This window comes from Synechococcus sp. RS9916 (genome assembly GCF_000153825.1).
Classification (GTDB): Bacteria; Cyanobacteriota; Cyanobacteriia; order PCC-6307; family Cyanobiaceae; genus Synechococcus_C.
On the sequence record NZ_DS022299.1, the window covers coordinates 1829685 to 2060370 of the forward strand.

At 61.3% G+C, this 230686-nt stretch carries 183 protein-coding genes, 1 tRNA gene and 1 pseudogene (2 of these 185 only partly in view); 117 read left to right on the forward strand and 68 right to left on the reverse strand.

The features are described from left to right. Positions 1–459: the end of a hypothetical protein gene (locus tag RS9916_RS13560; protein ID WP_007099231.1), read on the forward strand. The gene continues 1380 nt to the left of window position 1, outside the view; 459 of the gene's 1839 nt are visible here — the last part of the coding sequence; the start codon falls outside the window, past its left edge; it ends in the stop codon at positions 457–459. Positions 460–786: 327 nt separating this feature from the next. Next, on the forward strand, positions 787–963 hold the full coding sequence (locus RS9916_RS15155; protein WP_007099232.1) for a hypothetical protein: 177 nt from the start codon (positions 787–789) through the stop codon (positions 961–963). A gap of 6 nt (positions 964–969) precedes the next feature. Here the strand turns inward: RS9916_RS15155 and gatB are convergent, their stop codons facing one another. After that, on the reverse strand, positions 970–2457 hold the full coding sequence (gatB, locus tag RS9916_RS09830) for an Asp-tRNA(Asn)/Glu-tRNA(Gln) amidotransferase subunit GatB (protein ID WP_007099233.1): 1488 nt from the start codon (positions 2455–2457) through the stop codon (positions 970–972). Positions 2458–2554: 97 nt separating this feature from the next. Here gatB and RS9916_RS09835 point away from each other — a divergent pair, with 97 nt between their 5' ends. The 5 genes from RS9916_RS09835 to RS9916_RS09855 all read left to right on the forward strand — a co-directional run bounded on the left by RS9916_RS09835 (position 2555) and on the right by RS9916_RS09855 (position 10746). Next, positions 2555–3670 (forward strand): FAD-binding oxidoreductase, encoded by a 1116-nt coding sequence (locus RS9916_RS09835; RefSeq protein ID WP_038024467.1) that lies wholly within the window; start codon positions 2555–2557, stop codon positions 3668–3670. 65 nt (positions 3671–3735) lie between these two features. Continuing rightward, positions 3736–4749 (forward strand): cyclic nucleotide-binding domain-containing protein, encoded by a 1014-nt coding sequence (locus RS9916_RS09840; RefSeq protein ID WP_007099235.1) that lies wholly within the window; start codon positions 3736–3738, stop codon positions 4747–4749. Then, on the forward strand, positions 4746–7481 hold the full coding sequence (locus RS9916_RS09845; RefSeq protein ID WP_007099236.1) for an ATP-binding cassette domain-containing protein: 2736 nt from the start codon (positions 4746–4748) through the stop codon (positions 7479–7481). The genes RS9916_RS09840 and RS9916_RS09845 overlap by 4 nt, the downstream gene beginning before the upstream one ends. Next, a complete protein-coding gene (locus RS9916_RS09850; protein ID WP_007099237.1) occupies positions 7478–8599 on the forward strand; it encodes an HlyD family efflux transporter periplasmic adaptor subunit in 1122 nt (373 codons plus the stop codon). The genes RS9916_RS09845 and RS9916_RS09850 overlap by 4 nt, the downstream gene beginning before the upstream one ends. Further along, positions 8599–10746: an NHLP family bacteriocin export ABC transporter peptidase/permease/ATPase subunit gene (locus tag RS9916_RS09855; RefSeq protein WP_007099238.1), complete on the forward strand. Its 2148-nt coding sequence runs from the start codon at positions 8599–8601 to the stop codon at positions 10744–10746. The genes RS9916_RS09850 and RS9916_RS09855 overlap by 1 nt, the downstream gene beginning before the upstream one ends. A gap of 15 nt (positions 10747–10761) precedes the next feature. Here RS9916_RS09855 and RS9916_RS14150 read toward each other — a convergent pair whose 3' ends face one another. Then, entirely contained in the window at positions 10762–12195 is a 1434-nt protein-coding gene (locus RS9916_RS14150; RefSeq protein WP_007099239.1) for a cyclic nucleotide-binding domain-containing protein, read from the reverse strand. Between the two features lie 59 nt (positions 12196–12254). Continuing rightward, on the reverse strand, positions 12255–12713 hold the full coding sequence (ndk, locus tag RS9916_RS09865; protein ID WP_007099240.1) for a nucleoside-diphosphate kinase: 459 nt from the start codon (positions 12711–12713) through the stop codon (positions 12255–12257). A 136-nt stretch (positions 12714–12849) separates the two neighbouring features. On the opposite strand from ndk, the gene speA reads away from it, so the two are divergent. From speA to RS9916_RS09880, 3 genes are read left to right on the forward strand one after another with little or no spacing between them, the layout of a single operon-like run. Further along, positions 12850–14829 (forward strand): biosynthetic arginine decarboxylase, encoded by a 1980-nt coding sequence (gene speA / locus RS9916_RS09870; protein WP_007099241.1) that lies wholly within the window; start codon positions 12850–12852, stop codon positions 14827–14829. Positions 14830–14835: 6 nt separating this feature from the next. Further along, positions 14836–16320, forward strand: coding sequence for a mechanosensitive ion channel family protein (locus RS9916_RS09875; protein WP_007099242.1), 1485 nt, complete (start codon positions 14836–14838; stop codon positions 16318–16320). Then, complete coding sequence (locus RS9916_RS09880) at positions 16317–18167, forward strand: CHASE2 domain-containing protein (RefSeq protein ID WP_007099243.1); 1851 nt, start codon at positions 16317–16319, stop codon at positions 18165–18167. The genes RS9916_RS09875 and RS9916_RS09880 overlap by 4 nt, the downstream gene beginning before the upstream one ends. On the opposite strand, the gene RS9916_RS09885 is transcribed toward RS9916_RS09880, so the two are convergent. Together RS9916_RS09885 and RS9916_RS09890 are read right to left on the reverse strand one after the other, a co-directional pair. Then, positions 18148–18795, reverse strand: a complete 648-nt coding sequence (locus tag RS9916_RS09885) for a hypothetical protein (RefSeq protein WP_038023619.1) — start codon at positions 18793–18795, stop codon at positions 18148–18150. The genes RS9916_RS09880 and RS9916_RS09885 overlap by 20 nt on opposite strands. 125 nt (positions 18796–18920) lie before the next feature. Continuing rightward, on the reverse strand, positions 18921–22931 hold the full coding sequence (locus RS9916_RS09890; RefSeq protein ID WP_007099245.1) for a CHAT domain-containing protein: 4011 nt from the start codon (positions 22929–22931) through the stop codon (positions 18921–18923). Positions 22932–23027: 96 nt separating this feature from the next. Here RS9916_RS09890 and RS9916_RS09895 point away from each other — a divergent pair, with 96 nt between their 5' ends. The 3 genes from RS9916_RS09895 (at position 23028) to RS9916_RS14555 (ending at position 26443) form a co-directional block, all read left to right on the forward strand. Next, positions 23028–24737, forward strand: a complete 1710-nt coding sequence (locus RS9916_RS09895; RefSeq protein WP_007099246.1) for a ShlB/FhaC/HecB family hemolysin secretion/activation protein — start codon at positions 23028–23030, stop codon at positions 24735–24737. Between the two features lie 190 nt (positions 24738–24927). Beyond that, positions 24928–25752, forward strand: coding sequence for an FkbM family methyltransferase (locus RS9916_RS09900; RefSeq protein ID WP_007099247.1), 825 nt, complete (start codon positions 24928–24930; stop codon positions 25750–25752). A gap of 523 nt (positions 25753–26275) precedes the next feature. Continuing rightward, a complete protein-coding gene (locus RS9916_RS14555) occupies positions 26276–26443 on the forward strand; it encodes a hypothetical protein (protein WP_007099248.1) in 168 nt (55 codons plus the stop codon). Between the two features lie 24 nt (positions 26444–26467). Here the strand turns inward: RS9916_RS14555 and RS9916_RS09905 are convergent, their stop codons facing one another. Then, entirely contained in the window at positions 26468–27148 is a 681-nt protein-coding gene (locus RS9916_RS09905) for a Crp/Fnr family transcriptional regulator (RefSeq protein WP_007099249.1), read from the reverse strand. A 5-nt stretch (positions 27149–27153) separates the two neighbouring features. Beyond that, complete coding sequence (locus tag RS9916_RS09910; protein WP_050752323.1) at positions 27154–27459, reverse strand: DUF3307 domain-containing protein; 306 nt, start codon at positions 27457–27459, stop codon at positions 27154–27156. A 125-nt stretch (positions 27460–27584) separates the two neighbouring features. On the opposite strand from RS9916_RS09910, the gene RS9916_RS09915 reads away from it, so the two are divergent. Next, a complete protein-coding gene (locus RS9916_RS09915) occupies positions 27585–28181 on the forward strand; it encodes a cyclic nucleotide-binding domain-containing protein (protein WP_007099251.1) in 597 nt (198 codons plus the stop codon). A 45-nt stretch (positions 28182–28226) separates the two neighbouring features. Here RS9916_RS09915 and alaS read toward each other — a convergent pair whose 3' ends face one another. Further along, complete coding sequence (alaS, locus tag RS9916_RS09920) at positions 28227–30905, reverse strand: alanine--tRNA ligase (protein WP_007099252.1); 2679 nt, start codon at positions 30903–30905, stop codon at positions 28227–28229. A 35-nt stretch (positions 30906–30940) separates the two neighbouring features. Between alaS and RS9916_RS09925 the strand changes: the two genes are divergently transcribed. The 15 genes from RS9916_RS09925 (at position 30941) to RS9916_RS10000 (ending at position 46631) form a co-directional block, all read left to right on the forward strand. Beyond that, positions 30941–31384: a hypothetical protein gene (locus RS9916_RS09925; protein ID WP_007099253.1), complete on the forward strand. Its 444-nt coding sequence runs from the start codon at positions 30941–30943 to the stop codon at positions 31382–31384. Beyond that, a complete protein-coding gene (locus RS9916_RS09930; RefSeq protein ID WP_007099254.1) occupies positions 31381–34563 on the forward strand; it encodes a DEAD/DEAH box helicase in 3183 nt (1060 codons plus the stop codon). The genes RS9916_RS09925 and RS9916_RS09930 overlap by 4 nt, the downstream gene beginning before the upstream one ends. Positions 34564–34567: 4 nt before the next feature. Continuing rightward, a complete protein-coding gene (locus RS9916_RS09935; protein ID WP_007099255.1) occupies positions 34568–35482 on the forward strand; it encodes an SWIM zinc finger family protein in 915 nt (304 codons plus the stop codon). Beyond that, positions 35475–35957: an MEKHLA domain-containing protein gene (locus tag RS9916_RS09940; protein ID WP_007099256.1), complete on the forward strand. Its 483-nt coding sequence runs from the start codon at positions 35475–35477 to the stop codon at positions 35955–35957. The genes RS9916_RS09935 and RS9916_RS09940 overlap by 8 nt, the downstream gene beginning before the upstream one ends. A 186-nt stretch (positions 35958–36143) precedes the next feature. Continuing rightward, positions 36144–36578: an Hsp20/alpha crystallin family protein gene (locus RS9916_RS09950; RefSeq protein WP_007099258.1), complete on the forward strand. Its 435-nt coding sequence runs from the start codon at positions 36144–36146 to the stop codon at positions 36576–36578. A gap of 183 nt (positions 36579–36761) precedes the next feature. Beyond that, the gene (locus RS9916_RS09955) at positions 36762–37886 is read left to right on the forward strand and encodes a TRAP transporter substrate-binding protein (protein WP_038024481.1); all 1125 of its coding nucleotides are present in this window, start codon (positions 36762–36764) and stop codon (positions 37884–37886) included. Next, a complete protein-coding gene (locus RS9916_RS09960; RefSeq protein WP_007099260.1) occupies positions 37883–38455 on the forward strand; it encodes a TRAP transporter small permease subunit in 573 nt (190 codons plus the stop codon). Before RS9916_RS09955 ends, RS9916_RS09960 begins: the two co-directional genes overlap by 4 nt. Then, positions 38452–39843 (forward strand): TRAP transporter large permease subunit, encoded by a 1392-nt coding sequence (locus tag RS9916_RS09965; RefSeq protein WP_007099261.1) that lies wholly within the window; start codon positions 38452–38454, stop codon positions 39841–39843. Before RS9916_RS09960 ends, RS9916_RS09965 begins: the two co-directional genes overlap by 4 nt. Positions 39844–39881: 38 nt before the next feature. Continuing rightward, positions 39882–41654, forward strand: a complete 1773-nt coding sequence (locus RS9916_RS09970; protein ID WP_007099262.1) for a diflavin flavoprotein — start codon at positions 39882–39884, stop codon at positions 41652–41654. A gap of 10 nt (positions 41655–41664) precedes the next feature. Then, on the forward strand, positions 41665–42111 hold the full coding sequence (locus RS9916_RS09975; RefSeq protein WP_007099263.1) for a hypothetical protein: 447 nt from the start codon (positions 41665–41667) through the stop codon (positions 42109–42111). A 90-nt stretch (positions 42112–42201) separates the two neighbouring features. Further along, on the forward strand, positions 42202–44028 hold the full coding sequence (locus tag RS9916_RS09980) for a diflavin flavoprotein (protein WP_038024484.1): 1827 nt from the start codon (positions 42202–42204) through the stop codon (positions 44026–44028). A gap of 91 nt (positions 44029–44119) precedes the next feature. Then, positions 44120–44833, forward strand: a complete 714-nt coding sequence (locus tag RS9916_RS15355; RefSeq protein ID WP_007099265.1) for a rubrerythrin family protein — start codon at positions 44120–44122, stop codon at positions 44831–44833. 51 nt (positions 44834–44884) lie between these two features. Next, the gene (locus RS9916_RS09990) at positions 44885–45409 is read left to right on the forward strand and encodes an NADPH-dependent FMN reductase (RefSeq protein ID WP_007099267.1); all 525 of its coding nucleotides are present in this window, start codon (positions 44885–44887) and stop codon (positions 45407–45409) included. 35 nt (positions 45410–45444) lie between these two features. Next, complete coding sequence (locus RS9916_RS09995) at positions 45445–46179, forward strand: pirin-like bicupin family protein (RefSeq protein WP_007099268.1); 735 nt, start codon at positions 45445–45447, stop codon at positions 46177–46179. Positions 46180–46427: 248 nt separating this feature from the next. Beyond that, positions 46428–46631 (forward strand): hypothetical protein, encoded by a 204-nt coding sequence (locus RS9916_RS10000; protein WP_007099269.1) that lies wholly within the window; start codon positions 46428–46430, stop codon positions 46629–46631. 57 nt (positions 46632–46688) lie between these two features. Here the strand turns inward: RS9916_RS10000 and RS9916_RS10005 are convergent, their stop codons facing one another. The 4 genes from RS9916_RS10005 to RS9916_RS10020 form a co-directional block, all read right to left on the reverse strand. Further along, a complete protein-coding gene (locus RS9916_RS10005) occupies positions 46689–46907 on the reverse strand; it encodes a hypothetical protein (RefSeq protein ID WP_007099270.1) in 219 nt (72 codons plus the stop codon). A gap of 95 nt (positions 46908–47002) precedes the next feature. Further along, a complete protein-coding gene (gene gcvP / locus RS9916_RS10010) occupies positions 47003–49966 on the reverse strand; it encodes an aminomethyl-transferring glycine dehydrogenase (protein ID WP_007099271.1) in 2964 nt (987 codons plus the stop codon). A 39-nt stretch (positions 49967–50005) separates the two neighbouring features. After that, on the reverse strand, positions 50006–50395 hold the full coding sequence (gcvH, locus tag RS9916_RS10015; RefSeq protein ID WP_007099272.1) for a glycine cleavage system protein GcvH: 390 nt from the start codon (positions 50393–50395) through the stop codon (positions 50006–50008). A 23-nt stretch (positions 50396–50418) separates the two neighbouring features. After that, complete coding sequence (locus RS9916_RS10020) at positions 50419–51711, reverse strand: methionine gamma-lyase family protein (RefSeq protein ID WP_007099273.1); 1293 nt, start codon at positions 51709–51711, stop codon at positions 50419–50421. Positions 51712–51888: 177 nt separating this feature from the next. On the opposite strand from RS9916_RS10020, the gene RS9916_RS10025 reads away from it, so the two are divergent. After that, the gene (locus RS9916_RS10025) at positions 51889–52752 is read left to right on the forward strand and encodes an acyl-CoA desaturase (protein ID WP_369791605.1); all 864 of its coding nucleotides are present in this window, start codon (positions 51889–51891) and stop codon (positions 52750–52752) included. Between the two features lie 27 nt (positions 52753–52779). On the opposite strand, the gene RS9916_RS10030 is transcribed toward RS9916_RS10025, so the two are convergent. Beyond that, entirely contained in the window at positions 52780–53511 is a 732-nt protein-coding gene (locus RS9916_RS10030; RefSeq protein WP_007099275.1) for a hypothetical protein, read from the reverse strand. A gap of 81 nt (positions 53512–53592) precedes the next feature. On the opposite strand from RS9916_RS10030, the gene RS9916_RS10035 reads away from it, so the two are divergent. From RS9916_RS10035 to RS9916_RS10085, 10 genes and pseudogenes are all read left to right on the forward strand, one after another. Next, positions 53593–54525 carry a fatty acid desaturase gene (locus RS9916_RS10035; RefSeq protein ID WP_007099276.1) on the forward strand — a complete coding sequence of 311 codons (933 nt, stop codon included), beginning with the start codon at positions 53593–53595 and terminating at the stop codon, positions 54523–54525. Between the two features lie 40 nt (positions 54526–54565). Further along, a complete protein-coding gene (gene rplI / locus RS9916_RS10040; RefSeq protein WP_007099278.1) occupies positions 54566–55024 on the forward strand; it encodes a 50S ribosomal protein L9 in 459 nt (152 codons plus the stop codon). 103 nt (positions 55025–55127) lie between these two features. Then, positions 55128–56546, forward strand: coding sequence for a replicative DNA helicase (gene dnaB, locus RS9916_RS10045; protein ID WP_007099279.1), 1419 nt, complete (start codon positions 55128–55130; stop codon positions 56544–56546). A 457-nt stretch (positions 56547–57003) separates the two neighbouring features. Next, entirely contained in the window at positions 57004–80256 is a 23253-nt protein-coding gene (locus RS9916_RS10050) for an S-layer family protein (protein WP_007099281.1), read from the forward strand. Between the two features lie 473 nt (positions 80257–80729). Continuing rightward, a pseudogene (gene dnaB / locus RS9916_RS10055) lies at positions 80730–81704 on the forward strand (replicative DNA helicase); the annotation flags it as partial. A gap of 222 nt (positions 81705–81926) precedes the next feature. After that, positions 81927–90545, forward strand: a complete 8619-nt coding sequence (locus tag RS9916_RS10065; protein ID WP_071961567.1) for an Ig-like domain-containing protein — start codon at positions 81927–81929, stop codon at positions 90543–90545. 109 nt (positions 90546–90654) lie between these two features. After that, entirely contained in the window at positions 90655–92634 is a 1980-nt protein-coding gene (gene mnmG / locus RS9916_RS10070; RefSeq protein ID WP_007099291.1) for a tRNA uridine-5-carboxymethylaminomethyl(34) synthesis enzyme MnmG, read from the forward strand. A gap of 25 nt (positions 92635–92659) precedes the next feature. Beyond that, positions 92660–93373 (forward strand): hypothetical protein, encoded by a 714-nt coding sequence (locus tag RS9916_RS10075; protein ID WP_007099292.1) that lies wholly within the window; start codon positions 92660–92662, stop codon positions 93371–93373. After that, positions 93370–93981, forward strand: coding sequence for a chorismate lyase (locus tag RS9916_RS10080; protein ID WP_198003441.1), 612 nt, complete (start codon positions 93370–93372; stop codon positions 93979–93981). The genes RS9916_RS10075 and RS9916_RS10080 overlap by 4 nt, the downstream gene beginning before the upstream one ends. A gap of 90 nt (positions 93982–94071) precedes the next feature. After that, complete coding sequence (locus RS9916_RS10085; protein ID WP_038023627.1) at positions 94072–94497, forward strand: hypothetical protein; 426 nt, start codon at positions 94072–94074, stop codon at positions 94495–94497. An 18-nt stretch (positions 94498–94515) separates the two neighbouring features. On the opposite strand, the gene RS9916_RS10090 is transcribed toward RS9916_RS10085, so the two are convergent. Together RS9916_RS10090 and RS9916_RS10095 are read right to left on the reverse strand one after the other, a co-directional pair. Then, the gene (locus RS9916_RS10090) at positions 94516–95172 is read right to left on the reverse strand and encodes a hypothetical protein (RefSeq protein ID WP_007099295.1); all 657 of its coding nucleotides are present in this window, start codon (positions 95170–95172) and stop codon (positions 94516–94518) included. A 107-nt stretch (positions 95173–95279) separates the two neighbouring features. After that, entirely contained in the window at positions 95280–95867 is a 588-nt protein-coding gene (locus tag RS9916_RS10095; RefSeq protein ID WP_038024487.1) for a SprT family zinc-dependent metalloprotease, read from the reverse strand. 99 nt (positions 95868–95966) lie between these two features. Between RS9916_RS10095 and RS9916_RS10100 the strand changes: the two genes are divergently transcribed. Genes RS9916_RS10100 through RS9916_RS14930 form a run of 4 tightly spaced genes read left to right on the forward strand, consistent with a single transcriptional unit; the run spans position 95967 to position 99790 of the window. Continuing rightward, positions 95967–96386, forward strand: a complete 420-nt coding sequence (locus tag RS9916_RS10100; protein ID WP_038024489.1) for a hypothetical protein — start codon at positions 95967–95969, stop codon at positions 96384–96386. Positions 96387–96408: 22 nt separating this feature from the next. Next, positions 96409–98484, forward strand: coding sequence for an NAD-dependent DNA ligase LigA (gene ligA / locus RS9916_RS10105; RefSeq protein WP_007099299.1), 2076 nt, complete (start codon positions 96409–96411; stop codon positions 98482–98484). A gap of 15 nt (positions 98485–98499) precedes the next feature. Beyond that, positions 98500–99615, forward strand: a complete 1116-nt coding sequence (locus RS9916_RS10110) for a TIGR00341 family protein (protein WP_007099300.1) — start codon at positions 98500–98502, stop codon at positions 99613–99615. 10 nt (positions 99616–99625) lie between these two features. Continuing rightward, positions 99626–99790 (forward strand): hypothetical protein, encoded by a 165-nt coding sequence (locus RS9916_RS14930; RefSeq protein WP_007099301.1) that lies wholly within the window; start codon positions 99626–99628, stop codon positions 99788–99790. Here the strand turns inward: RS9916_RS14930 and RS9916_RS10115 are convergent. After that, the gene (locus RS9916_RS10115) at positions 99781–100422 is read right to left on the reverse strand and encodes a TVP38/TMEM64 family protein (RefSeq protein WP_050752325.1); all 642 of its coding nucleotides are present in this window, start codon (positions 100420–100422) and stop codon (positions 99781–99783) included. The genes RS9916_RS14930 and RS9916_RS10115 overlap by 10 nt on opposite strands. A gap of 128 nt (positions 100423–100550) precedes the next feature. On the opposite strand from RS9916_RS10115, the gene RS9916_RS10120 reads away from it, so the two are divergent. Both RS9916_RS10120 and RS9916_RS10125 read left to right on the forward strand, forming a co-directional pair. Beyond that, positions 100551–101825 (forward strand): ABC transporter substrate-binding protein, encoded by a 1275-nt coding sequence (locus RS9916_RS10120; protein ID WP_007099303.1) that lies wholly within the window; start codon positions 100551–100553, stop codon positions 101823–101825. Further along, a complete protein-coding gene (locus RS9916_RS10125) occupies positions 101822–103216 on the forward strand; it encodes a mechanosensitive ion channel family protein (RefSeq protein WP_007099304.1) in 1395 nt (464 codons plus the stop codon). The genes RS9916_RS10120 and RS9916_RS10125 overlap by 4 nt, the downstream gene beginning before the upstream one ends. Here the strand turns inward: RS9916_RS10125 and RS9916_RS10130 are convergent. The 3 genes from RS9916_RS10130 to RS9916_RS10140 are packed head-to-tail and all read right to left on the reverse strand — an operon-like array spanning position 103118 to position 105679. After that, entirely contained in the window at positions 103118–103906 is a 789-nt protein-coding gene (locus tag RS9916_RS10130; protein ID WP_007099305.1) for an ABC transporter permease, read from the reverse strand. The two genes, RS9916_RS10125 and RS9916_RS10130, sit on opposite strands and share 99 nt — an antisense overlap. 1 nt (position 103907) lies before the next feature. After that, positions 103908–104705 (reverse strand): ABC-2 family transporter protein, encoded by a 798-nt coding sequence (locus RS9916_RS10135; RefSeq protein ID WP_007099306.1) that lies wholly within the window; start codon positions 104703–104705, stop codon positions 103908–103910. Continuing rightward, the gene (locus RS9916_RS10140) at positions 104705–105679 is read right to left on the reverse strand and encodes an ATP-binding cassette domain-containing protein (protein WP_038024493.1); all 975 of its coding nucleotides are present in this window, start codon (positions 105677–105679) and stop codon (positions 104705–104707) included. Before RS9916_RS10140 ends, RS9916_RS10135 begins: the two co-directional genes overlap by 1 nt. A 120-nt stretch (positions 105680–105799) precedes the next feature. Between RS9916_RS10140 and RS9916_RS10145 the strand changes: the two genes are divergently transcribed. Continuing rightward, entirely contained in the window at positions 105800–106891 is a 1092-nt protein-coding gene (locus RS9916_RS10145) for a mechanosensitive ion channel family protein (RefSeq protein ID WP_007099308.1), read from the forward strand. Between the two features lie 26 nt (positions 106892–106917). On the opposite strand, the gene RS9916_RS10150 is transcribed toward RS9916_RS10145, so the two are convergent. The 3 genes from RS9916_RS10150 to RS9916_RS10160 all read right to left on the reverse strand — a co-directional run bounded on the left by RS9916_RS10150 (position 106918) and on the right by RS9916_RS10160 (position 110856). After that, positions 106918–109662 (reverse strand): valine--tRNA ligase, encoded by a 2745-nt coding sequence (locus RS9916_RS10150; protein WP_007099309.1) that lies wholly within the window; start codon positions 109660–109662, stop codon positions 106918–106920. Between the two features lie 73 nt (positions 109663–109735). Then, the gene (locus RS9916_RS10155) at positions 109736–110362 is read right to left on the reverse strand and encodes a 2OG-Fe(II) oxygenase (protein WP_007099310.1); all 627 of its coding nucleotides are present in this window, start codon (positions 110360–110362) and stop codon (positions 109736–109738) included. Beyond that, on the reverse strand, positions 110359–110856 hold the full coding sequence (locus tag RS9916_RS10160; RefSeq protein WP_038023630.1) for a hypothetical protein: 498 nt from the start codon (positions 110854–110856) through the stop codon (positions 110359–110361). Before RS9916_RS10160 ends, RS9916_RS10155 begins: the two co-directional genes overlap by 4 nt. A gap of 35 nt (positions 110857–110891) precedes the next feature. On the opposite strand from RS9916_RS10160, the gene RS9916_RS10165 reads away from it, so the two are divergent. Beyond that, positions 110892–111575, forward strand: a complete 684-nt coding sequence (locus RS9916_RS10165; protein WP_007099312.1) for a glutathione S-transferase N-terminal domain-containing protein — start codon at positions 110892–110894, stop codon at positions 111573–111575. A gap of 90 nt (positions 111576–111665) precedes the next feature. Here the strand turns inward: RS9916_RS10165 and RS9916_RS10170 are convergent, their stop codons facing one another. Continuing rightward, a complete protein-coding gene (locus RS9916_RS10170; RefSeq protein WP_007099314.1) occupies positions 111666–113222 on the reverse strand; it encodes a sulfotransferase domain-containing protein in 1557 nt (518 codons plus the stop codon). An 87-nt stretch (positions 113223–113309) separates the two neighbouring features. On the opposite strand from RS9916_RS10170, the gene RS9916_RS10175 reads away from it, so the two are divergent. Genes RS9916_RS10175 through RS9916_RS10185 form a run of 3 tightly spaced genes read left to right on the forward strand, consistent with a single transcriptional unit; the run spans position 113310 to position 115399 of the window. Then, the gene (locus RS9916_RS10175; RefSeq protein ID WP_007099315.1) at positions 113310–113567 is read left to right on the forward strand and encodes a hypothetical protein; all 258 of its coding nucleotides are present in this window, start codon (positions 113310–113312) and stop codon (positions 113565–113567) included. Positions 113568–113587: 20 nt separating this feature from the next. Beyond that, positions 113588–114400 (forward strand): methyltransferase domain-containing protein, encoded by an 813-nt coding sequence (locus tag RS9916_RS10180; RefSeq protein ID WP_007099316.1) that lies wholly within the window; start codon positions 113588–113590, stop codon positions 114398–114400. 42 nt (positions 114401–114442) lie between these two features. Then, positions 114443–115399, forward strand: a complete 957-nt coding sequence (locus RS9916_RS10185) for an oxidoreductase (RefSeq protein WP_007099317.1) — start codon at positions 114443–114445, stop codon at positions 115397–115399. Here RS9916_RS10185 and RS9916_RS10190 read toward each other — a convergent pair. After that, positions 115326–116069, reverse strand: coding sequence for a metal ABC transporter permease (locus RS9916_RS10190; protein ID WP_083773095.1), 744 nt, complete (start codon positions 116067–116069; stop codon positions 115326–115328). The genes RS9916_RS10185 and RS9916_RS10190 overlap by 74 nt on opposite strands. Before the next feature lie 31 nt (positions 116070–116100). Continuing rightward, positions 116101–116853, reverse strand: a complete 753-nt coding sequence (locus RS9916_RS10195; protein WP_007099320.1) for a metal ABC transporter ATP-binding protein — start codon at positions 116851–116853, stop codon at positions 116101–116103. Positions 116854–117081: 228 nt separating this feature from the next. Here RS9916_RS10195 and RS9916_RS10200 point away from each other — a divergent pair, with 228 nt between their 5' ends. After that, positions 117082–117363, forward strand: coding sequence for a hypothetical protein (locus tag RS9916_RS10200; RefSeq protein WP_007099321.1), 282 nt, complete (start codon positions 117082–117084; stop codon positions 117361–117363). A 430-nt stretch (positions 117364–117793) separates the two neighbouring features. Here the strand turns inward: RS9916_RS10200 and RS9916_RS10205 are convergent. After that, positions 117794–117865, reverse strand: a tRNA-Val gene (locus RS9916_RS10205). 25 nt (positions 117866–117890) lie between these two features. Here RS9916_RS10205 and RS9916_RS10210 point away from each other — a divergent pair. Together RS9916_RS10210 and mazG are read left to right on the forward strand one after the other, a co-directional pair. Further along, positions 117891–118415 carry a metal-binding protein gene (locus RS9916_RS10210; protein WP_007099322.1) on the forward strand — a complete coding sequence of 175 codons (525 nt, stop codon included), beginning with the start codon at positions 117891–117893 and terminating at the stop codon, positions 118413–118415. Positions 118416–118446: 31 nt separating this feature from the next. Beyond that, positions 118447–119283 (forward strand): nucleoside triphosphate pyrophosphohydrolase, encoded by an 837-nt coding sequence (gene mazG, locus RS9916_RS10215; RefSeq protein ID WP_007099323.1) that lies wholly within the window; start codon positions 118447–118449, stop codon positions 119281–119283. A gap of 46 nt (positions 119284–119329) precedes the next feature. Here the strand turns inward: mazG and RS9916_RS14935 are convergent, their stop codons facing one another. Together RS9916_RS14935 and arfB are read right to left on the reverse strand one after the other, a co-directional pair. Continuing rightward, entirely contained in the window at positions 119330–119503 is a 174-nt protein-coding gene (locus RS9916_RS14935; RefSeq protein ID WP_198003419.1) for a hypothetical protein, read from the reverse strand. Between the two features lie 54 nt (positions 119504–119557). Beyond that, positions 119558–119992, reverse strand: a complete 435-nt coding sequence (gene arfB, locus RS9916_RS10220; RefSeq protein ID WP_038023633.1) for an alternative ribosome rescue aminoacyl-tRNA hydrolase ArfB — start codon at positions 119990–119992, stop codon at positions 119558–119560. A gap of 116 nt (positions 119993–120108) precedes the next feature. On the opposite strand from arfB, the gene RS9916_RS15315 reads away from it, so the two are divergent. After that, positions 120109–120237, forward strand: coding sequence for a hypothetical protein (locus RS9916_RS15315; RefSeq protein ID WP_007099326.1), 129 nt, complete (start codon positions 120109–120111; stop codon positions 120235–120237). Here the strand turns inward: RS9916_RS15315 and RS9916_RS10225 are convergent. Next, positions 120221–120931 carry a hypothetical protein gene (locus RS9916_RS10225; RefSeq protein WP_156777526.1) on the reverse strand — a complete coding sequence of 237 codons (711 nt, stop codon included), beginning with the start codon at positions 120929–120931 and terminating at the stop codon, positions 120221–120223. The genes RS9916_RS15315 and RS9916_RS10225 overlap by 17 nt on opposite strands. A 156-nt stretch (positions 120932–121087) precedes the next feature. Between RS9916_RS10225 and speE the strand changes: the two genes are divergently transcribed. Continuing rightward, entirely contained in the window at positions 121088–121951 is an 864-nt protein-coding gene (gene speE, locus RS9916_RS10230) for a polyamine aminopropyltransferase (RefSeq protein ID WP_007099328.1), read from the forward strand. After that, positions 121948–122865 carry an agmatinase gene (speB, locus tag RS9916_RS10235; RefSeq protein ID WP_007099329.1) on the forward strand — a complete coding sequence of 306 codons (918 nt, stop codon included), beginning with the start codon at positions 121948–121950 and terminating at the stop codon, positions 122863–122865. The genes speE and speB overlap by 4 nt, the downstream gene beginning before the upstream one ends. Here speB and RS9916_RS10240 read toward each other — a convergent pair. After that, positions 122859–123260 carry a Crp/Fnr family transcriptional regulator gene (locus RS9916_RS10240; protein WP_007099330.1) on the reverse strand — a complete coding sequence of 134 codons (402 nt, stop codon included), beginning with the start codon at positions 123258–123260 and terminating at the stop codon, positions 122859–122861. The two genes, speB and RS9916_RS10240, sit on opposite strands and share 7 nt — an antisense overlap. A 93-nt stretch (positions 123261–123353) precedes the next feature. Further along, a complete protein-coding gene (locus RS9916_RS10245) occupies positions 123354–123587 on the reverse strand; it encodes a hypothetical protein (RefSeq protein ID WP_156777527.1) in 234 nt (77 codons plus the stop codon). A gap of 139 nt (positions 123588–123726) precedes the next feature. Between RS9916_RS10245 and gcvT the strand changes: the two genes are divergently transcribed. From gcvT to RS9916_RS13565, 7 genes are all read left to right on the forward strand, one after another. Continuing rightward, positions 123727–124821 carry a glycine cleavage system aminomethyltransferase GcvT gene (gene gcvT, locus RS9916_RS10250; RefSeq protein ID WP_007099332.1) on the forward strand — a complete coding sequence of 365 codons (1095 nt, stop codon included), beginning with the start codon at positions 123727–123729 and terminating at the stop codon, positions 124819–124821. Between the two features lie 60 nt (positions 124822–124881). Then, positions 124882–126717: an aspartate--tRNA ligase gene (gene aspS, locus RS9916_RS10255; protein ID WP_007099333.1), complete on the forward strand. Its 1836-nt coding sequence runs from the start codon at positions 124882–124884 to the stop codon at positions 126715–126717. A gap of 94 nt (positions 126718–126811) precedes the next feature. Continuing rightward, positions 126812–127942 (forward strand): RNA polymerase sigma factor, RpoD/SigA family, encoded by a 1131-nt coding sequence (locus tag RS9916_RS10260; protein ID WP_038023636.1) that lies wholly within the window; start codon positions 126812–126814, stop codon positions 127940–127942. 72 nt (positions 127943–128014) lie between these two features. Beyond that, positions 128015–128497, forward strand: coding sequence for a Dps family protein (locus tag RS9916_RS10265; RefSeq protein ID WP_007099335.1), 483 nt, complete (start codon positions 128015–128017; stop codon positions 128495–128497). Between the two features lie 53 nt (positions 128498–128550). Next, complete coding sequence (locus RS9916_RS10270; RefSeq protein WP_007099336.1) at positions 128551–130209, forward strand: CTP synthase; 1659 nt, start codon at positions 128551–128553, stop codon at positions 130207–130209. Further along, the gene (locus RS9916_RS10275) at positions 130206–130814 is read left to right on the forward strand and encodes a 7-carboxy-7-deazaguanine synthase QueE (protein ID WP_007099337.1); all 609 of its coding nucleotides are present in this window, start codon (positions 130206–130208) and stop codon (positions 130812–130814) included. The genes RS9916_RS10270 and RS9916_RS10275 overlap by 4 nt, the downstream gene beginning before the upstream one ends. 517 nt (positions 130815–131331) lie before the next feature. Continuing rightward, positions 131332–135282, forward strand: coding sequence for a S8 family serine peptidase (locus RS9916_RS13565; protein ID WP_007099338.1), 3951 nt, complete (start codon positions 131332–131334; stop codon positions 135280–135282). Between the two features lie 41 nt (positions 135283–135323). On the opposite strand, the gene RS9916_RS10285 is transcribed toward RS9916_RS13565, so the two are convergent. Next, positions 135324–135848, reverse strand: coding sequence for an ecotin family protein (locus RS9916_RS10285; RefSeq protein WP_007099339.1), 525 nt, complete (start codon positions 135846–135848; stop codon positions 135324–135326). Positions 135849–135875: 27 nt separating this feature from the next. Here RS9916_RS10285 and queC point away from each other — a divergent pair, with 27 nt between their 5' ends. The 4 genes from queC to RS9916_RS10305 all read left to right on the forward strand — a co-directional run bounded on the left by queC (position 135876) and on the right by RS9916_RS10305 (position 140463). Next, complete coding sequence (queC, locus tag RS9916_RS10290; RefSeq protein WP_038024507.1) at positions 135876–136553, forward strand: 7-cyano-7-deazaguanine synthase QueC; 678 nt, start codon at positions 135876–135878, stop codon at positions 136551–136553. Beyond that, positions 136550–137908, forward strand: a complete 1359-nt coding sequence (locus RS9916_RS10295) for an anthranilate synthase component I family protein (protein WP_007099341.1) — start codon at positions 136550–136552, stop codon at positions 137906–137908. Before queC ends, RS9916_RS10295 begins: the two co-directional genes overlap by 4 nt. After that, positions 137905–138750 carry an aminotransferase class IV gene (locus RS9916_RS10300; RefSeq protein ID WP_007099342.1) on the forward strand — a complete coding sequence of 282 codons (846 nt, stop codon included), beginning with the start codon at positions 137905–137907 and terminating at the stop codon, positions 138748–138750. Before RS9916_RS10295 ends, RS9916_RS10300 begins: the two co-directional genes overlap by 4 nt. A 111-nt stretch (positions 138751–138861) precedes the next feature. After that, positions 138862–140463: an APC family permease gene (locus RS9916_RS10305; protein WP_038023638.1), complete on the forward strand. Its 1602-nt coding sequence runs from the start codon at positions 138862–138864 to the stop codon at positions 140461–140463. A gap of 117 nt (positions 140464–140580) precedes the next feature. On the opposite strand, the gene urtA (RS9916_RS10310) is transcribed toward RS9916_RS10305, so the two are convergent. The 9 genes from urtA (RS9916_RS10310) to ureE form a co-directional block, all read right to left on the reverse strand. After that, positions 140581–141846 carry an urea ABC transporter substrate-binding protein gene (gene urtA / locus RS9916_RS10310; RefSeq protein ID WP_007099344.1) on the reverse strand — a complete coding sequence of 422 codons (1266 nt, stop codon included), beginning with the start codon at positions 141844–141846 and terminating at the stop codon, positions 140581–140583. Between the two features lie 424 nt (positions 141847–142270). Then, the gene (gene urtE, locus RS9916_RS10315) at positions 142271–142981 is read right to left on the reverse strand and encodes an urea ABC transporter ATP-binding subunit UrtE (protein WP_007099345.1); all 711 of its coding nucleotides are present in this window, start codon (positions 142979–142981) and stop codon (positions 142271–142273) included. Continuing rightward, positions 142978–143733, reverse strand: coding sequence for an urea ABC transporter ATP-binding protein UrtD (urtD, locus tag RS9916_RS10320; RefSeq protein WP_007099346.1), 756 nt, complete (start codon positions 143731–143733; stop codon positions 142978–142980). Before urtD ends, urtE begins: the two co-directional genes overlap by 4 nt. Continuing rightward, the gene (gene urtC, locus RS9916_RS10325) at positions 143730–144857 is read right to left on the reverse strand and encodes an urea ABC transporter permease subunit UrtC (protein ID WP_007099347.1); all 1128 of its coding nucleotides are present in this window, start codon (positions 144855–144857) and stop codon (positions 143730–143732) included. Before urtC ends, urtD begins: the two co-directional genes overlap by 4 nt. A 4-nt stretch (positions 144858–144861) precedes the next feature. After that, the gene (locus tag RS9916_RS10330) at positions 144862–146016 is read right to left on the reverse strand and encodes a branched-chain amino acid ABC transporter permease (protein ID WP_007099348.1); all 1155 of its coding nucleotides are present in this window, start codon (positions 146014–146016) and stop codon (positions 144862–144864) included. A 94-nt stretch (positions 146017–146110) separates the two neighbouring features. After that, positions 146111–147421: an urea ABC transporter substrate-binding protein gene (gene urtA / locus RS9916_RS10335; RefSeq protein ID WP_007099349.1), complete on the reverse strand. Its 1311-nt coding sequence runs from the start codon at positions 147419–147421 to the stop codon at positions 146111–146113. A gap of 131 nt (positions 147422–147552) precedes the next feature. Next, positions 147553–148158 carry an urease accessory protein UreG gene (ureG, locus tag RS9916_RS10340; protein ID WP_007099350.1) on the reverse strand — a complete coding sequence of 202 codons (606 nt, stop codon included), beginning with the start codon at positions 148156–148158 and terminating at the stop codon, positions 147553–147555. Further along, positions 148158–148829, reverse strand: a complete 672-nt coding sequence (locus tag RS9916_RS10345; protein ID WP_007099351.1) for an urease accessory protein UreF — start codon at positions 148827–148829, stop codon at positions 148158–148160. Before RS9916_RS10345 ends, ureG begins: the two co-directional genes overlap by 1 nt. Next, a complete protein-coding gene (gene ureE / locus RS9916_RS10350; protein ID WP_007099352.1) occupies positions 148826–149317 on the reverse strand; it encodes an urease accessory protein UreE in 492 nt (163 codons plus the stop codon). The genes RS9916_RS10345 and ureE overlap by 4 nt, the downstream gene beginning before the upstream one ends. A gap of 100 nt (positions 149318–149417) precedes the next feature. Between ureE and RS9916_RS10355 the strand changes: the two genes are divergently transcribed. The 7 genes from RS9916_RS10355 to RS9916_RS10380 all read left to right on the forward strand — a co-directional run bounded on the left by RS9916_RS10355 (position 149418) and on the right by RS9916_RS10380 (position 154140). Continuing rightward, positions 149418–150362 carry an urease accessory protein UreD gene (locus RS9916_RS10355; RefSeq protein WP_038023643.1) on the forward strand — a complete coding sequence of 315 codons (945 nt, stop codon included), beginning with the start codon at positions 149418–149420 and terminating at the stop codon, positions 150360–150362. Between the two features lie 18 nt (positions 150363–150380). Next, positions 150381–150683 carry an urease subunit gamma gene (locus tag RS9916_RS10360; protein WP_007099354.1) on the forward strand — a complete coding sequence of 101 codons (303 nt, stop codon included), beginning with the start codon at positions 150381–150383 and terminating at the stop codon, positions 150681–150683. A gap of 10 nt (positions 150684–150693) precedes the next feature. Continuing rightward, complete coding sequence (locus tag RS9916_RS10365; RefSeq protein WP_007099355.1) at positions 150694–151014, forward strand: urease subunit beta; 321 nt, start codon at positions 150694–150696, stop codon at positions 151012–151014. A gap of 3 nt (positions 151015–151017) precedes the next feature. Then, positions 151018–152727: an urease subunit alpha gene (gene ureC, locus RS9916_RS10370; protein WP_007099356.1), complete on the forward strand. Its 1710-nt coding sequence runs from the start codon at positions 151018–151020 to the stop codon at positions 152725–152727. 26 nt (positions 152728–152753) lie between these two features. After that, positions 152754–153500, forward strand: coding sequence for a type 1 glutamine amidotransferase (locus RS9916_RS10375; RefSeq protein ID WP_007099357.1), 747 nt, complete (start codon positions 152754–152756; stop codon positions 153498–153500). 172 nt (positions 153501–153672) lie between these two features. Further along, entirely contained in the window at positions 153673–153840 is a 168-nt protein-coding gene (locus tag RS9916_RS13925) for a DUF4278 domain-containing protein (protein ID WP_007099359.1), read from the forward strand. An 81-nt stretch (positions 153841–153921) separates the two neighbouring features. Beyond that, entirely contained in the window at positions 153922–154140 is a 219-nt protein-coding gene (locus RS9916_RS10380; RefSeq protein WP_007099360.1) for a hypothetical protein, read from the forward strand. 76 nt (positions 154141–154216) lie between these two features. Here the strand turns inward: RS9916_RS10380 and RS9916_RS10385 are convergent, their stop codons facing one another. The 6 genes from RS9916_RS10385 to RS9916_RS10405 all read right to left on the reverse strand — a co-directional run bounded on the left by RS9916_RS10385 (position 154217) and on the right by RS9916_RS10405 (position 161159). Further along, entirely contained in the window at positions 154217–154891 is a 675-nt protein-coding gene (locus RS9916_RS10385; protein WP_007099361.1) for a DUF1028 domain-containing protein, read from the reverse strand. Continuing rightward, positions 154888–156177 (reverse strand): Zn-dependent hydrolase, encoded by a 1290-nt coding sequence (locus tag RS9916_RS10390; RefSeq protein ID WP_007099363.1) that lies wholly within the window; start codon positions 156175–156177, stop codon positions 154888–154890. The genes RS9916_RS10385 and RS9916_RS10390 overlap by 4 nt, the downstream gene beginning before the upstream one ends. 94 nt (positions 156178–156271) lie before the next feature. Further along, positions 156272–158296, reverse strand: coding sequence for an asparagine synthase (glutamine-hydrolyzing) (gene asnB, locus RS9916_RS10395; RefSeq protein WP_007099364.1), 2025 nt, complete (start codon positions 158294–158296; stop codon positions 156272–156274). A 9-nt stretch (positions 158297–158305) separates the two neighbouring features. Next, positions 158306–159421 (reverse strand): aspartate carbamoyltransferase, encoded by a 1116-nt coding sequence (locus RS9916_RS10400; protein ID WP_007099365.1) that lies wholly within the window; start codon positions 159419–159421, stop codon positions 158306–158308. Positions 159422–159582: 161 nt separating this feature from the next. After that, the gene (locus RS9916_RS15320; protein ID WP_007099366.1) at positions 159583–159711 is read right to left on the reverse strand and encodes a hypothetical protein; all 129 of its coding nucleotides are present in this window, start codon (positions 159709–159711) and stop codon (positions 159583–159585) included. Positions 159712–159728: 17 nt separating this feature from the next. Further along, positions 159729–161159 carry a sodium:solute symporter family protein gene (locus RS9916_RS10405; RefSeq protein WP_007099367.1) on the reverse strand — a complete coding sequence of 477 codons (1431 nt, stop codon included), beginning with the start codon at positions 161157–161159 and terminating at the stop codon, positions 159729–159731. 317 nt (positions 161160–161476) lie between these two features. On the opposite strand from RS9916_RS10405, the gene RS9916_RS10410 reads away from it, so the two are divergent. From RS9916_RS10410 to RS9916_RS10420, 3 genes are read left to right on the forward strand one after another with little or no spacing between them, the layout of a single operon-like run. Continuing rightward, the gene (locus RS9916_RS10410) at positions 161477–162952 is read left to right on the forward strand and encodes a circularly permuted type 2 ATP-grasp protein (RefSeq protein WP_038024514.1); all 1476 of its coding nucleotides are present in this window, start codon (positions 161477–161479) and stop codon (positions 162950–162952) included. After that, entirely contained in the window at positions 162946–163953 is a 1008-nt protein-coding gene (locus RS9916_RS10415; RefSeq protein ID WP_007099370.1) for an alpha-E domain-containing protein, read from the forward strand. Before RS9916_RS10410 ends, RS9916_RS10415 begins: the two co-directional genes overlap by 7 nt. Further along, entirely contained in the window at positions 163926–164822 is an 897-nt protein-coding gene (locus tag RS9916_RS10420) for a transglutaminase family protein (protein ID WP_007099371.1), read from the forward strand. Before RS9916_RS10415 ends, RS9916_RS10420 begins: the two co-directional genes overlap by 28 nt. On the opposite strand, the gene RS9916_RS10425 is transcribed toward RS9916_RS10420, so the two are convergent. The 3 genes from RS9916_RS10425 to RS9916_RS10435 form a co-directional block, all read right to left on the reverse strand. After that, positions 164810–165301, reverse strand: coding sequence for a hypothetical protein (locus tag RS9916_RS10425; protein ID WP_007099372.1), 492 nt, complete (start codon positions 165299–165301; stop codon positions 164810–164812). The two genes, RS9916_RS10420 and RS9916_RS10425, sit on opposite strands and share 13 nt — an antisense overlap. A gap of 90 nt (positions 165302–165391) precedes the next feature. After that, positions 165392–166444, reverse strand: a complete 1053-nt coding sequence (locus RS9916_RS10430) for a GTP 3',8-cyclase MoaA (protein ID WP_007099373.1) — start codon at positions 166442–166444, stop codon at positions 165392–165394. After that, positions 166434–167030: a molybdenum cofactor guanylyltransferase gene (locus tag RS9916_RS10435; protein ID WP_007099374.1), complete on the reverse strand. Its 597-nt coding sequence runs from the start codon at positions 167028–167030 to the stop codon at positions 166434–166436. Before RS9916_RS10435 ends, RS9916_RS10430 begins: the two co-directional genes overlap by 11 nt. Before the next feature lie 279 nt (positions 167031–167309). Between RS9916_RS10435 and RS9916_RS10440 the strand changes: the two genes are divergently transcribed. Beyond that, positions 167310–168878: a NarK family nitrate/nitrite MFS transporter gene (locus RS9916_RS10440; protein WP_007099375.1), complete on the forward strand. Its 1569-nt coding sequence runs from the start codon at positions 167310–167312 to the stop codon at positions 168876–168878. Between the two features lie 88 nt (positions 168879–168966). Further along, positions 168967–171195, forward strand: coding sequence for a molybdopterin oxidoreductase family protein (locus RS9916_RS10445; protein ID WP_007099376.1), 2229 nt, complete (start codon positions 168967–168969; stop codon positions 171193–171195). Here RS9916_RS10445 and RS9916_RS10450 read toward each other — a convergent pair. Next, positions 171176–171643 carry a nitrate reductase associated protein gene (locus RS9916_RS10450; protein WP_038024515.1) on the reverse strand — a complete coding sequence of 156 codons (468 nt, stop codon included), beginning with the start codon at positions 171641–171643 and terminating at the stop codon, positions 171176–171178. The two genes, RS9916_RS10445 and RS9916_RS10450, sit on opposite strands and share 20 nt — an antisense overlap. A gap of 276 nt (positions 171644–171919) precedes the next feature. On the opposite strand from RS9916_RS10450, the gene RS9916_RS10460 reads away from it, so the two are divergent. The 4 genes from RS9916_RS10460 to glp all read left to right on the forward strand — a co-directional run bounded on the left by RS9916_RS10460 (position 171920) and on the right by glp (position 174822). Next, positions 171920–172234 carry a hypothetical protein gene (locus RS9916_RS10460; protein WP_007099379.1) on the forward strand — a complete coding sequence of 105 codons (315 nt, stop codon included), beginning with the start codon at positions 171920–171922 and terminating at the stop codon, positions 172232–172234. A gap of 77 nt (positions 172235–172311) precedes the next feature. Further along, positions 172312–173067, forward strand: coding sequence for a carbonic anhydrase (locus RS9916_RS10465; protein WP_038023655.1), 756 nt, complete (start codon positions 172312–172314; stop codon positions 173065–173067). Positions 173068–173105: 38 nt separating this feature from the next. Then, positions 173106–173582: a cyclic pyranopterin monophosphate synthase MoaC gene (gene moaC / locus RS9916_RS10470; protein WP_007099381.1), complete on the forward strand. Its 477-nt coding sequence runs from the start codon at positions 173106–173108 to the stop codon at positions 173580–173582. Continuing rightward, positions 173566–174822, forward strand: a complete 1257-nt coding sequence (glp, locus tag RS9916_RS10475) for a gephyrin-like molybdotransferase Glp (protein ID WP_007099382.1) — start codon at positions 173566–173568, stop codon at positions 174820–174822. Before moaC ends, glp begins: the two co-directional genes overlap by 17 nt. 7 nt (positions 174823–174829) lie before the next feature. Here the strand turns inward: glp and RS9916_RS10480 are convergent, their stop codons facing one another. Beyond that, positions 174830–175291 (reverse strand): molybdenum cofactor biosynthesis protein MoaE, encoded by a 462-nt coding sequence (locus tag RS9916_RS10480; protein ID WP_083773057.1) that lies wholly within the window; start codon positions 175289–175291, stop codon positions 174830–174832. Between the two features lies 1 nt (position 175292). Beyond that, positions 175293–175586 carry a MoaD/ThiS family protein gene (locus RS9916_RS10485; protein WP_232199573.1) on the reverse strand — a complete coding sequence of 98 codons (294 nt, stop codon included), beginning with the start codon at positions 175584–175586 and terminating at the stop codon, positions 175293–175295. 20 nt (positions 175587–175606) lie between these two features. Between RS9916_RS10485 and moaB the strand changes: the two genes are divergently transcribed. Beyond that, complete coding sequence (gene moaB, locus RS9916_RS10490) at positions 175607–176128, forward strand: molybdenum cofactor biosynthesis protein B (protein ID WP_038023657.1); 522 nt, start codon at positions 175607–175609, stop codon at positions 176126–176128. On the opposite strand, the gene cobA is transcribed toward moaB, so the two are convergent. Beyond that, positions 176125–176940 carry a uroporphyrinogen-III C-methyltransferase gene (gene cobA, locus RS9916_RS10495; protein WP_007099386.1) on the reverse strand — a complete coding sequence of 272 codons (816 nt, stop codon included), beginning with the start codon at positions 176938–176940 and terminating at the stop codon, positions 176125–176127. The two genes, moaB and cobA, sit on opposite strands and share 4 nt — an antisense overlap. Continuing rightward, positions 176937–177575: a hypothetical protein gene (locus tag RS9916_RS10500; RefSeq protein ID WP_007099387.1), complete on the reverse strand. Its 639-nt coding sequence runs from the start codon at positions 177573–177575 to the stop codon at positions 176937–176939. The genes cobA and RS9916_RS10500 overlap by 4 nt, the downstream gene beginning before the upstream one ends. Positions 177576–177672: 97 nt before the next feature. On the opposite strand from RS9916_RS10500, the gene RS9916_RS15160 reads away from it, so the two are divergent. From RS9916_RS15160 to RS9916_RS10525, 4 genes are all read left to right on the forward strand, one after another. Beyond that, entirely contained in the window at positions 177673–178251 is a 579-nt protein-coding gene (locus RS9916_RS15160) for a hypothetical protein (RefSeq protein WP_007099388.1), read from the forward strand. 244 nt (positions 178252–178495) lie between these two features. Then, positions 178496–180037, forward strand: coding sequence for a ferredoxin--nitrite reductase (locus tag RS9916_RS10510; RefSeq protein WP_007099389.1), 1542 nt, complete (start codon positions 178496–178498; stop codon positions 180035–180037). A 313-nt stretch (positions 180038–180350) separates the two neighbouring features. Next, positions 180351–181292: a formate/nitrite transporter family protein gene (locus RS9916_RS10520; protein WP_007099391.1), complete on the forward strand. Its 942-nt coding sequence runs from the start codon at positions 180351–180353 to the stop codon at positions 181290–181292. Continuing rightward, entirely contained in the window at positions 181261–182043 is a 783-nt protein-coding gene (locus tag RS9916_RS10525) for a HEAT repeat domain-containing protein (protein ID WP_007099392.1), read from the forward strand. The genes RS9916_RS10520 and RS9916_RS10525 overlap by 32 nt, the downstream gene beginning before the upstream one ends. Before the next feature lie 60 nt (positions 182044–182103). Here RS9916_RS10525 and cynS read toward each other — a convergent pair whose 3' ends face one another. Beyond that, positions 182104–182583, reverse strand: a complete 480-nt coding sequence (cynS, locus tag RS9916_RS10530) for a cyanase (RefSeq protein ID WP_198003420.1) — start codon at positions 182581–182583, stop codon at positions 182104–182106. A gap of 204 nt (positions 182584–182787) precedes the next feature. Between cynS and RS9916_RS14560 the strand changes: the two genes are divergently transcribed. The 6 genes from RS9916_RS14560 (at position 182788) to RS9916_RS10555 (ending at position 189537) form a co-directional block, all read left to right on the forward strand. Beyond that, positions 182788–182961 (forward strand): hypothetical protein, encoded by a 174-nt coding sequence (locus RS9916_RS14560; RefSeq protein WP_156777529.1) that lies wholly within the window; start codon positions 182788–182790, stop codon positions 182959–182961. 71 nt (positions 182962–183032) lie between these two features. Continuing rightward, positions 183033–184103: an anthranilate phosphoribosyltransferase family protein gene (locus tag RS9916_RS10535; protein ID WP_007099395.1), complete on the forward strand. Its 1071-nt coding sequence runs from the start codon at positions 183033–183035 to the stop codon at positions 184101–184103. A 34-nt stretch (positions 184104–184137) separates the two neighbouring features. Continuing rightward, positions 184138–185388, forward strand: a complete 1251-nt coding sequence (locus RS9916_RS10540; RefSeq protein WP_007099396.1) for a tetracycline resistance MFS efflux pump — start codon at positions 184138–184140, stop codon at positions 185386–185388. Positions 185389–185466: 78 nt separating this feature from the next. Continuing rightward, complete coding sequence (gene ppk1, locus RS9916_RS10545; RefSeq protein WP_007099397.1) at positions 185467–187629, forward strand: polyphosphate kinase 1; 2163 nt, start codon at positions 185467–185469, stop codon at positions 187627–187629. A gap of 197 nt (positions 187630–187826) precedes the next feature. After that, on the forward strand, positions 187827–188852 hold the full coding sequence (locus RS9916_RS10550; protein WP_007099398.1) for an RpoD/SigA family RNA polymerase sigma factor: 1026 nt from the start codon (positions 187827–187829) through the stop codon (positions 188850–188852). A 73-nt stretch (positions 188853–188925) separates the two neighbouring features. Further along, on the forward strand, positions 188926–189537 hold the full coding sequence (locus RS9916_RS10555; RefSeq protein WP_050752329.1) for a diacylglycerol/polyprenol kinase family protein: 612 nt from the start codon (positions 188926–188928) through the stop codon (positions 189535–189537). Between the two features lie 24 nt (positions 189538–189561). On the opposite strand, the gene RS9916_RS10560 is transcribed toward RS9916_RS10555, so the two are convergent. Together RS9916_RS10560 and RS9916_RS10565 are read right to left on the reverse strand one after the other, a co-directional pair. After that, complete coding sequence (locus tag RS9916_RS10560) at positions 189562–189879, reverse strand: hypothetical protein (protein WP_369791595.1); 318 nt, start codon at positions 189877–189879, stop codon at positions 189562–189564. 144 nt (positions 189880–190023) lie between these two features. Continuing rightward, entirely contained in the window at positions 190024–191085 is a 1062-nt protein-coding gene (locus RS9916_RS10565; protein ID WP_007099401.1) for a 3-deoxy-7-phosphoheptulonate synthase, read from the reverse strand. Between the two features lie 116 nt (positions 191086–191201). Between RS9916_RS10565 and acnB the strand changes: the two genes are divergently transcribed. Genes acnB through RS9916_RS10580 form a run of 3 tightly spaced genes read left to right on the forward strand, consistent with a single transcriptional unit; the run spans position 191202 to position 196935 of the window. After that, a complete protein-coding gene (gene acnB, locus RS9916_RS10570; protein ID WP_007099402.1) occupies positions 191202–193802 on the forward strand; it encodes a bifunctional aconitate hydratase 2/2-methylisocitrate dehydratase in 2601 nt (866 codons plus the stop codon). Between the two features lie 17 nt (positions 193803–193819). After that, positions 193820–195304 carry a ClC family H(+)/Cl(-) exchange transporter gene (locus RS9916_RS10575; RefSeq protein ID WP_007099403.1) on the forward strand — a complete coding sequence of 495 codons (1485 nt, stop codon included), beginning with the start codon at positions 193820–193822 and terminating at the stop codon, positions 195302–195304. A gap of 56 nt (positions 195305–195360) precedes the next feature. Further along, the gene (locus RS9916_RS10580) at positions 195361–196935 is read left to right on the forward strand and encodes a radical SAM protein (protein WP_038024524.1); all 1575 of its coding nucleotides are present in this window, start codon (positions 195361–195363) and stop codon (positions 196933–196935) included. Here RS9916_RS10580 and RS9916_RS10585 read toward each other — a convergent pair. Both RS9916_RS10585 and purU read right to left on the reverse strand, forming a co-directional pair. Further along, positions 196922–198202, reverse strand: coding sequence for an O-antigen ligase (locus RS9916_RS10585; RefSeq protein ID WP_007099405.1), 1281 nt, complete (start codon positions 198200–198202; stop codon positions 196922–196924). The genes RS9916_RS10580 and RS9916_RS10585 overlap by 14 nt on opposite strands. Further along, positions 198199–199038 carry a formyltetrahydrofolate deformylase gene (gene purU, locus RS9916_RS10590; RefSeq protein ID WP_369791606.1) on the reverse strand — a complete coding sequence of 280 codons (840 nt, stop codon included), beginning with the start codon at positions 199036–199038 and terminating at the stop codon, positions 198199–198201. The genes RS9916_RS10585 and purU overlap by 4 nt, the downstream gene beginning before the upstream one ends. Before the next feature lie 105 nt (positions 199039–199143). Here purU and psbQ point away from each other — a divergent pair, with 105 nt between their 5' ends. The 3 genes from psbQ to pstS all read left to right on the forward strand — a co-directional run bounded on the left by psbQ (position 199144) and on the right by pstS (position 201780). Next, a complete protein-coding gene (psbQ, locus tag RS9916_RS10595) occupies positions 199144–199599 on the forward strand; it encodes a photosystem II protein PsbQ (RefSeq protein WP_007099407.1) in 456 nt (151 codons plus the stop codon). A gap of 28 nt (positions 199600–199627) precedes the next feature. Further along, positions 199628–200716: an FAD-binding oxidoreductase gene (locus RS9916_RS10600; protein ID WP_038023667.1), complete on the forward strand. Its 1089-nt coding sequence runs from the start codon at positions 199628–199630 to the stop codon at positions 200714–200716. Positions 200717–200784: 68 nt separating this feature from the next. After that, positions 200785–201780, forward strand: a complete 996-nt coding sequence (gene pstS / locus RS9916_RS10605) for a phosphate ABC transporter substrate-binding protein PstS (RefSeq protein ID WP_038024527.1) — start codon at positions 200785–200787, stop codon at positions 201778–201780. A 162-nt stretch (positions 201781–201942) separates the two neighbouring features. On the opposite strand, the gene dnaK is transcribed toward pstS, so the two are convergent. Beyond that, positions 201943–203850 (reverse strand): molecular chaperone DnaK, encoded by a 1908-nt coding sequence (dnaK, locus tag RS9916_RS10610; protein ID WP_007099410.1) that lies wholly within the window; start codon positions 203848–203850, stop codon positions 201943–201945. A 130-nt stretch (positions 203851–203980) separates the two neighbouring features. On the opposite strand from dnaK, the gene RS9916_RS10615 reads away from it, so the two are divergent. From RS9916_RS10615 to RS9916_RS14565, 4 genes are all read left to right on the forward strand, one after another. Then, positions 203981–204880, forward strand: coding sequence for a shikimate dehydrogenase (locus tag RS9916_RS10615; RefSeq protein ID WP_038023670.1), 900 nt, complete (start codon positions 203981–203983; stop codon positions 204878–204880). 24 nt (positions 204881–204904) lie between these two features. Further along, on the forward strand, positions 204905–205381 hold the full coding sequence (locus RS9916_RS10620; protein WP_007099412.1) for a Tic20 family protein: 477 nt from the start codon (positions 204905–204907) through the stop codon (positions 205379–205381). A gap of 80 nt (positions 205382–205461) precedes the next feature. Then, entirely contained in the window at positions 205462–205833 is a 372-nt protein-coding gene (rpsF, locus tag RS9916_RS10625) for a 30S ribosomal protein S6 (protein ID WP_007099413.1), read from the forward strand. 17 nt (positions 205834–205850) lie between these two features. Continuing rightward, complete coding sequence (locus tag RS9916_RS14565; protein ID WP_007099414.1) at positions 205851–206252, forward strand: hypothetical protein; 402 nt, start codon at positions 205851–205853, stop codon at positions 206250–206252. Between the two features lies 1 nt (position 206253). On the opposite strand, the gene RS9916_RS10635 is transcribed toward RS9916_RS14565, so the two are convergent. Together RS9916_RS10635 and RS9916_RS10640 are read right to left on the reverse strand one after the other, a co-directional pair. Further along, on the reverse strand, positions 206254–207459 hold the full coding sequence (locus RS9916_RS10635) for an argininosuccinate synthase (RefSeq protein ID WP_007099415.1): 1206 nt from the start codon (positions 207457–207459) through the stop codon (positions 206254–206256). After that, positions 207459–207683: a hypothetical protein gene (locus RS9916_RS10640; protein WP_007099416.1), complete on the reverse strand. Its 225-nt coding sequence runs from the start codon at positions 207681–207683 to the stop codon at positions 207459–207461. Before RS9916_RS10640 ends, RS9916_RS10635 begins: the two co-directional genes overlap by 1 nt. A gap of 65 nt (positions 207684–207748) precedes the next feature. Between RS9916_RS10640 and RS9916_RS10645 the strand changes: the two genes are divergently transcribed. The 4 genes from RS9916_RS10645 to RS9916_RS10660 all read left to right on the forward strand — a co-directional run bounded on the left by RS9916_RS10645 (position 207749) and on the right by RS9916_RS10660 (position 210793). After that, positions 207749–208000, forward strand: coding sequence for a DUF3134 family protein (locus tag RS9916_RS10645; protein WP_007099417.1), 252 nt, complete (start codon positions 207749–207751; stop codon positions 207998–208000). 117 nt (positions 208001–208117) lie between these two features. Then, complete coding sequence (gene mraY / locus RS9916_RS10650) at positions 208118–209188, forward strand: phospho-N-acetylmuramoyl-pentapeptide-transferase (RefSeq protein WP_050752330.1); 1071 nt, start codon at positions 208118–208120, stop codon at positions 209186–209188. Between the two features lie 17 nt (positions 209189–209205). Continuing rightward, positions 209206–210327: a CDP-glycerol glycerophosphotransferase family protein gene (locus RS9916_RS10655; protein ID WP_007099419.1), complete on the forward strand. Its 1122-nt coding sequence runs from the start codon at positions 209206–209208 to the stop codon at positions 210325–210327. 217 nt (positions 210328–210544) lie between these two features. Continuing rightward, positions 210545–210793, forward strand: coding sequence for a hypothetical protein (locus RS9916_RS10660; RefSeq protein WP_007099420.1), 249 nt, complete (start codon positions 210545–210547; stop codon positions 210791–210793). A gap of 14 nt (positions 210794–210807) precedes the next feature. Here the strand turns inward: RS9916_RS10660 and RS9916_RS14940 are convergent, their stop codons facing one another. Next, a complete protein-coding gene (locus RS9916_RS14940) occupies positions 210808–210969 on the reverse strand; it encodes a hypothetical protein (RefSeq protein WP_198003421.1) in 162 nt (53 codons plus the stop codon). Positions 210970–211015: 46 nt separating this feature from the next. Here RS9916_RS14940 and purT point away from each other — a divergent pair, with 46 nt between their 5' ends. Continuing rightward, a complete protein-coding gene (gene purT / locus RS9916_RS10670) occupies positions 211016–212182 on the forward strand; it encodes a formate-dependent phosphoribosylglycinamide formyltransferase (RefSeq protein ID WP_007099422.1) in 1167 nt (388 codons plus the stop codon). An 8-nt stretch (positions 212183–212190) separates the two neighbouring features. Here the strand turns inward: purT and RS9916_RS10675 are convergent, their stop codons facing one another. The 4 genes from RS9916_RS10675 to recN all read right to left on the reverse strand — a co-directional run bounded on the left by RS9916_RS10675 (position 212191) and on the right by recN (position 220826). Beyond that, positions 212191–214326 (reverse strand): HAD family hydrolase, encoded by a 2136-nt coding sequence (locus RS9916_RS10675; protein WP_038023676.1) that lies wholly within the window; start codon positions 214324–214326, stop codon positions 212191–212193. Between the two features lie 259 nt (positions 214327–214585). Continuing rightward, on the reverse strand, positions 214586–216106 hold the full coding sequence (locus RS9916_RS10680) for a hypothetical protein (RefSeq protein WP_007099424.1): 1521 nt from the start codon (positions 216104–216106) through the stop codon (positions 214586–214588). Further along, positions 216103–219081: an excinuclease ABC subunit UvrA gene (gene uvrA / locus RS9916_RS10685; protein ID WP_007099425.1), complete on the reverse strand. Its 2979-nt coding sequence runs from the start codon at positions 219079–219081 to the stop codon at positions 216103–216105. Before uvrA ends, RS9916_RS10680 begins: the two co-directional genes overlap by 4 nt. 47 nt (positions 219082–219128) lie before the next feature. Then, on the reverse strand, positions 219129–220826 hold the full coding sequence (gene recN / locus RS9916_RS10690) for a DNA repair protein RecN (protein ID WP_007099426.1): 1698 nt from the start codon (positions 220824–220826) through the stop codon (positions 219129–219131). Positions 220827–220892: 66 nt separating this feature from the next. Here recN and RS9916_RS10695 point away from each other — a divergent pair, with 66 nt between their 5' ends. The 7 genes from RS9916_RS10695 to purF all read left to right on the forward strand — a co-directional run. Beyond that, positions 220893–222770, forward strand: a complete 1878-nt coding sequence (locus RS9916_RS10695; protein ID WP_007099427.1) for an AarF/ABC1/UbiB kinase family protein — start codon at positions 220893–220895, stop codon at positions 222768–222770. Between the two features lie 37 nt (positions 222771–222807). Further along, positions 222808–223404 carry an alpha/beta hydrolase gene (locus RS9916_RS10700; RefSeq protein ID WP_007099428.1) on the forward strand — a complete coding sequence of 199 codons (597 nt, stop codon included), beginning with the start codon at positions 222808–222810 and terminating at the stop codon, positions 223402–223404. A gap of 82 nt (positions 223405–223486) precedes the next feature. Beyond that, positions 223487–224545: a threonine synthase gene (thrC, locus tag RS9916_RS10705; protein ID WP_050752268.1), complete on the forward strand. Its 1059-nt coding sequence runs from the start codon at positions 223487–223489 to the stop codon at positions 224543–224545. Between the two features lie 456 nt (positions 224546–225001). Next, positions 225002–226174 (forward strand): DNA polymerase III subunit beta, encoded by a 1173-nt coding sequence (dnaN, locus tag RS9916_RS10710; RefSeq protein WP_007099430.1) that lies wholly within the window; start codon positions 225002–225004, stop codon positions 226172–226174. A 21-nt stretch (positions 226175–226195) separates the two neighbouring features. Beyond that, a complete protein-coding gene (locus RS9916_RS10715) occupies positions 226196–227059 on the forward strand; it encodes a hypothetical protein (RefSeq protein ID WP_007099431.1) in 864 nt (287 codons plus the stop codon). 42 nt (positions 227060–227101) lie between these two features. Then, positions 227102–229426, forward strand: a complete 2325-nt coding sequence (gene purL / locus RS9916_RS10720) for a phosphoribosylformylglycinamidine synthase subunit PurL (protein WP_007099432.1) — start codon at positions 227102–227104, stop codon at positions 229424–229426. A 17-nt stretch (positions 229427–229443) separates the two neighbouring features. Continuing rightward, a protein-coding gene (gene purF / locus RS9916_RS10725) for an amidophosphoribosyltransferase (protein WP_038024531.1) crosses the window boundary here: on the forward strand, positions 229444–230686 show its 5' portion. Its footprint extends 263 nt past the window's final position; the window shows 1243 of its 1506 coding nt (coding positions 1–1243); the start codon lies at positions 229444–229446; the stop codon falls past the right edge of the window.

Below are 230686 nucleotides of genomic sequence, written 5' to 3' on the forward strand. Positions count from 1 at the left end.
GATTGCCTGGCCTTCAACCCCAGAGCGCTTTCAATTCGCAACCGAGGCGGATCAGGGGGATGGACTATTACACAAGGCCGACGCCTTCTATTCTCATTCGGCAACAAAAAAGCTGATGCCCAAGAGGCTCTAAAACTAATGAAAGGTTACGGCTTCAACCAATCCTGTTTTGTGGGCCGCCCTGACCCATCAATGAGGTATCTCAAAAAAGGATCAACTGTGCCCAAGTTTGCCAATTCAGCAATCAAGCCGAAAGATTGCATCAACATCAACAACCGAAACTTAAGCCTTAGAAAAAACGGTGCAAATTGGGCCCTTACCGATGGGCGGTCAATCCCACTTTCTTCTCACAGCAAAGCAGAAATGGTTCAAGCCAAGACAATCATTGAAAAACACGGCCTTTCCAAGCAATGCTTTGTTGGCCGCCCCAACCCTCCCTTCGCTTTTTGGCTCCGCTAATCAGGCAGCCAACGCAACTCAATCAAACAGCCTCCGTCACAACGGGGGCTTTTTTATTCCAATCTCTTCACTGCTGACCCGAAAATCTCCGCAAAGCAACCACTCTCATAACTCATGACGACCATCACCAGCGACTGAGATACACCTCATCACCTCAACCAGCATTTTTGGAGATCTTGAGTTCGGAGGCCACACTCACCACCCTCCACACCGGCTCCATCGACCACAACCCTTGATCCACTGGCAACACAACGAGCGATCAACCTGGCCGGCGGCACAGCCGTGTCACTCAACGGTGGGCTCAGTCAATACCGCCCTGGCGCTTGCATGTTCGCCAGCATCAACAACAACCCCTGCATCACGCGCGCAGATTCAGGAGGGATTGAATTCACCATTCCCGGAGGTCCCCCCGGCTGGGAACAGAACGGAGATGGGCCGAGCATGATCACCGTGGTGGTGATTTCGGCCGACGGTCGCTCCGTTCTGGAAACACGCAACAACTGAAGGGGATTAGTCCCCCTTCAGTTTCTTGCTGAGGATCTGATTGGCCAGCTTGGGATCAGCCTTGCCACCGGTCTTCTTCATCAACTGGCCAACGAAGAATCCCTGCAACTTGTTCTTTCCGCCGCGGAAGGCAGCCACTTCGTCCGGGTGAGCGGCCAGCAGCTCGTCAACGATTGCAGTAATTGCTGCAGGATCACTGATCATGCCAAGACCACGCTCATCCACAATCGCCTTGGGTGAACCCCCCTGTTCCAACAATTCTGGCAAAATTTCCTTGGCGATTTTGCCGCTAATCGCACCACCGTCGATCATTTTCACCATCTCCGCCAACTGCTCCGGGCGGAAGGGCAACTCGGCGTAATGAAGCCGGTTGCTGTTCACATAGGCCGCAATATCACCGGTGATCCAGTTGGCCGACAGCTTGGCATCTGCACCCGCTGCAACCACAGACTCGAAGTAATCCGCCATCGGCCGCTCATCGGTGAGCACGCGTGCGTCGTATTGGGAGAGTCCGAGGGTGTCGGCATAGCGATGACGCTTGGCAGCAGGCAGCTCGGGCAATTCACTGCGCCATGCTTCACGCTGGTCAACACTTACCTCAATCGGGCCGAGATCAGGGTCGGGGAAATAGCGATAGTCGCTAGCCCCTTCCTTACTGCGCATGCTCTTGGTGAGCTGCTTGCCCTCATCCCACAGACGGGTCTCCTGCACCACAGGCTCACCCGATTCATAGGCCTTGATCTGCCGCTGAATCTCGTATTCGCACGCCTTCTGAATCGCCGAGAAGGAGTTCATATTTTTGATCTCCACTTTCGTTCCAAAGGGCGCATCCGGACCACGACGCACGGAGATGTTCACGTCACAGCGCAGTGAACCCTCTTGCATGTTGCCGTCGCTCACGCCCAGATAACGCATGATCCGGCGAATTTCCGAGGCGTATTCCGCTGCTTCACGGCCCGTGCGCAGATCCGGCTTGCTGACAATTTCTGCCAACGCCACACCCGCACGGTTGTAATCCACCAAGGAATGGGTGGAACCAGCCAGACGGTCGCTTCCAGCGTGCACCAGTTTGCCGGCGTCTTCTTCCATATGAAGACGTTCAATACCAATCTTTTTCAGATAGGTGTCTTTACCCTTTTCAGCCACCTCAACTTCGATCCAACCCTCTTCGGCGATCGGCTCGTCGTATTGAGAGATCTGATAATTCTTCGGAAGATCAGGATAAAAATATTGTTTGCGGTCGAACTTGCTGTGCTCAGCAATGTTGAGATTCAAGGCCATTGAAGCCTTCACGGCATATTCGAGCACCTTCTGATTGAGCACCGGCAAGGTTCCGGGCAACCCACACACCACCGGATCGATATGGGTGTTGGGGTCGTCACCAAACGTGGTGGAGGCAGCCGTAAAGATCTTGCTGTCGGTGCCCAGCTGGACGTGGGTCTCCAGGCCGATCACGGCTTCCCAGGCCTGGTCCGTTGCTGCAGGTGCCGCCATCTGCGTGAGGATCTTCAAAGCACAGCAATCCTATGGAAGGGGTCTGCAAGGCCGACTGCGAAGCTGCCTCCACGCGCCCACCGGCCAGGTTTTCGCCATGACCACCGCCAGTCCATCCTCTGAACCGGTGCTGATCCTCGGCGGCGGATTGATGGGGCTCGCGATCGCCCATCAACTGGCCCGGCGTGGCATCGCGGTGACCGTGCTCAGCCGGCGCCGCAGCGAAGCAGCAGGATTCGTCGCGGCTGGAATGCTGGCGCCCCATGCGGAAGGGCTCAGTGGACCGTTGCTGCAACTCGGACAGTTAAGTCTCGGCCGGGTCTCCAGCTGGGTCGCGCAAATCGAAGCCGACAGTGGCCTGCCCTGCGGCCTGCGCTCCACCGGCATCGTGGTGCCGTTTCGCAGCGAAGACGAACGGGATCAGTACCCCACGGCGGCCTTCGGAGAACCCCTCAACCGCGAACAACTGCTGCAGGAGTTGCCCGGCCTGGCACCGGCCTGGACCGCCGGACTGCTCTTCGCCCAGGACGGACAGATCGACAACCGCCGCCAGTTGATGCGCGCCCTGGAAAGCGCCTGTGTGGACCGGGGGGTGCACTTCCAGGAAGGAGTGGAAGTGTTGGACCTGCTGCGCGACCAAAACAGCCGCCTGACAGGGGTCCGCACCTGCGACTCCGAGGGGCATGAAACAACCCTGATGTGCAGCACAGCCGTGCTCTGCAGCGGTGCATGGAGTGGCCAACTCCTGCCGGAACTGCCGGTGTTTCCCGTCAAAGGCCAGATGCTTTCGCTGCAAACGCCCCGGGGGGCTCTGCGGCGGGTGATCTTCGGGCCAGGCACCTATCTGGTGCCCCGGGAAGACGGCCTCGTGGTGGTGGGCGCCACCTCCGAACGTGACGCTGGATTCAGCGAAGGGCTCACGCCCCAGGGTCAGACCACCCTGAAACAGGGCATCGCCGCCTTATTACCGGAGGCCATCCACTGGCCACCGATGGAGCGCTGGTGGGGTTTCCGGCCCTGCACCCCTGATGAGGGACCTCTCCTGGGCGCCTGCGCAATCCAAGGGCTCTGGCTGGCCTGTGGGCATCACCGCAACGGCGTGCTGATGGCCAGTGCCACCTCAGAACTGATCGCGGACTTGGCCAGTGGCAGCACACCCCGAAGCGATCTCGCGGCCTTGCTGCCGTGCTTCCGTTGGGATCGGTGGCTGTAACAGCGAGAACTGACCATCCTGTGGGGGTCCGCCGCTGACAGTTCTGGCAGACAGCATCGAGATCCATGCCGTCGTTGAGCCTTTTTGACCATGCCAGCCCAGCACTGCTGGAATGGATCAAGAGCGCCGGAACCTCCAGAACCTTGGAAGCCGGCAGCACGCTGATCCGGGAAGGTCAAGCCAGTGAATGCTTGTCCGTTCTCCTCAACGGCAGCCTCTCGGTCACCACCACCAACCACCAAGAGATTCAAGACCAGCTGGCGACTCTCAGCCCCGGCAGTCTGGTGGGAGAAATGAGCTGGCTGGAGCAACGTCCCGCTGTAGCCACCGTCACCGCTCCTGAAGCCAGCACCGTGCTCGAGCTCCCGGTGCGACAGCTGGAGCGCTTCGACGAGGAGTCTCCTGCCCTGGCCGCCGAGCTGCATCAGCTGATCGCCCAGAAACTGGCGCTTCAGATTCAGGAGCAGAACGCCTGGGTCCATCGGCTGAGCAATGAACCGGCCCCAGTGGAAGCCCTGCGCAAGGTGTTGGTGTTGTTTGCCCAACTCCACGAACAGGATGTGCATCACCTGGCACAACTCGGGCGCGTGCAGAAGCTCATGCCTGACGCCGTCCTGCTGCATCAGGGCGAGCCTGTACCCGCTCTGTATCTGGTGCTCAGCGGTGAGGCAGAGATCCTGCTCCACCTGACTGGAACGACGCAGATGGTGGGAAGCTCCAGACGGGGCGAGTTGCTGGGCGAGATGAGCCTGCTGCTGAAGAAGCAAGACGGCGCCGCCGCCAGCGTCCACACCGCTGCGGGCATGGATGTGCTCGCCATCGACCTCCAGCAGCTCCAAGCTGCTTTGGAACGTGATCCCAAGTTGGCGTCTCGCTTCTACCGGGGCCTGGCCTGCATGTTGTCCCAACGGAGCAGGGATCAACTGTTGAGTCATCAACGTGCCGCGGCCAGCCAGCAGGCCGAATTGGATGCCATCGATCGGCTTGACCTCAGCGAGCTGGCGGCCATCAGCCGAGCAGCGCGCCACTTTGATTGGCTCTGCCGACACTTTCAAACCGGCGAGGCGGCGTCCGCATGAACTGGGAGGCCGGCAGCGAACACGACTGGCCCACGACGCCGTTTCGGGTCCTCGACGGCGACCTGCTGTTGGTGGTCAGCGGTGACCAAAGCTTCGGGGTGCTGCGCCTGGATCGAACCCATCTCTATCCAGGGCTCTCGGCCCCGGGCGATGCACCGATTCGTCTGAGCCTGCGAGCCATCCAGACGACGCGGCTGGAGCACGTGCCGGGAGGAGAGTGCGGTGAAGGGCTGATCTGGCTGGATGTCCACATCAGCCAAGACCTGGGCATCCCCGCATCAGCCGCCCCGAGCAGCACCCAGCTCATCCACAAACTCGCCCAGCTGCATGCCCAGGCTGAGCAGCATCACCGGACGGTGGTGACTGCCCACCAACCCCTGAATGCAGCCAGTGAATGGCAGCTGTTCCAGACCATGGAACAGAGCAACGGCGATAGCGCCGCGGAGGCGGGTGATCCGGCAGCCCGCCCACACGACCAGCACAACGATCCTGTGCTGCGGGCGCTGCAGTTAGTCAGTGGCGATCAAGCAACCCTTCTGCCCATGGCCCCCCGCCTGGAGACCCAGGATCCACGCCAACGGCTGCAACAGCTGCTGGACCGCACCGATCTGTTCTGCCGGGATGTGCTGATCAATCCGGAGGATCTCCAGCAGGACTGTGGCGATCTGATCGGTTTTCTCGACGGAAGCGAAGCCCACAACAGCGACGTGGTGGTGCTCCAATCCACCCGCAAGGGCTACCGAGCCTGGCAGCCGAGCCGCATGGCCGAACCCGAACCCCTGGAGCACTGTTCGGCATGGCTGAACAACCTGTCACCACGGATGGTGAGCATCAGCCCCGCCTTCCGCCCCCAAGACCTCACCACCATTGGCCTCCTACGGTTTGCCTACGGCAAGCCCCGCCACACCACACGCTTTGTGATCGGCGGTCTGCTGCTGGGCGTCGTGATCGGTTTCCTGCTGGCCATCGGCCGCGACGTGGGAGCAGCCCGCTGGATCTTCGGGATGGGCATCACCGGACTGCTCACAGGCACCTGCCTCGGCGTGCTGAGTGGAGGATTCCGGCTGGGTGTGGGCGTGATGCTGCTCTCCACCCTGCTGTCGTTGCTGACGCCCACCTTCAACACGGTGATCACCAACCAAGCCCTGCCGGATCGCGACCTGGGCCTGTTGCTGCAGATCAGCCTGATCCTGATGGCCGCCGGCATCACCCGGGTGTGCTTCGAGTGGGTGAAGAGCCGAGCCCTGCAGCTCAGCCAGCAACGGGGAGCTGCCCGCTCACAGCTGGCCGGCATGCACCGCCTGTTGCGGCTCCCCACAGACTTCTTCCGCCAACGCAACGTCGGCGATCTGCAACTGCGCTTCGGTGCCCTGGACGAACTGCGCGGTGAAATCCAGCAACTGCTGGAGGGAGGACTGCTGCGGGTTGTGCTCACCAGCCTCTACATCTTGTTCATGCTGCGCATCAGCGTGAAACTGACCGCCCTTGCCCTGGTGGTGGCAGCCCTGATCCTGGTGCCCACCGCTCTGATCGGCTGGCAAGCCCGCCCGCTGCAACGCCACCAGGAAGAAGCCGAAGGGCAGGCCCAAAGCCGCAATCTGGAGTTGATCGGTTCGGTGGCCAAACTGCGCCTTGCTGGTGCGGAAACTGGCGCCGCCCGTTGGTGGGGCGAGGAGTTTCAAAAGATCGTTGCACTGGAAAACGCCCTCGATGCCAAAGAGGCAACCGCCTCCCTGCTGAGAGCGGTGATGCCCAATCTGGGCACCTTGCTGGTGTACGTCGTGATCACGCGCCTGATCGCCGAAGCGGCCAGCAGCCCCAGCCTCAGTGCGCCCAATGTGGGGCAACTGCTGGGCTTCTTCTCCGCCTTCGGCACCTTCATCGGCGCTGCAGCCGGTTTCGCGGGACTGTTGATCGGCGCTCTCGACATGCCGGTGATCTATGAGCGGGCCAAGCCAATCCTGGAAACCGCCACCGAAACGGCCGAACGCAAAGACGAGGCGGCCCCACTCAACGGCCACATCCAGCTGGATCGCATCAGCTACCGCTATGCCCCCGAGCTGCCCCTGGTGCTTGACGGCGTCAGCCTTGAAGCGCGTGCAGGGGAGCAGCTGGCGATCGTCGGTCCCTCCGGATCCGGGAAGTCCACCTTGGTGCGCCTGCTGCTGGGCTTCGCCAGCCCGGAGGACGGCACAATCCGCTTCGATGGTCAACCCCTGAACGGCCTGCGTCTGGACAGCGTGCGCCGCCAGATCGGCACGGTGCTGCAGACCAACAGCCTGTTCACCGGCACCTTGATGGAAGCGATCGCCGGGGGAGCCGTGATCACCGAACAGGAGGCGTGGCATGCAGCGGAACTAGCGGGCTTGGCCGATGAGATCCAGGCCATGCCCATGGGTCTTCAGACGATGGTTCCGGAGGGGGGTGGCACGTTGTCCGGCGGGCAGCGTCAACGGGTCGCGATCGCCCGCGCCCTGGTGCGCCGTCCCCGCATCCTGATCTTCGATGAAGCCACCAGTGCCCTCGACAACCGCACCCAAGCGATCGTCACCGAAAGCCTGCAATCCCTGGCCATCACCCGGATCGTGATCGCCCATCGCCTCAGCACCATCCGCCAGGCCGATCAGATTGTGGTGCTCGACCACGGGCAGGTGCAGGAGCGGGGAAGTTGCGAGACCCTGATGCAGAACCAGGGGCTGTTCTTCCGAATGATGGAGAGGCAGTTCACATGAGCCTGTTTCGCAAGAACGCACTGGATGCCCTCTCCAGTCCCGAACAACTGGATCAACCCCTGCGGCTCCTGCGGCCGGGGCAATGGCTCCTGCTCCTATCCCTTGGGGGGTTCTGCGTCACCATCGCCGTCTGGTCAGTGTTTGGCCGGCTGCCCGTGCGCATTAGCGGCAAGGGCGTGCTGATTCGCACCAACAGCCTCACGGTGGTGCAGAGCGAAACGGCCGGGCGCCTGCTGGAGCTGAACAACGACATCGGTGACTGCGTGAAACGCGGCCAATTGATGGCTCGGATCGACCCGGTGAGCCAGGAGGTGAGCAAACAGGAAGCGAGGCTGCAGCTCCAGCAACTGATCGATCAAGACCAACAGGAAGATCAGCTCGGTGCCATCCGAATCCGTCAACAGAAAGCGGAGATCGCTCGGATCCGCAACCTGGTGAAGTCTGGAGCCATCTCCCTCGATCAACTGAGCCAGCGCGAGAAAGAGCTCAGCAGCCTGGTGGATTCCCTCGAAGCGCGGGATGGTCAGCGGGAGCAGCAAATCCAACAGCAACGGGCGCGCATCAACGCCCGTGATGAGGAGATCAAGCGCATTGCTCAGATCCGCGCCCCGATCGATGGTTGCGTGGTCGACCGCAATGTGCACCGCGGGGAAGTGCTCCAGGCCGGCAGCCCTGTGTTCACCCTGGATGCTCAAAACGGCCAACAGCCCCTGGAGAGCCTGGCCTTCTTCCCGGCAGGAGATGGCAAACGCCTGAACGTGGGCCAGCGCGTCCGCATCAGCCCTGCGAGCACCAAACAGCAACGCCATGGCGGCATCGACGGCGTAGTGCTGTCGATTCGCCAACTGCCCGTGAATGACACCGCCCTGATCAAACGGCTCGGCCTCGAATCGCTGCTGGAAGCCGTGCGCACCGAGCCGAAGGGCCCGCTGATCGAGGTCAAAACCTCCCTTCAGACGGACCCGAGCACCATCAGCGGTTACGACTGGGGCGGTGGACCGGGCCCGGCACTACAACTCAGTGCAGGGACCCCCACGGACGTGCGCGTGCTGGTGGAAGAACGCCGACCGATCAGCTACGTGATTCCGATTCTGCGGGATCTAACGGGGATCTACTGATGGTGCGCACGCCGACCGTGCTGCAGATGGAGAACACCGAATGCGGTGCCGCCTCCCTGAGCATCGTTCTGCAGCATTACGGGCGCTACGTCCCCCTCACCCAACTGCGAGAGCTCTGCGGCGTGTCCCGCGATGGCAGTGATGCCGCCAATCTGATCCTCGCAGCCCGCAGCCTGGGCCTCGACGCCAAGGGGTTTAAAAAGGGCATCGCCGCCCTGGAGGAGGTCAAGCCCCCGGCAATTCTGTTCTGGGAGTTCAATCACTTCCTGGTGTTCGAGGGCTTTCGCGGCGATCGGGTCGCCCTCAACGACCCCGCCTTGGGTCCGCGCACGGTGAGCCGTGAGGAGTTCGATCGCAGTTACACCGGCATCGTGCTGACGCTGGAACCAGGGCCGGAGTTCCAACGGGGTGGCCGGGCCCCATCACCGTGGCCGATCGTGGGGCGCCGGCTGAGCAGCGAGCCGATGGGGGCGCTGTTCATCGCGATCGCCGGCCTGCTGTTGATCCTTCCCCAACTGGTGATGCCGGTGTTCGCCCAGATCTACCTGGATGAGGTGATCGGCAATGCCATGAACCACTGGCTGAAGCCCATGCTTTGGGCCATGGCCCTCACCATCGGCCTGCAAGTGGTGCTGCAGCATCTGCAGCTGGTGGGGACCCGCAGCCTGGAGAAACGGCTAACCCGCCGCTTTGCCATCGGCTTCGAGCATCAGATCCTCGCCCTGCCCGAACGCTTCTACAGCCAACGTCATGCGTCCGACATCGCCAGTCGGATGGGCATCAACGCCAACATCGCCGAATTCATCGGCGGTCAGCTGATCCCCATGGCGACGGGGCTGGTGCTGTTGGTCTTCTACCTGATCCTCACCTTCCTCTACAGCCCCTGGCTGGGGCTGCTGATCCTCACCACCACCGCCATCAATGCATTGGTGGTGCAGCGCAACCTGCGCACCCAGAAAGACGCCAACCTTGCCCTACAGAAGGATGCGGCAAAAAGCGGCGCGGTGGTGGTAGGCGCCATGCGCGACATCGAAACCATCAAGGCCGCTGCCCTGGAACACGATGTGTTCCGCCGCTTTGCCGGCTACCAGAGCCGCCTGCTCAACACGCTGCAGGCCCTGCAGCTGCGCAATGCCCGCCTGCGCCTAATCCCCAACGGACTCACCACCTTCAACGAAGTGGCCGTGCTGCTGCTGGGCTTCCTGCTGGTGATCCGGGGCGATCTGACCCTAGGCATGCTGCTGGCAGCCCAGACCATTGCCTTCAGCCTCAAAGGCCAGATCGAAAGCGTGATTGGATTTGTGCAACAACTTCCAGGTTTTGAAGCCGGCGTCCTGCGCCTGGAGGACGTGCTTGAGCAACCCCGAGATCCTTTGCTCGATGACACGAGCAGAACCGATGCCAATACGGCACCAACACGCTTGAGCGGGAAGATCGAAATCGACGCCCTGCGCTACGGCTTCACAGCCATTCAGGCACCGTTGATCGACGGGTTGTCGCTGACCATTCAGCCCGGCATGCGCGTGGCCCTGGTGGGCGGCAGCGGCAGCGGCAAAAGCACCTTGGCCAAATTGCTAGCCGGTCTGCATCAACCCACGGGTGGCACGATCCGCTACGACGGCCATACCTTGCTGGAGCTGCCGCGCTCGGTGGCGGTGGCCTCCCTGGCAATGGTGCAGCAGGAGATCCAGCTGTTTGGTTGCAGCGTGCGCGACAACCTCAGTCTCTGGAACCGAGCCATCAGTGACGCTGCACTGCTGGACGCCTGCCGTGATGCAGAGGTGTTGGACGTTGTGCGAGGGCTGCCGGACGGGCTCGACACCCAGCTCAGCGAAGGGGGCCGCAACCTCTCCGGCGGCCAACGTCAACGGCTGGAGTTAGCCCGCGCCCTGGTGAACAACCCGAGCATCCTGATCATGGATGAGGCCACATCCGCCCTGGATGCCGAAACGGAGCGCAAGCTGATCGCCAACCTCGCCAGGCGCGGCTGCACCCAAATCATCGTGGCCCACCGCTTGAGCACCATCCGTGACGCCGATCTGATCTTGGTGATGGAACAGGGCCAGGTGATTCAACGGGGCACGCACGCCCAACTCGTGCAAGACACCGCTGGGGCCTATGCCCAACTGCTCAGCGAAGTGAGCTGAGTCAAACGAGCCTGATCAACGCGTTGACACCGCAAACAGATTGACGCCGGCTTCCTCTAAGCGGCATTGCGTAGTGCCCGGAGCGAACCCTGCAGCCTCCGCCAGGCGCACCATGTCGCCCTCATCCCGGTGAATCAGTCGCCAATCGAGCAGGTGATCCATCAATCCGCGCGTGGGATTGCTGGTGTGGAAATTGCCCAGGATGGATCGCCCACCTGGCGCGAGACACCCGCGCATCCAGGTCTGCAAGCGCGTCACGATCCGATCATCGAAGTAATCAATCAAGCCGATGGAATAGATCAGGTGCTGGGGCTCCAACTCCAACTGCTGACGGCCGATGCAGAGGTGGAGCAGGTTGCGGCGTTCCAGGCGCACCACCGACGCAAGCCCTTCACGCTGCAGCCGCTCGCGCACGTACTCCAACGCCTGCTGATCCACATCCACCAGGGTGAAGCGCACCTGGGATGCCAGCTCAGGATCCTGCAGAAGGATGTCGAAAACCTCCGCTGCAGGGCCGCAGGCCAGGCTGGTCACCCGTAGAGGTCTCTGAGCAGTGAGGGTGAGAGCCCGCTGCAACTCCTCACGCAACAACCCTCGCCGGTTGCGCACCGCCTGCGCTGCCGGTTGGTTGAGAAAACAGCGGTCCAGAAGCGTGCCGAGCTCCCCAGCCCCGCCTGGCTCATCGGCATACATCCAGGCGATTGTGAGAAAGTCCCCGGCATAGCCCCTCGGCTTGCGATACATCCGTTCAGCGGAACGGGTCAGCAGCAGATAGGGCAACAGTTCGAGGCGCAAGGCCTGAAGGGCCGGGCTCTCAGGTGCCGGGGTCTCGCCTGACAGGGGCGGGAAGAGGCTGCCGGTGAGACGCACCAAGGTGTCGAAAGCCGCCGTCAGATCCCTCCGCATCACCGGATCAGGGGTACTGCGGCGTAGATCCACCTCCACCGCGGCCGCACATTGCTTGAACCGCTGCACCGCTGCAGCCAGGGGTTCGGGCATCAACGACGCCGCCCCGTGTCCAGCCACGCCATCGCGCATTTGGGAATGGGTCTGGAGCAGCAAGCGCTGGGCATTGATGGCCGCCAAAGCGCGAAACAGTTGTTGCCCATGGCCAGGATCTCGATCCATCAAGGTCTCGAGGCCCTGGCGAGACAAGCGCAGGGCTTCCACAGGCTCCAGGGCAATCACACTGGCCCGAGCCACTCCGCCCAGCAGATAGGAGATATCGCCGATCACACTGCCTGGACCCAGCAGCGGCCCCGGGGAATCCACCAGATCGGCCCATCGGGCCTGAACCACACCCGACGAGATCAGCAGCAACCCATCGACTGACTCACCTTCCTGCACCAGGCACGCCCCGGGGGCAAAGCTGCAGGGCTCGACATCAGCGAATGCCTGATCAACCGCCCCGTCCAGGGCCTGCAACAACAGCAGCGATTCAGCATTCACAACAAAACCCCCGGGACTGAGTCCCGAGGGTATGCAGATCAGAACGCGCTGTCAGGCGATCAGCCTTCGACGCGCCAGCTCTGATCGGAGGGGGTCCAGTCGTTCAGTTCAGACGCCTGGAACCAGAGGCCAATTTCGAACTGGGCGGTTTCAGGAGCATCGGAGCCGTGGATCACGTTGCGGCCGATGTTCACAGCCAGATCACCGCGAATGGTGCCGGGCTCAGCCTCCAGGGGCTTGGTGGCGCCGATCAGCTTGCGGGCGCTGGCGATCACGCCGTCGCCTTCCCAGACCATGGCCACCACAGGACCGGAGGTGATGAAGTCCACCAAACCGGCAAAGAAAGGACGCTCCTTGTGAACGCCGTAGTGCTCCTCAGCCAGCGCACGGCTGGGGGTGATCTGCTTCAGACCCACCAGCTTGAAGCCCTTGCGCTCGAAACGACCGAGGATTTCGCCCACCAGCCCGCGCTGGACACCATCGGGCTTGATGGCGACAAAGGTGCGTTCGGTGGCCATACAGAAAAACAAGCAGACCGAGCCATGCTCCGTGCTCAGGCTCCCCCTTGGCAAGCAACCACCACACCACTGGGTTTCTGCTGAGCGGATTCATGCTCTTTAGATTTGCCCCAACACCCCCAGTGCTTCCGACCGCATGGTGCTCGCCGACCCCAACCTGCCGGGCCGTCAGGCGACCCCCAGCGAGGCTGCAGCCCCCCAGCCCTGGAACGTGCAAGACAGTGCTGAGCTCTACGGCCTCGAGCGTTGGGGTGATCCCTATTTCTCCATCAATCTGCGCGGCCACGTGAGCGTTCAGCCCCGCGGAGAACGGGGCGGCAGCCTCGATTTGGTGGAGCTGGTGGAAGGCCTCCAAGGCCGCAACCTCAACCTGCCCCTGCTGATCCGCTTCGACGACATCCTCGAAGACCGGCTGGAAAGCCTCCATGCCGCCTTCGAGCGAGCCATCACCCGCTACGGCTACAGCGGCCGTTATCAGGGGGTGTTCCCGGTGAAATGCAACCAGCAGCGCCACGTGGTGGAGGAGCTGGTGAGCTGCGGACGCCGCTGGCATTTCGGCCTCGAAGCGGGCAGCAAAGCCGAGCTGCTGATTGCTCTGTCATTGATCGACGACCCAGAAGCGCTGTTGATCTGCAACGGCTACAAGGATCAGCGCTATATCGAAACGGCGATCCTGGCCAGGCGCCTGGGGCGCAGGCCCGTGGTGGTGATCGAACAGGCCGATGAGGTGCAGCGCATCATCGATGCCAGCAAGGAGCTGGGAGCAGCGCCCCTGATCGGCATCCGGGCCCGCCTCTCGAGCCGCAGCACCGGCCGCTGGGGCAGCTCCGTGGGTGAGAAAGCCAAGTTCGGTCTGCCCGTCCCCGAAATCCTCTCCACCGTGGAGGCCTTGCGCGAAGCAGGACTGCTCGAGGAACTGCGCCTACTCCACTTCCATGTGGGCAGTCAGATCAACGACATCGCCGTCGTCAAAGACGCTCTGCAGGAGGCATCCCGCATTTACGTGGAGCTCCACAAGCTCGGCGCCCCCATGGGCTACCTGGATGTAGGCGGAGGCCTGGGGATCGACTACGACGGCAGCCGCACCGCCACCGCCGCCTCCACCAACTACTCCCTTCAGAACTACGCCAATGACGTGGTGGCGACAGTGAAGGAAGGCTGCGAACCCCACGGCGTGACGGTGCCCACCCTGGTGAGCGAAAGCGGCCGAGCGATCGCCAGTCATTTCTCCGTGCTGGTGTTCAACGTGCTCGGCACCGGCGGGCTTCCTCTGGACACACCCGCAATAGGAGACGAAGAACCCCTAATCGTGCGCAACTTGCGCGACACCCTCGAAGGCATTCACACCCTCGCCAGCGACGGCAGTGCCGATGTGTCCCGCCTGCAGGAAGCCTGGAACGACGCACTGAAATTCAAAGACGACGCCCTCGCCGCCTTTCGGCTCGGCTACCTCAGCCTCACTGACCGCAGCAGAGCCGAGCAACTCACCTGGGCCTGCGCCCGCGCCCTGGTGGAGCGGCTCCCGAGCGACAGCGTCCTGCCGGACGAACTGCAGTCGCTGCCAGCGGTGTTGGCCCGCACTTACTACGCCAATCTCTCGATCTTTCGCTCTGCACCTGACACCTGGGCCATCCAGCAGCTCTTCCCCTTGATGCCCCTGCATCGGCTGGGGGAACGCCCTACCGAACTCGGCCATTTCGCTGATCTCACCTGCGATTCCGACGGCCGCCTCAACCGCTTCATCGCCGATGGCCGCAGCAAACCGCTGCTCGAGCTCCATCGTCTACGGCCCGAGGAGCCGTACTTGATCGGCATGTTCCTGGGAGGCGCCTATCAGGAAGTGATGGGCAACCTCCACAACCTGTTCGGCACCACTGATGCCGTGCACATCCGCTTGGCACCCGGCGGGGAGTACCAGGTGGACCACGTGGTGCGCGGGGACACCAATGCCGAGGTTCTCACCGCCATGGAACACAACCCGGAAGCCTTGCTGGAACGGCTGCGGGTGGCGAGTGAGCAGTCGATCCGCTGCAATCAGCTCCAGATCGCGGAGGCACGGCGATTGATGGATCACCTGGAAAGCAGCCTGCGCCAGAGCACCTATCTCCAGAGCTGAGCGGCCATGACCCTGCTCCTCAGCCTGGTCGCGATCGTGAGCTTGCTCGCCCTGCACCGGGTGTGCAAACGCCAAAAACTCTCCCCACCCCCCTTACGCATGCCGCTGATCGCGGCGGTCGCCATCCCTGCGCTGACGCTGATCAGCGAGAGGGTGAGTTTCAGCGGACTGCCTGTGCTGCAGCAAGCGCTGGAAGCAGCGATCACCCTGCTCTGGAGCATCAGCCTGATCCGTTTACTCAACTGGGGCCTGCTGCAGATTCCAGCGGAGCTGGGTTGGTGGAAACCCACCGCCAAAATCCTGCGTGACCTCCTCACGCTGGCCATCATCACCGCCGTGACATTGGTGGTGATCCACCGTGATTTCAGCGTCAACTTGGTGGGTCTGGCTACCACATCGGCGGTGGTCACGGCCGTGATCGGTCTTGCAGCCCAGGAAACCCTCAAAAACCTGTTTGCCGGGATCTCCCTGCAGGTCGACTCACCTTTCGAAGAAGGGGACTGGATCGATCTGGGTTTTACACGGGGGGTGGTCACGTCTCTCCACCTGATGACCACCCGGATCCGCGGTCTGGACGGTTCAATCACCGTGGTCCCCAACAGCCGCATCACCATGGAGGGGCTGCGCCGCTTCAAACCGAATGAACCGGTTGGGCAAATGATTGATCTCGGTTTGGATTACAGCCTGCCGCCCAGCCAGGCCATCCAACTGCTTCAGCGCAGTTTGCAAACCAACCGCAAAGTGCTGCGCCATCCCCAACCCAAGGTGTGGGTCGAGGCATTCGCTGACAGCTCAATCACCTACCGCCTGCTGACCTGGCAGGGATCGGCTCCGGAAATGCCACAACTGAAAAGCGATGTGCTGGAGCAAGTTTGGTATGCCCTGCACCGCATCGATCAATCGATTCCCTATCCAGTGCGCGACATCCGCACCGAGCCGGTGCCGGCGCGCTTACCATCGAGCGCCGTCAATCCAGGGCAGAAACAACGCCTGCTGGCCTGCACCGACATCTTTGGCCATCTCAGTGATCAGCAGCTGGGAGCCCTGGCGGCCAATGCCAGCTGCCAGAGCTTTGCCCCTGGAGAAACCGTGGTGCGCCAGGGTGAACGGGGCGACAGCCTGTTCCTGGTGGTGAGCGGCAGCCTCGATGTGTTTCAAGCCAGTGGTACGAACCCGGCCCGATCCCTCCCCGGTCAGCAGGTGGCCAGCCTCCACAGCTCCGACATCTTTGGGGAAATGGCGCTCTGCACTGGTGAAGCCCGCTCCGCCAGCGTGGTCTGCAACAACGAATGCGTGCTGATCGAGATCGAACGCAAGCATCTGCTCCCCTTGCTGGAGGAGCATCCCGAAATCCTCGAGACGATGGGCACGATCATTGCCGCACGCCGGCAAGAGCTCAAGGCACTCAAGGAGAACCGGGCTGAGAACCGGCGGCTGGCCCTGATTGCCCGCATGCAACGCCTGTTCAGCCTGACCGGCCAGGACGAATGACCTGGAAGCGGACCCTACGCCGACTGATTCCTTATGCCATCGCCTCAGGGCTGCTGGTGGGATTGCAGCATTCGCCCGTGGTGGAGACCGCCAACCTGCTCGTCTACGACCTGGCGCTCCATCTACGCAATCGCACCAATGACGCCGGCGACGAACCCCTGGCCTGGCCGATCACGGTGGTGGGCATCGATGAAGCCGACCTCGAGAGCTACAACTGGCCGCTGGATGACAACCTGCTGTGTTCAGCCCTTCAGCGCATCGATGCCCTCGGAGCCCGAGCGATCGGCCTTGATGTCTATCGCGACCAAGCCAAGCCCTGCCTGCAGCGGGAAATTCAGCGCAATCCCCGCCTGATTTCGATTCGCAATGAAGCCGATGGGATTGCCGCTATCCCCGGCACGCCAGCTCGCCAACAGGCCTTCAATGATCTGGTGATGGACGCGGATCGGGTGGTGCGCCGCGACCTGGTGCATGTGGGGGGACAAGACGAGGCGGTGCGATCTCTGCCACTCCGGCTCTTGGAGACTGCTGCAGAGTCGCCAGGCTTGGACCAACGCCTGGAGCAGTTACAGGACCATCACTGGCTGGCAGAGGAATCAGGGGGTTACCGCAACCTCGATTCCGCCGGCTACCAAACGATGCTACCGGTGTACCCCCCCGGTCGTTATCCCAGCCTCTCCCTCGCGGATCTGCTGGAGGGGAAGGTCACAGCAGAGCAGATCCACGACCGCGTGGTGCTGATTGGGTCCACGGCCCGATCCCTGCGCGATCTCTTCGAAATTCCCCACAGCCGCTTCACCCAGGGATCCAAATTCTTCGAAGTGTCGGGCGTCGAACTGCATGCCCAGCGCCTTGAAGCCCTGCAACGCCTCTTGCAGAACGAACGGCCTGAACTGGTCACCGCGCAGGGGTGGCAGCGCACACTCCTGACCCTGGCCATGGCCCTGCTCGGTGTGGTGATTGCGGAACGCCCCAGCCGCATCCGCCGCAGTGTGCTGCTGCTGTTCATCGCCGCCGCCGCACTGAGCGCTGTGGTCTTCAGCCTCACCATCACAGGGATCTGGGTGGGCCTCACCATGCCCTACTTCAGCCTGGTGTTGGTCGGCAGCAGCGGCATCCTTGGGCGTGGTATGGAAAGCCAGCGGCACCAACAGGAGATGCGTCGTCTGCTCGGCCAAACCAGTTCTCCTGCAGTAGCCCAGCAACTCTGGGAGCAACGCGAAGACCTGATCAAAGATGGGCGCTTCACCGGACGGGAGCAGTGGGTGACGGTGCTGTTCAGCGACATCTGCAGCTTCACCGGCTTGAGCGAACAGCTCCCCCCGTCCAGCCTGATGCAATGGCTCAACCGCGGCATCAGCATCGGCGTGCAAGCTGTGACCAGCCGTGGAGGCGTGGTCAACAAGTTCACAGGCGATGGAATGCTGGCTGTCTTTGGTGCGCCAGTGTCGAGTGGGGCTGACGTGGATGCAGCCAACGCCGTGGCCGCCGCACTTGCCATCCAGCAACAGATCGCCGATCTCAACCGCAGTCTCAGCAAGGAAGGTCAACCCGCGATGCGCATCCGCATCGGCATCCACTCCGGCAAGGTGATCACAGGGTCCCTCGGCAGCAGCGAACGGTTGGAGTACGCCGTGATCGGCGACACCGTGAACTGCGCATCGCGACTGGAAAGTCTCCAAAAAGAGCGGCACGAGGGGTTGGTGCGGGTGTTGCTGTCGAGCGAAACGCAGGCCCTGCTGAACGCGCTACCGCCTCAGGTGCACAGCGAAACCTGGGGAGCCATCAGCATCAAAGGCCGGCAAGACCCGCTGGAGGTGATCGAGCTCAAAAGCACGCCACAGTGACGGTCTGCGGCCAGGAGGCATCAATGACGTCATCGCCGAGCTGCAGGGCTGCCTTGAGGGGGGCTAACGGCGTGGTCGCACCGCAGGAAGCCTTGAGGCTGGCCAGTTGCTGCTGCAGCTGTTGATCCTCTTGTCCACCCTGCTGCACCAGGAGACTGAGGGCCGGCGGGGCGGATGACGTGATGAAGCCAAATTCATCACCGCCGTCGTCGGCACCGCAGCGGTACGACGACTCCCAAAGCAGCGGCCGTGGCCCTGTAGGAATGCGGAGAAGCACCAAGCGATTCGCGGCCGCCGGCACCTGCTTCTGCACCACAGGAGCTGCGCCCGCATCGGCGCTGCCATCGGCAGCGGCGATGCGCAGGGTCACATCCAGGGGCTGAGGGGTTGAGGACGGGCCTTCAAGCCAACCGATCAAAGCGGTGGACCCCGGCGCAAACACACTCGATGGGGGCACCAGATGCACAATCGGCCGCGCTGCACACTCACCCCGGGTGCCCCCGCCAACGCGGCGCCCAGGGAAAGAATTACGCGGAGCCGCCTGCACGGCCTCCGGCAGCCAGGAACCCACGCAGAGGATGCCCAGCAATGACGAAGCCAGAACGGTGAAGGAAAGAGAGCGTGCCATCAAACGTCTTGCGACTGACCGGTGGGGCTGAATGGCTCCAGCTTGACCGCTGCGGACACAGCAGAGCTTGACCCCGATCACAACTTTCTGTGATCTAGATCACAGGCTCTCGCCCTGCGAATCGATCACCAGGGCGAACCCACCAATTCAATGCCGGCCCAGAAGAAGGGGTTCTGCACACCAGCCACAATCCGGCGACGCTGGGCCGGACTGAGTTCGTTGAGCAGGGGAGCATCACCAGCGCCCAGCACCTGATCGTCCACCAGGCGAATTGCACCCGAGGCGAACAACTGACGGGTGCGCAGCAAGGCTTCCGCTTTGGGCACCCCCTGATCCAAGAAGCGATAAAATTGCACGAAGAACGCCGATGTGACCACGTCATCGACGTACCAGAGGGTGCCAATCGCGCTGCGAGCGCCGGCTTGAAGCGCCAGCCCCGCAAAGCCCAGTTCACTGTCCTTATCCCCCAGAAGGGTGCGACAGGCACTGAGCACCACCAGATCCAGAGGCTCATCCTGCCGTTCGCGACGCAAGCGGGCGAACTGGGCCATCGACATCGGCCCGGAACCGGTGTGAATCACCGACTTCGCAGGTCCCCCAGGACGGAAGTCGGCATGGGTCGCCACGTGCACCCGGGCGTAACGCTGATCAGCAGCCCGATCTAAGAGCGACTGCGGTGTGAAGTCAGCGTTGAGGTAGCGATCCGCTCCATCCGCAGCATCAATGCGTTGCAACTCCTGAGGCACCAGCGGCAAGGGCGCCAAGTCCTCGAATTGAGAGGCACCCAGCGCCAGCTGACGCTGAGAGGCGAAGGATGCCGGAGCCAACGGGGTGAGCGCCAGCGATGGCGTCAATCCAAACGCATAACGATTGCCGAAATACTCCTTGCCATCGCTGAGGGCTGCAAAGGGAACGGCCTGCAGCCCCTGATCGGCAGCGATCAACAGGGTCTGGATCTGTTGCGCCTGCAAGGCCTCCTGCAGCGGCTCGACCAACAGAGCATGCAATTGACGGCTGGGGGACGCAGGGTTTTCCACCGCCATCGGCTCCTGGCGGGAAAGCTGGCGGTACAGAGCCTTGAGCAACCCTGCAAAGCGCTGGCGGCTGACCTCCACCCGCTTGGCTTGCACAGGGGCCTTCGCACTGACCAGTGTCAAATCCAGAAACCCATCCAATTCACCCTGCTGCGCCTTGGGCATGGCCGTGAAGCGCACCTGGAGCACAGCCGGACTGGCGGCCAGGCGCTCACGCTCCACCTGCGCCAGCACCGTCTTGAGTTCCTCGACAGTGGGCGTCGACGGCAAGAGATCACTGTCGGCCACCTCCAGACCCAGGGCGGATGCCGTGCGGCTGGTGGCGGCTTGATCAGAACTGTTCAGCTGATCGGACGCCTGATCGGCAGGCACAGATTGTGCGGTGGATGCGGCTGACGCGGTGGTCTCCGTGCTGGTCGTGCTGGCGGTGTCAGCAGGGTCGCTTCCATCCGCCAGGTCCACCACCAGGGTGGACTCTGAACTCTGGGGTTGGGCGGAGGATGGACCGCCCAGATCGGTGGCGCCCGCTTCGAGGTCGCCGCCTTGAGCGGTCTGCAAACCCTGCTGCGCAGGCGGCAAAACTGGCACATCGGCCACCGCATCCACCAAAACCGCAGCCTTCGTGGCTTGGTCGTCGGTGGGGATCACCGGTGTGGCGTCCGAATCGGAGTCGGGATCGGGATCGGGATCGGGATCGGGATCATCACAACGATTGGACGTACCGCTACCGCTGCAGGTGGCACTCGCCGGGGAGGTGGACAACACATCCAAGTTGCCCGCCTTGACCAACGTGGCGCCGGAGTAACTGATGGCGGCCGTCGCCGGGAAACGCAGGGTGCCCTCACCTTGCTTTGTGAAATCTCCATCGCCGCTAATCGGTGAATCCCACACCAAGGTGAAGCCATCGCCAACGCTGATGCCACCTCCACCAGACCCCAACTCCATGCTGGTGCCTGTCACGGTTTCGTTCCCGTCCCGACGTAACAACGAACCGTTGTCGAGGAAGAAGGCGGAGATCACTGGGCCCGTGACCACAGGGGATTCCGGCGGCTGATCCATCCACAGGGTGCCGCCCCCCACCGCCTCAGCCCGTTCCACAAACAAGGTGTCTTGAAAGCGAACGACACCGGAACCGACCTGGCGGAAGTCGCCAAAGGTGGGTGTGGATTGGCCGTCCTCCAGATCCAGCGGTCCTTGCACGATCAGATCGCCTTCCCCGGCCAGGGTGAAATTCGAATTGAAGGCCGCGGAGCTGGCGTTCACATCCACGGCATCCCCGGAGCTGGGGTTGAGGGTGAGGCTGTCCTGCTGCACTTCCACGATGGAGCTACCCAGCAGCTGGATGCGACTGGTGAGGGTGTTGGCGCCCGAAGTGTTCACCAGGCTGCCGCCCGCCAGATCAATCGGTTCCGGCACCGTGATGCCGCCAAAGAGTTCAAGGGTGGCTCCCTTTTCCACTTTCGTTCGAAACGACGGTGAGCCCAGGGCATTGCCCGATGCCACCCGCAAGGTGCCCTGTTCCACCAGCGCTTCCCCCGTCCAGTTGCTGTTGTTGCCCGACAGGATCAGGCGACCATTGCCGCTTTTGAACAATCCACCGGAACCGGTGAGGGTGGCCGCAAAAGGTGAAATGTCGGGCCTGGTATCTGCAGACGCAATGTCAAGCGCGCCACCAAGGTTCAAGCTGACGTCAGCCGCGGCAGCGACGTAGCCAGCGCCTGCCTTGAGAGTCAAGCCCCCTGTTCCGGTGGTGATGTTGGAATTCAGCTCGATGTAGCCAGCGGCATCAAGGGTGAGGTTTCCAGTCGACGCTGAAAAATCAAGCGGAGCGCCGGCTTCCCACGTGATGTTGCCCCCCTCACTGGGATTGCCAGGGCCTGTGTGAATGCGCACATCAGTCGTTGAGCCTGCAGACATGACAGCCCTGATGTCCGCCACATCCACACGTGATCCGGTAGCGCTGGACTCAAACAAACGACCATTGTTTGGGTCAGTGACATCACCGATGTCACCGCTTGGTGGATTCGCACCGATGGTGAGGTTGTAGGGATCCAGCAACCACTCGCCACCGCTGCCATTCGGTGCAGACACATCAACCTGTTCCGGCTGAGCCAACAGGAAAGGACCCGACGTCTCAATCCGTCCGCCCTTGCCTGCGACCGGACCACCGCGGGCCAGCAGGGTGCCCTCGGCCACGGTGCCGCCCTTGAGGTTGGAGAGGTCGCTCCAGATCACCACCGTGCCGCCATCACCAGCGCCAAGCGATGACGCATCCACCAAGGAGCCGGCTTGCATCCAGACCTGGCGGGCCTGACGCACGGTGGGGTCAGTGTTCTGCCAGCTTCCGCCCACCTGCACCACACCACCATCCGCGGAACCGGTGGCCAACAATTCCGACCCGGCACCAACCCGGATCAGATCACCAGTGACGGTGAGCGTGCCGCCATCACCCGCTGGATTGCTCACCGAGAGCAGGGTGTTGTCGAGATCGATTCGGCCGCCTGGAGCATCCACCAGGAGCGCCTCATCCACATCAATCGACACCCCCTCCATACGAATCCAGGGGCGTTTGTCGCCCAGACTTCCGGGCAACAAACCGAGAGCTCCGGGCAAGGGGTCTCCGGTAAGCGCAGCAACACCCGTTGCCGTGGTGTTGAACACATCAAACACTCCGCCACCGAAACGCAGCTGCGATGCCGTGCTGAGGGTGAGTTGGGGGATCTGCACAAAGGATGCACCTGGCATCAACTGAATCCCGCCCGGCGACAAGACAAAAAGATGGGCCGGCGACGACAAAGAAATGCTCTTGTCGATAAAACTGCCATCGGCAGCCGTCACCCCCAGCACCAGATTGCGAACACCATTGCTTTCAATCGATACCCCCTGAATCGCTCCCCGGGTGTCGAATTCCGTGAGGCGATGAAAACGATTGCGTCCCGCATCCGCACCACCATCAATCCTGCAGACGCCTGTGCTGCAACGTCCTCCCAGCACGCCATTGATGCGGGTGCCAAATCCCCCAGAGCCACCGCTCGCCACATCGGCCCGCACCGGCATAGCCGACAGCGCCAACACCAGAGGGAGTAGCGCCAGTCGTTTCATGTCGTGGAACCTCGGCCTCTGCAACCCGCTGATGTGTTGCTCTCTTGAGGACGCTAGTTCAATTTTTCTCAGTCAACTTTAAAGTTTGCGGCAGTGATGGGCGCCGCCGACATGTTGTCTCTGCTGGCGCAACTGGTGGCTCCGCCCCTGCAACCCGGCCCTGCACGGCTCCCCGATCCAGCCCCCCAGCAACAGCCCGAATCCAGCACACCCGGCAACGACGACAACGATCTGCAGCTGGCTCCGGAGAACGACTCGCCAGTGCAACCACGACCCCGGGGAGCCAATCCCGGTGTCAGCTCCAGCATCAACTCCTTGCCGCGCATCCGCGGCGACCTGCCCTATAGCAGCTCCCAACTAGACAACTTGCTGCGGGGCTGCGACGCCGCCAGCAACGCCGAGACCGGCCTCAAACGCTGCGCTGAACTGCTAACTGGCCAGCTGCAGCAAGACGGCTACGTCAACTCGCGTGTCTACACCGAAACCACGCCAGCTCCTGGGGAGCTCACGGTGGTGATGGGCCGCTTGGTGGAACTGCACGTCGAAAGCGATAAACCCCGCCTGTCCAAGACAGTGCGCCAGCGGCTGAACAACCTGATCGGCCGCACCCTGCATCTGCCCACCCTGCAACGGCAGCTGCGACAACTCAAACAACGGTCGGTGGTCGGCAGCGTCGCCGGCAGTCTGGGGAAGCTGGGCAGCGACCCCACCCAGGCGGTGCTCACCCTCAAGGTCACGCCAGCCAGCCACCCCTGGCGCGGAGACCTGAGCGTGCGCAATGACGGCAACCCAGGCAGTGGTGAATGGCGGGGGCTCGCCGTTCTGCAGAAGCCCCAACTGCTGCGAGAGGGCGACGTGCTGCAGATCTACGGGGAGCTCAACGCCGATGGCGACCCTGAACTGGGCGCCACCCTGGGTTCCCTCAGCTACACACTGCCACTGGGAGAATCGGTAAGCCTGAGCGGATCCTTCGGAGCCAGCCGCCGCAATCTGGTGGAAGCACGCGGGCCGGCCCACGACCTCAGCTTCCGCCAATACCAAGGCCTGGCCCAGCTGCAATGGACTCTGGCGGACTCGGGTGATCAGACCTGGTACGCCCTTGCGGGCTTGAGCGCCAATCGCAATGACAGCTACCTCGACGGTCGCTCCTTCCCCCTGATCATCGGCGGTGGCCCCGACGGTGACCTCACATCGGGCTATCTGCGCCTGGGCCTGGGTCATGCAGGCAGCAACGCCAACCTGGGCTGGTCAGCGCAGGTCTATGGATTGCAAGGCATTGCTGGGTTCAGCAGCCCGGAAGAACTGCATGATCTGGCCTACTACGGCATCGAGCCGGGAGAGTCGCGGGCCCTAGGCGGCATCGCCTCCCTGGGCTGGCGCCTGGACCCCAGGCTTCAGCTCAACCTGCGTGCCGCCGGCCAGGTGGCCTTCAACGAACTCACCAGCGACATGGGCTTCGCCCTCGGCAGTGACGTGGGCCTCAAGGGATTGCCGGGCACGCTCGTGAGCGGCGACACCGGTTGGCTCAGCACGGCCGAATTGAACTGGACGTTCTGGGAACAGCAGAGCAACGCCCTACAACTGGTGCCGTTTATCGGAGTGGGCGGGATCGAAACCACCCGTGCTTCGGTGAGCTTTGAAGACACCATCGGCACAGGAGGCGTGCTGCTGCGCTGGCTTCACGGACGTCACTGGTCAGTGGAACTGGGTTGGATCGATCAATTCCATGCGGACAACAATGCCGGCATCTGGAATCACTGGTTGTTGGGCAGCGGGGCCTACGGCAAGGTTCGCTACCGCTTCTGAACTCAGCGGAGCATCAAGGCATCAGGCCCCGCTTCTCAAGAGGCTTGAGATCCGCCAGGCGCAGCTCAGCAAGCAACGAATAATCATACGGTCGATGTCAGCCATCAACGCCGACAGACACGATCAGCCACCAATCCCAAATCAAATCCGGCAAAAACAAAAGGCAACCAAATAGAAAGGCGATAATCTGATGGATCAGGAGAAAATTATGAGTCAAACATTTCTGAGAAAAATCACAAAGGCCCTCGCACGCATGAATGGCGACGTGGTAATTGAAGAAAGCCATCATGAGAGGCTTCTGACTCTAGCAAGAATGGGGTTCAAGCTCCCAATTTTGAGGGAAATATCCTCAGAAAAGCAAGCATATCTCATCGAACTACTGATTCACTCCAACTCACAGATTGGAGCCGACCTGATCTGCCTGCAGTACCTCAACTATAAGCAAAATGGATACTTTGTAGAGTTTGGAGGATATGACGGAATTGCCCACAGCAACACCCTTCTCCTAGAAGAATGCTTCAACTGGAGCGGCATTTTAGCCGAACCATCTCCAAACTTCTTTAATCAGCTCAAGAAAAACAGGCCAAATTGCAAACTGGACAACTCCTGCATTACAGGCACATCCAACTCGCACTCGAAGTTTGCAGAGTGTGCCGATGGCGAATTGTCAACACAGGCAAAATACCTCAAGAAAGGCTCTCTAGCCGAAAGAAGATTGAAGCACAAAATCTATGATGTACCAACCCTTTCCTTGAAGGACTTGCTCGACAAGCATTCAGCACCAAAACATATAGACTTTCTCTCAATCGACGTCGAAGGGGGCGAGATGGAAATACTAGAAGGTTTTGATTTTCATAGTTATTCATTCTCAATGATAGCCATTGAGCACGGGTGGACAGACTCCGAGGGCAAAATGGATGAGATATTGAACAGGAATGGCTACACAAGGCAACTAGAAGAGCTTTCAAAAATCGACGCCTGGTATTTTCACCAGGCAGAATGCGAGACAGACTAAAATCAAAACCCAAAATCCAAGCCTACACACACAAATCACTAATCCAACTCCGTCTGCAGAGCCCTTCGGAGGCAGTGCTCTTACCAGGCAACCTCTCAATTGCCTGCTTTGGCAATGATCTGACCATTTTTTGCAGTAAGGTCAAGCACCTAAAAGCCTAAAATAAATTTCACCAAACCACTGACAAATACCAAGCAAGTGCAGGCGAATAATTAATGATTCGCTTAGCCCCAACTCACCCAGCAAATACACAGAACACCTGCACGCCTTCCACTTCGAGATCAATCCATCTCACATTAATTGAGCAGAAACGCACCAGCACGAATCAAGCAAAACTCTTGACCAATCAACTCATCCAAGAAGAAGAGCATCTGTCAACAACAGATTATTTTCTACATGGCGATCACAACAACGGTTGACTCAATAGTCTCGCCTTCCTTCTGCTCATTAGCGGTGGCCTTGGCGGTGGTTACCTCATCTCGGGATACCTGGCCCCTGGATCCCAGCCTTCAGCTCAACCTGCGTGCCGCCGGCCAGGTGGCCTTCAACGAACTCACCAGCGACATGGGCTTCGCACTGGGCAGTCGAGCTGGGTTGGATCGATCAATTCCATGCCGACAACAACGCCGGCATCTGGAATCACTGGTTGTTGGGCAGCGGGGCCTACGGCAAGGTTCGCTACCGCTTCTGAACTCACTACAGCCTCAGGGAAACGTCAGGGCATCAGGCCCCGCTTCTCCAGAGGCTTGAGATCCGCCAAGCGCAGCCGGCCGTTGTCTTCCATCACCGTGCCGCGGGTGCGCAGTTTGCTCAACGTGCGTGAAGCCGTTTCGCGGGCCAGACCAGCAATCAGAGCGATCTCCATCTGGGCCAGGGGAGGAATCGTTGCCTGGGGATCGTTCTGGGACGAGCTCTTACGCGCCAAGTAGGCAAGGGAATCGAGCAACCGTGTGGTGGCGTCGGCGGTCTGCAACGCGAAGCGCCGGTTGAGATCCCGCAGGCGGGCGGCCTCCAACTTCGCGAACGACAAGGCAAAACCAGCTTCCTTTTCCAGCAGAGCCGCAAAGGGAGGCACCCGCAGCTTCACCAGTCGCAGCGGCGTCAACGCCACCACATCGGCCGAACGCGCTTCGCCATCGAGGGCGGCCATCTCACCAAACACATCCCCAGCACCCAGGAGCGACATCACCACCTCATCACCGTCGGCGGTGTAGGTGCGCACCTTGGCCAAACCGTCGCAGAGCAAGAAGAGGGATTCCCCCCAGTCCTGCTCCATCACGATCACCTGATCAGCCTGGTGCGCTGATTCGCGATGGCGATCAAGAATCTGATCGAGCTGATCGTCGTTAAGGCTCTCGAACAGAGCAATGGCCTGCAAGTCGTCGCGGCTCAGCATCGGTATCAGGATTGAATCGAAACCCAGAGCACCACCCAGAGCAACTTGCAGGCCAGGTGAAGACTCTGATCTAAGGCAAGGGAAAAGCGAAGCCGTCCCTTACTCCAGTCGATGATCGCGTGCAGAACGGTTTCCGCCAGCCCCAACAGAGGGATCCCGGTCAAGAGGGCCACCGCCAGACCATGGGTGGCGGCATGGCTGACCAGCCACCAGCGCCAGTTGAGGGTCACATCACCGCCTGCGATTTTTTCGCGGGCCATGCGATCGGTCTGCAGACCAAAGTCACAGACGAAATGCGCTAAGGCCAACAGGATCAGCAGATCGAGCGCAGCGATGAGGAACGCCTCAGGAGACCGTCTTGGGTGACGGTAGGTCAGGTCTTGCGGCCTGAAACAAAATTTTTGCCCAGCATGGAAGTGGGACGGCAGACCCACCCATGGGGGCGATTGAGCCACAACTTGAGGAGATCCGCACCAGGCTCAGCCAACTGCTGAGCACCCACCTGAGCCAGCTGAACACCGACACCTGCGTGCATGCCACCGGGGAGATTGTGATCAAACAGGGGGCACCGGCGGAACGGCTGTTTTTGGTGCGCAGTGGCGTGCTGGCGGTGGAGGTGGTGGAAGCGGGAAAACCTGCCCGGGTGCTGGCGCTGGTGCGCACTGGCGAAATCCTGGGGGAGATGGGGCTGTTCGGAGACCACTGCCACAGCGCTCAGGTGCGTGTGGAAAACGGCCCTGCCACCCTGCTGGCCGCGCGCAGTGACGACCTGCTCAAGGCCCTGCTGTTTGATTCCGAACTCGCCCTAGAGATGCTGGCGCTCAGCAGTGCCCGCTGCCGTCAGGCCAATCACAACCAGACGTTGCTGCTCGATGCCATCCAGGCCCTGAGCGATGGGAGCCCTGACGACCTGGAGCAGTGCTGCCAGGCCATGAACAGGGGCTCAGCAAGCCTGAGCCGCGCCGCCGCGCAGCTCAGCAGGCTGCATCCCCACCAGGCCCAAAGAACTCACCAAGGAGACACGAAAACGTAACGCTTGCGGAACGAAAGCGTTACGCCCCAAGGAATCTGTGGATGATCAGCTGAAAGAGCCCTCCAGCTGTTCCCGGGCTGACGCCAGCGCCCCATCCAAAGCACCACCATCACGCCCACCGGCCTGAGCCAGGTTGGGACGCCCACCGCCTCCACCACCACAAAGCTTGGCGATACCACCAATAAATTTGCCGGCCTGCTGCCCTTGAGCAATCACCGTCTTGCCAAACGCCGCCACCAAGATCACCTTCCCCTGATCGGCCGGATCTGGCAGACCGCCGATCACCACAGCAGCACCATCCCCCAGCTGATCCGCCAGGCTCTGGGCTGCACCCTGCAGGCCGGCGCCATCCACACCATCGAGGCGTTCCACCAACAGCTGGAGCTCGCCCACAGCAACCGCCTTGGAGGCCAGAGCCGCTGACTTGGCCACGGCCAGCTCCGCCTGGGCCGCCGCCAGTGCCTTGCCCGTGCTCTTGAGCTCGTCCTGCAGAGCCAGCACCCGCTCCACGATTTCTGCAGGCTGGGCTTTGAAGCGATCCCCCAGCTGCTTCACCACCAGATCGCGTTCATTCAGATAGGCGAGCACGGCCCCACCGGCCACGGCTTCAATCCGGCGAATACCAGCAGCCACACCGCTTTCAGCCACGATCTTGAACAGGCCGATCTCGGCGGTGTTGGCCACATGGGTGCCACCGCAGAGCTCCATCGACACACCCGGCACGTCGACCACCCGCACCACGTCGGCGTATTTCTCGCCAAACATCGCCACAGCACCGGCGGCCTTGGCCTGCTCGATCGCCATCTCCTGCACCTCGAGGGAGTGAGCTTCACTGATCCAGCCGTTGATCAGGGCTTCGATCTGCTCCAGCTCGTCCGCCTTCACTGCCCGGGGGCAGTGGAAGTCGAAACGCAGTCGTTCAAAATCGACCAGAGATCCAGCCTGGCCAATCCCAGGATCCACGACCTGCTTGAGGGCCGCTTGCAGCAGATGGGTAGCGGTGTGATTCGCCTGCGCCCGGCGCCGACAGGCCTTGTCGACCTGGCCATGCACCACATCGCCAATGGAGAGGCTGCCGCGCTCCACCCGACCGCTGTGCACAAACACACTGCGGTTGCGGCTCACCCCCTCGATCACCACGATCAAACCGTTGCCATCAGGGCCATCGCCCACCAATACGCCGCGGTCTCCCACCTGGCCACCGCCTTCGCCGTAGAAGGGCGTGGTGTCGAGCACCACCTGCACCGCGTCGCCGGCGCCGGCCTGTTGAGCTGGCTCACCATTCACCACCAGGGCCTGCACGCTGCTGCTGTGCTCCAGCAAGTCGTAGCCACGGAAACTGGTGGCCTCCAGCTCCGCTGCGACCTGATCAATCGCATCCTGCAGCGTTAGATCAATGCTCACTGCCGCGGCCTTGGCCCGCTGGCGCTGCTCCTCCATCGCGGCTTCAAATCCAGCCAGATCCACCGTGAGACCGTGCTCCTCGGCAATTTCCTGGGTGAGTTCAAGCGGGAAGCCGTAGGTGTCATAGAGCTCAAAGGCCTGGGCGCCTGCAATCTGTGCCGGCTTCGCAGCAAGCACGTCGGCCAGCAGCTTCTCGCCACGCTCGAGAGTTTCCAAGAAGCGGGCCTCCTCCCGCTTCAGCTCCGCCAGAATCACCTCTTTGCGCTCCAGCAGCTGGGGATAGGCCTCCTGCATCAGAGCGATCGAGGCCTCTCCCATCACCGTGAGGAACGGTTTGGCAATTCCCAGCAAGCGACCGTGGCGCACCACACGGCGCAGTAGACGGCGCAGGATATAGCCGCGGCCCAAGTTGCTGGCCGTCACACCGTCGCAAATCAGCTGAGTCACAGCCCGGCTGTGATCGCCGATCACCTTGAGGCTGGTTTTGCCCTTCTCGTCCAGGGCCTTGTAGTCCACCCCGGCCAGGCCAGCGGCCGTTTCAATCAGGGGATAGATCAGATCCGTTTCATAGTTGTTCGGCACCTGTTGGAGGATCTGCGCCATGCGCTCCAGACCCATGCCGGTGTCGATGTTGCGGTTCGCCAGCGGCGTGAGGGTGCCCTCCGCGTCGCGGTTGTACTGCATGAACACCAAGTTGTAGAACTCGATGAAGCGGTCATCGTCCTCAAGATCGATGCCATCGTCACCCAGCTCCGGCTTGAAGTCGTAATAGATCTCCGAACAGGGGCCACAGGGTCCCGTGGGACCGGAGGCCCAGAAATTGTCGGCCTCGTCCATGCGGATGATCCGCTTGGGGTTGACGCCCACCACATCGCGCCAGATCTGCTCGGCCTCGTCGTCTTCACGGAAAACGCTCACCACCAAGTTCTTGGGATCCAGGCCGAACACACCAGTGCTCAGCTCCCAGGCCCACTGAATCGCCTGCTCCTTGAAGTAATCACCAAAGGAGAAGTTCCCCAGCATCTCGAAGAACGTGTGGTGACGCGCCGTGCGGCCCACGTTTTCAATGTCGTTCGTGCGGATGCACTTCTGGCTGCTGGTGGCACAGGGGGCTGGCCGCTCCTGTTGCCCAAGAAAAATCGGCTTGAACGGCAGCATGCCGGCGATGGTGAGCAGCACCGTGGGGTCTTCCGGCACCAGCGAGGCGCTAGCCGTGCGCTTGTGGCCGCGCGCTTCAAAAAAGTCGAGGAAGGCCGCCCGAATCTCGGCACCGCTGCGGGGACGGGCTGCATCAGAGCGCGACGATCGTGCAACAGCCATGGTGAATTCGGGCGGCGAAGTCGGGTCCAGCAGCCATGATCACCCCTGAGCCGCCGCTGACGTTGGCCGCCCCGCTTCCCGATACCACCAGCGCTCCCACGGTCGAAGCCCTTCCGACCCGTGCGGCCCTGCGCTGGCGCTCCATCAGCTGGGCCCTCATCGCGGGACTTAGCGCAGGCTTGATTGGACTGATCTTCAGCCTGGATCTCTCGGTGCGTTCCGCCGGCTGCGGTCTGTTTTATGGCCTGCTGGCCTTCCATCTCGAACGGGTCGATCCCGAAGATTCACACCTCCAAGCGGGGCTGGTGGGGGCGATCTGCGGAGTGCGCAGCCTGGGCATGACCCTGCCTTCACCTTTCGCAGGGGCAGATGCCCTGGCATCATTAGTCGAGGACCTCCTATTGGCGTGGTTGCCGTTGATCGGCAGCGCACTCCTGCTTCACGGAACCCAACGCATGCTGTCCGCGTCGCGGCCATGAGCCTGCTGCACGCCACCTGGCTTCCAGCCATCCGCACTCCCACCAGTTCCGGACGTCCGGCGCTGCTGGTCTGGGCTGACACCTGGCGCGTAGCGGAACCGGCAGGCCCAGGCGTGACCCCGGCCATCCACCCTTTCACCCTCAGCCACGACGACCTGCGGGCCTGGCTGAGCGAGCGGGACCTCTTGCCCGACGGCATCATTGATGCCACTGCTTGTCTCACCCTGCCGAGCCGCACGGTGAAACCCCGCAAGAAGCGCGGCGACACCAGCCCGGAACCCGAAGGGTGGACCGGACTCCCCCTCCAAGCCGGTGAACCGATTCCCAAGCAGACGGAATGGTGGCCCTGGCAGGTGCAGGGTCTGGCGATCGAACCGGGTGCCGCCACCGCCTGGCTCGCCAAGCTGCCCCTGTCCGGCCGCAATCCCGACCTGGCCGATGAGCTGCGCTGGTGGAGTCACATGCAGCGCTGGGCCTTGAGCCTGATCGCCCGAGGGCGCTGGATTCCCCAAGTGGAACTGAGCAAAGGCGAGGGTTACCCCCACCGGGCCCGCTGGGTGCCTCTGCTCAACCGCGAGGAGGATCGCCGCCGCCTCGAGGACCTTGCAGCCCGTCTACCCCTGGTGGCCACCTGCGCTCTGCCCTGGCGTGAACCCACCGGCCGGCGCAGCAATCGCACCACCCGGCTGCGGCCTGAGGCGATGCGGGCCGCCAACCCCGTAGCCAGCTGCAGGCCCCGCAGCGGTCGCTTGCGCATCGCCACCTTGCTGGAAGGCCTGGTGGATGCCCAACTGCGCACGGGCTTCACACCCGCCACCGAAGGGCTCGATCCCCTGCTAGCGGCCTGGCAGGAGGCCCTCGCCTCAGACACCGGCGTGATCCAACTGGGCGATGAAGAAGCGGAGCGTCTGGCCACGGCCAGTAACCACTGGCGGGAAGGCGTCGCCGGCAACGTGGCGGCGGCCCGCGCCTGCCTGGAACTCGAAACTCCCGACGACGGAGAAGACCTCTGGACCCTGCGCTTCTCGTTGCAGGCCGAAGCAGATCCCACCTTGAAGGTGCCGGCGGGCGTGGCCTGGGCCTGCGGACCGAAGGGTCTGCAGCTGGGAGAAATCGCCGTGGAGCACCCCGGCGAATTGCTGCTGGAGGGCATGGGCCGGGCCCTCACCGTGTTCGAACCGATCGCCCGCGGCCTTGACAGCTCCACGCCCGAAGCCATGCAGCTCACCCCTGCGGAAGCCTTTGTGCTGGTGCGCACCGCCGCTCGCCAGCTGCGCGATGTGGGCGTGGGCGTTGAGCTACCCGCCAGCCTGTCGGGAGGTCTGGCCAGCCGCCTCGGCCTTTCCATCAAAGCGGAGCTGCCCGAGAAGTCTCGGGGATTCACCCTCGGAGAACCCCTTGACTGGGAATGGGAGCTGATGATCGGCGGCGTCACCCTGACGCTGCGGGAACTCGAACGCCTGGCGGGCAAACGCAGCCCCCTGGTGCGACACAAAGGGGCCTGGATCGAGCTGCGGCCCAACGACCTCAAGAACGCCGAGAAATTCTTTGCCGCCAAACCCGACCTCAGCCTCGATGACGCCCTGAGGCTCACGGCCACAGAAGGCGACACCCTGATGCGCATGCCGGTGCATCGGCTGGAAGCCGGCCCACGCCTGCAAGCGGTGCTGGAGCAATACCACCAACAGAAAGCACCGGATCCCCTGCCTGCACCGGAAGGGTTCTGCGGACAACTGCGTCCTTATCAGGAACGGGGCTTGGGTTGGCTGTCGTTCCTGCATCGCTTTGATCAGGGGGCTTGCCTGGCCGATGACATGGGACTGGGCAAGACGATCCAGCTGCTCGCCTTCCTGCAACACCTCAAGGCGGAACAAGAACTCAAGCGCCCGGTGCTGCTGGTGGCGCCCACCTCCGTGCTCACCAACTGGAAGCGAGAAGCAACGGCCTTCACTCCCGAGCTCGAGGTGAAAGAGCACTACGGCCCACGCCGGCCCTCCACCCCTGCAGCACTCAAGAAAGCCCTTAAGGGCGTGGATCTCGTGCTCACCAGCTACGGCCTACTGCAACGCGACAGCGAGCTGCTGGAGAGCCTCGACTGGCAGGGCATGGTGATTGATGAAGCCCAGGCGATCAAGAACCCCAGCGCCAAACAGAGCATGGCGGCAAGAGACCTGGCCCGCCCCGGCCGTAACAGCCGCTTCCGCATTGCCCTCACCGGCACACCGGTGGAAAACCGCGTCAGTGAGCTGTGGGCCTTGATGGACTTTCTCAACCCGCGCGTGCTGGGTCAGGAAGACTTTTTCCGTCAGCGCTACCGGATGCCGATCGAGCGCTACGGGGATATGTCGTCGCTGCGGGACCTCAAAGCCAGGGTTGGCCCCTTCATCCTGCGCCGGCTAAAAACTGATAAAGCGATTATTTCCGACCTTCCCGAAAAGGTGGAATTAAGTGAATGGGTGGGCTTGAGCAAGGAGCAGAAATCCCTCTACGCCAAAACTGTGGAAGACACCCTCGATGCCATCGCCCGTGCCCCCCGCGGCCAACGCCATGGCCAGGTGCTGGGCCTGCTCACCAAGCTCAAGCAAATCTGCAACCACCCTGCTCTGGCCCTCAAGGAAGAGCAGGCCACCGACGACTTCCTGCAGCGTTCCGCCAAGTTGCAACGGCTCGAAGAAATCCTCGATGAGGTGATCGAAGCCGGTGACCGGGCCCTGCTGTTCACCCAGTTCGCGGAATGGGGGCATCTGCTGCAGGGCTACCTGCAACGGCGCTGGCGCAGTGAAGTGCCTTTCCTCAGCGGCAGCACCAGCAAGAAAGAACGGCAGGCGATGGTCGATCGCTTCCAGGAGGATCCCCGCGGGCCGCAACTCTTCCTGCTGTCCTTGAAAGCGGGTGGTGTGGGCCTCAACCTCACTCGCGCCAGCCACGTGTTCCACATCGACCGCTGGTGGAACCCAGCCGTGGAAAACCAGGCCACCGACCGCGCCTACCGGATCGGCCAGACGAATCGTGTGATGGTGCACAAATTCATCACCAGTGGTTCAGTGGAAGAAAAGATCGACCGCATGATCCGCGAGAAGTCACGGCTCGCCGAAGACATCATCGGCTCCGGAGAAGACTGGCTCGGCGGGCTGGATATGGGCCAACTCAAAGAACTGGTCAGCCTCGACGACACTTGAAACCATGACTCACACTCCCTCCACCCCCGGCATCAACACCTCCCTGGGTGACGACGGTCTTGGTCAGCAGCCCTGGTGGGTGGAGCAGTGGATGGAGCTGATCAACTCCTACCGCTTCAAGAAACGACTGGAGAGGGCCTGGACCTACGCCCGTGAAGGCAACGTCACCTCGATCCGCTTCGAAGGCCGGCGAGTGCACGCTCGAGTCCAGGGCACCGGCGAAGACCCCTACAAGGTGAAGCTCTGGCTGGATGTCCTCAACGATGAGGACTGGCGCTACGTGCTCGAGGCGCTGACCCAGAAAGCCCGCTGGTCAGCGCAGTTGCTGGCGGGGATCATGCCTTCGGACATCGAACGGGCCTTTGCTGCCAGCGGCCGGCGGCTCTTCCCCTTCAAGTTGCAAGAGGTGCGCAGCGAGTGCAGCTGCCCCGACAAGGCCAACCCCTGCAAGCACATCAGTGCGGTGTATTTCCTGATGGGGGAACGCTTCAGTGAAGACCCCTTCGTGTTGTTTCAACTGCGGGGGCGCACCCGCGCCAAGCTGCTGGAGGACCTGGCGGAATACCGGCTGAAGGCCCTGGAAGCCAGAGCGAAAGCCGCTGCAGAGGCAAACGACTCAGAAGGAGATCCCGCAGCCAGTGACAGCACCACCAACCCGGATCAGGTCACCCCACCGCATCCCGCCGTGCTCGACCCGACCCTGTGGTGGCGCTACGACGCCAGCCTCGATGGAGACCTCGTAGTGATCACCCCAGCGATGGAAGGTGACACCGGGCTTGATGCAGCCGGAGAGTTACCACTGGCGGAAGAACCCAAATTTCCAGACGCCAAGAAGCAGTTCCTCGACCATCTGCGGGCGCAAGGTCAGGTGTTGGGTCAACAAGCCATGCTCGCTGCCATGACGGCCGGCGGTGGCTGAATCCCCCGCCGCTTGGCTCAGTCCTGAGAATCAGCGCTGGGCCATGACCATCGAAAGGTCCCATCAGCGCGCGTTTGGCCGTGGGTTACTGCCAGGCCACGCCTGCGCAGATCAGACCCGAACGCGGGCTCAAAGCCTGTTCAGCGCGAGTGAGCCGGTGCTGGCTCACAACGGCAACCAGGACCCGACCTTGGTCTACGCGAACGCTGCGGCCCTGTTGCTCTGGCGCAGGGATTGGAAGGCGATGGTGGGCATGCCGTCGCGACTGACGGCACCTGAGCAAGAACGCGCCGAACGGGCCCAAGCTCTGGGGAGCGCCCAAAAAAGTGATGCATTTCAGGGCTATCGGGGCATTCGCATCGACAGCGAAGGGCGACGGTTTGTGATCGACAACGCCCGAATCTGGACCCTCTGGGATGCGCAAGGAGAGCGCTGTGGCCAGGCAGCAAGCTTTGCGCGCTGGTGGTGGATCTAGCCAACACAACATCCAGATCCAAAGGCTTTTCGGTTCTCCCACCCTTGCTGTGGTGGCAACCGAACTGGGTCGTCTAGACCGAACACAACAGGGCGGTTCTCCGGCTCCTCGATTGCATTCAGAGCGCGCAGATTGGCATTGCGGGTGACACCCACCCAACCCAACTCTCCACCTGGAGGATTCATCATGCTCACCCTTCGCCAATCCCCTTTTGATCTGCTCGAGCGCCTCGAGCAGCAAGTCGCCCAAGCCGAACGTGTTCCTGCCGCTGAAGTGCTCGAAGACGCCAACGGCTACACCGTGCGACTCGAACTGCCTGGCGTGGACCGCGGTTCCATCGATGTGAAAGCCACCGATCGCACCCTGGTGATCAGTGCCGAGCGGCGCCCAACCCCGACCTCAGACACCTCCGACACATCAGGCGACACCAACGCGGTCGATGCCACAACACCGCAGCAATTGTTCAGCGAATTCCGCCCCGGCACCTGGAGCCGCAGCTTCCGCTTTGCTCAACCGTTGGACCGCGAGCAACTGAAGGCCACCTACCGCGACGGAATCCTGGCCATCACCGCAGCCAAAGCCGACAACCGCACCACCGTGTCGGTGAGCGTTGAAAGCTGACGCTTGCAACCCTCAGAAGCGATCGCAACAGACCCACCACCAACCCCACACCAGAGAACGGAACGGCCCTCCGCAGCAGCGGGGGGCTTTTTTTGATTGCAAATTCAAGAGAAGTCCAACCACGATCGATAGCCTTCGGCCAGCCAACGTCGCCCTTGCCGGCGGCCAATGCAGGAGCACGCCATGCAACGACGGCAGCTGCTTCGGACCAGTGGGCAAGCCCTCGCCGCTGCCGCCGGAGCCGGAGCCCTGAGCGCCTGCACGATCCGTCGTGCAGAAAAGAGCCAGAGCGGTGGGCTGCCCCAGGTGAGGTGGCGGATGGCCACCAGCTGGCCCGTGTCCCTGGACACGATCTATGGAGGTGCCGAAACCATCTGCCAACGGGTGGAGGCGATGAGTGGAGGCCTCTTCACCATCGAGCCCTTTGCCGCTGGAGAAATCGTTCCCGGTCTGGAAGTGCTGGATGCCGTGCAGGCCGGCTCCGTGGAATGCGGCCACACCGCCAGCTATTACTACGTGGGCAAAAACCCTGCCTTCGCCTTCGGAACGGCAGTGCCCTTTGGCCTGTCTGCCCAGCAGCAGAACTCCTGGCTTTACCAAGGGGGTGGCAACGAGGCCATGGATGCGCTGTTTGCCGACTTCGGGGCCAAGAGCTTTCCGGCCGGGAACACCGGAGGACAACTCGGGGGCTGGTTTAAACGCCCCGTGGAGAACCTGGCCTCACTCAAAGGCCTGAAAATGCGCATCCCCGGCCTCGGGGGCAAGGTGATGGCGCGGCTCGGGGTCAACGTGCAAGTGCTGCCCGGTGGCGAGATCTATCTCGCCCTCGAACGGGGAGCCATTGATGCCGCCGAATTCACCGGGCCTTACGACGACGAAAAACTAGGCCTGCACAAAGCGGCGAAGCACTACTACTACCCAGGGTGGTGGGAACCGGGTCCAAGCCTCACGGCACTGGTGAACCGCAAGGCCTGGGCCGCACTGCCTGAGGAATATCAGGCCATGTTCAGCACCGCCTGTTACGAGGCCAATCTGGGCATGCTCAGCAAATACGAGCAGCGCAACAGCGAAGCGCTCTTGCGCTTGCGTCGTCAGGGGATCAAGCTCGAGCGCTACAGCGACGACATCCTCGAAGCGGCACAGGACGCCACCCAGGAGATGTTCGCTGAATTGGCCGCCGGTGATGCCGAATTCCGCGATCTTCTGGAGCGCTGGCGCCTGTTCCGGCGCGAAACCCTGAACTGGAACCGCATCAACGAACTGCCCCTGGCCCTGTTCAACACCAGCCAAGAGGAGGCCCAACCATGAGCAGCCCAGAACCCGCCGCAGTGCGGCTGTTCGACCGCCTCAACGCAGGAGCCGCCTGGCTGGCCCGCTGGGCCGTGTTGCTGATGCTGGCCATCGGCATCTGGAACGTGATCGGCCGTTACCTGGGATCGGCGATCGGCATCAACCTCAGCTCCAACGGACTGATCGAAGCCCAGTGGTACTTGTTTGATCTCATCTTCCTGCTGGGGTTGGGGTGGACCCTGCAAAAAGGTGGGCACGTTCGGGTGGATGTGCTCCAAAGCCGTTGGCCTGAACGTCGGCGCCAGCGCCAGGAATTGCGAGGGATTCTTCTGCTTCTGCTGCCCTTTGCCTTTGGGGTGATGGCGATTGCGATCGCTCCAGCCCTACGCGCCTGGAGCATCGGTGAACTGTCACCGGACCCCGGCGGGCTGCCCCGCACCTGGGTCAAGTCGTTGATCCCTCTGGGATTTCTGCTGCTGGGCCTCCAGGGAGTCGCTGAAGCCCTGCGCCTGCGCTGGGCCCTCAAGAAGGGCAATGAAAGGTCGCCAACAGACCCGCAACACCAAGACGGAGGGCCTGCCCTGTGATTGAGATCGAAGCTCTCGGATGGGTGATCAGCATCGACCCCTCAGCGGTGCTGGCCCCGGGCATGTTTCTGGCCCTGATCATCGCGCTACTCAGCGGATTCCCTGTCGCCTTCTGCCTCGGCGGCGTGGGCGTGATCTTTGCATTGCTGGGCATGCTCAGCGGTGAAATCGAACCCCAGTTCGTCACCGCCTTGCCGCAGCGAATTCTGGGGATCATGGCCAACTTCACCCTGCTGGCCATCCCCGCCTTCGTGTTCATGGGCTCCATGCTCGAGAGCTCAGGCATCGCAGAACGGCTGCTGGAAACCATGGGCCGCCTGCTCGGACGCCTGCGCGGAGGTCTAGCCCTTGCGGTGGTGCTGGTGGGCTCCCTGCTGGCCGCCACGACTGGCGTGGTGGCCGCAACGGTCACCACCATGGGGCTGATCTCCCTCCCCGCCATGCTGCGGGCCGGCTACGACAAGAGCCTGGCCACAGGTGTGATCGTGGCCTCCGGCACCCTCGGGCAGATCATTCCCCCCAGCATCGTGCTGGTGGTGCTGGGCGACCAGCTGGGCATCTCCGTGGGGGATCTGTTCATCGGAGCTCTGCTTCCGGGCCTGTTGATGTCAGCCGTGTTTGCCATCTACGTGCTGGTGATCAGTGCGCTCAAGCCGGAATTGGCACCCCAGCTCCCCCCTGACGCAACGGGAGGCAGCACGCCATGGCAGCTGATCCAATCTGTACTGCCACCGATCGCCTTGATCGTGGCGGTGCTGGGCAGCATCTTTTTCGGCATTGCCACGCCCACAGAAGCCGGTGTGATCGGTGCCGTCGGCGCCATGCTTCTTGCCGCTCTCAACGGAGGCTTCAGCCGCAGCCAACTCTCAGGGGTCTGCGAAAGCACCATGCGCACCACCGCCATGGTGATGGCGATCCTGATGGGCTCCACCGCTTTCAGCCTGGTGTTCCGCGGCGTCGGGGGCGATCAACTGATCTCCGACCTGCTGCTCAACCTGCCTGGCGGCCGAATCGGCTTTTTGGTGTTCAGCATGTTGATCATTTTTCTGCTGGGCTTCTTCATCGATTTCTTCGAAATCGCCTTCATTGCAGTGCCCCTGCTCTTGCCCGCCGCCCGGCAACTACTGGGACCTGAGGCCCTGGTGTGGTTCGGCGTGATGATCGGCGCCAACTTGCAGACCTCCTTCCTCACACCGCCCTTCGGCTTCGCCCTCTTCTATTTGCGCGGAGTCTCACCCGATGAGGTGAGCACGCGCGACATCTACAAAGGAGCGCTGCCCTTTGTAGGTCTCCAGGTGGCGGTGCTGGCTCTGATCATTGCCGTGCCAGGGCTGGTGGACTGGTTACCGCGCCTAGCCGGCTCCATGGCCCCCGGGCCGCTCACCTGAAGATCTCCGTAGAGTTCACCTCAGCGCGCGATTCGGTCATGGTCACGGCAAGCCTGAGCAGCAAGGATCCTTCCGCTGTGACCCCCCGCCTGTCGCTTCAGTGCGAAGCGATCGCGGCCGACACCACCACGATCCGTTCCCTCGACTGGGACCGCAGCCGTTTCGACATCGAATTCGGCCTGCGCAATGGCACCACCTACAACAGCTTTTTGGTGCGCGGCGAGCGCACCGCGCTGATCGATACCAGCCACGCAAAATTCCGCGACAGCTGGATTCCCCTGCTGCAGGGAGAGATCGACCCCAAAAGCATCGATGTGCTGATCGTCAGTCACACCGAACCCGATCACTCCGGCCTGATTGGCGATCTGATCGATCTCAACCCCGACATTGAGATTGTCGGATCGAAAGTAGCGATCCAGTTTCTGAACAACCAGGTGCACCGGCCGTTCAAATCCCGGGCAGTGAAAAGCGGCGAAGAGCTGGATCTGGGCACCAATCCCAGCAGCGGCGTGCACCACCGCTTCGAATTCCTCAGTGCGCCAAACCTGCACTGGCCCGACACGATCTTTTCCTTCGATCACGGCACCGGCATCCTCTACACCTGCGATGCCTTCGGCCTGCACTACTGCTCCGACGCCGTCTTTGACAGTGATCCCGGAGCGATCGCTCCCGACTTCCGCTTCTATTACGACTGCCTGATGGGGCCCAACGCCCGCAGCGTGCTGCAGGCCCTCAAGCGCATGGATGGCCTGCCGGAGATCAACACAATCGCCGTTGGTCACGGGCCGCTGCTGCGTGAGCATCTGCAGCATTGGATCAACGACTACCGCGAATGGAGCGGACAACGCAGCAAAGGCGAAAGCTATGCCGCCGTTTGCTACTTGAGCCAATACGGATTCTGCGATCGCATCAGCCAGGCGATTGCCCATGGCATCGGCAAGGCAGAAGCCCAGGTGCAACTGGTGGATCTTCGCGCCACCGATCCCCAGGAACTCACAGCCCTGATTGGTGAAGCCAAAGCGGTGGTGGTACCGACCTGGCCCGCCAATCCGGATGCCGACCTGCAGAGCTCGATCGGCACCCTGTTGGCCGCTCTGAACAGCAAGCAGTGGGTGGGGGTCTACGACGCTTTCGGCGGTGACGATGAGCCGATTGATGCCGTGGCCGGCCAGCTACGGGGCCAGGGCCAGAAGGAAGCCTTCGCGCCCCTGCGTATTCGCCAGCTGCCATCGGGCGCTGACTACCAGCGCTGCGAGGAATCCGGCACCGACCTGGGCCAATTGCTCACGCGCGAAAAAACGATCGCGGCGATGAAGAGCCTGGATGGGGACCTCGACAAAGCATTGGGTCGCCTCAGTGGTGGCCTGTATGTGGTGACCGCCAGCCAGGGCGAAGGTGACAGCCTCCGCCGCAGCGCCATGGTGGCCAGCTGGGTGAGCCAGGCCAGCTTCAGCCCCCCCGGACTGACCGTGGCGGTAGCCAAAGACCGAGCGATCGAAACCCTGATGCAAGTGGGCGATCGCTTCGTGCTGAATGTGCTGCGGGAAGACAATCACCAACCTCTGTTGCGTCACTTCCTCAAGCGCTTCCGCCCCGGAGCCGATCGCTTTGAAGGCATGAACGTGCTGGAAGGTGTCGCCGATGGCGGCCCGGTACTCGGCGATGCCCTGGCCTACCTGGGCTGCCGGGTGGAGCAGCGCCTTGAAGGCCCCGACCACTGGATCATCTATGCCGTGGTGGAGCAAGGCAACGTGGCCGACACCGAAGCGGTCACCGCCGTGCACCACCGCAAGGTTGGCAACCACTACTGAGCGGTCTGCAGTGCCATCCCCACCAGAGTTTCTGCCTGAAACCCAGGCCTATCTGAGACGTTGCCAAAGCCCAGACGACCTCGCTCGCTTACTGCGCGAGCGGGAAGGCAGGGTGCTGAATCTGTTCATGCAGGCCAACCGTCACGTTGTTGGCAGCAATAAAGCGAGAAGCCTCGCCATCTATTTGGCCGGTCTCACTCTTGGAGCCTTCTTCAGTGCGGCGTCTCAGCCCCTGTTTCTGACCCTTTTCGGGATCACGATGGCGGTGGTGCTTATCCGGCTGCGCAGAGACCGGGCCATCGACCGCGCCGTCAAAACGCGCATCGCCAACTTGCAATCGCTCGGACTGGTCAACTGTGCGCTGTCGCACCATCACGCAGACACGATCGAGGGGATGGAAGCAGCCCTCGGTCTCTCGTCACAGCCGGTCCCCTCAATGCCACACCACGACACGTAAAAGCGTGCATCCATCCAGGCCACTGATCACAGCCAAACCCCAGGCCCATCGAGAGCTCAACGAGGATCAACAGCAATGACGGCAGCATCCATGCACAACCAGGCCGCGGGCGAACGTCAGGTGATCACCCTGCCGGTGAGCGATGGACTGATCAGCCTGCGGGGCCTCAGCCCTCAGCGACTGCGTTTCGAACTGGAGTACGCCCTTGAACGGGGCAGCACCGCCAACAGCTTCCTGTTTGCCGCAGGCTCCGACACAACCGGTCAGCAACGGGCGGCAGTGCTGGTGCACCCCCCCGGTGCGGCTTACGCCGATGTGTTCCTTCCGGCCTTGGCTGCTGCCCTCCCCAGCAACTGCAGTGAACTGCTGGTGGTGGTGGGTCACGTGAATCCCAACCGGGTCGCCCTGCTGCGCAGCCTGGCCGAGGTGTATTCCCAACTGACCCTGATCTGCTCCAACCCCGGAGCGAAGCTGCTGCAGGAGCTGTGGCAACAGCGCAAACCGCTACCACCGGGCGAAGTCGACAACCGGCCTCCCCTACCGGCCCTGCCACCCCTGCAGGTGATCCGCCAGGAGCAACGCCTGCCGCTGAGCCATGGTCACAGCCTGCAGTTGCTGCCGGCCCCAACCCCCCGCTGGCCGGGAGGGCTGCTCGCCTTCGAAGAACAAGGCGGCCTGCTGATGAGCGACAAGCTCTTTTCTGCCCATGTCTGCACTGCCGATTGGGCCGAAAGCAACCGCAACGCCACCGAGGAAGAACGCCGCCATTTCTATGACTCCCTGATGGCGCCCATGGCCACCCAGGTGGATGCCGTGGTCGAGCGCCTGGAGGAGCTCGACATTCGCACCATCGCTCCCGGCCACGGCCCGGCGATTGAAGCGAGCTGGCGCAGCCTGCTCAGCGATTACCGCCGCTGGGGCGAAAGCCAACAGAAGGCCGCCCTCAATGTGGCCCTGCTGTTTGCCAGCGCCTACGGCAACACCGCCGCGATCGCTGATGCCCTGGCCCGTGGTGTCAGCCGCACGGGCGTGAGGGTCACCAGCCTCAACTGTGAGTTCACACCGGCCGATGAACTGGTGGCCACGATCCGCTCCGCTGACGCGATCCTGATTGGCTCACCAACCCTGGGCGGCCACGCCCCAACGCCGATCGTGTCGGCGTTGGGAACGGTGCTGGCAGAGGGCGATCGCAGCAAACCGGTGGGGGTGTTCGGCAGCTTCGGCTGGAGTGGCGAGGCCCTCGATCTACTGGAGAACAAGCTGCGCGATGGCGGCTTCAGCTTTGGCTTCGAACCGATCCGAATCAAGTTCAGCCCCGATGCCGCCACCGTGCGCACCCTGGAGGAGACCGGCACCCGCTTCGCCCGCGACCTTCAGCAGGAGCAGCGCAAACAGCAACGCCGCAGTGCCGGAGGCTTGAGTGAAAGCCGGAGCGATCCCGCCGTTCTGGCCCTGGGCCGCGTGGTGGGCTCCCTGTGCGTGCTCACCGCCCGCAAAGGCGCTGGAGACGCAGCGCAGACCGGCGCCATGGTGGCCAGCTGGGTGAGCCAGGCCAGCTTCACACCCCCCGGGCTGACCGTGGCAGTCGCCAAGGATCGCGCCGTGGAAGCCCTGCTGCACAAAGGCGACCGCTTCGCCCTCAATGTGCTGGCGGAAGGGCGGGAAACCGGGCCGATGAAACAGTTCCTGCAACCCTTCGCCCCCGGCGCCGACCGCTTTGCAGGCCTGGAGCTGGACACCAGCCCCAACGATCAGCCCTTACTGCCAGAAGCCCTCGCCTGGCTCGATGGAGAGGTGAAACAGCGGATGGAATGCGGCGACCACTGGCTGATCTACGCGGAAGTGAGCCATGGCGGCCTGGTGGATGGCGAAGGCACCACGGCCGTGCACCGTCGCCGCAGCGGCGCCAATTACTAAGCCGACAAGGGAGTGGAAACTCCCCTTTCACCCTCTAACTCATACTCATAACGACTTCGGGCTAGCATGAAGGCATCGATAAGGCATTGCCATGGATCTCTCTAAGCCCTCCACCCACGCCAACCTCGAAGCCGCTTTTGGCGGCGAGAGCATGGCCAACCGCAAATACCTCTTCTTCGCCAACGTCGCCAAGCAACTGGGCCACAACGACCTGGCGAAGCTGTTCCGCGACACAGCCGCCCAAGAGACAGAACATGCTTTTGCGCATTTCCGCCTGCTCCATCCCGAGCTCGCAATCGAGGACGCAGGCAGCCTCAGCGATGAACAGAAACAGGCAATTCTGAGCCGCTGCCTGGAACTGGCCATTGAAGGGGAAACCTATGAGTACACAACGATGTACCCCGAGTTCGCCGACCAGGCACGCAAAGACAGGGATAGCGGCGCGGAAACCGAATTCACCGAACAGGCCGAGGAATCCGCAGAGCACGCCGGCCTGTTTCGAACCGCAGCCAAGAACTTCGGGCTGCTCACACCGATCGAGAAGCATCACGCCGAGACCTACGGGGTGGCTCTCGAGGCCCTGCAGGGCAAAGGAAAGGCTGGTGCAGCCGACGAGCCCGTTCCTGGCAAGTGGATCTGCAAGCTTTGCTCAATGATCTACGACCCCGCCGAAGGCGACCCCGACTCGGGGATTGCCCCCGGCACGCCTTTCGAAGCGATCCCCGACGACTGGAGCTGCCCCATTTGCGGCGCTCGCAAGGCCAGCTTTGTGCCCTACCGGGAAGCAGAGCTCAAGGCCGCCTGATCCGGATCAGCCCATTCAGACTCAGCAAAAGCCTTTTGCACGGCCCCTGCCATGTCGGCCACTTTTCCGGATCTGTTGGTGATCGCCGCCAGCAACGGCGAAAACCTCAAACTGGCCCAGCGCTTCGCCTCCCAGGCCAGCGCCCTGGGCCAAACGGCGGAGGTGTTGGACCTCACCACGGTTGACCTGCCACTGTTCACCCCGCGCATGCAGCAGCAGGGAAGCCCAGAGGCGGTTGCCGCTCTCGAGCAGCAACTGATGACCGCCCCGCGCTGGGTGATCTGCGCACCGGAATACAACGGCTCCATTCCGCCAAGCCTTAGCAATGCCATCGCCTGGCTCTCGGTGCAAGGCAACGACTTCCGAGCACTATTCAATGGCAGGCCCATCGCCATGGCGACATTTTCTGGTGGCGGCGGCATGGAATTGCTGGTGTCGCTGCGCATCCAACTCACCCACCTGGGGGCACAAGTCGTGGGTCGCCAACTGCTGAGCAATCACGCCAAACCACCGCAAGACGAGAGCATCAACGACCTGCTCCAACGGCTGCTGCAGATGGAGCCGCTGCAGCTCTGAGCCAAGCCCAAGCGCACGCTCACCTCGACATCCCGATGACCCAAACCACGCCTGCAACCACGTCATCACCGCTGTTCCGCCCCGCCGGCGAACGCTTCCACAGCCAGCGGGGTTGGCTGGACTCTTGGCACAGCTTCTCCTTTGCCGGCCATCACCATCCCGACTGGATGGGCTTCGGGCCGTTGCAGGTGATCAACGACGACACCATTGCCGCCGGTGAGGGCTTTGAAATGCACCCACACCGAGACATGGACATCATCACGGTGATGGTGGAAGGACAGCTCAACCACCGCGACTCCATGGGCAACAGCGGAGTCATCCGCGCTGGAGACGTGCAGCGCATGACCGCAGGCACCGGCATCGTGCACAGCGAAATCAATGGCGGCACCACCCCCTGCCGGCTCCTGCAGATCTGGATCGAACCAGGGCAGAACAACCTGCCTCCCAGCTACGAACAACGCAGCTGCCCAGCGGGATCGGAGTGGACAGCGCTGATCGCCCCTGACGCCGCAGACGTCATGGCCATCGCCAGGCCGGTGCGGCTCTGGCGGGCAATGCCCAAGACAGGGCAGACGTTGCCGCTGCCAGCGAGTGTCCCGCACGTGGGATGGCTGCAGGTGATCGACGGTCAGCTCGAACTCTCCACGCAACAAGGAACCCGCACCCTGCTGCATCGGGGCGACGGCGTGGGATTCAGCAACACAGACACCATCCACAGCATCACCAGCCAGAGCGAAGGGTGCGATGTTCTGCTGTTTGGCCTGACTTAAACAAGCAGCCGCGCAAGGCACACCACAGGTGGTGTGCCCGGACGACCACACCAACCATCAATAAGCGTGACAGCCGTAGCGAGGAGCACAGCATGGAGGCGAAACAAGCCCATCAGCCGCAGTGGTTTCAGCCGTTTCAACGCCCATGTTGTGGTTGCGTGACGGTGATCCCAAAGACATTGCAAAAGTCACAAGCACACCAGATTTAGTGTCCTGAAATAGCGGCGTGAAGAGACCTCCTCAACCCAATGGGATCTGAGACCGCTGCTCGCACCATTCGCTACCGCGGCTTTGTGCTGTTGGAAGAAACCAACCGATCCTGGAATGTGAGACCGGAACGCAGCCCGATGACCGTGCTGCCCTTTCGCACACCCACCTGCTCGCTGGAGGATGTGAAAGCGTTGGTCGACTGGAAACTGTCACAAGAAGACCAGCTGATCGGGGTCGCCTGACCCCGATCAGCCCACTATTGACTTTCAGCCTTGAATCAAACCAAGGCGACCTCAGCCTCAGGCAGCCTGGGGTGGAGGAGTGGGTGAATCCTGCACCTGGAAAGGAAGCACCAGGGTGGCCCAGCGCTCAGGGCGGTCAGGACGCTGACGGCGGGCCTGCCGCACACCGAAAGGCACACGCACCACGTTGGTGCCTTCCATGCGCAAGGTGTGTCCCCGCTCCAATGCTGATTCCAAGCAATCGGGCAGTGCCGGCGTGGTGGATTTGATGGTCATGTCCCCCCTGCGATGAAGCAGATGCCGAACAGTGTGGAAACACTTTTCGTTCTGCAGATGAAACCGAAAGGTATTTTTCCGATTTCGATGAAAATTTAACCGGCGGACGGCAACTCCGCCAGCTCTTCCACAGAAGGACAGGTGCAGACCAGATTGCGATCGCCAAAGGCGTTATCAATCCGGGCCACATGGGGCCAGAATTTTGACTCCCGTTGACCGGCCAGGGGGAAAGCCGCTTGCTCACGGCTGTAAGGGCGATCCCAGTGATCAGCGGTGACCGCAGCAAGCGTGTGAGGAGCCCGTTTCAGGGGATTGTTCAGCGAATCGATGGCGCCTGATTCAATCGCCGCCGCTTCCGCCCGAATGGCAATCATGGCGTCACAAAAACGATCCAATTCCGCCAGGCTTTCACTTTCGGTGGGCTCAACCATCACCGTGCCGGCCACAGGCCAGCTGACGGTGGGGGCATGGAAGCCGTAATCCATTAACCGCTTGGCAATGTCGTCCACTTCCAGAGCGGCGGTGCGCTTCAGCCCACGCAAATCAAGAATGCATTCATGGGCCACCAGCCCTCCTTCACCTCGAAACAGCACTGGGAAATGGGCATCAAGGCGACGGGCGAGATAGTTGGCCGACAACAAGGCCACAGCCGTGGCCTGGCGCAGGCCATGGGGGCCCATCAGCCGCAGATACATCCAGCTGATCGGCAAAATGCCGGCACTGCCCCAAGGCGCGGCTGACACCGCACTGATCGCCTGGTCACCGCCACAGGTCGCGAGGGGGTGACCGGGAAGGAAGGGCAGCAGATGGGTCGCCACACCGATCGGACCAACCCCAGGCCCGCCACCACCATGGGGAATACAGAACGTCTTGTGCAGGTTGAGATGGCAGACATCCGCCCCAAACGCCCCAGGGCGGCAAAGCCCCACCTGGGCATTGAGGTTGGCGCCATCGAGATAGACCTGACCGCCGTGGGCATGCACGCAGTCGCAGATGTCCCGAATCCCCGGCTCAAACACCCCATGGGTCGAGGGGTAGGTGACCATCAGGGCAGCCAGACGGTCGGCATGTTGCTCGGCCTTGGCACGTAGATCCGCCAGGTCAACGTTGCCCTGCTCGTCGCAGGCCACCGCCACCACCCGCAGGCCTGCCATCACCGCACTGGCGGGATTGGTGCCATGGGCACTGGTGGGGATCAGACACACATCCCGGTGGGCTTCCCCGCGGGACTGATGCCAGGCACGAATCACCAGCAGTCCGGCGTATTCACCCTGAGAGCCGGCATTGGGCTGCAACGACACACCCGCGAATCCGGTGAGCGCCGCCAACCAGCGTTCCAGGTCAGTCACCATCCGCTCGAAACCCGCCAGCTGCTCCGCTGGAGCGAACGGATGCAGAGCGGCAAAGCCATGCCAGCTCACTGGTGCCAGTTCCGCCGCCGCATTGAGCTTCATCGTGCAGCTGCCCAGCGGGATCATGCTGTGCACCAAGGAGAGATCGCGGCTCACCAGGCGCTGGATGTAGCGCAGCAGCTCCGTTTCACTGCGGTGCTGATGGAACACCGGCTGCTGCAGCCAGGGGGTCTGGCGCAGGGGAACACCCGGCAAAGCTGCCGCCAATGCAGCTCCGGAGAGAGTTTCATCATCGGCACCCCTCTCCAGCGGGGGCGGCGGAGTGACGCCCAAGGCCGCAGCCAGAAGCCCCAGCAAGCTCTCCAGCTCCTCGCTATCGCTGCATTCATCCAGGCTGATGCCGAATCCCTCGGCCTGCTCCGGAGAGGCGCCATCAGGCAACACCCGCAGGTTGTAGCCCTGCTCTGAGGCCAGGCGATGCACCACGGGAGCCTGAGGGCAATGCACATCGAGGCCGTCGAAACGACACTGCTCAGCCACCGGGTAGCCGAGCTGACGCAAGCCGCTTTCCAACTGGTGACGCAAAGCGACCATGCGCCGGGCGATCACGGCAAGGCCATCGGGGCCGTGATGAACGGCATAAAACGACGCCATCACTGCCAGCAGCACTTGGGCGGTGCAGATGTTGCTGGTGGCTTTATCGCGGCGGATGTGCTGCTCCCGGGTCTGGAGTGCCAGGCGCAAGGCAGGGTTGCCTTCGGCATCCCGTGACTGGCCGACGATGCGACCAGGCACCTGGCGTTTGAAGGCGTCGCGCGTGGCGAAAAAGGCCGCATGGGGGCCACCACCGGCCATGGGCACACCAAAGCGCTGGGCACTACCCACGGCAATGTCCGCCCCCAGATCACCCACAGGGGCCATCAGCACCTGGGCAAAGGGATCGATCGCCACAGTGGCGAGCGCCCCATGGGCATGGGCCTGCTCGATCAGCGGCTTGGGATCCCAGAGACGTCCGCAGCGCCCGGGCAACTGCAGCAACACCCCAAACACATCCGCATCCCAGCGGAAGGCTTCCGGTTCCGCCAGCTCCAGCACCACCCCGAGGGGCTCAGCGCGGGTCTGCAACACCGCCCAGGTCTGAGGCAACACAGCAGCGTCCACCAGGAAGCGCTTGGCATCCGGTCGCTTGCAGACCGCAAAGCTGAGGCCCATCGCTTCGGCCGCAGCGGTGGACTCATCCAGCAGAGAGGCATTGGCGATCGGCAAGCCCGTGAGCTCGCTGATCAGAGTCTGGAAATTGAGCAGGGCCTCCAACCGGCCCTGGGCAATCTCTGCTTGATATGGGGTGTAAGCGGTATACCAGGACGGGTTCTCGAGCACATGGCGCTTGATCAGCGCCGGAGTTGCGGTGTCGTGATAGCCCAAGCCGATCAAGGAGCGGCGGACCTTGTTCTGGGAACCGATCTGACGCAGCTCTGCCAGGGCCTCGGCCTCACCACAACCCGGCGGCATCGACGCCACCGGCGGCTCCGCATCCAGGATCGCTGCGGGAACAACCGCTCGTACGAACGCGTCGAGATCGGCAAAGCCGAGGGCCTGCAGCATCACCTGCTGATCGGCCGCATTCGGGCCGACATGGCGCTGCACAAAGGGCGAAAACTTGATGGCCGTCTCAGCGGACTGTGGACGCTGTTCGAGCTGGGTCAAGTCGCTCTCGCGGAGTCAGCTGACTGTAAGAACTTGCGCTCAGGCTGCGGCCACCTTGGCGGCATAGGTGACGGAATCCATCAACTCTTCGAGCTGCGCCGCATCGGACGGACGCACCGCCAGCAGCCATCCCTGGCCATGGGGATCATTCTGCAGCTCTTCAGGGCTAGCCAGCACCGATTCGTTGCGCTCCACCACCTCGCCGCTCACCGGGGCATACATCTCTTCCACCGCCTTCACCGACTCGACGGTGCCGAAACTGCTGCCGCGACCTAGAGCGCTGCCCACCTCGGGCAGATCGACAAACACGATGTCGCCCAGCTGATCCACCGCGAAGGCACTGATCCCAATGCGAACCAGATCCCCATCCGGATGGGCATATTCGTGGCTATCGGCGTAGCGGAACTGCTCAGGGAAATCAAAGGCCATAGGGCCGGGAGCGGGCAAATACCTCACCCAGTGTGGGGCAGATCCACAAGTCCTGCTGCGTGCAGAGCCGCCAGGGCGCGCACAAGCGCCAGCTCCACATGGGCGCGATGGGTGCCGCCCTGCACGTACAGATTGAAAGGCTCCCTTAATGGCGCATCAGCAGAAAACTCACTGGTGCTGCCATCGATGAACGTGCCGCCGGCCATCACCAGATCGCTGGCGTAACCGGGCATGGATGCAGGCACTGGGTCAAGATAGGAGCCGATGGGAGAGCAGGCCTGAAAGGCTCTGCACACCACTTTGAGGGCCTCCGGGTTCCCCAACCGCACCGCCTGAATCAAATCGCTGCGGCCATCAGCCGCCTGGGGCTGAACGGGGAAGCCAAGGCTGGCAAAGGTCTCTGCCACCAGGTCGGCACCGATCAGCGACTCGGCCACCATTTGCGGGGCCAGAAACAAGCCCTGCAACAAGAGGCGATGGAGGTCAAAACCGGTGCCGCCCTCACTGCCGATGCCCGGTGCTGTGAGCCGGCAGCAGGCCTGCTCCACCAGATCGGCACGGCCCGCCACATAACCACCACTGGGGGCGATGGTGCCGCCCAGATTCTTGATCAGGGAGCCTGCCACCAGATCAGCGCCCACCTCCGGTGGTTCCTGGGGCTCGACTAGCTCGCCATAGCAGTTGTCGACAAAGCAGACGCAGTCGGGCTGGCGCGCATGAATCCGGGCGCACAAACGGCCGATCGTTTCCACCGACAACGATGGCCGCCAGCTGTAACCACAACTGCGCTGGATCAGGATTAAGCGACGCGGCACCGCCAGAGCGGCATCGAGAGCGTCTTCATCCACGGCACCTGATGGCGTGAGCTCCAGTTCGTCGTAAGCAACACCGAACTCAGCGAGAGAGCCCTGCCCCTCGCCCCGCAATCCGATCACCTCCTCAAGGGTGTCGTAAGGGCACCCGGTGATGGACAACATCCGATCACCAGGGCGCAGCACACCAAACAGGGCTGCTGCGATGGCATGGGTGCCGCTGACGAACTGAAGCCGCACCGCTGCTTTCTCGGCACCAAGCACGCGGGCAAACACCCGATCCAGCACCTCCCGGCCCTGGTCACCATGGCCATAACCGGTGAGAGAAGCGAAATGCTGAGTGCCGACCCGCTCGGCAGCAAAAGCGTCGAGCACCTTCTCTAACCGTGCAGCGACTGCTGTGGTGCGGGCCGCCGCCTGGGGTGCAAGCCGCTCGCGCACCGCCGCAACCAAAGCCCGGGCCCGTGATTGCGCGTCCAGGGAATCGCTCTGTTGAGAAGCCATGGATAGCGCCTGAAATCCGTGCCGTTCGCTACATCATGCAGCGCTCTCCTACATTCATTTCTCCAGCCGACTGCGTTGGCGTCGCGTTTTCACGCGGTCCCCAATCAGGTTCGGTCCGTGGAGATCTCCTTGGTCACAACCACTCCGGCTTCCACCACCTCCGAGCGCGAGCTGCGCATGCGTGCGGCGGTGATGGCCCCCCGAGACCCCTTGCCCCGCAAGCAACGCAAGCTGAAAGGCGGCACCACATCGTTCATGGTGGCGATGCACGTGCTGGCCACCGTGGCTCTATTGCCGCGGTTCTGGAGCTGGCAGGGTGCTGTTGCCTTCGGCGTTCTGTATTGGGCCACGGTGCTGGGCGTGACCCTCGGACTCCACCGCCTGGTGGCCCACCGCAGCTTCGAGGTTCCCCGCTGGCTGGAACGGGTGCTGGTGGTGATGGGCACCCTGGCCGCCCAGAGCGGCCCCATCGACTGGGTGGCCCTGCATCGCCACCACCACAAGTTTTCGGATCAACCCAACGATCACCACGATGCGGGCCGTGGGTTGTGGTGGAGCCACAGCGAGTGGATGCTCCACGAGATCCCGGCGCTGGAGCACAAGGAACGCTTCGGCGGCGACCTGCTGAGTGATCGCTTCTATGTGTGGCTGGATCGCTGGTTCCTGCTGCTCCAGATTCCTCTGGGCTTAGGTCTGTATTGGTATGGCAACGCCGCCCAAGTGCACGGCGGCGGCCTTGGCTTGGTGCTCTGGGCCATCCCCCTGCGCTTGGTGGTCGTGTATCACGTCACCTGGCTGGTGAATTCCGCCACCCACGCCTTCGGCTATCGCAACTTCGATTGCCCCGATCTCTCTCGCAATTGCTGGTGGGTGGCCGTGCTCTCCTTCGGCGAGGGCTGGCACAACAACCACCATGCTTTCCCCGCCAGCGCCCGCCATGGCCTGCGCTGGTTCGAATTCGACATCACCTGGATGCACATCCGCCTGTTGCAGCGGCTCGGCCTTACCCGCCGCGTGCGCCAGGCCCGCTATCCGGCCTGATCACCCCATCAAGCTCATCGGAGCTATTCAGCCCTGGGATGCAGTCGACGACTCGGCCGCTCCCAGGGCTTTTGCACGGCTGCGCAACTGAGCGAGAAAGCCCTCAGCACCATTGCGGCCCGAACCACCGAGGGCCTGATAGGCCGCGAACAGATCCAGCAGCTCGCCATCCAACTCCTCGGCGCTGTAATCACGCATGCCAGCCATCACGGCCGCAAAACGATCACGGCGCTGACTCTTGCTCACCGGATAGGCCTCCATCACCGCGTCACGGCAGAAGCGCCAACTGCGGCCATCGCAAAGCTGATCGGCCAAGGCGGCACTCAAGGCAGCCGCTTCCTCGGCGTCGATGCGCCAGTCGAACCCGGGCGGCAAGGCGGCCAAGCCAACAAAGATCTCGAACAACGCTCCAGCCCCCAGGGGTTGACCGGCCGCATTGACCAACGGGGCATGGCCATCGGCCAGCACCTGCAGCAACTCGGGATGCACCTCCTGCAAGCGCTCGCGAATTGGATCCAGACCGGCCAACAACACGGCATTGGCCTGTCCAAGGGCGAGAAACACCTCAGGCCCTGGGGCCGCGAGCTTGCCGTTGCGCAGGTTGGAGATCTGGGAGTTGTGAACACGGCCGAGATCAAGCGCTTCCGCCAAAGCCGGCAGCACCTTGTGGGACCAGCCATTGCGCTCGTGCCAGACATGCACCAGATGCGCCATGGCCCGGCGCCCCTCCGCCAGGCGATCCCGGTAACCCTTGGTCACACAATCAGAGCCAGAACCAGAAGCCGTCACTTGATACGAATCCTTATCGCGTATACTTTTGGGAAAGCGATCAGATTAGAGATGACAACCAGCGTGATCACAGCGCCGTCTCCACCGAGCAGGCCTGCAGCTTCGCACGAGGCTTTGAAGCTTGCCGCCCTCCTGCACCAGCCGCGCAAAGGGCACATGGCCGTGCAGCCCGATCAGGCCAAGCGCTGGGGAACGATCGGATTCATGATCACGATCCACATTCTTTCGATCGTGGCCCTGCTGCCGCAGTTCTGGAGCTGGCAAGCCGTCAGCGCCCTGACGATCCTCTACTGGGTCACCGCTTGCCTGGGGGTGACCATTGGCTACCACCGCCTGCTATCACACCGTTCCTTCAGGGTTCCCACCTGGCTGGAGCGCTTCTTCGCCACCTGCGGCGCCCTCAGCTGCCAGCACGGCCCCATCGACTGGGTGGGCCTGCATCGCCACCACCACAAGTTTTCCGATACGGATGCTGATCACCACAACAGCCATCGCGGCTTCTGGTGGAGCCACATGGGCTGGATGTTCCAACCGATCCCAGCCATGCAGGCCGTGCCTCGCCTGAGCGGCGACCTAGTCAGTGATCCCTACTACCGCTGGCTCAACACCAATTTCCTGCTGCTCCAGCTCCCCCTTGGCCTGCTCCTGTTCTGGATCGGCAGCGCTACTGGTGTGGGCGGCTGGGCGATGGTGCTCTGGGGCATTCCCCTGCGCCTGGTGCTCGTCTATCACGTCACCTGGCTGGTGAACTCCGCCACCCACTGCTGGGGCACGGTGGCCTACGACAGCGGTGATGCCTCCCGCAACAACAAATGGGTGGCTGCTCTCACCTTCGGCGAGGGCTGGCACAACAACCACCACGCCTTCCCCCATTCAGCGCGCCATGGCCTCCAGCCCGGCCAGATCGATCTCACCTGGCAACACATTCGCCTGATGCGGGCCCTGGGGCTGGCCAGCCAGATCCGGTTGCCGGTCGCATCGTAAAGTTGCCGACTGCTAATTAGACGTCGTAAGGATCGTTCCCATGGCCAAGCGCGTACAAGTCGTTCTGAATGAGGACGTCCTCAGCCTCGGCCGGGACGGTGACATGGTGGAAGTGGCCCCCGGCTATGCCCGCAACTTCCTGCTTCCCTTTGGCAAAGCCGTGCCCGTCACCCCTGCCGTGCTGAAGCAGGTGGAGCACCGCCGCGCCAAGGAAGCTGAGCGTCAAGCCGCCCTCAAGGAAGACGCTGTCGCTTTCCGCACCGCCCTCGACACCATTGGTCGCTTCACCGTCAAGAAGCAAACCGGTGACGACGACGTGCTGTTCGGCACCGTGACCAACGGCGACGTGGCCGAGGCCATCGAAGCCGCCACCAAGAAGGAAGTGGATCGCCGCGACATCACCGTGCCCGACATCCACCGCACCGGCAACTACAAAGTCAGCGTCAAGCTGCACAGCGAAGTCACCGCTGAGATCAACCTGGAAGTGGTCAGCTACTGATCCAACCCTCCTTCGGGCCTTTCTTTGAGGCCGTCACAACCCACTCTGACGCTTGCTCCTAGGTGCGTCAGAGTGGGTTTTCGCTTCTTGATCGGCCGACCCCATGGTGACCGCCCCCTTCGCTGAATCCGGTGGCGAGTCCGCTGAAGCTGGCCGGAAGGGCTTCGGCAAGGGTCGCCAACGCGATGAGCCCAACTTTGAGGCCCTCCCCGATTCCGTTCCGCCCCAGAACCTGGAAGCGGAGGAAGCAGTGCTGGGCGGGATCCTGCTCGATCCCGACGCCATCGGCCGGGTGGCTGACGTGCTGCAGCCCGAGGCCTTCTACCTCAATGCGCACCGGGAGATCTTCCGCACCGCGGTGATGCTCCACAGCCAGGGAAAACCCACCGACCTCACGGCGATGACCGCCTGGCTGGCGGACACCGGCTCCCTGGACAAAGTGGGTGGCAGCAACCGCCTAGTGGAACTGGTGGAACGGGTGGCGTCCACCGCCTCGATCGAGCAGGTGGCCCGCCTGGTGATGGACAAGTTCCTGCGGCGCCAGTTGATCCGCTCGGGCAATGAGGTGATCCAGCTGGGCTTCGACCAGAGCCTGCCGATGGAACAGGTGCTGGACAAGGCCGAGCAAACGATCTTCGCCATCAGCCAGGAGAAACCCACCAAAGGGCTCACCCCTACAGCGGAGATCCTCACCAGCACCTTCAACGAGATCGAAAGCCGCTCCCTGGGCACATCGGTCGCGGGCATCCCGGTGAACTTCTACGACCTGGATGCGATGACCCAGGGCCTGCAACGCAGCGACCTGATCATCGTGGCCGGACGTCCGGCCATGGGGAAAACCTCGATCGTGCTCAACCTGGCCAAGAACGTGGCCCAACTCCACGACCTGCCGGTGTGCGTGTTCTCGCTGGAGATGAGCAAAGAGCAGCTCACCTACAGGCTGCTGTCGATGGAAGTGGGCATTGAAGCCGGCCGTCTGCGCACCGGACGCCTGCAACAAGAGGAATGGCCCCTGCTCGGCCAGGGCATCAACACCCTGGGGCAACTGCCGATCTACATCGACGACAAACCCAACTCCGGCGTGCTGGAGATGCGTTCCCTCTGCCGGCGCCTGATGGCGGAACAGGGCAAAGAACTAGGCCTGGTGGTGATCGACTACCTACAGCTGATGGAAGGATCGAGCCCTGACAACCGTGTGCAGGAAATTTCGCGAATCACCCGTGCCCTCAAACAGATGGCCCGCGAACTGAACGTGCCGGTGATCGCCCTCTCCCAGCTCAGCCGTGGCGTGGAGTCACGCACCAACAAGCGCCCGATGCTCAGTGATCTGCGCGAATCAGGCTCGATTGAGCAAGACGCCGACCTGGTGCTGATGATCTACCGCGACGAGTACTACAACCCGGAAACACCCGATCGGGGCATCACCGAAGTGATCGTGACCAAGCACCGCAACGGCCCGGTCGGCACTGTGAAACTGCTGTTCGAGCCGCAGTTCACCCGCTTCCGCAACCTGGCGGCCTAAATCAGACGCCCGCCCATGTAGATCGGTCGCATTCTGCTCTTCGGTGTTGGCTCGTCCTACGTCGCGCGCTGGGTTCTCAGTCCACAGCGGCATCGCAACTACGTGGCTGGTTGGCTGAAGGCCTTACGCAAAACCACCGGCTGGCTGCCGCGGGGGCGCCACAAGATCCGCCGTTTTGGGCGCAAAACCTTCGTCTCATCGCTGAGTCGGTCCAATCGGCGCTGATGCTGCTCCAATACAAAAGGACTGCGCGCGTGCGTAGGAGTTGCTGCGCTGCGTAATCAAACCCAATCGCGTACGTTCGGATTCACGCAATTAGCACTATTGGGGCCAAGGCTTCAGCAGCACCTGCATAAATTTCGACTTAAAGTCACCTGAGAGCCGCGTGCGTGCACTAAAGCCAACGACTTTGCCACGCTCGCACCTTTAGTCCCATAGCCCTGGCTTAATCAGGCGCATGTCCTCGTTAGTCACCGCCAACAATTTAATTAATACCTGGAACCTTAACGGAGGATCCTTAGACGCAAGTTTCGTTAGCACTATTCAAGGGCTTTTTGCAGACGTCAATACTGTCTATTCACTGCCAAATATTATTGGACTCGGGGACGAAGCAATCATTCTTGAGGACACAAGCCTCACAGCAAGTCAATTAAATACCCTCGACAGCCACACCTCCGGTGCCGTTAACGCCAATACCGTCACCACGCTCACGGGTGCCGCTGCAGACCTCAACACTGCTTACGCCTCCTCCGGCATCAGCAATCTCGGCAATGAGGCCGTCACCCTCTCCGACACCACCCTCGCGGTCTCTGTTCTCAACACCCTCGACGGCAACACCTCAGGGACCGTCAACGCCAACACCGTCACCACACTCACTGGTGCTGCAGCAGACCTCAACACTGCCTACGCCTCAGCCGGCATCAGCAATCTCGGCGATGAGGCCGTCACCCTCTCTGACTCCACCCTCGCGGCCTCCGTTCTCAACACCCTTGATGGCCACACCTCCGGTGCCATCAACGCCAGCAGCATCAACACGCTCACCGGCAGCGCCTCTGACCTGATCACTGCCTTTGCCTCCTCCGGCATCAGCAACCTCGGCAATGAAGCGGTTTCCGTCAGCAGCGGCACTGCCTCCACCTCTCAAGCCAACACCCTCGCTGCTGCCACCTCCGGTGTCGTCACCGCCACCCTCTCCGATGGCGATCTCTCAACACTTGCCGGACTCACCGAAACCGGCAACGCCTACACGATCACCATCACGGACACATCTGTTGATGCAGCAGCCCTCAACACCGTCGATGGCAAGACCACCGTTGCCATCGACGCCAGCAACATCACCACCCTGACTGGTGCAGCCGCTGACCTCAGTACTGCCTACGCCTCATCTGGCATCACGGGGCTCGATGACGAGAACATCACGCTCTCTGACACCACCCTCGCGGTCTCCGTCCTCAACACCCTCGACGGCAATACCTCAGGGACCGTTAACGCCAATACCGTCACCACCCTCACCGGCGCTGCTGCTGAAGCCAACACGGCCTATGCCTCGGCCGGCATCAGCAATCTCGGCAATGAGGCCGTCACCCTCTCCGACACCACCCTCGCGGTCTCCGTCCTCAACACCCTCGACGGCAATACCTCAGGGACCGTTAACGCCAATACCGTCACCACCCTCACCGGCGCTGCTGCTGATCTCAACACGGCCTATGCCTCGGCCGGCATCAGCAATCTCGGCAATGAGGCCGTCACCCTCTCCGACACCACCCTCGCGGTCTCCGTCCTCAACACCCTCGACGGCAATACCTCAGGGACCGTTAACGCCAATACCGTCACCACCCTCACTGGTGCTGCCGCAGACCTGATCACTGCTTACGCATCAGGCGGCATTAGCAACCTCGGCAATGAAGCGGTTTCCGTCAGCAGTGGCACCGCTTCCACCTCTCAGGCCAACACCCTCGCTGCTGCCACCTCCGGCGTCGTCACCGCCACCCTCTCCGATGGCGACCTCTCAACACTCGCCGGACTCACCGAAACCGGCAACGCCTACACGATCACCATCACGGACACCTCCGTTGATGCCGCTGCTCTCAACACGCTCGATGGCAAGACCACCGTTGCCATCAATGCCAACAACATCACCACCCTCACTGGCGCTGCCGCAGATCTCAACACCGCCTATGCCGCCAACGGCTCCAGCATCACCGGCCTCGGTAATGAAGCAGCCACCCTCTCCGACACCACCCTCGCGGTTTCCGTCCTCAACACCCTCGACGGCAACACCTCCGGCACCGTTAACGCCAATACCGTCACCACCCTCACTGGCACAGCCGCAGACCTCAACACTGCTTACGACTCCGCCGGCATCAGCAACCTCGGCAATGAGGCCATCACCCTCTCCGACACCACCCTCGCGGTCTCCGTCCTCAACACCCTCGACGGCAACACCTCCGGCACCGTTAACGCCAATACCGTCACCACCCTCACTGGCACAGCCGCAGACCTCAACACTGCTTACGACTCCGCCGGCATCAGCAATCTCGGCAATGAGGCCATCACCCTCTCCGACACCACCCTCGCGGTTTCCGTCCTCAACACCCTTGATGGCAACACCTCAGGGACCGTCAACGCCAGCAGCATCAACACGCTCACCGGCAGTGCTTCCGACCTAATTACTGCCTTTGCCTCCTCGGGCATCACCAATCTTGGCGATGAGGCCGTTTCCGTCAGTAGCGGCACCGCGTCCAGCACACAAGCCAACACCCTCGCTGCTGCCACCTCCGGCGTCGTCACCGCCACCCTCTCCGATGGCGACCTCTCAACACTCGCCGGACTGACTGAAATCGGGAACGCTTACTCCATCACCATCACGGATACCTCCGTTGATGCAGCTGCTCTCAACACCCTTGATGGCAAAACCACCGTTGCCATCGATGCCAGCGACATCACCACCCTCACTGGCAGTGCCTCTGACCTGATCACTGCTTACGCATCAGGCGGCATTAGCAACCTCGGCAATGAAGCTGTTTCCGTCAGCAGTGGCACCGCTTCCACCTCTCAGGCCAACACCCTCGCTGCTGCCACCTCCGGCGTCGTCACCGCCACCCTCTCCGATGGCGACCTCTCAACACTCGCCGGACTCACCGAAACCGGCAACGCCTACACGATCACCATCACGGACACCTCCGTTGATGCCGCTGCTCTCAACACGCTCGATGGCAAGACCACCGTTGCCATCAACGCCAGCAACATCACCACCCTCACTGGCGCTGCAGCAGATCTCAACACCGCCTATGCCGCCAACGGCTCCAGCATCACCGGCCTCGGTAATGAAGCAGCCACCCTCTCCGACACCACCCTCGCGGTTTCCGTCCTCAACACCCTTGATGGCAACACCTCAGGGACAGTCAACGCCAGCAACATCACCACCCTCACCGGTGCTGCAGCAGACCTCAACACCGCTTACGACTCATCTGGCATCTCTGGCCTCGCCAATGAGGCCGTCACCCTTTCCGACACCACCCTCGCGGTCTCCGTCCTCAACACCCTCGACGGCAACACCTCCGGCACCGTTAACGCCAATACCGTCACCACCCTCACTGGCACAGCCGCAGACCTCAACACTGCTTACGACTCCGCCGGCATCAGCAACCTCGGCAATGAGGCCATCACCCTCTCCGACACCACCCTCGCGGTTTCCGTCCTCAACACCCTTGATGGCAACACCTCAGGGACCGTCAACGCCAGCAGCATCAACACGCTCACCGGCGCTGCAGCTGATCTCAACACTGCCTACGCCTCAGCCGGCATCTCTGGCCTCGCCAATGAGGCCGTCACCCTCTCCGACACCACCCTCGCGGTCTCCGTCCTCAACACCCTCGATGGCAATACCTCAGGCACCGTCAACGCCAGCAACATCACCACGCTCACGGGCGCTGCTGCTGAAGCCAACACGGCCTATGCCTCGGCCGGCATCAGCAATCTCGGCAATGAGGCCGTCACCCTCTCCGACACCACCCTCGCGGTCTCCGTCCTCAACACCCTCGACGGCAATACCTCAGGGACCGTTAACGCCAATACCGTCACCACCCTCACTGGCACAGCCGCAGACCTCAACACTGCTTACGACTCCGCCGGCATCAGCAACCTCGGCAATGAGGCCGTCACCCTCTCCGACACCACCCTCGCGGTCTCTGTTCTCAACACCCTCGACGGCAATACCTCAGGGACCGTTAACGCCAATACCGTCACCACCCTCACTGGTGCTGCCGCAGACCTGATCACTGCTTACGCATCAGGCGGCATTAGCAACCTCGGGGATGAGGCCGTCACTCTCTCTGACACCTCCCTCGCGGTTTCCGTCCTCAACAGCCTCGACGGCAATACATCCGGCACCGTTAACGCCAACACCGTCACCACCCTCACCGGCGCTGCTGCTGATCTCAACACCGCTTACGCCTCTGGCGGCATCAACGGCCTCGGTAATGAAGCAGCCACCCTCTCCGACACCACCCTCGCGGTTTCCGTCCTCAACACCCTTGATGGCCACACCTCAGGGACAGTCAACGCCAGCAGCATCACCACCCTCACCGGTGCTGCAGCAGACCTCAACACCGCTTACGACTCATCTGGCATCTCTGGCCTCGCCAATGAGGCCGTCACTCTCTCCGACACCACCCTCGCGGTCTCCGTCCTCATCACCCTTGACGGCAACACCTCCGGCACCGTTAACGCCAATACCGTCACCACCCTCACTGGCAGCGCTTCTGACCTGATCACTGCGTATGCATCAGGCGGCATCAGCAACCTCGGCAATGAAGCGGTTTCCGTCAGCAGTGGCACTGCTTCCACCTCACAAGCCAACACCCTCGCTGCTGCCACCTCCGGCGTCGTCACCGCCACCCTCTCCGATGGCGATCTCTCAACACTCGCCGGACTCACCGAAACCGGCAACGCCTACACGATCACCATCACGGACACGTCCGTTGATGCCGCTGCTCTCAACACCCTCGATGGCAAAACCACCGTTGCCATCAACGCCTCCAACATCACCACCCTCACGGGTGCTGCAGCTGATCTCAACACTGCTTACGCCTCCTCCGGCATCAGCAATCTCGGCAACGAGGCCGTCACCCTCTCCGACACCACCCTCGCTGCCTCCGTCCTCAACACCCTCGATGGCAATACCTCAGGGACCGTTAACGCCAATACCGTCACCACACTCACTGGTGCTGCCGCAGACCTGATCACTGCCTTTGCCTCCTCCGGCATCAGCAACCTCGGTGATGAGGCCGTTTCCGTTAGCAGCGGCAACGCATCAACCTCTCAAGCCAACACCCTCGCTGCTGCCACCTCCGGCGTCGTCACCGCCACCCTCTCCGATGGTGATCTCTCAACACTCGCCGGACTGACTGAAACCGGCAACGCCTACACGATCACCATCACGGACACGTCCGTTGATGCAGCTGCTCTCAACACCCTTGATAGCAAGACCACCGTCGCCATCAATGCCAGCAACATCACCACCCTCACTGGCGCTGCTGAAGACCTCAACACCGCCTACGCCGCCAACGGCTCCAGCATCACCGGCCTCGGTAATGAAGCGGCCACCCTCTCTGACACCACTCTCGCGGTCTCCGTCCTCAACACCCTCGATGGAAATACCTCAGGGACCGTTAACGCCAATACCGTCACCACCCTCACTGGCAGCGCTTCTGACCTGATCACTGCGTATGCATCAGGCGGCATCAGCAACCTCGGCAATGAAGCGGTTTCCGTCAGCAGCGGCACTGCTTCCACCTCACAAGCCAACACCCTCGCTGCTGCCACCTCCGGCGTCGTCACCGCCACCCTCTCCGATGGCGATCTCTCAACACTCGCCGGACTCACCGAAACCGGCAACGCCTACACGATCACCATCACGGACACCTCCGTTGATGCCGCTGCTCTCAACACGCTCGATGGCAAGACCACCGTTGCCATCAATGCCAACAACATCACCACCCTCACTGGCGCTGCCGCAGATCTCAACACCGCCTATGCCGCCAACGGCTCCAGCATCACCGGCCTCGGTAATGAAGCAGCCACCCTCTCCGACACCACCCTCGCGGTTTCCGTCCTCAACACCCTTGATGGCCACACCTCAGGGACAGTCAACGCCAGCAACATCACCACCCTCACCGGTGCTGCAGCAGACCTCAACACCGCTTACGACTCATCTGGCATCTCTGGCCTCGCCAATGAGGCCGTCACCCTTTCCGACACCACCCTCGCGGTCTCCGTCCTCAACACCCTCGACGGCAACACCTCCGGCACCGTTAACGCCAATACCGTCACCACCCTCACTGGCACAGCCGCAGACCTCAACACTGCTTACGACTCCGCCGGCATCAGCAACCTCGGCAATGAGGCCATCACCCTCTCCGACACCACCCTCGCGGTTTCCGTCCTCAACACCCTTGATGGCAACACCTCAGGGACCGTCAACGCCAGCAGCATCAACACACTCACCGGCGCTGCAGCTGATCTCAACACTGCCTACGCCTCAGCCGGCATCTCTGGCCTCGCCAATGAGGCCGTCACCCTTTCCGACACCACCCTCGCGGTCTCCGTCCTCAACACCCTCGACGGCAACACCTCCGGCACTGTTAACGCCAATACCGTCACCACCCTCACTGGCACAGCCGCAGACCTCAACACTGCTTACGACTCCGCCGGCATCAGCAACCTCGGCAATGAGGCCATCACCCTCTCCGACACCACCCTCGCGGTCTCCGTCCTCAACACCCTTGATGGCAACACCTCAGGGACCGTTAACGCCAATACCGTCACCACCCTCACCGGCGCTGCTGCTGATCTCAACACGGCCTATGCCTCGGCCGGCATCAGCAATCTCGGCAATGAGGCCGTCACCCTCTCCGACACCACCCTCGCGGTCTCCGTCCTCAACACCCTCGACGGCAATACCTCAGGGACCGTTAACGCCAATACCGTCACCACCCTCACTGGTGCTGCCGCAGACCTGATCACTGCTTACGCATCAGGCGGCATTAGCAACCTCGGCAATGAAGCGGTTTCCGTCAGCAGCGGCACTGCTTCCACCTCACAAGCCAACACCCTCGCTGCTGCCACCTCCGGCGTCGTCACCGCCACCCTCTCCGATGGCGATCTCTCAACACTCGCCGGACTCACCGAAACCGGCAACGCCTACACGATCACCATCACGGACACCTCCGTTGATGCCGCTGCTCTCAACACGCTCGATGGCAAGACCACCGTTGCCATCAATGCCAACAACATCACCACCCTCACTGGCGCTGCCGCAGATCTCAACACCGCCTATGCCGCCAACGGCTCCAGCATCACCGGCCTCGGTAATGAAGCAGCCACCCTCTCCGACACCACCCTCGCGGTTTCCGTCCTCAACACCCTTGATGGCAACACCTCCGGCATCGTTAACGCCAGCAACATCACCACGCTGACCAGTGATGACTACGACTCACTAAATACTGCTTATACATCCGCCAATGGTGGAGCAATCACAGGACTAGGCGACGAAGCAATCAGCGTTAGCGGCAGGATTCGCGTTTCAGAAGCAAACACACTTAACGGCCATACCACTGGAGTCATCACTGCAACAATTACGAATAGCGATGGAACAGGCAACCTCGACATTTCCTCTGCTCTGAACTTAAACGGAACAGAAAATGCTTATTCAATCCGCATTAAAGAACAAACCGTCAGCACTTCTGATCTACTGGCCGTTGATGCAATCACAACGACGACAGTCAATGCACAAAACATAAGAACACTTGAAGGAACCTACACCGAAGTCATTGATTCCTATGCCGCCGAAACAGCAGGAAGAATTTCAGGATTAGGAAGCAATTGCAATTTCAATATCAGCGGCGCAATCACTGTTGCAGAAGCCAACACACTTTCCGCATTAATTACCAACAACAACCGAAGACTGACCGCGACAATCTCTGATGGCGACATGGCCACATTGGCCGGGATCAGTGAAAGCGATCACAACTTAACGATCACCATCACGGACACATCTGTTGATGCGGCAGCGCTCAACACCCTGGACGGGAAAACAGACACAGCGATTGATGCGGGCAACATCACCACGCTCACGGGTGCCGCTGCAGACCTCAACACTGCTTACGCCTCCTCCGGCATCAGCAATCTCGGCAATGAGGCCGTCACCCTCTCCGACACCACCCTCGCGGTCTCTGTTCTCAACACCCTCGACGGCAACACCTCAGGGACCGTCAACGCCAACACCGTCACCACACTCACTGGTGCTGCAGCAGACCTCAACACTGCCTACGCCTCAGCCGGCATCAGCAATCTCGGCGATGAGGCCGTCACCCTCTCTGACTCCACCCTCGCGGCCTCCGTTCTCAACACCCTTGATGGCCACACCTCCGGTGCCATCAACGCCAGCAGCATCAACACGCTCACCGGCAGCGCCTCTGACCTGATCACTGCCTTTGCCTCCTCCGGCATCAGCAACCTCGGCAATGAAGCGGTTTCCGTCAGCAGCGGCACTGCCTCCACCTCTCAAGCCAACACCCTCGCTGCTGCCACCTCCGGTGTCGTCACCGCCACCCTCTCCGATGGCGATCTCTCAACACTTGCCGGACTCACCGAAACCGGCAACGCCTACACGATCACCATCACGGACACATCTGTTGATGCAGCAGCCCTCAACACCGTCGATGGCAAGACCACCGTTGCCATCGACGCCAGCAACATCACCACCCTGACTGGTGCAGCCGCTGACCTCAGTACTGCCTACGCCTCATCTGGCATCACGGGGCTCGATGACGAGAACATCACGCTCTCTGACACCACCCTCGCGGTCTCCGTCCTCAACACCCTCGACGGCAATACCTCAGGGACCGTTAACGCCAATACCGTCACCACCCTCACCGGCGCTGCTGCTGAAGCCAACACGGCCTATGCCTCGGCCGGCATCAGCAATCTCGGCAATGAGGCCGTCACCCTCTCCGACACCACCCTCGCGGTCTCCGTCCTCAACACCCTCGACGGCAATACCTCAGGGACCGTTAACGCCAATACCGTCACCACCCTCACCGGCGCTGCTGCTGATCTCAACACGGCCTATGCCTCGGCCGGCATCAGCAATCTCGGCAATGAGGCCGTCACCCTCTCCGACACCACCCTCGCGGTCTCCGTCCTCAACACCCTCGACGGCAATACCTCAGGGACCGTTAACGCCAATACCGTCACCACCCTCACTGGTGCTGCCGCAGACCTGATCACTGCTTACGCATCAGGCGGCATTAGCAACCTCGGCAATGAAGCGGTTTCCGTCAGCAGTGGCACCGCTTCCACCTCTCAGGCCAACACCCTCGCTGCTGCCACCTCCGGCGTCGTCACCGCCACCCTCTCCGATGGCGACCTCTCAACACTCGCCGGACTCACCGAAACCGGCAACGCCTACACGATCACCATCACGGACACCTCCGTTGATGCCGCTGCTCTCAACACGCTCGATGGCAAGACCACCGTTGCCATCAATGCCAACAACATCACCACCCTCACTGGCGCTGCCGCAGATCTCAACACCGCCTATGCCGCCAACGGCTCCAGCATCACCGGCCTCGGTAATGAAGCAGCCACCCTCTCCGACACCACCCTCGCGGTTTCCGTCCTCAACACCCTCGACGGCAACACCTCCGGCACCGTTAACGCCAATACCGTCACCACCCTCACTGGCACAGCCGCAGACCTCAACACTGCTTACGACTCCGCCGGCATCAGCAACCTCGGCAATGAGGCCATCACCCTCTCCGACACCACCCTCGCGGTCTCCGTCCTCAACACCCTCGACGGCAACACCTCCGGCACCGTTAACGCCAATACCGTCACCACCCTCACTGGCACAGCCGCAGACCTCAACACTGCTTACGACTCCGCCGGCATCAGCAATCTCGGCAATGAGGCCATCACCCTCTCCGACACCACCCTCGCGGTTTCCGTCCTCAACACCCTTGATGGCAACACCTCAGGGACCGTCAACGCCAGCAGCATCAACACGCTCACCGGCGCTGCAGCTGATCTCAACACTGCCTACGCCTCATCTGGCATCACGGGGCTCGATGACGAGAACATCACGCTCTCTGACACCACCCTCGCGGTCTCCGTCCTCAACACCCTCGATGGCAATACCTCAGGCACCGTCAACGCCAGCAACATCACCACCCTCACCGGCGCTGCTGCTGAAGCCAACACGGCCTATGCCTCGGCCGGCATCAGCAATCTCGGCAATGAGGCCGTCACCCTCTCCGACACCACCCTCGCGGTCTCCGTCCTCAACACCCTCGACGGCAATACCTCAGGGACCGTTAACGCCAATACCGTCACCACCCTCACCGGCGCTGCTGCTGATCTCAACACTGCTTACGACTCATCTGGCATCTCTGGCCTCGCCAATGAGGCCGTCACCCTCTCCGACACCACCCTCGCGGTCTCCGTCCTCAACACCCTCGACGGCAATACCTCAGGGACCGTTAACGCCAATACCGTCACCACCCTCACTGGTGCTGCCGCAGACCTGATCACTGCTTACGCATCAGGCGGCATTAGCAACCTCGGCAATGAAGCGGTTTCCGTCAGCAGTGGCACCGCTTCCACCTCTCAGGCCAACACCCTCGCTGCTGCCACCTCCGGCGTCGTCACCGCCACCCTCTCCGATGGCGACCTCTCAACACTCGCCGGACTCACCGAAACCGGCAACGCCTACACGATCACCATCACGGACACCTCCGTTGATGCCGCTGCTCTCAACACGCTCGATGGCAAGACCACCGTTGCCATCAATGCCAACAACATCACCACCCTCACTGGCGCTGCCGCAGATCTCAACACCGCCTATGCCGCCAACGGCTCCAGCATCACCGGCCTCGGTAATGAAGCAGCCACCCTCTCCGACACCACCCTCGCGGTTTCCGTCCTCAACACCCTTGATGGCCACACCTCAGGGACAGTCAACGCCAGCAACATCACCACCCTCACCGGTGCTGCAGCAGACCTCAACACCGCTTACGACTCATCTGGCATCTCTGGCCTCGCCAATGAGGCCGTCACCCTTTCCGACACCACCCTCGCGGTCTCCGTCCTCAACACCCTCGACGGCAACACCTCCGGCACCGTTAACGCCAATACCGTCACCACCCTCACTGGCACAGCCGCAGACCTCAACACTGCTTACGACTCCGCCGGCATCAGCAACCTCGGCAATGAGGCCATCACCCTCTCCGACACCACCCTCGCGGTTTCCGTCCTCAACACCCTTGATGGCAACACCTCAGGGACCGTCAACGCCAGCAGCATCAACACACTCACCGGCGCTGCAGCTGATCTCAACACTGCCTACGCCTCAGCCGGCATCTCTGGCCTCGCCAATGAGGCCGTCACCCTCTCTGACACCACCCTCGCGGTTTCCGTCCTCAACACCCTCGACGGCAATACCTCAGGCACCGTCAACGCCAGCAACATCACCACCCTCACTGGCAGCGCTTCTGACCTGATCACTGCGTATGCATCAGGCGGCATCAGCAACCTCGGCAATGAAGCTGTTTCCGTCAGCAGTGGCACTGCCTCCACCTCTCAAGCCAACACCCTCGCTGCTGCCACCTCCGGCGTCGTCACCGCCACCCTCTCCGATGGCGACCTCTCAACACTCGCCGGACTCACCGAAACCGGCAACGCCTACACGATCACCATCACGGACACGTCCGTTGATGCCGCTGCTCTCAACACGCTCGATGGCAAGACCACCGTTGCCATCAACGCCAGCAACATCACCACCCTCACTGGCGCTGCCGCAGATCTCAACACCGCCTATGCCGCCAACGGCTCCAGCATCACCGGCCTCGGTAATGAAGCAGCCACCCTCTCCGACACCACCCTCGCGGTTTCCGTCCTCAACACCCTTGATGGCAACACCTCCGGCACCGTTAACGCCAGCAACATCACCACCCTCACCGGTGCTGCAGCAGACCTCAACACCGCTTACGACTCATCTGGCATCTCTGGCCTCGCCAATGAGGCCGTCACTCTCTCCGACACCACCCTCGCGGTTTCCGTCCTCATCACCCTCGACGGCAACACCAAAGGGACAGTCAACGCCAGCAACATCACCACCCTCACCGGTGCTGCAGCAGACCTCAACACCGCTTACGCCTCAGGCGGCATCAGCAATCTCGGTAACGAGGCCGTCACTCTCTCCGACACCACCCTCGCGGTCTCTGTTCTCAACACCCTCGACGGCAACACATCCGGCACCGTTAACGCCAATACCGTCACCACCCTCACCGGCGCTGCAGCGGATCTCAACACTGCTTACGACTCCGCCGGCATCAGCAATCTCGGCGATGAGGCCGCCACCCTCTCCGACACCACCCTCGCGGTCTCCGTCCTCAACACCCTTGATGGCCACACCTCCGGTGCCATCAACGCCAGCAACATCACCACCCTCACTGGTGCTGCAGCTGATCTCAACACTGCTTACGACTCCTCAGGCATCTCAGGCCTCGCCAATGAGGCCGTCACCCTCTCCGACACCACCCTCGCGGCCTCTGTCCTCAACACCCTTGATGGCCACACCTCAGGCACCGTCAATGCCTCCTCCATCTACACCCTCACAGGCAGCGCTGCCGACCTAATCACCGCTTACTCATCAGGGGGAATCACAGGTCTTGGCAATGAAGCCGTCAACGTCAGCAGCGGCACCGCCTCCACCTCCCAAGCCACAACCCTTGCTGCTGCTACATCCGGCATCGTCACCGTCACCATCACTGATGGTGATCTCACCACCCTCGACGGACTGACCGAAACCAACAACGCTTACTCCATCACCATCACGGACGCGTCCGTTGATGCAGCTGCGCTCAACGCCCTCGATGGCAAAACCACCGTCACCGTCGACGCAAGCTCCGTCACCACCCTCACAGGTACAGCCGCTGAAGCCAACACTGCCTACGCCTCCTCCGGCATCTCAGGTCTCGCGAATGAGGCCGTCACCCTTTCCGACACCACCCTCGCGGTCGCTGTTCTCAACACTCTCGACGGCAACACCTCAGGAACCATAGATGCCAGCAACATCGCCACTCTCACAGGCAGCGCTTCTGACCTGATCACTGCATACACATCAGGCGGAATCACAGGCCTGGCCAATGAGGCCGTCACTCTCACCGACACCACCCTCGCGGTCTCCGTTCTCAACACCCTCGATGGCCACACCTCAGGAACCATCGATGCCGGCACCGTCACCACCCTCACCGGCGCCGCCGCAGACCTCAACACTGCCTACGACTCAGCCGGCATCAGCAATCTCGGCAATGAAGCCGTCACTCTCAGCGACAGCACCCTCGCGGTTTCCGTCCTCAACACCCTTGATGGCAACACCTCCGGCACCGTCAACGCCAGCAACATCACCACCCTCACCGGAGCTGCAGCAGACCTCAACACCGCTTACGACTCATCTGGCATCTCTGGCCTCGCCAATGAGGCCGTCACCCTCTCCGACACCACCCTCGCGGTCTCCGTCCTCAACACCCTTGATGGCAACACCTCCGGCACCGTTAACGCCAATACCGTCACCACCCTCACTGGCACAGCCGCAGACCTCAACACTGCTTACGACTCATCTGGCATCTCTGGCCTCGCCAATGAGGCCGTCACCCTCTCCGACACCACCCTCGCGGTCTCTGTTCTCAACACCCTCGACGGCAACACATCCGGCACCGTTAACGCCAATACCGTCACCACCCTCACCGGCGCTGCTGCTGATCTCAACACCACTTACGCCTCAGGCGGCATCAGCAATCTCGGTAACGAGGCCGTCACTCTCTCCGACACCACCCTCGCGGTCTCCGTCCTCAACACCCTCGACGGCAACACCTCCGGCACCGTTAACGCCAATACCGTCACCACCCTCACTGGCACAGCCGCAGACCTCAACACTGCTTACGACTCAGGCGGCATCAGCAACCTCGGCAATGAGGCCGTCACCCTCTCCGACACCACCCTCGCGGTTTCCGTCCTCAACACCCTTGATGGCAACACCTCCGGCACCGTTAACGCCAATACCGTCACCACCCTCACTGGCACAGCCGCAGACCTCAACACTGCCTACGCCTCAGCCGGCATCAGCAATCTCGGCAATGAGGCCGTCACCCTCTCCGACACCACCCTCGCGGTCTCCGTCCTCAACACCCTCGACGGCAATACCTCAGGGACCGTTAACGCCAATACCGTCACCACCCTCACCGGCGCTGCTGCTGAAGCCAACACGGCCTATGCCTCGGCCGGCATCAGCAATCTCGGCAATGAGGCCGTCACCCTCTCCGACACCACCCTCGCGGTCTCCGTCCTCAACACCCTCGACGGCAATACCTCAGGGACCGTTAACGCCAATACCGTCACCACCCTCACCGGCGCTGCTGCTGATCTCAACACGGCCTATGCCTCGGCCGGCATCAGCAATCTCGGCAATGAGGCCGTCACCCTCTCTGACTCCACCCTCGCGGCCTCCGTTCTCAACACCCTTGATGGCCACACCTCCGGTGCCATCAACGCCAGCAGCATCAACACGCTCACCGGCAGCGCCTCTGACCTGATCACTGCCTTTGCCTCCTCCGGCATCAGCAACCTCGGCAATGAAGCGGTTTCCGTCAGCAGCGGCACTGCCTCCACCTCTCAAGCCAACACCCTCGCTGCTGCCACCTCCGGTGTCGTCACCGCCACCCTCTCCGATGGCGACCTCTCAACACTCGCCGGACTCACTGAAACCGGCAACGCCTACACGATCACCATCACGGACGCATCCGTTGATGCCGCTGCTCTCAACACCCTCGATGGCAAGACCACCGTCGCCATCAATGCCAACAACATCACCACCCTCACTGGCGCTGCCGCAGATCTCAACACCGCCTACGCCTCAGCCGGCATCAGCAATCTCGGCAATGAAGCCGTCACCCTTTCCGACACCACCCTCGCGGTCTCCGTCCTCAACACCCTCGACGGCAATACCTCAGGGACCGTTAACGCCAATACCGTCACCACCCTCACCGGCGCTGCTGCTGAAGCCAACACGGCCTATGCCTCGGCCGGCATCAGCAATCTCGGCAATGAGGCCGTCACCCTTTCCGACACCACCCTCGCGGTCTCCGTCCTCAACACCCTCGACGGCAACACCTCCGGCACTGTTAACGCCAATACCGTCACCACCCTCACTGGCACAGCCGCAGACCTCAACACTGCTTACGACTCCGCCGGCATCAGCAACCTCGGCAATGAGGCCATCACCCTCTCCGACACCACCCTCGCGGTCTCCGTCCTCAACACCCTTGATGGCAACACCTCAGGGACCGTTAACGCCAATACCGTCACCACCCTCACCGGCGCTGCTGCTGATCTCAACACGGCCTATGCCTCGGCCGGCATCAGCAATCTCGGCAATGAGGCCGTCACCCTCTCCGACACCACCCTCGCGGTCTCCGTCCTCAACACCCTCGACGGCAATACCTCAGGGACCGTTAACGCCAATACCGTCACCACCCTCACTGGTGCTGCCGCAGACCTGATCACTGCTTACGCATCAGGCGGCATTAGCAACCTCGGCAATGAAGCGGTTTCCGTCAGCAGCGGCACTGCTTCCACCTCACAAGCCAACACCCTCGCTGCTGCCACCTCCGGCGTCGTCACCGCCACCCTCTCCGATGGCGATCTCTCAACACTCGCCGGACTCACCGAAACCGGCAACGCCTACACGATCACCATCACGGACACCTCCGTTGATGCCGCTGCTCTCAACACGCTCGATGGCAAGACCACCGTTGCCATCAATGCCAACAACATCACCACCCTCACTGGCGCTGCCGCAGATCTCAACACCGCCTATGCCGCCAACGGCTCCAGCATCACCGGCCTCGGTAATGAAGCAGCCACCCTCTCCGACACCACCCTCGCGGTTTCCGTCCTCAACACCCTTGATGGCAACACCTCCGGCATCGTTAACGCCAATACCGTCACCACACTCACCGGCGCTGCAGCAGACCTCAACACTGCTTTCGACTCAGCCGGCATCAGCAATCTCGGCAATGAGGCCGCCACCCTCAGTGACACCACCCTTGCGGTCTCGGTCCTCAACACCCTTGATGGCAACACATCCGGCACCGTTAACGCCAACACCGTCACCACCCTCACTGGCAGCGCTTCCGACCTGATCACGGCGTATGCGTCAGGCGGCATCAGCAACCTCGGTGACGAAGCCGTTTCCGTCAGCAGCGGCACTGCCTCCACCTCGCAAGCCAACACCCTCGCTGCTGCCACCTCCGGCGTCGTCACCGCGACGATCTCCGATGGTGATCTCGCCACCCTCGCTGGACTCACCGAAACCGGCAACGCCTACACGATCACCATCACGGACACCTCCGTTGATGCCGCTGCTCTCAACACCCTCGATGGCAAAACCACCGTCGCCATCAATGCCGCCAACATCACCACCCTCACTGGTGCTGCCGCTGATCTCAACACCGCCTATTCCGCCAATGGATCCAGCCTCACCGGCCTCGGCAATGAAGCAGCCACCCTCTCCGACACCACCCTCGCGGTCTCCGTCCTCAACACCCTTGACGGCAATACATCAGGCACCGTTAACGCCAGCAACATCACCACCCTCACTGGTGAAGCAGCGGATCTCAACACGGCCTACGACTCAGCCAGCATCTCAGGCCTAGCCAATGAGGCCGTCACCCTCTCCGACACCACCCTCGCTGCTTCGGTCCTTAACACCCTGGATGGCCATACCTCAGGAACCATCGATGCCAGCAACATCACCACACTCACGGGCAGCACTGCTGACCTCATCACTGCTTATGCCTCATTAACCATTACAGGGCTCGGCAATGAGGCCATCACTGTCAACAGCGGCAACCCATCAACGTCTCAGGCCAATACCCTCGCTGCAGCAACGTCCGGCGTCGTCACCGCCACCCTCTCCGATGGCGATCTCTCAACACTCGCCGGACTCACCGAAACCGGCAACGCCTACACGATCACCATCACGGACACACGAGTCAATGCCGACGAATTAAACGCATTAAACGACAAAACAACAACAAGCATCAACGGTTCAAATATCACGCAAATTGCCGGGGCAGTTGATGACATTGCCACGACATATACAGCAGGCGGGATCACTGGTCTTGGCGACGAAGAAGTTATTTTCACCTTCGCAAATATCAATGCAGACAGCCTCAACGCCATTGATGCGGCCAACAGTCGGATCATTAATGCATCAGGCGTTGCTGCTCTAACTGGTGCTGCAGCAGACCTCAATACGGCTTACGCCTCTTCAGGCATCTCCGGGCTCGGTGATGAGCCTGTCACCCTTACCGACACCTCACTCTCCGCTTCAGTCCTCAACACTCTCGACGGCAACACATCCGGCACCGTCGACGCGGGCACCGTCACCACCCTGACTGGCGCAGCCGCCGATCTCAACACCGCCTACGGCTCCTCTGGCATCAGCAATCTCGGCGATGAGGCCGTCACCCTCTCCGACACCACCCTTGCGGTCTCCGTCCTCAACACCCTGGATGGCAACACATCCGGCACCGTTAACGCTGGCACCGTCTCCACACTCACAGGCGCAGCCGCAGACATCAACACCGCCTACGGCTCCTCCGGCATCAGCAACCTCGACAATGAGGCCGTCACCCTCTCTGACACCACCCTCACCGCAGCAGTCCTCAACACCCTCGACGGCAACACCTCAGGCACCGTTAACGCTGGCTCCGTCTCCACACTCTCCGGCGCTGCCGCCGACATCAACACCGCCTACGCCTCCTCCGGCATCAGCAACCTCGGCAATGAGGCCGTCACCCTCACCGACACCTCACTCTCCGCATCGGTCCTCAACACCCTCGACGGCAACACATCCGGCAGCGTCAATGCCAACTCCGTCACCACACTCTCGGGCACGGCCGCCGACCTCAACACTGCCTACGACTCCTCCGGCATCAGCAACCTCGGCGATGAGGCCGTCACCCTCACCGATACCTCACTCGCGGTCTCGGTTCTCAACACCCTCGACGGCAACACATCCGGCAGCGTGAACGCCAACTCCATCAACACACTCTCCGGCACGGCCGCTGACCTCAACACCGCCTACGACTCCTCGGGCATCTCAGGTCTTGGCAACGAGGCCGTCACCATCGCCGACACCTCACTCGCCGGATCGGTGTCGTTCACCCAACTCGGCCCCGACATCGATGGAGAAGCTGCCAGCGATTACAGCGGCCGCCACGTTTCTCTCTCCAGCGATGGCAGCGTCGTCGCCATTGGTGCCCACGGAAACGATGGCAATGGCTCATCTTCGGGCCATACGCGCATCTACAAATGGGACGGCTCCAGCTGGAATCAACGCGGTAGCGATATCGATGGAGAAGCTACCAGCGATCTCAGCGGCTTCAGCGTTTCTCTCTCCAGCGATGGCAGCATCGTTGCCATTGGTGCCTACGCAAACGATGGCAATGGCTACCAATCGGGCCATACGCGCATCTACAAATGGGACGGCTCCAGCTGGAATCAACGCGGTAGCGATATCGATGGAGAAGCTACCAGCGATAACAGCGGCATCAGCGTTTCTCTCTCCAGCGATGGCAGCACCGTTGCCATTGGTGCCTACTTAAACGATGGCAATGGCTCAAATTCGGGCCATACGCGCATCTACAATTGGGACGGCTCCAGCTGGAATCAACGCGGTAGCGATATCAATGGAGAAGCTAGCAGCGATTACAGCGGCCGCAGAGTTTCTCTCTCCAGCGATGGCAGCATCATCGCCATTGGTGCCTACGGAAACGATGGCAATGGCTCAAATTCGGGCCATACGCGCATCTACAAATGGGACGGCTCCAGCTGGAATCAACGCGGTAGCGATATCGATGGAGAAGCTAGCAGCGATAACAGCGGCTACAGCGTTTCTCTCTCCAGCGATGGCAGCATCGTCGCCATTGGTGCCCCCGGAAACGATGGCAATGGCTCATCTTCGGGCCATACGCGCATCTACAAATGGGACGGCTCCAGCTGGAATCAACGCGGTAGCGATATCGATGGAGAAGCTACCAGCGATTACAGCGGCCGCAGAGTTTCTCTCTCCAGCGATGGCAGCATCGTCGCCATTGGTGCCTACGCAAACGATGGCAATGGCTCAAATTCGGGCCATACGCGCATCTACCAGTGGAATTCAGCCTCCTCCTCTTGGAATCAGCGCGGTAGCGATATCGATGGAGAAGCTGCCAGCGATCTCAGCGGGCTCGGCGTTTCTCTCTCCAGCGACGGCAGCACCGTCGCCATTGGTGCCCTGTATAACGATGGAAGTGCAGGAAACGCTGGGCACGTAAGAGTCTTTGATCTCGGCAATCAGATCACCCTCGCCGCATCGGTCCTCAACACCCTCGACGGCAACACCTCAGGCACCATCGATGCCAGCAACATCGCCACACTCACCGGTGCTGCCGCTGAACTCAACACCGCCTACGCCTCCTCCGGCATCAGCAATCTCGGTGATGAGGCCGTCACCCTCACCGACACCTCACTCGCCGCTTCCGTCCTCAACACCCTCGACGGCAACACATCCGGCACCATCGATGCCAGCAACATCACCACACTCACCGGTGCTGCCGCCGACCTCAACACCGCCTACGGCTCCTCCGGCATCAGCAACCTCGGTGATGAGGCCGTCACCCTCACCGACACCTCACTCGCCGCTTCCGTCCTCAACACCCTCGACGGCAACTCCTCAGGCACCGTTAACGCTGGCACCGTCACAACACTCTCTGGGGCTGCCGCCGATCTCAACACCGCCTACGGCTCCTCCGGCATCAGCAACCTCGGTGATGAGGCCGTCACCCTCACCGACACCTCGCTCTCCGCATCGGTCCTCAACACCCTCGACGGCAACACCTCAGGCACCGTTAACGCTGGCACCGTCAACACACTTACCGGCGCCGCTGCAGACCTCAATACGGCCTACGCCTCTTCCGGCATCTCAGGACTTGGCAATGAAAATCTTTTTCTCACGAGCACCACTGTAGAAGCCAGTGTTCTCAACAACCTGGATAGCAACACGACCGGGGCTGTTTATGCATTCCCTGTCAACACGCTGACTGGCACGGCAGCAGGTCTCAACACTGCCTACAACTCTTCAGGGATCGCTGGGCTTGGAAACGAGGCTGTCACGATCGACAGCGGTTCAGCAACCACTGCCCAAGCCAACGCACTCGCTGCTGCCACAACAGGAGTCGTCACCGCCACGATTTCCGAAGGAGATCTAGCCACACTCTCCGGTATCAACGAAACCAATAACGCCTACAGCATCACCGTCACCGATACATCAATAGGTGCTTCAGCATTAAACACACTCGATGCCACAACAACTGTGGCCATTAATGGGGCCAACATCACAGCCCTCACAGGAACAGCAGCTGAGCTCAACACCGCCTACGCCTCCTCCGGCATCAGCAATCTGGGCAATGAGGCTGTCACCCTCAGCGACACCTCCCTCGCGGCCTCCGTCCTCAACACACTCGACGGACACACTTCAGGCACCGTCAATGCCAACACCGTCAACTCGCTTTCGGGCACCGCTGCAGACCTCAATACGGCCTACGCCTCCTCAGGCATCAGCAATCTCGGCAATGAGGCCATCACCCTCAGCGACACCTCGCTCACCGCATCGATCCTCAACACCCTCGACGGCAACACCTCCGGCACCATCAACGCCGGCACCGTCAACACACTTACCGGCGCAGCCGCTGAGCTCAACACTGCCTACGCCTCCTCAGGCATCAGCAATCTCGGCAACGAGGCCGTCACCCTCACCGACACCACCCTCGCGGCCTCCGTCCTCAACACACTCGACGGCAACACCTCCGGCACTATCAACGCCGGCACCGTCAACACACTTACCGGCGCCGCTGCAGACCTCAATACGGCCTACGCCTCCTCAGGCATCAGCAATCTCGGCAACGAGGCCGTCACCCTCACCGACACCACCCTCGCGGCCTCCGTCCTCAACACACTCGAGGGCAATACATCCGGCACCGTTAACGCAAGCTCCGTCAACACCCTCACAGGCAGCGCAGCTGACCTCAACACCAGCTACACCTCCTCCGGCATCAGCAACCTCGGCAATGAGGCCATCACCCTCACCGACACCTCACTCACTGCCTCCGTCCTCAACACACTCGACGGACACACTTCAGGCACCGTCAATGCCAACACCGTCAACACGCTTTCGGGCACCGCTGCAGACCTCAATACGGCCTACGCCTCCTCAGGCATCAGCAACGTCGGCAATGAGGCCATCACCCTCACCGACACCTCGCTCACCGCATCGATCCTCAACACCCTCGACGGCAACACCTCCGGCACCATCAACGCCGACACCGTCAACACACTTACCGGCGCAGCCGCTGAGCTCAACACTGCCTACGCCTCCTCCGGCATCAGCAATCTCGGCAACGAGGCCGTCACCCTCACCGACACCACCCTCGCGGCCTCCGTGCTCAACACACTCGACGGCAATACATCAGGCACTATCAACGCCGGCACCGTCAACACGCTCACTGGTAATGAGGTTGAAATCAATTCGTGCTATGCATCAGCGGGCATCACTAATCTCTCCGATGCTGCACGCAGAATCACGCCAAGCGTAGCCATCAAGGCGGACACTTCGTTCCTTAATTCCGGAGAAACAGCAACAATTACTTTCATACTCTCTGAAGCATCAAACGATTTCAGAGAGTCTTGCGCAACGATAGAAGGGGGCTCACTGTCAAATTTTTCAGGATCGGGCACCACTTACACTGCAACATTCACACCAACATCAAACAGCAAGAACGATGGAATCATTGCAGTCGCGTCGGGAACGTTTACTAATGCATTAGGCAATTTCAATTGTGACGGCGCAGACAGTGACAACACACTGAAGCTATCAATCAATACCATCCCAACAGAATCTGGGGCTAAAAAAGACCCAATTGCCAGCATAGATTCTGACAAAGATGGAGTCGCCGATGCAATTGAGGGCGAAATCGACCCTATTCGCAAATCACCCTGGGACCATAACGGCGATGGGATTGCGGACGCCGAGCAAAACGATGTTGCCACTTTCAACTCGTCCACAGGAAGAAAAGCAAGCCTCAGCCTGCACGACAACACACTGCTGGAAGGATTAACGAAACTAGGCGGATCCCTATTCTCACGCATTGCCCTCCGCTTTCAGGGAATCAAAAACAAAGCTGAACGCGGTCTTGGAAAGAGCATCAAAGCCCTCAATGCACTGAACGCTAGCAACCACGAAGGAAAGCCTCAAACCTATAAACACTCCGTCCTCAACACGAGCGACCAAGTCAGTTTCCGACTCGTTCCAGAACTGATTGCTGAAGGAGAAGTTCCCAAACCCGATATCGCCAGGTACCAAGATCAGATCAATCAGCGCTTCAGCAACACTATTCACCGTATTGACCACCGATTCGATGACGCTAATACAAACTGGAATGCATTAGTCAAGCCGGACATCTCAGGCCAACTTCGTTTTTTTGGCTATGACCCCCTGACAGGGATTGGGGGCATTCTCAGGGACCACGATGGTGACGGAAAACCAGATGGCATCACCTTGTTCCTTAAAGACAACGAGTACGGCGACCTCAACCCGGATCCCTTCATCATCGAAGATCCAATCGGAGCCGCGGAACTCAAGGATCCACCTAAGCTGGTGGCCTTATCAGATGGGCGAGGTCTAACCGTGGAAGGTCCAGCAGGCCTCGGCCTCTGGGTAAGACTCAAAGCCACTCATGCAAATGCGAGCTGGCAAAACAGTTTGCAACTGATCAGCAATCAACGCAACCACATTGGCTCAATTGGAGCCACTTCCCATAGCAGCAACCTAGGTCAGCAGGAGATTTATCTCCAAGTCGGCGAAGAACTACGATTCCAGCAATCCAGCAATAATCACGCACTCCATACCTCACCCTTGATCAAACTTGAACAGAACAGCGAGGAAACCTGGTCACTGCAGCTCGATGACGGAGCAGGATTGAACAACCAGGATCAAGACCACGACGATCTAGGTATCACAATCAGTGGTCATTTAACACCCGAAAATCTCAAAAACTACTTGCTGGCACGCTCACAGAACCATCTTCATGCCGGCGTTCTTAATGTCCAATCTTTGATCCAAGACACGGTCACCCTGAAAGTCGAGGCTAAAAGCGATTGCGCCAAAACGAATCGACTTGCTTTTGTTCGATTCGATGACAACGTGGGCGTTTTGAGCATGAACGGCATCCGGGCCGATGGCAGCCAAGCCTTCCAAGCGATGGTGCGCCAATCGCTAATCGAGCCGAGTCAGGAGCAGATCGAACTCTCCGGAACCAGCTCAAGAACGGTTGAATGGACACTTCAGTCAGCTGACTACGGACTTTATGCGCCAGTGCTGATCACAAGTGATGGAACGGTACACACCGCCAGCAATCTTTCAGGCGCCCCATCAACTAGACATCTCAAGCTGCTAGGCATGAACTATTTTGGCTTTGAAGACACCCTGAATCGTGCCGGCAGTGACTGGGATTACAACGACCTGACCGTTCAAGTCTCCGTGCTCTGAATCCGTGGGTCTGACAACCCGCAACAGGAGAGAATAAAGCCATAAGCACCCCTTGGAGTGAGCGTTATCCCGACTAGAACAACCAATAAAATGGGCAATCTGATCAGCAGAAAATCAGGCAGCTTATCCACATTCACCGTGTTTCTCAATGCACAAACCAGAACAGCAGTGGCCGCTTTCATCACTGGCAACGATCCAACCGAAGGGGCTCTCTAAGCAACGACCCCCTCACTTTCAATCCAAATAACTAAAATATTCCTCAAACCGTAACGGTGCCTGGCTTAATCGATGATCTCGTCGATGGTGACATCCGAACCACATTGACTGCCAGCACTTCCAACACCGGCGGCTGGCTACACAGGCAATGAAACTGCAACAGTCAATATCCTCAACCAAGATGTCACCCCAACGCTCCTTAAATACAGCAGAGAAAATAATCACTTTACGGTCTCGGGAACTGACGGCAGTAGGACGTGAGCTCGGGCAATGAAGTGATCCAGCTGGGCTTTGACCAGAGCCTGCCGATGGAACAGGTGCTGGACAAGGCCGAGCAAACGATCTTCGCCATCAGCCAGGAGAAACCCACCAAAGGGCTCACCCCCACAGCGGAGATCCTCACCAGCACCTTCAACGAGATCGAAAGCCGCTCTCTGGGCACATCGGTCGCGGGCATTCCGGTGAACTTCTACGACCTGGATGCGATGACCCAGGGCCTGCAACGCAGCGACCTGATCATCGTGGCCGGACGCCCGGCCATGGGGAAAACCTCGATCGTGCTCAACCTGGCCAAGAACGTGGCCCAACTCCACGACCTGCCGGTGTGCGTGTTCTCGCTGGAGATGAGCAAAGAGCAGCTCACCTACAGGCTGCTGTCGATGGAAGTGGGCATTGAAGCCGGCCGTCTGCGTACCGGCCGCTTGCAACAGGAGGAATGGCCGCTGCTCGGCCAGGGCATCAACACCCTGGGGCAACTACCGATCTACATCGACGACAAACCCAACTCCGGCGTGCTGGAGATGCGTTCCCTCTGCCGGCGCCTGATGGCGGAACAGGGCAAAGAACTAGGCCTGGTGGTGATCGACTACCTACAGCTGATGGAGGGGTCGAGCCCTGACAACCGTGTGCAGGAAATTTCGCGAATCACCCGCGCCCTCAAACAGATGGCCCGCGAACTGAACGTGCCGGTGATCGCCCTCTCCCAGCTCAGCCGTGGCGTGGAGTCACGCACCAACAAACGCCCGATGTTGAGCGACCTGCGGGAATCGGGCTCAATCGAGCAGGACGCCGACCTGGTGCTGATGATCTACCGCGACGAGTACTACAACCCGGAAACACCCGATCGGGGCATCACCGAAGTGATCGTGACCAAGCACCGCAACGGCCCGGTCGGCACTGTGAAACTGCTGTTTGAGCCGCAGTTCACCCGCTTCCGGAACCTGGCGGCCTAAAAGGCATTCAGGAGATCGGAAAGCACCTCGGAGTTCAAAGCCATTCACAAACCGCTAAGCAAGGCCTTCTGCGAGGAGCCTCAACACACCCTCCAAGGCAACGACCCTCCAAATCCCGAACAAGCCAAACCTCAGCCAAATAGCCATTGCCCACAATCAGGGGGTACAAATGTGCGAGAAGGGTTAAAAGCCGACAAAATAATGCTGAGAATCTGCTGAGAGTTGCCCCCTAACAGCACCAAAGCAACTCCATCCATCAGAGCCGCCGAGGTCATATCCTCATCGGCGAAATCAACGTGCGAGCCGGAGCAACCGTACAACCCGTCAACAATTATTGTCGCTCCTGGCCTTGAGCTTCCAGCCCTTCGGCCTGAAGCAGCAACGGTCACGATTCAGCTTGAGGCAACGGCCAACCCTCTAAGCGCGATCACAGAGGCGCTCGAAGAACGACGCCAGCAAGGCACACCAGCCAAAGAACTCCATCTTCTGGCGCATGGCAACAGCCATGGGATTCAGCTGGCTGACCAATGGATCGATCAGGCCGCCTTGTTGCGCCATGCCACGGAACTAGCCCAATGGCAGATCAGCACTGCAGTGCTGTGGTGCTGCCAAATCGGCCGAAATCAAGAGTTCATTAACCTCTTGAAAGAGTTCACCGGAGCCGAGGTCTTCGCAAGCCACAACAGCATCAACAAAGAAGCAATTCAGACCTCCAATCAAGATAGAGATACTCGCCAGCTTTCTGAACTAATTGAAAACAGTCAACTCCAATCCTGGGAAGATGCCTTGGCATGGATTCAAATTGACGACGAAATCGAAGGCAGGAAAAAAGGCGCAAGAAGCGGAGAAGCTGTCAGCCTATCGAGCGATGGAAGCACATTAGCGATTGGAAGCTGGAATGATCGAACTTACAATTCGCAGCAAGGAAGTGTTGCTACTTACAGATTAAACAGCGACAACGAATGGGAACAAATTGCGATCATCGATGGCGATAACAAAGGTGACTTTTTCGGCGCTTCAGTAAGCCTCTCGAATGATGGCACAAGGCTGGCCATTGGCGCACCAAGAGATGATAACGGAGGAGACAAATCCGGCGCAATCTCTATTTACGAACTCTCAGGAAGCACATGGAACCAACTTGGTAGCACGATCGCAGGCCTTTCAAGAGGACGAGCAGGCGCATCTCTAGAACTCTCTGGCGATGGGAGCACGGTTATTTTTGGTTCCGTTAAAAAATTTAGCGGAAAGGGATTTGCGGGCATTTATACATGGAATGGAACAAAGTGGAAACGGATTGGCAGCAATGTTGAAGGCACACAAAAAAAAGAATATGCAGGAACTTCAGTCTCAATATCGGAAGATGGCAACAGAATCGCAATCGGCTCGAATGGATTTAACAGCGGCGGAAAAGCCGACAAAGGCCGGGTCAGAGTTTACGACAAAAGTGGCAGCACATGGTCGTTAAAGTTCACCTTCATTGGCACAGCAGCACATGACAAATTTGGAGGTTCCGTTTCACTATCAGACGACGGAAATATCATTGCAATTGGAGCTCCTTTGCATGGTGGAGGCAATAAAGGACATGTTCGTATCTATGACATTAGTGGTTCTAGCAAAGTACAGCTTGGAGCAGATATTGACGGCAATGCCAATGGCCAACAGTTTGGTGGAACCGTCAGTCTCTCTGCAAACGGGCAACGAGTAGCGATAGGCGCCCAATGGGCCGATGGTGTAGCGAACAACGCCGGCCGCGTCAGAATTTATGAGTATCAGAGCAGCAGTGACACCTGGACAAAAGTTGGTTCAAACATTCATGGAGTAGCAGAAGACGATCGTGCGAGTGCTTCTGTTGGCAACAGTGGGGTAAGCCTCAGCGGCGACGGACAAAGTGTTGCCGTTGGAGCCATGTTTCACAGGGGAGCTGCAGGCGTAAATTCCGGACACGTAAGGGTTTTTGCTGCCAGTGGTCTCACCATTGCCCAGACCGGCACCACCGACGGCTCCGGCAATCTCCTCACCACAGAAGCAGGCTCCACTTCCACATTCACCGTTGTTCTCGATGCCAAACCCACAGCCAATGTCACCGTCACCCTCACCGGTGCCGACAGCACTGAACATTCCCTCAGCGCCTCGTCGCTGACCTTCACCGCAGACAACTGGAATACACCCCAAACCATCACCGTCACCGGCGTCGACGACAGCCTCGACGATGGCGACATCACCACCACACTCACCGCCACCGCAGAAAACACAGGCGGCTATGCCGGCACTGAAACAGCCACCACCACCGTCAAAAACACTGATAACGACAGTGCTGGACTCACCATTGCCCAGACCGGAACCACCGATGGCTCCGGCAATCTCCTCACCACAGAAGCTGGCGGCACCTCCACATTCACCGTTGTTCTGAACGCCAAACCAACGGCTGATGTCACCGTCACCCTTACAGGCACTGACAGCACTGAACACTCCCTCAGCGCCTCGTCGCTGACATTCACAACCAGCAACTGGAATACAGCTCAAACCATCACCGTCACCGGTGCCAATGACACCATCGTTGATGGCGACATCACCACCACACTGACCGCGACTGCTTCCAACACAGGCGGCTACGCCGGCAGCGAAACAGCCACCACTACTGTCAAAAACACCGATAACGACACCGCCGGCATCACCATTGCCAAAACAGGCACCACCGATGGCTCCGGCAATCTCCTCACAACAGAGGCCGGCTCCACCTCCACATTCACCGTTGTTCTCGATGCCCAGCCCACGGCCGATGTCACCGTCAACCTCACCGGTACCGACAGCACAGAACATTCACTCAGCGCCTCGTCGCTGACATTCACAACCAGCAACTGGGATACAGCCCAAACCATCACCGTCACCGGCGTCGACGACAGCCTCGACGATGGCGACATCACCACAACGCTCACCGCCACCGCCTCCAATACAGGTGGTTATGCCGGCAATGAAACGGCCACCACCACCGTCAAAAACACCGATAACGACAGCGCCGGCATCACCATTGCCAAAACAGGCACCACCGATGGCTCCGGCAATCTGCTCACCACAGAAGCTGGCGGCACCTCCACATTCACCGTTGTTCTGAACGCCAAACCAACGGCTGATGTCACCGTCACCCTCACCGGTGCCGACAGCACTGAACACTCCCTCAGCGCCTCGTCGCTGACATTCACAACCAGCAACTGGAATACAGCTCAAACCATCACCGTCACCGGTGCCAATGACACCATCGTTGATGGCGACATCACCACCACACTGACCGCGACTGCTTCCAACACAGGCGGCTACGCCGGCAGCGAAACAGCCACCACTACTGTCAAAAACACCGATAACGACACCGCCGGCATCACCATTGCCAAAACAGGCACCACCGATGGCTCCGGCAATCTCCTCACCACAGAAGCTGGCGGCACCTCCACATTCACCGTTGTTCTCGATGCCCAGCCCACGGCCGATGTCACCGTCAACCTCACCGGTACCGACAGCACAGAACATTCACTCAGCGCCTCGTCGCTGACATTCACAACCAGCAACTGGGATACAGCCCAAACCATCACCGTCACCGGCGTCGACGACAGCCTCGACGATGGCGACATCACCACAACGCTCACCGCCACCGCCTCCAATACAGGTGGATACGCAGGCGAAACAGCCACCACCACCGTCATCACACTCGACGACGACAGCTCCGGCCTCAGCATTGCCCAAACCGGAACCACTGATGGCTCCGGCAATCTGCTCACCACAGAAGCTGGTGGGTCCTCCACATTCACCATTGTTCTTGATAATGAGCCAACAGCCAATGTCACCGTCTCCCTTACCGGTGCCGACAGCACCGAGCATTCACTCAGCACCTCAACGCTGACGTTCACAACCGCCAACTGGAATACAGCTCAAACCATCACCGTCACCGGGGTCGACGACAGCCTCGACGATGGCGACATCATCACCACACTGACCGCGACTGCTTCCAACACAGGTGGGTTTTCGGGATCAAAGGCTGTCTCGACAACCGTTAAAAACACGGACAACGACAGTGCTGGCATCACCATTGCCAAAACAGGCACCACCGATGGCTCCGGCAATCTCCTCACCACAGAAGCTGGCGGCACCTCCACATTCACCGTTGTTCTCGATGCCCAGCCCACGGCCGATGTCACCGTCAACCTCACCGGTACCGACAGCACAGAACATTCACTCAGCGCCTCGTCGCTGACATTCACAACCAGCAACTGGGATACAGCCCAAACCATCACCGTCACCGGCGTCGACGACAGCCTCGACGATGGCGACATCACCACCACCCTCACCGCCACCGCAGAAAACACAGGCGGCTATGCCGGCACTGAAACAGCCACCACCACCGTCAAAAACACTGATAACGACAGTGCTGGACTCACCATTGCCCAGACCGGAACCACCGATGGCTCCGGCAATCTCCTCACCACAGAAGCTGGCGGCACCTCCACATTCACCGTTGTTCTGAACGCCAAACCAACGGCTGATGTCACCGTCACCCTTACAGGCACTGACAGCACTGAACACTCCCTCAGCGCCTCGTCGCTGACATTCACAACCAGCAACTGGAATACAGCTCAAACCATCACCGTCACCGGTGCCAATGACACCATCGTTGATGGCGACATCACCACCACACTGACCGCGACTGCTTCCAACACAGGCGGCTACGCCGGCAGCGAAACAGCCACCACTACTGTCAAAAACACCGATAACGACACCGCCGGCATCACCATTGCCAAAACAGGCACCACCGATGGCTCCGGCAATCTGCTCACCACAGAAGCTGGCGGCACCTCCACATTCACCGTTGTTCTTGATGCCAAACCAACGGCTGATGTCACCGTCAGCCTCTCTGGTGCTGATAGCACCGAGCAGTCTCTTAGCGCCTCGTCGCTGACATTCACCAGCTCGAACTGGAATACGCCCCAAACCATCACTGTCACCGGAGTTGATGACAGCCTCATTGATGGCGACATCACCACCACCCTCACGGCCACCGCCTCCAACACAGGCGGCTACGCCGGCACTGAAACAGCCACCACCACCGTCAAAACAACGAACAACGACAGCGGCGGCATCACCATTGCCAAAACAGGCACCACTGATGGCTCCGGCAATCTCCTCACCACAGAAGCGGGCGGCACCTCCACATTCACCGTCGTCCTTGATGCCCAGCCTACGGCCAATGTCACCATCACCCTCACCGGTGCCGACAGCACCGAGCACTCCCTAAGCGCCTCTTCGCTGACATTCACCAATTCCAACTGGAATACTCCCCAAACCATCACCATCACCGGTGTCGATGACAGCCTTGAGGATGGCGACATCACCACCACACTCACCGCGACTGCATCCAATACAGGTGGATTCACCGGCAGCGAAACAGCCACCACCACCATCAAAACCACAGACAATGACAATCCACCATCGATTAGCGATCAAAGTGAAGATGTTTTGGAAAGCGCCAGTAGTGGCACAGAATTACTTGATCTTGCCGACGCCAATTCGGGAAACGACACAGACAAAGACGGTGATCAAATTACCTATACAATTAGCGATGGAAATGATATGGGACTATTTACGATTGAAGCAGCAACGGGAAAGATTTCACTTGCCTCAGGCAAGTCACTGGATCACGAAACAAGCGATCTACACGTTCTCGAGATCTCTGCAACAGACGGCACAAGATCAACAACAGCCAAAATAAGCATCAACGTCATCGACGTCAATAATGCACCAGTTGCAGAAGCAGATAGCGGCTCAGTCAACGAGAATGAAACACTCAGCATCACCGCAGCATCAGGACTCATCCTTAACAATGACACCGATGAAGATGGTGACAGCTTGACCATCAGCAACTTCCATGCTGGTGTTCTCAGTGCAAGCTCGCCACGGATCGGTCAATTCAACACAGCCCTTGATGGTGACTTCGGACAATTAACGCTGCAAGCCGACGGATCATTCAGCTATACCGCCAACAAGACAGCCGCAGATGCACTTGCCAGTGGAGAAACAGAAAGCGACATATTTTCATACAGACTCAGCGATGGAAAGCTAACGGACTCCACAGAGCTCACCATCACAATTACAGGTGTCAATGACAATCCCTTCCTTGTCGACGCGATCAAAACGAAAAAATATATTGAAGGACAAGGAAACATTATTGTAATCGACGGCAGCCTCGACATTCGAGATATTGATGATGAAAATATTGAAAGCGCAACGGTCTCGATATCGAACAGCACCTATGTCAGCACAGAAGATCAACTTGCATTCACAAATAACTTTGGAGTATCTGGCAGCTGGAATTCATCCACAGGCGTACTAACACTCAGCGGCTCAACCACAAAAGCGAATTACATCAGTGCCCTACAAACAGTCACTTACACCAATACCAATGATGCCGATCCTGTAATCGGCGCAAGAACCATTCAATGGGTTGTCAATGATGGGGATGGCAGCTCAACCGCCATCGAATCGAAAATCATTGTGGGTGGTCGAAATGATGCCCCCTCATCAGTCAATGACATTGCCAGCGTTAACGCCGGCTCCACAGTGTCAACAAACACCAACTTGCTAGCCAATGACACCGACCCAGAGAGTCACTCTCTTTCCATCACATCATTTCGAAGCGGTAGCGAGCAGGAATCAAATGTTGCATTTTCACCAGGCGCCACCTTAACAGGAACCTATGGTCAGATGACTATCGAATCGAATGGCACATACAGCTATACTGCTCAAGAAACAGCAGCTCAAAAATTACTCGAAGGCGAAACAGCAACCGAAACTTTTACATACAAAATAACAGACAGTCAAAGCACTGATGAAGGCATCGACACCGGCGAAATTACAATCACGATTACCGGAGTGAATGATGCACCAACAGCCATTAATGACACAGCGAATGTCAACGAAGACTCTTCAAAGTTATTTGAAGACTTCCAGGGAATCCTGAAGAATGACACCGATGTTGATGGCGACAAGCTTTATATCAAAAGCGTACGAACAGGAACGGAAATCAGTAGTAGTGATTTCCAGCTCAACAGCGTGGGAACAGAACTCACAGGCACCTATGGCACATTATTAGTCAATCTCGATGGATCCTATCGTTTCACAGCCAACAATGCCGACAAGTTAGACGCTGGCGATAGAGAAACCGACAATTTCACATACACCCTGACCGACCTCACGAATGACGATACTGCCGAAGTGGTCATTCAGGTCACTGGGGTCAATGATGCGCCGACACTGAATACGATCGACAAAGGCGCAGTACTTGATCAAGCAAATTCTAATGCAATCACCAGCACGAAGCTTTCAGGTCAATTAACAGCATCCGATCCTGATGAGTCAGCTGTACTTGAATATGGAATCAGCTCAAGCAACACCGCAAGTATTAGAAGCAACAATTGGAAGAGCTATGCAAGCAATTCACTTACAGGATCTTATGGCCAGCTCAGCGTTAATTCCTCAACAGGCGAATACACCTACACACCCAACAAAACAGCTGTCAATAATCTTGACGCCGGTCAGACAGCAACGGAGTCTTTTACACTTTTTGTAAGCGACGGCAGCCTGACATCATCTCAGAATTTTGAGATTGACATCACTGGTGCAGCTGATACTCCAAGCTCTTCCAACAGTGGCTCCTCAGACAGTGGCTCCTCAGACAGTGGCTCCTCAGGCAGTGGCTCCTCAGGTAGTGCTTCTTCCGATACTATCGAATCAGACCAGGGAAAATCAGAAACCACCAGCAGTGGCAGTGAGAGTGATCGATTTGATGGCTTAATTGGTTCCTTAATAACTGATGCCGTCACCGGCTCAGATCACTTCTCAAGCCTTGCAACACCTTCTAAATCGTTCCTCATAGCTTCGAATGATCTCGGCAGCATTAACACCCTTCAATCCATCAGCTCAACGAAATCAGATCAAAAATTTTTAAATTCATTCAACAATGGACAAGGAGGCTTCACGCAACGCATCCTCTCCAATGGATTTGCCTCAATTGAACGCAGCAATGGCATTCGCTTAATAGCGCCAAAACACACAGACAAAAGCTGGCAACAAAACATTCCTCCGGGAAGAACAAATCAAATTCCACTTTTAGTCACTCTCACAGAAAACCCAAAACAGAAAGCCATCGTGAAACTGAATTTTGGCGATTCATCCATCAATCTTTCAGAAAGCATTCTTCATTTCACGCAAGATAACTGGGACACACCTCAAGTGGTCTGGATTGATCTCACAAACGGACCCCATACAGAAGAAGATGTAAAGCTTGAACTAACAACAAGCCTGCAAATAGGCGGCAAGGGATCTGAAGCGCAAGTCGATACCTTCACGCTTACAGTTCCAAACCCAAAGGCAAGCCAGCAGGAAAGCTACGCATTGCCCACCAGCCAGAACGATGAGGCTGCAGGCAATGACCCAAATCTAGACCTTGAACTCGAAACCGTCAGAGAAGAAAGTTCCCCAATTTTTCTACTATTAAAAACCGCACTATCCCCTCTCATCGTCCTCGCCAATATGGCAATACACGGCATCAATCAAGCAAAAAATCATCACCAATCAATTGTTGATTTGACATCCCAAACTGAAGAAAAGACACAACCCGAGCAATTCGTGAGTTCGAATGAAAGCTTCGAATCAAGCGAGACGTACGAAGCTATCGATCTAACCAGTCAACACAACAGCAGCAAGACGTTTCCTAATACCTCAATCAGCCCCTTACTCACACCAAACCCAGTTTCCGACGGCAGCGCTGACCACCAAGGCGTTATTGAACTGTGGTGAGCACTGTCAAAAGCATCGAGCCACGTTGCCCACAACATCATTCAAGGCCTTCCCTCCTTAAGACAGCCGAACAAGAGCACAGCATCAGCCCATTTCCGATACTGGAGGAATGACCACCAGTACTGCCCCCACCGAAGTCTTCGACGTGATCGTCGTGGGGGGCGGTCATGCCGGCTGTGAAGCGGCCATCACCGCCGCCAGACTGGGCCTAAACACGGCACTGTTCACGCTCAATCTCGACCGGATCGCCTGGCAGCCCTGCAACCCCGCCGTCGGCGGACCAGCCAAAAGCCAGCTGGTGCATGAAGTGGATGCCTTAGGCGGAGTGATTGGCCGCCTGGCCGATGCCACCGCCATCCAGAAACGGATCCTCAACGCCAGCCGCGGCCCAGCCGTGTGGGCGTTGCGCGCTCAGACCGACAAACGGCAGTACTCCCGCCAGATGCTGCAGCTGCTGCAGCACACCCCCAACCTGGCTCTGCGGGAAGCGATGGTGACGGGGCTGGAGATCGACGGCGATCCCAGCGGTGGCGGTGAACAGTGGGATCCCAGCCAAGGGCCCGCCGCCCGCATCACCGGCGTGCGCACCTACTTCGGCAGCGTCTACGGCGCTAAAGCGGTTGTGCTCACCGCTGGCACCTTTCTTGGGGGCCGCATCTGGGTCGGCCACCAGTCCATGGCAGCGGGCCGCGCGGGCGAACAGGCTGCCGAAGGCCTCACCGAAGCACTCCAGCAGCTGGGCTTCCAGACCGATCGGCTCAAAACCGGCACCCCGGCGCGGGTGGACCGGCGCAGCATTGCTCTCGATCTGCTGGAGGAGCAACCCAGCGACGCCGCCGATCGCTTCTTCTCCTTCGATCCAGCCGCCTGGGCCAGCGGGGAGCAGATGAGCTGCCACATCACCCGCACCACGGCCGCCACCCACCAACTGATTCGCGACAACCTCCACCTCACCGCGATTTATGGCGGGGTGATCGACAGCAAAGGGCCGCGCTACTGCCCCTCGATCGAAGACAAGATCGTGCGCTTTGCCGACAAGGACAGCCACCAGATCTTCCTGGAACCGGAAGGTCGGGACACCCCTGAGATCTACGTGCAGGGGTTCTCGACAGGACTACCCGAACCGATCCAACTGCAGCTGTTGCGCAGCCTGCCGGGTCTTGAAAAAGCAGTGATGCTGCGGCCCGCCTACTCGGTCGATTACGACTACTTGCCCGCCACCCAGCTGCTGCCCTCGCTGGAGACCAAGCGGGTGGAAGGGCTGTTCAGCGCCGGCCAACTCAACGGCACCACGGGCTACGAAGAAGCTGCAGCCCAGGGCCTCGTGGCCGGACTGAATGCAGCACGCCGCATCCGGGGCCAGGACGCGGTGCACTTCCCACGCCAGGGCAGCTACATCGGCACGATGATCGACGATCTGGTGAGCAAGGATCTGCGCGAGCCCTACCGGGTGCTCACCAGCCGCAGCGAATACCGCCTGGTGTTGCGGGGCGATAACGCCGACCGACGACTGACGCCCCTGGGGCGAGAGCTGGGGCTGATCGACGACCGCCGCTGGCAGTTGTTTGAGGAGAAGCTCAGCGCCATGGAGGCCGAGAAAAAGCGCCTGGAAACGCAACGACTGAAGGTGAGCGATCCCGTCGCACCAGCGGTGGAAGCGGAAACAGGCGCACCGATCAAGGGCTCCATCACCCTGGCCGACCTGCTGCGCCGGCCGGGCATGCATGCTGCCGATCTGGTGCGCCACGGCCTGGCCGATGCCGATCTGCCGCTTCAAGTGCGCGAAGGAGCGGAAATCGACATCAAATACAGCGGCTACCTGCAACGCCAACAACAGCAAATTGATCAGGTGAAACGCCAGGGCCAGCGCAAATTGCCGGAGACCATCGACTACAGCGGAATCGGAACGCTCTCGCGCGAAGCACGAGAGAAGCTCTCTGCCGTGCGACCGCTGACCCTGGGTCAGGCCAGCCAGATCCCCGGGGTCAGCCAAGCGGATCTCACAGCCCTCTTGATGTGGCTTGAACTGCAGCAACGCCGCAGCACCACCACCAGCGCAGACCTCGCCCCCACCGCCAACTCTCGATAGCGTTGAGGCCTCGGCTGACGCTGCGATGCCCTCCCGTCTCTCTCGATCCAGGGCCTTCTGGAATCTGCGCGCCGAACAGGTGATGGATCAGGTGTTCAGCCAAGGGGACACCACCCTGCAGGCGCTGCCATCGGTGCTGGGTCGCAGTGCAGCGCACAACGCCAAGGACCAGCGCGAGCATCGCCCTCAGCGGCCCTGGATGATCGCCAGCTCAGTGGTGGCTGTGCTGGGGATCGGCACCAGCCTCTGGCTCGCTCACAACTGGCGCCGTTCCGTGCAAGCCCTCAATCGCGAACGCGACCTGCAAATGGTCGAACGGCTGCGGCGCATGCCCGTCGCGGCCACCACAGACCCCACTGCCGCAGCAACCGAGCCCAGGCCAACCAACGACACAGCCACCGACGCCGCGGCCACCAACGCGGGCGTCGCCGTTGATGCCAATCCAGCGCTGGAACCCCTCACCCTGCCGCTCGCGGGGCCGCTGCCCCTGGCCGACACCAGCCTCAGCGACGAAGCGATCGCAGCATCCCTTCCCGCTGAACCGCTGCTGGTGGGGGTGGTCCACGCCGGCGGGGGCCAAGGCTCCGCCATCTTTCAGCTGGATCAGCTCTCTCTTTCTGCCGCCCCCGGGGAAGCGATCGGCAACAGCGGCTGGCGCTTGAAAACCGTGCAAGCCAACGGTGCCGTGATCGAACGTGAGGGCGTGGAACGCAGCCTCAGCGTGGGAGGAGCGTTCTGAGCCCATCGACTGCCCTATTCCCATCGCCCACGCCCCTCTGGCAAGCCGCCACCACCGCGGTGCTGCGGGGTGAAGGGCCGAGCCCACTGCCCGGGCCATGGCGCCTGATGCTGCTGGGGGACGGAAGTCCCACCCGCCACCTACGCCTGCTTACCGGCCATCCCGTTGCGGTGCGTCTGGTGGCGATGGAAGCAGAACCCGAACCGCCAGGCCAAACCCCCTCCCAACTGCCCCGCGAAGTGCGCGAGCTGGAACCACCCCTGCTGCGGCGCCAGGTGTGGCTCGACTGTGGCGGCGAGACCCTGGCCTGGGCGGAAAGCTGGTGGAACCAAACCGAAGCCGAACAGCACCTGCGCGATCGCAACCTGCCCATCTGGCTCAGCCTCACCCAAGGACGGTCTGAACTGTTCCGCGAGGTGGATGGCCTGGCCTTGGTGAACAGCACCTGGTTGGAAGAGGGATTTGGGACGCAGGGGCCGTTCTGGAGTCGCCACTACCGCTTTTTCCGCCAGGGACGGGAACTCACGGTGATCCGCGAAGTGTTCAGCCCAAGCCTGGAGCAATGGCTGGGACCCGCACCACGCCAGCCGCTTCACTCCCCTTCATGAACCAAGGCAGCGCTTTATCGCGATTTGCTCTTGACAAGTTGACGCCTTATGTGCTGGGTGGATCATTGGTGCAATCCATCGGCACCCCCCATGGCAACCCCCACCTGGCTGAGCCTCACCGATCTGGGGCAGTTGTTTGGCATCTCCTCCACCCACTGCGGACGTGCCCTCGACCGCATCGGATGGCGTGACCGCCATGGACGCCCTACCGCGATCGCGGTGGACGCCGGAGCCGCCAACAGCAGCGGGTCGAGCGTTCAGCCCCGCACCGCTGTGTGGAACAGCAAGGTGTGCTCAAACTTGCTCCAAAGCCAGGGCTACAAACGCATCACCCGGGCGCAGCATGTGAAGCAATGGGTGGCCTTGCTCGAGGCCCTGAGCGAGGGGTCGGCCGCGATCACCACCACCCCGGAACAGATGGCGGAAGAGCTGCCCGCGGAACTGGTGGCCGATGTGAATGCCCAACTCAGCAGCCGTGGCTGCCGCTTTCAGGCCACCTCGAAGCCCGCAGCCTGAACAACCCCAGGTTTGCGGTCAGACGCGGCGTCGACTGGAACGTGGCAGAGGACGTCGCCCGCCGGTCGGCTGCGGGTTGGAGGCAGGCGCAGCCGATCCACGCGCACTCTTGGGCTGAGGCTTGGCTGACTCCGGCGAGCGCTGCCAACGATCCAGACGGAAGCTGTCGTCGTCGGGCCAACCCTCATCATCCACGGGCCCATCAACTGGCGGCGGCGATGCCTGCACCGGCGGCACCCAAGGGCGCTGCTGCGGCTCTGCCGGACGGATCAAGGGCGGCTGGCGACGGGAGATGGCCTCCAAAGGCCGCTTGGCTGATTGTGCTACCGGACGACCGACAGATACCTCCTGCGGAGACGAGAACTGCGTTCGCATCGACTCGCGCGGCCGCATCGCCTGGGGTGACCGTGGCGAGTCCCAGGACCCGCCCCAGTCGTCGTCCTCATCCAGCAACCAATCAATCTTGTCGCCCACCCAGCGACCGACGGCATCGAGGCTGGCGGCAGTTGAACGGCTGCCGCCACGACCGGCTGAGCTCCGGCTGCCAGGACGCGTCCCCGCCACACCATCCACAAGCTGACGGCCGGTTTCCAGCCACTGATCCAAGCGCCGATCGAGCGGATCATCAGACCGCTGCCGCGAACGGCGCGGGTAGGGCTCACGACGGGACTCCATACCCAAGACGTTACCGACGACGGCGTGCCAGCCAACGCTCCCGGCGGCAGCCAATCAACGCAATCGAGAGGCCACACACCTCAAGCACCAGCAGGAATTGATCGATCTCAAGCATCACTGTCGCGGGAGCGCCCGGAAGACGCCGCTGGAACGGCAAGGGCAATGGGCTCAAAGCGCAGCAAACAGCTGGCATGCCACTGCCCGCCATGGTGCCGGTCACAGCAGGGCCGGCAAGCGGCATGACGCACTCTGCGGCGATAAGGCGCCTGACGGCCGCAAAGCGGACACACCGCCATCCAGCGCGCCGGTGTTGCCGGCACTGGAAAACGGTGGCGAATGCTCACTTCAAACCCACTCTGGGAGCGGTTGATCAAGGCCATGCGAGCCCGGAACTGAGGTCCATGGCTTTCCTGCACCCTCAGCACCAGATCCACCCAGGCATGAATCATCTCGTGGCAGAGGGTGCTCTCCATCGCCGAGCGAGGCAAGGGATCCAGCAGCGGACGCGACAGCACGATCTCCCGACCCAGAGGCGGTGCCACCCCTGGCCCCCGCCGGTACATCCCCGCTGTGCGACGCATGCGGCCATCACTCCAACGCACAGCCACCAGCGGCTGCGTTCCCTTCACCAAAGCACCATCAAAGTGCTCCCGATTGAGCCGATGAAACAGGGGCAGCAACGGCTCCAGGGGCATGGATGTGAATGAAACGGTGCGGAGATCCAACCCGCGCAGTCTGACCGTCACGGGCAACCGTCAGTCAGACTCGACCCCATTCAGATGAGCTCGGTGCCGATGGAACTTGGTCTGGTGCGTGAAATCGGCAGCAAGGCACTGCTGGCCGGGGGTGGAGCTCTTCTCCTCTATTGGACGATCACCGCCGTCAAGTTGGTGCTGAGCGCCCGCGGCATCAACCCGCTGATCAAGCAGTTCTTCACCCAAGTGGCTGCAGGGCGCATCGACGCCGCCTACCTGCTCACCACCAAGAGCTACCGCCAGCACGTCAACCGTCAGCAGTTCATCCGCTTCCTGGCGGGCCTCAAGCTCAACCGCTTCCGCAACCTCAAGTCGGGCCGTCCCCGCATGCAGGAAGGCGACATCATCCTCACCGTGAAGCTCAAGGCCGATAACGACGAGGAACTGCCCCTCGACTTCACCTTCACCAAGGTGGAGGAGAACTGGCGCATCGCCCGCATCAATCCCGCCAACGCCTGATCATTCCCCAGCACCTCACGCCATGACGGCCGCATCCGCGCAACGGGCCCAGGAGCTGCGCGGCCTGCTCAATACGGCAGCCCACGCCTATTACGTGCTCGACGCACCCGTCATGGAGGATCCGGTTTATGACCGGCTCTACCGCGAACTGCTGGAGCTCGAATCGGCAGATCCCAGTCTGGTGACCGTCGACAGTCCCACCCAGCGCGTGGGGGGGACTCCAGCCGAAGGCTTCAGCAGCGTGCGTCACCGCATCGGCCTGCTCAGCCTCGACAACGCCTTCAACGCCGAGGAGCTCGGGGCTTGGTATGGCCGACTGCTGCGCGTGCTCGATCGCGAACCCAGCGAAGGCCAGCCCAGACCAGCGCTGGCGATGGTGGGGGAGCTCAAGATCGACGGCAATGCCCTGGCCCTCAGCTACGAGAACGGCGTGCTGGTGCGGGCCGCCACCCGCGGCGATGGCGAACAGGGAGAAGACATCACCGCCAACGTGCGCACGATTGGATCGGTGCCGCTCCGCCTGCAGCTGGATCAGCCACCCGCCTGGCTGGAGGTGAGAGGCGAGGCCTTCATCCCCGATGGCGTTTTCGACGGCATCAATGCCGATCGTCAGCAGCGGGGCGAAGCCCTGTTTGCCAACCCCCGCAACGCCTGCGCCGGCACCCTGCGCCAACTGGATCCCAAGGTGGTGGCCGCCCGCCGACTCGACTTCTTCGCCTACACCCTGCATCTGCCGGATGACTGGCAGGGTCAGCGGCCCACCAGCCAATGGGACAGCCTTCAGTGGCTCCGGGATGCCGGCTTCAAGGTGAACCCCAACGCCGAACTGCTCCCCGACCTGGATGCGGTGGAAGCGTTCTTCAACAGCTGGGATGGGGGACGGCGCCAACTCGACTACGCCACCGACGGCGTCGTGGTCAAACTCGACAACCTGCGGCTGCAGGATGCAGCCGGCTTCACCCAGAAAGCACCGCGCTGGGCGATTGCGCTCAAGTATCCAGCGGAAGAAGCCCCCAGCAAATTGCTGCGACTCACCTGCCAAGTGGGGCGCACCGGAGTGATCACCCCTGTGGCGGAATTCGAGGCGGTGCCCCTGGCTGGCACCAGCGTCAGTCGCGCCACCCTGCACAACGCCGACCGCCTCGACGAACTCGATCTGCATGCGGGCGACACGATCGTGGTGCGCAAGGCCGGCGAAATCATCCCCGAAGTGGTGCGGGTGCTGAAGGAGCTGCGGCCCACCTCAGCAGAGCGCCTGCAACTGCCCCACACCTGCCCGGAATGCGGTTCAACGCTGGTGCGAGAAGCAGGGGAAGCTGCCACCCGCTGCATCAACAGCAGCTGCCCGGCGATCCTGCGCGGTGCCTTGCGCCATTGGGTGAGCAAAGGCGCCCTGGATGTGGATGGCCTGGGCAGCAAGTTGATCGAGCAATTGGTGGATCGCGGCTTGGTGCAGTCGATCGCCGACCTGTACAGACTCGATGCCGCCCTGCTGAGCAGTCTCGAGCGCATGGGCCAGAAAAGCGCCGAGAATCTCGTCTCGGCTCTGGCCGCCTCCCGTCAGCAGGGCTGGGCCCGCCAGCTCTACGGCCTCGGCATTCATCACGTTGGCGAAGTGAACGCCAAGGCGCTGGCCGCCACCTTCCCGGACGCCGATCTGCTGCAAACAGCGGCGTGCAACGCCCCTGAATCCATCACCGCGGTGTTTGGCATTGGTGATGAGATTGCCCAGAGCCTGCAGCAATGGTTTGCTAACCCCTCCAACCTGCAACTGCTCAACGGCCTGCGTGAACAGGGCTTCAGCCTTGCCCTCAGTGCCGATGAGCAACGCCGCGCCGAAGCCGCCAGCAGCGAGCGCCATCTGAGCGGCAGCACCTTTGTGCTCACCGGCACCCTGCCCACCCTTAGCCGCTCCCAGGCCAAGGAGTTGATCGAAGCCGCCGGCGGCAAGGTGAGCGGATCGGTAAGCAAAAAGACCAGCTACGTGGTGGCAGGCGATGAAGCCGGCAGCAAGCTCACCAAAGCCGAGAGTTTGGGGCTGACCATCCTGGATGAAACTGGCCTGCAGGCTCTGCTGGGATCGCCACAATCCGCGTAGACGACCTGAGGACCAATGCACAGCCTATTGCGGCGTGCCTTCGACAACCTCTCCGGTGAGTGGCAGGTGAACCTGGAGAACCGGGTTCCACGCAACGAGCTCTACAAAGCGCGAATCGCCTCGTCCAAACCCTCTCTGGGGTTCTTCTTGCTGCTGATCTGTTCAGCAGTGATCGCCACCCTGGGCCTGATCTCCAACAGCACTGCCGTCGTGATCGGCGCCATGATCGTGGCGCCGTTGATGGATCCGATCCTCAGCCTTGCCTTCGGGCTCAGCATTGCGGACAACCGACTGGTGAAACGGTCGGCGATCACCGTGCTGATCGGCATCGCCACGGTGGTGGGCACCGCCTGGATTCTGGCCTCATTGTTCGGAGCCAGTGAGGTGAACCGGGAGATGACGGCCCGCACAGCCCCGAACCTGATCGACCTGGTGATCGCCGTGGCAGCGGCCGTGGCCGGAGCCTTCACCATCACCCGCGATCGCCTGTCCAACTCGATCGCTGGGGTGGCCATCGCCGTGGCCTTGGTGCCTCCTCTTTGCGTGTCAGGCATTGGACTCAGCCTCGGCACCGACCTGGTGGCCGTGTTCGGTCGCGGCACGGTGACCGGCCTCACCAATCAGGTAGCGGAAGGATCCTTTCTGCTGTTTCTCGCCAACCTGATCGGCATCACCGTGGCCAGCCTGGTGGTGTTCATGGTGCAGGGCTACGGGAGTTTGCGCAAAGCCTGGAGGCATCTCCTGGTCTGGCTGGGGCTGTTAGGGCTGCTCTGCATTCCGTTGTCGTCTGCGCTGCACGATTTCTCCGCACGGCAACAGATCAACAGCCAATTTGCCCGCTTCCGTGCCGGCCTCGTCCAACAAGGTCAACGGTCAGGCACGAACCCTGAGTACTTGCAGCGGATCAAATTGCTCTACAGCAATGTGCGGGTCGCCAACAACTCCGCCAACATCGACATCGTGCTGAATGTGCCGCAAAAACTGGTCGGCAAAATCGGTCTTGCCGACGTGCAGCGCAACATGCGCGAACGCGCCAAGAACGATTACGGCATTAAAGAGGTGGAGATCAACATCAGTGTCATCCCCACCCAGATCCTGCGCTACAACCCCAAAACCATCCCCGCCTCCTGAACACAGCGCCATGGGTCAGCCCTCCGTGCATCGCTGGATCAAAACCGACTGCGGTCGGGCCAAATACGCCGAACTCGCCAACCGTCCAGGGCCGTTGGCCAAGCTGCGCCTGGGTTGGTTCGTGTTGATCGCCGCCCTTCGCGACGCCCAACTCCCCAACCCGGATCAATCCTGAAGGGCCGAGGAGTCCTCTTCAAGGGCCTTGCGAGCGGCCCGACCGACAAGCCACACCACGGCCACGGTGGCCACAACGCCCACAACCCGCAGGGTCCACGCGCCGGGTGACGCCTCTCCAGCCAGCACGTCGCCAAACCGCGCCACATCTCCAGCCAGGGCACCGAGGGCACAGAACAGCACCGTGCCAGGCAGGATTCCAATCAAACCAATGGTGTAGTCCCGCAGGCTCACATCACTGAGGCCATAGGCCAAGTTGAGCAGCGAAAACGGGAACGCCGGCGACAACCGCGTGAGCAGCACAAGCTTCAGCCCCTCACGGGTCACACCCCGCTCCACCGCCATCAACTTGGGGAAGCGCTCCAAGCGCTGCCGGGCCCAAGTGCGCAGCCAATGGCGGCCGAGCAGAAACACCACCTCAGCGCCGAGACATGCGCCGATGAACACCACAACACTTCCCCACCATGTGCCATACAGCGCTCCAGCCAGCATCGAAGCCCAAACCCCGGGCAGCAGCAGGGTGACCCAGAGGCCATAGAGCGGGATGAACAGCAGCGCACCCACTGGAGAGCGCAACGCCTCCAGCCAAGGAGTGATGGAAGCCAACACGTCAGTCAACACCGCGCAACGAATGCCAAAGCCATGCTGACCGATCCCTGCAGACGAACGGCGTTGACCCGAAAAGGGCACGCTTTCTAACCAGCTCCTGCCAGATCCGCAAGACCTGGCAACACTGCAATCAACCCCTGTCGCTGGCCCCAATGGCCACCGCCTATCGCCCCCGGCAGCGTTTGGCCCTAATCGGCCTGATCTGCGCACTCCTGGCAGGCTGCAGCCAGGGCAGTTCTTCGCTGCCCAGAGTGCTGCGCATTGCCAAATCCTCCACCGATCCGGGCGGGCTGGACGTGGAAGCCTCCGTGCGAGATCGGCGTGTGGTCAAAGATGTGCAGGAGCTGCTGCAGGACTTTGACCCCGGACTGCGGCTTCACCCCACCAGCTATTCGGAGCTCAATCTGGTGAGGGAAATCGATCGCCAAACCTCCAGCGGTCTCGGTCCCGATCTGATCATCACCAACGGCAACACCGCCTTAGCGCTGCAAGAGCAAGAGCTCACCCAGCCGGTGCCGCTGACGCCAGAGGAACGCTCCCGCATTTCCCCCATGGCTCTTCAACGGGTCACCGGAGCCAACGGGGCGATCGCCGGAGTACCGATCGGCCAGTACGTGCAGCTGGCTTGCTACGACAAACGGAGGCTGCCCAAACCGCCGGAAACCCTCAGGGCCTTAGCCCAGGCCAGCGGCAAAGGGAAGATCTTCGGCTTTGCCCTGCATCTGGAAGATCTCTACTGGACCCTGGGGGGATTCCAAGCCACACCAGCTCTACAGGCGGCCCTCAACGATGAGGCCGCCAGTACCCAGGACAACAGCCGACTCGTCGCCTGGCTGAACTGGCTGCAAAACGCCAGCTTTCAGCAGAACGTGTTGTTTCTGAGCAATCAGGTCGTCCTGGGCGAGCAGCTGATCCAGGGACAACTCGACTGGATTACCTGCTGGAGTTCCCAACTGCCCAAACTGCGCGGCGCCCTCAACGAGCATCTTGGCGTCACCATCCTGCCCAAAGGACCGATGGGCCAAGCCAGTCCGATCACACGTCTGCAGGTGTGGGCGCTGGGGCGTAATTCCAGCCGCAGGCAGCGGAGCGACAGTCTGAAATTGCTCGGCTTCATGGTGGAGCCCTGGACGCAAAAGACCCTCGCCCTCAACTACCGCACCTCCTTTCCTGTGAATCCCCAGGTGGCTCCCATCGTGCAACGGCAACTGGCTTTTGAACGGAACGTGACCGACGAACACCTGGAACTGGGGCTCAGCGACAAACCAAGCACCCGCTACGCCAACGCAGTGCTGGCAGCCGTGAGCACCAATCCGCAGCGCATGGCCGATGTCAACGGCGTGCTCAGCAGCGTGGTGTTCGGCACCCGCACCCCGAAGGAAGCGACGAGCGCCTTGCAAAACACCCTCCGCGGAGAGCAACCGTGAGCTGGACCATCCCCCTGGCGACGACCCACTTGGCGACCATCGCGCCGGAGGCGATCGGCGAAGAGCTGCTCAGCTGGCTGGCCTATCTGCAACGAGGCTCCGTGCTGCTGCAGTTGGCGGTCGTGATCGGGATACCCGTGCTGATTCGCCGCATGCGTCGGCTGTACCCGGCACCCCTGCGGCACCACCCCAACCTGCAAACCCTGGTGGGTCCGCTGATCCTGCTGCTGATCGGCAGTGGCCTGATCCTGCTGCAAGTCCCCGGCGGGCTGATCCGCTATTTCGGCTTGCTGTGGCTGGGGTGGAATCTGTTCACCCCCCTCAAAGCACTGCTGCTCCACTTCGACAACACATTCCCAGTGGAGGAGCTGGAGAGCACATTCCTCAAACCCGTCTACGTGATCCTGGCCACGCTGTCGCTGATTCGGCTGCTGGGAAGTCTGGAGAACCTCTCACGCATCCCCGTCGCCAATCTGTTCGGGGTTGAACTCAGCCTGGGCAAGATCTACACCGCGATCATCGCCGTGTACATCATCCTGACGGTGGCCTCCAGACCAGCCGCATTCATGGCCTGGGTGAGCGGCACGGTGTTTGGCGTGAAAGAACAAAACCGCAAGGGCCTGGAACTGTTGTTTCGCTACAGCGTGATCGGTGTCGGCCTGCTGGCGGTCGCCTACTACGTCGGCATCGATGGCAACGCCTTCATCGCGATTGCCGGTGGCCTATCGGTGGGCATCGGCTTCGGCATCAAGGAAATCATCTCCAACTTCATCAGCAGCATCTGGCTGCTGTTCGAAGGGTCAGTGCGACCTGGCGAAATCCTGATGATCAACGGTGACCCCTGCACCGTGCGCAAACTCGGTCTACGGGCCACCCAGCTGCGACGAGGACGCGATGGCGCCGAACTGCTGATCCCCAATCAAACCTTCTTCACCGAAGAGGCCACCTCGTTTACCGCCACCGAAACCTCCCGCCGTGACAGCGTCGAAGTCGGTGCGGCCTACCACCACAACCCTGAACAGGTGGTGAGTGTTCTGGAAGCGATCGCCTCCGAACACCACCAGGTGCTCGATTACCCACCGCCCCAGGCGTTTGTCACCGACTTCGCTGATTCATCCGTGAACTACAAGCTGCTGTTCTGGGTGCGCAACCCCTTGCTGGCCTTCAGCGTGGGCAGCGACCTGCGGCGCGCCATCTGGACCCGGTTTGAGCACGAGGGCATCACGATCCCCTTCCCGCAGCGGCAGGTGTATCCGATGCAATGGCCACCGGACCAGGAGACAAGCCTGCAGCTAACTGGACGCGGAGGTGTAATGCCGCAGAGCGAACTGCCAGAAGCCCCGGGCCACAGCGAAGAAACCAGCGGCGAGACCAAGACCGAGACCGAGTAGCGGCGCACTGGCTCGGCCCAGCAGCACATCCGCCGGCACCGTGGTGAGAAACGCCACAGGCAAGACCAAGGTGAACAACAAGCGCAACGGTGCCGGATAGGCCTGCAGCGGATAACGGCCAGAGGCCAACAGGGCCCGCAGCACTTCCGTGGCATTCCACGTTTTCACAAACCAGATGCTGGTGGCAGCGATCAGAAACCAGAGCGAATAGAGAATCGTTCCCGCCGCCACGAGCATCACGCCCACCACCACCAACACCAGGGGGGTGAGCACGGCGCCGGACTGGTGAGCTCCCCAGCCCGCCAACAGCAGACCCAACAGAATCTCCGGCAGCCCGGCTGGCGAGAAGGTGCGTAACGACACCCAGAACTGACTGTCGATCGGTTTGAGCAGCACAAAGTCCAAGGTGCCTTCGCGCACATGGGTGACGATCGAGCCGAGATTGGGGCGCAGCCAGGTGCTGGCCATGCCGTCAAACACCGTGTAAAACCCCTGCACCACCAAGGCCTGATGCCAGGTCCACCCCCCCAGCTCCTCGCCCGGCCCGAAAAACAGCGACAACAGCAACAAACTGCCGCTCAAGCTGAGGGCCACGGCGAGCAGCTCGATCAGCACATTCGCCTGATACTCCAGTTGCGTGGCCAGGGCAGTGCCCCAGAAGCGACGCAACGTATGCCAATACCGCGTCATCTCAGGCCCCCATGGCGCTGTAACGCCGCACCCCAGCTCTCCAGAGCAACAGCACCAGGGGCAACAACACAGCCATCCACGCCAGTTGGGCTCCGAAACCAGCGGCAAGATTCACCGGATCCCCGGCCAGCACCCGGGCTGGGAAATCAATCAGATAAGGAAACGGTGTCCACTGCACGATGGCCCGCACCGCCGGGGGGAAAGCCGTGAGCGGTGCCAACAGACCAGACAGAAACAGGAAAGGAATGAACAGCAACCGCTCCAGGGCGCTGGCCTTTTCACTCCAGAAACACAACGAGGCGATCAAGCTCTGAAGCAAAAATGCAATCGCAAACGCCATCCAGGTGGCCAGCCAGGCGAGCAACAAGCCAACCGGAGAGGGAATCCAAAACGCCTGAGGCTGAATCAGAAAAAACACAGCTGCAATGCCGGCGGCAAACGGCAAACGGGTGAGCTGTTCCCCCAGATGGGCTGCCACATAACGCCAGAGGGGATGCAGAGGTTGCAACAGATAGGGCGACAGCCGGCCCAAGAGCGCGTCTTCCTCGAAGGCATACACCACCCAAACCACCGAGAACTGGCGCACCAGAAATGCACTGAGGAAATAACGATCCAGAGCGACACCATCGAGCCCCAGATCCGCCCGAGCCGGACTGCCACTCCAGAGGCTGAGCATGATGAACGGCAGCACACCGGAGAGGGCCCAAAGGGCAATCTCAGCCCGGTACTCGAGCATGTGGGCGTATTGGCTGCCGAGCAAAGCCGCCACAACGCGGCGATTAAGACCGAAGATCCGCATCAAAGACTGCCCTGGCGAAACAGATCACCGATCAACTGATCGATGGGGGGATCGTTGACCTCCAGATCGCGCACCGCAAACCGTTCCAGCAGCTGAGCCACCACAGCCGTGAGCTGGTCTGGCGCCACCCGCAGATGCACCTCGCAGCGCTCCAGTCGCTCCAGATGCCCCAGCCCCGCGAAAGCCTCGGCGGCCGCGGGCTGTTCAAGCTCCAGGCGGACATGCCGCTCCGGTGCCAACCGTGTCGCCAACTGATCCAAAGGTCCGTCATGGAACAGCTGACCCTGGTGAATCAGCAGCACCCGCGAACAGAGTGCCGTGATGTCAGCCATGTAATGACTGGTGAGTAGCACCGTTGCACCCGTCCGCCGGTTGTAGTCAGCTAGGAACTGACGCACCCGCGCCTGAGCATTCACATCCAGACCCAGGGTCGGCTCATCGAGAAACAGCACCTCCGGTTCATGCAGCAGCGCAGCCAGCAATTCCGCCTTCATCCGCTGCCCCAACGACAACTTGCGCACCGGCCGGGTGAGCTCCTCCCCCAGCTCCAACAGATCGGCCAAGGCATTGATGCGCCGACGGGCCACCCCATCGGGAATGCCATACACCGCAGCATTCACGCGCAAGGAATCCATCGGCGGCAGATCCCAAATCAGCTGCTGCTTCTGACCCATCACCAGGGTGATCCGGCGCAGGAAGTCGGGCTGGCGCCTCTGGGGTTGATGGCCGGCCACCAGCACCTGACCGCCACTGGGGTGGATCAAGCCACACAACATCTTCAGCGTGGTGGTCTTACCAGCGCCATTGGCACCAAGGAATCCGACCATCTCGCCGGGAGAGATGCTGAATGACACATCCCGCACGGCAGCCACATCACGATGGCGACGGCGCAGGAAATGCTGAACGGTGCCACCGAGCCCTGGCTGCTTGTCGGCCACTCGATAGATCTTGCTCAGCCGTTCAACCGTGATCAGGGAAGGATTCAGCACCATCACCCAGACGTAAGGCAAGGCTAGGAGGCGCGGGTTAACTCATTCCAGACTCATGCGTCAATCGATAAGATTGCCTGCCGTGCTGCTGTTTGAGCCGTCGTTTTGCCTGTAGCCCTACCCGTACCTGACTTTGCTGATGCCAACACGCTCTTCAGCCATCAAGGACTTCTCATTGGCACTGGAGGGCTAGCCGCTCTCTGGCTGGTCTTGACCCTGCTGGAACGAGGGCGGCACCGCCTTGGCGCGATGGTGTCGCGCACCATCAAAACCCCTTTGCTGGTCGGGCTCTCAGCCGCCTTGTATCTGGGCTGGTTAACGCATCAAGCGGAACAGCTGTTCAACTTCCATTCGCTCACCAGCGAACGGGTCTCCACCACACTGATCACGCTCTCGAGCGGCTGGGCAGCGATCCGTCTCGGCCATGCCTTCTTACGCTCCCGCGCCTTTCAAGAGTGGCTGAAGATCGAAGACCCGAAGGACGAGGCCATGCTGATCAGCCTGCTCGACAGGTTGTTCACCATCGCGGTGATCGTGGCCATGGTGGCCGGCGAAATGGTCACCCTCGGCATCTCCACCACGGCCGTGGCCACTCTGCTCGGCGGCGGCGCGGTGGGCATCGGCCTGAGCCTGCAGCAGATCGCCCAGAACTTCCTCACGGGCTTCATGTTGTATTTCAATCGCCCCTTCAAAGAAGGCGACTGGATCAGCACCGACGGTCTGGAAGGAACGGTGGAGCAGATCGGTTGGTATCACACCAAAATTCGCACGTTTGACCGCCGCCCCCTCTACATCCCCAACTCCGTCTTCGCAGCGAAGCCGATTGAAAATCCAGGGCAGATGTACAACCGGCGGATCAAAGCCAACATCGGCCTCCGCTATCAGGACATTCCCCTCATTGATGACATCAGCACATCGATCCGCACGATGCTGCAGAACCACACCGCGATCGACCAGGAGCAAATCATTCTGGTGAACTTCAACCAGTGGGACTCCTCGTCAGTGAATGTGATGGTCTATTGCTTCACCAAATCCACGGATTGGCAGGAATGGCTCAACATTCAACAGCAGGTGTTTCTGCAGATCGCTGAGATCGTGCGCAATGCTGGGGCCGATTTCGCCTTCCCCAGCACCACGCTTTACGCGGGATCCGGCAACGACGCACAGGATCCGATTCGAATGCTCAACGCCGCCTAACTCCGGCTCTCAAGCCCAAAGGCGGATCAGCTCAGATCCGCCAGACGCTTGCGGGCCAGATCGGCCTGGGCCTGCTTCTCATCCAGATTGGCCTGGCATTCCGCCACCACCTCCGGTGGGGCCTTGTCGGCGAAGTTGGGGTTGCCCAGCCGGCCCGCCAGGCCCTTGATCTCCTTCTCCGCCTTGGCGATGTCTTTCTCCAGGCGCCCTTTCAGCGCATCGAGATCCACGAGGCCTTCGATCGGCAGCAGCACCTGCAGCTCACCGCTCACCCCCGCCAGGGCCTTGGCCACCGGAGCCGCATCGGCCTCTGCCGGCGCCATCACCGCCACCGACTCCGCCCGCGTCAAGGCTGTGATGTCGGCCGTGCCCTGGGTCAGCACAGCCGCCAGCTCGCCGCGGCCGGTGACGAAGCGCACCGGCACCGATTGGGAGGGCTTGAGACCCGCCACCGCCCGCAGGTTGCGCACCACGCGGATGGCACCGATCAGCTCAGCGAACGAGGCTTCCAACGCATCATCCAGAGCGCTTTCATCGAGCTCCGGCCAGGGCTGCAACGCCAGGAACGTGGTCTCTGGCTCGCCGGTGACGCTGTGCCAGAGCTCCTCGGTGAGGTGGGGCATCAGCGGATGCAGCATCAGATGCATCTGGCTGATCACTTTGGCCAGCACCTGCTTCGCCACCCGCTGATCAGCGAGGGCCTCCGCTGAGGGGTTTTCACCGGGGTTGAGCCGGCGCTTGCTCAGCTCCAGATACCAATCGCAAACGTCGTTCCAGGCGAACTCGTAAAGCCCCTTGGCCGCTTCACCCAGGCCGTAGCTGCTGTAGCGCTCGGCCGTCTCCCGGTTCACCCGGGCCAGGCGAGAGAGGATCCAGCGATCGGCCAGCTGCAGGGCGGCGGGATCGGGATCCCCGAGTTGGGCCGGCGTTTCGCCGCCCAGGTTCATCAGGGCGAAGCGGGTGGCGTTCCAGAGCTTGTTGGCGAAGTTGCGCGAGGCCTCCACCGTGGCGGAGGTGTCCTTCTTGCGGTCGTAATCCAGGCGGATGTCCTGCCCTGCACCGGCCACTTCCCGCACCAGGGCAAACCGCAGAGCATCAGTGCCGTAGCGGTCGATCAGCAGCAGCGGATCGATGCCGTTGCCAGCGCTCTTACTCATCTTGCGGTTCTGCTCATCCCGCACCAGGCCGTGGATGTAAACGTCCTGGAAGGGCATCTCGCCGGTGAAGGCGCCGGCCATCATCGTCATCCGGGCCACCCAGAAAAAGATGATGTCGAAGCCGGTCACGAGGGTGCTGGTGGGGTACCAGCGCTGCAGGTCAGCGCTATCGGCGTCGGGCCAACCCAGGGTGGAGAAAGGCCAGAGGCCGCTGGAGAACCAGGTGTCGAGCACGTCTTCGTCCTGCTCGATCTCCGCCCCCGCGCCGTACTCCGCCTTGGCCTTCTCGAGGGCTTCGGCTTCGTTGCGGGCGACCACATAGGGCGTGGTGTCGGTGTACTTGCCGCCGGTCTCGCTGATCACGAACCAGGCGGGGATGCGATGGCCCCACCAGAGCTGGCGGCTGATGCACCAGTCGCGGATGTCGGTGAGCCAGTCGCGGTAGACCTTCTCCCAGCGCTCGGGGATGAAGCGGGGATCCTGCTTCTCCAGCGCTTCGCGGCAGCGAGCCGCCAAAGGCTCGGTTTTGACAAACCACTGGGTGGAGAGCAGCGGCTCCACCGGCACCTTGCCGCGATCGGAATAGGGAACGCTGTGGCGGTAGTCCTCCACCTTCACCAGCAGCCCCAGGTCCTCCAGGCCAGCCACCACGGCCTTGCGGGCCTCGAAGCGATCCAGCCCCTCGAACTGGCCGGCCTCTTTGTTCATAGTGCCGTTCTTGCGCATCACCGTGATCTGGGGCAGACCGTGGCGCTGGCCGATGGCGAAATCGTTGGGGTCGTGGGCCGGCGTCACCTTGACGCAGCCGGTGCCGAACTCCTTCTCCACGTGGTCGTCGGCCACGATCGGAATCTCCCGACCCACGAACGGCAGGGTGAGGGTCTGGCCCACCAGGTGGGCGTAGCGCTCGTCGGTGGGGTTCACCGCCACCGCCGTATCGCCCAACATCGTTTCCGGCCGGGTGGTGGCCACCTCCAGATGGCCATCGCCGCTACTGAGCGGATAACGGAAATGCCAGAGGTGACCATCCACCTCCTTCATCTCCACCTCCAGATCGCTCACCGCTGAGCCGGAGGCGGGGCACCAGTTCACCAGATATTCGCCGCGATAGATCAGCCCCTGCTCGTGCAGCCGCACGAAGGCCTCTTTCACCGCCTCACTCAGGCCCTCATCAAGGGTGAAGCGCTGGCGTTTCCAATCCACGGAATACCCCAGGCGGCGCAGCTGGCCGACGATGCGGCCACCGCTTTCGGCTTTCCATTGCCAGGCCCGCTCCAGGAACGCCTCACGGCCAAGGTCATGGCGGGTCTTGCCCTCTTCCTTGAGCTGCTTCTCGAGAATCGTCTGCACCGCGATCGAGGCGTGATCGGTGCCGGGCAGGCAGAGCACGTTTTTCCCCGCCAGGCGCTGGTAGCGCACGATCGTGTCGATCAGGGCGGTGTTGAAGGCATGGCCCATGTGCAGGCTGCCGGTGACGTTCGGCGGCGGGATCACCACTGAGAACGGTTCACCGGGGGCCTTCGGGTCGGGATGGAACGCTCCCTGGTCCTCCCAGGCCTGCTGCCAACGGGCCTCAGTGCCAACCGGGTCGTAGGTCTTGGCCAGCTCGGACACAGAACGCGCACATACTCAGCCGCCCATGCTCGCAAAGCATGGCCAGCCCCATCAGCACCAAGTCGCTCGCGTTTTAGCCCTGCGCCAGACGCTCCAGATACCGGGCCCTGGAACCGGCATTAATCCAACCGGTGGCGATGGTTTTGCTGGCGGTGGGATTCACCCGGCCGCGATGAATGTGGGATGGGCCCGCCGGGAAAATCACCAGCTTTCCCCGTTCGGCCGGTTCGTGATGGTCTTGCCAGTGAAATTCCGTGCCCGCTTCATCGACGGAATCGCAATACAGGATCCAAGCCAACACCCGATGCTCCGGCTCAGTGGCTTCATCACTGATGGTCCAGTCGCAGTGCCACTGCTTGAACCCCTCACCGGGGGCGTAGCGCTGCAGGTTAAAGATCGGCATCACGAACAGCTCCTGATCCGGGCACACCGCACGGAATAAGGGGCGCTCCTTGAGGTATTGCTCCAGAGCGGCCGTCACCCCTCGCACGATCACTTCAGAGAGGGCATAGGCATCGGGGTCACTGCGATCAATCGCCACCAGGCTGATGTCGGTCGACACCTTGGCCGGTTCCTCTCTGCCCGCCGGGCCAAACGCGACCCCCGGCCGCTGCAGATCGGTGCGGCGTTCAAAGAAGGCCATCACCCCATCGGCCACGGCGGCATAACCGGCGTTGCTGTAGCGCCCGATCAGGTTCATGGCTGACCCTCCTGCTGCACATCGGAGCCCGCATCGAGCTGCCAGGGAATCGCCAACACACCCTCCAACTGCTGCCAGCGGGCCTGGTCAACAACACGATCCAACAACCCGATCCGCTCCAGAGCTTTGGCCACCCGATCAGCAGCCAGCAAGCTGGCATCACCAGCCACCTGGGGCAGCACCAGCACCTGCTGGTCGGCGGGATCAGCCAGCACCTGCAGCTCCAGATCGCCGAGATCCCGCTCAAAAAACACGCGGCGCAGGCGGCTGGTGAGGGGTGCACCGAGGGCCTCGGCAAAGTGCTCCAAACTCTCCCGCTCTCCAGAAAGGCCGCAATTCAGCGCCAGCCAGATCAGCAGCTTGGCCCAGCTATCGACGCTCCACAGCGGCTGGAAGCTCTCCCGGTTCTGACGAATCAGCTCCAGGATCGCGAAATCAAACAAGGTGGCCTGCAGGCGCACCGGTTCTGGCGGCGTTGAGGGAGACGTGGTCATGGCGCCATCCTGACGGAACGGGATCGACCTCTTCGATGGCATCACTGCAGCTCTACGGATGCTGGCGCTCCAGCGCTTCTCACCGGCTGCAAATCGGCCTACGACTCAAGCAGCTGCCGTTTGAGTACAGGCCTGTTTCCCTGGATGAGAAAGAACAACACTGCGATTGGTACCGAGCTCTCAATCCCCGCGGTGAAGTGCCAACGCTTGTGGTCGATGGCAGCCCCTGGGTGCAGACCCTGGCCATCCTTGAAACCCTCGACGAGCGCTTTGCCGACCAAGGTGTGCCATTGCTGCCCCGCGATGCCGAGCAACGTCAGTTATGCCGGGCCGTCGCCGAACAGGTGAACAGCTCACTGCAGCCGCTGCTGCTGCCGGCCCGACTCCGCCAACCAATTCTCAAAGCCGCGGCCCCTGACGGCGCACCAGCGCTGGCGAAAGCTCTGCAGGCCGGTGTACGAGCCCACCAGGCCGATGCGCTCAACGCCCTCAACAGCTGGCTGGATGCCTTGCCCGGCCCCTTCTGCCTGGGCAGCGAACCCACCCTGGCCGATGCCTGCGTAGTGGCACAGCTGGGGGCAGCCATGCGACTAGGGCTCGACCTCAATCCTTTCCAACGGCTCAGTGAATTGCACACCCACTGCCTTGGGCACGAGGCCTTTGCCGCCTCTGCACCCGAGCAACAGCCGGATGCACCAAGCCAGGCGCCGATGCGTTAATCCCCAGACTCTGCCGGCATGATCTGATCGACATCGACGGCGACAACGGTGATGACCTTCACCATCTCGATCTGGCCCTGGTGGAATCCCTCAAAGATCCGGCATCGCCTTGAGGTAATCCCTCAGTAAGGGGTGTTCCTCCAGGCCGGCCCACTGCTCCCGTGCGGCAGCAGCCACCAGCGCCTCCGCCCGGGATGAAAGGTGCTGACGCCAGTTGTCGGTAGTGCCGGCCCGGAAATAAAGCTTGGGGTTGAGATGAAAACTGCCGGGATTGGCCGTAATGCCTTGCTTCATGGCCTGAAACTCCGTCGCAGCAGCGATCGCTTCGGTCCGCTCGGACGGGAGGTCCGCAGAAGGGAAGAGAAAGCGCTGCAGCTGCCCCACGGTTTCATGCTTGCGCTCCACCATGTCCTCATAACGAAGCGCACAGATCTGGGCGGACTGCAGGCGCGGGCCTGGTTTCAACCAGCCACGCACGTGGCTGAAGTAGTTGCCGAAATAGAGGTCACCCTGAACAAACAGTTCGGCAAAACGATCCAAATCCAGCTCGGGATCCACCTGGAGCAGCGGGTGGCGAAGCCAAAAGAAATACTGCGACACCAAAGCCGCCCGCGGATCACGGATGGCCACCACAAACCGGGTTTGAGGATGAATCCGGCGGCAAGGGATGTCGTCAACGGCGCAATGGAGGTACCAAAGCCGCAGCCGATCCGAGGTGGCGGCCAAAAACTGCTCCCAGTCTCCAGGGGTCTCCTGAGAGAGCAGCACCTCAGGCCAGGGCATGGCACCATGACCGATATCGCCATCGGCCATCGGATGGCGGGCAGGAAGCTCGACGTTGGCCCGTACCAGCTCCACCAGGAATTTCTTGGCCAGGTGAGTTCCCACCTTCTGATGGGTGGCAAGAAACACGTCATGGGCCTGGGTGTCCCAGGTTTGCGTGAGATGCGCCGTAGCCCGCTGATCGATGAACGGGGGGTAGCAGCGACCGTTCCAGCGGTGGTGCAAGAAACCCTCGGCATGGGCCAGGGCCGCGGGCTCGAAAGTGCGAAAGCTGTGGCCCGGCCGCATCGCCTCCAGGCGATCCCGCAGCACAGCAATGGTGCGATCCAGACGTTGGGAGCGCTGCTGGAGGCGACGACTGGCAAACATCGCCTGCACTGATGGCGCAATGGCATGGGCGACCGCCTCAAGCTGCGCCTGATCGGCTGCCGTGAAGGCCTGCCCATCGCGGCGGTTCAACACCTGCAAAGCCCCCACTACCTCACCGTCCTCCGCCTGGATGGGCACGGTGAGCGCAGTGGATACCACGTAATCCAAAGCAGCCCCAGCCTGTTGATGGGCTCCGTCGTCATGCTCGAGGCCGCTGCGATTGATGCAACTGCCGGTTCGCACGCAGGCACCCACCATCGAATCCTCAAGATCGACACAGATCTGCCGCTGCATCACATCCGTGCCGGCTTCCAGCCAAAGCTCCTGGGCATCGGGGTCAAGCACGAACAGCCCACAACGCTCTGCCCACATCAGACCAGGCAGGGTCACCACCAATAAAGCCAGCAAATCGTTATTGCGCAGGGCATCCCAGCGCCGCGCCAACTCCTGGCGCCGTGCCACAACCCGCTGCATGCCCTGGTCCAGGGAGGTCATGGATCACTCGCGAAGCAATTGCAGTGTCGGAGTCCTGCTGCCTGCTGACAATCCGCAAGGCAAACTGTGAGCAGTTGAACCCGTCCGATGACCCTGGATCTGAACGATCCCGAACTCGAGTTTTCGGATCTCGTTTACGCCTACCAGAGTTGGGTGATGGCGGTGATCAACGATGAGAAGCTCGACAGCGACGACCAGCTGCTGACGGACGAGATCACCGAAGACGCCCTGAACTCGATGCGCTTCCTCCCGGGTGAGGTCACCAGCGCGATCGAAACCAGCCTGGCTCGCGTCTATGACGTTGACGCCGATGAACTGGCGGCCCTTCTCTTCCCAGAAGACTGAATCCCAGCGGCCCCAGCAGGATGGAGAACGGCAGCTATCTGCTGGGAACCCACGCCGAAGAGCTGGAGCGTCTGCAGTTTCAGAACCAGTTCTGGCGACCCACAGCCCAGGACGCCTGGCAGCGCGCTGATCTTCAGATCGGTGAGAGCGTGCTCGATGTGGGCTGCGGCCCAGGCTTTGCCGCCATGGATCTGGCCCGGGTGGTCGGCCCCTCAGGCCGGGTGGTGGGGCTGGAGCGCAGTCCCACCTATGTGAACGCTGGCAATGCCTTCGCCCGCCAAGCCGGCATCGATCAGCTGGAGCTGCGCCAACAGGATGTGCTCCAGGATCCCTGGCCGCAGGAACGCTTCGATCTGATCTGGAGCCGCTGGGTGGCCATGTTTCTGCCCCAATTGGAGCCGTTGCTCCACGGCGTCGAGCAATGCATGCAGCCTGGAGGCCGCTGGGTGATTCATGAATACGTCCACTGGGACACCTTTGCTCTCCATCCCCATGGCAGGGCCGTTGAGCGCTTCGGCCAGGCCTGCCAACGCAGCTTCCGCGACGGTGGCGGGGACCCAGACGTGAATCGACGCCTGCCCCAGATGCTCACGCAACGCGGATGGACCCTCGATGCATTCCATCCCCTGCCGGTGTTGGGCGGCCCGGGCTCCATGGCAGCCCAATGGATGGAACGCTTTGTGGCCGTGTATGGCCAACGGCTCCAGCAACTGGGCTTGTGGAGCGAGAGCGACGCTGCCGAAGCCACTGCTGAGATCGCTGAAAGCCACACCACCGCTGGCTGCTTCTGGGTCGGGCCCACCCTCCTGGAGGTCCGCGCCAGGCGCAATTGACCACAACCGCTCGTCAGACTGCGCTCCGTTTGTCGTTCCTCCATGGGCTGGTCCACCGCTGACATCCCAGACCAGCAAGGCCGGATCGCCCTGATCACAGGAGCCAGCAGCGGGCTGGGCCTGGAAACAGCACGCGCACTGCATCAAAAGGGGGCCACGGTGGTGATGGCCTGCCGCAGCCCGCGCAAGGCAGAAGCGGCGCGTCAAGAACTCTTGGAGATGCAGGGCGAAGGCGCCCTCGACCTGGTGGCTCTCGATCTGGCTGATCTGGCGAGCGTGGGCCGCTGCAGCGATGCCATCCATCAGCGCTATGGCCGCCTCGATCTGCTGATCAACAATGCTGGCGTGATGGCGCCACCGCGCCTGGTCAGCCGCCAAGGCTATGAACTGCAGTGGGCCACCAATCACCTGGGGCACATGGCCCTCACCACCGCGCTGCTCCCCCTGATGGAAGGGCAAGCCGACGCCCGCGTGGTGACCGTGACATCAGGCGCCCAGTATTTCGGACGCATTGCCTGGGGTGACCCCAACGGGGAACAGCGCTACGACCGCTGGCAGGCCTACGGCCAGAGCAAGCTTGCCAACGTGATGTTTGCTTTGGAACTGGACCAAAAGCTTCGCAAGCAAGGCAGCACGGTTCGCTCCCTCGCCGCCCATCCCGGCCTGGCACGCACCAATCTGCAACCGGCCTCCATCACTGCCAACGGCTCCCGGATCGAGGCTTTCGCCTACCGGCTGATGGACCCGTTGTTCCAGAGCGCAGCAATGGGCGCCCTTCCCCAACTCCATGCCGCCACAGCCCCCAGCGCCCAAGGGGGCGAGCACTACGGCCCGGATGGCTTCGGAGGCTTGCGCGGCTGGCCCAAACAGCAACCCGTGGCACCCGCGGCCCGCGATGCAGCCCAACGGCAACGACTCTGGGCCCTCAGCGAAGCTTTGCTCCAGGAAGCAACAGCCCCAGACAAGCCACGCCGATCAACGGACCGGGCGGCAGGTTGAGCAGCAGGGCCAGCCCAAAACCTGCCGCACTGAGAGCAACTCCCACCAACGACGCCCGCACCATGGCAGCCCGCAGGCTGGCCACCTGCTGCAAACCAGGCAGCACCGGCGCACACAGCAACGCGATCACCAGCACCACCCCCACAGCCGCCATGGCACTCACCACCACCAACGCGGTGACACACGCCAAGGCCAAGCGCAGGCTTCGCACCGGCAAGCCGACGGCGGCAGCTCCGTCAGGGTCCACCCCGAGAAACACCAAGCTCCGGTAGGACCACACCACCAACAGCAGCAACGATGCTGCGGCGAAAAGAGTGCGTCCGAGATCCGTAGTGCCGACGGCCAGCAGATCACCGAACAACACCGATTCCAGATCAAGGCGCAGATTCAACAGGGGAATCAACAGCACTCCCAAGCCGAGAAAACCTGCCAAGACGGTGTTCATCACCGCTTCATGGCTGCGGCCGTCCCGGCGCTGAAGACGCTCTGCCACCAAAGCGCCGAACACCCCACTCACCACTCCTCCCAGGGCCGGGTCAATCCCAACGGCCAGAGCGATGGCCAGCCCGGGGAGCACCGCATGGGAAATCAGGTTGGCCTGCAGCAAGCGGCGCTGCGTCACCAGCAATGTGCCCGTCGCAGGACAAACCGCGCCCACCAACAGGGCCATCAGCAGCGGCAGCAGCCACCAGGGCATGGCATCAACCACAGCAGTGATTCCCCAGATCGGTGAGCGTGGCAAGGGCATGGCGCACAGCCGATGGCGTTCCATCGGCCTTCACCCGGCCATCAAGCACGATCACCCGGTCATACACATCAAGGGCATCACCCCAGTCGTGGCTGCTCACCAGCAGGCTGTAGCCCGCATCAGCGAGCTGCCGCATCAGCTGCAGCAACTGCTGACGTGCCGGAGGGTCGATCGCCGCACAGGGTTCATCGAGCAGCAGCACCCGAGCCGGCTGCATGAGGGCTCGAGCCAACAAGGTGCGTTGCTGCTGACCGCCTGACAAAGCATCCAAACGGCAACCCGCCATAGCCAGCAACCCGACCCGCTGAAGCACCGCATCAAGGTCACAGCAGCTGGTGCGGGGCTGCCGCACCTGCCCGAGAGCGACCATGTCACGCACCGTGATCGGAAACGACCAATCAATCCGTCCCCGCTGAGGCATCAGCGCCACCCGAGGACGACAGCGCTGAATCGGTTGATCCCCAAGCCAAACCTCACCAGCCTGGGGCCTGAGCTGACCCTGCAGGAGATGGAGAAGGGTGGACTTTCCTGCACCGTTCGCCCCCACCAGCGCCGTCAGAGAGCCCGGCTTCAGCGACAGGCTCACATCCTCGAGAGCCTGCTTGCCGTCATAGGCATAGGCAAGGCCCTGAGCACGCAGATGGGTAACCTCAGCGAGGGGCGTTCGCATCAAAAACTGCTGGGTCAGCGTGAACCGCTGCGTCATGGCCTCTCCATTGTGGCCAGTTGCATGCGGTGCAACTGCGATTGCTACAGCAACAGACTGATGAGGAGAGGAATAGACAACAACGAGGTTTCAGAATGCATCTCAAGTGGCAAGGACACCAACCAAGCCACCAAGGCATGACAGGTGAATCCTTGAATGCATTTGATGAAGCAAGGGAGCAGACACCGGAGGCAAAGTCTTAAATAGCAAAACCTTCCCCTCCAACCAATGCCACTTCTCTGGGAAAACCTGACCAATCAATTAAATAGCGTCCGCGCATCAACGCCTTACACCTATAGCTTCAATGGGGGCACAGCAGCTGAGCCGGATCAATCGACGCGCAACGAAAGACTCAAAGCAGCGCTCGAAGCAGCGACCGCATCTGGAAATGAGCAAATGATTGAATCTGTGAAAGCTGCGCTGGAAAATCGCGAAGCAAAAATGGAGCTCCCTTCCATGGAAAGTGGCCCACAGGCATTCCTCAAAGAGCTGAACAACAAACAGAACTAAACAAGACGATTAGACAAAACTTTCACCACAGCATTGTTATTCAGAAATAACAATGCTGTGGTGGTCTTGCGCGAGGCGCTCAGGACCTAATTGCGACGCGTTAAGGGTGTAATCACTTGCCTCTTTGCGCTGATCTCTTTTCTTCGCCTCATCCAGCCAAACCAAGGAGAGGCTTTTGCCTCCTCCATGACCCGACCCACGGCTTTGTCAACCCTGGATCGCTTGGAGAGACAGACCGAACAAGTCACCGAGTGACCGACATAAGCGGAGGCATGGGAAGGGATATCGACCCTGACCCCACAAATGCTGCAGTTGAGGACTTTCATCCCTTGTGTCTAACCCAGGTCACGACCGAATGTCGTCACCCTGGTCTGCGCAAGCGCTCCAGCCCACCCCACAACAATGGGGCAAAGCAGAGGCATCAAAAAAGTGGGCGATACTGGGATCGAACCAGTGACAATCTCCTTGTAAGGGAGGTGCTCTACCGCTGAGCTAATCGCCCGAAGCCTCCATCTTGCCTGAGCGCCATGGCCCTTGGCCGCGACCATGACCGGGCCACGTTGGTGGCATGCATTCCCTTCGGCCTGATCCTCACTCCGTGGCTTGGTCTTGAGGCGGGTTTGATCGGAGCAGGCTCATTTGTTGTGGGAGGGCTCTGGCTCTCTCCCGACCTCGACACCCTGTCCAGGCCCTTGCAGCGCTGGGGACCACTGCGCTGGATCTGGTGGCCCTACCGGCAGCTGGTGCCTCACCGTTCCCTGTTCTCCCACGGACCCCTAATCGGCATGGCACTGCGCCTGCTGTGGGTGCTGAGCTGCACGCTTCTCGGATGGCTATTGCTGAGCCTGTTGCTGCAAACCCTGATCGGACTTCAGACCGCCAGCCCTTTCGAGCTGTCCACCCTGCTGGTGCGCATCGCCCAGACCCAGCCGCGCAGCCTGCTGGCGATCGCCCTCGGGCTCGAGGCCAGCGTCTGGCTGCATCTGGTGCTGGACGGGGACCCAATGCCCGTGGAATGGCGGCGACGTAAGCGCAGGCGACCTCGGCGATGAGAAGGTGAGCCCACGCCGATCCGCACCTTCCATGGCCGACCCCAGCTCGACGGCACCCCAAAATCCCGACCCACTGCGGCGACTCGAGGAGGTGGTGGCCCGCCTGCGCGATCCGCAAGGGGGGTGCCCCTGGGACCTGGAACAAACCCACCAGTCGTTGGTGCCCTACGTGCTGGAAGAAGCCCACGAAGTGGCGGATGCCATTCGCTATGGCGATGACAGCCATCTCAAGGAGGAACTCGGCGATCTACTGCTGCAAGTGGTGCTGCATGCCCGCATCGCCGGTGAAGACAACCGTTTTGACCTCAATGCCGTTGCCGAGACGATCAGCGACAAGTTGATTCGCCGCCACCCCCACGTGTTCGCCGGTGGCGAAGCCAGCGACAGCGAAGCGGTGCGCCGCAGCTGGGAGGCCATCAAAGCGGCGGAACGCGGCGACCAAATCCCAAGCGCCAGCCCCCTCAGCGATCAACTGGCGGGGAAGGTGCGTGGTCAGCCCGCCCTCGCCGGAGCGATGACCATCTCCAAGAAAGCGGCCAAAGCCGGCTTTGAGTGGGACGACATGGCTGGGGTGTGGGACAAGGTGCACGAAGAGCTCGATGAGCTCAAGGAAGCTGTGGCGTCCGGCGACAAGGCCCATGCCCAGGAAGAACTGGGTGACCTGCTGTTCACCCTGGTGAATGTGGCGCGCTGGTGCGACATCGATCCGGAATCCGGCCTGGCGGGCACCAACCACCGTTTTCTCGATCGCTTCTCAAGGGTGGAAGCGGCGCTCGAAGGCAATCTCCAAGGCCGCAGCATCAAGGAACTGGAGGGCCTATGGCAGCAAGCCAAGGCTGCGATCCGGGAGGAACAACAACAGCCTTAAGCCCAGCAAATGCCTGTGATGCACGCAGAAGCAGAAGGCGCTGTGTTCAGAAATGAGAGTCGAGGGCCTGATCGGTCTGCCCCCAAAGCTTCTGCTTGGTGGCCTCCGCACGACGGATGCAGGCCTGCGCATCCGCACGGGTCTTGCAAAGGCGTGCTCGCTCCTCAAGCGACATCAGGCGCACAAGCCGTCGCACTGTCCGATGTGGGGTGGAATCCATGCTCTCTCCCTCGAACCTTCACCTCACGTTAACCAAGGGTTAACTAAGCCGCCACTACTCCTCCATGGAGGGGCGCTGCCTGCGGGATTGCTTGAGTGCACTGCGACGGCCCTTGGCCTCCAGCCGCCGCCGCACCGCCGCGCGACCCGGGCGCGTGGGCTTGCGCTGGGGCGGCGGTGGCTTCAGACCCTCCCGCAGCAGATCCCCAAGCCGCACCAAGGCTCGCTGGCGGTTCTGCCACTGGGAGCGCTCTTCTGCGGCGACAACGCGCACACACCCATCCACTAACCGGCCACCCAACGCCTCCCGCAGCCGCTCACGCCGAAAAGGCCCCAACACCCGAGAACGCTCCAGATCAAACACCAACTCCACCCGCGAATCCGTGGTGTTCACCCCTTGCCCTCCGGGCCCCGAAGCCCGTGAAAAACGCCACTGCAACTCCGCGGCAGGGATCACCAAGCGCGCATTAACGGGCAGATCCTGAGCCATGGCTCCACCCTGGCAGCCAGCCCAATGTGTCAGCAAACGACTGTTTGGCAGCCACCAACACAATCACTCGCCTGCACCACGGGTAGTGTCAAGCGATAAATTCACACCTAGTTCTGGTGCTGCGTTTCCTCGTTCTGACGGTGCTCTGCCTCCAGAGCTGGGCCATTTACGAGGCCAGGCAAGCCGCTGCGGAAATTGAAATGACCCATGAAGGGGTCAAGCAGCAGCTCACCCCCGGTTGGTGAACAGATTCCGCGTCAGGGTGTCGGCTTTGGAATCGATGCCCTGCCGCTGATCAGGAATGCGGTAGTCGATGGCATCCCAGACCGGACGATTGAGATAACGGGCCAACACACCAGCGTCCTCACGGATCAGCCGCAATGAACCGTGGTCGGTCACGTTCAGGCGACTGCCATCACGACGCACCAGGTTGAGTTCGTAGCTGTAGTAGGAACTCTTGTCACCACGCACGTACTCGCGAATCAGCTGAATGGCCTCCACATCCCGAAGGCTGTGCTTTGTGGCCCCTTGAATGAACTGGCCGGTGTACTGCTCGAACCGCGCCTCCTTGCGGCGGAACGACCACAGCGCAAGCCCTCCGATTGCCAGAAAGACACAGGGCATCAGCGCAAACAGACCGATTCCGGGCGCCCCAGCTGCTGACTCAAACACCGAGACTCCCACAACAGCGGCCAAAGCGATCACCCCCACCGCCATCAACAGGATGCAAAACGCATAGGCACCCAGGGAGGTCTTGAACACCAACTCTGAGCCACTCAAGCTGTTGCGGATCTCGGCTCGGTGCGTGCAGAAATTCGAGCCACCCCGCACAAGGGGTGCCCAGGACACCTGCAGCGCCACGGGATGGTCGAAACGGGTGACATCCAACAGCTCCCGCTTGTCCTCAAACACCGACAACAGACGTTGCAGCAGTCCCATGGGTTGATCTCTGCGGCTCTTGCCATGCTTACGGGCGAGCCAGGATTCGGCCAGAGCGACATTGGCCCGACAGGAATTAGCCAGACAGGACTTGATCAACAACCGGCCGGCGCTGGTTTTAGCTGGAAGACGCAATGACCTGAGCACCAGCGGCCCATGAGCAGCGCAGCCCAGCCCAACGGCGGCTGGATCGATGAGCACCACAACGGCGTGCGCTACGGCCTGGAAGGCCGGGTGCTGGTGGAGGAAACCAGCTCGTTCCAACGCATCACCGTGATCGAAAGCGAGCGCTACGGGAACGGTTTGCTGCTCGATGGCTGCTGGATGACCGCCGAACGGCAAGAACGGCATTACCACGAATCCCTGGTGCATCCCGCCCTGTGCTCCGCTGCCTCGATCGAGCGGGTGCTGGTGATCGGCGGAGGCGACGGCGGCACAGCGCGGGAGTGCCTGCGACACGCCGGCGTGCAGCACCTCGACATGGTGGAGATCGACGGTCGGGTGGTGGAACTCAGCCAGCAGCACCTGCCCAGCATCGGCGGAGGCTGCTGGAGTGATCCCCGCTTCCACTTGCACGTGGGTGATGGCATTGCCTGGGCCGCTGAAGCGGCTGATGGGTCGTACGACGTGGTGCTGGTGGATGGTTCCGATCCGGCAGGCCCCGCGGAAGGCCTGTTCAATCGCGCCTTTTTCAATCACTGCAAACGCATCCTCAAGCCCGGGGGCGTCTTCGCGACCCAGAGCGAATCCCCGGAAGCCTTTCGCCAGGTGCACCTCGACACCGTGAAACTGATCCGGGAGCTGTTCGGCCATGCCGACCCCCTCTACGGCTGGGTGCCGATGTATCCCAGCGGCTGGTGGAGCTGGACCTTTGCCGCAAGCGATGGGCCGCGCTACCGCCAACCGCTACCCGAACGCGCCGCAGCCATCGCATCAGGATGCGAGATCTGGAGCCCACGTTGGCAACGGGGTGCCTTTGATGCCGTGCCCGCCTTCATGGACCGGGAGCTGAACGGATGACCAGCCCAAGCATCGATCTCGACACCTTGTTTGACCGCGAAGGCGCCATCTACATGGGCGCCCGCCGCGATCCCAGCGGCTGCCAGGTGGGTCTGTTTGGCGTGCCCTACGACGGCACCACCTCCTTCCGCCCCGGCACCCGCTTTGGGCCGGCCGCCGTGCGTGATGTGAGCAACGGCCTGGAGAGCTACTGCCCCCAGCTGCAGATCGACCTCGAGGATCTGGCCTATGCCGACCTCGGCGCCGTCGACATTCCGTTCGGCGCCCCGGAACCGGTGGTGGCCGCCGTGCATCGCGCCACCCGCCAGGTGCTCGACCTGGGGCTCAAACCCCTGATGCTTGGAGGTGAGCACTCGATCAGCAGCGGTGCCGTCGGCGCCGTCGCCGAGCAGCATCCCGATCTGGTGCTGCTTCAGCTCGACGCCCACGCCGATCTGCGCGACAGCTGGCTGGGGGCCCGCCACAGCCATGCCTGCGCCATGCGCCGCTGTCTGGAGGTGCTCCCCAGCGGCCAGCTGCTGCAACTGGCGATCCGCAGTGGCACACGCGAGGAATTCCAGGAACTCGCCCAGACCCAGCGCCTGATCCACCACCGGCCCGACCAGGACAGCACCACCCTGGCGGCCAGCCTGCGGCAGGCTTTAGCCCCCCATCAGGGCAAGCCGCTCTATCTCACCGTGGATCTCGACTGGTTCGACCCGGCGGTGATGCCCGGCACCGGCACTCCTGAACCCGGCGGCTTCCTCTGGCCCCACTTCGCCGCCCTGATCGAGGTGCTGCAAGAGCATCAGCTGGTGGCCGCCGACGTGGTGGAACTGGCCCCACAACTGGATCCGACCGGAATCAGCAGCGTGCTGGCCAGCAAGGTGACCCGCAGCCTGCTGATGCTGCTCAGCAACGAAGGGAATCAGTAGTAGTGGCGCGCCTCTAGGCGCTGCTCCCGCAGTCGGCTGTGCTGGCGCTCCAACAAGGCCAGCACGATGGTGGGATGTCGGAGGATCAGCTCCACAAATCGCGCCTTCGGCAACCGCACCACCTCCACAGGGGTCAGAGCCGTGGCGTCATGGCTGTGGACGAGGCGTGAACCCGCAAGGTCTTCGTAACTGAAAATCTCGCCAGCGCTGTAGCGCAGCTTTCCAGGCTCTCCCTCAGTACTGAGCTCCACCATGCCGCGCTGAAGGGCATAGATGGCATCAACGGGGTCGCCCACACGAAACACCAGACCACCGGTTGGATAGGTGAGCAGGTCGCCATCCTGCTGATCAGCGAACAGCTCAACAGGTGTCGGCAGCGTGCTGGGTGGAAGCAAAAAGGAAAAATTGAATTTCTAGAAGCCAATTCTCACGCGCTTAAGCCAAAAAGCTCGTGACGCACGCAACATGAAAGCCAGCTTGAGAAAAACTTAATCCCGAGGGGTCAGCTCCAGCTGACGGCCGCTGGGGGGCAACGGTTGATCACTGCCCTGAAGCTCAGGAAGAGCTGGAGCCCTCGGCGTCCAGTGGTGACACCAAGCGACCCGAGCCAGCTCTGCATGCACCGGCAGCCGGCGCAGGCGGCACCAACCCACAAGCGGGCCACTGGCCCCACTGGTGGATGCCGTGCAGTGCTGGCAGCTCTGGCAGCAGGCCTCAGACAACAACGATCTAAGAGAGGACGCTCAAGGTAAGGACGCTGACCCAAACGAACCACGCAAGGGGTCGAATCTCCGGCTTTGCTTCCGTTTCCCTGCGGTGGCTTTGGCCTCCATAAGATTCGCCCAACCTGGACACGCCCCCGTGACCGACCTCAAGCGCACCCCCCTCCACGACCTCTCCCAAGCGGCAAACGGACGGATGGTGCCCTTTGCCGGCTGGGAGATGGCGGTGCAGTTTTCCGGCCTGGTGGCGGAACACACCGCCGTGCGCCAGGCGGTGGGGGTCTTCGACATCTCCCATATGGGCGTCCTGCGCTTCAGCGGACCCAACCCCAAAGATGCCCTGCAAAAACTGGTGCCCACCGATCTGCACCGCATCGGCCCCGGCCAGGCCTGCTACACGGTGCTGCTCAATGAAACGGGCGGCATCCTCGACGATCTGATCGTCTACGACATGGGCGACGACACGGTGCTGGCAGTCATCAATGCCGCCTGTGCCGACAGCGACCGCGCCTGGCTGGAGCAGCAGCTCAGCGGTAGCGGCATCAGCATCAGCGACGAAAAAGAAGATGGCGTGCTTTTGGCCCTGCAAGGCCCTGACGCCCAACGGGTGCTCGAAGGCCTGAGCGGCACCAGCCTGGCGGAACTGCCCCGCTTCGGGCAGCGGATGCTGCCCCTACCCGCCCTGGGCGTCGACGTGTTGGTGGCCCGCACCGGTTACACCGGCGAAGACGGCTTTGAGCTGCTGCTGCCCCACGACGCTGGCCGTCAACTCTGGAGCCAGTTGCTCAACGCGGGGGTCACCCCCTGCGGTCTGGGCGCCCGCGACAGCCTGCGCCTGGAGGCGGCCATGCATCTCTATGGCAACGACATGGACACGACCACCAGCCCACTTGAAGCAGGACTGGGCTGGCTGGTGCACCTGGAGAACCCCGTGGACTTCATCGGGCGGGCCGCTTTGGAGCAGGAAGTCGACCAAGGCAGCCAACGCAAGTTGGTGGGATTACGACTGGAGGGCCGCGCCATTCCCCGCCACGACTATCCGATCCTCGATGGCGAGCAAACCGTGGGAACGGTGAGCAGCGGCGGATGGTCCCCTTGCCTGGAGGCGGGCATTGGCCTGGGGTATGTGCCCAAGGCCCTCGCCAAGGTGGGCACCGAGCTGGCGGTGGAGATCCGCGGCAAGCGCCATCCAGCCACCGTGGTCAAGCGCCCCTTCTACCGCCGCCCAGCCTGAGGCCAATCCCACGGTCGGTCCTGTGGGAAACTCGCCTCTCATTCCCCTTCGACGGCTCCCATGCGCAGCAACGGATGCGGCGACCTGCGCAAGCAGCAGATCGATGAGCAGGTGAAGCTCTGCGGCTGGGTGGATCGCCGTCGCGATCACGGTGGGGTGATCTTCATCGACCTGCGCGACCGGAGCGGCACCGTGCAGATCACCGTCGACCCCGATCTGGGAGCCGAAGCCTTTGCGGTGGCCGAACACCTGCGCAGCGAAACCGTGCTGCAGGTGAGCGGCAAGGTGCGTGCCAGACCTACTGAATCCCTCAACGACCGCCTCGCCACGGGCGACGTGGAAGTGCTGGCTAGCGCCATCACCGTGCTCAACGGCGTAAAAGGCAACCTGCCCTTCCCGGTGTCGATCCACGACGAGGAGAACACCCGCGAAGAACTGCGCTTGCGCCACCGCTATCTGGATCTGCGCCGCAAGCGCATGAACGACAACCTGCGCCTACGGGCCCAGACGATCCAGACCGCCCGCAGCTTCCTGGAAGACGAAGGTTTCATCGAGGTGGAAACCCCGGTGCTCACCCGCTCCACCCCGGAAGGCGCCCGCGACTACATCCTTCCCAGCCGCGTCTGCGGTGGTGAGTGGTTTGCTCTGCCCCAGTCACCCCAGCTGTTCAAGCAGCTGCTGATGGTGGGCGGCATCGAGAAGTACTACCAAGTGGCGCGTTGCTTCCGCGACGAAGACCTGCGCGCTGATCGTCAGCCGGAATTCACCCAGCTGGACATGGAGATGAGCTTCATGGGCCAGGAGGAGATCCTCGATCTCAACGAGCGCCTGATCTGCTCGATCTGGAAAACAGTGAAGGGCATCGAGCTGCCTCGCCCCTTCCCCCGCATGACCTGGCATGACGCCATGGAGCGGTACGGCACCGACCGCCCCGACACCCGCTACTGCATGGAGCTCACCAACGTGAGCGACATCGTCAAGGACATGGGCTTCAAGGTGTTCAGCGGCGCCGTGAAAAACGGCGGGTCGGTGAAGTGCATCGCCGTGCCTGGCGGCAACGATGCGGTGTCGAACGTGCGCATCAAGCCCGGTGGTGATGTGTTCAGTGAGGCCCAGCAGGCTGGCGCCGGCGGCCTGGCCTTCATCCGTGTGCGCGACGGCGGTGAAATCGACAGCATCGGCGCCATCAAAGACAACCTCAGCGAGGAGCAGAAGGCTGAACTGCTGAGCCGCACCGGCGCGGAGCCCGGCACCTTGATCCTTTTTGGCGCCGGCGATACCGCCACGGTGAACAAAGCCCTCGACCGGGTGCGGCAGTACCTGGCCCGCGAACTGGGCATGGTCAAACCCGACCAGGACAACGATCAGTGGAATTTCCTCTGGGTGGTGGATTTCCCGATGTTCGAATTCAACAGCGACGAAAACCGCTACGAAGCGCTGCACCACCCCTTCTGCGCCCCCAACACCGACGACCTCGGCAGCGATGCGGACCAATGGGCCAACACCCTGCCCGGAGCCCGCGCCCAGGCCTACGACCTGGTGCTCAATGGCCTCGAGCTGGGCGGCGGCTCGCTGCGTATCCACGATTCCGCGCTGCAGCGCCAGGTGCTGCAGACCGTGGGTCTGCCCCTGGAGGAAGCCCAGGAGCAGTTCGGCTTCCTGATCGAAGCCCTCGACATGGGTGCCCCTCCGCACGGTGGCCTGGCCTTTGGCCTCGACCGCATGGTGATGCTGCTGGCCGGTGAGGAATCGATCCGCGACACGATCGCCTTCCCCAAAACCCAGCAGGCCCGCTGCCTGATGACCGCAGCCCCCGCTGGGGTCGCAGGCAAGCAGCTCGAAGAGCTGCATGTCGCCAGCACCTGGGTTGATCCCAAAGCGGATGAGGAGGATTGAGCAAACGCTCAGCGAACCCGAATAGATTCCGCTCATTCCGATGAGCAAGTCGAATCGGGCTGAACCCTGAGGGCATTCCCCGAGGGAGCCCCCTTTGACCACCAGTTCGCGATCGACGGGTCCGTCCCGCGTGCGCACTGGCAGCGGCAACGATCTTCTGCGCCTCTACCTGCAGGACATCGGCCGGGTCGACCTGCTCACCAATGAAGAGGAGGTTCTGCTGGCCCGGCAGGTGCAGCAACGCGAGGTTCTGCTGGCGGAGGAACGGGCCCTGGCCGGTGAGCACCCCACCATCCAACGGCTGTTGGAGCTGGAGCAACTGCAGCAGCGAGAAGCCAATCACGTCTGCCACTGGCCCACCAAAAAGGAGTGGGCCGAAGCAGCAGGCCTCACCCAGGAGCAACTGACCACGGTGTTGCGCGAGGGTTACGGCATCTGGTCGGATCACAGCGCTCTGGAAAGCAAAGAGCTGCAGAAACGGCTGCGAGAAGGGCGCCGCGCCCGTGACCGCATGATCCAGGCCAACCTGCGCCTGGTGGTCACCGTGGCCAAGAAGTATCAGCAGCGCGGCCTCGAACTACTTGATCTGGTGCAGGAGGGAACCCTGGGGCTGGAGCGAGCGGTGGAAAAATTCGACCCCACCCGTGGCTTCCGCTTCAGCACCTACGCCTACTGGTGGATCCGCCAAGGGATCACCCGGGCCATCGCCACCCAAAGCCGCACGATCCGGTTACCGGTGCATGTCACCGAAAAACTCAACCGCATCAAGAAGGTGCAGCAGGAGATCGCCACCAACGAAGGCCGGATCGCATCGATCAGCGATCTCTCCCGCGCACTCGGGATCAGCGAAGAGACCGTGCGCCTGACCCTGATGCGGGTGCCGCGCTCGGTGTCGTTGGAGACCCGGGTGGGCAAAGACCAAGACACCCAGCTGGGGGATCTGCTGGAAGACTGCCACGCCACTCCGGAGCAGACGCTCACCAAAAACTCGCTCCACAGCGACCTGGAAGAGCTGCTGGGTGAACTCACCGCCCGAGAAGCCGAGGTGATCCGGCGCCGCTTCGGACTGGAGGACGACACACCCCTCACCCTGGCGGAAATCGGCGAAACCATGGGGCTATCGCGCGAACGGGTGCGGCAGATCGAAACCCGTGCCCTGCTGAAGCTGCGCCAACCCCAACGGCGCAGCAAGGTGCGCGACTACATCCTCGGGCTCGAATCCTGAGGGAATAGCCGCGACGCTGCCCCATCTCGCAGCCCATGGCTAAAGCAGGGGCAAGCCCGCGGAGGAGCAGCGATGACCACCACGCCAGCCATCGACATCGGCATTCCCGGCGATCAGCGCCAGGCCATCGCTGCTGGCCTGGCTCGGCTGCTGGCCGACACCTACGTGCTGTACGGCAAAACCCACGGCTTCCACTGGAACGTGACCGGGCCCATGTTCAACACGCTCCATCTGATGTTCATGGAGCAATACACCGAGCTCTGGAATGCCCTGGATGTAATCGCCGAGCGCATCCGGGCCCTGGGCGTGGTGGCACCCCATGGCGGCAGCACCCTGGCCAATCTGGCCTCAATCGCAGAAGCGGAGCAGCAACCCGCCGCCCTCGACATGGTGCGGGAACTGGTGAGCGGCCATGAAGCGGTGGCCCGCACCGCCCGCAGCATCTACGCCCTGGCCAATGCAGCCAGCGATGAACCCACCGCTGACCTGCTCACCCAGCGGCTGCAAGTGCACGAAAAAACCGCCTGGATGCTGAGGAGCCTGCTGGAGGGTTAACCCCCCTTGCTCCAGTCCGGCGCTCGGTACATTGAAGAGTCGCCCGGGGAGTTATGGCCAAATTCGTCTTCGTCACCGGTGGTGTTGTTTCCAGCATCGGGAAGGGGATCGTGGCCGCCAGCCTCGGACGGCTGCTGAAGGCACGGGGCTACAGCGTCTCGATCCTGAAGCTGGATCCTTACTTGAATGTGGACCCGGGCACGATGAGCCCGTTCCAGCACGGTGAGGTGTTCGTCACCGAAGACGGCGCCGAGACCGACCTCGACTTGGGCCACTACGAACGCTTCACCGACACGGCCATGTCACGCCTCAACAGCGTGACCACCGGCTCGATCTACCAGTCGGTGATCAACAAGGAACGCCGCGGCGACTACAACGGCGGCACCGTGCAGGTGATCCCCCACATCACCGGTGAGATCCGCGAGCGCATTCACCGGGTGGCCTCCAACAGCGGCGCCGATGTGGTGATCACCGAGATCGGCGGCACCGTGGGTGACATCGAATCGCTGCCCTTCCTCGAGGCCATCCGCGAATTCCGAGGCGATGTGGGCCGCAACGACCTGGCCTACATCCACGTCACCCTGCTGCCCTACATCGGCACATCCGGTGAGCTGAAAACCAAGCCCACCCAGCACTCCGTGAAGGAGCTGCGCTCGATCGGCATTCAGCCCGACGTGCTGGTGTGCCGCAGCGACCGCGACATCAACGACGAGCTGAAGCGCAAGATCGGCGGCTTCTGCGGCGTGCCCCAGCGGGCCGTGATCCCATCACTGGATGCCGACAGCATCTATGCGGTGCCGCTGACGCTGGAAGAGGAGGGTCTCTGCCGCGAAGTGCTGGATGTGCTCCAGCTGCAGGACCACGACAGCGACATGACCAGCTGGGCCCAGCTGGTGCACAAACTGCGCAACCCCGGCCCCACCGTGAAGGTGGCCCTGGTTGGCAAATACGTGCAACTCAACGATGCCTACCTCTCGGTGGTGGAGGCCCTGCGCCACGCCTGCATCGCCCAGGACGCCTCCCTGGATCTGCACTGGATCTGCGCCGAGCAGATCGAAAGCGATGGTGCCGACACGCTCCTGAAGGGCATGGATGCGGTGGTGGTGCCCGGGGGCTTCGGCAACCGCGGCGTCGACGGCAAGGTGGCAGCGATTCGCTGGGCCCGCGAGCAACGGGTGCCCTTCCTCGGCCTCTGCCTGGGCATGCAAACCGCCGTGATCGAGTGGGCCCGCAACCAAGCCGGCCTCACCGGCGCCTCCAGCGCCGAGCTCGATCCCGAGACGCCCCATCCGGTGATTCACCTGCTGCCCGAGCAGCAGGACGTGGTGGATCTGGGCGGCACCATGCGCCTGGGGGTTTATCCCTGCCGCATCGCGGAAGGAACGATGGCGGAGCGGCTCTACGCCGATGAGGTGGTCTATGAGCGCCACCGCCACCGCTACGAGTTCAACAACGCCTACCGCAACCTGTTCCTGGAATCCGGCTACCGCATCAGCGGCACGTCCCCCGATGGCCGCCTGGTGGAACTGATCGAACTGCCCGGGCATCCCTTCTTCACGGCCTGCCAGTACCACCCCGAATTCCTCTCCCGGCCGGGTCAACCCCATCCCCTGTTCCGCGGCCTGATCGAAGCGGCCCAGCAGCGGCTGCCGTCCAGCCCAAGCGAGGCCCTGCGACAGGCCGAACAGGCGACCACTAGCACCAGCCTTTGAGCCAGCAGCTGCCGGTTGTGGAGACCTTTCATTCCCTCCAGGGGGAAGGGCTCCATGCCGGCCGCAGTGCCTTCTTCATCCGGCTGGCGGGCTGCAACGTGGGCTGCAGCTGGTGCGACACCAAACACTCCTGGCCCCAGAGCTCACACCCCCTGCAGAGCGTGGACAGCCTGGCTGCTGAAGCGGCTGCAGCCGGACAAGCCGGTGCAGCCTTTGTGGTGATCACCGGCGGAGAACCGCTGCACCACAACCTGGACGGGCTCACAGGCGCAATCCGCACAGCCTGCACGCTGCCGATTCACATCGAAACCAGCGGCGTGGATCCACTGAGCGGCACCCCCGACTGGATCACCCTGTCGCCCAAACGCCACAGCCCACCACGGGCGGAGGTGCTCAGGGCATGCCACGAACTGAAGGTGGTGGTGCATGAACCCAACGACCTGCTGTTTGCCGAAGTGGCCGCCTCTCAGGCACCCCAGGCCAGCTGGTTGCTGCAACCGGGCTGGCAAAGCGAGAAAGGCCAACAGCTAGCGATCAACTACGCCCAACACCATCCGCGCTGGCGCTTGAGCCTGCAAAGCCACAAGTGGCTGCAGGTGCGCTGAAGCGCTGAGATCACGGCGACGGATCAACGATCCGAACAACGAGGCAAACGAACGGTGCCGTTGATGGGTTGTGACGCGATTCAGTCAGACCATGGGCAGCACAAGACAAGCGAAAGCAATTGACCAACCATCAACACAGCCACAATCCCCTGAACTTTTTACCCCAGAAATCCAGCAATTAGCGTAAGCAGAATGACCCAAGAAATTGGGATCAGAGAAACTCAGAGAATTTTCAGAAACCTCACACCCCAAGCCCAGCAACAGACAGACAAACGCCACGAAAGTGAACGAAGGCATTGAGAAGAGCCATGGCCGCCAACCTGAATCCTCTCCCAAGAAATTAAATATTCAAACTGGGCCCTCGAACGCTCACCAGCGCTAAAGCAGAGATAGGCCAAGAGGCGCCTCAAACGGAAAGCACATCTTCACCGGGGAAGCCAGAGGCTGATACATCTATACTTGCCGCAACCGAACAAAGCGCCTCAAGCAGCCATAGCAACCAGCGGAGAAGCGAGCCATGAACAACCTGCTAGAGCTTCTCACCCTTCGATGGCTGCGCCCCAGAAGCGAGCACGCGCTTGACCAGGCGTCGGCCTCTCCTCCAGCCTTCGATCTCGCCCAAGGCAGGGCAAACGCTGGCAAGCAAGAGCATTACGTCTTTTTTGCAGGCAATGATTCCGATGCAAGCCTGAGCAGCAGATCAGCAAAAGCACTCAAAGCCGCGGGCATCACCACAACACCCAGTCGCTCCTACGACGCCATCAACGGCTTCAGCATTCTGCTCACCCCAGAGCAAGCAGAAGCCCTGAAACAAAGTCCGGGCATCAAGAGCGTGGAGGCCGACCGCCCCATGCCCTTTAGCCCACCGGTTGAGGTGCAACCCGCCAATGGCGGCTCAACGCTTTCACCAAGCCCACCTCAAAGACACTCAGCGTGGCTTGAACATTCTCGAGATCCTCTCAACCAAGCAGTGCGCTTGGAGCAGGTCTGGGTTCATCAGCAGAGCCCGCTTCTGAACCCTGGGCAAAGTCTTCGCGGGCCCAATGCGATTGAGCTCAGCGCGCTGCCGATCTACAACAACGGCACCGCCAACAGCGGTGAAGTGCTGCCCTATGGCGTTAAAGCCGTCTGGGGCGGCGAAGACGTCTCAGCTAGGGGAAACATCGGTACCGGCACCTACGCCTTTGTGATCGATTCCGGTGTTCTCAACACCACAGGCGACCTCAACATCAACACCAGCTGGTCCAAAAGCTGGATCAGCGGCGAAAGCGCCTTCACCGATGGCAACGGTCACGGCACCCACGTGGCGGGCACGATCGCAGCGCTCGCGAATGACAAAGGGGTCGTTGGAGTCGCGCCTGGAGCTGAGGTTATCTCACTAAAGGTCTTCGACAGCACTGGCGGAGGAGCAAGCTACAGCACCATCATTGATGCCATCAATCACGCCACTCACGTGATCAACAACAACGGCTTGGACAAGTCGAAGGTGGTGATCAACATGAGCCTTGGGGGCGGCTATAGCGCTGGCCTCGATCAGGCCGTTAAAAACGCAGCCAATCAAGGCATCAAATTCGCCATTGCTGCTGGCAACAGCGGCGATGACGCCGACTACTACTCACCAGCTAGCGCAGGTGATCACGAAAACGTCTACACAGTTTCAGCAGTCGACAACGTTTATCAAATGCCCTGGTGGTCCAATTGGGACGACCAAAGTGGCGGCGACGATGTAGATGTTGCAGCGCCTGGCGTTGGCATCTATTCGTATCACCAAGGTGGACAACTTGCCTACCTAAGCGGGACCTCGATGGCAGCACCGCATGTAGCGGGGCTGCTGCTGATAGGAGGAATCGAAGAAGGAGAGATGGTGAAAGCAGCAAGTAGCGGTCAAAGCGACCCATTTGCACACATCAAAACTGATGGAGCAGGATCTCAACCACATCGGCCCGGACAAAAAGATCACAACTATATTTACTCATTTTATGGAGCAGCGCACAAAGAAAAAATCATCACGATATCAAATGGAAAGGGCTCTATTAAGCAGAACGAACTAGAAATGAAATTAGGGCTAACAAGTGGAAGCTTGGACTCAACATTGAATGGCACAAAAGAATCAATTGATGCGGTAGAAGGATCTGCCATCCTTGTTCAAGGACTTGCGGGCGCAGGCGACACAATCAGCTTCGCCTACTCATTCAAGTCAGATGATGCTCCCCCATACAATGACTTTGCATTTTACGCCGTGAATAACAAAGCATTCACAATTACATCCGCAGGACAACACAATTCAACAGAGAGCAGCAAGAATGGTGTATTTTCACACACACTAACAGAGCAAGATTTCAATGGGTCCAATTCAGGAGACCTTTCTTTTTCAATAGGCGTTCTTGATGCCTTAGACGCACTATTTAACTCAACACTAGAAGTTTCAGACTTTAAAATTCAATGGACAACAAAAGACATTGACAAAGATGGGCTCGTAGACAACAGACCTTATTATCAAATCTATAGCAATGGCCAAGCCTTAACTCTCAAAAGTTCGTCTGGCACGACTTACTCTGATTCATACTCGCAGTCTTGGGATGTCATCGCCGCAAAAGCCTATGGCTCCGGCTTCAAAGTTCTCCTCGATGGAGACTCCTCTCACGAAAATAACTTCTACATTTGGGATACAAACTCAGATGGAATCATCACCAACGGCTCCGGATGGCAGTCAAGAGAAAAAATGATGACTCTCGGCTATGAATCATTCTTCCAAACTGATTTCAACCAAGATGGCATCACAGGCATCACTGACATTGACAACAATGGGCTCGTAGACAATACCTCTACCTACCACATCTACAACAATGGCCAAGCCTTAACTCTCAAAAGTTCGTCTGGCACGACTTACTCTGATCCATACTCGCAGTCTTGGGATGTCATCGCCGCAAAAGCCTATGGCTCCGGCTTCAAAGTTCTCCTCGATGGAGACTCCTCTCACGAAAATAACTTCTACATTTGGGATACAAACTCAGATGGAATCATCACCAACGGCTCCGGATGGCAGTCAAGAGAAAAAATGATGACTCTCGGCTATGAATCATTCTTCCAAACTGATTTCAACCAAGATGGCATCACAGGCATCACTGACATTGACAACAATGGGCTCGTAGACAATACCTCTACCTACCACATCTACAACAATGGCCAAGCCTTAACTCTCAAAAGTTCGTCTGGCACGACTTACTCTGATTCATACTCGCAGTCTTGGGATGTCATCGCCGCAAAAGCCTATGGCTCCGGCTTCAAAGTTCTCCTCGATGGAGACTCCTCTCACGAAAATAACTTCTACATTTGGGATACAAACTCAGATGGAATCATCACCAACGGCTCCGGATGGCAGTCAAGAGAAAAAATGATGACTCTCGGCTATGAATCATTCTTCCAAACTGATTTCAACCAAGATGGCATCACAGGCATCACTGACATTGACAACAATGGGCTCGTAGACAATACCTCTACCTACCACATCTACAACAATGGCCAAGCCTTAACTCTCAAAAGTTCGTCTGGCACGACTTACTCTGATTCATACTCGCAGTCTTGGGATGTCATCGCCGCAAAAGCCTATGGCTCCGGCTTCAAAGTTCTCCTCGATGGAGACTCCTCTCACGAAAATAACTTCTACATTTGGGATACAAACTCAGATGGAATCATCACCAACGGCTCCGGATGGCAGTCAAGAGAAAAAATGATGACTCTCGGCTATGAATCATTCTTCCAAACTGATTTCAACCAAGATGGCATCACAGGCATCACTGACATTGACAACAATGGGCTCGTAGACAATACCTCTACCTACCACATCTACAACAATGGCCAAGCCTTAACTCTCAAAAGTTCGTCTGGCACGACTTACTCTGATTCATACTCGCAGTCTTGGGATGTCATCGCCGCAAAAGCCTATGGCTCCGGCTTCAAAGTTCTCCTCGATGGAGACTCCTCTCACGAAAATAACTTCTACATTTGGGATACAAACTCAGATGGAATCATCACCAACGGCTCCGGATGGCAGTCAAGAGAAAAAATGATGACTCTCGGCTATGAATCATTCTTCCAAACTGATTTCAACCAAGATGGCATCACAGGCATCACTGACATTGACAACAATGGGCTCGTAGACAATACCTCTACCTACCACATCTACAACAATGGCCAAGCCTTAACTCTCAAAAGTTCGTCTGGCACGACTTACTCTGATTCATACTCGCAGTCTTGGGATGTCATCGCCGCAAAAGCCTATGGCTCCGGCTTCAAAGTTCTCCTCGATGGAGACTCCTCTCACGAAAATAACTTCTACATTTGGGATACAAACTCAGATGGAATCATCACCAACGGCTCCGGATGGCAGTCAAGAGAAAAAATGATGACTCTCGGCTATGAATCATTCTTCCAAACTGATTTCAACCAAGATAAACTCATTAATTAATATTTTTTTATTGAATCAGCTTATTCATATCTAACTAAATTTTACTTGATCATCATTATCCCCTCCACCTGCTTCGTCTCCGCCTTCCACACCCTCCAGCGCAGCTTCACACCGTGAGGCAGATCAACCACGATCGGCCACGACGCGTTGTAGGGCACCAGATAGGGCTGTTTACCCAGGCTGAGGAAACTGCGCTTGCGCTGTTGGTCTTTCGGGCACGCCATCCGCGTGCTCATCACCACCAGTGGGCCTTTGAGTGAAAACAGCGCCTTGCCGGCCGCTGAACGCACCCGCGTCATGGTTAACCCCGGGCCGGAGAGCCAGGTGTTGTTGCAGTCGACCATCACCTCTTGGCCCACGATCAGCTGCACCCGCCAATCGTGGGGGTTCGAGGAGATCAGGGGGTCAGTGCTCTTGGGAAGCAACCCGGATGGCTGAATCACCCAACGCTGCAAACCAGCTTCAGGCGCGGGATAACCGCTGAGATCAAGGCGTGGAATCGCCGCCACCGGCGTTGCCGCCGCCAGGCCCACAACCGACAACAGCTGAAGCAGAGCCTTGGCCATGACCCGCGCGGCAACAGAATGCCCAGCATGACCGATTCAACCGCGATTGCCCTGCTCTCCGGTGGCCTTGATTCCGCCACCGCTGCGGCCCTGGCCCTGGAAGCGGGTCACCGGGTGATCGGCCTCTCCTTCGATTACGGCCAGCGCCATCGCCGTGAACTGGACGCCGCCGCGGCCCTGGCCAACACCCTGGGCCTCGCAGAACACCACACGATTGCGGTGAACCTGGCCAGCTGGGGAGGCTCATCCCTCACCGACACCCAGCAAGAGATCCCCACAGATGGCGTGGAAGAAGGCGTCATCCCCAGCACCTATGTGCCTGGCCGCAACACGGTATTCATCAGCATTGGGTTGAGCCTGGCGGAGGCCCGTGGTGCCGATCGCATCGTGCTCGGAGTGAACGCCGTCGACTACTCCGGTTACCCCGATTGCCGGCCCGACTATCTCGCCGCCTTCCAGACCCTGGCTGACCTGAGCAGCAAAGTAGGGCGCGAAGGCCATGGTCCCCAGCTCTGGGCTCCTCTGGTGACCTGGAGCAAACAAACCATCGTGGAAGAAGCGCTGCGCCTGCAGGTGCCGATCGATCAGACCTGGAGTTGCTACAGCGGTGGCGCCCAACCCTGCGGGGTGTGCGACAGCTGCCGCATCCGCGATGACGCCCTGCGAGCAGCCGGCCGGCCCGATCTCTGCAGCAACAGCCATTGACGCAGCGATCCACTGCTGCTGATGCCCCAGGGCATTCCAGTGCTGCACCACTGCGGCTGGAGCTCCCCTGGCTGGAACCTGCACAGCTCGCCGAAGCCTTGGCCAACACCTGGGGTGAGCACGGGCTGATCTGGCTGGATGGCGATGGCAGTGATCTGGGGCGCTGGATCACCCTGGCCGCCGATCCAGTGGAGCAGCACTGGTGCCGAGGCTTGCCAGGAGAACCCGGCGCCCGCAATCCGTTTGCGCAATTGCGTCAGCTCAAACCAGGGCACTGGACCGGCTGGCTCAGCTACGACGCTGCCGCCTGGAGCGAGCCGAGCAACCCCTGGCGGAGTGATGTGATGGCCAGCCTCTGGATCGCCCGCCATGACCCGGTGCTGCGCCTCGATCTGCAGGAGCAACAGCTGTGGCTGGAGGGAGCTGACCCCCAACGCCATGCCGCCATGGCCGCCTGGCTGCAAGCACTCCCGCAAGGCAACAACCCAACAGCAGCAAAGCCTCCCAGTTCGCTCAACACCCGCTGGAGCCGCCGCACCAGCCGCGAGGCCTTTGCTGGCGGTGTGGCCCGGATCCGCGAGCTGATTGCCAGTGGCGACATTTTCCAGGCCAACCTCACCGCCTGCGCGGAAAGTCCCATTGCTGCGGAACACACCAGCCTCAGCCTCTTTCTGCGCCTGCGAGCCCGCTGCCCAGCGCCGTTCGCGGGCCTGGTGGTCGCCGGAGGAGAAGCTGCAGGCGAAGCGCTGCTCTCCACCTCCCCCGAACGCTTTCTGGAAGTGCAAGCCAATGGCCGTGTAGAAACCAGGCCGATCAAAGGCACCCGTCCTCGCGATCCCGATGCCGTGCGTGATGCCGGCAACGCCGCTGAACTGGTGAGCAGCAGCAAGGACCGCGCCGAGAACGTGATGATCGTCGACCTGCTGCGCAATGACTTAGGGCGGGTGTGTAAGCCCGGGTCTGTGCAGGTGCCCCAGCTGGTAGGGCTGGAAAGCTATGCCCGCGTGCATCACCTCACCTCGGTGGTGAGCGGACAACTGAAGGACGGCGCGTCATGGGTGGACTTACTGGAAGCCAGCTGGCCCGGAGGCTCCATCAGCGGCGCACCGAAACTGCGGGCCTGCCAGCGCATCAACGAACTTGAGGGCAGTCCTCGCGGCCCGTACTGCGGCTCTCTGCTGCGCATCGACTGGGATGGCCGCTTCGACAGCAACATCCTCATCCGCACCGTGTTGCGCAAAGACCAACAGCTGCGGGTGCATGCCGGCTGCGGCATCGTGGCCGACTCCGATCCCCAGGCCGAAGCCGACGAACTCGACTGGAAGCTGGTGCCCCTGTTGGAGGCCCTGGCATGAGCCAAGCCGTTGCCTGGATCGATGGCCATTGGGGCACCCCCGACGCGCTGAGCCTCCCCCTCAGCGACCGCGGTCTGCAACTGGCCGACGGCCTGTTTGAAACGGTGCTGATCCGCACCGGGGAACCCCAACTGCTGGACGCCCATCACCGGCGCTGGTGCGAAGGAGCGGCTCTGCTGGGACTGGCGGCACCACCGGCACTCCCGGTGCTCCAGCCCCTGATCGATGAAGCCACCCAGCGGGCGGGGTTGCAGACCGCAGGCAGCTATGGCGCTCTGCGTCTCAACTGGAGCCGTGATGGCGCCGGAGCCCGGGGCATTCAGATGCCCGCAGGCGAACCGGATCCTGCCCTACACCGCTTCTGGCTCACCCTCATCCCCCACCAACCCAGCTTCTCGCCCATACGCACCTGGATCAGTCGCCATGAACGACGCAACGCCTCCAGCCGAATGAGCCATGTCAAAACCTTCGCCTACGGCCAATCGATTCAGGCACGCCGCGAAGCGATCGACCAGGGTGCCGACGAGGCTCTGCTACTCAGCACCACCGGTGAACTGTGCTGCGGGAGCACCGCCAATCTGTTGGTGCAGCGACAGGGGCAATGGCTGACCCCACCCCTGAGCAGCGGTTGCCTCCCCGGGGTGATGCGCCAGCAGCTGCTGGAGCGAGGCCTCGCCTGCGAACAAACCATCGACTCCAGCCCAGAGCCCGGCGATGCATGGCTGCTGATCAACAGCCTGGATTGCCGGGTGGTGAGCGCCGTGGATGGCGAGGCTTTGGCCACCACCATCCAGCCCGAAACACTCTGGGCCAGCCTTTTGAAAAACAGCACGAGCCAGTAACGGCGTTAACGCATTTTTGACACGCAACAGTGTCACAATGTGGCGAATGCAAGCCCACGGCCAAGGCCCCGCGCCCTTGCCATCCTTCCGGAAGAGCAGGCTGCCGCCGCCATGGAACTGCGCAGGGATCTCGGGCTCAAGAGCCTCACCATGGCCGTAGTGACCGGCACGATCGGCTCGGGCTGGTTGTTTGCCTCCTACTTCGCAGCCAAAAGTGCCGGAGCCATCAGCCTGCCGGCCTGGGGCCTCGGAGGCGTCATCGCTTTTTTGCTTGCCCTGGTGTTTGCCGAACTGGGATCGCTGATCAACAGCTCCGGCGCCCTCGCCCAGATCCCGTTACTCAGCCACGGGCGCCTGGCCGGCTTCATCGGCGGCTGGAGCATCTGGATCAGCTACCTGTGCGTGCCGACGATCGAGCTGTTGGCGATGATCGACTACCTGGCCAGCAGCGTGCCCTGGTTGACCCGCGACCAACACGGCGTGCAGGTGCTGAGCGGGCCTGGGCTGGCGGTGGCCTTCGCGCTGATGCTGCTATTCACCTGGATCAACCTCAATGGCATCAAGGGGCTGGCCCGATGGATCGACAACCTCACGATCTGGAAGCTGATCGTGCCCCTGTTGGTGGCCGGGGTGCTGATGGCCCTCAGCGGCCACTGGGGCAATCTCCAGATCCCTGTGCATCACGCCACCCAGGTCGCAGCTGGGGGCAACGGACCAGCCCTGGACCTGATGGCAGCCGTCGGCAGCGGCGGCATCCTCTTCTGCCTGTTGGGATTCCGCACAGCCGTCGACCTCGCCGGAGAAGCCCGCAACCCTCAGCGCAACGTTCCCCTGGCCATGGGCCTCGGACTGGGCATCAGCCTGCTGATCTATCTGGTGCTACAGCTGTCGTTTCTAGTGAGCGTTCCCCCGGATCTACTCCAGAACGGTTGGCATCACTTGCAACTCAACCAGCACGGCGGCCCCCTGGCGGCCCTCGCCCTGGGGCTTGGCTTGGGATGGATGGTGGTGCTGTTGTTGATCGATGCCGCCCTCTCTCCCAGCGCCACGGCCATGGCCTACCTGGGAGTCTCAGCCCGCGTGAGCTGGATGATGGGCCGCTGCCAACTGCTGCCCAAGCGCTTCGGGCACGTGAACCGCAAAGGCGTCCCCGATGTGGCGGTGATGGCCAGCCTGGTGGTGGGTGCAGCAATGCTTCTCGTGGGCCCCGGCTGGCAACAGGTGGTCGCCTTCCTCACCGCCGCCCAGATGATCGCGCTAGCCATGGGACCCCCCAGCCTGCTGGCCCTGCGCCGCCAGCTACCCAATGAGACAGGTCATTTCCAGCTGCGCTGGGCCACGGTGATCAGCGCCCTGGCCTTCGTGGCAGCCAGCTGGGCCTGCAATTGGTGCGGTCGCATCGCCTTGGAAGGCGCCGTCGTGGCCATCGGCCTTCCAAGCCTGATTTACGCCACCGCCTGCTGGATCCGCCGTCAACCGATCGACACCCGGGCCGGCGCTTGGTGGGCTCTTTATCTGGGCGTGCTCGTGCTCGACATGGAATTGTTCAGCGCCGGCCGGCCTCTGGCGTTGGGCACTGGCATGCATTTGCTGGTTCTGGCCGGCCTGTCATTACTGGTGCTACCAGTGGCCGTGCACACAGCACTGCCGGTGGTTTCCCCCCATGCGCTAACGAGCCTGGGAACGACAACCGCAGCAGCGACAAGCCGCTAGAAATGACTTCCCCAGGACGTCCTCAAACGCTCAGGAACTGACCCACCACCGACTGGCTGAGGGCACAGGTGGGACTACTGGTGAGCTCATGCCCTGGAGGCGACATCAAGCAAGCGATCAGAACCTGTACTTCTCGCCCTTGGAGGCGTCCGTCCAATCGCATGCATAACCCTTGGAGTAGGGCTGGTATTGGTTCCAAGCCTGAGGATCCACAGGACCATTGGTCGCCGCAACGATCTCGAACTGTCCCTCGGCATTGATCTGGCCGATGCGCACGGTCTGGGACAGGTGGTGGTTGGGCATCACCTTTACAGGGCCTTGCGGCGCGTCGAACTCGATACCAACCAGGGCCTCACGCACCTTGTCGTTGTCAAAGCTATTGGCCTTCTCAGCGGCCTTCTTCCACAGGTAGACCATGTTGTAAGCCGACTCCTGGGGGTCAGCCACCACACGGTCGACTCCGTACTTGGCCTTGAAGTCAGCCACGAAAGCCCTGGAAGCGGGCGTATCGATCGACATCATGTAGTTCCAAGCGCCGTAATGGCCCTCCAGGAACTGAGAGCCGATTGCCCTAATCTCTTCTTCCGCGATGGAATAGCTCATCACGTAGTAACCATTGGCAGGAGTAAGACCGGCGTCCTGAATCTGCTTGAAGAAGGCAACGTTCTGATCACCATTCAGAGTATTGATGATCACACCACCATCAGGGAGAACTCTCTTGATCTTGGCGATGATCGGAGCAACCTCAGTGTTACCCAGAGGCAAGTAGTCCTCACCAACAACTACGCCACCCAGAGACTTAAGTTGTTCCTTGGTGATGGTGTTGGACGTGCGGGGGAAGACGTAGTCCGAACCCACAAGGAAGAAGGGCTTGCCAGCAGCAGGCGACTGCTCATACATGAACTTGGTGGCAGGCTCCGACTGCTGGTTCGGAGTCGCACCGGTGTAAAAGATGTTGTTGGAGCACTCCTGCCCCTCGTACTGAATCGGGTAGAAAAGAAAAGCGTTCTTCGACTCGTAGACCGGCAGCATCGCTTTGCGACTCGCTGAGGTCCAGCCACCAAAGACGACGGGCACGTTGTCCTGATCGATCAGCTTCTTTGACTTCTCAGCGAAGGTGGGCCAGTCGGAAGCACCATCTTCAATGATGTAATCGATTTTGTACGTCCTGCCGCCAACCTCAACACCGCCAGCAGCATTGATCTCATCGATCGCCATCTTCTCAGCATCCACCAGAGTGGATTCAGAGATGGCCATCGTGCCAGTGAGGGAGTGGAGGATACCAACAGTCACGATGCTGGTATTGACCTGCTCAACAACAGGCTGGACCACCTCAGAATCACGATCTTGACGGGAGAGATTAGGGCTGTCAGGCAGAGGCATCGAAGGTTGGCGCCCATTGAAAACAACAAGAGCCGCAAGACCCAAACCAGAAACAAGGATGGGAAAACCAACTAATAGTGCAACAACGAAAACAACCTTCGAAAACCCGGAAGAATCCTTCGCCTCAGAAGGCTGACTCTTCGCAGACGAGGAGCTGTTGTCAATCGAGCGCAGAAGAGAATCAGCTTGATCAACAAGATCAGACAATTTCTTATCTTCACCAGATCGAGAATCTTGCTCACTCATCATCAAACCTTCCACCAGGCTGTCACTTTAAACAACCAAACAGCAGGCCGAAATACCTGGAAACAGCCAACCCGCCAGGATCGATGCCACGCCGGAAGGATGAAACGGCTCAGCCCCAAGGCTTAAGAAGCAACCCGCGCCACGGAACAGGCAGCGCAGGCACTTTCTCAGGACGCCCTCAAACGCTCAGGAACTGATCCACCACCGACTGGCTGAGGTCACTGGTCGGGCCGCTGGCGACGATGCCGCCCCGCTGCATTGCGTAATAGCGATCGGCCTGACGCACAAAGTGCAGATGCTGTTCCACCAACAACACACCAATGCCGGTCTCGGCGATGATCCGCCGAACGGCCGCCTCGATGTCCTGCACGATGTTGGGCTGAATGCCCTCCGTGGGTTCATCCAAAAGCAGCAACTTGGGCTTGCCCAACAGGGCTCGAGCAATCGCCAGCTGCTGTTGTTGGCCGCCGCTCAGGTCACCGCCCTTGCGCGGCAGAAACTCCTGCAGGATCGGGAACAGCTCATACACAAACGGATCGATGCGGCGGTTGCGTCCCAGCCCTCCGGGCAAGGCCTCCATGCCCAGCATCAGATTTTCCTCAACCGTGAGCTGCGGAATGATCTCCCGACCTTGGGGCACATAACCGACACCGGCCCGGGCCCGTTGGTGAGGCGCCTGACGATCCCAACCATCGCCGTTGAACACGATCTCGCCAGCACGCGGCCGCAACAGACCGATCAACGACTTGAGCAGCGTGGTTTTGCCCACACCATTGCGACCGATCAGGCAGACCATCTCACCGGCCTTCACGGTGAGGTCCACATCCCGCAGGATGTGGCTCTCGCCGTAATAGGTGTTCAGCCCGCGGATCTCCAGAAGCGTCGTCATCCGTTCTCCTCCTCCGTGGTTCCGAGATACACCTCAATCACCCGTGGATCGGCCTGCACCTGATCCATCGTTCCCTCGCAGAGCACATGGCCTTGGTGCAGCACCGTCACCGGGCTTTCCAAGCGGCGAATGAATTCCATGTCATGTTCGATCACGAGAACGGTGTGATCCCCCGCCAACGACTTGAGCAAATCGGCGGTGAGATCCGTCTCCTCATCGGTAAGACCCGCCACCGGCTCATCGACCAGCAACAGATCGGGATCCTGACCCACCAACATCGCAATCTCGAGCCACTGCTTCTGGCCGTGAGACAGCGCACCAGCGGGCCAGTCGGCACGGGTCTGCAGGTTGACGATGCCCATCAAGTGCTGAACCCGATCACGCTGCTCAGCACCAAGACCACGGAACAACAACGGCAACGGTTGCTTGGGGCGACTCACCGCCAAAGCCAGGTTCTCCTGAACCGTGAGCTTCTCGAACACCCGGGGGCTTTGAAACTTGCGACCGATGCCCAAGCGTGCAATGCGGTGCTCACGGATTCCCACCAGGGAGCGGCCCTTGAACACCACGTCACCTTCGGTGGGAGCGGTCTTCCCGGTGATCACATCCAGGAAGGTGGTCTTACCGGCCCCGTTCGGACCGATCACCGCCCGCAGCTCACCGGGCTGCAGGCTGAGGTTGAGATCCCGCAGCGCCAGGAAGCCATCAAAACTGACGGTGATCTGACGCAACTCCAACAGGGGAGCACTCATGGCTGCACCTCCTCCTGACCATCAATTTCCAGTTGGGGATAGGTGCCGATCCGGCGCGACAAACCCAACCGAGACAACAGATTGCGAGGGCCATCGGTACGGAACCAACCGAACACGCCTTCAGGGAGCGCGGTCACCACAAGGATGAACAAGGCGCCCTGGATGAACAGCCAGCCCTCTGGCATCACCTCACTGACCAGGCTCTTGGCGTAATTGATACCAACGGCACCGAAAATCGCGCCCACCAAGGTGCCGCGACCCCCAACAGCCACCCAGATCACCATGTCAATCGACATCGGCACCTCCATGAACTGCGGCGAGGCGCTGCCGGACTGAACGGTGTAGAGGGCTCCACCAATCCCCGCCAGAGCACCGGCGAGACCAAACACGAGGGTTTTGAACAATGTGGGATTAAAACCAGCAAAACGCAGCCGCGGTTCGTCATCACGGATGGCAATCAGCACATCACCAAAGCGACCACGCACCACCCAGCGCAGGAAAGCCCAAACCAAAATCACCACCACGGCAGTGACCCAGAAGAACCAGCGCTGCATCAATTCGGAGCCCACGTACTGACCGAACAATTTGGTGGCCGGTGTCTGCAAGCCGTTGGTGCCGTTGATCAGTTTCTGCTGGCCGTTGAAGAAGTTGTAAAAGACGAGCAGAGCGGCCTGAGTGAGGATCGAGAAATACACCCCCTTGATCCGGTTACGGAACACCAGACCACCCAAAACGGCTGCCAGAAGACCGGGGACCAGCCAGATGGCCACCAACGTGAACCATGGCGAGGCAAAGGGGTGCCAGAAGAACGGCAGCTCACTCACGCCGTAAAGACTGAAAAATTCGGGAATTCCATTGAGAAGATCGCCAGAGCTGCTGAGCTGTAGATACATGGCAGCCGCATAACCACCCAACGCGAAGAAAATTCCCTGACCAAGACTGAGCAGGCCGGTAAAACCCCAGATCAGATCGATGCCGAGCGCCACGATCGCCAAAGCCAGAAAACGACCCAGCAGATTCAGCCTGAATTCAGACAGCACCGCAGGGGCCGCCACGATCGCGGCAATGATCACCACCCAAAGCAGAAGCTGACGCCAACGGCTCTGTTGAAGAAGGTTGAACATCTGATCAGGCCTCCACCATGCGTCCCTTCTGCGGGAACATTCCCGCAGGACGGAACTGCAAAAACGCCACGATCAGAGCGAAAATCATCACTTGAGCCATGCTTGTGGTCGCAAAGAAAGTCACGGCCTCCGACAGAGGAGCAGGCATGTCGGGCCAGAGCGTGAGCAAACGACCGGCCCCGATCAGATCCGTGAGCCAACCGATGGCGAAGGAGGCCAGCACCGTGCCGAACAAATTGCCGACGCCACCAAGCACCACAACCATGAAGCAGCCCACGATGTAAGAGCCACCAACATTCGGGCCGACGGACCCCAACAGGGACACAGCCACACCGGCCACGCCGGCCAACCCGGAACCAATGCCAAAGGTGAGCACGTCGACGGTGTCGGTGGGAATCCCCAGGCAGTCACTCATCGAACGGTTCTGGGTGACGGCGCGAATACGCATGCCCCAGACGCTGCGGTTCAGGAACCAGGTGACCCCAAGCACCGCCACGACGGTGACCGCAATGATCACCAAGCGCGGCACCGGGAAGGTCATGCCGACCAAGTCGATGCCGCCGCGCATCCACTGCGGGGCCGTGACATCCACATTGCGGGCATCCGCCTTCGCCAGCCGGCTGATCTGAGCAGCCAGCCCATTCGCCAGCACCACGCCACACAGGGCCGCGATGCCCCAACTTCCTGCACGCACGAGGCGTGAGCGAGGGCCGTCCAACCAACGATCCGGGAGGAACAACGGCAGCCCGAAGCCCAGCACAAGGGCAAGAATCAATCCAGCCGCGCTGGCCATCGGGACGCTGCGCACGAACTGCTGAAGGATCAAGCTGACCCCCCAGGTCGCCAGCAACGTCTCCAAGGGACTGCCATACAAACGGCGAATCACCGTGCGTTCCAGCAGCACTCCCACAACGCCACTGACGATGAAGGCAACGGGAATCGCCACCAACACATAGAGGTTGTAGAGAGGCGCCAAGGCGGGCAGCTTGAAAATCAGCTGCACCACAAAGGTGGTGTAGGCCCCGAGCATGATCAGCTCACCATGGGCGAGGTTGATCACACCCATCAGGCCAAAAACAATGGCCAGTCCAAGGGCGGCCATCAGCAGCACTGAGCCGATGGCGACGCCGTTGAACAGGCTTTCAAAGAGCAGTTGCACGACGGCTGAAACGAAGCGTTCAGGAAAACCACAAAAGGAGGAGCCCGAAAACGGGCCCCTCCATTCCGGAAAGATTCAGGCTTTGATCAGAGGATCAGAGCTTGTACTTGCCGCCCTTAGAGGCATCAGTCCAGTCGCAGGCGAAACCGGTGGAATCAGGGTGGATCTGGTTCCAAGCCTGAGGAGAGATGGGGCCGTCGGTCTCTTCAAGGATGGCGAACTGACCATCTTTGGTGATCTGACCAATCCGAACGGTCTGCGACAGGTGGTGATTCGGCATCACAGTGACCTTGCCCTGGGGCGCATCAAATTCGATGCCGACCAGAGCTTCACGCACCTTGTCGTTGTCGAAGCTGTTGGCCTTCTCGACGGCCTTCTTCCACAGGTAGACCATGTTGTAAGCCGACTCCTGAGGGTCAGCCACCTGACGATCGGCGCCGTACTTGGCCTTGAAGTCAGCAGCGAACTTCTTGGAAGCAGGCGTATCGATCGACATCATGTAGTTCCAGGCGCCGTAATGGCCCTCAAGGAACTCAGGTCCGATCGTGCTGATCTCTTCTTCCGCGATGGAATAGCTCATCACGTAGTAGCCGTTGGCAGGGGTGAGACCGGCGTCCTGAATCTGCTTGAAGAAGGCGACGTTCTGGTCACCATTCAGGGTGTTGATGATCACACCACCGTCAGGCAGAGCCTTCTTGATCTTGGCGATGATCGGAGCCACCTCGGTGTTGCCCAAGGGCAGGTAGTCCTCGCCGACCACCTTGCCGCCCAGCTGTTCAACCTGAGCTTTGGTGATGGTGTTGGAGGTGCGGGGGAAGACGTAGTCCGAACCCACAAGGAAGAAGGGCTTGCCAGCGGCAGGCGACTTCTCATACATGAACTTGGTGGCAGGCTCCGACTGCTGGTTCGGAGTCGCACCGGTATAGAAGATGTTGTTGGAGCACTCCTGACCCTCGTACTGAATCGGGTAGTAGAGGAAGGCGTTCTTCGACTCGTAGACCGGCAGCATCTCCTTACGGCTCGCCGAGGTCCAGCCACCGAAGACGACAGGCACGTTGTCCTGATCGATCAGCTTCTTCGACTTCTCAGCGAAGGTGGGCCAAGACGAAGCGCCGTCTTCGACGATGGTTTCGATGGTGTATTTCTTGCCGTCAACTTCAACACCACCGGCGGCGTTGATTTCTTCAATCGCCAACTCTTCAGTGTCGACAAGCGTCTTCTCGGAGATCGCCATCGTGCCGGTCAGGGAGTGCAGGATGCCGACGGTGACGGTGCAGTTTTCGCCATTGGCATCGCACTTGGCGTTGGTGGCAGCTTGATCGCCACCGCCACAAGCCGTCACGGCAAGACCCAGCGAACCAGCAGCGAGACCGGCAAATAGACGCTTGGAAAGAGAGGAGCTCATTTAAATGCGCAACACAGTGCTGAACGGACGTCGAACGACGAACGAATCAAGACCATGGCCACGAGCTCAATTCGGAAATGTATCAACAGGAACATTTTCCCGAAAATTCCCGATCCGCGAGGCCAGTGGATTCAGCAGTTTGGTAAGTGCCGATACACAAAGTCAGCTACTCGCTCGAGGCCCTCACCACTTTGAAGATTGGTAAAGCACCAGGGACGCTCCCCACGCATGGCCAACGTGTCGTGCTCCATCACCGCGAGATCGGCTCCAACCAACGGAGCGAGATCAATCTTGTTGATCACGAGCAGATCAGATCGGGTAATGCCAGGCCCGCCTTTACGCGGAATCTTGTCCCCAGCCGCTACGTCAATCACATAGATGCAGAGGTCCACCAACTCAGGGCTGAAGCTGGCAGCCAGGTTGTCGCCACCGCTTTCCACCAGCACCAGATCCAGGCCCGGGAACTGGTCCTCCAACTCAGCAACAGCAGCACGATTGATCGAACAGTCCTCACGAATCGCCGTGTGAGGACACCCACCGGTCTCGACCCCGCGGATGCGCGCCGGCTCCAACGCCCCAGCACGGATGAGGAACTGGGCATCCTCCTGCGTATAGATGTCGTTGGTGACCACCGCCAGCTGCAGCTGATCACGCAGCCGCCGGCAGAGCGCCTCCACCAGCGCGGTTTTGCCAGAGCCCACCGGACCGGCGACCCCCAGGCGCAGCTTGCTGCCCATCAGCTTCGGAACAATCGGGAATACAACTCAGCATGAGCCAACTGGGCGAGGGATGCCCCCACGCCTCCGGTCCAGAGCTCGCGGGGATCCTGCCCCAACAGCTGATGCGCCTGATCCACGATCAACGGTAGAAGGCGCTGCTGCTGCACCTGGGCCCGGGTGGGACCCAGCGGCACCAGACGCACCGCCGCACTGAGCTGGTTGGCAACCCAGCCGTAGAGGTAACCCTCCACCATCTCCTGCACCGGCACGTTCAGGGAAACTGCCGCCCAAGCCCAAGCCGCCGGCCAAGCGAGAGGAACGCGCTCAGGCAATGGATGACCCATGTCGGCGAGCAACTGCAGCAAGGAACCCCCCATCTGCCGCTGCTGGGCCCGAACCTCCGCCGCTTCCCGCGTGGCCAAAAGCCAGCCATCAAGGTCGACGATGCGCCGGCAGACGGACTGATCAGTGGCGCCTTGCCAACGGTTCAGATCGTCAGCGAACAGCGACAGGGCCGCAGCCTCCACCCGCAACGTCCCCCGCTCCAGCTCGGCCCTCAACCACTGCTCGAGGGTCGCTTCATCCTTCAGGGCTCCAGCCTGAACCAACACCTCCAGTCCCTCGGAATAACTGAAGGCACCCACCGGCAGGGCCGGACTCACCAGCTGCAGTAAGGCGAGCGAGGTCATGAAGGCGCGTGGCTATGCGTGTGGTTATGGGTATGGCCACCGCCATAAGCCCCGCCCTCCGGCAGGAAGGGCCGTTCGCAGTGGCTCACCATCAGCCCCCGGCTCTCCAACATCTGCTGCAGCACCGAATCGTCCAGCAGCAACAATTCCCGCTCATGCAACTCAAGCGCCACGTGGCGATTGCCCAGGTGATAGGCCGCCTGCAGCAGCTCCAACGCTGAGGTGCCCTGCACCCGCAACAGGGGCTCAACTGCTGCCACCACCGCCACCTGCACGCCACCACCGCCATCCGTGAGCCGATCGCCAGGCTGCAAGGCCCCATCCCGTGGCAACTGCAGCAACACATCACGGCCACAAAGGGTGCGCCGGCGACCCCGCAGCACGGTGCGTTGCTCGGCCGTCAGCGGCAGTTGCAGGCCTGTGGGCTCTTCAGCGCCAGGAGGCGGTGACGACAAACGCCGCACGAGTTCAATCACCGCCTCAGCCATGGCCGCTCTCCGTCCAAGCCAAGAGTGCCTAGCCGATCGACCGGATTTTGGTGTGCGTTGCTACAGGCTGGCGCACCCACCGCCGCCGATGGTGATCTCTATGCAGCGACCCGATCCCTGGCACGGCCATTGCCAACTGCAGTTTCAGCACCACGGTGATCGCACCCGTCATCAGGGAGGCTGCAGCGCTCCTTTCAAGCTGCTGCGCGCTGAGCACGGCGCCGACGGACGCTGCGAAATGCCACTGCTGCATACAGCGGGCGGCCTGGTGGGCGGTGACCAGCTGAGCATCCACTTGGACCTTGGTCCAAACAGCCGCGGCCTGGTCACCAGCGTGGCCGCCCAGAAGGTCTATGGCTCCATCGGCCGCAGCCAGGTGCGTCCGGAGGGCAGCTGGGCCAGGCAACAGGTGGATTGCCAGCTGGCCCCTGGAAGCGATCTGGAATGGATGCCCCAAGAGCTGGTGCTCTACGCCGACGCGCTCTATGAACAGCACGTTCAAGTGCAACTGGCCGCCAACGCGTCGTTTCTCAGTGCCGAAATCGTTCGCTTCGGCCGCACCGCCGCCGGGGAAACACTGGCGGCAGGGCGGTGGCGCTCAAGCCTCGCCATCCAGCGCCTCAACGAGGATCCCCACGCGCCATCGCGGTGGGAACTGGTGGATCGGCTCGAACTCGGAGGTGCCGGCCTGAACGATCTGCACGGCCTGAACGGCCAGCCGGTGTTCGGCACATTGGTGTGGGCGGCCCCAACCCCGTTACAGCCCGACCAATTGGCGCAAATGTTGCGTGAGGCGCGAGCAGACCGCGAAGGCCTGGAAGGGACCATGCGCTGCAGCGTCTTGGGGCAGGGCCTTGTGGCCCGCTATGCCGGCCCCTCCAGCCGCGATGCCCGCTTCTGGTTCAGCCGCCTGTGGGAACGAACGCGCCACTTACGCGGCCTGAGCCAACCGCAGATCCCACGGGTCTGGCCCTTGCAGGAACAGCCCTTACGGCGATCAATGTCCACAATGAACACTGCACAAGCAACGCCAGCGACACACTGATAACGACCGAGGCTTCCCATGCATCTCAGTCCCCAGGAAAAGGACAAACTGCTGATCGTGACCGCAGCCTTGCTGGCGGAACGACGGCTGAACCGCGGCCTCAAGCTCAACCACCCGGAGTCCGTGGCCTGGCTGAGCTTCCTGGTGCTGGAAGGCGCCCGCGATGGCAAAAGCGTGGCAGAGCTGATGCAGGAAGGCACCACCTGGCTGCGTCGCGACCAGGTGATGGAAGGGGTCCCAGAGCTCGTGCACGAGGTGCAGATCGAGGCGGTCTTCCCCGATGGCACCAAGCTCGTCACCCTGCACGACCCGATTCGCTGAGGCAGAACCCATGGCACCTCTCATTCCAGGCGAACTGTTTTCCGAACCGGGTGAACTGGAGCTGAATGCAGGCCGACCCGTCACCACGGTGAGCGTCGCCAACAGCGGCGACAGGCCAGTGCAGGTGGGCTCCCATTTCCATTTCGCTGAAGCCAACGCCGCCCTGCAGTTCGACCGGGCCGCAGCCCGCGGTCAACGGCTCGACATCCCCGCCGGCACCGCCATCCGCTTCGAACCCGGTGACAGCCGCGACGTGAATCTGATTCCCTTCGCCGGTGCGCGGCGCGTCATCGGCTTCAACGGCCAGATCAACGGACCCCTCGACGCCTGACCCATGCCCTACCGCATCTCCCGCCAGGCCTACGCCGAGACCTACGGACCCACCACCGGCGACCGGGTTCGCCTGGCCGACACCGATCTGATTCTCGAAGTCGAGAAGGACTACACCGTCTACGGCGATGAGGTGAAGTTCGGCGGCGGCAAGGTGATCCGCGACGGCATGGGCCAGTCCCAGACCCCCCGCGCTGAGGGCGCCGTCGACACGGTGATCACCAACGCCCTGATCCTCGATTGGTGGGGCATCGTCAAAGCCGATGTCGGCCTCAAGGACGGCCGGATCGTGGGCATCGGCAAAGCAGGCAACCCCGACACTCAGGAAGGGGTGACGATCGTGGTGGGCCCCGGCACGGAAGCCATCGCCGGAGAAGGGCACATCCTCACGGCCGGAGGCATCGACACCCACATCCATTTCATCTGCCCCCAGCAAATCGAAACGGCGCTGGCCAGCGGCGTCACCACACTGATGGGCGGCGGCACCGGACCGGCCACCGGCACCAATGCCACCACCTGCACCCCCGGCGCCTTCCACATCGGGCGGATGCTCCAGGCCGCCGAAGGCCTGCCGGTGAACCTGGGCTTTTTCGGCAAAGGCAACGCCAGCACCCCGGAAGCGCTGGAAGAACAGGTGCGCGCAGGAGCCTGCGGCCTGAAGCTGCACGAAGACTGGGGCACCACACCCGCCACAATCGATGCCTGCCTGTCGGTGGCCGATCGGATGGACGTGCAGGTGTGCATCCACACCGACACCTTGAACGAAGCCGGCTTCGTGGAAGACACGATCGCCGCCATCAAAGGACGCACGATTCACACCTTCCACACCGAAGGCGCGGGCGGCGGACACGCGCCAGACATCATCAAGATCTGCGGCGAGGCCAACGTGCTGCCGAGCAGCACCAACCCCACCCGGCCCTACACCCGCAACACGCTCGAGGAGCACCTCGACATGTTGATGGTGTGCCACCACCTCGACCCGAAGATCCCTGAGGACGTGGCCTTTGCCGAATCACGGATCCGGCGCGAAACGATCGCCGCCGAGGACATCCTTCACGACCTCGGCGCCTTCTCGATCATCGCCAGCGACTCCCAGGCCATGGGCCGCGTGGGCGAGGTGATCACCCGCACCTTCCAGACCGCCCACAAGATGAAGGTGCAGCGCGGTGCCCTGCCGGAAGACTCCGCTCGCAACGACAACCACCGGCTGAAGCGCTACATCGCCAAGGTGACGATCAACCCGGCATTGGCCCACGGCATCAGCAGCGAAGTGGGATCGATCGAAACCGGCAAACTCGCCGATCTCGTGCTGTGGAAGCCTGGCTTCTTCGGCATTCGCCCAGAACTAGTGGTGAAGGGTGGTTCGATCGTGTGGGCCCAGATGGGCGACGCCAACGCTTCCATTCCCACCCCCGGCCCGGTGCACGGCCGGCCGATGTTCGGCGCCTTCGGCAAAGCCCTCGCCCCCAGTTGCCTCACCTTTGTGAGCGAAGCGGCCATGGATGCCGACATCCAACGCCAACTGGGGCTGGAGCGCACCTGCATGGCAGTGAAGGAGACCCGCAGCGTCGGCAAGAGCGCCCTCAAGCTGAATGCAGCACTGCCCAAGGTGTGCGTGGACCCGCAGACCTATGAGGTGTTCGCCGACGGTGAGCTGCTCACCTGCGAGCCCGCTGAGGTGCTGCCCCTCGCCCAGCGCTATCTGCTGCTTTGAACCCAACACTCCTGGTCGTCCAACACGTGGACCACGAAGACGCCGCACTGGTGGGAGAACTGGCGCGGCAACGGGGCATGTCTCTCCAGACCCTGAGGCCCGACCGGGGCGACACCCTGCCAGACCCCAGGGCGTGTGCGAACAGCATCGCCCTTGTGCTCGGTGGCCCGATGAGCGTGAACGATCGCGAGCAACCATGCATGGACTGGTTGCGGCAGGAACTGGACTGGTTGAGGGCCTGGCACCAGCAACGCCGACCGGTGCTGGGCATCTGCCTGGGGGCACAGCTCTTGGCTGTTGCTGCAGGCGGCTCCGTGCAACCCCTGCAGGTGGGAGCACCACCACAGCCGCTCAAGGAACTCGGCGTCGGCGCGATCCACTGGGTCGCGGATTCAAGCGAGGAAGCTCTGCTCAAGGGGCAACCAAGCAGCAGCTTGGTGCTGCATTGGCATGGCGATCGCATCCACCTGCCAGCTGATGCAACCCTTCTGGGCTCATCGCTGCACTGCGCGGAACAGGTGTTTCGGATCGGAGCCCACGCCATTGGCCTGCAATGCCACCTCGAGGTCGACGGTGATGCGCTTGAACGCTGGATCGCCAACGACCACGACTACGTGGTGAGCGCCCTTGGACCGGAAGGAGCCGATCGCCTGAGCCAGGACTGGCGAAGGCTTGGCCCCACGCTCCAGGAGCAAGGCCTGCACTTCTTCAATGCTGCACTCGATCAGCTGATTGCGATCAGCAGGCCCACTAATTCCTACGAACAAAAATAAACAAAACTGAAAACTTTTCTCAAAGAGTATCGGGCCGAACGCCACGACGGTCCTTGCAGAAGGTTCAATATTTTTGTAGCAACAGCTACCGATCGTTCACTTCGTATCGCACGAAGCGCAGTTCGCCTCAGGCCATGGAACGGGGACCTGAGCTTGCTTCGAGGACCATCCAATGACCACCCTTCTCTATCGCGGGCATCAGTACCAGCAAAGCCACGCAACAGGAGACAAGCCCGGCGTGCAACTTGTTTATCGCCGCAATGTGTACCAAGCCCGCCAGGCCAACTGCCAACACACTCCGGTGCATCTCGTCTACCGCGGTGTGGGTTACACGCGCTAAGGCAACCTCTCAATCCGTAGCAAGAAGAACAATCCGATTCAAGGGATTGAAGCTGTAATTAAAACAGCTTTAGCCAATCCGTTGGATCTCATTGCTTCTCGCCTCGACCAAGGGCTCGTGCAGGTGAATCCCTCCAGCGTGCATGGCGTGTTCTGGCTGCAAACCCACTTTCCAGCTCAGGAATGGGATGCCCTGCTGTCCGGGCAAGCCGTCTTCAGCATGGATTGCATGGACAATCTTGCCGATGACGCACGCAAGGCTGGGTTAGCTGTGGAGTGGGAAGTGTCCGTTCGCAATTGAGCTCATCTGAATTCAAAAAAGCCCTGCCACAACATTGTGTGCAGGGCTTTTTTATTTCATGAACAACATTGAATCCTCAAGCCACCAAGCGGTTGAGCATGGGCAATTCCGATAGTTCATCCCTCCACTGCTGAGCCCAAAGGGCCTGACTGCGCTCGTACACCTCCATCAACTGCTCCACCGCGCGCTCATGAAAATCAACGCGCAGATCCAGGAGCGGGAAAGCTGCCTCACCACTCACTTGCACCGCCGCTGAGGTGCAGAAAGTGGCGCGGTGATCACCGCCAGCCGCTTCACCCGACTGCAAAGCCATCATCAGACGGCGGCCCAATTTCAAGTTGGGGTCACTGGTGAGAAAGGCATGCTCCATCGCCACCAGAACACCCTCGTCAACCAAACAATTGCCGGCAACAGACAGATCACGCTGATGGCGATGCCCGGCCCAAGGGCCACAATCCTGACCCGTCCAACAGGCCGTGCGACCGTCCAGGTCAATCAGGTGAAACTGACGCCGGTCACGATGCTGATCATCTGCAAGGAGGCTGGCCAAAACGTTGTCCGCATCCGAGCTCTGCTCCAGGCGTTCAAGACCACAAATCCCCAGGTAAGGGTTGGTGTGGGCCTGGGTGGCGACAGCACCAACCCCCGCGCGGATGTGGGGCACAGTCGATCCAACGGCCAGATGACACGTAGCAACGGCCACACCAAAGCGGCCATTGCTGGGATCACGGGCCACGATCGAAAAGGTCATGGCAGCTCACGGTCGAGCCGCAACAACGTTTCCAACAGCACCGCAGTGCCTGCCCAGCACTGCTCATCGCTGGTGAACTCCGCAGCGGAATGACTCAGACCACCCCGGCTCGGGACAAAAATCATGCCCATCGGCCAACGGCGGCCGACCTCTTGCGCATCGTGGCTCGCGCGGCTGGGGAGATGGCTGTGGGAGAAACCAAGATCAGCCGCGGCCTCAGCAATCGTGGCCATCACCACAGCATCTGCAGGAGTGGGATCAACACTGAACTGAGGGTCGACAGCGATCGGGCAACCGGTTTCAGCACCGATGCGTTCCACCTGCTGCATCAACTCCTCCACCAATTGATCGAGAACCGTCGGATCCACATCCCTTAGATCGACCGTCAGGGCGACGGCACCAGGAACAACGTTGGCGGCGTTGGGCCAAACCTCCAGTCGTCCCACCGTCGCCACCGGATCTCCAGGATGACGGGAGGCCATGGCCTCCACCGCGAGAACAATCCGCGAAGCCGCCACAAGGGCGTCCTGTCGCGAACTCATCGGCGTGGTGCCGGCGTGGTTGGCCTGACCCTGCACATTGATGCTGAAGCGTCGTTGACCGACCACACCCTCCACAACGCCGATGGCATCGCCGCGCTGCTCGAGAACACCGCCCTGCTCCACATGCAACTCCAGGAACGCGGCGTAGGCCTCATCGGAACGGCGGGCCGAAGCTAAAGATGGCCAATGTCCCCCGATGCGCGCCAAATTGTCCTCAATCGGCTTTCCGTTGCTGGTGGCATAACTCTCCGGGTCAGCGGAGGCCGTGCCCGCCAAGCCTTTGCAACCCACCATGGTCGACTCCTCGTCGGCAAAGGCGATCAACTCGATGCCATGCCGCAGGCGCAGGCCCTGGTCTTGAAGCGCGCGGCAGGCTTCCAGACCGGCCAACACGCCCAGAGCTCCATCGAAACGTCCACCGGTCGGCACCGTGTCGAGATGCGACCCGGTCACCAAGGCAGAACGTTGGGGATCGAGGCCTTCCAGGCGTCCGATCAAATTGCCAGCAGCATCGACACGCACCTGCATGCCGATCTGTTTCATCCAATAGGCCAGCAAGTCGCGGCCCTGCACATCTTCAGGCGAAAACCCACGCCGGCAAACGCTTCCATCAGGCTGGGCGCCAATGCTGGCCAGCTGTTCGATCGTTGCGATCAGCCGATCACGGTTGGGTCGCGCCGCAATTTTGGCTGGCTCGACCCTTATGGCAGGGGTGGTCGAGGAAGCCGAGATGAGCGCTGGCAATGCCGTGACCTTCAGTTCAAAGGGATGTTCAACATCACCTGAACTGAACGATTGGCCTGTAGCTAGCGCAACGGTTTAATCCTGATCAAAGAATTCAAACGGGCATCAGCACCCGCCAACCCAAACGGTCCGCCTCCCGACGGGCCAGAGCTGGCACGTCTTCCGCCACAAACATGCGATGCAGCATCTGCACACCCAGCAGGTGATTGATCACCGCATCCAGCTGCACCCGCTCCGCATCGGTGGTGGAGGGATCGTCATGGCGCGCGAACAGAGCCCGCACCCCCGCCTTGCTCAACAAACCGGCGGCATCGATCGCCTCATCACTGAGGTAGTCGTTAGCGAGCTGCTTCATCTGCTCCCACTTCTCTGGCTCCGTATGGGCTGGCGGGGCCATGAAGGCGAACTTCTCCCGCTTGTAGAGCACCTCCGGCAACAGGCCGGCCATAGCTTCCCGCAGCACGTATTTCTCGGTTTTCCCCTTGATCCGCAGTTCGGGTGGCACCTGCACCGCCACCGCGGCCAGATGGTGATCCAAGAAGGCGGGTCGCGCCTCCATGGAATTGGCCATGTCGACCCGGTCGCCACCCCAGGTCAGGATCTGGCCCTCAAGCATGGTCTTGATCCAGACGTACTGGGCCTTGTCCAGGGCATGGCGCCCGTCCAGTTGATCCCCATCCAGTTGCTCGGCAATCGCCTTGCCCGGGGAGTAACCCTCCAAGGCGGTGGCATGGGATTCCGCCAAAAGCTCCGGCACCAGTGGGGCGCAGGCCAGCCAGGGCTGCAGGCAACTGGGGGTGAAACCAACCACAGCGTCAAGATCGGGGTCATCCACCTGGTTTTCAGCGAGCATCGCCCCCTTCACCAGAGCATTCGACTGTTGCAGCAAGCTTTCCCAGCTGGCGCGCTCCTCCTCCGGCAAGTCATCGAGACCGTGGAGGAACATGTCGCGGCGAAAGGCGGGGTAGCCGCCGAACAGCTCATCTGAGCCTTCACCGGTCATCACAACCTTGTAATCCACGTCATTGACGTGGCGGCTCATCAAGAACTTCGCCACGGCCAAGGTGTTGTAGATCGTTCGCTCGGCATGCCAGATGGTGCGTTCCATGTGGCCATAGAGCTCCTGACCCGACAGCCGCAGCAGATCCTGCTCAGCACCCGTGGCCTCAGCCATCTCCCGGGCAATCGGCGACTCGTCGTAACGGGCGTCATCAAATCCGATCGTGAACGCTTTCACCGGCGCCTGGCTCACGGCTGACGCCAAACCGAGGATCGAACAGCTATCGATGCCACCGGAGAGATAACAACCCACGGGAACGTCGGCCACCATGCGCAGCTCAACGGCCTCCAGCAAGGCCGCACGAACGGCAGCGATGTGGTCGGCTTCGGTGCGGCTGGAGTCCCGCTGATCCTTGCGCGGAAAGTCGACATCCCAGTAGGTCGACTCCGACACCTGCAGCCGCCCATTCATCCGTTGCACCTTCAGCACATGGCCGGGCTTCACCTGATGCACCCCGGCAAAGGCTGTGGTGCCGGGAACCATGGTCTGCATCAACTGGTGGAACAGACCCTCCGAGGTGAAGCGTCGCTCCACCGCTGGATGGGCGAACAGCACCTTTAACTCGGACCCGAACACCAGACCCTCAGGCGTCATCGCCCAGTACTGCGGTTTGATGCCGAAGCGATCCCGCACGAGGTAGAGGCAGTCTTCGGCCCGATCAAACAAGGCGAAGGCGAACTCACCGCGCAACAGAGGCAGGGTCGCCTCTAATCCCTGGCGTTGGTAGAGCCGCAACAGGATCTCGGAATCACTCTTGCTGCTGAAGCGCACCCCCTGGGCGGTGAGGTCAGCCCTGATCCGCTGGAAGTCGTAAAACTCACCGTTGTGAGCCATCAGCACCTCACCGTCATCGGTGAGGAAGGGCTGCCGGGCCCGTGACTCGTTCAGATCAATGATCGAGAGGCGGGCATGGCAGAAGCCAACGCCGGCCTGATCGAGCACCTCAACGCCAAAGCCATCGGGCCCGCGATGGGCCTGAATCGCCGCCATGTTGACCAGCAGCTGGCGATCCACCGTCTGTTGACGGTCGGCATTGAAAACACCACCAATCCCACACATCAGCCCACCTCAGATCACATCCATCACCCGTTCGGCCCGATTGACCATGCAGGTGAGCAATGCCATCCGCACGAACACAGCACCCCTGGCCTGGCTGAAGTACCAGTTGTGGGGCGTGTCATCCAGACAGGTGCTGAGTTCCGCTCCCCGCGCCAACGGGTGGAGCACGATCGCTTCAGGCTTGAACGGCATGTCGCGGGTGAGGCGAAATCCTCCGCCATGCACCTCATACGTGTCGCCCACCCAGGCGATGGCGTTGATGTAGACGACATCAAGATCTGGAACTTCAGCCTGAAGATCGGTGCTGCAGCGCACCTTCATCCCACAAGCTTCGAGCTCCTCCAACTGTCCTGGGTCGAACAGCGGCTGATCCGGCTCCAACCCAGGGGCGTGAATCACCACCACCTCATCCACGGTCTGCGGGAATTTGGCCAGGATCCTCAAGAGAGAGCGAACTGTTCGCATCCGCGAGGGAATTCCGACGATTCCAATGCGAATGCGATCAGCCGGGGCGACCACAACTTCGGCGAGTTTGGGCCGCCACTTGAAAATCGTATAGAGATCGGCCATCGCCTGGGTTGGATGCTCGTCGATGCCATTCCCGGCGTTGATGATCGGTATCCGTAGGGTTGATGTCATCGCATAAATGGCACCGGGATCGCTATCCCGCAGCACCACGCAATCGCCGTAGTTGTTGAACATATGGGCGACATCTTCAAGCGATTCGCCCTTGGCGATCCCCGTGGTAGCCCTGTCAGTGATGTTGATGGAGTCACCGCCGAGTCGGTGCCAAGCGCTGTCAAAAGACAGCCGGGTGCGCGTGCTCGGTTCGTAGAACGCGTTAATCAGAATCTTGCCGGTGAGCGGCGTGTTGTGACGGCAATAGCGATCGGGATTGCTCTCGAACTTCGCCGCCAACCGAAAGACCTGCAGCAAGGCCTCGGCTCGAAACGGTTGGATCGACACCACGTGCTGATCCACCAAATCCTTCAATGGCTCAACGTCTTCGGCAATCGCGGCCAACAGCTCCTTGGGTTGGTTTTGCCCGTAGACATCGGGCCCCATCGGCTCAAATCGGATCTGAACCGAGGTCGCGTCCACAAGTGCTGATTTGGCCTGTGCCATAGCGAGATCGGATCAACACTCTGTTTGCCAAACCGAGTGCTAAAGCCAGGAACTACATCTTTTACCGGTAACAACAACCACACTCCTCCGTCCACGAAGAAGCAGCTTCTTAAGCAAAGATCCGGGAAGAATGTTCAGCTCGTTACTCATCCATGCCTCTATCACCAAATGCGTCCATTGCGCCACTCCACCCACCAGATCAGCAGCAGGACGAGCACCGACAGCACCAGGGCAAACTGACTGGCTAACAGCAAAAACTGAAAGCCAGACAGACCGACAAGGCTGGCCATTAAAGGGAGTGTTTGGATCATCCCTCCTCCTGCAACAAGGTGAAGTCAAACCGTTCCGGCCATATGCGACTGCCGATCAGCATCACGACCGCCGACACGGCCGCCGAAAACACAGCGGCGCAGTAGGGCGCGATCAGCACATAGGCGAGCAGGCCCACAACGCTGCCGGCGAGCATGGCCGCAATGGCAGCCTTGCGGTTGGCCGTGCGCCAGTACAGGCCGCACGCCACAGGCCAGACCGTGGAGGCCACTAGGGCTCCAGTGAAGAACAGCACCGACGCCAGCGAATCAAGCCGCGGCCATGACAGCACCAGGGTGACAACCGCCAACCCAACCACCATCAGCCGCGCCGCCTGCTTCAGCTGTAGGTCACTGGCCTGAGGCCGCAACAGACGGAAGTACACGTCCTCCGCCAGCAGATCGGCAGTGGATGCCAGCAGCGAATCCAGGGTGGAGGTGAGCGAGGCAAACACCACCACAAACACCAGAGCCGCACCGCCCGCCCCGAGCAAATCAGCTGCCATCACGGGGAAGACCATGTTCACCTGATCGAGAGGCAGCTCACGGGCCAAGGCCACCAAGCCGATGGAGCCCGTCACCATCGGCACGCTCATCCAGGCAATTCCGCCCAACACGAAAGAGGTCATCACCACTGAACGCCGACTGGCGAAGACACGGGACCACCAGATGTTGTTGTGAAACACCTCGCCCATCGAAAACAGGGCGGAATTCCAGGCGATCAACAAGCCCGCCGGCAGCAGCAGATCAAGCCGATCGGGATGCCGGGCCAGCAAGGAGGCATGCACCTCAGGCATCGGGAATTGACGGAAGGCGAGCACCGCCACCACCGCCAGCAACACCATGATCAACAGCGACTGAATGAAATCGGTGCCGATCACGGCCCGCATCCCTCCAAACAAGGTGTAGACGGTGGCGACACCAATCACCACCACCATTCCCACGTGGTAGTTGAAGCCTGAAAGGGCCTGCAGCAGCAGACCAGCACCCATCGCCTGGGTCATCAGAAAGCCCAGGGTGTAGACCGCGGTGATCAGCATGAACACCCACCAAGCCAGACGCCCGTAGCGCAAGCGGATGAAGTCGCCGCTGGTGCGCCCGTTGGGCATCAACTGCTTGATCCGCGACGCCAGGGGGGCGAAGAGAATCAGGCCAAGCCCGGCCAGGGCATAGCTGAACATGCCCCAAAGACCAGTTTTGTAGCCAAATTCCGGCGCCAGAAGCGTGGTGTTCCCAGTGACCCAGGAGGCCATCAATGTGGCGGTGCTGAGAGCCAAGCCGATATTGCGGCCAGCCAGCATGTACTCGTCGGCATCGCCTTTGCCTCGACGGCCCCAGGCCACACCCAGGGCGACCCAAAGCACAGAGAACAGAACCACCAAGGCCCAGGCGACCCCGGGATGAAGAAACGGTGCTGCGCTAGCCGACATCGCTTGAATCCCGCCGCTGCCAGTACAGATGACCGCGCACGATCATCACCACGGTTGCCGCTGTCACCACTGCCCCGACGGCAAAGATCAAGCGGGCCCACATCAGTTCACTCACTGAAAACCTGACTCGGGGACTGGCAAATACCTAAGCAAATGCGAGCCCTCCCCCCAAACACTCGGGCCAACAAGCTGGTGTCTACAGATACCAAAACATCTGTGGTGAACAGCGATGTCGCCCAAATTGCGGAATGTGTAGCAAGGGTGACCAGGAGCGGGATCCGTCGACCGATTGGATGCATCCGATATCGGTGCCTTGGATGTTTACCGAATACAAACCGTCAGCTGGCTACGACGAATATTTCTGCCGCACTGATGCCGCACCGAGAGCAGCACTGGAGCCTCTGCTCTCATCACTCGGACAGATCGGCCTGAACGAGCTCATCCGCAACCACGCGGCAGCGAGCCATCTCCTGAGACGGCATGGGGCCACGTTTCGGCTCAACGACAGCGACGGCAACGGCCGTGAACGCATCCTTCCTTTTGATCCCCTTCCACGCTTAATCGGCGGTCACGAGTGGCAACGCCTGGAGCAAGGCCTGATCCAACGGTTGGAGGCAATCGACTGCTTTTTGGCCGACATCTACGGGCCACAGCAAATCATCAACGACGGTGTGATCCCAAGGGAAGACGTGGAAAGTTCCTCCGGTTGGCGCCAGGAGATGCAGGGAGTCCAGGTGCCCCTGAACCGCTGGTGCCAGGTGTCAGGCCTCGACCTGATCCGTGATGGAGAAGGCACCTGGCGCGTTCTCGAAGACAACCTGCGCTGTCCTTCCGGCGTGGCCTATTTCCTCGAAAACCGCCGCGTGATGAAGCAGCTGTTCCCGAGCCTGTTCGCAGGGCGGGCCGTGCAACCGATCGATGACTACCCCTCCCATCTGCTGCGCACACTGCAGGACATGGCCCCCTGGAGCGACGCACCTCGGGTGGTGCTGCTCACCCCGGGCGTGTTCAACAGCGCCTACTTCGAACACAGCTACCTAGCCCAACAAATGGGCATTCCCTTGGTGGAAGGGCGGGATCTGTTCTGTGAGGACGGGCGCGTGTGGCTGCGCAACACCAACGGACACAGCGCTGTGGATGTGATCTACCGACGGATCGACGATGACTTCCTCGACCCCAACGTGTTCCGCAGAGATTCCATGCTCGGCGTCGCTGGACTGATGGAGGTGTTGCGCCAAGGGCGGGTGGCGATCGCGAATGCACCAGGCACCGGCGTGGCCGACGACAAGCTGATCTACGCCCACGTGCCGGCGATGATCCGCTACTACCTCGATGCGGAGCCGATCATCGAGAACGTGCCCACCTACCTGTGTGCTCGCGACAACGACCGCCAGTTCGTCCTCGATCACCTCGAAGAGCTGGTGGTGAAGTCGGTGGCCGAAGCCGGTGGCTACGGAATGCTGATCGGGCCCCAAGCCAGCCGCACCGAGCTGGTCGATTTCGACTCCAAAATCCGCGCCAACCCCCGCAACTTCATCGCCCAACCCACGCTGCAGCTGTCCACTGTGCCCTCCCTCAGTAACGGGGAGCTCTATCCCTGCCATGTGGATCTACGGCCCTACGTGCTGCGAGGGAAACAAAATTGGGTCAGCCCAGGGGGACTGACGCGAGTCGCACTGGAGCGCGGATCGCTGGTGGTGAACTCCTCCCAGGGGGGCGGCTGTAAAGACACCTGGATCGTGGACGACCAGCAGGTGGTGAGCGAACCAGCCCGGGAGGTGGTGCCGTGCTGAGCCGGGTCGCCGATTCTCTTTATTGGATCCATCGCTACCTGGAGCGGGCCGAACACATCGCCCGCTTCCTTGAGGTCAGTGAAGCCATGGCCCTTGATTGTCCCCCAGGTAGCGCCGAACCATGGCTGCCACTGGTGGAAGCCACCGGCGATCGCAGCCGCTTCGATCAGGCCTATCCAGCGGGACGCCCCGCCGATGTGATCCGCTTCTTGCTGCACGACCTGGAGAATCCCAACAGCATCGTGAGCTGCATCGCCATGGCCCGCGAAAACGCACGCCAGATCCGCGATGTGATCACCACAGAGATGTGGGAACAAATCAATGATCTGCACTGGAGTCTGCAGGAAGACGAAGCAATCTGGACGGAACCGGTGCAAGAACAACTGCGCAGCATTCGCCAGGGATGCCAAATCTTTTATGGGATCACTGATTCCAGCCTCAGCCGCGACCTCAGCTGGCTGTTCAGTCAGCTGGGACGGTTGATGGAGCGAGCCGACAAAACCTCACGCATCCTCGACGTGAAGTACTTCCTGCTGCTCCCCTCCCCTGAGGAAGTGGGAGGCGTGCTGGATGAACTGCAATGGATCACCCTGCTGCGCACGGCAGGGGCCTATCAGATGTATCGCCAGAACATGCAGCAGGCGATCACCCCGGCATCGGTGGCCAATTTTCTGCTGCTCGATCCGGTCTTCCCGCGATCGGTGCGCTTCTGCCTGCAAGGCATTAGCGACACCCTGCAACAGATTCAGACCCAACCGGTCCAAGCCGCCCCGGATGACCTCGACTGCCTGCGGGGACAACTGCTCTCGCGTTGGAGCTACGTGCGCATCGATGCCTTGATCGACACCGGGCTGCATGAGGCAATCGACCAACTGCAGCGTGATCTCAACCAACTTCACGACCTGATCCAGGCGCGCTACTTCACCACCAGCAATCTGCCGGACACGCCACACGACTCCCCTCTTGCTTCTCCATGCGTGCCCACATCGTTCACCGCCTGACCTACTGCTACGACGCCCCGATCACCCTGGGGGAGCATCGCCTCTGCCTTAAACCAAGGGGACACGGTTTCCAGCGTCTGCTCGATCACTCCCTCTCGGTGCTTCCTGAACCCTGCCAACGGCGGGAGCTGCTGGCCGCCAGTGGCGATGAAATCCTGCGACTGGGTTTCCTGGGCAGCACTGATCAACTCTGCTTCGAAGCCAACAGCCGCGTGGAAACGCGGCCAGCCCCACCACTCGACAGCTGCTTCAACGGCATGGAGCCCCCGCTGCCCTATCCCCGCGGCCAGTTGAACCAGGATCTGCTCGGGGCACTGGAGGGATGGCTCCCGAACGGACAACACGAACCCTCCGCCATCGACCTCACCCAGGAAGCGCTGATGGGGAGCAACCAACAGACACTCGCTTTCCTCAACCAACTGATCGAACTGATTCAAGACCGCGTCAAGTACACCCAACGCCATGCGGGGCCGGCCTGGCCTGCTGGACGCACCTTGCGGGAACGCATCGGCTCCTGTCGGGACCTGGCCATGCTGATGGTGACCTGCTGCCGCGTTGTCGGACTTCCAGCCCGCTTTGTGAGCGGCTATCAACTGCTCGACCCGGCCCCTGAGCAGTACGACCTGCATGCCTGGGCGGAGGTCTATCTCCCCGGCGCCGGCTGGCGGGGTTTCGATCCCAGCGCCGGCAGTGAAGTAAATGAGCGCTATGTCGTGCTGGCCACCTCTTCGAAACCTGAACTCACCGCAGCAGTGAGTGGCAGCTTCAGCGGACCTGCCAACACCTCCAGTGATCTGAGCTGGAGCATCAGCGTGGACGAAGAACCAGCGAACACCAGCGCCCCGAAGCAGACGCTTCAGGCGGCCTGAAGCGCTGGCGTCATGCCATGCAGAAGAGGCTTCGGTGCACCCGCCACCGTGGCTGCCATCAGCGCTGGAATCCGGGCGCTGTTGTAGACCCGGAATTCCCGCAGCAGGGACACTCCCGCAGCACGCACCGCTTGATTGAGCACCACCGATCCCTCCGGATCAGAGATGGAGCGGTGAAAGGTGCCGGGAGGGATGCGCAGGATGTCGCCGCCGCTTTCAAGCCGCACGATGTGAAAGGGCACCTCCCAGGCCAGATTCACCAGATAAAACGTGCGTCCTCCACTGGCAGCCAGGAGGTTGTCCTCCTGATGGGGATGCAGATAAAACTGCCAGGCCCCCGTCTCCCCATCATTGGGAGGACTCACGGCTGGGCCGGAATGAATCACCAGGTCGCGGGCGTTCGAGGACTCGACGGTGACGTCGAAGAAACGCACCGAAGGCGTGTCACGGAACCGTTCGTAGGCCAGCAGTTCAAACATCGATGGATGCGATCAGCGCCGCTCTCTCAGCCGGTTGTACCGAAAGCAACCCAGCCAAACCGTGACAACCAACACCCTTGCGCCAATGGGTCACCCACCCAAGTACGCCATCTCCGCATGGGGAGCAGCGCTCCCCAGCTGCGCACGACGCTCACTGAAACGGTCATCGCGTCGAAGCCATAAAGCCGTCAGGGCATCGCGCAAACCATCACCATCCACACGTGGCATCAACCAACGCTGAAGGTTCACCCCCTTCGAGGCAAACAAACAGGTGAATGCCTGGCCATCCGCCGTGATGCGCAACCGGTTGCAATCCCCACAGAACGGCTCGGTGATGGAGGCAATCACACCCACCACACCTCGCCCATCGCGGTAGCGCCAACGACTGGCCGTGGCGTGGGGAGCCCGACCCACGGCCTGCAGCGGCCATTCCGCGTTCAGCCGCTCGATCATGTCCGTGGCCGGCACCACCTGATCGAGCGTCCAACCATTGCGATTGCCCACATCCATGTATTCGATCAACCGCAGCTCGACGCCGTGATCACGGGCCAACGCAGCCAACGGGATCAACTGATCGTCGTTCAAGCCTCGCTGAATCACGCTGTTGAGCTTCAACTGACCCAACGAAGGAGCAAAGCCCGCCGCTCGAGCTGCCTCCACACCGGCCAGCACCTGACCGAGCAATCGCTCCCCGGCAGACACACCCCCTTGCAGGCCAGCCATGCGTGCCACTGCATCCGGATGCACGGCATCGAGGCTCACGGTGAGACGGTCCACTCCCAACGCTCTGAGCCGACGGGCTCGTTCGGACGTGAGCAAAGCCCCGTTGGTGGTGAGCGTGACCTGCTGCAGCCCATGGAACGGACTGTCAGGCCGCGAACGCGCAGCAGCCACAGCCTCCAGCAAGGGCCAAAGGCGATCACTTAATAGAGGCTCGCCTCCGGTGAGCCGCAGCGTGTGTGCACCCAAGGCACAGGCCTGCTGCACCACAGCCAACTGAGCTTCAAGGCTGAGCAGTCCCGCTGGCTCATCAGCATCCGGGCAGCAATAGGGACAAGCCAAATTGCAGCGCCCTGTGAGCGACAGCCGCAAGACGCCCAACGGCCGGGCATGGCGATCGACAACAGAGCCGTCAGCGTGCATCAGACAACGCTGCCAGATCACTCACAGCATTGAAATTGCGCAGCTGGTCAGCAGCCAGCAGCACCGGGCGATAAGGAATGCGCTCCAACCAATGCATCCAGCGTCGATTTCCCTCAGACAGTTGCTGACGCAGGGAAGCTGTGAACAGCTCAGAGGTGGGATAGATCCCCAGCAACGGCTGCAGGCGCTGGCCATCAGCGGCCACTGCTGCCTGATGGGGATCCAATTTCCAAACCTGGATCAAACGCTGAAACACCGCAGCAGACAAGAGAGGCATGTCGACAGGAACCACCAGCCATGCCTCCTGTTGGGGTTCCGCTGCCACCAACTGCCCCAGCGCATGCAACGGGCCCAGGCCAGCGGGCTGCTCATCCAGCAGTGCCACCCCAGCTTGGCCCTGAAGCAACTGCTGATGGCTGTTGTGCCCACTCACCACCACCACTGGCAACGACAAGGAGCGCAGTTGGTTGACCAGCTCCGACAGCCACACGCCGCCGTTGGGATGGGGAAGCAAGGCCTTGTCGCGCCCCATACGCCTGCTCGCCCCACCGCTGAGCACGCACGCCCTCAGCTCACCCGTCGGCATGCACCCATCCAAAGAGGACAAAACCGAAAAATGTTCGCCACCAACACTTCAAACAGTCGTAACGACTACCAATCAGCAAGAGCTAAGCAATCCTGATGCCATCAATCACCTGGGCTGATGCTTGGCAAGAACTTTTTTTCGGCATTTCGTAGCAGCAGTCACCATCAAGAGGCACGACCGTCACGTTCACTATCTGGGCGAACGGTCTTTGTTCAGCGCCGTCCAACATCTCCTCAGCACCCTTTTTTTGACGCCTGAGGCCTCTTTCATTCCCAACCCATGCTTGGCGATCTTTGGTCGTTCCAAGGGAGATATCGAACCCTCCATCTCACTTGGATCGCCTTTTTCCTGACGTTTGTCGTCTGGTTCAACCTGGCCCCCCTGGCCACAACGGTGCGAGCGGATCTCGACCTGACAATTGGTCAAATCCGCACCGTGGCCATCTGCAACGTGGCCCTCACCATTCCTGCGCGCGTGCTAATCGGCATGCTGCTGGACAAATTCGGCCCCCGGATCACCTACTCCTCGATCCTGGTGTTCTCGGTCATCCCCTGCCTGCTGTTTGCGTCCGCTCAGGACTTCAACCAGCTTGTTGTGGCTCGTCTGCTCCTCTCCATCGTGGGCGCCGGCTTCGTGATCGGCATCCGCATGGTGGCGGAGTGGTTCCCTCCGAAGGAAATCGGTCTTGCTGAAGGCATCTACGGCGGCTGGGGCAACTTCGGCTCCGCCTTCTCCGCCCTCACCATGGTGCTGCTGGCTGGCTACCTGTCCTTCTCCGGCGGCGCAACCCTGCCCACAGGTGAAGTCCTCAACTGGCGCGGTGCCATTGCCCTGACCGGCATCATCTCCGCCCTCTACGGCGTCTTCTATTACTTCAGCGTCACCGATACACCTCCTGGCAAGGTGTATCAAAAGCCCGCCAAGACCGCTGGTCTGGAAGTCACCTCCATGCGCGACTTCTGGGGTCTGCTGGGGATGAATGTGCCGTTCGCTGCCATTCTTTGCGTGCTCTGCTGGCGCCTCACCAAGGTGGGCTTCCTCACCGCAAGCACCTATCCCCTGGCCCTTGGTGCCGTTGCCATTTGGTTTGCCTTCCAGACCTGGGGCATCATCCGCACCAACCGTGACCTGATTCTCGGCAACAAGACCTATCCCAAGGAAGACCGCTACGAGTTCCGCCAAGTGGCGATCCTCGAGCTCACCTACATCGTCAACTTCGGCTCCGAGCTGGCCGTGGTCTCGATGCTTCCCACCTTCTTCGAAACCACCTTCGATCTGCCCAAAGCAACAGCTGGCCTCTTGGCCTCCTGCTTTGCCTTCGTGAACCTCGTCGCCCGCCCTGCTGGCGGCCTGATTTCCGACAAAGTCGGCAGCCGAAAGAACACCATGGGCTTCCTCACCGCAGGCCTGGGTATCGGCTACCTGGTGATGAGCATGATCAAACCCGGCACCTTCTCCGGCACCAGCGGGATCGTCGTGGCTGTGGTGATCACCATGCTCGCCTCCTTCTTTGTGCAGTCCGGCGAAGGCGCCACCTTCGCTCTGGTTCCCCTGGTGAAGCGTCGCGTCACCGGTCAGGTGGCTGGTCTGGTGGGTGCTTACGGCAACGTTGGAGCCGTGGCTTACCTCACCACTTTCAGCCTGCTGCCGATGTGGATGGGCGGCGGCAAAGATCCTTCTCCCGAAGTGATCGCTGCCTCCAACAGCGCCTTCTTCCAGATCCTCGGCATTGCCGGTCTGGTGGTTGCCTTCTTCTGCTTCTTCTTCCTCAAAGAACCGAAGGGATCCTTCGCGGATCTGCATGAAGGCGAAGATGCTTCGCCTGAATTGGCAGCTGCTGGTCGCTGAAACCATTCAACGGCCCACATTTGAACCGCACGCGTGCGTTGTTTTCGACCCGGGACCAATGTCCCGGGTTTTTCCGTTCTGAGTCCCGATGACCACCCCCACCCCCAGCGTGCGCAGCCAGTGCCCCTACTGCGGTGTGGGCTGCGGTCTCGAATTGCTTCCACCAGCCCAACCGGGCCAGGCGGTCAAAAAAGACGAAGAAGGCAACCCGATGTGGACGGCGCGCGGCGATCGCAGCCACCCCTCCAGCCAGGGGCAGGTGTGCATCAAAGGGGCCACCGTGGGAGAAACCCTGGCCCGCGGACGACTGCACCAACCCCTGTATCGCGCCAGCCTCGATCAAGACTTTGAACCGGTGAGCTGGGAGCAAGCACTCCAGACCATCACCGATCAGATCCAGACCACCCTGGCCAACAAAGGGGCTGACGCCATTGCCATGTATGGCTCTGGCCAGTTCCACACGGAGGATTATTACCTCGCCCAAAAGCTGCTCAAAGGAGCCCTCGGCACCAACAATTTCGATGCCAATTCCCGCCTCTGCATGAGCTCGGCGGTGGCTGGCTACACCCGCAGCCTCGGCTCCGATGGCCCTCCGGCCTGCTACGACGACCTTGACCACTGCAGCGTGGCGGTGCTGATCGGCACCAACACAGCGGAATGCCATCCGGTGCTGTTTCAGCGCCTGATCAAACGCAAAAAACGCAACCCCGGCAGCGTCACGATCGTGGTGATCGACCCGCGCCGCACCGACACCGCCAAAGCCGCTGACATTCATCTACCGATTGCACCGGGCACTGATCTAGCCCTGCTGCATGGCATTGCCCACCTGGTGATGCGCGAAAACGGCCAGGACGTGGCCTTTATCGACGATCACACCGAGAACTACAAGCCCTTCTTCGATGTGGTAGCCCGCTGGACCCCCCGCAAGGTGGCCCGCTTCTGCGGCATCCCTGAGAAACGGTTGCGGGAGGTGGCCGAGCTGTTCCACCGCAAACAACGGGTGTTGAGCCTTTGGTCGATGGGCGTGAACCAACGGAGGGAAGGCACCGCCGTGGTGCAGGGCCTGATCAACCTGCACCTGCTCACGGGCCAGATCGGCAAAGAAGGCGCCGGCCCCTTCTCCCTCACAGGCCAACCGAATGCGATGGGAGGCAGGGAAGCAGGTGGCTTGGCCCATCTCCTGCCCGGATACCGGATTGTCACCAATGACCAGCACCGCAGTGAGGTGGAGCAGGCCTGGGGATTCCCCCAAGGTCAGATTGCTGCCACCCCTGGGCTCGGGGCCTGGCAACAGGTGGAGGCGATGGAGCGGGGTGACCTCGACCTCTGGTGGGTGGCCGCCACGAACCCCCTGGTGAGCATGCCCGAACTCGACCGCGTCAAGGCGGCGATGCAGAACTGCGCCCTGGTGGTGGTGAGTGAGGCCTATGCCGACTCGGAAACTTCCCACTACGCCCATTTGCTGTTACCGGCATCGCAATGGAGCGAAAAGGCTGGAGCGATGACCAATTCCGAGCGCAGGGTCACCTACTGCCCGGCCTATCGACCCCGCCATGGCCAAAGTCGGCCCGACTGGGAGGTCTTCGCTGAAGTGGGCCGGCGTCTTGGATTCGAACAACACTTCAGCTACGACTCAGCAGCGGAGGTGTACGCCGAATTCAGCCAACTCACCGAGGGGCGGGTGTGTGACATGTCGGGCCTCAGCCATGAGCTGCTGAGCGAATCGGGCCCGCAGCAATGGCCCTTCCCCCGTGGCAGCGAACCCAGCCAAGGGGCCAAGCGCCTCTACAGCGACCATCAGTTCCCAACACCCAGCGGCAAAGCTCGCTTCAGCACCGATCTGCCCCAGGGCTTAGCGGAACCCCCCTGCGACACCTATCCGCTCGTGCTCACCGTGGGGCGCTATCTGGGGCAATGGCACACGATGACGCGCACCGGCAAGGTGAAACGGCTGCAAACCATGCATCCAGAACCGCTGCTGGAGATCCATCCTGAGGATGCCAGTGACTTGCAGATCAAAGACGGAGCCTTGACGGCCGTGAGCTCACGGCGGGGACACCTCACGGCCCGGGCGAAGATCACCAACAGGATTCGTAAGGGCAGCGTGTTTTTGCCCATGCACTGGGGCTTCACCCAGGACCAAGCCTGCGAAGTCAATGCCCTAATGCATGACCAGGCCTGCCCGGTCTCGAAACAACCGGAACTCAAAGCCTGCGCCGTGATTGCAGCCCCCGCGGTCTCGGCCATCAAACCGCCTGAACAGGTGAGCAACCAATTGGTGAAACTGCGGCGCTGGTTCAGCCCAGCAGCTCAGTAAAGGCCGCATCCAGGTTGTGGTGGTCATGGCCGGGCCGGGCCAGTTTGCACAACGCAAACCGGTCCAACTCCGACAAACCAGCCCAAGCCACAGCATTGAGCACCACACCGCGTTGATCGGCTGCTTCGGCAATCGCCAGCGGCACCTGATCCATGCACTGCCAAGGTGCATCCACTGCTGGCGGCAGATCCTTGACCATCCCATCCGCCATCCCGACGGTGAGATCACGCAGGTGCTGACGAAACCCTGCCCACTCGGTCGGAGCATCGGACCAATCCACCAGTTGCTGACGCTGCGGCTGCTCGAGGGCCAACCAATGATTGAGCTTCAGCTTGATGCCCACCAAATCCAATTTGCGGCGCACGCAAAGGGGGATGCATCGCCAGTTACCAATGAAATCCTGCTCAAACGAAAAGCAATGACTTGAGCAATCACTCCGCGAATCCATGCCATTCAGAGCCATTTGGTGTCAATGATGACAACAGAAAGATGCGGTTCCAGCGATGTTTGTGGTGATACACAAAACCGCTGTGCGATTCGCGATTTCCCTCGGAATGCTTCTGGGAATGACCCATGGCTGGGTGATGGCAGACACCCATGACCAGCCAGGGAACATGTTCATCAATTCCGTCAATACTGTTAAGTCCGATACCAATTGGTCTCCATTCAGTAGCAATTCATACAACGGTTTCCCATACTGAAAGTTCAGTTATGGGTTCCAGCTGTGCTCAGCAACACCACCATCAGTGCTGGCCGTAGTCCCCTCACGGTTGCCGCAGGATTTCTAGGCGCTTTCATCGTGGGCTCCCTCGCCGTGCAACTCGTCCGAACCCAGGGCGTGACAGCCACTCCTGGAGTGACGTCTGTTGAGCCGGTGATCGCCAGTCCGGCCACCCTCTGGGCCGATCTCGGGGCAAGGGATCTTGAAGTGAGCTCCACCCAAATTCCAAACCCTGCAGCACCGGTGTCTTCTGCCGCGAGCGTGAAGCCTGTCGTGGCCTCGGAAGCCACCCTCTGGGCACCCCTCGGCGAGCGCTAAATCCCCAAAGTCAAAGGCTCCTCCACACGACCAATGGTGACTAGCGTCCGCACAGCCTGCGGACGTGAGGGGGAGCCATGAACCGACGGTCTTTTCTGTTGGGCAGTGGCTTGACCACAGCCGGGCTGATCAGCTCCGGCTGGGGCGAATCGGCCAAAGCCGAAGCAGCTCCGATTTCTGATTTCGGGATCTCAGCACCACCTGATGACGAGAACCCAAGGTCGTGCCGACCCGAGGATCCTCTTGCCGCCCTGATGGACGGGAACAAACGTTTCGTCGCTGCCTGGAGACAGAAAGATAAAGCCACCACCATGGCGGCCAGAGCCGAAGCGATGGCAGGGCTTTGGCAACACGACTGTTTCCTATCTGCTGACGTTCTTTCCACAGGTCAGGCTCCCTGGGCAGGAATCCTCAGCTGTGCCGATTCGCGCGTCTCACCGGAATGGGTGTTTGATGCAGCCCCCTCCGATCTGTTCGTTGTCCGCAGTGCAGGCAACACCGCATTCGATGACGCCATCGCTTCGATGGAGTTCACGGTGTCTGCGCTGAACACACCCCTGATCATGGTGATGGGCCACAGCGCCTGCGGCGCCGTGAACGCTGCGCGGAATGACGCTCCTCTGACCCCTCTGCTGGAACAACTGGTCACCCCGATCCGCTCCAGCCTCACCCCAGGTGAAGACCTGGAAGCGGCCGTGAAAGGCAACGCGCGATACACCGCCCAGCAACTCAGCCAACGCAGCACCGTGCTTGCAGAGGCCGTGAACAAGCGCCAACTCAAGATCGTGGCGAGCTATTTCGACATTCATTCAGGCACCGTCACCCTGCTCTGATCTGCCAGGCTGATTTCAGCTGTCACCACCATCCACAGATGGGTGAGACCCTCAGCCACCTCAACCAAGACGGAGAGGTGCACATGGTGGAGGTGGGCGATCGCCCAGCCACCAAACGTGAAGCCATCGCGCAGGGCTGCATCCGCATGGATGCAACCACCCTTGGCCTGATCGAGCGGGGCGAAACCCCGAAAGGGGATGTGCTGGCCGTCGCGCGCGTAGCGGCGATCCAAGCCGCCAAACGCACCTGGGAACTGATCCCCCTCTGCCACCCCCTACCCCTCAGCGGCATGGAGGTAACCATCGAACCGGATGGGCAGCTGCCTGGGCTCACCATCACCTGTTGCTGCCGCACCACCAACCAAACCGGCGTGGAAATGGAAGCGATGACCGCCGTGTCGGTCGGGCTGCTGACTCTTTACGACATGCTCAAAGCCGTGGATCCGGGCATGACCCTCAGCGCGATTCAATTGGTCCGCAAAGAAGGAGGGCGCAACGGTGTCTGGACCCGCTGAGCCCTATGGCCGCGAGGGTCTCCCCCTCGATCAGGCCCGCCAACGGCTCCTGACTGCGCTGCCATCCGGCCTGCACCGTGGTGAAGAGACCTTGCCTCTCGCCGATTGCCTGGGCCGCGTCAACTGCAGCATCGTCAAAGCCACAGCCGCCGTGCCGGGCTTTCGCGCGTCGATCATGGATGGCTACGCCCTGGGGCAGGACCATCAACCCCAAGTGGGGGATCAGTGGAGCCTGAAAGGCCGGTCCGCCGCCGGCAGCCCCTTCCCGGGAGCCCTGAAACCTGGCGAGGCAATCCGAATTCTCACCGGAGCACCTTTGCCTCCCGGTGCCGACTGGGTTCTGCCGCAGGAAATGGTGGAGGCCTCCCCCGAAGCGATCACCCTGGCGCGAGACGCCTCGTCATCACCCTGGATCCGAGCTGCCGATGAAGAGTGCCGCAGCGGCGACAGCCTGCTGCCCGCTGGGGTGCGCCTCGGGGCCGCCGATCTCGGTCGCCTCGCCGGGTGCGGTGTTGCCACACTCAAGGTGCGCCCAAAGCCACGCATTGGCCTGCTGGTGAGCGGCGATGAATTGATCCCTCCCGGGGAACCACGACCAGAAGGAGCGATCTGGGAGAGCAACAGCACCCTGCTGGAGGCGATGTTGGAGCAACTCGGCTACAGCATCCAGCACAAGCGCGTCGCGCCCGATCAACCGGAGGCCTTGCGGCACGCCTTGCGCGACCTCTCGACTCTCTGCGATGTGGTGGTGACCACGGGGGGCGTCTCCGCCGGCGATAGCGACTGGATCCGCCCTCTGGTGGCTGAACTCGGGGAGGTGAACTTCTGGAAGCTGTTCCTGAAGCCGGGCCGCCCCTTCGCCTTTGGCTGGATCGGCGACCACGTGCCGTTTTTCGGGTTACCGGGCAATCCTGTGGCGGCAGCGATCACCGCGCTGCAACTGCTGTGGCCGGCGCTGCAACGCCTTGAAGGGCAGCAAACCCCCGAGTTCTTCCCCCGCATCCAGGTGGAACTGGGGGATCGCTACCAACGGCGACCGGGACGACCGGAACTGGCCCGCGCACGACTCGAGATCACCAATGAAGGCCGCATCTGCGCCCGCATCGACGGATCACAAGCGTCATCGCGCATCGGTTCCCTCCAGGGCGCCGACCTGCTGTTGGAGATTCCCGCTGAGGCAGGACCACTGGAGGCCGGGAGCCAGCTCTGGGCGCAGATGCTGCGCCGCAGCCTGTTCTGAACCTGCTCTAGAGCGGCGTATTGGCCTCCAACCAGGTGCCTTGCCCCCCGCGCCATTCCCTTTTCCAGAACGGGGCCTCGTGTTTCAGCGCTTCCAGCACCGCAGCACAACAGCGTTGCGCCGCACCGCGTCGATCCGCCGTGACAGCAACGAGAACGATCGGCTCGCCTGGAGGGAGCTTGCCAACCCGGTGCAGCACCAGCACGCGATCAGCTCCATGCAGCTGGCGCAAACGCTCGGCGTCATCGCGAATCCGTTGCTCACACATGCCCGGGTAATGCACCAACTCCAGAGCGTCGAGCGAATCGCCCCGTTGATCCTCCGGGCGCACGCGGCCGAGAAACACAGCGTTTGCAGCGGCCTCGGGCAACCAAGCCTCCAAAGCCGACCAGGGGTTGAACGGCTGCCGGTGAATCACCACGTCCACCAAGGATCCACCGCTCCCATCCACCTGCTGCTGTATCGCCATCTCAACCACCTGTGAATGGGGGCAGAAAAGCGAGTTCATCCCCTGCAACCACAAACGATTGCGGCTCCACCAGCACTTGATTCACCGCCACCCGCAACGAACCCGACCAGGGCCCCAGATCCAACACTGACCACAGATCAAGGACCGAGGTGGTGCCCGCCGATGGCAAGGGCAGCCGACGCTCCTCCCAGCCCGCCTGATCACGAAGAGCCGCAAACAACAACACCGTCACCGAGCCCCCGTCGTTCTGCGCCATCCCCAACTCCAGCAGGTCCAGATTGGTTTTAGCGTCCACCCCAGCCACAACCGCCGGCCCTGACCCTTCGAATCGCCTTGCTCACGGTGTCGGATCGCCGCACCCTCGCCGATGACCCCAGCGGCGACTGCCTCCAGAATCAACTCCAACAGGCCGGTCATGCCTTGGCGGAGCGCAGCATCTGTCCGGATGACCGCTACCAGGTGCGAGCAGTAGTGAGTCGCTGGATTGCGTCAGACAGCGTCGATGTGGTGATCACCAGCGGTGGGACAGGACTAACCGGCAGGGATGGAACCCCAGAGGCCATCCAGCCCCTGCTGGATAAACAGATTGAAGGCTTTGGAGAACTCTTCCGGGTGCTGTCCTTCGAGACCATCGGCACCAGCACTCTGCAAAGCCGCTGTCTTGCCGGCGTTGCCAACGGCACGATTGTGTTTGTGCTGCCCGGATCTCTGGATGCCGTTCAAACCGCCTGGGGGCGCTTGATTGAGGCTCAGCTGAATGCTGGCACCCGCCCTTGCAACCTGGCTCTACTGATGCCACGGCTGCGGGAACCGGCGGATCGGCCCGCCAATCCCTAGAACGGGATCGGCATCGTGACGGGAGCCGGTTGCGGGGAACAGGCCGTGATGCGCTGATTCACCACCTCACCCACCACCACGATGGAAGGGGACGCAAAGGCCTGGGCCCGTGCCTCCTCCGCGACCGACGTCAGGGTGGAGGTGAGGCAACGCTGACCCTCGACAGTGCCCTGCTGAATCAACGCCACGGGAGTCTCCGCCGCTAATCCACCCGCCATCAGCTCGTCAGCAATGCGCGGAAGATTGTGCAAGCCCATGTAAATCACCAGGCCATCGCTCGCAGTCGCCAAAGCACGCCAGTTCACCGAAGGACGACGTTTGTCGATCTCCTCATGGCCGGTCACAAACGTGACGGATGAACCAGCCCGGCGATGGGTGACGGGGATACCGGCATAAGCAGGGGCTGCAATTCCAGAGGTCACACCCGGGACCACCTCCACGGCAACGCCCCGCGCCGTGAGGTGGGCAGCCTCCTCTCCACCACGACCAAACAGAAAGGGATCCCCTCCCTTGAGGCGTACCACGCAGGCATGGCGCTGAGCGAGCTCCACCAGCACAGCATTCGTGCTCGGCTGGGGAACCGAATGATGACCGCGACGTTTGCCCACGAAGTGACGCTCACAGCCTTCTGGCACCAAATCGAGCACCTCTTTCGGCACCAGCGAGTCGTAGACCAGGGCATCGCAGCATCCCAGCAACCGATGGGCCTTGCGAGTGAGTAACTCAGGATCTCCGGGTCCTGCACCGACCAGATACACGGTTCCCGCAACAGTGCCCTCAGATGCAACGAGGTCCGCAGAGGAATCAGTCACGGGAGGAGAGACAGAAGGGAAATCAGACCAGAACGCAGCTGTGGATCGTCCAGCAGCGATGGCAATCCACCAGCCTGCCGCAACGCCTCCGCCATGCGGTTTGGAGCGAGGGCCAGAGGAAGGGGACAGGCGGAAGGATGCTGCCTGGCGTGCACCTCCCAGGTATCAGCAGACACCAAACCGCATCCCAGTTGTGCACCCAACAGCGTCAGATAGCGGCTGGACAAACCAGGCCGCAGGGGGTGGTGCACCACCACCACGCTCTGTCCATCAGCCTTGCCTGCCTCAATCCATCCCCGCAACAAGTCCCACCATTGGGGCCAGGCCCCCAGAAAGGGCACCATGGTGACGTCGGCCCCTGCACGGCGCATCCGCTCCCGAATCTGCGGCAGATCCGATCGGGCATGGCTGCCCGGCAACAACAGCAATGGCATCAACCAGTAGCGACAGCCCGGTTGGGTCGGAAGAGGCTCTGCCGTGAGCGCTTCTAGCTCGACCGGACCTTGGCGCTGAATGGCCAACTCCTGAGCGAAATCCACCAAACAAGCCGGTATTTCCCCGCCACTACGCCCATGCACCACCAGGCGCAAAACCGCTGGGGACTGAACCACAGAAGCGTCGACGGCCCGTGGCAATGGACACAGAAAAGCTGGCTTCCGTAACAACCGCCACGGATGCTGCGCCCCCTGAACTGATGGAGTCTGCGAATCATTAGCCATATCGGTCTGCATCATGACGAGTCAGCGCCGTCGCCCGAATCAAACCCAACGCCGTCTGGCCATCCAAGCCAGCTCCAGACGCAACCGTGTCTCGAGCGCCCGCGTCGATGCCAGAACCGATGGACGCCTTGAGGAACGGTGGGAGCGTGAGAGCTATCGGGACGATCACAGCGTTGAAGAGCCCATCAGGCCATCCTTCAGATCCGATTACGACGACGAACATCACGCTGACCGCTTCCTAACCAGCCAATACGAGATCGAACACGGGCGCCACGTCGACCACAGCAACTTCGGCGACCAAGACGACCACTATCGGGACGAGCGAGTGGACGCAAACCGCCGCTACCGCAATGCGTACGACAGCCATAACGCTTACGACAGCCATTGGGCTGAGCCCATGGGCAACGAGCGTCGTTACAGCGATCCCTATGAAAACTATCGCCAGCCAGACACCTGGAATTCGCTTGAGCCCTATGGCCAAAGCCGCGGACGCTCCGAACTTGATCAAGACCTGGAGGCCATGGGCAAGGTGTGGTCGATGATTCGCCAGGGAGCCGTTCGCATGCTGGGCGAAGTCGGACGCCAGTACTAAGCGAAGCCTGAGCTGCTGCATTGAGCTGCCAATACAGATTGCAGCGACTTTGCATGTATCAACCAACACCAATTTCCAGTCAAGACCCAGCGATTTTTGTTCCATCCGTTACCGAAATGCACCACCGCTGATCGCTAAACAACCGCTACCAGCGCTCTCGGATGTTGAGGTGCTGCAGATATGAGACGGCTTAAGCCGATCCACCTCACTCCCAGAGCTTTCCCTCCCACGTATTTCTTGCACCATGACCAGCAGCGCTCCCTCACGCCCTTATCTAGAAGGCAAAAAGCTCAACAAAATTGAGCAAAACAAAGCCAATAAAGACGGCCTGCTGGTCGGCAGCGAGATCGATAAGTTTGCCGAGATGGGTTGGGAGCAGGTCGACGAAACGGATCTGCAGCTGCGCCTGAAGTGGTACGGGATGTTCTGGCGCCCCAAGACACCCGGCAAGTTCATGCTGCGCCTGCGGGTCCCCAACGGCATTCTCAACGCCCAACAACTGCGCGTTGTGGGTTCCATTGTTGAGCGCTACGGCGAAAACGGCAGCTGCGACATCACCACCCGCCAGAACCTGCAGCTGCGCGGCGTGCTGCTCAATGATCTTCCAGAGATCCTCAAACGCCTGAAGGAAGCCGGATTGAGCACGATTCAGTCGGGCTTCGACAACCCACGCAACGTCACCGGCAACCCTCTGGCTGGAATCGATCCCCAGGAAATCGTCGACACCCGTCCTTACACTCAAGAGCTCAACAACTTCCTCACCAACAACGAAGAAGGCAATTCCGAGTATTCCAATCTGCCGCGCAAGTGGAACACGGCTGTTGCAGGTGCAAAAGACAACTTCCTGCTTCACAACGACATCATCTTCCACCCCGTTGAAAACAACGGTGAACTGGGCTTCGGGGTCTGGATCGGTGGCGTCCTTTCATCCCAGATGAATGCCTACGCCTTGCCCCTCAATGCCTGGGTGAAGCCAGAAGAAATCTGCAAAATCACCGACGCGGTCATTCGCCCTTGGCGAGATAACGGAGAACGCGACAAGCGCCCCAAAGGACGCTTCCGGATGTACCTCGATCAGGTGGGCCTTGAGGCCTTCCGCTCGATGGTGGAGGAAAACTTCGGTCCCCTGACCCCTGACCCCGGCTCGGTCTTCGACGAAACCCCGCGGTCCCACTACGGCATTCATGCCCAAAAACAAGAAGGGCTCCACTACGCCGGATTGCACGTTCCCGTCGGCCGACTCACTGCTGAAGATCTTCAAGACCTCGCCACCGCAAGCCTCAATTACGGAAACGGCGAGGTGCGCCTCACCGAAGATCAAAATGTGATCCTGGTGGGCTTGCCCAACGACAAGCTTGAGGCCTTCCAGGGCGATGCTCTCGTCCAACGCTTCCCGCTGGAACCCGGTGCGATCTCCGCTGGCACCGTCTCCTGCACAGGCAGCTCCTATTGCCATTTCGCCTTGGTGAACACCAAAGACCAGGCAGCGGACATCGCCACAAAACTCGATGCGGAACTGGAACTCCCCGAAGAACTAAAGATCCATTGGACTGGCTGCCCCAACAGCTGCGGCCAGGCCTACATGGGCGCCATCGGCCTCACCGGCACCAAAGCCAAAAACAAAGAGGGCGTGATGGGTGAGGGCTACACCCTCACCGTGGGCGGCTCTCAGGGCGCCGACCCCCAAGTCGGAGAACTGCACCAAAAAGCCGTTCCCGCGGAAGACATTCATGGCGTGTTGAAGCAACTCCTGATCGAGAAGTACGGCGCCAAACCCCGCAGCTGAATCAGCCTTCCACGGCCGTGGCGCTTTCTTTTGAAGCCATGGCTTTTGGGCTCCCCCTTCAGCGCTCTCCCCTCCCCTCACCCCACCGGATCCATGTCTCAAAACCGCGATCTGTTTTCCCGCTTCGTCAATTGGTTGAGTGCAAGCGGCAGTGAAAAGTCTCCAATTGCTCGCCCTGCCCAGCAGCGCGATGCGTTCTCCAAATTGATGAACAAAATCAGCGGCTGATCGCTGGATCTGGGGGTCATAAGAGCCTCTTCTTACGCCCTCGAACACCCACCCTCACCTCGGCAACAGCGTTTCTGCCTCACCAATGGACTACGTACTACCCAATGAGCTCGTCGACGGCATGATTGCCGCCGGCGGCAAAAAAGCCACCGTCAGCGTTAAAAACCTCCTGCTGCGTGGGTTCTATTCCGGCGCCATTCTGGGCCTGGCCGTGATCCTCGCCCTCACCGTGGGCTTGACCGTCAAGGCACCCTTTGTGGGCTCGCTGCTCTTCCCCTTCGGCTTCGCCAGCATCGTGCTGTTCGGCATGGAGCTGGTCACCGGCAACTTTGCCCTGCTCCCCATGGCCACCTGGGCCGGCAAAAGCACCTGGGGCGCCACCTTCCGCAACTGGGCCTGGGTTTGGTTCGGCAACTGGATCGGCACCGCCGTGGTGGCCGTAATCATGGCCATCAGCCTCACCAATGGCTTCAATGTTGAGCCTCTGTCCGCTGCGGCAGCAGCTGCGGCGACCAAAGCAGCAGCTGCTGCTGGTGATGCAACCGTCATCAAAGCCGGCATGTGGCAGCAGGTCGCTCAAAAAATCATCGACCTGAACATCCTCAACGTCGTCAAGAAGTACGAGAACCTTGGCGCGATGGGTTTCTTCCTCGCCTTCCTGCGCGGTGTGGTTGCCAACTGGCTGGTGTGCCTGGGCGTGACCATGGCACTCGTGAGCAAGAGCGTTCCCGGCAAAATTCTGGCCTGCTGGCTGCCGATTACAGCCTTCCAAACGATGGGCATGGAGCACATCGTGGTGAATCAGTTCCTGCACACCATGGGTCCAATTCTGGGTTCCGGAGTGAGCCCGATTCAAGTGATCTTCTGGAACTGGCTGCCTGTCACCCTGGGCAACATCGTGGGTGGCATGGTGTTCATCGGCATGCTCTTCTACAGCACCCACCGCACCAAAGTTGAGAACGTGCTGCCGACCGAGCACGATGACAAGCTGGAGCGTGAACTGGCCGCCGAACTCGGTGCCCGCTGATCAGGATCTAGTGCACAGCGATGTCCAAGAAGCCGCTCTCTGGGAGCGGCTTTCCAAATCATCACGACGGGCTCCTCTGGAGCCCCAATGGCTGGGGGAGGTTTACTCTCCCAGCCTTTCTCTTGGCTTGCGGCGGGCCCTCGCCGAGAAAATCGGGATGTTGGCCGAAACGGGTTGGCCCCTCGTGCAGGAGTTAATCGCTTGCCACGGCGTGCAAGACGAATTAATCCTGGCCGCTGGGCTCACCCATCAACCGGAAAGCAGGGATTGGTTGCTGCAGCTGCTTGATGAGATCGACAGCGAATTAGATGCTGATCAAGCCCTGGTGGTGCTGCAGGCCTTGGCGTGTTGGGGAGGGGAGCTGCCGCTGGAGTTGATCAAACACACCCTGAGCTTGCCAGGTCTGCAACTGCGTCTCGCAGGCCTGCAATTGCTCAGCTTCCATGCCTACCAACTCAACGACACCACGTTGTTGCAACTCTGCGAACCACTACTCAACGACTTTCGAGAACCCGTGGCGCTCGCAGCAATCCGGCTGCTCCAACGCCGGGATGGGGCTGAGATCAGTGAACGCCTCGCGCAATTGAGTGGCACGGGGTCCGACAGCGTGGCGGCGGCGGCTTTGCGAGCCCTGGGTTGCATCGCCACCCCAAGCAGTCAAAGCTGGCTACTGGAATTAAGCCACAACCTTCCAGTCGGAGAACGCAGGCAGCTGGCTTGCAAGCAATTGCAGCAGCAATATCGCACCTAAACAAGCATGAAAAAAGCCCGGGAAACCCGGGCTCAAAGCTCCCCCAGTCTCGTCAGACCATCACCATTTTTTGTAGGGAAGGAATTTTCCGCACATGGTGATCTTCACGCGATCACCCTTAGGATCTTCCACCTTGTCAACATCCAGGGTGAAGTCGATCGCGCTCATGATGCCATCACCGAACTTCTCCTGAATCACATCCTTTAGAGGCATGCCGTAGACCTGCATGATCTCGTAAAAGCGATAAATCAGAGGATCCGTGGGGATCACCGGCTCCAGACTCCCCTTGGTGGGGTACTCCTGCAATGCAGCAGTAATTGCCGGATCCAACGACAACAGCGATGCCAATTTTTCAGCCTCCTCAGCTGAAGCAGTGGCCTGCCCGTAGAAGAGTGAAGCGATCCAAACTTCGTCCAAACCAAGGGCTGCCTCGAGATCAGCGAAGCTCATGCCTTTGGCCTTCTTCGCTGCCATCAAGCTGGCTGTCACCGTGGCCTGAGAAGGAGCCGCCAGAGAAGGCGTCAACGTAGAAGCAGTCATGAAACCATCAATCAATGGATGTGCCGCATCGAGTCAATCCTTCACAGGAAGCTCTACGGCGATGCAAGCTTCTCCCCTTCAAAGCATCAGAAAAGCCACATTCACTACCAAACAGCACTTCCAAGCACCTTCATTCCTGCAGCAACCGCGACAGCAGTCTTCAATCAAACACAGCACGATTGAACTACTGAATAATCGATAGTCATGATTCAACTTTTCGCGCGCCGTTTGACGCGTTCAGCAACGCCCTCATCCGCTTTCACGGCCAACAACACTTCATTCCCCAGCTTGATTGTGGAGCGCCTGTATTACGCCGAAGGGCGACATCACCCCGACCACCCTCTCCATGGCAGCCACACAGGCCTGAGCCGTTGGTAACAACCGTTACCCCTGCGGTGCCGGTCTAAAGCTGAGGATTCTCCTCACGTTTTTGTGTCGGGGTGTGCTGGATGACCAAAACCGACGCTGACGCACGCCAACGGTTCAAGGAGCTGCTGCGTAAAGTTGGCAGTGGTGAGCACACCAGCACTGGTCTCAGCAGAGCGGAGGCCGATGAAGCCCTCGAAATGATGCTGACGGGCCAGGCCAGTGATGCTCAGATCGGTGCTTTTTTGATTGCTCACCGCATCCGTCGGCCCGAGCCCCAGGAGCTCACCGGCATGGTCGACACCTACCGGCGTCTGGGCCCTGCGCTTCACAGTGCATCCGGACAAAGTCGCCCATTGTGTTTTGGCATGCCCTTCGATGGGCGAAAGCGCACAGCTCCCCTTTATCCACTCACCGCATTAGTGCTGCTCAGCGCGGGGCAACCGGTGGTGTTTCATGCCGGTGGTCGCATGCCGGTGAAATACGGCATCACAGCGGCGGAACTGTTCGAAGCGCTCGGCCTTGAGCTGGCCAGCCTGTCGCTCGCTGAGGTGCAAAGCGGGTTCAATCAGCATGGTTTGGCGTTGATCCACCAACCCAGCCACTTCCCCTTAGCCGATGCCCTGATCACCCACCGCGATGATCTGGGAAAACGCCCACCAATCGCCAGTGCCGAACTGCTCTGGACTGCCCACTCCGGTGACCACCTGCTGATCAGTGGTTTTGTGCATCCCCCCACCGAAAGCCGGGCTTGGGAAGCCCTCTCCCTGGCTGGGGAACACGAGGTCATCACCGTGAAAGGCCAGGAAGGCGGAACCGATCTCCCCATCAGCCGGGCTTGCATCACTGCCCGCATCAGCGCAGGACGCCCCGCTGAGCGTCTGATCCTTCATCCCCGCGACCACGGCTGCTTCGGGCCGGATCAGGAGTGGAACGACCTCGACAGCTGGCAACAACAAGCGCACGACGCACTGCAGAACCAAGGTCCATTGGCGCCATCGCTGCGTTGGAATGCCGGCGCCTATCTCTGGATGGCCGGCCAGGCACCCACGCTGGAAGCCGGATTGGACAGCGCAGAGACCTTCATGCAAGACGGTCGGGCTGCCGCCATGCTCAGCGAGCTGATCGCATGGCGGACCTCTGTGGGAGGGTGACGGACCTTCTCGGCCTCCCCCAGCCCGATCTCCCGTGAGACGGTACAAGTTCCCCACTCTGCTGAGCGCCTTTCTCACGCTCCTCAATGACCGGCTGAGCGAAAGCATTTTTCTGCCGCTGCTTCCCTTCCTGCTGGAGGACTTCAGCAGCAGCGGCAGCACCGTTGGACTGCTCTCAGGCACCTATGCCTTATCGCAATTCGCCGTCGCTCCGTTGATTGGCGCCCTGAGCGACCGCTTCGGGCGCAAACCGGTGATCAGCATCTGCGTGCTGGGCTCAGTGCTGGGCATGGGCCTGTTTGCGACCACGCTGACCTTGCCTTGGCAGCAACTCTGGCCCAGTGCCGCCGCCGCCGGCCTCCCTCTGGCGATGCTGTTCCTGGCCCGGATCATCGACGGTGCCAGCGGTGGCACCGCTGCCACGGCCACCGCCGTTCTGGCCGACGTGACCACACCGGAGAACCGTGCCAAGGCTTTCGGGTTGATCGGCGTGGCGTTTGGTCTGGGCTTCGCCCTCGGCCCTGGCCTGGGGGGTCTACTGGGCGACGTCAATCGCATCCTGCCGGCATGGGCCGCCACCGCATTCGCCCTCACCAATCTGATGGTGGTGCTGGGGTTGCTGCCCGAAACCCATCCGCCTGCGGCCCGCCGGCAGTTACCGCGCAAACGGGAGCTGAACCCTGTCACCCTGCTCGCCCGCGTGTTTTCCAAACCGGAGGTGAGGCGACTCACGATCGCTTTCTTCGGCTTTTTCATGACCTTCAACGGGTTCACCACCGTGCTGGTGCTGTATCTGCGCAACAACTTCCGCTGGACTGAAGGGATGGCAGGAGCTGCCTTTGCCCTCGTGGGCGTGATCGCGATGGTGGTGCAGGGAGGCCTGATCGGTCCACTGGTGAAACGCTTCGGTGAGCTGCGGCTCACCCTCACCGGCCTGGGGCTGCTCACCACCGGCTGCCTGCTGGTGCCTCTCGCCACCCCCGCCAATTCAGTGCCGGTGGTGTATACCGCCGTCGCCTTGCTGGCCCTTGGCACGGGTCTTGTGACCCCCTGTCTGCGGGCCTTGGTCTCCCGGCGACTCGGAAATGATGGCCAAGGATCAGCCCTCGGTGGCCTGCAGGGTCTGCAGAGCCTGGGCACGTTCCTCGGGGCTTCAGCCGCCGGCTTCAGCTACGACCGCATCGGCCCCACCAGCCCCTTCTGGTTTGCCGTCGTAATGCTGATCGGTGTTGCTGTTCTGGTGGCGGGCAGCCTGCCCAAACGCCCCCAGACGCAGCAGGCCTGAGCCGGCAATCCAGAACACTGAAGCGCTGTGATGTGATTGCTACGTTGCCGACAGAGGCATTACCCCCACCCCACCCTGATGGCAGCCCGTTCCCTGCCCCCTGATCTCTACATCAACCGGGAACTGAGCTGGATTGCCTTCAACAAGAGGGTGCTCAGCCAGGCCCTCGACCAGCGCACCCCACTGCTGGAGCAGGCCAAGTTCAGCGCCATCTTCAGCAACAACCTCGATGAATTTTTCATGGTGCGGGTGGCATCACTGAAGTCTCAGGTGGAAGCGGGTCTCAGCAAGGCCAGTGCTGACGGCCGCACCCCCCAGCAGCAACTCACAGCAATCCGCAGCACCTTGATCCCGTTGCTGGAAGAGCAACAGACGCACTACCGCAGCTACCTCAAAACAGAGCTGCGCAAGCACAGCGTTCAACTGCTGGATTACCCCCAGCTCAACGAACAGCAACGCCTCTGGATCGATAACTTCTTCCAGACAGCGATCTTCCCGGTGCTGACCCCCCTCGCGGTGGACCCAGCCCACCCCTTTCCGTTTGTCAGCAACCTCAGCCTCAACGTGGCGGCCCTGGTGGTCGACCCCGACAGTGGCCAACGCCAATTGGCCCGGGTGAAGGTGCCGCAAAAGATGTTGCCCCGCTTCGTGGCGATTCCCACGGATCTGAGCGATGCGGAGCAGGAGCCCCTGCACACCGCCGTACCCCTGGAGCAGGTCGTCGCATTCAACATCGGCCTGCTGTTTCCCGGCATGACCGTGGAAGGGCACTACTTCTTCCGCGTGACCCGAGACGCCGATCTCGAGCTGCGGGACCTGGAAGCCGACGATCTGATGATCGCCATCGAGCAGGGCCTGCACAAACGGCGCATGGGCGGCGAAGTGGTGCGCCTTGAGGTGGCCAATGAAATGCCCGACGACGTGCTCGAGATGCTGATGGAAGGCATGTCGGTCAGCGAAGACGACCTCTACCGAATCGATGGACCTCTCGGACTCGACGATCTGTTCAGCCTGCTCGCTCTACCGCTCGATGGCCTCAAAGATGAACAGCTCAGCGGCCACACCCACAGCAGCCTGGTGCGCACCCAACGTGGCTTGCTCGAAGATGGCTCCATTAAAGAAGAGGAATTTCAGAGCATCTTCTCGGTGATCCGACGCCGGGATGTGCTGCTGCACCACCCCTACGACCTGTTCTCCACGTCGGTGGAGGAATTCATCAACCAGGCGGCAGACGATCCCGATGTGATGGGAATCAAGATGACGCTTTACCGCACATCAAAGGATTCATCGATCATCGCCGCTCTGATTCGCGCGGCTGAAAACGGCAAGCAGGTGATGGCTCTTGTGGAGCTCAAGGCCCGCTTCGATGAAGACAACAACATCCAGTGGGCCAAACACCTGGAGAGTTCTGGCGTGCATGTGGTGTACGGCGTGATCGGCCTCAAGACCCACACGAAGATCGTTCTGGTGGTGCGGCGCGAGAAACAGCGCCTGCGCAGTTACGTGCACATCGGCACGGGCAACTACAACTCAAAAACCTCCAAGCTCTACACAGACGTCGGCCTGCTCTCGGCTCGGCCTGAACTGGGGCAAGACCTGGTGGAACTTTTCAATTACCTCACCGGCTTCTCAAAGCAGCAGAGCTTCCGCAAATTGCTGGTGGCTCCGGTCACCTTGCGCAAAGGCATGGAGGGGCTAATCCGCCGTGAAATCAGACACGCCAAGCAAGGACTTGGCGGCCACATCCGCGCCAAGATGAACTCGCTGGTGGATCCAGCCATCGTTGCTCTGCTTTACGAAGCCTCCCAGGCGGGGGTGGTGATCGAATTGATCATCCGCGGCATGTGCTGCCTCTACCCAGGTCGGGAAGGCATCAGCGAAACGATCACGGTGGTGAGCATCATCGGCCGCTATCTGGAGCATTCCCGCATCTTCTGGTTTGGCAATAACGGTGACCCAGAGATTTACATCGGCAGTGCCGACTGGATGCCCCGCAATCTTGATCGCCGCGTGGAGGCCGTCGCTCCCGTGGAAGAACCGGAACTCCGCGAGCATCTCGAACGCCTACTCGATCGCTATCTCCACGACGATCAAGGCACTTGGGAAATGCTCAGTGATGGCAGCTTCACCCAGCGCAAGCCCCTGCGCAGTGGTGAACACGTTCAGACAAGCCTGGGCAAGCACTGGAGGCAGGGGCTCCCGGCCGCCAAAGCCCCAAAAACGGCAAGCCGCAAACCATAGTGTTACCAGGACTACACACCGACACTCGATTCTGCCTTAAAGAAACAAAAAACTTGCAAAAAGTGGGCAATATTCTGTAAAAGAAAGCAACGCAGGATTCGGTCGATCTTTATACGGGAAGATTTCATATTTGAACCCTCCGTCTTGCCGCCGCGGTGCTAAGTTTCGCGCAAATCAAATCTCAGGAGGCCAGGGTGATGGGGATCCCTCTGGAATCCACGGAAGGTGCAAAAGCCACCTCTCCGTCGGAACCTGTGTTGCCGAACACCAAACGTGTTCGCAACGCAGATCAATCGGCTCGTGCAGCGCAAGCTGCGCGACAGATCAAGCAGGGAGGCCGCCTCTCCACCGATTCGATCGGCTATTACCTGAGCAGTATCGGCAGAATCCCACTCCTCACACCAGCTGAGGAAATCGAGCTTGCCCACCATGTGCAAGCGATGAAACAGCTGTTGGAAACGCCTGAAGACGAGCGCACTCCCCGGGAACGCCACAAAATCCGCATGGGCAAACGGGCCCGCGATCGGATGATGGCAGCGAACCTCCGCCTGGTGGTGAGCGTGGCCAAGAAGTATCAGAACCAGGGCCTGGAGCTGCTGGATCTGGTGCAAGAGGGAGCGATCGGGCTGGAGCGGGCCGTCGACAAATTTGACCCAGCCATGGGGTACAAGTTTTCAACCTACGCCTACTGGTGGATCCGCCAGGGCATGACGCGGGCGATCGACAACAGCGCCCGAACCATCCGCCTGCCGATCCACATCAGCGAAAAACTCTCCAAGATGCGCCGCATCTCCCGAGAGTTGTCGCACCGCTTCGGTCGCCAACCCAATCGACTGGAACTGGCCCACGCCATGGGGATCGAACCCCGTGACCTGGAAGACCTGATCTCCCAGAGCGCTCCCTGCGCCTCCTTGGACGCCCATGCCCGCGGGGAAGAAGACCGCAGCACCCTTGGCGAATTGATTCCCGACCCCAACGGCGAAGATTCGATGGAAGGGATGGATCGTTCCATCCAGAAGGAGCATCTGGGGGGCTGGCTCTCCCAGCTGAACGAAAGGGAACAGAAAATCCTCAAGTTGCGATTTGGGCTCGACGGCGAAGAGCCGCTGACCCTGGCCGAAATCGGCCGGCAGATCAACGTCTCCCGGGAGCGCGTGCGGCAGTTGGAAGCCAAAGCCATTCTCAAGCTGCGGATGATGACCACCCATCAACAGGCGGCCTGACATCCTTCAGGCCAACGTTGCTTTCACTGCTGCTTTGAGCCCCCTGGTCGGTGTTGTTGTGATCGGGCTCTGGATGGGCCTGGTCCTACTGCTTGCCGTGGTCGCTCGCCGGCGCTGGCCTGGGCAGAAAGAGCTGAGTCGAAAACTTGTTCACATCGGAACCGGCCCCGTGCTGCCTCTGGCCTGGTGGCTGCAGATCCCTGCAGCCTTGGCGGTGCCGATCGCCACAGCCATCACGGTGGTGGCGCTGATCAATCACCGTTGGCGTTGGCTTCCGGCCGTCGAGGATGTGGATCGCAATAGCTACGGCACAGTCGCCTATGGCCTGGCCATCACGACCCTGTTGTTGCTGTTCTGGCCCCACCAACCCCAGGCCGCCTGCGCGGGAGTGCTGGTGATGGCCGCCGGCGACGGACTGGCCGGCTTGATCGGAAGAGCCACCCACACCCCCCACTGGCAGATCTGGGGCCAGACGAAATCAGTCGCCGGCACCCTCACCATGGCCGCCGTGAGCCTCACCGTGCTCGCCATGCTGGCCTGGGTCGCACCAGAAAGCCCCGGCCTTGCCGGCCTTCTGGCCATCAGCCTGTTGGCAACAGGCCTGGAACAACTCAGCCCATGGGGCATCGACAACCTCACCGTGCCGTTGACAGTTGGCCTCAGCTGGCCATGGTTCAGCACCTGAACCATGGGCCCGGCAGCGTCGCCATCAGACTCGCAGCATCCGTTCCCAGTGACGGGACCAGTCGCCCTGACTGCCAAGGCCCGCCACCAACACCTGGTCATCGGGCAGCTGGCGTAAGCCTGCCTGCCAACGACTGATTTGATCAGAGCGCTCCACCCAGAGACGCATCACCTGGTGCTGAAGCGCATCACCGTCCCAGTGCTGCTGACCGGCCACGCGTTGGGACCACTGCAACAGGCCATCGAGTTGAAGCGGACGGAAACCCCTCACCCATAGACCGGTCTGCTGCTCAAGCTCAAACAGACGCAGGCTGTCGCCGAAGCCAAAAAAATGGAGAAACACCAACGGCCGAGCCTCCGCGCTTGATCTCCACAATGTAGTGATCAAATAAGCCAGCGAAGTTCAAGGCAAACGTATTAACGAAATCGCTTACATTTCAAAACTGACTGATAACAAAGCTGGCACTCACGCCTTGCGAGTGCCAAATCAGACAGCCACAGGCGCAGCGGCAACCGCAGAAGCCAGCTGCTCCAGCAGCCCAGCCGTGGTGTCGAGGCTGATGCAAGCGTCGGTCACGCTCTGGCCGTAGGTCATCGCCGCACGATCAGCATTGAGCTTCTGGTTGCCTTCCACCAGATGGCTCTCCAGCATCACGCCCATTAAATGGGTGGAGCCCTGCTGCACTTGCTCAGCGACCGCCTGCAGCACTTCGCCCTGGCGGCGATAGTCCTTGTTGGAATTGCCATGGCTGCAATCCACCATCAAGCGATCCACCAGACCGGCATTCGCCAGCTCGGCTGCCGCAGATTCCACCGCCTCCAGATGGAAATTGGTGCCGCGATTGCCACCACGCAGCACCAGATGGCCATGGGGATTGCCGGTGGTGCTCACGATCGAGGCCTGACCGCTGTGGTTGATGCCCAGGAAATGGTGGGGCTTGGAGGCCGCCTGCATCGCATTGATGGCGATGGTGGCGCTGCCATCGGTGCTGTTCTTGTAGCCGATCGGCATCGAAAGCCCAGATGCCATCTCCCGGTGGGTCTGGCTTTCCGTGGTGCGGGCGCCGATGGCGGTCCAGCTGATCAAGTCGGCGATGTATTGGGGAACCACTGGGTCGAGCAGCTCCGTGGCGGTGGGCATGCCATCGCGGGCCAGATCCAGCAGCAATGAACGGGACAGACGCAGCCCGGTATTGATGTCGTAAGAGCCATCGAGGTGGGGGTCATTGATCAGACCCTTCCAGCCCACCGTGGTGCGGGGCTTCTCGAAATAGACCCGCATCACCACTTCCAGCTCGTTGATGTGGCGTTCGCGCAGCGGTGCCAGACGACGGGCGTACTCCCGTGCCGCCTCCACGTCGTGCACGGAACAAGGACCGACGATCACCAGCATGCGGCGATCTTCACCGCTGAGGATGGATTGAATCCGGCGGCGGGCGCCGGCCACCGTATCCGCCGCTCCAGGGTCAATCGGCAGATCCGCATGCAACAGAGCGGGAGCGAGCAGGGGACGGGTCTCCACCACATGGAGATCGGAAGTGGTGGTCATACCCCTGGCCGAGAAAAATCCAGGTTACGTAAGCCGACGGATGCATTCATCACCGGATGCTGACCCGTCAACAAGAAGAATGGAGGCAAAGCCCACCGCTAGAGGACCGACTTCCGATGCTGAGTGCCTACCGCGCAAGCGCCGCCGAACGGACCGCCCAGGGAATCCCTGCCCTGCCGCTCAACGCTGAGCAGACCCAGGCACTCACCGAGCTGTTGCAGAACCCACCCGCAGGTGATGAACAGGAACTGCTGCATCTGCTGAGTGAACGGATCCCACCTGGGGTGGATGAAGCCGCCTATGTCAAAGCCACCTGGCTCAGCGCTGTGGCCCAGGGCACGGCCACCAGCCCCCTGGTCTCTCCGATGGAGGCCGTCCGTCTGCTCGGCACCATGGTGGGGGGCTACAACGTCGCCGCTCTGATTGAGCTGCTGCAGCACAGCGATGAAGCACTGGCTGGCTGCGCTGCGGATGGTCTGAGCCGCACCCTGCTGGTTTACGACGCTTACAACGAAGTGATGGCGCTGGCCGCCAGCAACCGCTTCGCCAAGCAGGTGGTCGACAGCTGGGCCGCGGGTGAATGGTTCACCTCCAAGCCGGCCCTGGCCGAAGAGATCACCGTCACCGTCTTCAAGGTGGAAGGCGAAACCAACACCGATGACCTCTCCCCAGCCACCCACGCCACCACCCGTCCGGACATTCCCCTCCATGCCCTGGCGATGCTGGAAACCCGCGATCCAGAGGGCCTGAAGACCATCGCGACCCTCAAGGAAAAAGGTCACCCCGTGGCCTACGTGGGTGACGTGGTCGGCACCGGCAGCTCCCGCAAGAGCGCCATCAACTCCGTGCTCTGGCACACCGGCAACGACATCCCCCACGTGCCCAACAAACGCGGCGGCGGCGTGATTTTGGGCGGCAAGATCGCCCCGATCTTCTTCAACACAGCGGAAGACTCCGGCGCCCTGCCGATCGAATGCGACGTCACCGTGCTCAATACCGGCGATGTGATCACGATCCGTCCCCATGCCGGCACGATCGAACGCGCCGCCGGCGAAGCCAACGCCGGGGAGGTGATTGCTCGCTTCTCCCTCAAGCCCAGCACCATCAGCGATGAGGTGCGCGCTGGTGGCCGCATCCCCCTGATGATCGGCCGCGCCCTCACCGACAAAGTGCGCAACCAGCTGGGACTGCCCGCCTCTGATCTGTTCATCCGTCCGTCCGCACCGGCAGACACCGGCAAAGGCTTCACCCTGGCCCAGAAAATGGTGGGCAAGGCCTGCGGCCTTCCCGGCGTGCGCCCCGGCACCAGCTGCGAGCCGCTGATGACCACCGTGGGGTCCCAGGACACCACCGGGCCCATGACCCGGGATGAGATGAAGGAATTGGCCTGCCTGGGCTTCTCTTCTGACCTGGTGATGCAGAGCTTCTGCCACACCGCCGCCTATCCCAAGCCGGTGGACCTGCAGACCCAGAAGGATCTGCCCGATTTCTTCGCCCAACGGGGTGGTGTGGCCCTGCGCCCTGGCGACGGCATCATCCACAGCTGGCTGAACCGCATGCTGCTGCCCGACACCGTGGGCACCGGCGGTGACAGCCACACCCGCTTCCCCCTCGGCATCTCCTTCCCGGCCGGCTCCGGACTGGTGGCCTTCGCTGCCGCCATCGGCGCCATGCCCCTCGACATGCCCGAGTCGGTGCTGGTGCGCTTCAGCGGATCCCTGCAGCCCGGCGTCACCCTGCGCGATGTGGTGAACGCCATCCCCTGGGTGGCGATTCAGAAGGGCCTGCTCACCGTGGAGAAGGCCAACAAGAAAAACCTCTTCAATGGCCGGATCATGGAGATCGAAGGTCTCCCTGATCTGAAGCTGGAACAGGCCTTTGAACTCACCGATGCCAGCGCGGAACGCTCCTGTGCCGGCTGCACCATCAAGCTCTCCGAAGACACGGTGAGCGAATACCTGCGCAGCAACGTAGCGCTGCTCAAGAACATGATCGCTCGCGGCTACAGCGATGCCCGCACCCTGGCGCGCCGCATCAAGGCCATGGAGGAGTGGCTGGCCAACCCGCAGCTGCTCAGCGCCGACGCCAATGCGGAATACGCCGAAGTGCTGGAGATCAACCTCGACGAGCTCACCGAGCCCGTTGTGGCCTGCCCCAACGATCCCGACAACGTCAAGCTGCTGAGCGAAGTGGCCGGCGATCCGGTGCAGGAGGTGTTCATCGGCTCCTGCATGACCAACATCGGCCATTACCGCGCCGCGGCCAAGGTGCTGGAGGGCGCCGGCCAAAACACGGCGCGCCTCTGGGTGTGCCCGCCCACCCGCATGGACGAGGAAACCCTCAAAGCCGAGGGCTACTACGCCACCTTCGAAGCCGCTGGCTCGCGCATGGAAATGCCCGGCTGCTCCCTGTGCATGGGCAACCAGGCCCGCGTGGAGGACAACACCACCGTGTTCTCCACCAGCACCCGCAACTTCAACAACCGGCTGGGCAAAGGGGCCCAGGTGTATCTGGGCAGCGCCGAACTGGCGGCCGTCTGCGCCCAGCTCGGACGCATTCCCACCGCTGAGGAGTACCGCAGCATCGCGGCCGCAAAGATTGATCCGCTCTCCGCTGAGCTCTACCGCTACCTGAACTTCGACCAGATCGCTGGCTTCGAGGATCAGGGTCGGGTGGTGAGCGCCGACGACGAAGCACAAGTGCTGGCTGGGGCCTGATCCCCAACGCCAGCCCGATGATTGTTCCTAACGAAGTCAAACAACGCCGCCACCAACTCGGCTCCAGCCGCAGCATCCGGCGCCTGCTGGAGCGGCGCTGGTGGGTGGTGGTGCTGGCGCTCATGCTCACGGGCCTGGGCGCTGCGCTCACTGGCGTGCTGTTCAAGGCCGGACTCAAACTGCTCGGAGGCTGGCGACTTGAGCTGCTGGCCGACTTTCCCGCCTGGATTGTGCTCCCCAGCCTGGGGGCCGGCGGGGGGCTGATCTCGGCGCTTTTGGTGTCACGCCTGGCGCCCGCCGCAGGGGGCTCCGGCATCACCCACATCATGGGCTTCCTGAAACACCGGGCCGTCCCCATGGGCCTGCAGGTGGGCCTGGTGAAACTGGTGGCCGGCATTGTGGCCATCGGTAGTGGCTTCCCCCTGGGTCCTGAGGGCCCGGCGGTGCAGATGGGCGGATCGGTGGCCTGGCAGATGGCCCGCTGGCTCAAAGCCCCCGTGGCCTTCCGAAGGGTGATCGTCGCCGCCGGCGGTGGTGCCGGCATCGCCGCAGTCTTCAGCGCACCGATCGGAGGCTTCATCTATGCCGTCGAGGAGCTGCTGCACTCCGCCAGGCCCGTGGTGCTGCTCCTGGTCATCGTCACCACCTTCTGGGCGGATGCCTGGGCGGATGTGCTCGGCCTGGTGGGCATCAGCCCAGCCACCGGAGGCCTGGATGCCACCCAAGGATTTCAACTGGAACGGCAATACACCCCCCTGGTGAACTTCCTGCCCATCGACCTGGGTTACCTGATCGGCCTGGGGATGGTGGTGGGGGTTCTGGCCGAGTTCTATTGCCGTTATGTGCTGGCGATGCAACGCAAAGGAGATGCCTGGTTCGGCGATCGCCTTGTGCTGCGCATGGTGCTCAGCGGAGGCGTGCTCGGAGGCGTGTATGCGTTTCTGCCCGACGCGTTCCACAACATCGACGGCCTCAAAGACCTGATCGCCGACGGCAAGGCCGACATTCCCATGGCGCTGGGAACATTTGTGGTGCTCTTCTTCAGCACCGGTCTGGCGGCGGCCTCCGGTGCCCCGGGCGGCCTGTTTTTCCCCATGCTCACCCTGGGGGGAGCCATCGGTCTGGCCTGCGGCATCTGGGTGGAAGCGCTCACAGGCCATGTGCCCAGCACCTACGTGTTCGCCGGCATGGGGGCCTTTGTGGCCAGCTGTTCGCGCACGCCGATCACGGCCATGTTCCTGGCCTTCGCCCTCACCAAGGATCTGCTGATCCTCAAGCCGATCCTGGTGGCCTGTCTGGCCAGCTTCCTGATGGCCCGCCTGTTCGACGAACGCTCGATCTATGAGCGCCAGCTGGGCATGGAACTGGCCGACGAAGACAAGCTGGAAGCGAAGCGGGAACGCCGCGGAGGCATCCACCACGGCTGGATGGGATCGGTGCGCCGCCGGGCCTTCACCCCTCCACCACCTCCCAAACCCTCACCACCGGGAGACGGCTCCTGAACCAGGAAACCCTGCTATTTGATCCGGTGACACCGGAGCCCGGAGCCCTGCGCACGGTGCTGGCCTTCCCCAGCACGTACACCGTGGGCATCACCAGCCTTGGTTATCAGATCGTCTGGTCGACGCTGGCGATGCGGTCTGACGTCGACGTGCGCCGGTTGTTCACCGACCAGGGGGATCCCCCGCACCGGCACTGCGACCTATTTGGACTGTCCCTGAGCTGGGAACTCGACGGACCGGTCCTGCTCGATCTGCTGGAGCAGCAGCGAATCCCGATCTGGAGCCACGCGCGCACCGACGACCATCCGATCGTGTTTGGTGGTGGACCAGTGCTCACCGCCAATCCCGAGCCCCTTGCACCGTTTTTCGATGTCGTGCTGCTGGGCGACGGCGAAGACCTGCTGCCGGCCTTCATCGATGCCCTCCAGAGCGTGAAGGGGCAGCCCCGGGCCGAACAACTGCAGCATCTGGCCCGCGTGCCTGGGATCTACGTGCCCGAGCTGCATGCGCCCCGCTACGCAGCGGACGGCACCCTGCTGGGGGTGACACCAGTGGATGCAAGCCTTCCAGAACGGGTGGCGAAACAGACGTGGCGCGGCAACAGCCTCAGCCACTCCACGGTGATCACCCCGGAAGCGGCCTGGCCCGACATCCACATGGTGGAGGTGGTGCGCAGCTGCCCAGAACTGTGCCGCTTCTGCTTGGCCAGCTATCTGACCCTGCCATTCCGCACCCCGTCGCTCGATGACGGGCTGATCCCAGCAGTGGAAAAGGGACTGAACGCCACCAAACGCCTGGGCCTGCTGGGGGCGTCCGTCACCCAGCACCCCCAGTTCAGCGATCTGCTCCAGTGGCTGGCCCACGACCGCTTTGACGACCTGCGCGTCAGCGTCAGTTCCGTGCGGGCCGCAACGGTCACCCCGGAGCTGGCGACGGTGCTGGCAGGGCGAGGCAGCAAATCGCTCACGATCGCGATCGAGAGCGGCAGCGAGCGCATGCGCCGCGTGGTGAACAAGAAACTCAGCGGTGAAGAAATCGAAGCCGCGGCCCGCCATGCCAAGCAAGGCGGACTGAAGGCCCTGAAGCTCTACGGAATGGTGGGACTCCCCTGTGAAGACAACGACGATGTGGAAAGCACCGCAGCGCTGCTGCTGAGCCTGAAGAAAGGCACCCCTGGGCTGCGCTTCACCCTTGGGGTGAGCACATTCGTGCCCAAAGCGCACACCCCCTTCCAATGGCAAGGGGTACGCCCCGAAGCGGAAAAACGCTTGAAGCTACTGGCCAAACGGCTCAAACCGAAAGGCATTGATCTGCGCCCGGAAAGCTATGGCTGGAGCGTGATCCAGGCCCTGCTCTCCCGCAGCGACCGGCGCCTGGCCCCCGTGATCGCAGCGGTGCGCGGCTCCCAGGAAAGCCTGGGTGGCTGGAAGAAGGCCTACCGAGCCGCCCTGGCCGGTGAACTGCCTGAAGCCCGCAGCGCAGGCGTTGTCTTACCGCTGCCCCCCAGTTGGGACAGCGTGGTGCACGACGAATGGGCCTCTGACGCGGTGTTGCCCTGGGGCCATCTTGATGGTCCTTTGAGTCAGGAGAAACTTCAGGAGCACCGCCAACAGGCCCTCAGCTTGGGCTGACCGCTGCCGTTTCTGTCTCCCGAATCCGACTGCGCAGCCCGGCCAGCAGGATCCAACCGGCAATGTTCAGGCGGCTGTCAAAGAACGGCATGTCGGTGCCATGGAGCACCACCAACACCAGCACCGCAGCCCACCAGGCGCGATCAAACAAACCGACGCGGCTGCAGCGCAACGCCACGATCAACAACCCCAGCACCAGGCCCACCAGCGCAACCGTCGCCGGCACCCCATGGCTGACCGCCAGCTCCAACGGCAAGTTGTGGGAATGACCATGCCATTTGCCCGTGCGTAAGGGGTAGAGCACGGAAAAAGCCGCAGCACCCCACCCCAGCCAGGGACGTTCAGCGATCAACTGCAGAGCCACGCCCCACTGACTGAGACGGGTGGAGGCCAGGGCACGCTCCCCCGCATAGCGACTGTCGCTGAGGCGTGACCACACCGACTCGGGCACCAACCCCCGAGCAGGGTCCTGAAGCAACGCGGGAACACCGGGCAACACCGCCAACAGAACAGGAATCAACGCAAGGACCAGCAGCGGCAGCAACCAGGGCCAGCTCACCGGCCCAAGCACCAGGGGCACCGCCAGCACCAACGCGCCCCAGCCATTGCGGGAGTCAGTGAGCACGAGAGCCGTCACCAAAGCGGCAGCCAGCATCAACACCACACCCCGATAACGGCGATCGAGTCCGGGCTGCACCAGGGCCGCCAGCATCAATGGCCACACCAGCGCCAACCAGGCCGCGGCAATGTTGGCGTAATCGAACAGACCCGACAGCCTGCCCTGCGGCTCCCCTCCAGGAGCCATGAACCAGATCACCAGGCCCCCCAGGGCCTGCCAGGGCCCCTGCCAACCCAACCACAACTGACCCAGGCCGGTCACCACCACGGGCACCGTGCCCGCCACCAACCAGAGCGCCGCACGGCGACGCGCCCCGGCCTCCGCCACGTAGGGCTGGAACCCCCAGAACCCCCAGAAGAAGGGCAGCCAATTGGCCAGACCAGCCCAGGCGAGATCGGCGCGCACGGCGCTGAAACAACTGAGCAGCATCAACCCGCCAGCCGCCAGCAGCGGCCAGTTCCAGCGATCACACCAGTAGGGCCCTTCACGACGGAGACTGCCCAGCACCAAGGCCGGCACGAACAGCAGGCTGGCCAGCAACACCGTCGAGGGAAGCAACAGCAGGCCGAGCTGAAACAGGCACCAACCCCAGGGGGAAGCGACCGCCGGACAGCCGCTCCTGAGCCATGCGCACAGACGTGCCGTCATGCAAACACCGCCGTGCGGCCGCGATAGACCATCACCTGACGGCAGAGGTGCAGACGCACCGCCCGAGCCAAGGCGAGACGCTCCGTGTCGCGACCCTTACGGATCAGATCCTCCACCTCATCGCGGTGGCTGACATGCACCGTGGTCTGCTCAATGATCGGGCCATCATCCAAATCTTCGGTGACGTAGTGGGCCGTGGCACCGATCAGCTTCACCCCACGCTCCCAAGCGCGGTGATACGGCTGGGCCCCCTTGAAAGCAGGCAAAAAGGAGTGGTGAATGTTGATCACCGTGGGGAAGCGCTCCAGGAAATCAGCGCTGAGCACCTGCATGTATTTGGCCAAGACCGCCAGTTCAATGTCGTGCTCCTCGAGCAATCCCAGCATCTGGGCCTCAGCCTCCGGCTTGGTGGCGGCCGTCACCGGCACGCAAACAAAGGCGACACCGAACTCCTTACACAGCGGCTCAAGGTCGGGGTGATTCGCCACCACCAGCGGGACCTGCATGGGCAACTCACCACTGCGGGCCCGCCACAGCAAATCGAGCAGACAGTGGCTCTGCTTGCTGGCGAAGATCGCCACCCGCGGCAACGCATCGGAGAAGTGCAGTTGCACCTCACCGTCAAGACGCTCAGCTAGGGAACGCACAGCCGGAGCGATGGCCTGACGCGGCAGCCCGAAGCCCTGTTGCTCCCACTCCAGGCGACTGAGGAACAAGCCCGCACCCGCATCGGTGTGGTGATCGGCATGGCGAATGTTGCCGCCGTTGGCTGCCACCCATCGCGCCAGCTCACTTACCAGACCAGGTCGATCAGGGCAGATCAGCTGCAGGATCACGGAAGGGGAACTCACAACCAAGGCGCATGAACAACCATTCTCGCGATCGCGCTGGGCAGGATTGAACCTGGGTAAAATCCCCGCCATCTCCTTTTCTCCTTTGTGATGCTGAGCGCCCTGCGTCGCCTCGCCTCCTTCTGTCTCTGCGCCTGCCTGTGCCTCAGCCTTGTGGCCTGTGGCGATGCGGCGAAGAGCGCTCCGACCATCACTCCCGATGAGATGGCCGTGATCCGCCGCAATGCCACCGAATTCAAGGCTGCCCAAGAGCGCCTGCCTGAGCTGGCCAAGTTGGTGAACGCCCGCGACTGGACCTTCACCCGCAACCTGATCCACGGCCCCATGCAGGAAGTGGGTCGCGGCATGCTCTACATCAACCAGCGCCTGCTCCCCGGCGACCGGGCCGAAGCCAACAAGCTGGCCACCAGCCTGAAGGAAGGTCTGGCAGACCTCGACGAAGCAGCCCGTCTCCAGGACGGTGCCCGCCTGCAGAAGGCCTATGTGGAAGTGGCCACCGGCTTCGCCAACTACGCCCGGATGATTCCCGAGCAAGCCCTGAGCTGACGACGACCCCCTGAGCGACTCCATCGCGATCATCGGTGCTGGCGCCATTGGTGCCGGCACCGCCTGGACCCTGGCTCGCCAGGGTCACCCCGTGGTTCTGGTGGATCCAGAACTGGCCCAAACGCCCGAGCGACATCCCAAGACAACACTGACTGGCACGTCAGCGTCGCTTGGAATCCTCATGAGCTATGTGTTCCGCCGCTCCAGCGGCAGAGGTTGGCGGCTGCGGCGACGCAGCATGGAGCTATGGCCCCAGTGGGCTGACGCTCTGCACACGCCAGGCACGCCACTGAAGCTGCACAGCGGGTTGGTGCAGCTGGCCGCAAGTGATCAGGAAGCCAGCCTTCAGCGCCACTTGGCCGAACAACGCTCTGCTCTGGGCCTGGAATTCCTTCCGCCCGACACCCTGCAGGATGCACATCCCGACTGGCCCAGTTGCCGCTATGGAGGGCTGCGTTCAGCCAAGGATGGAAGGGTCGATCCGCTGCTGCTGCAACAGGCGCTTCGGCAGCAACTGCAACAACTGAATGTGACCCTGGAGGCCACCAGGGTTGAGCAACTCCAACGCGGCCAAGGCGGGTGGGTGCTGCAGCTCGCCAACGGCAACCAAGTGGCCGCCAAGCAGGTGGTGGTCTGCAGCGCACTGGCGAGCCAAGCCCTACTGGCCCCTTTGGGCCATGCGCGCCCGATGGAGCCGGTCCTGGGTCAGGTGCTGCAACTGCAATTGGCGAATGCCGAGCACCTGAGCAGCCAGTGGCCGGCCGTGCTAGTCAGCCATGGCGTGAATCTGGTGCGTCACGGGGCCGATCAGCTCTGGCTCGGCGCCACCCTGGAGCCAGGCACTGACCCCGATGCAGCAGCAGCAGAACGATTGCGAAGCCTGGAAGGCGATGCACCGCGTTGGCTTGGGGACTGCAAGGACGTGGGCCGTTGGCATGGTCTGAGGGCCCGGCCGAGCGGGCGACCCGCCCCACTCCTGGAGGTGCTCGAACCAGGGCTGATCCTGGCCACGGGCCACTACCGCAACGGCGTGCTGCTGGCTCCGGCGACCGCCGAGTGGGTGAGCGAACAAATCGACGCCAGTGGCCACCAGAAACGAATGCTTACCGACCCTTAAGCGCGTCTTTACGGAATTCAGCACTCTGCTGGCTACATGTAGGCCATTCGAATGTGATTTTCGAAAACATGTCTCGCTCCTTTCTGACGCGTACGGCCGCCGCAGTCGCCGGCCTTGGTGCCGCCGTCAGCCTGGTCTCCTGCTCCTCTGGTGATGGCGACAAAGCGACAGGTCGCCTTTCTGCGGCTGGCGCCTCCTTCCCTGCAGCGATCTATCAGCGCTGGTTCCAGGATCTGGCACCCCAGGGCCTCAACGTCAACTACCAATCCGTGGGCTCCGGCGCAGGCGTGCGTCAATTCACCGCCGGCACCGTTGACTTCGGCGCTTCCGATAAGCCGATGAAGCCCGAGGCGATCGCCAAAGTGAGCCGCGGTGTGGTGCAGATCCCGATGACCGCGGGTGCCATCGCCGTGGCCTACAACAACCCCGGTTGTGAGCTCAAGCTCACCCAGGATCAGCTGGCTGGCATCTTCCTGGGCACGATCAAGAACTACAGCGAACTGGGCTGCGGCGACAAGGCCATCAAGGTGGTGCACCGTTCCGACGGCTCCGGCACCACCTACAACTTCACCAAGCACCTCTCCGCCATCAGCCCGACCTGGAAGACGGATGTCGGCGCCGACAAATCCGTGCAGTGGCCCACCGGCGTGGGTGCCAAGGGCAATGAAGGCGTGGCAGCCCAGCTCAGCCAGATCGGTGGCGGCATCGGCTACGTGGAACTGGCCTACGTGAAGGGTGACCTGCAAGCCGCGGCCGTGCAGAACGCCTCTGGCGACCAGGTCAAGCCCACCAACGCCACCGCCAGTGAAGCCCTGGGATCCATTGACCTCGGTCCTGATCTGATCGGCGGCAACCCCAATCCCAAGGGTGGGTACCCGATCGTCACCTTCACCTGGGTGCTGGCCTACAAAACCGGCAACGACGACAAGACCCCTCTGCTGAAGAAGGCGTTCGACTACATGCTGTCCGAGGAAGCTCAGTCGAAAGCCCCAGAGCTGGGCTATGTCTCCCTTCCCCCAGAAGTGGTGACCAAAGCCAAGGCGGCTGCCAACTCGATCAACTGATCCATGACCCTCCCCACCATGGGGGGGACTGCACAACAAAAGGGGGGGCCGAAGCCCCCCTTTTTTGATAGTTCCTAGCAAGACGGATCCCAACAAAAAACCCCGCCTGCAAGGCAGACGGGGCGAAACAACATCGGCTCCCGATTAGGGGGGCCGAAAGCATCACTTCGACTCAGTGAATTCAGCGTCGATCACGTCGTCGGCGCCACCTGCAGCACCATTGCCACCGGCGGCACCAGCATCAGCACCAGGGGCAGCAGCGTCAGCACCGGCCTGCTGATAGACGGACGCACCCAGGGCATAAAGCTCCTGCTGGAGTTCCTCCAACTGGGCCTTCATCGCCTCGAAGTCGTCCTTCTCAACGGCTTCCTTGAGCTTGACGCGCTTGTCTTCCACCTTGGCCTTGGCGTCGGCATCGACCTTGTCGCCCAACTCACCCAGCTGCTTCTCGGCCTGGTAGACGAGGGTTTCAGCCTGGTTCTTGACGTCGATCCGCTCGCGCTTCTCCTTGTCAGCGCTGGCGTTGGCTTCGGCATCCTTCACCATCTTCTCCACCTCGTTCTCACTGAGGGTCGAAGCACCGGTGATCGAGATGCTCTGCTCCTTGCCGCTGCCCTTGTCCTTGGCGGTGACGCTGAGGATGCCGTTGGCGTCGATGTCGAAGGTCACTTCGATCTGGGGCACGCCACGGGGAGCAGGGGGAATGCCATCGAGACGGAAGGTTCCGAGCGACTTGTTGTCGGATGCCATCTCGCGCTCGCCCTGGAGCACGTGGATTTCCACGTTGGTCTGACCATCCACGGCGGTGGAATAGGTCTCCGACTTCTTGGTGGGAACCGTGGTGTTGCGGTTGATCATCTTGGTCATCACACCGCCGAGGGTTTCCACACCCAGGGAGAGGGGAGTGACGTCCAGCAGAAGGATGTCCTTGACCTCACCGGCGAGCACACCGCCCTGAATGGCAGCACCCACGGCCACCACTTCATCGGGGTTCACGGTCTGGTTGGGATCTTTACCGGTGATGCGCTTCACCAGCTCGAGCACCGCGGGGATGCGGGTGGAACCACCCACCATCACGATCTCGTCGAGCTCGGAGGAGGACAGCTTGGCGTCCTTGAGCGCCTGCTCCACAGGGGTGGCGCAACGGTCGATCAGCTTGGAAGCCAGCTCTTCGAACTTGGCGCGGGTGAGGGTGAGGTCGAGGTGCTTCGGACCTTCAGGAGTTGCCGTGATGAACGGCAGATTGATTTCACTCTGGGTGGCGTTGGAGAGCTCAACCTTGGCTTTTTCAGCCGCCTCGGTGAGGCGCTGCAGGGCCTGCTTGTCCTGACGCAGATCGATTCCTTCGTTCGACTTGAAAGTGTCAGCCAGGTGATCCACGATCACCTTGTCGAAATCGTCACCACCGAGGTGGGTGTCACCAGCGGTCGAGAGCACCTCGAACACGCCGTCACCCACTTCCAGGACGGACACGTCGAAGGTGCCGCCGCCCAGGTCAAAAACCAGGATGCGCTCGTTGCTCTTCTTGTCGAGGCCGTAGGCCAGAGCCGCGGCGGTGGGCTCGTTGATGATGCGCAGCACTTCCAGACCGGCGATCTTGCCGGCGTCCTTGGTGGCCTGACGCTGGGAGTCGTTGAAATAAGCGGGAACAGTGATCACCGCCTGGGTGATGCTCTCACCGAGGTATTTGCCGGCGTCCTCAGCCAGCTTGCGCAGCACCTGGGCGCTGACTTCTTCGGGCGCGAACTGCTTCTCGAGGACCGGGCACTTCACCTTCACGTTGGCGCCGGCCTTCTCGACGCCATAGCTCACTTCCTTCGACTCTTCGTTCACCTCATCGACGCGGCGACCGATGAAACGCTTGACGGAATAAAAAGTGTTGTCGGGATTCATAACCGCCTGACGCTTGGCGATCTGACCGACCAGCTGATCCTGGTTCTTGGTGTAAGCAACCACCGAGGGGGTGGTGCGGAATCCTTCTGCGTTGGCGATCACGGTGGGCTTGCCACCTTCCATCACGGAAACGCAGCTGTTCGTGGTGCCGAGGTCAATGCCTACAACCTTGCCCATGGGATCCCACCTCCTCGTCGAAAAGTCGTCTTGAACCTCTGCATCTTCCCCAGTGCAGTGGCACGAGCACGAGGTGTGGTTCCCGAACAGTTCGACAGGCAGGCTGGGGGGCACGAGCAGACAACAGGCCATGACCCGCCCAGGAACAATCGGCGCCAGCACTGCGCTGGTGGGCCTTCTTGGCGATCCGGTGCACCACTCGCTCTCGCCGGCGATGCACAACGCTGCCCTCCAGGCCATGGGGTTGGACTGGGTGTTTCTGGCCCTTCCCACGCCTGCAGAGCAACTGGCCACCGTGATCCAAGGCCTGCACGCCGTGAAGTGCCGGGGCCTCAACGTGACCATCCCTCACAAGCAGAGCGTGGCCGGGCTGTGCCGGGAGCTCAGTCCTTTGGCGGAGCGGCTGGGGGCGGTCAACGTGCTGGTGCCCCAGAGCGATGGGGGCTGGTTTGGCACCAACACCGACGTGGAGGGTTTCTACCGTCCGCTGAAGGAGGCGGAACCGGACTGGAGCCAACGCAGCGCCCTCGTGTTGGGCTGTGGAGGCAGCGCACGCGCCGTGGTGGCTGGCCTGACTGAACTGGGTTGCTCGCGGATTCAGATCGCCGGACGCCGACAACCGGTTTTGGATGAAGTGATCGCAGCCTGCGGCAACTGGTCACCCCAACTGGAACCATTGCTCTGGAGCAGTGACGCCGCGCTGCAGGACGCCCTCGATCAGTGCGATGTGGTGGTGAACACCACGCCCGTGGGCATGGCCTCCCCCACCGACCCAAGCGCAGCGTTGGCCAGTCCCCTCAGCGACAGCCTGGTCAACCGCCTGAAGCCCGGATCCTGGGTGTACGACATCATCTACACCCCAAGACCGACCCAACTGCTGAAGCTGGCCGAAGCGCAGGGCTGCCGCACCCTTGACGGGCTGGAAATGCTGGTGCAGCAGGGTGCCGCTGCACTTCGCCTGTGGACGGGCCAAGACGACGTACCGGTTGCGGCCATGCGAGATGCCGCCCTCCAGCGACTCGCCGCCTAGCGTCAGGACAGCTCCTTCTGTTGTATGCCCATCCCTGTGTGGCAGCGCCTGCTGGCGGTGTTGGTGTATCTGCTGCCGCTCAGCGATGCCCTGCCCTTCGGCCAGGCTCTGGTGGCGCAATATCCGGCGCTGGGCCTGCTGCTTCTGCCCGCAGTCCCCGTGGCGATCCTGCAGCGCAGCTTCAGTTTCGGCCCCCTTGCCCTGGGCGGGCTGTTGCTGTTTTTCGTGCTGTTCCTCGCGGTGGTGCGCAATCCCAACGTTCCTTACTTCCTGCGCTTCAACACCCTCCAGGCGCTGCTGGTGGACATCGTGGTGATCCTGATCGGCTACCTGTATGCGCCGCTGAGCATGAGCCTTGGAGGCTTGGTGATGCGCACGTTGGGCAGCACGGTGCTGCTGGGGGTGCTAGCGGTGGTGCTCTTCGCCCTGATCGAGTGCCTGCGGGGCCGCGAGCCGGATCTGCCCGGCCTGAGCCAAGCCGTACGCATGCAGCTCTACTGAGCTGTCAACCCCTCAGGCGATACGATTGTTGATCCGTCGCTCACTTCGGTGAGCCATGAGTCCCCGTCGGATCCATCTCCATGACCCAGACGCCTTACTACGAGACCATGTACATCCTCCGTCCGGACATCCCGGAAGAGGAGGTTGAGTCCCATCTCACCAAGTACCGCGACATCCTCGTTGAGGCTGGTGCCGAAGTGCTCGATAACCAGATGCGCGGCAAGCGTCGCCTGGCTTATGCGATCAACAAGAATAAGGAAGGCATCTACGTGCAGCTGAGCCACAACGGCGACGGCCAGCAGGTGGCCGTGCTGGAGAAGGCCATGCGTCTCAGCGAAGACGTCATCCACTACCTGACCGTGAAGCAGGACGGTCCTCTGCCCGAGCCCCGCGTGATGCCTGGCACCGCAGCTCCTGCCCAGGAAGAGCAGCCTGCAGGCGCCTCTGCCTGATCCCTCCAGTCGAGGGATTGTTCAGTCCATGGCCCGGCGATACCGTCTGGGCCATGGACTTTTTTGATGATCATCACCAGGCCCCGGCACCGCAATGGGCTCAGATGACTGAGGCAGCAGCCCGGACCAAACCCAACGACGACGCGGCGGAACTGATTCGTCTGCGGGAGCAGGTGCAGGAACTGGAGGCCACCGTGGCCGACTACGAAGCCCTGCTCGCCGAACTGCCCGAGCTGTTTGAACGCAAATTCCAGCAACGACTTGAACCACTGCTGGAGCGTTATCGCCTGCTAGCGCAGGCTCAAGAGATCCATGAGGGCCATCGGGCACCACTGCGACGGGCTGCCCTGCGCTGGGGATGGCCGGGGGTGCGCCGCATCAGCGCCACCCCCGACGATGGACAACAGCAGAGCGCCTGATTCAGCCGCGGTGGGTTGCAGCCCAGAGACGGGTGGGCAATCCCCAGACGTAGATGAAGCCCTCAGCCGCACGGTGATCAAACTGATCCTCGCTGCCATAGGACGCCATGGCCGGCACGTACAGGCTGCTCTCGGCTGATGCGCGACCGATGACGGTGGCTGTGCCCTTGTGCAGACGCAGACGGACAACACCGTTGACGTGCACCTGGGTGCGGTCCATGAAGCCGTCGAGAGCGTCCTTGAGCGGACCGAACCAGAGGCCCTGATACACCAGGTCAGCCCATTGCATCTCCAACTGACGCTTACTGCGCAGCACATCAGCGGCAAGCGTGAGGCTCTCCAGCTCCTGGTGCGCCTGAATCAGCAGCAACAGGCCTGGGGTTTCGTAAATCTCGCGGCTCTTGATCCCCACCACACGGTTCTCGATCATGTCGAGACGGCCAATGCCGTGGGTTCCCGCCAGACGATTGGCCTCACGGATCAGAGCAACAGGGTCTAGACGCTGACCATTGATGGCAACGGGATTACCGCCCTCGAAGCTGATTTCAATCTCTTCCGAAGCATCGGGAGTGTCAGCCACCGAGCGGGTCATGGCAAACACCTCTTCCGGCGGCGCCACCATGGGATCTTCCAGGGGGCCGGCCTCGATGCTGCGGCCCAGCAGGTTCAAATCGATGGAATAAGGAGATTTCTTGCTGACCGGCGCGGGAATGCCACAACGCTCGCCGTAAGCGATCGTCTCCTCACGGCTCATGCCCCACTCCCGGGCTGGGGTCAGCACCTTGAGGTCAGGGGCGAGTGCCGCGATCGCCACATCAAAACGCACCTGGTCGTTGCCCTTACCAGTGCAGCCATGGGCAACGGCATCAGCACCCACCTCGCGGGCCACCTCCACCAATCGACGGGCAATCAAGGGACGAGCCAGGGCTGTCGACAGGGGATAACGCCCTTCGTACAGAGCATTGGCCCGAATCGCAGGGAACGCGAACTCCTGAATGAAGGGCTCAATCAGATCGCCGACCAGCGACTGGCTCGCACCAGCCTCCAGAGCCTTCAGACGGATGGGCTCGAGCTCATCGCCCTGGCCGAGGTCTGCAGCGAAGGTAATCACCTCCTCGACGCCCCATTCCTGCTTCAGATAAGGAATGCAGACACTCGTATCCACTCCACCGGAATAGGCGAGCACGACCTTCTTCGCACGGCCCATCAACGGGACTCCTGTTCACAATCGTCTGATTCTCTCTCCCCGTCGGTCCAACCCATCAGCAACCAGGCCACCAGCACCAGAGCGGGACCAAACACCAACAGGCCCACAGTGGTGCCATCCACCGACAATGGCTCCGGATGGTGCTGGCCCCAGAAACGCAAACCAAGGCTGATTAGCAGGGCCAATCCCCAAACGAGCAGCAGGGCCAGTGGTTTACCGCTCAAGGGGAATCAGGCTGATGCGGTCCACTATGATGTTTGATTGGACTTATTGGACTTTGTCCTCAGCGATGAGCAGCGCACTTGACAGCATCAACCCCGCCCTGACGCGCTATGGGCGCAAGGAGCCGGCACCGGTGCTGCCGTTGCGTGAGGAGCCCGATCTTCTGAGCTGGCTGGAAACCAGTGGCCGCCTGGTGGAAGACGAGGAATCCTCCTCCAGCGATGTCAGCACCGTGGAAGAAGAGGAGCTGTCAGCACTGATGGGCGAAAAAGAGGATTACAACAAAGACGACGAACAGGAAGAAGGCTGGGAGGAGTGATCCTTTCCGACCTGACGGTCGACTGACCCCGTTGTGCTGTGGGGAACCGGCGGTTCCCCTAATCTCTCGGCGACCAGAGGCAACGCCGTGCTTGAACCCAAGGATCCGTCCCGCGTGATGGACGGTCGGTTTCCGGCAGCAGTGCTCGCCTTTGTCGTTTTTGCATCCGCATTTGCATACGACCAGCAGGTGCACGGCAGCCTGCTCAGCCTGCCGTTGCTGATCACCACGCTGTTGGCCGCTGTGAGCGCCTGGCTGGGGATCCCTCAGCTGCGTTCCCTGAAGATGGGCCAGGTGATCCGGGAAGACGGACCCCAGGCTCACTTGAGCAAAGCCGGCACCCCCACCATGGGCGGTCTGCTGGTGGTGCCGATTGGCGTCATCGTCGGTGCTCTGGTGAGCGTGCAAGACGGCAATGCTGAACGCTTACTGGCCGTCGCCGCCATCACCCTCGCCTTCATGCTGATTGGCGGCATCGATGACTGGCGCAGCCTCACCCGCCAGACCAACACCGGCCTCACACCACGGGGCAAATTAATGCTCCAGGCAGGCGCAGCAGCAATCTTTCTGGCTGTTGCCGGTTGGCAGGGTTGGATCAGCTCCACCATCGCCCTACCCATGGGCCTCGAACTTCCCCTGGGCTGGCTGATCTGGCCCCTGGGTCTGTTTGTGTTTCTGGCCGAGAGCAACGCCACCAACCTCACCGACGGGCTCGATGGCCTAGCAGCAGGTTGTGGTGCCCTTGTATTTAGCGGCATGGGACTGCAACTGATGCTGCGGGGCAACAGTGGCGATCCAGCCCTGGCAGGGTTCTGCATGGCGATGGCCGGTGCCTGGATCGGCTTCCTCATCCACAACCGCAACCCTGCTCGGGTGTTCATGGGGGACACAGGGTCCCTGGCCATGGGTGCCGCCCTCACGGCCGTCGCACTGCTGAGCAACAGCCTCTGGCCGCTACTGGTGATGGGCGGTGTCTTCCTAGCGGAATCCCTCTCCGTGATCATCCAGGTGTGGGTGTTCAAAGCCACGAAAGGCCCCGATGGTGTGGGCCGGCGAGTGTTCCGCATGGCACCGCTCCACCATCACTTCGAACTGGGTGGCGCAGCGGAACAACAGGTGGTGCGGGCGTTCTGGCTGGTGACTTTCGTTCTCGTGATTGGCGGCATCGTGCTACGACCCAACGGCTGAACGGAGGGAAAAAAGCAATGGACAATCAGATTATTTTTTATGCCTTTAGTTCGCAAAGCTGGGATTCCTATTTTCCCATCATCACAGAACTAATCAAACAACAACCAGAGTCTGAGCAGTGGATGGGCGTCTACGCGCCTTGCAACCAATACGACTTCAGAAACGAATCATCGAAGCAAATATTTGACCGCTTAAAGCAGAATTTCAAACATCCGCGCGAAACAAAAAAGAAAAATTCAAAGCAATTCAGATATCTACTTATAACGACACACATTCCAGAGCCGATCCACGGCCTTGAGGATGGCCTCTACATCCACGTGCATCATGGCTCAGCTTTTGGAAGCTTTACTCAAGACTATGTCTTATCGTGCTATCAAGCCTCCAACATTTATTGCGGAATATCAACCGCTGAAGAAAAATTCATAACAGAAATTCTCGGAAGTGAATCAAGCAAAAATAAAAAATTCATTGCCACTGGTTGTCCAAAAAACGATATCTTTTCAGACTATATCTTCAGCTCACAACAGAGAAGAGTAGAAATCAAACAAGAAGTCAAGAATGCGCTGGGCATTGACAACAGAAAAGCAATTGTTTTTCTTGCCTCCCACTGGACAGAACGCGGCACTCTCAGACGATTTGGAACAAGCTTGATTCATGTTCTCTCCACCCTTGGAGATCAAGTTCAGATCATCCAAGGGGCACATCCAAATTTGTGGACCAATCACGTCAGCACCCAAACCTCAACCTGGCTTTACGAAGCTCTATGCCATGAACGAGACAAGGGAACGGCCTTGCTCAGCCTGGGAATCAGTGATGCCATGGCTCTTGTCGCTGCTGATGTGGTCGTCGGCGACATCAGCTCGATTGCAATCGAAGCTGCATTGCTCGAAAAGCCAATTTTATTAAATATAGATGAAAGCTCGTTTTGTAATAAGCAAACATATGAAATCTACAAAGACATGAGTGTTCAATTCGAGGGAGCAGACGACCTGCTCCAGAAGTTCATCCATGGCGTTACTTTCCCCAAAGAAAGAGAGCTTGCCTTTCGCAAAGCGAAGGAGATGTTTGGCTTCAATCTCGGTCATGCATCAAGCAAAGTCGCTTCGATCATTCTTGAAGCAAAAAATCAATGTGACTAAAACGCAGGGCCATCAAGAGAGCGAGCGAGCAGCCCTAACAACGATGCGTGCCTCCAAAAAGACTCAATACGCCGCTACTCCCAAAGACCCAAAGCAAATAATACGAGTTAAACACTTATGCGTTACGCTTATAACACGAAACCGTGCCAATTGGTTGTGACAGCCTAAATTTGGGATCATGGCGACGTTCCAAGCGTTCGCATCCGGAGCTGTTGCCATGGCCTATTTCACATGGAAGGAAGCCGGTCTCACGAGCGACTGCGCCAGCCTGGAAGCGATGGCAGCCCGCTTTGAAGAGTCGGCCAGCCTGATGCGACGCATGGCCAAAGAAGGCTTCCGGTTGGAACGGATCAGCGATCAACAACGCATCACCCACCCCACACCCGCGGTGTTCGATGCCTGGGGTTTTGTGAACGAAGAATCACCCGAGCGACAACTGACCCTGATCCCCGAACAACCCCACTGAAGCCAGATCCCACCTCACTCCCGGCGAATCGACCCCAGGATCCACACGACCACAAACGCCAGCGACGACACCCCCAGATAGATCAACGCCCACTTCTGAACGGTGGCGATATCCCAACCAAACAGCAGCCCATTGGCTGCATCACCGGCCGTGGAAAAGGCAAACAGCATGGCCATGACCGGCGAAGCGCGAAGATCGCCCCATGCTGCTACCTGACCGTCCATGACCGTGTTCCCGAAAACCGTGATGCTGCTGGGCAGCGGCGAACTGGGTAAGGAAGTGGTGATCGCAGCCCAGAGACTGGGTTGCCGGGTGATCGCCTGTGATCGCTACGCCGGCGCCCCTGCCATGCAGGTGGCCGATCAGGCGGAAGTCTTCCCCATGACCGATGCAGCAATGCTGCAAGACGTGGTGCGCCGCCACAGGCCTGATGTGGTGATCCCTGAGATCGAAGCCCTGGCTGTGGATGCTCTGCAGGCCCTGGAGGACGAAGGCATCCAGGTGATCCCCACGGCCCGGGCCACGGCGGTCACCATGAACCGCGACCGCATCCGCGACCTGGCCGCCGATGAACTCGGTCTGCGCACGGCCCGGTTTGCCTATGCCACCAACCTCGAGGAACTGAAAGCGGCCGCCGCTCCATTGGGTTTCCCCGTGGTGGTGAAGCCGGTGATGAGCTCCTCCGGCAAAGGGCAGAGCGTGGTCAAACGTGCGGAAGAGCTCGACGCTGCCTGGTCCACAGCCATCTCCGGTGCACGAGGCAGTGGTGAGCGGGTGATCGTTGAGGAATTCCTGCGCTTCGAGCTGGAGATCACCCTGCTCACGATCCGCCAGGCCGATGGCACCACCCTGTTCTGCCCCCCCATCGGCCATGAACAGGAAGGCGGCGACTATCAATGCAGCTGGCAACCGGCAGCCATGACCGATGCCCAACTGGAGCAAGCCCAGGCCATGGCCCGCAAAGTCACCGAGAACCTCGGCGGCGTTGGTCTGTTCGGCGTGGAGTTCTTCCTCTGTGGCGACGAGGTGGTGTTCTCCGAGCTCTCACCCCGCCCCCACGACACGGGCCTGGTCACCCTGGCCAGCCAAAACCTGAGCGAATTCGAACTGCACCTGCGGGCTGTGCTGGGGCTGCCAATTCCCGCCATCCGCTGCGAACAACCCTCTGCAAGCCGGGTGATCCTGGCCTCCGAACAACTGGCGGCTGTCCAATTCAGTGGCGTTGCCGACGCTCTGAAGGAACCCGAAAGTCAGCTGCTGCTGTTCGGCAAGCCCAATGCCCGCCCGGGGCGACGCATGGGGGTGGCCCTGGCCCGCGGAACCGACGTCAACGACGCCCGGGCCAAGGCCGACCGGGCCGCCGCCTGCGTGCAGGTGCTCCCCGGCTGAACCCTCAGTCAACGGCGCGTGAGAAAGCGGTAGTGCTGGAGTCCCTCCAGCACCCCGGACACCGACTGACGGCTGGCGTAATACACCCGCGACTGATGGCGAAAGCTGTCGAGGCTGGGATCATGCTCCGCCAGCACCACCGTGGCCGGTAAACCCCGCACCAACTCACCGTCCCCTTGCTCGCTGGCCACCACCAAGATGCGATCCAGCGGCAGACCCCATCGCAGGGAGAGGTAGCGGATGGCCTCGCTGCGTGATGCCCGCAGAGGCATCACATCAAGGAACCAATGGCAGCGCAGCGACGGGCGCGCGGCCTGATCCCGTTGGCGCAGACGCTGGCGCACCAGCGGCAGGATCGCTTCACCCGACTGGCGCAACAGATAACTGACCTTGAAGGGAGCCTGATGCACGGGATCCTGCAACTTCAGGTGGGCGCCGAGATCCTCCAAGGCGTGCTCCACCTGGCTGCGGTTCCAGTCGATGGCAATCGTGCGCGACCAACCGGGATCCGGCTCCTGGCTCTGGCCATACACAATCTCCGTGCCTGCACGGGTGATCCAGACACCGGGGTCCGGCAGGTGGAGCTCGGCAAAACGTTGCCGTGCTGCCGCCAGGGATCGACCGGTGATGATGCCCAGCGCACTGGGCTGACCTGTACGGGCATCGCGCTGAAGTTGCACCCGCAAGGCCACCAGGCTGTCGTTCTCCGGCTGCTCCAGCCCCTGATCGAGGTCCAGTAACAGCAACCGATCGGCCAAGGGGCTGGAGGCAGCCGCTGGTGCAGCCAGGCTGCGGGCTGTCTCCCGAACCTCCAGGTTCTGCTGCATCAGCGCCAGGTAGGAGCAGATGTGGGCATCCCAGCTGAAGTGGCGACTGACGGCCTCAATGCCGTTGTCACTCCAGCGATGCCAACGGGAGCGATCGGAACCCGCCCGCTCCAGACCATCCTGCAAGGCCTCCAGGTCGGTGACATCCACCAGCAGCCCGTTGTCACAGCGGGCCAGGATGTCGCGCGGTCCACCGTCATCGGTCGCCACCATCGGCAAACCACAAGCCGCCGCTTCCAGCAGCGTGAGACCAAAGGGCTCGGTCAAGGCGGGGTTCACAAACAGACCGTGCCGTTTCGCCGCCCAGCGGTAGACGGCAGGAATTTGGTCACGGCGGTGTTGCTTGGGATAGGCCACCTGGCCATAGAGGTCATAGCGATCCACCAGGTCAAAGACCTGTTGGAACACCTCCCGTTGTTGCTTCTCCAGTTGGCGGGGATCCTCACGACATCCCAGCACCAGCACCAAGTTGTGGCGTTCACGCAACACGGCAGAGCGACCAAAGGCCTCCACCAGGGCAGGAATGTTTTTGCGGCGCACCGCCCGGGAGATCGCCAACAGTGGTGGCAACTCAGGATTGCGCAAAAACGGACTTAACAGCCCATCGAGTTCCTGGGTTTCCGTAGCGGCACCCTGGGGATGGAAACGGCTGGCATCCACGCCAGGAGGAACCACCTGGGCACGATCAGCCTGGAACCGGCCGTAGCGGGAATACTGCTCATCCGCTTCCTGACGGGTGCTGGTGATCACCAGATCGGCATGGGCCAGGGCCAGCTCCTCGGCATCAATGCGCCGGCTGATCGAAAACGCCTGCTCGATCTGATCGTGGTCTCCGCCACCGGCGAGCAGGCGGCGCAATTTTTCGCGGCCCAGCGAATGGCCTGTAAAAACAAGGGGAATCCCCAGGCGCCGACTGACCAGTGCTCCCACATAGCCAGCGTCGGCGTAATGGGCATGAATCCAGTCAGGGCGATGCTCAGGCTGCTGCAGACGGGCCACCAGCTGATCTGCTAGATCATCGAGATAGGGCCAAAGCTGCTCTTTACGCAGATAACGACGAGGGCCAAAGGGGAAGCGAAGAATCGAAGCCCCAGGCCCAATCGACTCCTCAGACCTGGCGTAATCCAGAGAAACGCGACGGTCCTGAATCAGTCGCGTGACCACCTCAACCCGATCCACTTCGGGTCGGGCTGCCAAACCCCGGGCCAGCTCCAGCACATAGAGCGTCTGACCACCGGTGTCGGCATCACGCCCCAACTCAAGATCCCGGGAACGAAAGAGACCGTGGAGGTGCAGATGCAACAACCTGAATCCCAAGTGTCACCCCTTCGCTGAACACCAAAGGCGCGAACGCCTGTTCAACTGATAGGGGGTCTCTTCACTGAAAATGTGAAAAAAACCTGAGAAATGAGAGTTTCAAATCCCCCAACTCAGGACAAAAGCAGACCAGCACTACAACCTTGAGAGCTGTGCCGATCCCCGCCTTGGCACGGGGAGCAAGGAAACGCAAACAACAATGGGGTTGTCGAAACCACCCAACCCGATCTAAAAGCCCAAGCGACTGACAATCCCCCGGTCACAGACGCGGAGTGACATCCACTAAGGGCAGACGATCACTCCCCCAACCTCCTGCGTCGAAACGAAACGCGGCCTGGGGCAGCAACTGCTGATTGATCCAGGCCTCGATCAACGGCGCTAACACGGGCGGATCAACCGCTCCAGCCGGTGCGCGCAGGTTGAAATGCCCCCCGCCAGACGCCAACACCAAGCGATGGCCTCGGGCCAATGGCTCACCCTCACGCAGGGGCTCCACCGCCTCGGGGCCAGGGGGAACTAGCCAATCACGGCTGCCACTCACCAACAACACCTTGGCCGTGAGCTCTGCTCCACTGCCCGGGTCAAACAACAGACGCAACGGCGGACTGACAGCAACGGCAGCCTTCACTCGAGGGTCACCCAGCGATCCATCCGCAGCAGACTTCAACCAACTGCACTGCAGTACCCAGCTGAGATTGCGCTCGGGATCCCGCAGGTTTTGGCAGCGCTTGATCAACTTCACATCCGTGGTGCGCAGACCCGCCACCTGCAGGGTGGTGGTGGCTCCCCAGGAATGGCCCACCATCGCCACCGCATCGGTATCAAGGCGCGATCCAGGCAGCAAACGACCCGCCTCCACCGCATCAAGCAAGGCCCGCACATCCAAGGGCCTCAATCGCAGCTCATCCGCGGTCGGTGGCGGCTGATCACCCATCAACATCGCCTGTTGCTGGGCCAAATCACTGCCCTGATGCACCGGCATCAGCACCGTGTAGCCGCGGCCCGCCAACCAAGCGGCCCAGCCCTCAAAACTGAACGGTTCATCCCACAGGCCATGGGAGATCAACACCAGCCGGCCATTGGAGTCGCCCTGGGGCTGAACAATCACCAGCGCAAGCGGTCTTGGACGATGGGGCACTGGCAACGAGGCCTGACGACGACGCCAAGCCGGCTGCTGGACCTGAATCCCCCGAACCATCTGCGACATGGCACGCTCCGGCTGGCCGCCATCGATCAGGGCCTGGGCCCCACGCTGATGACGTGCCAATCGGTTGGCATAAAACACCAAGGCCTCAAGATCAATCGACGCCGTGGTCCCTGGCAATCGGCGCAGCACACCCAGCAGATGGGGTTGACCGTCTTTGGAGGCAGCCTTCAGAGCAACCCGCAGGTCTGCACCCGTCAGGGGTGCCGACAGCCCCTCCACCTCCACCAGTTCAGAGGCCGCCAACAGGGCCTGCTCAAACAACGGATCACCCGCTGATTCCCGCACAAATCCCACGCTCTGCTTCGGCAAAGGAGCCGTGAGCATTTGTTCGAGAACCCGGGTCACGGCACCCTCCCCAACCTGATCGAGCTCCGCCAGATCCGGATTGGCCTTCAGCAACTGCTGGGCCGTCTGCGCCTGACCCAGCTCGAGGGTCACCGCGGTCTCCACCAGAGGCAGGGTCATCCGCAACCGTTCCAAAGCCAGGCTCGGGGAGGGAAGCAACGCCGCCACCGAACCGCTGACGGCCAGCAGCAGGGACGCCAAAGCGGAACGGAAGCGAAACGACGTCACGCAGCCTGGGGCAGGGTCTCCACCGGATGTTGGTCGAGAACTTTGGCCAGATAACGACCGGTGTGACTGGTGGGATGCTGGGCCACCTCTTCCGGTGTGCCGCAGACCACGATCTCGCCACCTTTATCGCCCCCTTCCGGACCCAGATCAATCAACCAATCGGAGCAGCGAATCACGTCGAGATTGTGCTCGATGCAGATGATCGAATTGCCCTTATCCACCAGCCGTTGCATCACATCCATCAACTTGTGCACGTCGTAGAAGCTGAGGCCGGTGGTGGGCTCATCAATCAGGTAGAGGGTCTTCCCCGTCGCCCGTCGCGACAATTCGGTCGCCAACTTCACCCGCTGGGCTTCACCCCCGGAGAGGGTGGGTGCGGGCTGGCCCAACTTCACGTAACCGAGACCAACATCCACCAAGGTGCGCAAACGGTCAGCGGCCTGGGGAATCGCGGAAAACACCTCCGCGGCCTGCTCCACCGTCATTTCGAGCACGTCGGCGATGGTGTGACCCTTGTAGGTCACCTGCAACGTCTCACGGTTGAAGCGGGCCCCTTTGCAGACGTCGCACTGCACATAGACATCGGGCAAGAAGTTCATCTCAATCACGTTCACGCCTTGGCCCTTGCAGGCCTCGCAACGCCCGCCCTTGACGTTGAAACTGAACTGACCCACCTGGTAGCCGCGCGCCTTGGCTTCCACCGTGGCGGCGAACACCTGGCGAATGGGATCAAAGGCCCCGGTGTAGGTCGCCGGGTTGGAACGGGGGGTGCGACCAATCGGTGACTGATCGATCACGATCACCTTGTCGATCGACTTGAGGCCGCGCAGCTCACCAAGACCTGTAGGGAACGGCACCTTGTGACCGAGGCCGTTCTCAAGGGCGGGGTGAAGCAACTCGTTCACGAGGGTGCTCTTACCGCTGCCACTCACGCCGGTGACCGACACCAGGCGGCCCAGCGGGAACTCCACACTCACATCGCGCAGGTTGTTGCGAGCGCAGTTGAGCAACTTGAGACTGCGACTGCCGGCATTGCGTCGCTCCGCTGGGGTGGGAATCGAACGGCGACCACTGAGATAGGCCCCCGTTAAGGAGTCTTCCGCGTTCAGGAGGGTCTCCAGATCACCCTCCGCAACGATGTGACCGCCGTGCACGCCAGCACCCGGCCCGATATCGACCACATGATCGGCGGCACGAATCGTGTCTTCGTCGTGCTCCACCACCACAAGGGTGTTGCCGAGATCCCGCAGCCGCTCCAGCGTGGCCAAGAGGCGATCGTTATCGCGCTGGTGCAAGCCAATGCTCGGTTCATCCAGCACGTACAGCACCCCGGTGAGACCCGCACCGATCTGGGTCGCGAGGCGGATGCGCTGGGCTTCTCCCCCCGAGAGGGTCATCGCCGGGCGATCAAGGCTGAGGTAATCGAGCCCCACATCGAGCAAAAACTTCAGACGCATGCGGATTTCCCGCAGCACCAGATCCCCGATCTGCATCTGGCGCTCGGTCAGCAACGGGTCCTGGCCTTCGAAGGCACCGACGCCCATCAACTGCTCGATCCGGTCCAGGGTCTGCCCCACGCTCACAGCCGTGAGATCGGTGATCCGATAAGGCCCGATCCGAACAGCAAGAGCTTCTGGACGTAGACGTTGTCCAGCGCAGCTGGAACAAGGCACCAGTTCCAGATACTTCTCAAGCTTCTGGCGCTGAGCCTCACCACTGGCGTCACGAAGCTGACGCTCGAGGATCGGAAGGATTCCCTCGAACGGGCGATGATATCCCGTTTGCCCCTTGCGATAACGGCTATCGGCCTGAATCAAGATCGGATCCCGGCTGCCATTCAGCAGCACGTCTTGTTGCTCTTCCGTCAACTCCTGCCATGGGGTCTTGATCTCAAAACCGAAGGCTTCACCCACGGAGTAGAGCAGGGAGAAGTAGTAGGAGTTGTCCTTCTCTGCCCAGGGCGCCACAGCGGCATACACCGGCAAAGAAGGATCTGGGATCACTCGTTCTCGGGTGAACTTGCGCAGATGTCCGATGCCATGACAAGCCTCGCAGGCACCGTAAGGGCTGTTGAAGGAGAACAACCGCGGTGATAACTCCTCGATCACGGAGCCGTGTTCGGGGCAAGCAAAGTTTTCGGAGTAAAGCCGTTCCCGTTCAACCCCCTCAGGAAGCTCCTCATCCTTCTTCGGCACCACCTCAACGATGGCTAGACCGTCACCCCTCTTGAGCGAGGTGCGGAGGGAATCGGTGAGGCGTTCCTGAATGCCCTCCCGAGCCACAAGACGATCCACCACCACTTCAATGTTGTGGCTGTGGTTCTTGTCGAGCTCGATGTTGTCGGAGAGTTCGCGCACCTCCCCGTTGATGCGCACCCGGGCAAAACCTTCTGCCGCCAGGCCACTGATCAACTTGGTGTGGGTGCCCTTCTTGCCACGCACCACCGGAGCCAGAAGCTGATAACGGGTGCCCTCCGGCAGGGTGCGAATCTGATCGACCATTTCATCAATGGTCTGGGGGCGAATGGCCCGGTCGCATTTCGGACAGTGGGGGTCACCAGCCCGTCCAAAGAGGAGACGCAGGTAATCCTGAATCTCGGTGACCGTGCCCACCGTGGAGCGGGGGTTATGGCTCGTGGACTTCTGATCGATCGAAATAGCCGGCGAAAGGCCTTCGATCGCATCGACATCCGGCTTATCGACCTGGCCGAGGAACTGACGGGCGTAAGCCGACAGACTCTCGACATAACGGCGCTGACCTTCCGCAAAGATCGTGTCGAACGCCAGAGAGCTCTTGCCGCTCCCACTCACACCTGTGAACACCACCATCTTGTTGCGCGGGATGGTGACATCCACGTTTTTGAGATTGTGCTGGCGCGCTCCCCGTACCCGGATCACATCCTCATCAGACCCAGCGCTCAGACTGACGGGCTTTGCCGGCAATGAGGCCTTCGAATTGGGAGCAGTGCGCCCCATACGGCTGGATCTCGAGAATTGAAGATTCTACGGAGATCGGAGGGTGCTCAGGCAGCCTTCTGGTCAAGGAGACTCGCCGCATAAGCGCGCGCCTCTCCTAGATCGCCCCCAGCCAGTTCCGCCAGCTCTTGCTCCCGGGCCTGAGTGTCCCGCAGGTGGGACACTCGCGAGCGGGTCTGACCATCGACCACCGTTTTGCTGACGCGGAAGTGATGATCCGCCGCGGCCGCCACCAGGGGCTGGTGGGTCACGCAGAACACCTGGCGCTGAGCGGCCATGGTGCGTAACAGATCTGCCATTGCGCCACTCACCCGGCCACTGACACCGGAGTCGATCTCGTCGAACAACAGAGAACTGGAACCATCGACGCCGGCCAGACAGGTTTTGAGAGCGAGAAGGAAGCGAGACATCTCACCACCTGAAGCCACCTCCGCCAACGGAGCCAGCGGCTGACCCGGGTTGGCGGAGAACAAAAACTGCACAGCGTCGGCTCCCTGCTCTCCCGGCTCACAGGGATTAATGGCCGCCTGAAAACGCACGTTCGCCATCCCCATCGGGCGCAGGTGATCCAACAGGGTCTGCTCAAGGGAATGGGCTGCCTTTTCCCGATGCGCGGTGAGCTGCTGATTGACCTGATCGCGGGACTGCCGCGCCGTCTGTTCAGCAATGACCAACTGCTCAAGGGCCGCATCAACACCGCCCTCGCTGAGTTGCTCACGCAACTCATCTCGCAGATCGCACAGGGCTTCGAGATCCCGGCCATGGCGACGCTCAAGCCGTTTCAGCAAAGCCAAGCGGTCCTGCAACTCCTCCAGTCGCGCAGGATCACTGTCCAAAGCCGTGCCGTAGAGCTCCAGCTCACGGGTGAGATCCCGTAATCCGGCCTCCAGATCCAGGCAACGTTCGCTCAGGGGTTGCAGCGATCCATCCAGTTGCTGCATCTGCTGCAAGACATGGCAGCAAGCGAGCAGATGGTCGATGGCCGATGGCGCCTGATCAGCACCATCCTGCAACCGTCCGATCAGTTCCCCGAGACCCTCCTGCAAATGCACGCCGTGCACGAGGCGGTCCTGTTCAGCAGTGAGCTGACGCAACTCATCGGGGTCTTCCAAGTGGGCCGCCTCCAGCTCCTCGAGCAGAGCCTGGCGTTCCTCCAACTGCTCCTGAAAACGTTCCGCTTGCATCCGAGCCTGCTCCAGAGCCCCGAAAGCTTCACGCCACAGCAACCAATGACGACGCACCTGAGCAAGGCAAGCCTCCAACTCAGCAGCACCCAAGCGATCCAACCAACGGCGCTGCTGCCCTGGTCGCGCCAGTTGCTGGGTCTGGCCCTGCACCGTGAGGTCAATCAACAGGGGGCGAAGGGCCAACACCTGCTGACGATTCACCGCCACACCATTGATACGAAAACGACTGGAGAGGCGGTCGTCCTGACGACGCCATTCACGGCACACCACCAGCTCCTCCTCCTCACCGTCTTCAAGCGCCAGTTGCTGACCCTCTAGCCAGGTTTTGACGGCAGCACTGGGGTCAAACCGCGCTTCAATCCCAGCCCGGGCCTGACCGTTACGCACCAAACGAGCCGCTGCGGTGCCCTGCATCCCACCGAGCACCGCATCAAGGGCATCCAGCAGCAACGACTTGCCAGCTCCGGTTTCACCCGTGAGCACCGTGAGGCCTGGCTCAAAATCCAGCTCCAGGCTCTCGATCAGAGCAATGTTGTGCAGTCGCAGACCGGCCAGCACGGCAGCTCCCGGTGGTCGCGTTGACCGTAGCGGCAGCTCAGCTCGTTTAGAAGGGGGTCACTGCCAATGCCGGCCGTGATCGAACAGGAACTCGGAGATTTCATCGAAGCGGCGGGTCTGCTGAGCTACGACCCCGCAGCGATCACGCGCATCTATGCCGGCCATCCCCAACGGCTGCTGCGTCGCCTGTGGCAAACGTTGGTGCCGATCGGACTGCTGTTGCTGGGAATCGGTTTTGACTGGATCTTTCAGCTGCTCAAAGACGAACAGCGGGCCAGGAGTCGAGCCCGAGAATGCGCCGAACTGCTGGTGGATCTGGGGCCGGCATTCATCAAAGCCGGTCAGGCCCTCTCCACCCGACCCGACATCGTGCCTCCGGTCCTGCTGGAGGAACTGGCCCAACTGCAGGACCAGTTGCCCGGCTTCGACAGTGATCTCGCCATGGCCTGCATTGAGGAAGACCTCGGCGCACCAGTGGATGAGATCTACGAAAGCCTCGATCACGACCCGATCTCCGCGGCTTCCCTCGGTCAGGTGCACAGAGGCGTGCTCAAGGGCGGCCAAGCCGTCGCGGTGAAAGTGCAGCGCCCCGGTCTGCGAGAGCAGATCACGCTCGACCTTTACATCGTGCGCAATATCGCCGCCTGGCTGAACAGCAACATCGGCCTGATCCGCAGCGATCTGGTTGCACTGATCGATGAGCTGGGCAAGCGGGTTTTTGAGGAGATGGACTATCTCAACGAAGCCGGAAACGCAGAGAAGTTCCGCGACCTCCACAGCCACAACCCCCGCATTGCGGTTCCTGCCATCTACCGGGAAGCCACCAGCCGGCGGGTGCTGACCATGGAGTGGATCAACGGGGTCAAACTCACCAACCTGGAGGCCGTGCGCGCACTCGGTATCGACCCCGATGACATGGTCGAAGTGGGTGTGAGCTGCAGTCTGCAGCAGCTGCTGGAGCACGGGTTTTTCCATGCGGACCCCCACCCCGGCAACCTGCTGGCGCTGGAGGACGGGCGCCTCTGTTACCTCGACTTCGGAATGATGAGTGAGGTGAGCCGTGAATCCCGCACCGGCCTGATTCAAGCGGTGGTCCATCTGGTGAACCGCAATTTCTCCAAGCTGTCCAAAGACTTCGTGACCCTCGGCTTCCTGGCGGAAGACGTCAATCTCGAGCCAATTGTTCCCGCCTTCGAATCCGTGTTCAGTCAGGCCCTGGAGATGGGGGTCAACCGGATGGATTTCAAGAGCGTCACGGACGACATGTCAGGGGTGATGTACAAATTCCCGTTCCGGGTACCGCCCTATTACGCCCTGATCATCCGTTCATTGGTGACCCTGGAGGGGATTGCTCTGAGTGTGGATCCTGAATTCAAAATTCTTGGAGCCGCCTATCCCTACTTCGCCCAACGGCTGATGGAGGACCCGGATCCTCAACTGCGGCAGAGCCTCAAGGAAATGCTGTTCGATGGCGACGCTTTCCGCTGGACACGCCTTGAAAACCTGGTGGCCAGCGCAGCCAGCCAGGCCCAGCTGAATCTCGACACACTTCTGGATCAGGTGCTTGATTTCCTCTTCTCAGCCAATGGCGGGATGCTGCGCACCCAACTGGTGGAGGCGGTGGTGGACCGGGTCGATGCTCTGGGCTGGCTGACGGTGAAACGCATCGGTCGGCAGCTCCCACGCGCCCTGCAACCCGCCGCCATCAGCAACGACGACAGTTGGGCCATGGAACAAGAGACCATGCTCGATCTGGAACCGATTCGAGAGCTGCTGAGCGTGTTGCAACAGCTGCCTGGTTTCACGCCTGATCTGGTGTTGAAGCGACTGCCGCGCCTGGTGCGTGAACCGGATGCACGACGAATGGGAGCCCAGATGGCCAAAGGGCTGGCCGAACGCGGAGTTGTCCGCCTGGTGAAGGTGGCCGCTGGAATCCCTGCCTAAATTTCGCGGACACCTTCTGGGTTCGGGGTCAGCCGTGATGCATTCGTCGAAGACACGCCGCCGCCGGCTGCTCAGCTTTGCCGCAGGCTTGGGAGTCTCCCTCGCCGGCGTGGGCGGCGTGGTCACGACGCCAGCCCTGGCCGCCAAGGATGTGGCATTGGTCAGCGGAGCCTTCCGCCGTTCACTGTCCGTCGACGATCTCGCCTACCTGGCCGAAACCGGAAAACCCAGGGGCCTGATGGTGGACATCCTGCGCCTGAGCAATCAGAACCCAGAGGACGTGGCCAAGCTGCTCAATCAAGAGCTGAATCTGCCTCTGGTGCTCACCAGCCGACTGATGTCGACGCGAATCGGCGATGTGATCATCCGGCGCGTTGCGCGAATCATCTATCCGCTGATGGTGCCTTCCCCAGACGTCAGCGTCCCGGCCATTCGGGCTGGCGTGATCAATGGCCTGCAGATCGATGATGGCGGCCTCACAGCGATCAAGTTCCTGAAGGCCTATCCGGCTGAGGTGATGGAAGTGAACATCCCAGCCCTGATGGCCGTGATCGAAAAAGCGCAGTCAATCTCAGGCCTGGTGCAGTTCTTTTCTGAATCACCATTGGATGGCCTCAAAGAGGCCAAACCCTGAGACCTAGATTCCTCCCGTCCTTTGCCCTTGGTCGGTGTCTCTGCTCCAGAACCTCCGCAGGCGTCTGAACACCGGACCAGTCATGCAGGACTGGCCCGGTCTGATTGAGGCCTACCGGAGCTGGCTGCCGGTCTCCAACACCACACCGGTGGTGACGCTTCGCGAAGGCGCCACTCCGCTAATTCCCGTTCCAGCCGTAGCGGAACGCATCGGCAAGGGCGTGAAGGTGTACGTGAAATACGACGGCCTCAATCCCACCGGTTCATTCAAAGACCGGGGCATGACCATGGCCATCAGCAAGGCCAAGGAAGAAGGCTGCGAAGCGGTGATCTGCGCCAGCACCGGCAACACCTCAGCCGCGGCCGCCGCCTATGCCCGCCGCGCCGGCATGCGGGCCTTCGTATTGATTCCCGATGGCTATGTCGCCCAGGGCAAGCTGGCTCAAGCCTTGGTCTATGGGGCTGAAGTACTGGCCATCCGAGGCAACTTTGACCGGGCCCTCGACATTGTTCGGGAGGCGGCTGAGAAGTATCCGGTCACCCTGGTGAACTCGGTGAACCCCTACCGCCTGCAGGGCCAGAAAACAGCTGCTTTCGAGGTGATCGATGCCCTCGGCGATGCGCCCGACTGGCTGTGCATCCCCATGGGCAACGCCGGCAACATCACCGCCTACTGGATGGGTTTCCAGGAGTACCACCAGGCCGGCCGCAGCCGCACCCTTCCCCGGATGATGGGCTTCCAGGCGAGCGGCTCCGCTCCTCTGGTGAACAACACCACGGTGGACGACCCCAACACGATCGCCACCGCGATCCGCATCGGCAACCCCGTCAACAGGGAAAAAGCCCTCGCGGCCCGCGAAGCCAGCAATGGAGCGTTTCTGGATGTCACCGACGCCGAAATCGTCGCGGCCTACAAACTGCTCGGAGGAGAAGAAGGCATCTTCTGTGAACCGGCCAGTGCTGCATCCGTGGCCGGACTGCTCAAACGCAAAGACGAAGTGCCCGCAGGAGCCACCGTGGTGTGCGTGCTCACCGGTAACGGACTGAAGGACCCTGACTGCGCCATCAACAACAACGACGCAGCCTTCCACACCGACCTGGCTCCCGATCTGGGCACTGTGGCCAAGGTGATGGGGTTCTGAACCGACGTTCAAACAAGCCTCTGCCGTCAGGGAGCTCTCAGCCCCCGCCATCGGGGGCTTTTTGATGCGCTTTGCATGGGCAACCAACCGACAAAGCGGCTGCGGAAGACCGCCGAAAAGAGGGGAGAAAAGTGGTGGAAAACTCCGGCCAAGACCCGCCTCCACCCCAACAGCCATTTCCCCCAGGCTGTGGAAGCTGTGCAAAACGCTCGGCTTTCCGCATCGCGAGACCAACATTCCCCAGACCTGTGCAAGCCAGAATCGTTGTCTGCATAGGCTTTTGGAGGGTTTTCCACCCATTCCCCAACCCCTATTACGGCTGTTTGATTTGGTTTTAAAAGCTTTTAAATCCCGTTAGACGGATCGGATCACTTGCTTGCGGCAGGCCGTTGCACATCTCCCCAGCCTGTGAAACCGTGGAGAGCCTTCAGCACGCATGGTCGGGACGTTGACCCCATGAAACTGGTCTGTTCCCAGTCAGAGCTCAATTCAGCCCTTCAGCTCGTCAGCCGGGCTGTCGCGTCTCGGCCAACCCATCCGGTCTTGGCCAACGTGTTGTTGACCGCTGATGCCGGCACCGGACGCCTCAGTCTCACGGGCTTTGATCTCAACCTTGGGATCCAGACATCCTTTACCGCCTCCGTGGAAGCCAGCGGTGCCGTGACGCTTCCGGCCCGTTTGCTCGGTGAAATCGTCAGTCGTTTGTCGGCCGATTCCCCCATCACGCTTGCCACCGATGACGCCAGTGAGCAGGTGGAGCTCACCAGCCTGAGCGGTAGCTACCAGATGCGGGCGATGCCGGCGGATGAATTCCCCGACCTCCCCCTGGTGGAAAACGGCACCGCCCTGCGGGTGGAAGCAGCGTCGCTGGTGCAGGCTCTACGCGGCACGTTGTTCGCCAGTAGCGCCGACGAAGCCAAGCAACTGCTCACGGGTGTGCATCTGCGCTTCCAAGCCCGCAACCTCGAAGCAGCGTCCACCGATGGCCACAGGTTGGCGGTCTTGGCGGTGAAAGACGCACTGCAAGACGACCCCAGCGGCGCGCCGGATGCCGACACCACCACCGAAGACGGGGTCCTCGCGGTCACCCTGCCCGCCCGCTCCCTGCGTGAAGTGGAGCGCTTGATTGCTGGTTGGAAAGGTGACGATCCCGTGACCCTCTTCTATGACCGCGGTCAGGTGGTCGTGCTCGCTGCTGACCAGATGGTGACCAGCCGCACCTTGGAAGGCACCTATCCCAACTATCGCCAGCTCATTCCCGACGGGTTCACGCGCACCATCGACCTCGAGCGCCGTCCGTTCATGGCGGCTTTGGAACGGGTGGCTGTTTTGGCTGATCAGCACAACAACGTGGTGCGCATCAGCACCGAGCCCACCGCAGGCCTGGTGCAAATCAGTGCCGATGCTCAGGATGTGGGGAGTGGTTCCGAATCTCTTCCAGCCACCCTCGTGGGAGATGCCATGCAGATCGCCTTCAACGTGCGCTATGTGCTGGATGGCCTCAAGGCGATGGAGGCGGATCGGATTGTGCTGCAGTGCAACGCCCCCACCACACCTGCGATCCTCACCCCGGCTGATGACACCTCTGGTTTCACCTACCTGGTGATGCCCGTTCAGATCCGCAACTGAGTTCTTTGCACGACGGTTCCTGTGGCGCTTCCGGATCAGGTTCTGCTCAGTGATCTCCTGCACCATCGGGTGCGTTGTGATCAGGGCCTGGATCACGGCCCTGGTGTCATGGCCTGGATGCATCCCCCGGTGCATCGTTTGCTCGGTTGGGTCAGCCGGCCCTCAGCCTTGCGCAACAGCCGGGATGTGTGGCGTCTGAATCAGTGCCGGGGATTCACGGATCAGGAGGTGTTTGTCAAAGGGCCTCCTGCCCTCACCGATCAGCTCACGCTGGAGCGGTTGCCGACGCTGATGGAAGCGGATCTTCTCGATCGCCATGGTGAGCGGCTGGGACAGATTGCCGATCTCACCTTTGTGCCGGCCACCGGTGAAATCCTTCACTACCTCGTGTCGCGCAGTGACCCCCGCCTCCCCGGGAGCAGCCGCTGGCGTCTAACTCCAGATCGCATCGTTGATCAACAGCCTGGTCGGGTCAGCACCGGTCTGAGTGATCTTGATGATCTGCCCTTGGCCCGTTCCAGTGTTCGACAGGATTTTCTGCGCAAATCCCGTGGTTGGCGGGAGCAGATCCAGCACATGGGCGACCGTGCGGGTGAACGCCTGGAAGGGTGGTTGGAAGAGCCCCCTTGGGAGGGCCCGGGCACGGCCGGCTGGGTCGAACGGGACGATGCACGTTCTTCGGAGCGTGACTGGTCGCCTGAGCCTGCTCAGGACCCCCTCTCACTGGAGGATGAGCCCGATGCGGATTGGGACGATCCCCTGGATGGCTGGGAGGCACCCGAGTGGGAGGAGGACCAACCTCCGCGGTCAACCCGTGAACGCCGCCCACCCAGCCATCGCGAGCCAGGCGCAGACCGTGATTTCGATCCTGACCCCTGGGTCTGAGACCGCTGTCGGCAACACTGGGAGAAGCTGATCTCACCCTTCGTGGCCCAGTCCTCTGATTCGGCGAAGCCGTTTGATGTGGCTGCTGCTCTCCGCCAGGAGGGACTCACCCAAGACGATTACAAGGAAATTCAGCGCCGTCTGGGACGGGATCCCAACCGCGCTGAACTGGGCATGTTCGGTGTGATGTGGTCGGAGCACTGCTGCTACCGCAACTCACGCCCTCTGTTGAGTGGTTTTCCCACGGAAGGACCGCGGATTCTGGTGGGGCCTGGTGAGAACGCCGGCGTGGTGGATCTGGGGGATGGTCACCGTCTGGCTTTCAAGATTGAGAGCCACAACCATCCCTCGGCAGTGGAGCCCTTTCAGGGAGCGGCCACGGGTGTGGGCGGCATTCTTCGCGACATCTTCACGATGGGCGCCCGTCCGATCGCGTTGCTGAATGCCTTGCGTTTTGGGCCCCTGGAGGAACCCGCCACCCGCGCCTTGGTGGAAGGGGTTGTGGCGGGGATTTCCCACTACGGCAACTGCGTGGGGGTGCCCACCATTGGGGGTGAGGTGGCCTTCGATGCCTCCTACAGCGGCAACCCCTTGGTCAATGCCATGGCCCTGGGCCTGATGGAGACCGACGACATCGTCAAGTCGGGCGCTTCAGGGGTGGGCAATCCTGTCGTTTATGTGGGCAGCACCACCGGCCGTGATGGCATGGGTGGTGCCAGCTTTGCCAGTGCTGAACTCAGTGCGGCCTCGTTGGATGATCGGCCTGCCGTGCAGGTGGGTGATCCCTTCCTGGAAAAGGGGTTGATCGAGGCCTGTCTGGAGGCTTTTCAGAGTGGTGATGTGGTGGCTGCTCAAGACATGGGTGCTGCCGGCCTGACCTGCAGTTGCTCGGAGATGGCGGCCAAGGGAGACCTGGGCATTGAGCTGGATCTCGATCGGGTCCCTGCCCGTGAGGAGGGGATGACGGCCTACGAATACCTCCTCTCCGAGTCTCAGGAGCGCATGCTCTTTGTGGTGCGTGCGGGCCGTGAAGAGCCCTTGATGGAGCGCTTCCGCCGTTGGGGCTTGCAGGCGGCGGTGGTCGGGCGTGTTCTGGAAGAACCGGTGGTGCGTGTTCTTCAGCACGGTGCGGTGGCTGCTGAGGTGCCCTCTCGGGCGCTGGCGGAAGACACGCCGATCAACCATCACACCTTGATCGCTGAGCCCCCCAGTGACATTCAGCAGCACTGGACCTGGCAGGAGGGCGATCTGCCGGTGGCCGCGGCTGACCATGACTGGGGCAACGATCTGCTCAAGCTGCTGGATGACCCCACCATCGCCAGCAAGCGCTGGGTCTATCGCCAGTACGACCAGCAGGTGCTGGCCAACACGGTGGTCACCTCCGGTGGGGGCGATGCCGCTGTAGTGCGCCTGCGCCCCCAACAGGGTGATGGGTCTCTGAACACCACGGTGCGAGGTGTGGCTGCCACCGTCGATTGCCCCAACCGCTCGGTGGCGCTCGATCCCGAACGTGGATCCATGGCAGCGGTGGCCGAAGCCGCCCGCAACCTCAGCTGCGTCGGCGCGGAACCCCTGGCGGTCACCGACAACCTCAATTTCCCCTCTCCCGAAACCGATCGGGGGTATTGGCAGTTGGCACTGGCGTGTCGTGGTCTGTCAGAAGCCTGCCGCAGCCTGAACACGCCGGTCACCGGCGGCAATGTCTCCCTCTACAACGAGACCCGCGGTGATGACGGCGTTCTCACCCCCATTCATCCCACGCCAGTGGTGGGCATGGTGGGCATGGTCGCCGACATCGACAAGGTGTGCGGCCTGGCCTGGCGTCAGGCCGGTGATGCGGTTGTGTTGCTGGGTGCATCCGCTGATCAGACCGATGATGACCGTCTTGGTCTCGCCGGCAGCAGCTACCAGGGCGTGATCCATGGATTGCTCACCGGTCGTCCTCCTCGGGTGGACCTTGACCTGGAGGCTCGGGTGCAGGCCACCGTGCGCGAGGCGATCGACAAAGGCCTGCTGGCGTCGGCGCATGATTGCAGTGACGGCGGCCTGGCTGTGGCCCTGGCGGAGTCGTCGCTGGCGTCAGGCCGTGGGGCTGAGATCCGTCTGGGCGCGTCCAATGCGCGTTTGGAGCGGCGCCTGTTCGCTGAAGGTGGTGCTCGCATCGTGGTGTCGGTGAAGGCCGAGTGTCTGGCCGCTTGGCAGACCTTGCTGGCTGCGGCCCAGGTCCCGTCCCAGGAGCTTGGGGTGGTTGCTGATCACACCCAGCTGCGCATCGAGGCAGATGGGCAGGCGGTTCTCGCTCTGGGTGTTGACGCTCTGCAATCCACCTTCGAGCAGGCTCTGCCCCGTCGTCTTGAGGTCGCGTGAGCGGCGGTGGGGGCGTGATGCAAAATTGCGAAGGAAGTCTGAAGTTGAGGCGGCCTGTGCATCAGCCCATCGCAGAGCGGCCCGATCGGATGGAGGAGGCCTGCGGGGTCTATGCCGTGCTGGCTGAAGGGCAGCCCGTGGCCAACCTCACCTACTTCGGCCTGTATTCGCTTCAGCATCGCGGCCAGGAATCGGCGGGGATCGCCGTGTTCAACGAGGGCAAGGTGCGTCTGCACAAAGACATGGGCCTGGTGAGCCAGGTGTTTGATCAGGACGTGCTGGCCCGCATGCCCGGCAACCTGGCCATCGGCCATAACCGCTATTCCACGACTGGAAGCAGCAAGGTCTGCAATGCCCAGCCGGTGGTGTTGATGACCCGGCTCGGCCCCTTTGCCTTCGCCCATAACGGCAATCTCGTCAATGCTGCTGAGCTGCGTCAGAAGCTTGATGACGGTCAAACCGAGTTCGCGTCCACCACTGATTCGGAACTGATCGCCTTCGCGATTCAGCAGGCCGTGAATCGCGGACTGGATTGGAAGCCAGCCATTAAGGAAGCGGCCACGATGTGTCGTGGTGCCTTCAGTCTGGTGATTGGCACCTCCACCGAGCTCTACGCCTTGCGCGATAGCTATGGCGTTCGCCCTCTGGTGTTCGGTCGCTTTGGTGAAGCGGAGAGTGGCCACTGGGTGGTGAGCAGCGAAACCTGCGGCCTCGACATCATCGGCGCCTCCTACGAGGCGGATGTGGAGCCTGGTGAGTTGGTCACCTTCCGCCTGGGTGACATCCAGCCCACCCGCGAACAGTGGGCTGAGCCGTCGACCCGCATGTGCGTGTTCGAAATGATCTATTTCGCGCGCCCCGACAGCCGTTTCTTTGGTGAGTCGCTCTACAGCTATCGCCAACGCATTGGTCAGGTTCTGGCCCGTGAATCCGCGGTGGAAGCGGATCTGGTGATTGGTGTGCCTGATTCCGGCATTCCCGCGGCCATCGGTTTTTCTCAGGCCAGTGGCATTACCTTTGCCGATGGTCTGATCAAGAACCGCTACGTCGGCCGCACCTTCATTCAGCCCACCCAGGCCATGCGTGAGGCCGGCATCCGCGTCAAGCTCAATCCCCTCCCCGATGTGCTGGCTGGGAAGCGGGTGGTGGTGATCGATGATTCGATCGTGCGGGGCACCACCAGTCGCAAGCTGGTGCAGGCCCTTCGGGACGCTGGCGCCACGGAGGTGCACATGCGCATTAGTTCACCGCCGGTGACCC

Bases quoted from the DNA above. Each gene is read 5' to 3' on its own strand.
- RS9916_RS10400 (WP_007099365.1), bottom strand. From the start codon at position 159,421: ATGGCACAGGCCAAATCAGCACTTGTGGACGCGACCTCGGTTCAGATC.
- RS9916_RS09875 (WP_007099242.1), top strand. From the start codon at position 14,836: ATGACCCTGCTCCTCAGCCTGGTCGCGATCGTGAGCTTGCTCGCCCTG.
- thrC (WP_050752268.1), top strand. From the start codon at position 223,487: ATGCAGGACTGGCCCGGTCTGATTGAGGCCTACCGGAGCTGGCTGCCG.
- RS9916_RS10270 (WP_007099336.1), top strand. From the start codon at position 128,551: ATGGCCAAATTCGTCTTCGTCACCGGTGGTGTTGTTTCCAGCATCGGG.
- dnaN (WP_007099430.1), top strand. From the start codon at position 225,002: ATGAAACTGGTCTGTTCCCAGTCAGAGCTCAATTCAGCCCTTCAGCTC.
- asnB (WP_007099364.1), bottom strand. From the start codon at position 158,296: ATGTGTGGGATTGGTGGTGTTTTCAATGCCGACCGTCAACAGACGGTG.
- RS9916_RS09935 (WP_007099255.1), top strand. From the start codon at position 34,568: ATGACTCACACTCCCTCCACCCCCGGCATCAACACCTCCCTGGGTGAC.
- RS9916_RS10155 (WP_007099310.1), bottom strand. From the start codon at position 110,362: ATGAACCTGATCGGGCGCTACAGCAACGCCGGTTATGCCGCCGTGGCC.
- arfB (WP_038023633.1), bottom strand. From the start codon at position 119,992: ATGGCTCAGGATCTGCCCGTTAATGCGCGCTTGGTGATCCCTGCCGCG.
- aspS (WP_007099333.1), top strand. From the start codon at position 124,882: ATGCGCAGCAACGGATGCGGCGACCTGCGCAAGCAGCAGATCGATGAG.
- RS9916_RS10130 (WP_007099305.1), bottom strand. From the start codon at position 103,906: ATGACGCGGTATTGGCATACGTTGCGTCGCTTCTGGGGCACTGCCCTG.
- RS9916_RS10520 (WP_007099391.1), top strand. From the start codon at position 180,351: ATGGACTACGTACTACCCAATGAGCTCGTCGACGGCATGATTGCCGCC.
- RS9916_RS10535 (WP_007099395.1), top strand. From the start codon at position 183,033: ATGACCAAAACCGACGCTGACGCACGCCAACGGTTCAAGGAGCTGCTG.
- RS9916_RS10305 (WP_038023638.1), top strand. From the start codon at position 138,862: ATGGAACTGCGCAGGGATCTCGGGCTCAAGAGCCTCACCATGGCCGTA.
- cynS (WP_198003420.1), bottom strand. From the start codon at position 182,583: ATGACTGCTTCTACGTTGACGCCTTCTCTGGCGGCTCCTTCTCAGGCC.
- uvrA (WP_007099425.1), bottom strand. From the start codon at position 219,081: ATGGGGCGCACTGCTCCCAATTCGAAGGCCTCATTGCCGGCAAAGCCC.
- RS9916_RS10120 (WP_007099303.1), top strand. From the start codon at position 100,551: ATGGCCACCGCCTATCGCCCCCGGCAGCGTTTGGCCCTAATCGGCCTG.
- gcvH (WP_007099272.1), bottom strand. From the start codon at position 50,395: ATGGCCTTTGATTTCCCTGAGCAGTTCCGCTACGCCGATAGCCACGAA.
- RS9916_RS10585 (WP_007099405.1), bottom strand. From the start codon at position 198,202: ATGACGGCACGTCTGTGCGCATGGCTCAGGAGCGGCTGTCCGGCGGTC.
- urtA (WP_007099349.1), bottom strand. From the start codon at position 147,421: ATGAGCTCCTCTCTTTCCAAGCGTCTATTTGCCGGTCTCGCTGCTGGT.
- RS9916_RS10170 (WP_007099314.1), bottom strand. From the start codon at position 113,222: ATGACCTCCCTGGACCAGGGCATGCAGCGGGTTGTGGCACGGCGCCAG.
- RS9916_RS09990 (WP_007099267.1), top strand. From the start codon at position 44,885: ATGTCGGCCACTTTTCCGGATCTGTTGGTGATCGCCGCCAGCAACGGC.
- RS9916_RS09880 (WP_007099243.1), top strand. From the start codon at position 16,317: ATGACCTGGAAGCGGACCCTACGCCGACTGATTCCTTATGCCATCGCC.
- RS9916_RS10025 (WP_369791605.1), top strand. From the start codon at position 51,889: ATGCGTGCGGCGGTGATGGCCCCCCGAGACCCCTTGCCCCGCAAGCAA.
- ppk1 (WP_007099397.1), top strand. From the start codon at position 185,467: ATGGCAGCCCGTTCCCTGCCCCCTGATCTCTACATCAACCGGGAACTG.
- RS9916_RS10430 (WP_007099373.1), bottom strand. From the start codon at position 166,444: ATGCACGCTGACGGCTCTGTTGTCGATCGCCATGCCCGGCCGTTGGGC.
- RS9916_RS10165 (WP_007099312.1), top strand. From the start codon at position 110,892: ATGGCATCACTGCAGCTCTACGGATGCTGGCGCTCCAGCGCTTCTCAC.
- speB (WP_007099329.1), top strand. From the start codon at position 121,948: ATGACCAGCCCAAGCATCGATCTCGACACCTTGTTTGACCGCGAAGGC.
- RS9916_RS10555 (WP_050752329.1), top strand. From the start codon at position 188,926: ATGGGCCTGGTCCTACTGCTTGCCGTGGTCGCTCGCCGGCGCTGGCCT.
- ureE (WP_007099352.1), bottom strand. From the start codon at position 149,317: ATGGCTGAGGCGGTGATTGAACTCGTGCGGCGTTTGTCGTCACCGCCT.
- dnaB (WP_007099279.1), top strand. From the start codon at position 55,128: ATGGTGACCGCCCCCTTCGCTGAATCCGGTGGCGAGTCCGCTGAAGCT.
- RS9916_RS10100 (WP_038024489.1), top strand. From the start codon at position 95,967: ATGGAACTTGGTCTGGTGCGTGAAATCGGCAGCAAGGCACTGCTGGCC.
- RS9916_RS10020 (WP_007099273.1), bottom strand. From the start codon at position 51,711: ATGGCTTCTCAACAGAGCGATTCCCTGGACGCGCAATCACGGGCCCGG.
- RS9916_RS13925 (WP_007099359.1), top strand. From the start codon at position 153,673: ATGACCACCCTTCTCTATCGCGGGCATCAGTACCAGCAAAGCCACGCA.
- moaC (WP_007099381.1), top strand. From the start codon at position 173,106: ATGGGTGAGACCCTCAGCCACCTCAACCAAGACGGAGAGGTGCACATG.
- RS9916_RS14560 (WP_156777529.1), top strand. From the start codon at position 182,788: ATGATTCAACTTTTCGCGCGCCGTTTGACGCGTTCAGCAACGCCCTCA.
- RS9916_RS10265 (WP_007099335.1), top strand. From the start codon at position 128,015: ATGACCACCACGCCAGCCATCGACATCGGCATTCCCGGCGATCAGCGC.
- RS9916_RS10085 (WP_038023627.1), top strand. From the start codon at position 94,072: ATGGCAACCCCCACCTGGCTGAGCCTCACCGATCTGGGGCAGTTGTTT.
- RS9916_RS15320 (WP_007099366.1), bottom strand. From the start codon at position 159,711: ATGGCCAGCCTTGTCGGTCTGTCTGGCTTTCAGTTTTTGCTGTTAGCC.
- ureC (WP_007099356.1), top strand. From the start codon at position 151,018: ATGCCCTACCGCATCTCCCGCCAGGCCTACGCCGAGACCTACGGACCC.
- RS9916_RS09960 (WP_007099260.1), top strand. From the start codon at position 37,883: ATGAGCAGCCCAGAACCCGCCGCAGTGCGGCTGTTCGACCGCCTCAAC.
- RS9916_RS14935 (WP_198003419.1), bottom strand. From the start codon at position 119,503: ATGGATTCCACCCCACATCGGACAGTGCGACGGCTTGTGCGCCTGATG.
- mnmG (WP_007099291.1), top strand. From the start codon at position 90,655: ATGACCACCAGTACTGCCCCCACCGAAGTCTTCGACGTGATCGTCGTG.
- pstS (WP_038024527.1), top strand. From the start codon at position 200,785: ATGTCTCGCTCCTTTCTGACGCGTACGGCCGCCGCAGTCGCCGGCCTT.
- RS9916_RS10435 (WP_007099374.1), bottom strand. From the start codon at position 167,030: ATGCCGACGGGTGAGCTGAGGGCGTGCGTGCTCAGCGGTGGGGCGAGC.
- RS9916_RS10615 (WP_038023670.1), top strand. From the start codon at position 203,981: ATGACCCGCCCAGGAACAATCGGCGCCAGCACTGCGCTGGTGGGCCTT.
- RS9916_RS09850 (WP_007099237.1), top strand. From the start codon at position 7,478: ATGAGCCTGTTTCGCAAGAACGCACTGGATGCCCTCTCCAGTCCCGAA.
- RS9916_RS09950 (WP_007099258.1), top strand. From the start codon at position 36,144: ATGCTCACCCTTCGCCAATCCCCTTTTGATCTGCTCGAGCGCCTCGAG.
- RS9916_RS10510 (WP_007099389.1), top strand. From the start codon at position 178,496: ATGACCAGCAGCGCTCCCTCACGCCCTTATCTAGAAGGCAAAAAGCTC.
- speE (WP_007099328.1), top strand. From the start codon at position 121,088: ATGAGCAGCGCAGCCCAGCCCAACGGCGGCTGGATCGATGAGCACCAC.
- RS9916_RS09885 (WP_038023619.1), bottom strand. From the start codon at position 18,795: ATGGCACGCTCTCTTTCCTTCACCGTTCTGGCTTCGTCATTGCTGGGC.
- RS9916_RS09895 (WP_007099246.1), top strand. From the start codon at position 23,028: ATGGGCGCCGCCGACATGTTGTCTCTGCTGGCGCAACTGGTGGCTCCG.
- RS9916_RS09840 (WP_007099235.1), top strand. From the start codon at position 3,736: ATGCCGTCGTTGAGCCTTTTTGACCATGCCAGCCCAGCACTGCTGGAA.
- RS9916_RS10075 (WP_007099292.1), top strand. From the start codon at position 92,660: ATGCCCTCCCGTCTCTCTCGATCCAGGGCCTTCTGGAATCTGCGCGCC.
- RS9916_RS10225 (WP_156777526.1), bottom strand. From the start codon at position 120,931: ATGGGACTGCTGCAACGTCTGTTGTCGGTGTTTGAGGACAAGCGGGAG.
- RS9916_RS10405 (WP_007099367.1), bottom strand. From the start codon at position 161,159: ATGTCGGCTAGCGCAGCACCGTTTCTTCATCCCGGGGTCGCCTGGGCC.
- mraY (WP_050752330.1), top strand. From the start codon at position 208,118: ATGGACGGTCGGTTTCCGGCAGCAGTGCTCGCCTTTGTCGTTTTTGCA.
- RS9916_RS10620 (WP_007099412.1), top strand. From the start codon at position 204,905: ATGCCCATCCCTGTGTGGCAGCGCCTGCTGGCGGTGTTGGTGTATCTG.
- RS9916_RS10550 (WP_007099398.1), top strand. From the start codon at position 187,827: ATGGGGATCCCTCTGGAATCCACGGAAGGTGCAAAAGCCACCTCTCCG.
- purT (WP_007099422.1), top strand. From the start codon at position 211,016: ATGACCGTGTTCCCGAAAACCGTGATGCTGCTGGGCAGCGGCGAACTG.
- urtD (WP_007099346.1), bottom strand. From the start codon at position 143,733: ATGAGTGCTCCCCTGTTGGAGTTGCGTCAGATCACCGTCAGTTTTGAT.
- RS9916_RS10565 (WP_007099401.1), bottom strand. From the start codon at position 191,085: ATGACCACCACTTCCGATCTCCATGTGGTGGAGACCCGTCCCCTGCTC.
- RS9916_RS10000 (WP_007099269.1), top strand. From the start codon at position 46,428: ATGGGATCTGAGACCGCTGCTCGCACCATTCGCTACCGCGGCTTTGTG.
- alaS (WP_007099252.1), bottom strand. From the start codon at position 30,905: ATGGCTGTTGCACGATCGTCGCGCTCTGATGCAGCCCGTCCCCGCAGC.
- RS9916_RS10425 (WP_007099372.1), bottom strand. From the start codon at position 165,301: ATGTTTGAACTGCTGGCCTACGAACGGTTCCGTGACACGCCTTCGGTG.
- rpsF (WP_007099413.1), top strand. From the start codon at position 205,462: ATGACCCAGACGCCTTACTACGAGACCATGTACATCCTCCGTCCGGAC.
- RS9916_RS10660 (WP_007099420.1), top strand. From the start codon at position 210,545: ATGGCCTATTTCACATGGAAGGAAGCCGGTCTCACGAGCGACTGCGCC.
- RS9916_RS09970 (WP_007099262.1), top strand. From the start codon at position 39,882: ATGGTCACGGCAAGCCTGAGCAGCAAGGATCCTTCCGCTGTGACCCCC.
- urtC (WP_007099347.1), bottom strand. From the start codon at position 144,857: ATGTTCAACCTTCTTCAACAGAGCCGTTGGCGTCAGCTTCTGCTTTGG.
- queC (WP_038024507.1), top strand. From the start codon at position 135,876: ATGACCGATTCAACCGCGATTGCCCTGCTCTCCGGTGGCCTTGATTCC.
- RS9916_RS10175 (WP_007099315.1), top strand. From the start codon at position 113,310: ATGACCCTGGATCTGAACGATCCCGAACTCGAGTTTTCGGATCTCGTT.
- RS9916_RS10285 (WP_007099339.1), bottom strand. From the start codon at position 135,848: ATGGCCAAGGCTCTGCTTCAGCTGTTGTCGGTTGTGGGCCTGGCGGCG.
- RS9916_RS10195 (WP_007099320.1), bottom strand. From the start codon at position 116,853: ATGACGCAGCGGTTCACGCTGACCCAGCAGTTTTTGATGCGAACGCCC.
- RS9916_RS09845 (WP_007099236.1), top strand. From the start codon at position 4,746: ATGAACTGGGAGGCCGGCAGCGAACACGACTGGCCCACGACGCCGTTT.
- RS9916_RS15160 (WP_007099388.1), top strand. From the start codon at position 177,673: ATGACGAGTCAGCGCCGTCGCCCGAATCAAACCCAACGCCGTCTGGCC.
- RS9916_RS10420 (WP_007099371.1), top strand. From the start codon at position 163,926: ATGCGTGCCCACATCGTTCACCGCCTGACCTACTGCTACGACGCCCCG.
- urtA (WP_007099344.1), bottom strand. From the start codon at position 141,846: ATGCCTCTGCCTGACAGCCCTAATCTCTCCCGTCAAGATCGTGATTCT.
- RS9916_RS10095 (WP_038024487.1), bottom strand. From the start codon at position 95,867: ATGCCCCTGGAGCCGTTGCTGCCCCTGTTTCATCGGCTCAATCGGGAG.
- RS9916_RS10005 (WP_007099270.1), bottom strand. From the start codon at position 46,907: ATGACCATCAAATCCACCACGCCGGCACTGCCCGATTGCTTGGAATCA.
- RS9916_RS10450 (WP_038024515.1), bottom strand. From the start codon at position 171,643: ATGGATTCGCGGAGTGATTGCTCAAGTCATTGCTTTTCGTTTGAGCAG.
- gatB (WP_007099233.1), bottom strand. From the start codon at position 2,457: ATGGCGGCACCTGCAGCAACGGACCAGGCCTGGGAAGCCGTGATCGGC.
- RS9916_RS09925 (WP_007099253.1), top strand. From the start codon at position 30,941: ATGATCACCCCTGAGCCGCCGCTGACGTTGGCCGCCCCGCTTCCCGAT.
- RS9916_RS09905 (WP_007099249.1), bottom strand. From the start codon at position 27,148: ATGCTGAGCCGCGACGACTTGCAGGCCATTGCTCTGTTCGAGAGCCTT.
- RS9916_RS10635 (WP_007099415.1), bottom strand. From the start codon at position 207,459: ATGGGCCGTGCGAAGAAGGTCGTGCTCGCCTATTCCGGTGGAGTGGAT.
- RS9916_RS10090 (WP_007099295.1), bottom strand. From the start codon at position 95,172: ATGGAGTCCCGTCGTGAGCCCTACCCGCGCCGTTCGCGGCAGCGGTCT.
- RS9916_RS10445 (WP_007099376.1), top strand. From the start codon at position 168,967: ATGACCACCCCCACCCCCAGCGTGCGCAGCCAGTGCCCCTACTGCGGT.
- RS9916_RS15155 (WP_007099232.1), top strand. From the start codon at position 787: ATGTTCGCCAGCATCAACAACAACCCCTGCATCACGCGCGCAGATTCA.
- RS9916_RS09835 (WP_038024467.1), top strand. From the start codon at position 2,555: ATGACCACCGCCAGTCCATCCTCTGAACCGGTGCTGATCCTCGGCGGC.
- RS9916_RS10300 (WP_007099342.1), top strand. From the start codon at position 137,905: ATGAGCCAAGCCGTTGCCTGGATCGATGGCCATTGGGGCACCCCCGAC.
- RS9916_RS14930 (WP_007099301.1), top strand. From the start codon at position 99,626: ATGGGTCAGCCCTCCGTGCATCGCTGGATCAAAACCGACTGCGGTCGG.
- RS9916_RS10185 (WP_007099317.1), top strand. From the start codon at position 114,443: ATGGGCTGGTCCACCGCTGACATCCCAGACCAGCAAGGCCGGATCGCC.
- ligA (WP_007099299.1), top strand. From the start codon at position 96,409: ATGACGGCCGCATCCGCGCAACGGGCCCAGGAGCTGCGCGGCCTGCTC.
- RS9916_RS10210 (WP_007099322.1), top strand. From the start codon at position 117,891: ATGGCCCTTGGCCGCGACCATGACCGGGCCACGTTGGTGGCATGCATT.
- RS9916_RS15355 (WP_007099265.1), top strand. From the start codon at position 44,120: ATGGATCTCTCTAAGCCCTCCACCCACGCCAACCTCGAAGCCGCTTTT.
- RS9916_RS09855 (WP_007099238.1), top strand. From the start codon at position 8,599: ATGGTGCGCACGCCGACCGTGCTGCAGATGGAGAACACCGAATGCGGT.
- RS9916_RS10465 (WP_038023655.1), top strand. From the start codon at position 172,312: ATGAACCGACGGTCTTTTCTGTTGGGCAGTGGCTTGACCACAGCCGGG.
- RS9916_RS09890 (WP_007099245.1), bottom strand. From the start codon at position 22,931: ATGAAACGACTGGCGCTACTCCCTCTGGTGTTGGCGCTGTCGGCTATG.
- RS9916_RS10695 (WP_007099427.1), top strand. From the start codon at position 220,893: ATGCCGGCCGTGATCGAACAGGAACTCGGAGATTTCATCGAAGCGGCG.
- RS9916_RS10160 (WP_038023630.1), bottom strand. From the start codon at position 110,856: ATGACCACGTCTCCCTCAACGCCGCCAGAACCGGTGCGCCTGCAGGCC.
- RS9916_RS10645 (WP_007099417.1), top strand. From the start codon at position 207,749: ATGAGCAGCGCACTTGACAGCATCAACCCCGCCCTGACGCGCTATGGG.
- RS9916_RS10385 (WP_007099361.1), bottom strand. From the start codon at position 154,891: ATGACCTTTTCGATCGTGGCCCGTGATCCCAGCAATGGCCGCTTTGGT.
- ureG (WP_007099350.1), bottom strand. From the start codon at position 148,158: ATGGGCAGCAAGCTGCGCCTGGGGGTCGCCGGTCCGGTGGGCTCTGGC.
- RS9916_RS09900 (WP_007099247.1), top strand. From the start codon at position 24,928: ATGGATCAGGAGAAAATTATGAGTCAAACATTTCTGAGAAAAATCACA.
- RS9916_RS09915 (WP_007099251.1), top strand. From the start codon at position 27,585: ATGGGGGCGATTGAGCCACAACTTGAGGAGATCCGCACCAGGCTCAGC.
- acnB (WP_007099402.1), top strand. From the start codon at position 191,202: ATGCTGAGTGCCTACCGCGCAAGCGCCGCCGAACGGACCGCCCAGGGA.
- RS9916_RS10655 (WP_007099419.1), top strand. From the start codon at position 209,206: ATGGACAATCAGATTATTTTTTATGCCTTTAGTTCGCAAAGCTGGGAT.
- RS9916_RS10050 (WP_007099281.1), top strand. From the start codon at position 57,004: ATGTCCTCGTTAGTCACCGCCAACAATTTAATTAATACCTGGAACCTT.
- RS9916_RS09995 (WP_007099268.1), top strand. From the start codon at position 45,445: ATGACCCAAACCACGCCTGCAACCACGTCATCACCGCTGTTCCGCCCC.
- RS9916_RS14940 (WP_198003421.1), bottom strand. From the start codon at position 210,969: ATGGCCATGCTGTTTGCCTTTTCCACGGCCGGTGATGCAGCCAATGGG.
- RS9916_RS10200 (WP_007099321.1), top strand. From the start codon at position 117,082: ATGCCACTTCTCTGGGAAAACCTGACCAATCAATTAAATAGCGTCCGC.
- speA (WP_007099241.1), top strand. From the start codon at position 12,850: ATGGTGCTCGCCGACCCCAACCTGCCGGGCCGTCAGGCGACCCCCAGC.
- RS9916_RS10345 (WP_007099351.1), bottom strand. From the start codon at position 148,829: ATGACCTCGCTCGCCTTACTGCAGCTGGTGAGTCCGGCCCTGCCGGTG.
- RS9916_RS10360 (WP_007099354.1), top strand. From the start codon at position 150,381: ATGCATCTCAGTCCCCAGGAAAAGGACAAACTGCTGATCGTGACCGCA.
- RS9916_RS10700 (WP_007099428.1), top strand. From the start codon at position 222,808: ATGCATTCGTCGAAGACACGCCGCCGCCGGCTGCTCAGCTTTGCCGCA.
- RS9916_RS10035 (WP_007099276.1), top strand. From the start codon at position 53,593: ATGACAACCAGCGTGATCACAGCGCCGTCTCCACCGAGCAGGCCTGCA.
- RS9916_RS10135 (WP_007099306.1), bottom strand. From the start codon at position 104,705: ATGCGGATCTTCGGTCTTAATCGCCGCGTTGTGGCGGCTTTGCTCGGC.
- RS9916_RS09955 (WP_038024481.1), top strand. From the start codon at position 36,762: ATGCAACGACGGCAGCTGCTTCGGACCAGTGGGCAAGCCCTCGCCGCT.
- RS9916_RS10110 (WP_007099300.1), top strand. From the start codon at position 98,500: ATGCACAGCCTATTGCGGCGTGCCTTCGACAACCTCTCCGGTGAGTGG.
- RS9916_RS10480 (WP_083773057.1), bottom strand. From the start codon at position 175,291: ATGGCGATACAGCAGCAGGTGGATGGGAGCGGTGGATCCTTGGTGGAC.
- RS9916_RS13565 (WP_007099338.1), top strand. From the start codon at position 131,332: ATGAACAACCTGCTAGAGCTTCTCACCCTTCGATGGCTGCGCCCCAGA.
- RS9916_RS10575 (WP_007099403.1), top strand. From the start codon at position 193,820: ATGATTGTTCCTAACGAAGTCAAACAACGCCGCCACCAACTCGGCTCC.
- ndk (WP_007099240.1), bottom strand. From the start codon at position 12,713: ATGGCCACCGAACGCACCTTTGTCGCCATCAAGCCCGATGGTGTCCAG.
- RS9916_RS10365 (WP_007099355.1), top strand. From the start codon at position 150,694: ATGGCACCTCTCATTCCAGGCGAACTGTTTTCCGAACCGGGTGAACTG.
- RS9916_RS10440 (WP_007099375.1), top strand. From the start codon at position 167,310: ATGCTTGGCGATCTTTGGTCGTTCCAAGGGAGATATCGAACCCTCCAT.
- dnaK (WP_007099410.1), bottom strand. From the start codon at position 203,850: ATGGGCAAGGTTGTAGGCATTGACCTCGGCACCACGAACAGCTGCGTT.
- psbQ (WP_007099407.1), top strand. From the start codon at position 199,144: ATGCTGAGCGCCCTGCGTCGCCTCGCCTCCTTCTGTCTCTGCGCCTGC.
- rplI (WP_007099278.1), top strand. From the start codon at position 54,566: ATGGCCAAGCGCGTACAAGTCGTTCTGAATGAGGACGTCCTCAGCCTC.
- urtE (WP_007099345.1), bottom strand. From the start codon at position 142,981: ATGACGACGCTTCTGGAGATCCGCGGGCTGAACACCTATTACGGCGAG.
- RS9916_RS10355 (WP_038023643.1), top strand. From the start codon at position 149,418: ATGCAGCGACCCGATCCCTGGCACGGCCATTGCCAACTGCAGTTTCAG.
- RS9916_RS10410 (WP_038024514.1), top strand. From the start codon at position 161,477: ATGTTTACCGAATACAAACCGTCAGCTGGCTACGACGAATATTTCTGC.
- RS9916_RS10190 (WP_083773095.1), bottom strand. From the start codon at position 116,069: ATGGCCCTGTTGGTGGGCGCGGTTTGTCCTGCGACGGGCACATTGCTG.
- mazG (WP_007099323.1), top strand. From the start codon at position 118,447: ATGGCCGACCCCAGCTCGACGGCACCCCAAAATCCCGACCCACTGCGG.
- RS9916_RS09980 (WP_038024484.1), top strand. From the start codon at position 42,202: ATGCACAACCAGGCCGCGGGCGAACGTCAGGTGATCACCCTGCCGGTG.
- RS9916_RS09930 (WP_007099254.1), top strand. From the start codon at position 31,381: ATGAGCCTGCTGCACGCCACCTGGCTTCCAGCCATCCGCACTCCCACC.
- RS9916_RS10180 (WP_007099316.1), top strand. From the start codon at position 113,588: ATGGAGAACGGCAGCTATCTGCTGGGAACCCACGCCGAAGAGCTGGAG.